The following is a 227977-nucleotide window of genomic DNA, read 5'->3' on the forward strand; positions in this document are numbered from 1 at the left end:
CCATCCCCATCGGCGTTCCGGGGTGCCCCGAATTCGCCTTTTGCACCGCGTCCATGCACAGTCCGCGGATCGTGTTCACCGACAGCGTGTCCAGGTCGGTCATGGCTACGCCGCCCTCCCTGCGCTCGATGGATGTCTGCGCTTGTGCACTGCGTCCACGGGCCTGGTCATAAGGGCCGGAGCTGAGCGGCGGCCGTGGGACGGGCGGGTCCGGTGGGGAAGGGACCGCCGTGCCAGACACGATGGTGGGGCGTTCGGCCGAGTGTGGGCCATCTCGTTTGCCCACTTCCACCAGCCTAGGCTCGCCCGTATCCACCCTCAACTTCGGCCGCCGGGGATCCGGCGTGTCCGGTGAGCCACGACCGGGGCAGGCACTGCTCCGAGGCCGCTCGTGCGGGCCCCAGGAGGTCGGTTTGGAGGAGCTCCGCGCTCGCCGCCGAGTGGTTCCGCTGTGGGCACGCGACCGGCGCTCTGCCACAGCCGGAGGACGGCGTCGGCCGTCAACCGCACTACCAACACCGCGGTGACGCAACTGGCCGCCCCCGGCGCCATCGCGCACCCTGGAGGCAGGCGGAGCCGGAGGAGAACGCCATGGCCGGACCGAAAGCAGCGCTCTTCGACATCGACGAAACGCTGGTGCACACCGGAGGCTCGGGGAGACGGAGTTGGGCCTGGGCGTTCGACCGGTTGCACGGTGTGGCCGCCGATATCGGGGACCACACCTCGGCCGGGGAGACCGATCCACAGGTCGGCCGGAAGACCTTCCGGGCCGTGCTCGGCCGCGAGCCCAGTCACGATGAGATGGCCCGCCTCTACGCCGCGTATCTATGGCATCTGTCGGAGGACATCCAGACATCGGAGGGGTACCGCGTCCTGGACGGCGTCGAGGACACCCTGCGGCGGATCACGGACGCGGGGATCATCCTCGGGCTGATCTCCGGCGCGATGGAGGGCGCGGCCAGGATCAAGATGGAACCGGGCCAACTGGGCCGCTACTTCGTCTTCGGCGCCTACGGCTCGGACTCCCCGGACCGGGCGGAGATCACCCGCCTGGCCATGGCCAAGGCCGCCCGGCTACATGGACACGATCTGGCCCGCTCCGATGTCTACGTGGTCGGGGACACCCCCCGCGACATCGAGGCCGCGCGCGCGGCGAACGCCACCGCGGTCGGGGTCGCCAGCGGCCGCTACACCGCCGAGGAGCTGCGGGCCGCCGAGGCCGACCACGTACTCACCTCGCTGACCGAACCGTTTCCGCACATTTGAGCCGGGAACGAGCGGGCCGACCGCCGGCCCCCCGCCCCGGTTCAGCCCGCCGACTCGTGCGCGGCTTCCTTGCCCTGGTCGTAGGCGGCCCGCGCCTCCAGAACCTCGTCCATGTGACGCGTCGACCAGTCCGTCAGCGCCAGCGGCGGCCCGCGCAGAGTCACGCCCAGTTCGGTGAGCTCGTACTCGACCCGGGGCGGGATCTCCGGATGGATGGTCCGACGGACCAGACCGTTCCGCTCCAAGGCGCGCAGCCTCTGCGTGAGCATCTTCTCGCTCACCCCGTCCAGCCTTCTGCGCAGTGCCGTCTACCGCTTGGCGCCGGAATTCGCCAGTTCACCGAGGACGAGCACGGTCCACTTGTCGCCGATGCGGTCGAGGACGTCGCGGGACGGACAGCCTCCGGCGTACGGGTCCCAGTCGGTGCGCGGTGCTCTCGCCATGCCCGGGTTCTCCTCAGCCTCGTTCACGGCCTCGTCCCGCTTCTCTCTCACCCGCCAGCCTACTCAGAGCGGGAAACCCGCCCGAGCGATGGCGACTCTTCATCAGAGAGTTGCCCCATCAAAAGGCGCCTACTTCCCCGTGAAGAGTGCGCCACGGTCCACCGTGACGATCTGTTCGGCGAGCGAGTGGGTGGCGTCGCCGGTCGCCGAAGTTCCGGCCAGTTCCTCGTAGACGCCGTACTCCTCGAGCCGCCGCAGGACTTCGGCGCCGACGCCCGCGAAGACCTGTTCGCGGGGGCCCTCGGCTCCTGACCTGAACTCAGGCGCTGATCGAGACAACGCACGGCTGGCGGCGTTGGCCGAGACGGTCTGGGGCGCGGCCGCGGGTGAGCGGAACGTTCTGTATCTGCGGCTGTCCCATGGTATCGGCGGCGGTCTCGTGGTGGCCGGCACGCTGCACCGCGGCGCGCACGGGGTCTCCGGGATGTTCGGCCACATCACGGTGGACCCGGACGGTGCCCCCTGTGAATGCGGCGGGACCGGGTGTCTGGAGACGGTGGCCTCCGTCGGGGCCGTACTGGACGCCTACCGGACCGCGGGCGGTACGGCGGCAACTCTCAAGTGGCGGAGCTGACGGCCGCACTGGCCGCGGGCGATCGGACCGCGCACGCGGTCCTGGCGCGGGCCGGTGCGCATATCGGCAAGGTGCTCGGCGATGTGTGCCCCTCCCCCGGACCTGATGTGATCGTCGTGGGCGGTGAGCTGGTCGATGCCGGTCCGGCCCTGCTGGAGCCGATCGAACGCGAGTTGAACGCGAAGGTGATGCGCGGCTCGTGGCCACCGTTGAGGGTGCGTCCGGCCCGGGCTCGGCCACGCGGCCACCGCCCTCGGCGCCATCGGCCTGCTCCAGCAGCAGTCGCCGGTGCCGCCCCGCTACTCCGTCAGTCGGGCGGGGATGGCCGCGCCCGGGTGAGGGCGCGGCGTGGTGGTCGCGCGGGCGGGTGCTCCGCTTACGCCGCTCCGGGCGGTCCGCTCGGCGTGGAGACTCGGGTCATGGCGATGATTTGATCGGTCTCCTCGGACGGACTCGTTCGGACGCCGCGAGACAGGGGTGAGCATGGCAGGCAGGGACGGGCGAGTGCCCATGGCCGACGACGCGCCCATACGGCGGTGGCCGCACCGCACGGACGGTGAGCGCCTGCCTGCCGGGGAGACGCCGTGAAGCTGTCCACCCGCATCGCCCTCGCGGTCGGCCTGAGCGTGCCCCTGCTGGTGCTGGCCTCCGGCTGGCTGCTGCTGCATCTGGTCACCGATGACCTGCGTGCGCGCCAGGACTCCCAGTTGCGCGCCCGCGCGACGGTCCTCGCCAAGAACGCCAAGGCGTTCCTGGACGTCGCCGGGACCGACCGCCCGGTCATGGAGCAGGCCCGGCAGCGGCGGCTGGTCAACTCCGCGCGGGACGTGGGCGTCCGGCTGACCGCGCCCGGGGCGCCCGGGGGCACGATCACGGCCGGCCCGCAGCCCGACCCGTTCCCCTCGCTGCCCCGCAGTGCGCCGAAGCCGGTCACCGTGACCTCCGGCGACACGGACTGGCTGGCCCTTTCGCTGCGTGTCGGTGCCGCGAAAAAGGGCAACGCACCGCCGAATCTGTGGCTGTTCTCGCCGGACACCGCCGAGGAGGAGCTGGCGCTGGTGCGCCGGCGGGTGGTGCTCGGGGCGCTGCTGGCCGCGCCCCTGGCCGGGGCCACCACCTGGGCCATCGCCACCCGGGCGGTCCTGCCGCTGCGGCGGTTGCAGCGGCGTACCAGCGGCCTGGACCCCAGGGCCAGCGCCGCGCGCCTGGAGCACACCCCGACCCGTATCGCCGAGGTCGACGACCTGGCGTACACGGTGCAGACGGTGCTCGCCCGCTACGACGAGCAGGTCGAACGCACCGGGGAGGCGCTGGCCACCGCCCGCGCGTTCGCCGCGACCGCGTCCCACGAGCTGCGCACCCCGCTGATGAGCATGCGCACCAACATCGACATCCTCACCGACCACCCCGGCCTGGATCCCGGCGACCGGGCGGAGGTGCTCGAGGACCTGGGGCGCGAGCACGCCCGGCTGCTCGGGTTGCTCGTGATGCTCAGGGCACTCGCGCAGGGCGACCTGGTCGAGGCGGACGCGTTCGCGTCGCTGGACCTGGCGGAGGTGGTGGACGCCTCGGTCTCCGACCTGCGGCGCACCCACGCGGGCGCCGAGGTGTCCGTGCGCACCACCACGGGGCTGCTGGTGCACGGCTGGGAGGAGGGGCTGCGCTCGGCGGTGGACAATCTGCTGACCAACGCCTGGACCCATGGCCGCGCCGCCGACGGTACCGCCCGCATCGAGGTCACCCTGCGCCCGTCCCGCGATCCACATGAGTCGGCAGCGGTGCTCACCGTGGACGACCACGGCCCCGGCATCCCTCCCGAGCGCCGCGACGAGGTCTTCCAGCGGTTCCTGCGGGGCCCGGACAGCCCCGGCTCCGGCCTCGGCCTGACCCTGGTCGCCCAGCAGATCGACCTGCACCGGGGCCGGATCGCCGTGCTGGACCGGCCCGACGGACGGCCCGGCACACGCTTCGAGGTGCGGCTGCCGGCCACCGACGTCCGGGACGTGGAGAGCACCCTGCCGCTCCTGCGCCGGGACTGGCTGACCGGCCGCCACCAGCTGACGCCCACCTCCGAAACCCAGGTGTGAGCCGCGGGGACACCGAGCGCGGTCCCGATCAGGGCCGTACGGCCGCCATCTGCCGCGCCATGGAGCTTCGCGGCCGCTCACCCCTTCATCGCGGCCGCTCACCCTTCATGACATTGACGAGCAGTTCGCAGAAGGCCGCGGGTTGTTCCAGCGGTGCGAGATGTCCCGCGCCCGGGATGACCACCACTTCACCCGCGCCCAGCTCACGCGCCAGACTCTCGCCCCCGTGGAAGAAGTCGGGCATGTCGCGCTCGCCGACGCCCACCACGGCCGGGATGCCGAGTGCGCGCACCGCGGCCGGGTCCTCGTCCAGCGGGTCCGCCGACCGGGCCGGTTCGCCATGGGTGAGCTGGGACCGCACCTGCTCGCGCAGCATGCGGGCCGCGTGCGCCCGCGCTTCGCGGGGTGCGTCCGCTGCCGTCCAGGCGTCGACCCCTGCCCGTACGGCGGCGTCGATGTCGCCGGCGTCCAGTGCCGTTCTCTCGCTGTCCCAGGCCCGCCGCAGGCGGGGGGACGGTGGTTGGTCATGGGGGCGGTAGCCCACCAGGACCAGGCCCGCCACCCGGCCGGGGTCCGTGACGGCCACCTGGAGCGCCACCAGCGCCCCGAGCGAGTTCCCGGCCAGCACGAAGCGGTCGACCCCGAGGTGGTCGAGCGTGGCGAGGACGTCCGCCCAGGGTGCCACCACGCGCTCGTCGGGCACGAGCGCCGCACCGTGGCCGGGCAGGTCCAGGGCGATCGCCCGGACGCCGGCCTCGGCGAGCAGCGGAAGGTGCGCCCGCCACATGGTGCGATCCGTGGGCCGGGCGTGGAGCAGGACGACGGCGCGCCCGCGGCCCGCCTCGTCAAAGGGCAGCAGCATGGATCGGTCTTTCGTCGGTGAAGGCGCACAAGGGGAGGCCGGCTTCGCGGGCGTGGCCGTCATACGGCGCCGGTGAGCTCGTCGATCTCTTCGCCGCTCAGGCGCAGTTGTGCCGTGGCCACGTTGTCCTCCAGGTGAGCCACCTTGGAGGTGCCGGGGATGGGCAGCATGGCCTCGGAGCGGGCCAGCAGCCAGGCGAGTGCGACCTGGGAGGGGGTGGCGCCGTGTGCGGAGGCGATGCGGTCGACCGGTCCGCCGGGCCGGGCGAGTCGGCCGGCGCCCACCGGGGCCCAGGGGATGAAGCCGATGCCGTGGCGGGTGCAGTGGTCGAGCACGTCGGCGGAGCCGCGGTCGGTGAGGTTGTAGCGGTTCTGGACGGTGGCGATGTCGGCGATCCGCCGGGCCTGCTCGATCTGGTCGACGGTCACCTGGGACAGGCCGATCGCGACGATCTTGCCTTCGTCCTGGAGCGCCCTCAATTCACCGACCTGGTCCTCCAGCGGGACCTTCGGGTCGACGCGGTGCAACTGGAACAGGTCGATGTGGTCCAGGCCGAGGCGCCGCAGGCTCATCTCGGCCTGCTGGCGCAGGTATTCCGGGCGCCCGACCGGCGGCCATGCCGCGGGGCCCAGTCGCACCGGTCCCTGATCGGTCTCGATCACGTCGGGGCCGTTGCGGGTCAGACCGGCCTTGGTCGCGATGAGGACGTCATCCGGGTAGGGGTGGATGGCCTCCCGGATGATCTCTTCGCTGACGTGCGGCCCGTAGGAGTCGGCGGTGTCGATGAGCTGGACGCCGAGTTCGACGGCGCGGCGGACCACGCGGAGGCACTCCTCGCGGTCGTCGGGTTCGCCCCATACGCCGCGTCCGGTGAGTCGCATGGCGCCGAAGCCCAGACGGGCGACCTTCTTCCCGGCGATCTCGAAACTGCCGGTGGCGTGGGCGAGGGATGCGGTCACGAGTGGAGGTTTCCTTCCTCTGTGGTGGTGCTCCGTTCGGCGGAAGCGGTGCTCTGCTCGGCGAGCCGGCGCAGCAGGATCAGGCCATCGCGGCCGGTGCTGCCGGGTTCCGCGCTGTAGACGGACAGGTGCTGTCCCGGCGCGCTGGTGACGGCCAGCGCTTCGAAGTGCAGACGGAGTTCACCGACCCGCGGATGCCGGAAGTGCTTGTCCTCGTGGGTGCGCGGGCGGACCTCGTAGCGGGCCCACAAGGTGGCGAACGCGGGACTGCGCACGCTCAGCTCGCCGACGACGCGTTCGATGCGCTCCTCGCCCGGGAACCGCGACGACGACGCCCGCAGATTGTTCACCGCGGTCTGCGCCGCCTTCTCCCAGTAACCGTAGAACTCCTGGGCGAAGGGATCAAGGAAGATCATCCGGAGCAGGTTGTCGTACCGGGCGAAACCGCGGTACAGCTCCCGCGCCATCGCGTTCGCGGCCAGGACGTCCTGGGCCGCGCCGACGACGAAGGCGGGCACGTCGTGCATGCCGTCCATCAGCCGCCGCAGCTCGGGGCTGACGGTCGCCGCCGAGGACACGGACGGTCCGAGGACGGGCAGGCCGAGCCGGAACAGATGCGCGGCCGCGGCGTCGTCGAGCCTCAGCGCCCGGGCGATCGCCTGGAGCACCTGCTCGGACGGGTGCCGCTCACGGCCCTGCTCGAGCCGGATGTAGTAGTCCGTGCTCACTCCGGCGAGCAGCGCCACCTCATCCCGCCGCAGACCGGGAACCCGGCGGGAGGGGTCGTCGGGGAATCCGACGTCGGACGGTGCGGTCATCGCGCGGCGGGCGCGCAGATACTCACCGAGTTTGTTCTCGCTCTCCACACCGGCCAGGCTAATCAGGACAAGGGTGCCGCGGGTGGGTGCGATGCACCCACCCGCAGGTCAGCGGTTCCCTTGCGGGCGCTGGGGTCAGTCGAGGGTGGCGCGGGAGCGTATTCTGCCGGGCGTGTCCAGGGTGACGATCGCGGACGTGGCACGGGCGGCGGAGGTGTCGACCGCGACGGTGTCCAACGTGCTCAACGGCACGGGCCGGGTCTCGGAGCCGACGCGGGCCCGGGTGAAGGCGGTGGCCGGTGCGCTCGGCTACGGCCCGGCGGGCGGCGGCGGGCGCACCCTGGGGCTCGCGGTGACCGCTCATGGTGAGAGTGCGTGGGACTTCGCGAGCGTGCCGTATTTCGCCCAGGCCATCAGCGCGGCCACCATCGCCGCCCATCGGCGTGGCTACGCGCTGATGGCGATGCCCTCGGGGCCCGCCGAGCACATGTGGCGCACCCTGCCGGCCGCCGGAGTGGTGCTGGTGGACAGTCCGCCCAGCGACCCCGTGGTGCGGCTGCTGCGCGCTCGCGGTCTGCCGTGGGTGTTCGACGGCCGTCCCGGCGAGCTGCGGGCGCGGGAGACCTGGGTCGACACCGACCACGAGGCCATGACCCGCCGTGTCCTGGAGCATCTGGCCGGGCAGGGCGCGGAGCGGATCGCGCTGATCGCGGGGCCCACCCAGGAGTACTACACCCGCGCGAGCGTGACGGCCTACCGGCGGTGGTGCGCGCGCACCGGTGTGCGGCCGTGTGTTGTCCCGTTCGCCGAGGACGGCTCCGAGGGACCGCGGCTGGACGCCCTGCTGACCGGGGACGGCAGGGCGGACGCGGTGTTCGGCCTGTATGACCCCTGCGGCCGCCAGGTCCTGGAGGCGGCCGCGCGGTGCGGTCTTTCGGTGCCGGACGACCTGATGGTGGTGTGCAGCAGCGAGGATCCGGCCTACGGGCGCACCGCCCCGCCCGTGTCGACGGTGTCGCTGGCCCCGGAACAGGCCGGTGCGGCGGCCGTCGACGCGCTGGTGAGCCTGGTGGAGAACCCGCCGCACACGCCGCCGCCCGTGGTGATCGAGACCCGTCTGGAGGTTCGGTCCTCCTCGATGCGCCGACCCCGGCGGCACACGTGATGACGGAGGCGCCGGGCCGCGAAGGTCAGGTTTCCGTTGCCATGATGTCGAGGGCGGCGAGGAAGGCGGTCGCCGCCGGTGTGCGGCTGAAACGGCTCCAGATAACGTACTCCACGCGAGCCGGGGCGTCGGCGACCTCGATGGTGACGACACCGGCGAGATGGGGCACGTAGGCGGAGGGGAGCATGGCCACGCCGAGGCCCGGCCGCACGAGCCGGGCGATGAAGTGCGCGCTGGTCACCTCGAAGGCGACATCACGGCCGAGACCAGCGGCGTCGAAGGCCAGGTCGGACTGGGCACGTCCGGCCGTCCCGGCCGGAAGGTCCACGAACACCTCGGTGGAGAGCCTGCGCAGGTCGACCTCTGATTCCCCGGCGAGTGGATGGTCCGGCGCGACCACGGCGACGAGCCGGTCCCGCGCGAGTTCGCGGGCGACGACGCCTTGGGGTCGGGCCGTAGTGGGCAGCCCGAGGAACGCCACGTCGAGGGCTCCTTCCCTGACTTGTTCGACGAGGTCGTCGCTCGCGGCCACCCGCAGGCTGATGCGCACCTGTGGGTACCGCTCGCGGAAGTCGCGCAGCGCGCCGGGGATATCGACCGCGGTGACGGTGGAGATCACGCCCACGGCCAGCCGTCCCCGCACCTCTCCGACGGCCGCGGCGACCTCGGCGGCCGCGCGCTCGGCGGCGTCCAGACACTGGCGGGCGGCCGGGAGGAACGCCTCACCGGCCGGTGTCAGCCGCACCCGGCGGCTGGTGCGCTCGAAGAGTCTCGCACCGAGTTCCCGCTCCAGACGGGCGACTTGGTGGCTGAGGGCGGACTGGACGACCAGACATCGTTCGGCGGCCCGGGTGAAGCTGTTCGTCTCGGCGACGGCGACGACGTACCGCATCTGCTGAAGCTCCATGGATCCATCGTGAATGAAGATGGATGAGGTGAAAAACATGTGTTGGACTCATTGATCGCCGCTCGATGAGACTGCGAGGCATGACACGTCACACCACACGGGCGGTCTCCGGCGGGGCCGGCGGTATCCGCCACGGAAATCTGCCACGCACCGCCCTGACGGCGCTCGCTCCCTCGGTGTGGGGCACGACCTATGTCGTCACCACCGAGCTTCTCCCTGAGGGACACCCCCTGTTCGCGGGGCTCCTGCGCGCGTTGCCCGCCGGGCTGGTCGCGCTGGCCCTCACCCGCACCCTGCCGCGCGGAGCCTGGTGGGGGAAGGCGGCGGCGCTCGGGGTGCTGAACATCGGGCTGTTCCTCCCGCTGCTGTTCATCGCGGCCCAACGCCTGCCGGGAGGCGTCGCCGCGACCCTGGCGGCGTCCCAGCCACTCGTCGTCGCCGTCCTGGCCGTCACCGTGCTCCACGAGCGGCTGTCCGCCCGGCGCCTGGTGTGGGCCGTGGCGGGCGTCGTCGGCGTCGGCCTGGTGGTGATCGGGCCGAACGCGGCACTCGACACCGTCGGAATCGTGGCGGGCCTCGCCGGCGCGGCCACGATGGCACTCGGCGTGACGCTCACCAAACGCTGGGGGCGCCCCGCCGACGTCGGTCCCACCGCTTTCGCCGGCTGGCAACTCACCGCGGGAGGTCTGTTCCTGCTGCCCCTCGCCTTCCTTGGCGAGGGATCCCCTCCCGCGATCGACCCGGCCGCCGCCCTCGGCTACCTCTGGCTGGGTCTGGTCGGCGGCCTGATCACCTACGCCCTGTGGTTCCAGGGCATCACCACCTTGCCCGTCTCCGCCGTCGCGGTTCTCGCCCTGCTCTCGCCGCTGGTCGCCGCCGTTCTCGGCGCCGTCCTGCTCGGCCAGACACTCGGCCCGGTCCAACTCGTGGGGTTCGCGCTCTCACTCGCCGCGATCGTCGCGGGACAGCTTCCGCCCCGCACCCGTTCGCACGACTCCGTCTCCACCCCCACACCGGAAGGGACACGTCAATGAAGATCGCCGTCGTCGGAGCCGCGGGCATGGTCGGCTCGCGCGTCGTCACCGAAGCCACGCGCCGGGGCCATGACCTCGTCGCGGTGTTCCGCACAGAGCCGCCCGCCGTCCTGCCGCCCGGGGCGATCGCCGTCGAGGGCGACGCGAACGACCCCGGCCATATGAGCCGGCTGTTCGCCGGAACCGACGCGATCGTGGCCGCGACCCGCCCCGCCCCCGGCCACGAACACACCGCCGTCACGACCACGACGGCCCTGCTCGCCGCGGCCGCGACAGCCCGGACGCGCATACTCGTCGTCGGCGGCGCCGCGCCCCTGCGGATCCCGGGACGCCCCGACCGGCTCGTGGTCGACAGTCCGGACTACGTGCCACCGGCGTTCCGACCCATCGCCGCCGCCAGCGCCGCGCAGTTGGACGCCTGCCGAGCACACCGGGCCGACTGGGTCTACCTCAGCCCGCCCGCCGTCCTCGAACCCGGAGCGCGCACCGGAACCTACCGACGCGGCACCACGACCCTCATCACCGGCGCCGACGGCGCGTCCCACATCTCGGCCGAGGATCTCGCCGTGGCCGTCCTCGACGAGCTCGAGAACCCGAGCGAGGACGAACACTTCACCGTCGGCTACTAAGGGGTGTCCGGCGGACCACGCGGCGGAGCCGCATACCGGCGCTTTCCCCTCCCCGCCCCTTCCCGCAGCATCGAAATGCGGCTCCGCCGCGTGGGGGCCCGGCCCCGGGCCCCCACCGGGGCTCCGCCCCGGACCCCGCTCCTCAAACGCCGGAGGGGCTGGATTGCATCGCCATGCGGCTCCGCCGCGTGGCAGGGGCGTCGCCCCTGGACCCCGGGGTCTGGGGCAGAGCCCCAGTCGAGGGAAGGGGCGGGAGGGGAACAGCCCGCCGCAGGCGTCACGATCCGCCGGACGCCCCCTGGGCCCGGAGAGCTACCGGGCCCGGTGAGGCAGGGCGGTATACCAGGTGGACAGGTGGTCAGCCCTGGCAGCCGCAGGCGGCATGGCGGCCGTGCACGGAGGCGAGGGAGGCGGGCCGGGCCGCGAACGAGGTGGCGGAGGCCGGGGCGCCCGGCTGATCCGCGTCCCAGATGCGCCTGCCGCCCGCCAGTGTCAGGCGCACCTTCGTACCGGTGATGTCCTTGACCGGCACCCGGGTCACATCCCGGTCGAGCACGATCACATCGGCGGCCCGGCCCGGGGTGAGCACACCGGTCTCGCGGTCGATACGGAGCTGATGGGCCGAGCCCGCCGTGTGCATGCGCAGGCTGGTGGCGCGGCTGATGCCCTCCCGCTCCGGGTACAGCGCCCCGTCGTCGCCGTTCCGGTCGATCGCGGTGCGGATCTGGTTGAAGGAGTCGAGCGGGTCCACCGGCCAGTCCGATCCCCCGGCCAGCGCCGCACCGTGCCGCTCCAGGCTGCGCGCCGGATACATCCGCCATGACGGTGCCGCCGCGGGCGTCGACGAAGTCGGTGTCCCGCCCGGCCAGCCGGCGCACCAGGGACGCCGGGCCGACCGCGAGGATCGTCCCGTCCCTCCCCACGGCGAGGGCCTCCTGCTGCGGCACATACGGCAGACCGGTCAGCACCCGCCCACCGTGGATGATCGTCGCGGCCGAACGACGGGATCCCGACGAGCCACGGGATCCGGACGAAGGGCGGCCGGAGGCCGCGAACGCGTCAGAGGCGCCCCGACCGAGGGCACCCGCGACACCCGCTGCGCCCGCGGCCGACAGAAGACGACGGCGCGCCAGGTCAAAGCCCATGCTCACTCCCTGAGTGTGATGAGGTAATGACGCGTCAGCCTTCGTGATTAAGCCCGTAAGCACCAGCCGCCCGGCACTGCGGATATGACCCGTAGCGGGGGTCATCGACAACGAATTCCGTCGTTGTCCGAGCAGTCGGGCACACGGTTACGGCTGTTCAGGACCAGGCGATCTCGCCATGGCGGGAGACGAAGCGTCCGGTGCCGGCGCCGGGCTCCTCGGTGGCGAGGGCGACGATCGCGTCCGTGCCCTCGGTGACGGTTTGGGGGCCGCTGTGCCCGTTGAGGTCGGTCGCGGTGTATCCGGGGTCGGCGGCGTTGACGCGGATGCCCCCCAGCCCCTTGGCGTACTGCGTGGTCAACATCGTCAGCGCCGCCTTGGAGGCGGTGTACAGCGGTGCGACGACGCGTGACTCGGGGCGGGCGGGGTCATGGGTGAGGGCGAGGGAGCCCATGCCGCTGCTGACGTTGACGATCACAGGGTCGTGCGAGCGACGCAGCAGCGGCAGGAACGCGGTGGTGGTGCGGATGACGCCGATGACGTTGACGTCGAGGACGGCGCGGGCGTCGGCGGCGGTGAGATCGCCGGGGGCGCCGACGGGGCCGTGGACACCGGCGTTGTTGATCAGGACGTCGATCCTTCCCTCGTGTGCGGCGACGTTCGAGGCCGCGGCGGCCACGGACGCGTCGTCGGTCACGTCGATGGGGACGTGGCGTGCGCCGAGCGCGGCGGCGGCCTCCTCGCCCCGCTCGCGGTCGCGGGCTCCGACGAGCACGGTGTGGCCACACTCGATCAGGCGGCGGGCGGTCTCGCGGCCGAGACCCTTGTTGGCTCCGGTGATGAAGGTGATCGTCATGCGTTCGATACTGGTCCCGACGGAGGAGGCGGACCAGGGAGGCTTCGACGGTAGGAAGACCAGTACCACCCTCGCGCCGACCCGCACGACCGGGGATGAAGGAGGATGGCGAGCATGCCGACGACCCCCGGAACCGGACTGGGCGCGATGATCCGCACATGGCGGGACCGGCTGCCTCCGTCGGCCGCCGGACTGCCGGTGGCCCGCGGGCGCCGGACGGCCGGGCTGCGGCGCGAGGAACTGGCCGATCTGGCCGGGGTGTCGGTCGACTACATCGTGCGCCTGGAGCAGGGGCGGGCCACGACCCCCTCGGTGTCGGTGGTGGCGTCCTTGGCGCGCGCCCTGCAGTTGTCCACCGCCGAGCGGGATCACCTGTACCGGCTGGCCCAGCTCGTCCCACCGGAGAGCGGCGCGATCTCCGACCATCTTCCGCCCGGTGTGCAGCGGGTGCTCGCCCGGCTCGGGGACGTGGCGGTTGCCGTGTTCGCGGCGGATTGGCAACTGGTGTGGTGGAACCATGGGTGGGCCGCTCTCCTGGGCGACCCCTCCGCCTCGCCGCCGCGGCTGCGCAACTTCGCTCGCGACAGGTTCCCGGTGGACGCCGGTCCCGCCCGCCTCACGCGGTGGCCGGTGACCGAGGCGGACCGCGCGGCCACCGACGCCGCCGTCGTCTCCGACCTGCGCCGCGCCACCGGCCGCTTCCCCGAGGACAGCCGCTTGGCCGCGCTGATCCGCGAGCTGAACGCGGGCAACCGGAGGTTCGCCGAGCTATGGGCGACCGGAGAGGTGGCCACGCACCGCGAGGACCACAAGACGATCGACCACCCGTCGGTGGGCCCGGTCACAGTGGACTGCGACACCCTGACCGACGGCGACTCCGAACTCAAGATCGTCATCATGACCGCCATGCCCGGCAGCGAGGACGAGACCAAGCTCCGGCTCACCACCATCGCCGGCCCACCGGCCGCCACGCACAGCTGATCCGGCCTACCCGTCGATCGGCCGGCTGCATAGGCGCGGCGAGGCTGACGGCTATCGGCGTTGCTTCCAGGCGGCCCGGGTGAGTTCGTACTCGACTTCGCCGTGCTCGGATCCTTCGATCGCGTCCGGCCAGTCCCCGGTGAAGTTCCGGAGGAACGACAGGCCCGCCTTCTCCATCACCCGCCGCGAGCGGGTGTTCACCGCCATGGTGTCCGCGGTGACCCGTTCGACGCCGAGGTCCGTGAAGCCCTTGTGGATCAGGGCCCGCGCTCCCTCGGCGGCGTAACCCTTGCCCCAGGCGGCCTTGTTCAGCCGGTAGCCGAGTTCCACCACGGCGGGGCTGTGGTCGTCCAGAGGACGGAACTCGAACCAGCCCAGAAAGGTTCCGGTGGCCTTCCCCTCGGCGGCCCAGTAGCCACGGGTGCCGAAGCACGGGTGGTCGTGGAGAAGGCGTGGCAGGGTCTGGGCGTGGAGCGTCTCGCGGCTGGTCGGCTTGCCGCCGTTGATGAAGCGCATGACGTCGGGGTCGTTGTCCAGCGCGAAGAGGTGGTCGGCGTCGGCCTCGGTGAACGGGCGCAGCACGAGCCGTTCGGTCTCCAGGAAGACATGCATGCCGCGATCCTCATCACCGGTGGCCGGGCCCGCCACCGGATATTCGAGGCAGGCCGTCCGCCGGCTGACCGCGGTCGCGTGGCGCGGCCACGCGCTCGAGCTTGGTCCAGCCGGTCCAGCCCCGCTGCTTCAGCAACTCGATCAGTCGGCGGGCCGATGGCATGGTGTCGAAGGCGAGGGTGTCCATCACCTTGGTGAGCGGTGGCTCGATGTCGGCATCGTCGATGTAGTCCTCGCCCTGCTCCTCGGCCATCTGCGTGAGGTAGGCGGCCAGTTGGTCGGCCAGTTCGACCAGCCGTGGGTCGTCGCCGGTGCGGTCGAGTGCCTGGCCCAGGGTGAGATAGAACGCGACGAACCGCGGGTCGGCGATCTGCTCCCGCTTGCGTGCCATCCACTCCGGGACCCGCTCGGGTGCGTGCGCGGCCAGCGGGATCCAGCCGTCGCGTTCGACCTGGACGATCCGCTCGTCGACCCCGAGCGCCCGCAGTCGGTCGAGGAACTCGACCACCGCCGGGGGCAGCGCCAGGCTGTCCCCGGCGGCGAGGCGGGCGATGCGCTCGCGGTGCCGCCGGCGCTCCCGGATCTCGGCCCGCAGCCGCTTGTCGATGTCCGCGACCGCCGTGGCGAACTCGTCCCCGTCGGCCCGTAGCAAGTCCCGTACGCGCGCCAGCGGCACCCCGGCCTCGGCGAGGGTCCGGATCCTGATCAGCTCGACGACGGCGTCGGCGCCGTACCGCCGATAGCCGGAGTGGTCCCGCCCCGGCTCCGGCAGCAGGCCCTTGGCGTGATAATGCCGCACCGCACGCACCGTCACCCCGGCGTAGGACGCCAGCTCGCCGATGGTCAGCATCGGTTCAGTCTCCTCGGAGTCGCTCGCGAAGTCAGCCTGCCGGCCGAGGGTGTGCGCTTCGGATGATGTCCGCGATCTCGGGGGCGTGGGTGAAGACCAGGCGGTGGTCGGCGTCGAGCCAGGACGTGGAGATGTGCGGCCGTTCGCGGACGAGGCGGTCGATACCGGCACGCCAGAGCCGGTTGTGCCGCGGCGCACGCCCCTCGGTGCTGTCGCCGGCGATCGACGTCGACATGATCATGTGGATGGGGCAGTCGATCCTCTGGTACCGGTCGAGGATTGCGGACCGCACCACATCCATTTCCAGCTGCAGGTCGAGGACGTCCTGGGCGGTGAGCAGCACCTGCCGCGCGGTGCCCATGGCCCGCTCGATCCCTCGCCGCCTCGCCGGATCCTCCGCCATGGCGCGGAACTCCGGCAGGTCGGCGTCGGTGATGAACGGTTCGGGCAACGGGTTCGCCCCGTCGATGAGGACGAGCCCGGCCACGGCGTCAGGACACTCGGCCGCGTAGCGCACGGCCAGGTCCGCGCCCAGCGAGTAGCCCACGAGCACGGGCGGCGAGGGCAGGCCGAGGCGCTCCAGGTCGGCCAGCACGGCGAAGAGATCTCTCAGGAACGCGTCGAAGGAATACCGGTCGGCGGCCGAGGCGAGGCCATGTCCCCTGAGATCGAAGGTCACCACGTCGTGGTCGCGTCGAAGCGGCTCGGACAGCGCGTGCAGGTCGGCCTGGGTGGAGTTGAGGCCGGGGCACAGGACCAGCGGTCGTCCGCGGCCGCCGCGGGACACCGGGATGGTGACGCCGTCGTGGTGGACCGTGAAGTGCTGAATCGTCGTCATGCCGACCATGCTGAGAGGTTGTCCCTGCGTCAGGGTCAACCGTCGCGGCGGCCCTCACCACGGAGGGCGCGTTCTAGCGCGCCCGGTACGGGTTCTTCCACAGGTACACCCTGCGGTGCTTGCTGTCGTTGCCCGCGATGAGCCGACCGTCCCGGCTGAAGGCCACGTCCTGGATCACGTTGGCTGCCCCTCGGCGCTGGTCGACAGGATGGCGCGTGGTTTGCGGGTGGCCACGTTCCACAGCAACAGACCATATTCGGAGGGGGTGGCGAGCGTCTTGCCGTCCGGGCTGAATGCCAGGCCCTCGGCCGTCTTGGACTGGCCGGTGGGGCCGAGGGAGGCCGTGGGCCCGAACGAGCGATAGGGAAGGTTCGGGCCGCGGTCGGGGGAAGAGCCGGGGAGGTGGACGGCGATCAGGACGACGGCGAGGACGAGGATCCCGACTCCGCCGAGCAGCACGGGCAGCCCCGGGGCGGGCGTGGTGAGCGGGTCCGGGACCGGCGGGTTCGGCGAGGTGTCCGCGCTCGGTGGGGTCGCGGGACCGCCGGGGGCGGCGCCCCGTGCCGGGTCGTGCGCTGCCGGAGCCGACGGCGGCGGTACCGAGGCGGCGGGCCCGGACCCGCGCGGCGACAGTGATGTGCGTGTCTCGGCGTCGGGAAAGCCGGGGGCGCCCAGCGAACCAGAGGCGTTGAGCGGGCCGGGTGTCACGCGCTCGGGCCCTGGCGGGGACACCACGGTGCGTGGGTGGGCGTCGGCGACGCCCGTCGTGTCGACCCGCCGGCACCGCTCGATGACCTCGGCGAGGGTCGGCCACCGCTCCGGCTCCTTCTCCAGGCATCCGGCGGCGATGGCCCGGAGCGGCTCGGGGCAGCCGTCGAGGTCGGGGGCCTGCTCCAGGATGCGGTAGACCACGCCGTGGTCGGTGCCACCGCCGAAGGCGAGCCGTCCGGTGGCGGCGAAGTGGACGACGACTCCGAGGGCGAACACATCACCGGCTTCGGTGACGCTCTGCCCCCTGATGTATTCGGGCGCCATGTAGGCGGGCGTTCCGGTGCGCATTCCGGTGGCGGTCACCGTGGTGACGTCCGCGGCCCGGGCGATACCGAAGTCGATGACCTTGGGACCCTCGGCGGTGAGGATGATGTTGGAGGGTTTCGGGTCACGGTGGATCACATCGGCGGCGTGGATGGACTGCAGGGCTTCCGCCACCCTGGCGATCAGCCCCAGCGCCGCGTCGGCCGCCAACGGCCCGCTGTCGGCGACCGCGTGCTGCAGGGACGGCCCGGGCACGTAGGCCGTGGCCAGCCAGGGCTCATCGGCCCGCAGATCCGCGTCCACGACCGGCACGGTGTACACCCCTTGCACCCGCCGGGCCGCCGCCACCTCCTGCTCGAAGCGCTTGCGGAACGTCGCGTCGCCCGCGTATTCGCGGTGTACGACCTTGACCGCCACCGCGCTGCCGGCCGGTGTGTACGCCCCAGGTAGACGCGGCCCATCCCGCCCGCGCCCAACATCGCCTCCAGCCGGTACGGACCGGCCTGAGGAGGATCAGCATGCCCCAGTGGGCTGTGGGGTGGCGGAGATGTCGGCCACCCCGGCTGTCCCCCCGCATCAACAGGCGGTATCGCCGGTCGACCGTGCTCCGATCGGGACATGCTCCCCGTCACCCCGTCTCTCACCGTTCGAGCGAGCGACAGCGTAAACGAACCCACCACCCGTAACAGCGCTCCCCCTCAAGGCGCCAGGAAGTCACTCCGAACCGCCACGTCACATCGGGATTGGCCGCCCGCTGGGGGGTACTCAGGACGCCGGAAAACGACGGCACAGGGAGGGACCACCCCAGTGGACGAGAAGAACACGGCCGAGAAGAACACGGCCGAGAAGAACGCTGCCGGGAAGAACACGGGCGAGAAGAGCGCGGCCGAGAAGAACATCTTTGTGATCGGCCTCGACGAGGCCAATGAGCCCATTCTGGAGAGTGGACCCGGTGCCGACCGGTACCGGTTCCACCGCCTGCTCACCATCGAGGATCTGCAGAGCGGCGAGGTGTCCGTGGCGGATCTCATCGCCAAGGCGGAGGGTGTGCTGGATGCCTTCGAGGGCAGCGTCGACGCGATCGTCGGCTACTGGGACTTTCCGGTGAGCACGCTCGTACCGATTCTCGGCGAGCGCTACGGCACGCGCAGCACGAGCCTGGAGTCGGTGGTCAAGTGCGAGCACAAGTACTGGAGTCGGCTGGAGCAGCGGAAGGTGATCGATGAGTGCCCACGGTTCGGCCGGGTGGATCTGGAGGCGCGCGACCCACAGCCACCAGAGGGTGTCCGCTTCCCGATGTGGCTCAAGCCGGCCCTCGCGTACTCCTCCGAGCTGGCCTTCTCCGTCAAGGACGAGGAGGAGTTCCGTACGGCGGTCGGCGAGATCCGTGATGGCATCGGCCGCGTCGGCAAGCCCTTCGAGTCCGTCCTCGAACGGCTGGAACTCCCACCGGAGATGGAAGGTGTGGGCGGTCAGGTGTGCCTCGCGGAGGAGGCGCTGAACGGAGTGCAGGTCGCCGTGGAGGGATACGTCCACCGCGGCGAGGTCACCGTCTACGGCGTGCTGGACTCCATCGACTACCCCGACAGCCCGTCCTTTCTGCGCCACCAGTACCCCTCGGCCCTGCCGGAGCCCGTGATCCGGCGGCTGCATGACGTCTCCCGGCGGGTCATGCGGCAGATCGGCATGGACGGGGCGACGTTCAGCATCGAGTACTTCTACGACGCCGGGACGGACGAGATCAATCTCCTGGAGATCAACCCCCGGCACTCCCAGTCGCACGCCGAGCTCTTCGCCTACGTCGACGGGGTGTCCAATCACCACTGCATGCTCAGCCTCGCCCTCGGCGAGGACCCCGCCCTGCCGTACCGCGCCGGCCCCTACCGGATGGCCGCCAAGTGGTACTACCGGTGGTTCGCCGACGGCGTGGTCCACGACACCCCCGTCGACGAGGAGATCGAGCGGATCGAGCGCGAGATCCCGGGCGTACGGATCGATGTGGTGCCCGAGGAGGGGCAGCGGCTCTCGCAGATGGACCAGCAGGACAGCTACAGCTTCGAACTCGCTCACATCTTCACCGGCGGAGACAGCGAGGAGGACCTGCGCGAGAAGTACGACCGCTGTGTCGCCGCCCTGAACCGCCTCTTCGACGCCACCGCCCCCGGCGGTCGGCAGGAAGAGAAGCAGAAGAGCGAACAGGAGAGGGAGCGGGGCTGAGCCCCGGCTGCGACCGCCCACGGACGCGGCCGGTGTGCCGGTGGCGTCCGTGGGCACCCGTGCACCCCCGCCACCAGGGAAGGAGCAGATCGGCCCTATGCGCCTCGTGAGCAATCTGCCGTGCGCGACAAAGGAAGAGGAACACGTCACGATCCCCATGTCCGACGGCATTCGCCTGTCGGCGCGCATCTGGCGTCCCACGTCCTCGGACGAGGAGCCGGTGCCCGCGGTGCTGGAGTACATCCCCTACCGGAAACGGGATCTGACCTCTGTGCGCGACTCCATCCACCATCCGTACATCGCCGGTCATGGCTACGCCTGTGTCCGCGTCGATCTGCGGGGCACCGGGGAGTCGGAGGGGGTGCTGACGGACGAATACCTGGGACAGGAGCAGGCGGACGCCGAGGAGATCCTGGCGTGGCTCGCCGAGCAGCCCTGGTGTGATGGTGCCACCGGCATGATGGGCATCTCCTGGGGTGCCTTCGCCGCCCTGCAGGTGGCCGCCCGGCGGCCGCCGAGTCTGCGCGCCATCGTCATCGCCTCGTTCACCGACGACCGGTACGCCGATGACATGCACTACATGGGCGGTGCCCTGCTGTCCGACAACCTCGCCGAGGCGGGCACCATGTTCGCCTACGCCACGTGTCCGCCGGACCCGGCGGTGGTCGGCGAGCGCTGGCGCGAGATGTGGCACGAGCGGCTGGAGAACGCCCGCCCCTGGGTGCTGGAGTGGCTGCGCCACCAGCGCCGCGACGACTACTGGCGGCATGCCTCGGTGTGCGAGGACTACCAGGCCGTACAGTGCCCCGTGCTGGCCTCCAGCGGCTGGGCGGACGGTTACTCCAACGCCGTGACGCGGCTGCTCGGCCAGCTGGACGTACCGCGCAGGGGTCTGATCGGCCCGTGGTCGCACAAGTACCCGCACCTGGGCGAGCCGGGCCCGGCCATCGGCTATCTCCAGGAGGTGGTGCGGTGGTGGGACCACTGGCTGAAGGGCATGGACAACGGCGTCATGGACGGGCCCATGCTGTGGACGTGGATGCAGGACAGCGTGGCGCCGTCCACCGCCTACGAGGAACGGCCCGGCCGCTGGATCGCGGAGCCCCGGTGGCCCTCCCCCAACGTCGAGCCGGCCGTGCACCCGCTGACCGGCCGGCGCATCGGCGCCCCCGGTGACACGTCGTCCGGGCAGGAGGCGCAGGGCGAGCCGCTGACCGTCCAATCGCCGCTGTCCGTCGGCCAGTTCGCCGGAAAGTGGGCCTCCTACAACGCACCTCCGGACCTGCCGTACGACCAGCGGGAGGAGGACGGCGGTTCGCTGGTGTTCGAGACCGATCCGCTCACCGAGCGGGTGGAGATCCTCGGCTCGCCCTCCGTCGAACTGGACCTGTCGGTCAATGAACCGGTCGCCATGGTGGCCGCCCGGCTGTCCGATGTGGCTCCGGACGGCCGCGCCACCCGTGTCACCTACGGTCTGCTCAATGTCGCCCACCGCGAGACCATCGGCGACCCCGAGCCGCTGGAGCCCGGCCGGCGCTACCGCGCCCGTGTCCGGCTCAACGGGGTGGCCCAGGCGTTTCCGCCCGGTCACCGCATCCGGCTGTCGCTGTCCACGTCGTACTGGCCGCTCGCCTGGCCCCCGCCGAGGCCGGCGCTGCTGACCGTCCACGAGGCCACCAGCACCCTCACGCTGCCGCTGCGCCGGGCCTCGTCGGGCGAGGATCAGCCCCCGCGCCCGTTCGGGGAGCCCGAGGGCACGCCCCCCGTCGCCACGACCCGGCTCACGCCCCGCGAGGAGCGCTGGGACGTCAAGCGCGACCTGGTCGGCTACCGGTCCGAGCTGGAGATCGTCAAGGACGCGGGCACCCAGCGCTTCGAAGACATCGGGATGGATGTCGGCCGCCGGGCGTACGAGCGCTACACCGCGGTCGCGGACGACTTCACCTCGGTCGGTGGCGAGTCGACCTGGACCATGCGCTTCCACCGCGACGACTGGGACGTACGCGTGGTGACGAGCACGGTGCTGCGCTCCAGCGAGACGGAGTTCTTCGTCGATGCCACGCTGGACGGCTACGAGGGCGACCGGCGGGTGTTCTCGCGCACCTGGAACGAGACGCTGCCCCGCGACTGTCTGTGACCGTCCTCGCGCCGCATCGCACGCGCACACCACGGCTCTGTGCGGGTACTCGGCGCTGATGGTGTTCAAGACGCTGCCGGGGGTGTACGCGCCGCAGGACGACACGTGCCTGCTGGCCGAGGCGTTGCTGCGGGAGCACATCACGGCCGGCACGGCCGTCCTGGACGTGGGGACCGGCAGCGGGGCCCTGGCCCTGGTCGCGGCCGGGCGCGGTGCGGCCCAGGTGACCGCGGTGGACGTCTCACCGCTCGCCGTGGGCGCCACCTGGCTGCGGGCCCGCCTCAAGGGGCTGCCGGTGCGTGTCCTCCACGGCGACCTGCTGACACCGGTGGCCGGCCGCGGGTTCGATCTCATCGTCGCCAACCCGCCCTATGTGCCGGTGGCGGGGCGGCGGGCCCGCCGGGGCCGCGGTCTGGCCTGGCGGGCCGGGGCCGACGGGCGGGCGCTGCTCGACCGGATCTGCCGGGACGCGCCACCGTTGCTGCGTCCCGGCGGCGTGCTGCTGCTGGTGCACTCGGCGCTGAGCGGGGCGGAGCGAACCGTGGCGCAGTTGACGGAGAGCGGGCTGCGGACGGCCGTGGCCGACCGCCGCACGATCCCGTTCGGGCCGGTGCTGCGCGCGCAGGCGCCCTGGCTGGAGGCCCAGGGGCTGATCGCCCCGGGCGAGACGAAGGAAGAGCTGGTGGTGATCCGTGCCGAACGACGAACGTGACCGCGCGGTGCGGGTGCGGCTGGGGACCGATGGCCCGATGCTGATCGAGGGACCGGTCGAGATCACCCTGCCCGACGGCAGCGTGGTGCGCTCCGACCGTTTCACGGTGGCCGTGTGCCTGTGCGGCCGCAGCGCGCGCTACCCGTGGTGCGATACCAGCCACCGCCGCAGGCCGCCCAGGTCGCGGCGCGGATCGGAGGCGAAGTAGAAGAGCGCCGCCCGCCGCTCCATGCCGCCCCGCCGTCGCCGCCCCCACCGGAGCCCCGCGCACCCCCTGCGCAGGTGTTCTCCAGGTGAAGCGCGATCAACGGAGGTCTGAAATCGTGGTGGGTGGGGCACTCAGGGCATATGCGCTGTGGAGTGATCGACATCGGATCCCGTACGGTCCACCTCATGATCGCCGACCTGGCTCCGGGCAGGCCCCCGGAGCCGGTGGCATCGTGGAAACAGCCGGTCCGTGTGGCCGAGGCGACCGATCGCCAGGGGGTGATCCGGCCTGACGCGATCCGGTCCCTGGTCAGCGCCGTGACCGCGAGTGCCGCGGCCGCACTCGCCCACCATGTCGACCGTCTGATCCCCTTCGCCACATCGGCGGTGCGGGACGCGACCAACCGGGACGCCGTGCTCGGCGAGATCGAAGCCGCCACCGGTATCCGCGTGGGTTTCATGACCGGCGAAGAGGAGGCACGGCTGACGTTCAGGGCGGCACGCGGCTGGCTCGGCTGGTCGGCGGGGCGGATCCTGCTCCTCGACATCGGCGGTGGCTCGCTGGAAATCGCCTGTGGCGGCGGCAGGTACCCCGACCTCGCCGTCTCCCTGCCCCTGGGCGCCGACCGGCTCACCCGCCACCATCTGCCCGATGCCACGCCGGTGAAGAAGCGGGACGTCCAAGCGTTGCGCCGGCACGTACGCTCCGTGCTCCGTCAGTGCACCGCCGAACTGCGCGCACAGCCGGCGCCACTCTCCTGCGTCGCCACGTCCAGGACCTTCACGCAACTGGCCCGCCTCGCCGGAAGGCCACAGCCCCACAACGGCCTGCCCGCGCCCCACAGTCTCAGCCGGAAGGACCTGGGGCCCTGGGTGCCCCAACTCGCGGCCAAAACGGACGAGCAGCGAGCGAGGCTGCGCGGCATCTCCGCCTCCAGGGCGCATCAGTCCCTGGCCGGTGCGATCGTCGCGGAGGCCGCCATGGAGGTCATGGAGGTGAAGCGACTCACCACCTGCCCGTGGGGCCTGCGCGAGGGCGTCCTGCTCGACTACGTCTCCGGCCTCGAAGACGAGCCTCCCGCTCCCCCGGCGCTCACCTCGCTCCCGGCCCTCGACGGCCACCGGCGGCTCCACGGCATCGGGGCGGTTGCGGCCGACGCATGAGAACGGGAAGCCGTGACACGAGCGTCGTCCAGGGCACTGTGCTGCCGGTCGACGGCGGCCGCGTGGCCGTCCGACCCGGCACGGACGGCGGCCGCACGGCCCTGGGCCTCGCCCACCGGGAGGATCCAGGGCCGGTCTCCATCTGATGGCCTCCGCGGGCAATCTGTGTAGCCTGGCGGAAGGGCCCAGGGAGCGCACCAGGAGAGAAGAACGCGAGCCCAGGGGTGGTGCCCATGGTGACGATGACGGTCGTGCTGTCCATCGTGTTCGCCCTGCTCGCGGCCGGCAGCAACGCACTCGGGACGGTGTTGCAGCGCCGCGCCGCGCTCACTGTTCCCGCGTCACGATCATTGCGCCTCGGGCTGATCCGCGACCTTCTGCACACTCCGGTCTGGTTCGGCGGGATGCTCGGCGTCGTCTTCGCCGCTCTCTTTCAGGCCCTCGCGCTGGCCACCGGATCGCTGGCCACCGTACAGCCCATCTTCATTCTCGAACTTCCGCTGGCGCTGGTGATCGGAGGGATCGTCTTTCGTGTCGGTGTGACGCGCAAGGCATGGATCTGCGTGGCCTGCATCGTCGGTGGGCTGGCTCTGGTCCTCTTCTCCCTGGCCCCCACCGGAGGGCGCGACCAGGTGCCCGGGATCTGGTGGGTGCCGGGGCTCGCGGTCACCGGAGGGATCGGTGCCGCCCTCGTTCTCGCCGGTCTGCGGCGCCCCACCGGTCTGATGCGAGCGGCCTGCCTCGCCGCAGCGGCGGCCATCGGAAACGCCGTCACCGCGGCGCTGGTCAAGTCGGCCATGAACATTCTTTCCGATCAGGGCGCCGTCGCCTTTTTCACCGCGTGGCAGACGTACAGCTTCGCGGCTGTCGGCGCCTTTTCCCTGTTCCTGCTGGGGGTCGCCATGCAAGGGGGCCCGCTGATCGGCTCGCAACCCGCTTTGACGCTCGGCGATGCCACGGTGAGCTTCTGTCTCGGTGTGACGCTCTACGGCGAGCAGCCGCGCACCGGATTCTGGCTCGTACCGGCGCTGCTGGGGCTGGGTGTGCTCCTGTACGGGATTTTCGGGCTGTCCCATACGCGTTGCCTCGCCCAGTGTGTCGACCGGAGCAGGGATGAACTCGGTGGCCTCGGGGAGCCCGCAGCGGCGCGCGGGTGACGTCACCAGTAGAATCGTGAATACGGCGAAGTTGGGCCTCCCGGACAAAATGAGCGTCGTGGCGTCGGACCTCTACGAGCTGTTGGAGGGGCGAAAGTGATCAGCCACTATGCCTACGCCGTCGAGCCGTGGTGTCTGCGCGAGACCGAGCTCAACCTGGACGTACTCGCGCAGAGTGAATCCGTGTTCTCCGTGGCCAACGGGCATGTCGGCTGGCGCGGCAACCTCGATGAGGGCGAGCCGCACGCCCTGCCCGGCAGCTATCTCAACGGTGTGCACGAGCAGCATCCGCTGCCGTACGCGGAAGCCGGCTACGGATTCCCCGAGTCCGGCCAGACGGTGATCAACGTGACCAACGGCAAGCTCATCCGGCTGCTGGTCGACGACGAACCGTTCGACTTGCGCTACGGGCGGTTGCGTTCGCATGAGCGCGTGCTCGATCTGCGCACCGGCCTGCTCCACCGCGTCTGCGAGTGGACGTCGCCGGTCGGCAGGACGGTACGGGTGCGCTCCACCAGGCTGGTCTCCTTCACCCAGCGCGCCATCGCCGCGGTCGCCTACGAAGTGGAGCCGGTGGACGCCCGAACGAACGTGGTCGTGCAGTCGGAGCTCGTCGCCAATGAGCAACTGCCCGCGCTCAGCGGAGATCCCCGGGTCGGCGCCGCCCTGAGGTCGTGCCTTCGGCCCGAGGAGCACGCCGCGGTCGATACGCGGTTGCGCCTGGTGCACCACACGGCGGCGAGCAATCAGCGGATCGCGGCCGCGGCCGACCATGTGGTGCGGGGCCCCGGATCCACCCGGAGCTCCAGTGAGAGCGCGGACGACGTGGGCCGCTTCACCGTCAGCGCGGTCCTGGTGCCCGGCGAGACGCTTCGCATCGAGAAGTTCGTCTCCTACGGCTGGTCCGGAATCCGCTCGCTGCCGGCCGTCCGGGACCAGGTCGAGGCCGCGCTCACCGGGGCGCGCAACACCGGCTGGCAGGGCCTGGTCGACCAGCAGCGCGAGTATCTCGACGGCTTCTGGCGCCATGCCGACATCGAGGTCGACGGCGACGCGGAAATCCAGCAGGCCGTCCGCTTCGCCCTCTTCCATGTGCTGCAGGCGGGCAGCCGGGCCGAGCAGCGGTCGATCCCGGCCAAGGGCCTGACCGGCTCCGGATACGACGGACACGCCTTCTGGGACACCGAGACGTTCGTTCTGCCACTGCTCACCTACACCTCGCCGAACTGCGTCGCAGAGGCCCTGCACTGGCGGCAGAACACCCTGCCGGCGGCGCGGGCGCGCGCCAGGCAGCTCGGACTGCGGGGTGCGGTCTTCCCATGGCGCACGATCGACGGGGCGGAGTGCTCCGGGTACTGGCCGGCCGGGACCGCGGCCTTCCACATCAACGCGGATATCGCCGCCGCCGTCGTGCGCTACGTCTGGGCCACCGGCGACACCGACTTCGAACGGCGCACCGGTGTGGAACTGCTGGTGGAAACGGCCCGGCTGTGGCATTCCCTCGGTCACCACGATTCCGGGGGCCGCTTTCACATCGATGGCGTCACCGGCCCCGACGAGTACAGCGCGCTCGCGAACGACAACGCCTACACCAACCTCATGGCCCGGGCGAATCTGCTGGCCGCCGCCGATGTGGCAGAGCGCCACCCGGAGCAGGCCGCGGCACTCGGTGTCGACAAGGAAGAGGCCGCCACATGGCGTGACGCGGCCAAGGCGATGTCCGTGCCGTATGTGAGTGCGCTCGGGCTGCACGAGCAGTCGGCCGGCTACACCGGCCTCGACGTATGGGATTTCGCGGACACGCCACCCGAGCTGTACCCGCTGATGCTGCACTTCCCGTATTTCGACTTGTACCGGAAGCAGGTGGTCAAACAGGCGGACCTGGTGCTGGCGATGTATCTGTGCGGCGATGCCTTCGAAGCCGACCAGAAGGCGCGCAACTTCGCCTATTACGAACCGCTGACGGTCCGGGACTCCTCGCTGTCGGCCTGTGTCCAGTGTGTGATGGCCGCCGAAGTGGGCCATGTGCGGCTCGCCTTCGACTACCTGGGCGAGGCCGCGCTGATGGACCTGGCGGATCTGGAGAAGAACACCCGCGACGGCCTGCACATCGCCTCCCTGGCAGGCACCTGGGTGGGACTGGTCGCCGGCTTCGGCGGCATGCGCGACCACGGGGACCTCCTGTACTTCGCGCCCCGGCTTCCCGAGAGCCTCAGCCGGCTGGCCTTCTCCGTGCTGATCCGGCAGCGCTGCCTGCGGGTCGACATCACGGGCTCGCAGGTCACCTACACACTGCGGGATGGCGAGCCGCTCCGGATCAGCCACGGCGGCGAGGTCATCACCCTGTCCAAGGGCTCGCCCGAGACCCGCCCCGTCGAGCGCCCAGCGGCCCTGCCCGAGCCCGCCCAACCGCCGGGCAGACGACCCGCACCACGCCGCTGACCGTCACCCACCGGTCAGGCCGGTGCCGATCCGGGCCGGGGCCCGTCCGTTGCCCGGACAGCCCGCGCCGGTGCTACTCGGGATGCTGCGTGAGGGGCTGCTCGGTCCAGACGGTCTTCCCCTGCCCGTTGTAGCGGATGCCCCAGTTCTGGGCGAGTTGGGCGCAGATGAACAGGCCGCGGCCGCCCTCGTCGACGGTCCCGGCGTGCCGCAGCCGGGGGGCGGTGGGGCTGGAGTCGTGGACCTCGCAGGTGAGGGTCCGATCTTTGATGAGGCGCAGACGCACGGGCGGCGCGCCGTAGCGCAGGGCGTTGGTGACCAGTTCGCTGACGATCTCTTCCGTGGCGTAGGCGGTGTCCTCGTCCAGGCCCCAGGTGGCGAGTTGGGACCGGGCGTGCCGGCGCGCGATCGCCGGGGCGGTCGCGTCGTCGTCCAGGGGCCAGGCGGCGGCGCGGTCGGCGGGGAAGGCGTGCGTGCGGGCGAGGAGGAGGATGGCATCGCCCGAGAGGGCGTCTGCGCGCAGCCGGTAGAGGACGTCGTCGCACAGGTCTTGCACGGGTCGGTCGACATCGGCGAGCACGCGCGGGAGCAGCCGCGGGCCGCCGGTGCCGTCCTCGGCCCGGTCGGCGGCCGGCAGCGCGGCCGTGTAGAGGGCGAGGACATCACCGTCGGCGACGGGGACGGTGGTGGTGGCGAACGGGGGGCCGCTCCCGCCGCCGAGGGCCGCGCCGACGGCCAGGTCGAGAACGCGGGGGGTCTCCTCGGGCCCGGCGAGCATGGGCGGCGGGTGTCCGGCGGAGGCGATGGCGCAGGTACGGGAGAACGGGTCGTACATCACGCACAGGCACGTCGCGCTGAGCGGCTGCCTGCGCAGCGGGTCATCCGCGGGCAGCGCCTTCCGCTCCCACACGAGGCGGGTGACGGTGTCGTCGAGCCGGGCGAGGAGTTCGTCGGGTCCCAGGTCGAGTGCGGCGAGCGAGTGGATGACGGTCCGCAGCTGTCCCATGGTGGTCGCGGTCTGGATGCCATGGCCGGCGACCTGGCCGACCACCAGGGCGGTGCGGGCACCGGGCAGGCCGAAGACGTCGAACCAGCCGCCGCCTCCCTGGTCGTCGGGCACGTTCAGGTGGGCGGTCTCGACCGCGGTCTGGGAGGCGGGAACCGGGGCCAGCAGGTGGCGCTGGAGCGCCGAGGCGATGGTGTGCTCGTGGGTGTAGCGGCGGGCGTTGTCGATGCTCAGGGCGGTGTGTGTGGCCAGTTCCAGGATGAGGGCGACGTCCCTGTCATCGAAGATGGCGGCTTGCCGGGTGCGGTAGAGGCTGACCAGTCCGAGGACCGTTCCACGCAGGGTTAGGGGCGCGGTGAGCAGGGCACGTACGCCGGATTCGAGGATCGCCCGGCCCCGCGCGGGGTCGGCGGCCAGCCAGGGGGTGTCCGGTCCCAGGACGACCGCGCGGGGCTTGAGGTCGACCAGCGCCTGGGCGTAGGGCGTGGGGAAGAACAGGGCGCGCACGTCGCCCACCGGATGCGCCCGGGTCTGCCGTTCACCGCCGCTGTGAGCGAAGGCGGCGCGGCGCAGCGGCACATCCCGTCCCAGCGGGCTGAGCGGCGGTTTCTCCCCGCGCACCACGGGCTCGACCACCTCCACCACAGCGACATCGGCGAAGCCCGGGACCAACGCCTCGACCAGCTCCTGGCAGGTGGCCACCACGTCCAGGGTGCGTCCCACCCGCTCCCGCACGGCGCGCATGGTCCGCAGCCTGCGGCGGGTCTTCTCCTGATCCGTGACATCGGCTGCCATGACCACTGCCCCCAGCCCGTCCCGCAACGGGAACGCCGAGATGGCGAGGTGCGTCCGCTGAAGATCGTTCTTCGGGCGAGCGGGCACGACCTGCCCCGGCACGGGAGCACCGCTTGCCAGGACCTGGCGCAGTATCCGTTCCACATCGGCCGGGGCGGAGAGGGACCATACGGCGCTGAGGGAACGTCCCTTCAGCTGCTGAAGGTCCGTGCCGCACATATGTTGTGCGGCCGCGTTGGCCGACACCACACGGAGCTCGCCGTCGACGACGAACAACGGGCCCGGCGCGTAGGCGTGTATCGCTTCGAGCACCGCCGCCTTGATGGCGGTCAGCGTCCCGTTCGCCGGTGGCAGGAAGATTTTCCATACCACCGAACCGTCGTGCCGCGGCAGCGGCTGGACGTGCAGCCCTTCGCCGGCGGGTCCGGACGCGACATCACGCAGATCGACCTGGCGGGAGTCGTCCACATCCGCACTGCCGGCGGGCGGGGCAGAGCCGAGCAGGTCGGTCACCGGGCGCCCGATCACCTCGTCAGCCGGGCGGCCGAGCAGCTCTTCTGCCCGGTGGCTCCACTCCACCACCTTGCCACTGCTGTCGACGATCAACAGCGGGGTATCACCGGCCACGGCAACCACCTCCACCTCCCAGCATGCTGGGTAGCCAGGGGATTCGCCGCGCCCGCGGGACCGACGAGGGCGGTGGCGCCTCAACCCGTGGGTTGACCGGGGCAATCAACCCACGGGCCGACGTTCCGCGCCCGCGTGCGCGGCACGCTCTACGCCATGACGACCACCGACTACCTGATCTCCGCCGCCCTGATCCTCCTGGTGATCCCGCAGATCCGCGGCACCCGCCAGACACCACGCAACGCACTGCTGCCCGTGCTGGCCGTCGCCGCCGCGGCCGCGTACTACCTGCGGTCCTTCCCGACCCAGGGGCACGACGTCCAGCTCGACCTCGTGGGGGTCCTCGCCGGGGCGGCCCTGGGCGCCGCGTGTGGCGCCGCCACAGTTGTGCAGCGCGGCTCGGACGGAGTCGCCCTGGCCAAGGCCGGAGCGGTCGCCGCGGCCCTGTGGATCGTGGGCATGGCCTCGCGCGCCGGATTCGAGTACTGGGCGACCCACGGCGGCTCCACGACGGTCGCACAGTTCAGCCGCGACAACCTGATCACCGGTTCCGCTGCGTGGACGGCCGCCCTGCTGCTGATGGCCCTGGCACAGGTCCTGTCCCGGCTCGCCGTGGTGCGGATCAAGGCGCGGCGGATGCCCTCTGCCGCCGCCGCTCCGGTGCGAGCTTGAGGCGGATGCCGTTGAGGTCGACGCCGCTGAGGCTGACGCTCTTGGGGCCGATGCTCTCGACGCCGACACTCTTGCGGCCGATGCCGTCCGTGCTGGGCACGGGGCACGGCGTCCGACCACCAGCCCTGGCCCGCTGCTCCGGGCCCGCGCCCGGGCCGGAGCCGGTTGCGAAGCTGACGCGGCGCGTTCCTATTCTTCAGAGTATGACGGACTTCCCGGACGGCGCGCCGCTCGCGGTCAGTCCGCGGCTGACCGCGGCGCTCGCCGGTGCCCGGGTCCGGCGAGCGCGCCGGAGCCGGCGCCTGCGACCGGTGCTGTGGGGCATCCTGGCCGCCATCGGCGTGCAGTCCCTGTATGCCGATCCGGGACCCGGGGTGCAGGGGGTGCACCTCGCCGTCACTCTGGTGCTGGCCGGCTGCGTGCTGCCGCTGGCCGCCGTCGCCTCGGGGCTGTGGCAGGTCGCGAAGCCCCTCACCTGCGTGGCGTTCTGCCTGTCGGTCGCCGGGTTCGGGCTCGCGCTCGGCGTCCTCCAGCCCGGTTCGATGTCCGTGCTGCCGCCATCGGCGGCCGTGCTGACCGCCTTCCTCGTGCTGCGGCGACGGCAGGCCGCACTGCTCGGCGGCGTCCTCGTGGCCGGTCTGATTGCCGCCGCGGTCGCCGGTGCGGACGGCGGCGTGGCCAACCTGGCCAGTCAGCTGCTGTTCTGCGTGGTCCTCGCCCTGATGGCGATCAGCATGCGGCAGGCAGGCGACCACGAGGAGCGCACGGAGTTGCTGCTCGCCCAGCTCCAGGACGCCCGGGAGGCGGAGGCCGAGGCCGCCGCGCTGGCCGAGCGCACCCGCATCGCCCAGGACCTGCACGATGTGCTCGCCCAGACCCTCTCCGGCCTCGCCGTTCAGGTACAGGCCGCACGGCGGATGGCCCGGCGCGATCAGGCCGGCGACGATCTGCGGGAGCTGCTCGACCGGGCCGGCACGCTCGTCAAGGAGGGGCTGGGCGACGCACGCCGGGCCGTGAGCGCCCTGCGCGGACAGCGAACGCCCTCGCTGGAGCGTCTGACGGAGCTGGTCGAGCGCTACCGCGTGGACCTGGAGCTCGACGTGACGCTGTCCGTCGTCGGGGCGCGTCGCCCGCTGCCCGCCGAGGCGGATCTCGCCCTGTACCGCGGCGCGCAGGAGGCGCTGACCAACGCGGCCCGCTACGCACGCGGCGCCCGCACCACCGTGACCCTCCGCTACGCACCGGATGCCACCGTATTGACGATCGAGGACCGGCGGCCCGCACCGGGCCCGGCCCCCTCGCCACTGGCCGTGGGCTCCGGCCTGGGCCTGACCGGCATGCGGGAGCGGCTGCGCGAAGTCGGCGGAAGCGCCGGTGCGGGGCCGGCCCAGGACGGCTGGAAGGTGCGGATGGAGGTCCCGGCATGACGGGGCCCGGCGAGCGGATCAGCGTCCTGATCGCGGACGATCAGCAGGTCGTACGAGGCGGGCTCGTGCTGCTGATCGGCATGCTGGACGGCATCGAGGTGGTGGGCGCGGCCCGCGACGGTGCCGAGGCGGTGGAACTCACCGAGCGGCTCCGCCCGGACGTGGTGCTGATGGACCTCAACATGCCGGTCCTCGACGGCGTCGCGGCCACGGCGGCCCTCCGGGAAAGGGTGCCGGGCAGCGCCGTACTGGTGCTGACCACCTACGTGGACGACGACTCCGTCTTTCCGGCGCTGCGGGCGGGCGCGCGGGGCTATCTGACCAAGGACGCGGACGACGACGAGGTGGAGACGGCGATCCGGCATGTGCACGCCGGACGCACCTGGCTCGACTCCGTGGTCCAGGCCCGCCTGGTCGCTGCCCTCCAGCCGGGCCAAGCCGCCCCGACGGCCACGCCACCCCACCCACCCGGCTCCGCCCGCCGGGGAGCGGACCCGCTGCCGGACGGTCTGACCCCCCGCGAGGCCGAGGTGCTCGCCCTCATCGCCCAGGGCCTGTCCAACGCCGAGATCTGCGCCAGGCTCGTCGTCGGCCAGGCCACCGTGAAGACGCACATCAACCGGATCTTCGCCAAGATCGGCGCGACCGACCGCGCCCAGGCGGTGGGCTACGCCTACCGGAACGACCTGGTGGATGGCGGCTGAACCCGGAGCGCGTCACATGGCGGGGCTCGGAGCCGGATACCTGAGGCACGCCCAATCCGGCCGGGTACGTTCACCAGTGAACTGATCAGCCTTCCCGACGGCACGAAGGCCCGGCTGTCAGGTGAGTTCTCCACCCCGTGGCGCACCCTGACCATCGGCGACCGTCCCGGTGATCTCGCCGAATCGCACCTGATCGAGAACCTGAACGAACCGTGTGCGTTCGCCGACACATCATGGATCTCGCCCGGCACATACGTCGGCGTGTGGTGGGAACTGCAGCGGCGCCACACGACCTGGACCGCGGGGCCACGCCACGGGGCGACGACCGAGCGTGTCAAGCAGTACATCGACTTCGCCAGGGAGGCGGGCGCGAGCAGCGTTCTCGCGGAGGGATGGAACACCCATGCCGGCGGCCAGTGGACCGGCCAGGACTTCCTGACGCCACAGCCGGACTTCGATCTGCCGGAGGTGCTGCGCTACGCACGGGCCAACGGCATCGGGTTCACCGCTCACAACGAGACCCGCGGCTTCGTCGACTACTACGAGCGGCACCTGGACACGATCTTCGCGCGGTACGCCGAGCTCGGCATCCACTCGGTCAAGACCGGCTATGCGACCAGGTTCGAGCTGGGCGGGGTGAACCGCAGCCACTTCGACCAGGAAGCCGTGCGCCACTATCAGCGGGTCGTCGAGACCGCGGCCCGCTACAAGATCATGATCATCGCGCACGAGGCCATCAAGCCGACCGGACTGGCACGCACCTACCCGAACATGATGACCGGTGAGGGGGTGGCCGGGATGGAGCAGCAGAACTACATGGGGAAGCTCGGGAATCCGCCGGAGCAGGCCACCATCCTGCCGTTCACCCGGTTCATGGGCGGGCCGGCCGACTACACCCCGGGCGTGCTCAACGTGACCTGGGACCCGGCTGGGCTCGGTACCCGCGTGCAGACGACATCGGCCACGCAACTCGCGCTGTACTCGCTGTTCTTCAGCCCGCTCCAGATGCTGGCCGACACCCCGGAGAACTACCGCTCCCACCCAGGTTTCGCCTATCTGAAGGACCTCCCGGCCAGCTGGGACGAGACCCGGTTCCTGGACTGCGCGATCGGCGACTACACGGTCGCCGCCCGCCGCAAGGACCACACCTGGTATCTCGGCGCGATCACCGACGAGCAGGACCGGACACTGCGGGTGCCGCTGCGGTTCCTGGGACCGGGTCGGTACAGAGCCGAGATCTACCGCGATGCCGCTGACACCAGCTGGCACGACAACCCGCTCTCGATCGATGTCCAGACCACAACGGTGCGATCGTCCACTGTGCTCACCCTGCGACTCGTCGCCGGCGGCGGCACCGCGATCCGGTTCCGCCCCGCGCGCTCCTGACCGGCACCGGCGAACGGGCGGAGAGCAGGGACAAGTAGCGCTCTCCGTCCAGGCGCGGCCTCAGCCGTGAATTCATGAGCGGTCGTCGTTCGGACGGATTCTTCCGGCCCAGAGCAGTGCGTCTTCGGCCTGGGCCGCCGGCTCGGTGACGAGGTCGGCCGCGGAAGGCACATCGGTGATGAGGTCGACTCCCTCGCCCGCCCAGACCGGCAGGGGCGGAATCACCCCTCGTGCCACGTCGTCCTGATCGATCGCCCAGCACAGAACCCTGACACCCCACGGCTGGTCGGCGCCCTCCGCGACGATCGGCAACTCCGGCTCCAGCCAAGCCCGGTCCCCAAACGCACCGCCGAGCAGACCGAGCCCACCCGCACGGGAGACGGCCGCGGCCAGTGCGCCCCCGGCCGCACCGCCCATCGGTCAGCACGATCGGGTGCCGCAGGCCCAACAACGCCGTCAACTCCGTCGACGACGCCATGCCCCATCATCTCCCGCATGGCTCTGCGGGGTACGGCACACCTACGATTCCGGGAAACACAAAGTGCTGGCCGACACGCGTCTCGACCAGCACTCTCGCGAAGCCCGTGGGCTATCAGTAAGTGTCCGAGGGGGGATGTGGACCAACGCCCCACGGCTCACGCCCCTCACGACGGTGCTGACGCTGGCGTAGCCTCGTTGGAGACCCGGATCGAGACCCTGCCGGAGGCACACCCTCTCCCCGGTCCTGACCTCGATTCCGGGAGTCGGGGTCAGGACCGCCACCTTGCTGGTCACCGTCGGCGACGGCACCAGCTTCCCCACCGCTGCCCACCTGGCGTCCTACGCCGGCCTCGCCCCGACAACAAGGTCGTCGGGGACCTCGATCCACGGCGAGCACGCGCCCAGAGGCGGCAACCGGCAACTCAAGCGGGCCATGTTCCTGTCCGCGTTCGCCACCCTGCACGATCCCGCCTCCCGTTCCTACTACGACCGATGCCGGACCTGCGGGAAGACCCGCACACAGGCTCTTCTCCGCCTGGCCCGCCACCGCATCAGCGTGCTGTTCGCGATGCTCCCGCCTCGGTGGGACACACCCTGCGTGGCGCTGATGGGACCGACGGAGCCCTAGACCGACCGGCCGGAAAACCACCTAAATCACTGGTATTGCCCCTAGGGGACCGAAGCCACCCTCGCCCACCCGGCGTCGCGACTGTTGACGTACTCAGGCCGCAGCCGGTAACTGTTTACGAGTCACTTTCAAACCGGTTTAGAAATCGGTATGCACCAAGCCGAAGCCGTGACCGAATCAGCACCCGGAAGACCTCGTCAACCGACGCACGCCCCGCACGGCAGCGTTGTCAGGATCTGGGCGCGCCCAAAGGAGTCCGCATGACGGAAAACGGAGTCGTACCCCTGCCCGATCGACGTCGCGTCCTACTCGGGGGTCTCGGGATCACCGCCGGTGTCGCCGGGCTGACGCTGTCGGTGCCAGCTCTCGCGCGGGCTGCGGAGGCCGGTGGGAGTCGAGCGGTCACGGATGACATTCAGCTCATCATCGAACGCCTGCGACAGCGGTTTCTTGCCCAGGGCGACCAGGTGAGGATCGCCAATGGCATCTTCCTCGCCCGTACGTCCGAGGCCCTGGCCTATGTCGATTCCCTGCGCGCCGACGGCTCGTGGCCCAATGTGGACTACGACGACACCACCAGTTCCGCCAATGGTCGGGTCTGGTCGCCCTATCACGCGCTGTACCGCATGATCGCAATGGCTCACGCCTACCGTGACCCGGATGCCGCGGGCTACGGCAAACCGGAGCTGATCGAGGCCCTGAACCGTGCGCTTCTCTACTGGGACAGTGTCAAACCGACCAGCACGAACTGGTGGGAAGTCGAGATCGGCAAGTCGATGGCCATGGGCCGGGTGTCAATCTTCGTCGGCGACGAACTCAGCATCGAGGCGCGGGAGGTGACCTACGCCCACAACACCGGCCGCCTGGACCCAGCCGGGGCGAACGGCTCCTGGAGGACCGAGAACTACCTCTATGAGGCCGTCGCGAAGCACGCGACCGCCGACATCGAGCAGGGTTACGCCACCATGTCGCAGACGGTCGCCGTCGACAGCAGCGGTAAGGTCACCGAGGCCGTGCAGGTGGACTCGTCCTTCTGGGCACATGGGGCGCAGCTCTACAGCGAGGGCTACGGCATGGCCCTGTTCACCATCGTCGCGGCCTGGGCCGATGTCGCGCGCGGCACCAGCTTCGCCTTCTCGCCCGAGGACATCGACGCCATGGCCTTCTACATCCTCGACGGGACCCGCTGGCTGATCCGCGGGGAGATCGGGATGATGTATCTCGGGTACCGTCCCCCCAATACCATCGATGGCATTACGAGTTACGCGGCCGACTTCCTCGAGCCGCTCGACCGGATGGTTCGGGCTGATGAGACGAACTCGGCGGCGTATCAGCGACTTGCCGACAATATCCGCGGGAAGATCCGGGAGAACGGCGTCACCGGGCATAAGTATTTCTGGCGCTCGGAGTTCTCCTCACATCTGCGGGACGAGTATGGAATCTTCACCAGGGTGAATTCCCCTCGCATGAAGGGCAGTGAGTACCGCTCCACCTTCCGGCCCGAAGTCGGCAACGAGATCGACTGGAATGCGGCGGGAGCCACCTCGATCCAGGTCACGAACCGGGAATACGATGACCTCGTACCCGCCTTCGACTGGTTCCACTACCCGGGTGTCACCGCGCCTTACACCAAGGTGACGACGCAGTCGAGTCCCTCCAACCGCGGCAGCTTCACCGGCGGCGTCTCCGACGGGCGTTACGGGGCAAGCGTCTTCACCCTCGACCGGTTCTCGACGACGGGGCGCAAGAGCTACTTCTACTTCGACGATGAGATGGTCGCGCTCGGCGCCGGGATCAGTTCCACCTCGCAGCACGCCGTCCATACGACCGTCAATCAGGGAGCGGCCCGGCCCAATGCCTCCGTCGGCGGCAAGGCCGTACGCCCGGGGACCGATTCAGCTGCCACCGGCGCCTCATGGGCGTACAACGACGAGATCGGCTATGTCTTCCCGGAGGGCGGGCCGTTGAAGGTCTCGAACAAGGAGCAGACCGGGAGCTGGCTCGACCGTGATCCGGTGAAGCGGAATGCCTTTACCCTCTTCTTCGACCACGGCACCACCCCGGACGGAGCCAAATACGCCTACGTCCTCCTTCCCGGCGCGACACCCGAGAAGGTCCGCTCCTATGCGGCCAAGCCGGTCGTCAAGATCCTGCGCAACGACGAGCAGGTCCAAGCAGTCCGCCACCCGCGGCTGCGGCTGACGATGGCGACCTTCCACGCCGCGGGCTCCCTCGACCTGGGATCAGGCCGCACGCTGCGGGTCGATCAGCCCGCCATCATCATGCTCGACGAGGACGGCAGCTCCGCCGTGGTGAGCGTCGCCAACCCCGACCAGCCCGGCCTGACGGTCTCCGTCGCCCTTGCCGCCCCCGGCCGCACCCGTCGTGCCAGCTTCCCGCTGGGCGCCGGCCCGAACCTCGGCAAGACAGTGACGCAGCCCCTCAGGTGACGCGAAGCGCAGACATGAACCGGCTTGCGGCCGACGGCTTCTCTCCGCCGGCCGCAAGCCGGTTCAGCCTCGATCCACCGACGCGGCTTGAGAGTGATCTTTTGAGCGGCTTGTGAGCCGGGTGTGAGAGCGGTAACCGTGGCTGGACAGGTGTTGCCCGCTGGTCTGTCCAGCTCTTCCACGTTTCGGCTCCGGTCGGGCCCTGGCGGGCGGGTGGTCGGGGACGTCATCGTTGATGGCGAGGACGGCGCGTCTGACAGGGTTTCATGCCGCAGGTGATCGGGAAGCGGGGGCCGGTCCGGCGGCAGGCGGCGATCACCCCGGCGTCGTAGAACTGAGTGTCGGCGCGCGGGATGCGCAGACCGGTGCAGCCGGCCTCGACGGCGGTGGCCAGCGCCTCGCTGACGGATTTCGGGGCGCCGAGGGAGTCGGGCCGCTTTGCCGCGGCGCATCCGCACGGCGGCGCTCGCCGGCCGGGAGGTGGGGGTGCAGATCGTGGCGAGCAGCGGGTGCAGGGTGCGTACCCCCTTGAACCGGCCGTACGGGGCGTCCTGCTTGGTCCGGCCGTAGACCCGTCTGTGGGTGGAGTCGACGTCGATGAACGCCACCTGCCCCGCGCCCGGCAGCAGCGAGGTGTGTGCGGCCGGCGCGGCCAGGAATCTGCGGTGCACGGCGTGGAGCTGGAGCGCGTGACCGTGGGTGAACGCACGTAGGAACGTACCCAGGGTGGAGAGGGCGCGGATCCCGCCGAACAGAGTCGGCATCGCTCCGTGCCGCAGGACGTCCAGGTCGTTCATGCTGTCCGCACCCGCGCCCATGCCGGCCACGATGCTGGTGACCTCGGCATCCGCCGCGGCACCCGCGCTGTTCTTCGCCCCGGTCAGCTTCACCTCGCCCACGGCCAGACGGGCAAGTCCGCACCGCTCGGCCAGTCGCATCACTGGGACCAGCCCGGCATACGCGACCAGATTCCGGTCATCGAACACGGCGCACACCGACCATCAGATCGGCGCCCTCTGTCATATCGAGACCGGTTTTGGCCAGGCCCGCGATGATACCGATCGCCCACTCATTTCCGGCGGCCCACCACCACCGAGAGCCAGAGCGACGTTGTGAGCCACCTGCGGGTGCGACGTACGTCGCACCCGAGCCCCGGCCCAACAGCCCGCGTCACACCCGCAACGGTGAAGAGCCGGTTCACAGGTCAGAGGCGTCAGTCCGCAGTCCGCTCCAGAGCGGCTACGCCGATCGCGCTGTCCGCCATCCCGTAGAACACATAGACAGTCCCCGCGATGCGCTCGATCGCAGTCGGGAAGACAACGTTGCCAAGCGTTCCTACCGTCTCCTCGTGGGTCTTCGGAGACAGCCACGGCTCCTGCGAGCGCGCCAGCACCCGCGCCGGATCGTCCGGGTCCAGCAGCATGCCCCCGGCCCGGTAGACGGCGCCATGGCTGAGCTCAAAGCCCCTCGCGACCGGACCGGTCACACCGTGGTGGATGAGCAGCCAGCCCTCGGGCACCCGCAGCGGCGGCGGACCCGCACCGATCTTCGCCACCTCGAACGGCATCTCCGGAGCGGCCACCGGAGCGGAGTGCCGCAGCGAGGTCAGCGCCGAAAGATCGCGGCGGGCCGCCTCGGCGTCGACGTACGCGATCCAGATCGACGGGCGGCCGTCGGCCACCCCGGCCGGGGCCGGGGCGCCCTCGCCCGGGCGCAGCCAGTCCAGGTCCCACATCGGCCGGTGCAGCATCGCAAAGCTCGCACGGCCGTCGGGGCCGGGCACGATCTCGGGGAAGAAGACAAGGTCTTTATTGGGGAAGAAGTTCAAGTCGGTGGACAGGTGCGACTGATACGTGAAATGCAGTGGGCCCAGACGACGCCAGCTGATCGTGTCCGTAGAGACGGCCAACGCGGGCCGCGGGCCGAGCGGACCGTAGGCGACGTACGTCATGACGTGCACGCCCAGGTCGGGGATGAAGGTGATGCGGGGGTCCTCCACACCGGCATTGTGTGCACCCCGCTCGAAGCCTTCGTCCGGGGACAGCACCACGCCCTGGCGCTCGACGCCGACCGGTACGCCGTCTTCGATCACGACACGGGCGCGGCCGATCCGGGAGACATTGCCTGCCGCGACCATGCGGGGGAAGAGATAGAGCTCGCCGTCGGGTCCCCAGGCGGTGGCCGGATTGAGGACGCCCTCGGCCTCCAGGGGGTCGGTGGGGTCGGCGTTCATGAGCACGCCGACCCGGTTCAGTGCATACGGGAGCGCGCTTTCGGTGTTGAGCCGGGTCATACCTAGCCTTTGATCGCGGATCCGAGGTTGGCGGAGGTGAAGTGGCGCTGGAAGAGCAGAAAGAGGACGACGGCCGGCACCGCCAGCACGCAGGCACCGGCGAGCACAGCGCCCATGGGATTGGCCTGGAAGGTGGAATTGGCCTGCGAGAAGTTCGCCAGGCTGACCGCGAGGGGCTGCATCCCCTGGTCCTTGGTCACCAGGAACGGCCAGAGGAACTCGTTCCACGGGCCGATGAAGGTCACCAGCATGGCTGTGAGAATCGCCGGGCGCACCAGTGGCACCGCCACAGAGCGCAGGATGCGCAGCTCACTCGCTCCGTCCATGCGCGCCGCGTCGAAGATCTCGCGCGGGATCTGAAGGAAGTACTGGCGGAAGATGAGCACGGCGACGGAGTTGATGGCGAACGGCAGGATCATTCCGGCGTAGCTGTCGGCGAGGCCGAAGTAACGCACCACCATCACGTACAGCGGGATCATCAGCAGCTGGAACGGGATCGCCTGGACCAGCAGGACGAGCGCGAACACCAGGCCGCGGCCGCGGAAGCGCAGGATCGCCAGGGCGTAGCCGGCCAGCAGACCGAAGACCAGCGTGCAGACCACCACCCCGACCGTCATGATCAGCGAGTTGGCCAGGGCGCCCAACAGGCTGAACGAGTCGTCGATACCGGCGAGGTTGTCCAGGGTCAGGTTGCTCGGCTTCGGCAGCAGGCCGCCGAGGCCGGTGTCGCGCTTCTTCTGTAGCGCCCCGATGAGCATGTAGTAGAACGGCAGCAGCGCGGCGATGGCGCCGAGGCCGAGCGCGGCGTAGCGCAGGATGCGCAGGGTGCGGGCCATATCAGTCCCTCTCCATGACGCGCCGGGCGACGGTCGCGATGATGAGCACGCCGGTGACGAGAATCAGTCCGATGGCGGCCGCGGCATCCGGCTCGCCCTGCTCGATGCCCCGCTGGTACACCAGCAGCGCGGGGGTGAGCGAGGCGCCGCTCGGGCCGCCGCCGGTGAGCAGGAACGGCTCGGTGAAGATCTGCCCGGCGGTGATGATCGACAGCAGGATGACGAGCGAGGTGACGGGCCGGACGGCTGGCAGGGTGACGGCCCGGAACGCCTGCCAGCGCCCGGCTCCGTCGGTCAGTGCCGCCTCGTGCAGCTCCTTGGGCACGTTCTGTAGCGCGGCGAGGTAGAGCAGGATGTAGAACCCGAGCTGCTTCCAGGTGACGTAGACGGCGATGAGCGGCATCACCAGGTGCTTATTCGCCAGCCAGGACGGGTCCGGGGCCCAGGGGCCGAGGATGTTGTTGACGGCACCGGAGCCATTGAACAGAAACAGCCAGACCGCCAGCGTGGCGACCGAGGCCGTCACGTACGGCACGTAGTACGCCACCCGGAAGAAGCCGCGCCAGCGAGTCGCGGCATTCAGTGCCGACGCCAGCACGAGCGCCAGCACCACGGTCAGCGGAATGTTGATCGCCATGAACAACCCGAGGTTGGCGAAGGCGCGCTGGGTCTTCTCCTCGCCGAGGACCTCGGTGAAGTTGTCGAACCCGACGAACGGGTGCGGCACGGAGACGCCGGGCGCGGTGAAGAAGTAGTCGTGGAAGGCCATCCATACGCCGACCCCGAACGGGATGATGAACACGACCAGGACGTAGGCGGTGTACGGCGCGGTCAGGACGAGCCCGAGCGGGCTGTTGCCCAGCCAACGCTCGAGCCGCGAGGCGCCGGGCCGGCGACCCGGGATAGGGCGTCCGGGTGCGGCTGCCGACGGCGCGTGCCGGGTCGATGGCCGGGGGCGCCGGCCGCGGGGCGGATCACCTGCGGCCTGGGTCCCATCGCGGCTGTCGCGGAGTGATTTCATGGTGTGCCTCGTCAGCCGACGATCTGGTCGTCGATCTGCTGCGCGGCCTTGTCAAAGGTTGACTTCACATCGCCCTTCCCGGGCAGCACCGCGTCTTCCCAGGCTGTGCGGAACGTTTTCCACACCTCGGTCGAACCAGCGATGTTGGGCACGTCCACCGCCCGCGGCACCGCGTCGGCGAAGGGCTGGTAGAAGGGATTGTCCTTGAGATAGCCGCCCGCGACGGCGGCCACGTCACTGCGGGTGGGGAACTGCCCCGTCTTCTCCAGCAGTGCCGCGTCATTCTTCGCGCTCATCGAGAACTTGGTGAATTCCCAGGCGGTCCGCTTGTGCTTGCACGAGGTGAACAGGCCGACGTTCTTGGAGTCCGCGAACGTCGATGTCTTGTCTGCCGGTATTCCCGCGGCCGTGGGCAGCGGCACCACGCCGTACTTCACCTTGCCGTCGAACTGTCCCTTGCCCCATGGCCCGGCGATGCCCATGGCGGCCACCCCGTCGGCGAACGGGCCCGCCCACATGTCGCCGCTGTACGCCTCCGGGGACGAGTAGCCGTTGGCGTACATCTGCTGCCAGAAGCCGAGGGTCTGCCGTCCGGCCTTGGAAGTGAAGGTGGCCTTCTTGTCCTTCACCAGTTGCTTGCCGCCGGAGTTGGCCAGGTACAGCGGATAGAAGTCGAACAGCGCATTGGTGTAGTCACTGGTCGCCGGCGGATACAAGGTGAACTTCGCCGCCTTGCTGCTCTTGATCTTCTTCGCCACGGCCAGCACATCGTCGTACGTGCTCAGCTTCGGATTCTCGGCGTCCAGGCCGGCCTTTTTGAAGACGTCCTTGTTGTAATAGAGCATGAACGGGTTGGTTTTCCACGGCACTTGATACAACTTGCCATCCGGGGAACGGAAGCCGTCCGCGGCACCGCCGGAGCGCTTCTTGATGAAGGACTCGGCATCGCTGAAGGTGTCCGAGAGATTCACCAGGCCGCCCTGCTTCTGGAATGCGGCGACCGCCGCCGGAGCGCTGTTGTAGACGAGGCACGGGGTGTTGCCCGCGGTGATCGCGGCCCCGATGACGTCTTCGGTGGACTTGCCCGACGGCACCGCCTTGGCGGTGACCTTCTCCTTGGTGTGCTCGGCGTTCCAGGCAGCCACTGTGGCCTTGGCCCAGGCTTGCTCCTGCTCATTCGTCGAGTACCAGATGTCGATCGGTCCCGAGGTCGGCTTGCCGCCGCCGGCGTCGCCCGAACCGCAGGCGGACAATGGCAGGACAAGCGCCGCGGCGGCGGCCAGCACCGTAACGCGCGGAAAACGCCTCATTGTGCCCAACTCCCTTCCATGCGGGGTGATTGAGGGTCCGAAGCGACTCCCCTCTCGCCGCCGCCGGCCCGCCCCGCCAGAATGATCACCGCGGGGTTACGAGCGTCATCAAACCGGTTTAATATCTAAGCGTCAAGGACGGGTGCGAAACGTTTCGGTAACCTGGGTGGCGCAGTTCTGCCATCCAGGAGCCGTACGTCCCGAATCAGTGGAAGGCGAGGCGGTATGGTGCGGGGCCAGGACAAAGCGGGCGGATCGGCGGGCGGTTCCCGCCAGGCGATGCCTCCGCCGTCACGCCGGGGCGGGGGCAGTCGGCCGACGATCGGTGATGTCGCCGCGCTGGCCCAGGTCTCCAAAGCGACGGTCTCCTTCGTCATCAACGACCGCCCCGGGGTCAGCCCGCAGGCGCGCCAGCGGGTCCTGGACGCGATCGACCAGCTGGGCTGGCAGCCCAACGCCGGCGCCCGGGCGCTCTCCACCAAGCGGTCCCAGACCCTCGGCCTGGTGATGCGCCGGCCGCCGGAACTGCTGAGTACCGACCCGTTCTTCCCGCAGTTCGTCGCCGGCATCGAGACCGGCCTCGCGCCGCTCGGCTACGCGCTCGTGCTACAAGTCGTCCCCGACGAGGAAACCGAACGGCAGGCGTATGAGCGGCTGGCCCGTGACGGTCGGGTCGACGGCGTGTTCCTCACCGATCTGCGCACCGACGACCCGCGGCCGGCACTCGTGACGGAGCTGGGTATCGGCGCACTGATCGTCGGACCACCGCAGCACGGCGGCCAGGTGTCGGCCCTCGGGGTCGACGACGGCAGCGGGGTGCGGCGTGCGGTCAGCCATCTGCGCTCACTCGGCCACCGGTGGATCGGACACGTCTGCGGCGCCGCGGGGTTTGTGCACACCGAGGCCCGGTGCGACGCCTGGCGCGGTGCGCTGGCGGATGCCGACCTGCCCGAGATCCCGCCCGTGGCCGCGGACTTCACCGGCGCGGCCGGCGCCCGGGCCACGCATCAGCTGCTGGACCTGGACCGTCCACCGACCGCCATCGTGTACGCCAACGACCTGATGGCCATCGCCGGGATCACCGCCGCGACCAGCCGCGGGCTGCGGGTCCCCGAGGACCTGTCGGTGGTGGGCTTCGACGACATCCCGCTGGCCGACTGCATCGCGCCACCACTGACGACGGTGCGCCAGGATGTGCTGACCTGGGGGCGCGCCGCCGCACAGGCGCTGGTTTCGCTCACCGAGGGAGGAGAATTCCAGGCTACCGAGCTCCCGCCGGTGGAATTCGTGGTGCGGGCGAGCACCGCGCCGCCGCGGACTTGAGTGTGGAGCCGTGAGCGGGGCGGGCAGCAGGCTCTCGGCTTCGGCCGACCGGTCCCGTCGACGTACGCACTACGAGCGAGGCGGCCAGGGCGGCCGCATCGACCGCCTCGCTGCCATCGATGACGTCCAGAAGCAGCCGGGCGGCCTCCTCGCCCGGCAGGCTCGGCGCGGTCTGTCTGCACCGTGGTCAGCAGAGGTCGCATATAGTCCCGAATCGGATGCCGTCTTGGTCGGCGACCGACAGGTCCCCCGACACCCGCCGCCTCAACTCCTGGGCCCGGGTCGGCAAGCCGATGACGGTGAGATCGATGGCGCACGACACGGCCGTCGGCGGATCGTCCAGCTCCTGCAACGCGTCGGCGGCGGCCCGCCCGCCTTCGCAAGTGAAGTCAGCCGGGTACGCCAGGCCCTGGCGGGGTGCCGTACTCCCTGGTCACCAAGGCGGGTTCCGGCATCCGCGGCGTCAAGGACCTGCGTGACAAGACCGTCGCCGTCACCTCCGTGGGCAGCCTGTCGGACACCGAGTTACTCAAAGCCGCCGACGACTCGGACATCCCGTGCAAGGGCCTGAAGGTCATCAACGGCGGGGTCGGCGCGAGCATCGTCGCGGCCATCGACAAGGGCGCGGCGGCGGGCATGGTCGGCGATCCCCAGCTGACCCGGCTGGTCCACTCCGGCAAGTACCGCATCGTATGGAAGCCAGACTTCGACTACGTGTCCCTGGTGGCGCTCACCAACACATCGTGGGTGGACAAACACCGCGTTCTGATGACCGACTACCTGCGCGGGCTCACCACGGCGGAGGACAAGTCGCGCGCAGACCGGTCCTTCGCGGTCAAGGCCCTCACCAAGGAGAGGTTCGCGGTGAGCGCCGGTGTACTCGACGAAGCCACCGCCCAGGCCATCGACAACGCCCCCAAGGGGCTGAAGAACAACGGCGGCGTCTGCCGGAAGACCATCGACGTGCTCGTCCAGACCGGCCCAGCGACCTGGCCGCCGTCATCCAGCAGGCCGAGCCGGAAGACAAGGCCGGGATCTACCGGCAGCTGGGGCTCCGGCTCACCTACGCTCCAGCGCAAGCGACCGTGCGCGCCGAGATCTCGCTCGCCCCGGAGAACGACAATTCCCCACGGTCGACGAACAACCGTGGGGAATTGGTACGTGTCCGAGGGGGGACTTGAACCCCCACGCCCGATAAAGGGCACTAGCACCTCAAGCTAGCGCGTCTGCCATTCCGCCACCCGGACCAGGTGTGTCTCCGCGGCCCGCCGCGGCGACATGGACCACGATACCAAGGTTTCGGAGTGCGTTTCACCTGCGTATGCCGGGCGCCCATCCCCGCGCCGACCTGGGGGGACGCGGGGGTGGGCACGGAGGGTGACCAGTGGTGACTAGCTGGGCATCAGGTGGTAGTCGGGGAAGTTGCCGGGGAGGCGCTCGGGCGCTGGGCCCTCGGTGACCGCGCGGATCAGGAGGTCGCCGCCGACGAAGGCGCCGCGCCAGGAGGCGCCGAAGCCGCCGAAGAGTTCGTCGCGGTCGCCGCGGGAGCGGGGCCTGCCGTGGCCGGTCTTGAAGGCGCGGATCTGGGGGGCCAGGCGGGCGTAGGTGGCGGGGTCGTCGCAGGAGAGGGTGGCGACGAGGGCGCCGTTGCTGGCGTTCATGGCGGCGAGCAGTTCGGCCTCGGTGTCGACCAGGACGAGGGTGTCGACCGGGCCGAAGGGCTCGGCGTGGTGGAGCGGGGAGGTGGAGGGCGGGTTGAGGAGGGTGACGGGGGCCGCGTAGGCGGAGAGGTCCTGGCCGGGGAGGAAGTGGCCGTCGGCGAGGTCGCCGCGGTGGAGGGGGACGGCGCCGCGGTCGATGGCCTCGGCCACCTGGTCGGCGAGCTCCTTGGCCTTGGCCGCGTTGATCAGGGGGCCGAAGTCCAGGTCGGGGACCTGGTCGGTGGGGCGCTCCACGGCCAGGGGGTGGCCCACGCGGATGGCGCGCACCGCCGGGAGGTAGACGGAGAGGAAGGCGTCGAAGGACGAACGCTGGACGACGAAGCGCGGGTAGGCGGTGCAGCGCTGCTTGCCGTAGTCGAAGGTCTTGCGGATCAGCGGGGCGAGGGCGTCCCAGTCGGTGAAGTTCCAGATGCCCCAGGCGTTGAGCCCCTCCTGTTCCAGGATGTGGCGCTTGCCGAGGTCGGCGACAGCGGTGGCGACCCGGGCGCCGGTGTCGCGGCCGCCGACGAAGGAGACGCAGCCGATCTCGGGCGAGCGGACCAGGGCCTCGGAGAGCTCACCGCCGCTGCCGCTGACGAGGGTGACCGGGATGCCCTCGCGGGCGGCGAGTGCGCAGGCGAGGGTGAGGCAGGCCAGCCCGCCGTCGGTGGGGGTCTTGGCGATGACGGCGTTGCCGGCCAGCGCCTGGACGAGCAGGGCGTGGACGAGGACGCTCATCGGGTAGTTCCAGCTGGCGATGTTGGAGACCGGGCCGGGCAGTGGGGTGCGGCCTTCCGCCATGCGGTCGATCTCGTCGACGTACCAGCGGACGCCGTCGATGGCCCGGTCCACATCGGCCTGGGCCAGCCGCCACGGCTTGCCGATCTCCCAGACCAGGAGGAGGGCGAGCAGTGCCCGGTGCTCGCAGAGCGCGTCGAGAGTGGCGGACACCCGCGCCCGGCGCTCCGGGAGGGCGATATGGCGCCAGCCGCGGTGCTGGTCGAGGGAGGCGCGTACGGCCTGGTGGGCGATGGTGGCGTCGAGCCGTGGCGGGCCCGCGATCGGGGTGCCGTCGACGGGGGTGGTGGCGGGGAGGGTCCGGCCGTCGCGGTGCCAGGTGCCGTCCCAGAGGTTGAGGACGCGGTCGTCCTGGAACGCCTCGGGGGCGGCGGCCAGGCAGCGCTGCCAGGCGTCGCCCCAGGCGGTTCCGGGCTTGAGGGTGAGGGTGGGTGCCATCGGTGATCTCCGCTCTCGTTGCGCAGGCGCGGGGCGGGATGTGGCGGGATGTGGCGGTCCGCACGGGCACCCGTCGCGTACGCGTCGTGGCTGTGCGTGGCGGGTGGCCGTACGGGGAGGAAGGTGGCCGCACGGAGAGTTACGGTGACCGGGTCACGGATCGGGTACGGCTCACCTCACGCGACGTCGCCGGGTGTTTCGGCCAGAAGCGCCACTACCAGCCCGGCGGTCTCCGTGGGGGTCGCTCCTACGCTCACGCCCGCGGCCTCCAGCGCCGCCTTCTTGGCCGCGGCGGTGCCCGAGGAGCCGGAGACGATGGCGCCCGCGTGGCCCATGGTGCGGCCCTCGGGGGCGGTGAAGCCGGCGATATACCCGACGACCGGCTTGGTGACGTGGTCGGCGATGTACCGCGCGGCGCGCTCCTCCGCGTCGCCGCCGATCTCCCCGATCATCACGATGAGGTCGGTGTCGGGGTCGGCCTCGAAGGCAGCCAGCGCGTCGATATGGGTGGTGCCGATGACGGGGTCGCCGCCGATGCCCACGCAGGTGGAGAAGCCGATGTCGCGCAGCTCGTACATCAGTTGGTAGGTGAGGGTGCCGGACTTGGAGACCAGCCCGATCCGGCCCGGTTTGGTGATGTCGGCGGGGATGATGCCGGCGTTGGACTGGCCCGGGGAGATCAGCCCGGGGCAGTTCGGGCCGATGATCCTGGTGGCGCGGGCCCGGGCGTACGCCTGGAAGGCGACCGCGTCATGGACCGGGATGCCCTCGGTGATGACGACGGCGAGCGGGATCCGGGCGTCGGCGGCCTCGGTGACGGCGGCCTTGGCGTGGGGCGGCGGGACGAACAGGACGCTCACATCGGCACCGGTGGCGTCCATGGCCTCGCGTACGGAGCCGAAGACGGGCACCGTACGGCCGCCGATGTCGACCCGGGTCCCGGCCTTGCGGGGATTGACGCCACCGACGACATCGGTGCCCGCGCCGAGCATCCGCCGGGTGTGCTTCATGCCTTCCGCGCCCGTCATGCCCTGGACGATGACCTTGCTGTCCTTGGTGAGGAAGATGGCCATGATGTGCGCCCCCTACGCGGCGAGTTCGGCGGCGCGCGCGGCGGCGCCGTCCATGGTGTCGGCCTGGTGGACGAGTGGATGAGCCAATTGGCCAAGGATGGCCCGGCCGCGGGCGGCGTTGTTGCCGTCGAGCCGGACGACCAGTGGCTTGGTGAGGGCGACGGTGTCCAGGGCGCGCACGATGCCGTCGGCCACCGCGTCGCAGGCGGTGATGCCGCCGAAGACATTGACCAGGACGGAGCGCACCTCGGGGTCGTCGAGGACGAGGGACAGCCCGTCGGCCATCACCTGCGCCGAGGCGCCACCGCCGATGTCGAGGAAGTCGGCGGGGCGGGCGCCGCAGCCCGCGACGACATCCAGGGTGGACATCACCAGGCCCGCGCCATTGCCGATGACGCCCACCTGGCCGTCCAGTTTGACGTAGCCGAGCCCGGCGGCCGCGGCGCGGGCCTCCAGCGGGTCCCGGGCGCGGTCGCCGGAGTCGTCCCATGACGGCTGCCGGAAGCGGGCGTTGTCGTCCAGGGTGATTTTCCCGTCCAGGGCCACGATCGCGCCGTCCCGGGTCACCACCAGCGGGTTGATCTCGACCAGGAGAGCGTCGTAGGCGGTCAGGACGGTCCACAGCCGACGGATGGTCCCGGCCGTCTCCGGCGGCAGTCCCCCGGCGACGGCGATCTCGGCGGCCTTGGCCTCGGTCACCCCCTCGGCCGGGTCGATCGCGATCCGGGCCACCGCCTCGGGGCGGTGCGCCGCGACCTCCTCGATCTCCATACCCCCCTCGGCGGAGGCGATGGACAGAAAGCGGCCCGCGGCCCGGTCCAGGGTGAAGCCGAGATACATCTCCCGTTCCACCTCGACCGGTTCGGCGACCATCACCCGGTGGACGGTGTGGCCCTTGATGGCCATGCCGAGGATCCGTCGTGCGGTCTGCTCGGCCGCCGCCGGGTCGTCGGCGAGTTTCACCCCGCCCGCCTTGCCCCGGCCGCCGGTCTTCACCTGGGCCTTGATGACGACGCGGCCGCCGAGTCGCTCGGCGGCGGCGCGGGCGGCTTCGGCCGTGTCCACCACCTCGGCTCGCGGCACCAATACGCCGTTCTCTTGGAGGAGTTCCCGTGCCTGGTGTTCGTACAGGTCCATTGCCAGCTCCCTGATGACCGGTCAACAGCGCTTGATCCAGCGCTGGATCGAACGAGTGGCGCACGCCCCCTGGACATCGCTCGGCCGATGGTGGGATAACAAAGTTCATACAGGATAACGTCGACTGTATGCAATCCAGCTGATCCACCTGCGAGGCACGCACCGACCCCTACGAAGGGACGCGATTCGCCATGCCCGACGACAGCCAGGACGTCATCTCCGGCGGGCACTTGGTCGCCAAAGCACTCAAGGCAGAGGGCGTCGAGGTCATCTACACCCTCTGCGGCGGCCACATCATCGACATCTACGACGGCTGCGTCGACGAGGGCATCGATGTCATCGACGTACGCCATGAACAGGTCGCCGCCCACGCCGCCGACGGCTACGCCCGGATCACCGGCAAGCCCGGCTGCGCCGTCGTCACCGCCGGTCCCGGCACCACCGACGCGGTCACCGGCGTCGCCAACGCCTTCCGCGCCGAGTCACCCATGCTGCTCATCGGCGGCCAGGGCGCCCACAACCAGCACAAGATGGGATCCCTGCAGGACCTTCCGCACGTCGACATGATGGCGCCGATCACCAAGTTCGCCGCCACCGTCCCGGACACCGCCCGCGCCGCCGACATGGTCTCCATGGCCTTCCGCGAGTGCTTCCACGGCGCCCCCGGACCCTCCTTCCTGGAGATCCCGCGCGATGTGCTGGACGCGAAGGTCCCGGTGGACAAGGCCCGTGTCCCCCAGGCCGGGCACTACCGCGCCTCCACCCGCAGCGCCGGCGACCCCGAGTCCGTCCAGAAGCTGGCCGATCTGCTGGTCGAGGCCGAGAAACCCGCGATCCTGCTGGGCAGTCAGGTGTGGACCACCCGTGCCACCGACGCCGCCACCGAGCTGGTGCGCACGCTCAATGTTCCCGCGTACATGAACGGCGCGGGGCGCGGCACACTGCCGCCCGGCGATCCGCACCACTTCCAGCTCTCCCGCCGCTACGCCTTCTCCAACGCCGACCTCATCGTCATCGTCGGCACGCCCTTCGACTTCCGGATGGGCTACGGCAAGCGGCTCTCCCCCGACGCCACCGTGGTCCAGATCGACCTCGACTACCGCACCGTCGGCAAGAACCGGGACATCGACCTCGGCATCGTGGGCGACGCGGGGCTGGTGCTCTCGGCCGTCACCCAGGCCGCCTCCGGCCGCATCAACGGGGGCGCGGGCAAGCGCAAGGAGTGGCTGGACGAGCTGCGCGCCGCCGAACAGAAGGCGATCGAGAAGCGGCTGCCCAACCTCCGCTCCGACGCCTCCCCCATCCATCCGTACCGCCTGGTCAGCGAGATCAACGACTTCCTCACCGAGGACTCGATCTACATCGGCGACGGCGGCGACATCGTCACCTTCTCCGGTCAGGTCGTCCAGCCCAAGTCGCCCGGCCACTGGATGGACCCGGGGCCGCTGGGGACGCTCGGCGTCGGTGTGCCGTTCGTGATGGCCGCCAAGCAGGCCCGCCCCGACAAGGAGGTGGTGGCGCTCTTCGGCGACGGCGCGTTCTCCCTGACCGGCTGGGACTTCGAGACGCTGGTCCGCTTCGACCTGCCGTTCGTCGGCATCGTCGGCAACAACTCCTCGATGAACCAGATCCGTTACGGCCAGAAGGCCAAGTACGGCGAGGAGCGGGAGCGGATCGGCAACACCCTCGGCGATGTGCCCTACGACCAGTTCGCGCGGATGCTCGGCGGCTACGGCGAGGAGGTCCGCGACCCGGCGGACATCGGCCCGGCGCTGCAGCGGGCCCGGGAGTCCGGCAAGCCGTCGCTGATCAACGTCTGGGTGGACCCGGACGCGTACGCCCCCGGAACCATGAACCAGACCATGTACAAGTAGGGAGCCGCCACCATGTCCCAGGCTCTTGAGGCCAATCAAGCTCTGACGGGCATCCGCGTCCTCGACATGACGCATGTGCAGTCCGGCCCCTCCGCCACCCAGCTGCTCGCCTGGCTCGGCGCGGATGTGATCAAGCTGGAGAACACCACCGGGGACATCACCCGCAAGCAACTGCGGGACCTCCCCGACGTGGACTCGCTCTACTTCACGATGCTCAACTGCAACAAGCGGAGCATCACCCTCAACACCAAGTCCGAACGCGGAAAGGAGATCCTGACCGAGCTGATCCGCCGCAGCGATGTGCTGGTGGAGAACTTCGGTCCGGGCGCCGTGGACCGCATGGGGTTCTCCTGGGAGCGCATCCAGGAGATCAATCCGCGGCTGGTCTACGCCTCGATCAAGGGGTTCGGCGAGGGCCCGTACACCAAGTTCAAGGCGTACGAGGTGGTCGCGCAGGCCATGGGCGGGTCGATGTCCACGACCGGCTTCGAGGACGGCCCGCCGCTGGCGACCGGCGCCCAGATCGGCGACTCCGGCACCGGGGTGCACTGCGTGGCGGGCATCCTCGCCGCGCTCTACCAGCGCACCCACACCGGTCGCGGCCAGCGGGTCAATGTGGCGATGCAGCACGCGGTGCTCAATCTGTGCCGGGTCAAGCTGCGCGACCAGCAGCGGCTGACGCACGGTCCGCTCGCCGAGTACCCGAACGAGGACTTCGGCGACGAGGTGCCGCGCAGCGGCAACGCCAGCGGTGGCGGCCAGCCCGGCTGGGCGGTCAAGTGCGCGCCCGGCGGGCCCAACGACTACGTCTACGTCATCGTGCAGCCGGTCGGCTGGGAGCCGATCACCCGGCTCATCGGCCGCCCCGAGCTGGCCGAGGACCCGGAGTGGGCCTCGCCCGAGTCGCGGCTGCCGAAGCTGGCCAAGATGTTCCAGCTGATCGAGGAGTGGTCCAGCACCCTGCCCAAGTGGGAGGTGCTGGAGCAGCTCACGGCCCACAACATCCCGTGCGGGCCGATCCTGTCCACCAAGGAGATCGTCGAGGACGCGTCGCTCGCGGCCAACGAGATGATCGTCGAGGTCGACCACCCCGAGCGCGGTTCCTTCACCACCGTCGGCTCCCCGCTGAAGCTCTCCGACTCCCCGGTCCAGGTCGAGCGCTCCCCGCTGCTGGGTGAACACAACGAAGAGGTGTACGTCGGGGAGCTGGGACTCGGCGACGAGGAAGTGCGGCTGCTCAAGACGAACGGAGTGATCTGACGGTGACGTATGACAACGATGCCGTGCGCGCGGTGCTGGACGCCGCCCGCGCCGAGGGGCGCACGGCGCTGACCGCTCCCGAAGGGAAGCGGATCACCGATGCCTATGGCATCCCGACCCCGGCCGAGGGGCTGGCGGAGACCGTCGACGAGGCGGTGTCGCTGGCCGACCGGATCGGCTTCCCGGTCGTCCTCAAGATCGTGTCCCCGGACATCCTGCACAAGACCGACGCGGGCGGGGTCCGGGTGGGGCTGACCTCCTGCGCCGAGGTGCGGGGCGCGTTCACCGCGATCGTTGACAACGCCCGCTCCTACGACCCGAAGGCCCGGATCCAGGGCGTCCAGGTGCAGCAGATGATCCCGGACGGCGGGCAGGAGGTCATCGTCGGCGCGGTCACCGATCCCACCTTCGGCAAGGTCGTGGCGTTCGGCCTCGGCGGGGTGCTGGTGGAGGTGCTGAAAGACATCACGTTCCGGCTGGCCCCGGCCACCGAGGACGAGGCGCTGTCGATGCTGGACGGGATCCGCGCCGCCGAGGTGCTGCGCGGGGTACGCGGCGGACCGGCGGTGGACCGCGGGGCGCTCGCCGATCTGATCGTGCGGGTCTCCCGGCTGGTGGCGGACTTCCCGGAGATCACGGAGGTCGATCTCAACCCGGTGTTCGCCACCGCGAGCGGGGTGCTCGCCGCCGATGTGCGGCTGCTGATCGGGGACCCCGCCCCGCAGGAGCGCCGCCGCTACTCGCGCGAGGAGATCCTGAGCGCCATGCGCCGGCTGATGCAGCCGCGCTCGGTGGCGGTGGTGGGCGCCTCCAACGAACAGGGCAAGATCGGCAATTCGGTGATGCGCAACCTCATCGACGGCGGCTTCCCCGGGGAGATCCACCCGGTGAACCCCAAGGCCGACGACATCCTGGGCCGCAAGGCGTACAAGAGCGTCACGGACGTCCCCGGCGAGGTGGATGTGGCGGTCTTCGCGATCCCCGCGAAGTTCGTGCCCGCCGCGCTGGAGGAGGTCGGCCGCAAGGGCATCCCGAACGCCGTGCTGATCCCGTCCGGCTTCGCCGAGACCGGTGAACACGAGCTGCAGCGGCGGATCGTGGAGATCGCCGAGGAGTACGGGGTGCGGGTGCTGGGGCCCAACATCTACGGCTACTACTCCACCTGGCAGGACCTGTGCGCCACCTTCTGCACCCCGTACGACGTCAAGGGGCCGGTGGCGCTCACCTCGCAGTCCGGTGGCATCGGGATGGCGATCCTCGGCTTCGCCCGGACGACCAAGACCGGTGTCTCGGCGATCGTCGGCCTCGGCAACAAGTCCGATGTGGACGAGGACGATCTGCTCACCTGGTTCGGTGAGGACGACCGCACCCAGTGCATCGCGATGCACCTGGAGGACCTGAAGGACGGCCGGGCCTTCGTGGAGGCGGCGCGGGCCACAGTGCCCAGGAAGCCCGTGGTGGTGCTCAAGGCGGGCCGTACGGCGGCGGGCGCCAAGGCGGCCGGCTCCCACACCGGCGCGCTGGCCGGGGACGACGCGGTCTACGACGACATCCTGCGGCAGGCCGGGGTGATCCGGGCGCCGGGCCTGAACGAAATGCTGGAGTACGCGCGGGCGCTGCCCGTGCTGCCCACACCCCAGGGTGACAACGTCGTCATCATCACCGGCGCCGGGGGCTCGGGGGTGCTGCTGTCGGACGCGATCGTCGACAACGGGCTGTCGCTGATGGAGATCCCGGACGATCTGGACGCCGCGTTCCGCCGCTTCATCCCGCCGTTCGGCGCGGCCGGGAACCCGGTGGACATCACCGGCGGCGAACCGCCGTCCACCTACGAGGCGACCATCCGGCTGGGCCTGGAGGATCCGCGGATCCACTCGCTGGTCCTGGGCTACTGGCACACCATCGTCACCCCGCCGATGGTGTTCGCCGAGCTGACCGCGCGGGTCGTCGAGGAGTTCCGCGCCCGGGGCATCGCCAAACCGGTGGTGGCCTCGCTCGCGGGCGACACCGAGGTCGAGGAGGCGTGCGCCTACCTCTTCGAGCGCGGGGTCGTGGCTTATCCGTACACCACCGAGAAGCCGGTGGCCGTCCTGGGCGCCAAGTACCGCTGGGCCAGGTCAGCGGGGCTGCTCAGGTAAGCCACCACGTTTCCCGGAGCACGAAGAGTTTGGACAGGGGGCGCTGGCCGGGTTCCTTCGAAGCCAAGGGGACGACATGAGCACAGCAGAACGACCGGAGGGGGCCCTCCCCTTCCGTGAAGTGCAGGACAGCAAGGGACGCACATATCGCATCGGTGAGACGGACCGCGACATCCTGGGCCACAGCCGGAAGCTGATGGTCTATCTGCCGTGGATCGCGATGATGGCCATCAGCGTGTCCGAGTACGCGTACGGCTCGGCCGAGGACACGCTCTCGGAGGCGCACGGCTGGACCCAGAGCAACACCTTCTGGATCCTGAGCGTCTGGGTGTTCTTCCAGGCGGGGATCGCCTTCCCGGCCGGGTGGCTGCGGGAGAAGGGGATCCTGACCGCCCGCGCGGCGATGTTCGTGGGGTCGGGGCTGTGTCTGATCGGGTTCGTGGCCCTCGCCCACCTGGACAACGTTTTCGCCGCCATCGTCGGTTTCGGTGTCATCGGCGGGCTCGGCTCCGGATTCATCTACGCCACCTGCATCAATATGGTGGGCAAGTGGTTCCCGGAACGGCGCGGAGCGAAGACGGGGTTCGTCAACGGAGGGTTCGCCTACGGCGCGCTGCCGTTCATCTTCATCTTCAACTACTGGTTCGACACGGGTAACTTCGACGAGGTCCTGGACCTCATCGGGGTCTATGTGCTGATCGTCGTGGCGATCTGCGCCTGGTTCTTCAAGGACCCGCCGAAGAACTGGTGGCCCGCCGACATCGACCCGCTGAGCTACAGCGGCAACGCCAAGAGCGCGGCGAGTCTGGCGAAGAACCCGCCGGCGGCGCGGCAGTACACGCCCAAGGAGGCCATCAGGACCGGGATGCTGCCGCTGATGTGGGTGTCCCTGGTGCTCACCGCCGGGGTGTCCATCTTCGGCATCTCCTTCCAGGTCGACTACGCCAAGGAGGTGGGCTTCGGCCCGCTGGTGGCGGCCTCGTCCATGGGCATCATGTCCGTCATCAACGGTGTCGGACGCGGGGTGGTCGGCTGGCTCTCGGACCTGTGGGGGCGCAAGACGACCCTGGTGTTCGTCATCGTGGTGCTGGGCCTCGCCCAGTTCGGGGTGATCTGGGCCGGCAACATCCACAACGAGGTGCTGTTCCTCTTCTTCGCCTTCCTCTCCGGATTCGGCGGCGGCGCCTTCTACCCGATGTTCGCGGCGCTGACCCCGGACTACTTCGGGGAGAACTACAACGCCACCAACTACGGCCTGGTGTACAGCGGAAAGCTGATCAGCGGGCTGTTCGGCGGTGGCCTGGGCTCGATGGTGGTCGACTCCTGGGGCTACGACGGCGCGTACGCGCTCGCCGGAGGCATCTCCATGCTGGCGGCCGCGGTGGCCCTGCTGCTGCGGCAACCAGGTCGGCCGCGGGTCCGGGGCATCGCCCCGAACCCGCAGCCGATCAGCCGCGAGGCCGTCTAGCTCCGCCCCGAAGGGCCCTCGCTCAGCCCCGTCCGCCGCACCGCAGTGACCGCAGATAGCGGGCGGAGCGGCGGGCGGTGGTGAGCGAATCGGCGGGCTCGTCGTGCTCCACCATCCAGTGGTGGCGGCGGCCGCCATGGGTCCTGTCGACCGCGGTCAGGAAGCGGCGGTAGTCGATGTCACCGTCACCGACGTCCACCATCCGGTAGCCGTCGGTGGCGGTTTCGTCGTGTTCCCCGTCCTTGACGTGGAAGAGCGGATAGCGGTGCGGGGCGCGCAGGACGTAGTCGAGCGGCTCGAAGGGCGCCGGGGAGCCGTCCACCCTCTTGCCGAAGCGGTACTGGCCCACATACGCCCAGTAGATGTCCATCTCCAGATGCACCAGCTCGGGGTCGGTCTCGGCGAGCAGCACGTCGTAGAGGCGGACGTCCGGCCGGTCGGTAGCGAAGGAGAACTCCTCGGCGTGGTTGTGCTGGTAGAACTTCATCCCGCGCGCCTTGGCCGCCGCGCCGTAGGTGTTGAACTCCTCCGCACAGCGCTTCCAGCCGTCGACCGTGGAGCCGTAGCGCCAGGGCCCGGAGGCGGTGCCCACATGCGGCAGGCCCAGGGCCTCGGCGTCGTCGAGCACCTGGGTGAGGTTGGTGGCGAAGGTGTACGCCTTCGGGTCGTCGGAGTAGTAGCCGACGTGGCTGCCGATACCGCGCAGCCCGTGGTCCCGCATCAGCCGCGTGAGCTGCCCCAGGGTGATGTCGCCCGTGCCCTGGGTGTATCCGGCGAACTCCACCTGGTCGTAGCCGTACCGGGCCAGCTCCTTGAAGACCCCGGCGAAGCCGATGGACTGCACCTGGTCGCGGAGGGTGTAGAGCTGGATGCCGAGGTGGCCGCGGGGCACCAGCGGGCCGCCCCGGCCCTTCTGGGCGGCCGTGCCGCTCTGGGCCGAGGTGCCGGTCTGGGCGGCGGTGGCGGTGGCCGTGCCGACCAGGGTGGCGGCCGTGGCACCCGCGGCGACACCGAGGAATCTGCGGCGGCGGAGCGTCTCGGCGAGTTCGGGGTGTTCCTGAGCCCTCTTCACGGGGTGTCTCCTTCGGTTGCGTTCGTCAGGCCGGCGAGGCGGAGGAGCAGGGTTTTGACGTCGGTGGCGGCCACTTGGCCGCTCACCGCGCCGGGCTGGGAGCAGAGGAGGACGGGCCCGTCCTCCTCGCGGTCCGGGAGGCGGCCGTGGCTGCCGCGCACCGGGGACGGATCGAGCGGGACGACGGCCATGCGGTAGCGCATCCCGGTCTTCTTGCGGGCCAGCGCGGTGGCTGCCCGCACCCGCACATAGGGGTCCTTGGGGTCCATGAACAGCTCGGCCGGGTCATAGCCGGGCTTGCGGTGGATCTCCACGAGCTGGGCGAAGTCGGGGGCGCGGGCGTCGTCGAGCCAGTAGTAGTACGTGAACCAGGCGTCCGGTGCGGCGACCGCGACCAGCTCCCCGGAGCGGGGATGGTCCAGGCCGTGGGCCTTCTTCCCCTCGTCGTCGAGGAGTTCGGCGATCCCGGGCAGACCGGCCAGGGCGGCGCGGGTGGCGTCCAGGTCCTCCGCGCGGCGCACATACACATGGGCGAGCTGGTGGTCGGCGACCGCGAAGGCCCTGGAGGCGCCGGGGTCCAGATACTCCATGCCGTCCTGGGTGTGCACCTCCAGCAGCCCGGCGCGGCGCAGCGCCCGGTTGATGTCCACGGGCCGGGAGACCCGGGTGATGCCGTACTCGGACAGTGCCACGACGGTGCGGCCGCGGGCTGTGGCATCGTCGAGCAGCGGGCCGAGGGCGGTGTCGAGCTCGGTGGCGGCGGCGTGGGCGCGGGGGTCGTCGGGGCCGTACCGCTGGAGGTCGTAGTCCAGATGCGGAAGGTAGGTCAGCACCAGATCGGTGGGGCTGGTGCGCAGGATGTGACGGGTGGCGTCGATGATCCACTGCGAGGAGACCAGATCGGCGCCCGGCCCCCAGAAGTGGAAGAGCGGGAAGGTGCCGAGCTCCGCGGTGAGTTCGTCGTGCAGCGCGGGGGGCCGGGTGTAGCAGTCCGGCTCCTTGCGGCCGTCGGCGTAGTAGACGGGGCGCGGGGTGACGGTGATGTCGGTGTCCGAGCCCATCGCGTACCACCAGCAGATGTTGGCCACCGTGTAGCCGGGGTGGGCGCGGCGGGCGGCGTCCCACAGCTTGTCGCCGCCGACCAGCCCGTTGTGCTGCCGCCACAGCAGCACCTCGCCCATCTCGCGGAAGTACCAGCCGTTGCCGACGATGCCGTGTTCGGCGGGGGTGGTGCCGGTGAGGAACGTCGACTGGGCGGCGCAGGTGACGGCGGGCAGCACGGTGCCCAGCGCGGCGCGGGAGCCGGAGCGGGCGAGGGCCTTGAGGCGCGGCATATGGTCCAGCAGCCGTGGGGTCAGCCCGACGACATCGAGGACGAGGAGGGGGGTCGGACCGCCCCTGCCGCTCAGGTCGCTCATGGCAGCTCCTTGAGGCCGAGGTCGGTCAGCAGGTCGCGGGCGAGGGCGAGTTCGGCGGCGATGCCGTCGGCGAGCCGGTCGCGGGTACGGGGGCGCAGCTCGGGCGGCAGCGCCTGCCAGGTGTAGGTCTCCACTTCGAGGTGGCGGGTCAGCGGGGCGGGCCCGCCGACGAGCCGGGCGAGGGCGTCGGCCAGCACCGGGAGGGTGGAGGTGAGCGGGGGCTCGGGCGGCGCGTGCAGCGGCACATGGAAGTGGGACCGCCAGGGCGCGGTGTCGCCGAGCCCGCCCGCGAGCGCTTCGTCGAGGTCGTCGGTGCCGTGGACGCCGCCCCCGGGGGCCCGGGTGCGGGTCTGGTGGAGGAAGCGGGGCTCGGCGAAGGCCGCGAGGGCCTCCCGCACCCCGGGCTGCGCCGGGTCCTCGACGTGCAGCGCGGCGGACAGCTGCGCCTTGACGACCGGGACCCCGGCTGCGGTGAGCGCGCCTGTGGCCGTGTGCGGGTCCTCGAACTGCGTCGCCAGATGACAGGTGTCCAGGCAGACGCCGATACGGTCCAGGGGCGGGCCGCCGGGTGCGGTGAGCGCCTCGATGGCCTGCGCGGTCGTCTCGACGGTGCAGCCGGGCTCCGGCTCCAGGCCGATGCGGACGGAGCGGCCGGTGAGCTCCTGGATGGCGTCGAGCCGCTGGGCGAGGGTGGTCAGGTGGCGGCGGGCGGCGCGGGCCCGTTCGGTGTCGAAGGGGGTGCGCCAGGCCAACGGCAGGGTGGAGACGGAGCCGTCCGCGATGTCGTCGGGCAGCAGCGCGGCCAGCAGCCGGGCCAGATGGGTGGTGTGCTCCAGCCGCTCCGGATCGGTCCAGTCGGGCTTGTAGACGCGGTACTTGACCTCCTGGGCGCCGAACCCCTCGTACGGGAAGCCGTTGAGGGTGACCACTTCCAGGCCGCGGGTGTCCAGCGCGCTGCGCAGCTTGCGCAGTTCCGCGGGGTCGGCGCTCAGGGTGCGGGCGGCGTCGCGGGCCAGCCACAGGCCGATGCCGAGCCGGTCGCGACCCAGCCGGCGGCGCACCGGTTCGCAGTACAGCCGCAGCTGCTCCACGACGCCGTCGAGGTCTTCGGCCGGGTGGACGTTGGTGCAGTAGGCGAGGTGGACGGTGGAGCCGTCGGGGTGGCGGAAGCGCATGGCGGCCTCACCGCCCCGCCGGTGCGGCGGGGGTGCCGCGCAGGATGGAGTTGCCCTCGTGGGTGGCGGTGGCCTCGGTCTCCTCGCTGTCGAGGTCGAGGTCCAGGCGGCCGCTGAGCCCGTAGAAAGCGACCGGGTTGCGCCACAGCACCTGGTCGACGTCGTCCTCGGTGAAGCCCTCCGCGCGCATCAGGTCGCCGACCTTGCGGGTCTTGAGCGGGTCGCTCCTGCCCCAGTCGGCGGCGGAGTTGACCAGGACCCGCGCGGGCCCGTATTCGCGCAGGATCGCGACCATCCGCTCCTCGTCCATCTTGGTGTCGGGATAGACGGAGAAGCCCAGCCAGCAGCCGCTGTCCTTGGCCTCCTTGACCGTGGTCTCGTTGAGGTGGTCGACCAGAACGCGGTCCAGCGGCAGCGCGGACTCACCTACCACGTCGAGGGTGCGGCGCAGTCCGGCCAGTTTGTCGCGGTGCGGGGTGTGCACGAGGGCGGGCAGGCCGTGGTCGGCGGCGAGCTGCAGCTGGGTGGCGAGGGCGGTGTCCTCGGCGGGGGTCATCGAGTCGTAGCCGATCTCGCCCACGGCCACGACGCCGTCCTTGACGAGATAGCGCGGCAGCTCGTCCAGGACGGGGGCGCAGCGCGGGTCGTTGGCCTCCTTGGGGTTGAGGGCGAGGGTGCAGTGGTGGGCGATGCCGTGCTGGGCGGCCCGGAACGGCTCCCAGCCGAGGAGGGAGTCGAAGTAGTCGTAGAAGCTGGCGGGCGAGGTGCGCGGCTGTCCGAGCCAGAAGGACGGCTCGACGACGGCGCGCACCCCCGCGGCGTACATGGCCTCGTAGTCGTCGGTGGTGCGGGAGGTCATATGGATGTGCGGGTCGAAGATGCGCATCAGGACTCCTCACGGGTCAGGGCGCGGGTGGGGGCCGTCGCGGCTGTCGGGGACGTCAGGGCCAGTACGCGGTCGAGATCGGCGGGCACGGGGCGGCCGGCGGCGGTGCGCTCGCGGGCGTAGTCGGTGAGCATGCGGGCCAGCTCGGTGTCGCCGCGCGCCCGGCGCTCCCATTCGGCGACGGCGGTGAGCGGGACGCCGGTGAACAGGCACTTGAGCACGGCCTGCCGCCAGCTGTGCGGCGAGAGGTGGCGAGCGGCGTACGGGCCCACGGCGGCGGCCACGAGCCGGGTGTCATTGGTCCGCAGGGCGTCCTCGACGAGCGGGACGGCGTCCGAGGCGTCGAGACGCAGATGCGGTAGCGCGAGGAGCACGGCGCGGCGCTCGGCGCCGGTGCCCTGCGCGTACAGCCTCGCGGCGGTCGCCGCGTCCGCGTCGGCGGCGTGGAGGAGCAGGATGCGGGCGGCGTCGGGGAGGTCGTGGGGGGTGGGGTCGCCGGGGGCGGGTCGGGCGCTCCGGACGTGGCGGCCCGCGGAGGCGAAGTCCAGCTCCCAGCGGGCGGGGCCGGAGGCGGAGCGGGGGCCGGAGGCGGAGCCGGAATCGTCCGCCTGGGGCCCGGCTTTCGCCGCCTCCGTCAGGGCCCCGTCCAGCCAGGCGCGTCCTGCCTCGTCCAGTCGCCGCTCCACGGCGGCACGCAACTCGGTCGGGGTCAGCACCGGACGCCTCCCTCGATCGCGGCCCGTTCGGCGTCCTGGAGGAAGCGCAGGGAGGTGCGGGCCAGTTCGGGACCGGCGTGGGAGTGGCGGGGCAGCTCGACGCCGACGAGCCCCCGGTACCCCGCGGCGCGCAGCGCCCCCAGGACCGGCGGGAAGTCGATCTCCCCCTCGCCGAACGGCAGATGCTCGTGCACCCCGCGCCGCATATCCTCGATCTGCACATGCCGCACCCAGGGCGCCGCCGCGCGCACGCACTCGGCGGGCGGGTCGGGCTCCAGGCACTGGCAGTGGCCGATGTCGAGGGTGAGGCCGAGGGCGGCCGGGTCGCCGAGGGCCGTGCGCAACCGGTGGAATCCGGCGAGGTCGGCGAGGAGATGCCCCGGCTCCGGCTCGATCGCGAGGGCCACGCCCGCCGCCTCGGCGGCGACGACCACCGGCCCGAGGGCGTCCGCCAGCCGCCGCCACGCCGTCTCTTCGGACTCGCCGGGCGGCAGCACCCCGCTGAAGCAGTGCACGGCCGGCGCCCCGAGATCGGCCGCCACCCGCACCGCCCGCAGCAGCAGATCGACACGGGCGCCGCGGGCCTCGGGATCCGGGTCGAGCAGGGTGGGGTGGTGCTTGCGCCGGGCGTCGAGAACGTACCGGGCGCCGGTCTCGATCGCCACGCCGAGGCCGAGCCGCTCGAGGTCGCGGGCGACGTGGCGGGCGCGGGAGGCGAGGCCCGGGGCGAGCGGGTCGAAATGCATATGGTCGAGGGTCAGCGAGACGCCGTCGTAGCCGAGGTCGGCGAGCAGGGCGAGGGCGTCGGTGAGGCGGAGGTCGGTCAGACCGTTGGTGCCGTAGGCGAAGCGCAGGGGTTCCGGGCGGGGACGGCTCATGTCGCGCTGACCTTTCTCGACAGCCGTCGGGCGACGGGCATCAGCGCGAGCAACCCCGCCGCCGTCCGGTGCGCCCCGGCGCGGGAGGCGAGCACGGCCTGAAGCGGGATCATCGCGCGGATGCCGCTGCCGACGGCGCGCTGGAGGAAGTACGGGGAGGGGTTGAGCGCGGCATGCGCCAACGGCCGGGCGACCGTGGCCACATACCCGCCCGCGAGCACGGCACCGGCGACGGCCGCGAAGCGGCCGGCCGCCGCGCCGGGCAAGGCGATGGTCCCGATGTTCCGGGTCGGCGCGGCCCCGGCACGGCCGCCCACGAGGCCGACCCCGGTGACGGCCGCAATGCGGCTGAGCGGACGCGTACGCTCGGCCGCCGCGCCGCGCGAGGCGATGGTCAGGGGCAACCGTGCCCCGGCACGCGGCCCGCCCGACCGACCGCCACCGGTGGCCGCCGTAGCGAGCCGCCTCGCGGCACCACCGCCCCGTGCCCCGAGCCCGCCCGGCGGACCGCCATGCCCGGTGCCCGCCGCAACCGCCACGCGTCGGCCCGCCACGACCGCGGCGACGAGCCGCCTCGCCGGACTGCCGCGCCCTGCCCGTACGCCCTTGCCCCGCGCGAGCTCGTGGGCGACGGCGGCCGTGGTGCCCTGGACGACGGCCGCCGGGCCGGGCACGGCGGTCCTGGCCGAGGCGGCCGCGCTCCAGCTCCACCCGTGGGCCGGGCCCCGGTCAACGGCGCCGCCGACAACCGGACCACGCCCCGAGGCAGCCCCCCTACCGAGCGCCGCACCTACGGCAGGGCCCGCCTGTGCGAGGGCGCGGCGAGGGACCCACCGCCAACCAAGTCGGTTGCCCTGGCCCGAAGAAGCCGGGGCGGTCAGGGCCCCGGCGAGTCGCCGAGCCGGACCACCGCGGCGTAGCCCTGTGCGGGAGGGCTCCTTGGTGAGGGCCGCCGTGGCGCCTGCGGCTGTCAGGCCACCTGACGGGGTGCCGTGGCGGCTTGGCGTGGTGGTGTCATTCCCAGCCGCGAGCGGTGCACGGTGGCCTGCCCCGGAGGCGTGCCCTGCGGCGGGGGCCGGGCGTCTGGTCGCCGCCCAGGCGATCGCCGTGCCCACCGCGAGGGCCCCGAGAGGAGCCGCCGAGGAGCCGCCGACGGCCTCCCGGCGGGAGACCGTGGTCACCGCGAGGGTGTGGGCGCCCAGGAGGGCGGCCGGGGGCAGGGCGGAGCGCAGGGCGGCGGGGGCGGGGGCGGAGGCGGTGGCGCCGAGGAGGAGGTCCAGCGCGCGGGCGGCGGCCATGGCGGGCGGGCCCGCGGGGGTGTTCTTCAGCCCCAGGTCGTATGCCCACACCGTGCCCGCCAGGGCCGTCGCCGTGGTGAGGGCCGGGCGGCCCGCGGCGGCGGCGCAGAGCAGCCCGGCGGCGGTCAGCCCGGTCGCGGCGGTCAGCGCGGCGCCCGGGGCGATACGGCCCGACGGCAGCGGGCGGCCGGGGCGTTCCACGGCGTCGATGTCCCGGTCCGCCCAGTCGTTGAGCGCCATTCCCGCCTCGTACAGGCACAGGGACGCGCAGACGGCGAGCGCGGTGCCCCGGTTGGGGCCGCACCGGGCCGCGGCCGCGCCCGCCAGGGCGTCACCGGGCACCGTGAACAGGGCCGAGATCCGGAGCAGTTCGGCCCAGTCGCCCCAGTTCCCCCAGCCCCCGCGCTCCCCCGCCGTCCGCGTCATGAGCGGCCCCGCAGCCGCCCGGCGAGGCCGACCAGCGCCGCGTACTGCTCGGCGAGGGCGGCCGGGCCGCCGTCCGGGTCCTTGAAGTAGAAGCCGAGTTCGGGGAGCGGCCCTGCGAGGCCGAGCTCATGGGCGCGGGCGGTCAGCCGGGCCAGGTCGAGGACGAGCGGTGCGGCGAGGGCCGAGTCGCAGCCCTGCCAGATGGTCTGCAGAACCATCCGGGAGCCGAGGAAGCCCTCGAAGGCGACGTGGTCCCAAGCGGTCTTCCAGTCGCCGAGCGCGGGCACGTTGTCGATGTGCAGCTCACCGTCGGGGAGTTCGCCGAGGGTGTCGGAGAGGACCCGTGCCTTCCCCGCGTTCTTGGCCGCCGCGGCGCCCGGGTCGGCGAGGGCGGCGCCGTCGCCACCGCCGAGGAGGTTCGTACCGGACCAGCTCCGTACGGCCAGCGCCCGCTGGGCGAACATCGGCGCGAGAACGGACCGCAGCAGCGTCTGCCCGGTCTTGCCGTCGCGCCCCGCGTACGGCAGTCCGGAGCGCTCGGCGCGCTCGCGCAACCGGGGGTGGTGGAGCCCGGTGGAGGGGGTGAAGTTGACGTACGGGCATCCGGCGCGCAACGCGGCGGCGGCGTAGAGGGAGCTGGGCGGCAGGGTGCCGGGGTCCTCCGGAGCCGCTTCGGTGGAGGCGACGTTGACGACGACGGCGCGGGCCAGCCCGTGCGTGCGGAGGAAGTCGGTGAGGTCGGCCGCGAAGGCCGCGATCAGCTCCTCCTCACCGCGGCCGTCACCGGGCTGCGGCCCGCCGGGGCGGACGGCCGTGTCGGCGGCAGCGAGTTCGGCACGTACGGCGGCGGGCAGCCCATGCGGCAGCACCCCGTCGGCGGCCAGCGCCTCGGCCCGCTTGGGCAGCGGGGTCGTGGCGGTGTCATGGCCGCCGAAGACGAGGTCGGCGAGTGTGGGAAGGCCGCTGTCCGCGAACGGCGCGGTCTCGGTGAGCATTCCGGTCGCCGGCTGCAACCCCCCGGCGACGGCGGCACAGCCCGCCACGGCGGTGGTGGCGACGGAGCCGCGGGCGCCGATGAGCCAGACCCCCGTACGGGGTGCGTCGCGGGGTGGGGTGATGTCGTCGGGGCGGGTGGTCACTGGCTGCCTCCCGGGTGGGCGTGGGTTGCGCATGTGGTTCGGGTGCCGCGAATTGGCGTTCGCGGCGGCGGTACGTGGGCGGCGCCGGTTCGGTCGTGTCGTACGGGAGTCGGGGTCGGGTGGGTCGAGGCCGAGGTCGGGTGGTCGGGGTGGTCGGGGTGGTCGGGGTCGGTGGGTCGGGGCGCGGAGCCCCTCGTGCGGTCGGGAGCTCCCCGCCAAGCCCCGGGGCCACCGGGCCCGGGCCCCGGCCCGGAGTCCCGGGGTGGCCGGGACCCGGACGGGCGGCCCGGGCAGACCCCAGCCCGAGGGCCGGAGCCGGGGCGGGTGGGCCCCGGCGTCCTGCCCCCGGGTGGGTGGTCGAGGTGGCGGCGGGAGGAGGCGGCGTACTCCTGCCCGCCGCCACGCCGCCCCCACGGCTCCCCTCGGGCCGTCGGGACGGCGAACCGGGGCCGCGCCTAGCGGTGGTGGTGACCGCCGCCCCTCACCGGCAGGTCCTTGACGCGGATGTTGCGGAAGGTGACCTCATCCCCGTCCCCGTGGTTCTGGATGCCGACGTAGCCTTGGAGCAGGCTGCGCGCCGGGTCGGGGTTGGTGAAGTCGTTGATCTGCACGCCGTTCAGCCAGATCCGCAGCCGTTCGCCCTCGACCCGGATCTCGTAGGTGTTCCACTCCCCCGGCGGGTTCAGTGCCGCGTCCCGCTTGGCGAGGTCGGCGGACTGGAAGCCGTAGACCGAGCCGGTGGTGTGATCGGGGGTGTCGGTGGCGTCGATCTGCACCTCGTAGCCGTTGTCGACCGCCGACCAGGGGTCGTCGGAGGCCGGGAAGCCCACGAAGACGCCGGAGTTGTCGTCGCCCGCCATCTTCCAGTCCAGCTTGAGCGAGTACGCGTGCAGCTCGCGCGCCTCGTACCAGAGCATGCCCATGCCGCCGGTGGAGGTCAGGGTCCCGGCGGCCGGGTCGAGGGTGAACGCGCCGGGGCCGGCCTGCTTCCAGCCCGCCGTGGAGCTACCGTCGAACAGGCTCTGGTAGCCCTGTTCGGGGCGGCAGTCGGCGTGCGCGGCGCCGGTGGCGTAGCGGATGCCGCCGAGCAGGTGCTGCCGGAAGGCGGGGTCGGCGTAGGACTCCTTGGTGTGGCCGAAGCCGGTGTAGAAGGCGCGGCCGCCCTGGTACTCCTGGCACCACGCGATCGGGTGGTCCTCGCCCATCGACCCGCCCTGGTACGAGGACTCGTCGAGGGTGGCGAGGACATGGGCCCGCTCGCGGGGGTTGGTGCGGTAGTTGTACCACTCGTCGGTGCGGTCCCAGGTGGCGCCCAGGTGCGCGGTGGCGGGGTGGGCGCGGTCCTCAACGTCCACGGTGGCGGGCTGGATGGCGGGGTGCGACTGGAAGTACGCGCCGGCCAGGCCGCCGTAGAAGGACCAGTCGTACTCGGTGTCGGCGGCGGCGTGCACACCGACGTAGCCGCCACCGGCCTGGATGTAGCCCTCGAAGGCGGACTGCTGGGTGGCGTCGAGGACATCGCCGGTGGTGGAGAGGAACACCACCGCGTCGTAGCGGGCGAGGTTGTCGGGACTGAAGGCGGCCGCGTCCTCGGTGGCGTCGACGGCGAAGCCGCCCTGGGCGCCGAGGTCCTGGATGGCGGCGATGCCGTCAGGAATGGAGTCGTGGCGGAAGCCCGCGGTCTTGGAGAAGACCAGGACGCGGTCGTCCTCGGCCGCGGGCGAGGACGTGGCGGACGCCGCGGGGAGGGCCATGGCGGCGAGCAGGAGTGCGGCCGCCACGACCGCGACCCGCCCGGTGGCACGGGTCGTACGCGTCGTACGGGTCGTGCCGGAGGCGCGGTAAGCGCGCGAGAGAGGGAAACGCCGTCTCGGTCCGGGCGGTCCGGACGGTGTGGGGGAAAGGTGCGAGTCCATAAGCGTCGGGCTCCTTGTTCCCGGGCCCCGGGGCCGGGGGCGGCCCGACGGCCGCCCCCGGCGCCGGTCGTCAGCCGGTGCCGATGGTGAAGTCGTCCACGTCGAAGAGCGCTCCCGCGCCGCCGGTGAACACCAGGTAGAGCGTGGTGGTCTCGGCCGGCGGGTCCTGCAGTGGCGTCGTGACGTCCTGGAAGGTCTCCCAGTCGCCGGTCACCGGCACGGTGGCGCTGCCGAGCAGCGTGCCGGTCGGGGATCCGGCGCGGACCTCCAGCGTGCCGCCGGCGCCCGCGGAGGAGACGCGCGCGGTGAAGTCCTTGGCATTGGCGAGCAGGTAGGGGCTGAAGGCGATCCAGTCCCCGTTCTCGATGTTGCCGACCGTCTTGCCGCCGTTGGCCGGGGTGTGGTTGATCACGTCGACGCCCTGGGAGTCGCCGTAGTGTTCGGCCTGCCGGTGCTTGGGCTGGACGATGTTCTGGTCGTGGGTGGTCAGCGGCGGCTGGCCGCCCGCGCCCTGGTCGGTGTACTCGGCGTCGAAGACCCCGAAGATGTTGGCGTTGGGGTCGTGCTCGCTGTCGGCGGACGTCTGGAGGGTGCCCTCGCAGCCATTGGCCGAGGTGACCGGGTGGCCGTGGCTGTCGTGGCCGAGGATGTGGGTGACCTTCACCTTGGAGCAGTCGACCGTACCGTCCTCGGGGTCGGTCACGGTCACCTTGAACGGCACCTTGTCGCCGAAGGTGAACAGCTGCCCGTCACCGGGCAGTTCCAGGGTCACCTTCGGTGCGGTGTTGCCGACGGTGACATGCGCGCTGGCGGTGCCGGCGAGCCCGCCGGCGTCGGTGGCGGTCACCGTCGCGGTGTAGGTGCCGTTCTTGTCGTAGGTGTGGGAGGGGTTCTGCTCGGTGGAGGTGGCACCGTCACCGAAGTCCCACGCGTAGCTGAGCTGGTCGCCGTCGGCATCGGTGGCCTTGGCGGTGAACTCGGTGGTCAGCGGGGCCTGGCCGCTGGTCACCGAGGCGCTCGCATCGACGATGGGGGCGTGGCCGCCGGTGGCGTTCTCGATCCGGAACAGGGCGGAGTTCTCGTCGCCGTTGAAGTAGCCGGTGCCGTAGTCCAGGACGTACAGGGCGCCGTCCGGGCCGAAGGCCATGTCCATCACCTGGGTGCCGGACCACGGGAAGTCGTTGATCTTCTGGACGGTGCCGTCGGTGCCCTGCTCGATCCGCTTGATCCAGCGGCGGCCGAACTCGCCCGCGAAGAAGTTCCCGTCGTAGCTCTCGGGGAACTTCACCGGGGAGTCCAGCGAGGCGTCGTAGCGGTAGACCGGGCCGCCCATCGGGGACTCCGAGCCGTTGCCGAACTCGGGCACCGAAGCGCCGTCGTAGGGGATCCACGCCTCTTGGGCGGGCGGCAGGTCGGTGAGGCCCGTGTTGTGCGGGGAGGTGTTCTTCGGGGCGGCGCAGTCGAAGGCGGAGCCGGAGGCGCCGGTGGCGAAGTCGTAGTCGACGTAGGCGTCGTTCTTGCCGGTGCAGTACGGCCAGCCGAAGTTGCCCGCCTTGGTCACCCGGGCGAACTCCACCTGCCCGCCGGGGCCGCGCTTCGGGTCGGCGGCGCCCGCGTCCGGTCCGTAGTCGCCGACGTAGACGGTGCCGGTGGGCTTGTCGACGCTCAGCCGGAAGGGGTTGCGGAAGCCCATCGCGTAGATCTCGGGCCGGGTCTTGTCGGTGCCCGGCGCGAAGAGGTTGCCGTCCGGGACGGTGTACGAGCCGTCGTCGGCGACCTTGATGCGCAGGATCTTGCCGCGCAGGTCGTTGGTGTTGGCGGCCGAGCGCTGGGCGTCGTAGGCCGGGTTGCGGTCGGATCGCTCGTCGATGGGCGAGTAGCCGTCGGAGGCGAACGGGTTGGTGTCGTCGCCGGTGGACAGGTACAGATTGCCCTGCGCGTCGAAGTCGATGTCACCGCCGACGTGGCAGCAGATGCCGCGGGAGGTGGGGACCTCCAGCACCTTCTTCTCGCTGGCCAGGTCGAGGGTGCCGTCGGTCTTCAGCACGAATCGGGACAGCCGGTTGAGGCCGTCGAACTTGGCGAAGTCCGCCGGGGTGCCGTTGTCGGGGGCGTCGCCGGCGGGGGTGTCCAGCGGCGGGGCGTAGTACAGGTAGATCGCGCGGTTGTCGCTGAACCCCGGGTCGACGCCGACGCCCTGGAGCCCTTCCTCGTCGTGGGTGTAGACCGGGATCTTCCCCGCGACCGTGGTGTTGCCGCCCGCGTCCGTCAGCCGCAGGGTGCCGTCGCGGGAGGTGTGCAGCACCGAACGGTCGGGGAGCACCGCCAGGGTCATCGGCTCGCCCATCTCGGGCTCGCCCTTGGCGAGGGTGACCTGCTGGAACTCCTCGGCGGCCGGGGTCGGTTGATCCGCACCCGCCGGCGGAGCGGTGAGCGCGAGCCCCGCGCCGACGAGCAGGGCGCTCGTGACGAGCGCGAGGGGCCCGCGCAGTCGAAGCCTTTTCCTGTGCACGCTGATCCTCCGTGGAAAGAGGGGGGTGTACGGGCGGGCCGTCAGGCCGCCGTGACTGGCACAGGCGCGCGCCGTCGCGCCGGGATGACCGGTCCGGGGCGAGGGGCCCCTATGTGACCGGTACATCTCAAGGACCGTAGCGGTGTTTGTCCGGTCCGGAAACCCCTTTGACGCAAAGTAGGCCCCTCTTCATCCACGGGCAGGACAAAGCTGGGTGGGGGCACGGAGTGCGGTCCCCCACCCAGGGGCCCTTCGGGCGGGTCTTCGATCGCCGGACGGGCCGGGCTACTTCTCCCCGCCTCCGAAGGCCGCGTCGAACGACGCCGTCGGCGGGTCGAAGTCGAAGTGCTTCAGCCGGGCCAGCGCCTCCGGGGCGCCCGTGAGCCGGTCCATCCCGGCGTCCTCCCACTCGACCGACACCGGACCGTCGTAGCCGATCGAGCGCAGCATCCGGAACACGTCCTCCCACGGCACATCGCCATGGCCCGCCGAGACGAAGTCCCAGCCGCGGCGGGGATCGCCCCAGGGCAGATGGGAGCCGAGGCGGCCGTTGCGGCCGTCCAGCCGCTTCCGGGCCTCCTTGCAGTCGACGTGGTAGATCCGGTCCCGGAAGTCCCACAGGAAGCCGACGGGGTCCAGGTCCTGCCAGACGAAGTGGCTGGGATCGAAGTTGAGCCCGAAGGCGGGGCGGTGGCCGAGCGCCTCCAGGGCCTGGTGGGTGGTCCAGTAGTCATAGGCGATCTCGCTGGGGTGCACCTCGTGGGCGAAGCGCACGCCCTCGGCGTCGAAGACGTCGAGGATCGGGTTCCAGCGCTCGGCGAAGTCCTCGTAGCCCCGCTCGATCATCCCCGGCACCACCGGCGGGAACATCGCCACCAGATGCCAGATGGAGGAGCCGGTGAAGCCGATGACGGTGCGGACCCCGAAGGCGGCCGCGGCGCGGGCGGTGTCGGCCATCTCCGCGGCGGCCCGCCGCCGGACGCCCTCGGCCTCGCCGTCGCCCCAGATCCGGGCGGGCAGGATGGCCTTGTGGCGCTCGTCGATGGGCGAGTCGCACACGGCCTGGCCGACCAGATGGTTGGAGATGGCGAAGCACTTCAGGCCGTACTTCTCCAGCAGACTGTGGCGCCCGTCCAGATAGCCGGGCTCGCCGAGCGCCCGGTCCACCTCGAAGTGGTCGCCCCAGCAGGCGAGTTCCAGGCCGTCGTAGCCGAAGTCGCGGGCCAGCCGGCAGACCTCCTCCAGGGGAAGGTCGGCCCACTGGCCGGTGAAGAGCGTGAAAGGTCTGGGCATTCCGGCCTCCTGTCTCAGACGGGTACGGGGGTGTAGACGCAGTTCTTCTCCGCGCTCTCCTCGACGGCGGCGAGCACCCGCTGCACCTGCAGCCCGTCCTCGAAGGACGGCTCGGGTCCGGTCCCCTCGGCGACCGCGAGCACCATGTCCCGCGCCTGGTGGACGAAGGTGTGCTCGTAGCCGAGGGCGTGGCCCGGCGGCCACCACGCGTCCAGGTAGGGGTGCTCGGGCTCGGTCACCAGGATCCGGCGGAAGCCGGAGTCGGCGGCGGGCTGGGTGTGATCGTGGAAGGACAGCTCATTGAGCCGTTCCAGATCGAAGGCGAGCGAGCCGTGATCGCCGTTGAGCTCGATCCTGAGCGAGTTCTTACGGCCCGCGGCGAAGCGGCTGGCCTCGAACGACGCCACCGCACCGGAGCCGAACCGTCCGGTGAACAGCGCCGCGTCATCGACCGTGACCGGTCCGCGCGCCGCCCCGCCCGCCCCGGAGCCGCCGAGCCCCGCCACCGCACCGGCGGGCAGCGGCCGCTCCCGGATGAACGTCTCGGTGAGCGCCGAGACGCCGATCAGCCGCTCCCCCGCCAGATACTGCGCCAGGTCGACGATGTGCGAGCCCAGGTCGCCGAGCGCGCCGGAGCCCGCGTACTCCCGCCGCAACCGCCACACCAGGGGGAACTCCGGGTCGACGATCCAGTCCTGCAGATAGGTGACCCGTACGTGCCGCAGCACGCCGAGCCGCCCCTGCGCCACCATCCGGCGGGCGTACGCGATCGCGGGCGCGCGGCGGTAGTTGAAGCCCACCATCGCCACCTGTCCGCGCTCCCGTGCCCGCCGCGCCGCCTCCACCATGGCCTGCGCCTCGGTCACGGAGTTGGCGAGCGGCTTCTCGCACAGCACGTGCTTGCCCGCCTCCAGGGCCGCGATGGCGATCTCGGCATGGCTGTCGCCGGGGGTGCAGACGTCGACCAGTTGCACATCGTCCCGGGCGATCATCGACCGCCAGTCGGTCTCGGCCGCGGCCCAGCCGTGCCGGTCCGCGGCGGCCCGTACCGCGTCCGCGTCGCGCCCGCAGATGGCGGACATCACGGGGCGCGTGGGCAGGTCGAAGACTCGGCCGACGGTACGCCAGCCCTGGGAGTGTGCGGCGCCCATGAAGGCGTAACCGACCATGCCGACGCCGAGCGTCTTCGCTTCAGGACTTTCCATGGGACTCCTTCTGACGATCGCAAACCGACGCGAGGTGGGGGGTCTGGCCCTCTATCGGGCTCAGCTGAATCCCGTGGGGAGGTATTCGTCCACGTTGTCCTTGGTGACGACGGCGGAGTAGAGGGTGAGGGAGGCCGGGATCTCCAGCTCCGCGAGGCCGCCGACGCCCTTGCCCTGGCCGAGCGCGCGGGCGAGGTCGATGGCGGAGGCGGCCATGGTCGGCGGGTAGAGCACGGTGGCCTTCAGCACGGTGTTGTCGGCCTTGATGGCGTCCATGGCGTGCTTGGCGCCCGCGCCGCCGACCATGAGGAAGTCATCGCGCCCGGCCTGCTTGATGGCACGCTCGGCGCCGACGCCCTGGTCGTCGTCGTGGTTCCACAGGGCGTCGAAGTCGGAGTGGGCCTGGAGCAGCTGCGCCATCTTCGACTGGCCCGACTCGACGGTGAACTCCGCGGCCTGGCGGCCGACCTTCTTGATGTTCCGGTAGTTCTTCAGGGCGTCGTTGAAGCCCGCGGTGCGCTGCCGGGTCAGCTCCAGGTTGTCGATCCCGGCCAACTCGATGACCTTGGCGTTCTTCTTGCCCTTGAGCTGCTCGCCGATGTACTGCCCGGCGTTGAAGCCCATGCCGTAGTTGTCGCCGCCGATCCAGCAGCGGTACGCCTGCGGGGAGGCGAAGACGCGGTCGAGGTTGACGACCGGGATGCCCGCCCGCATCGCCTTGAGCCCGACCTGGGTCAGCGCCTTGCCGTCGGCGGGCAGGATGACCAGGACGTCGACCTTCTTGTTGATGAGGGTCTCGATCTGCCCGATCTGCTGGGCGGTGTCATTGGAGCCCTCGGTGATCTCCAGCGTGACGTCCTTGTACTCCTTGGCGCGCCGCTTGGCCTGCTCGTTGATGGCGTTGAGCCAGCCGTGGTCGGCCTGGGGCCCGGCGAAGCCGATGGTGACCGCCTTACCGGGCTTGTCATTGGCGGTGTTCGCGGCCTGCTTGCTGTTCTCGTCGCTGTCGTTGTTCTCGTTGCTGGTGCACCCGGCGGCGAACAGCGCGCCCGCCGCGGCGGTGCCCAGGAGCAGGTTTCTGCGACTGGTGGGGGAGGAGCTCTGTGGGAACCTCATGGCGTCGAACGACCCTTCTGTACCAGGACGGCGGCGACGATGATCGCGCCCTTGGCGATCTGCTGGACATCGCTCTGAAGGTTGTTCAGGGCGAACAGATTGGTGATGGTGGTGAAGACGAGGACGCCGAGGACGGAGCCGGTGATGGTGCCGCGGCCGCCGCTGAGCAGCGTGCCGCCGATGATCGCGGCGGCGATGGCGTCGAGTTCGTACAGGTTGCCGTTGGTGTTCTGGCCGGAGCCGGTGAGGACGACCAGCATGAAGGCGGCGACACCGCAGCACAGTCCGGAGAGCAGATACAGCATCAGCCGCTGCCGTTTGACGTCGATGCCCGCGAGCCGGGCCGCCTCGGCGTTGCCGCCGATGGCGACGGTGCGTCGGCCGAACGTCGTGCGGTTGAGCACCAGCCAGCCGAGGACCGTGACGGCGGCGAAGATGATCACCAGCGGCGGTATGCCGAGGACGTAGGAGTCCGGGAGCCCGAGGTCCAGGACCGGGTCGACGGTGACGACCTGGGTCCTGCCGTCGCTGATCAGCAGGGCGAGACCGCGGGCGGAGGCGAGCATCGCGAGGGTGGCGATGAACGGGACCATCCCGCCGTACGCGATGAGCACCCCGTTGACCAGTCCGCAGCCGAGCCCCACCAGGACCGCGCACAGCAGGATGCCGCCGAGTCCGTAGTCCTGGGTGGCGATCGTGGTGGCCCACACCGAGGCGAGGGCGACCATCGCGCCGACCGACAGATCGATGCCGCCGCTGGTGATGACGAAGGTCATGCCGACGGTGACGACGCCGATGACGGACGCCTGGGTGAGCACAAGCTGGAGGTTGTCGGTGCTGAGGAACTCATCGGGCTTGGTGAAGCCGCCGACGGCGATCAGCACCGCCAGCACCCCGACGAGGGAGAGGTTGCGCAGGTCCGCAAGGCGCCGCAGCCTGCTCAGCGGATCGGTGCCGGTGCGGCCGGCCGGCGGTTTGCCGACCGGGCCGTCCGTCAGCGTGGCGCCCGCGCCCGGTACCGGGGCGGGGTCGGCCGGGGGGCTGGACGCCGGCCTGCTCCCGGGTGAGTTCACGACGGGCTCCCTTCCATGACGAGATCGAGGACGCGGTGCTCGTCCAGCTCCCGCGCGGGCGCCGTATGGACGACGCGGCCCTCGCGGAGCACCAGCACCCGGTCGGCGAGGCCCAGGACTTCGGGCAGTTCGCTGGAGACGAGAAGGACGGCCATGCCGTCGTCGGCGAGTCGGCGGATCACGGCGTACAGCTCGGCGCGGGCGCCGACGTCCACCCCGCGCGTCGGCTCGTCCAGCAGCAGCGCCCGGCAGCCGCGCAGCAGCCAGCGGGCCAGCACGGCCTTTTGCTGATTGCCGCCGGACAGGGTCCGCACCGGCCGCTCCGGGTCGTCGGGGTGCAGCGACAGATCGCGGACGCACCGGCGGGCCGCCGCCCGCTCGGCGCCGCGGTCCACCCACCCGGCGCGGGAGAAGCGGGGCAGCGAGGAGACCGAGACATTGCGGGTGACGGACTCCAGCATCAGCAGCGCCTGCGCCTTGCGCTCCTCGGGGGCGAGACCGAGCCCGGCGCGCACGGCGGCGGTCACGCTGCCGGGGCGCAGCGCGCGGCCGTCCACCAGGACCCGGCCCGAGGTGGGGCGGCGGGCGCCGTAGACGGTCTCCAGGATCTCGGACCGCCCGGAGCCGACGAGTCCGGCGAGCCCGACGATCTCGCCGGGCGCCACTTCGAGGTCGATCGGCTCGAACTCCCCCGTCCTGCCGAGGTTCTCCAGCCGCAGCACGGGCGTGGCGCCGGCGGCCGGAGGTGCCGTGGTGCGGCGCGGGAACGCGTACTCCACGTCCCGGCCCGTCATCAGGGCCACGACCTCGCGGGTCGGGGTGGTGTGGGCGTCCAGCCCGCGGGCCGCGGCACGGCCGTCCTTGAGCACGGTGACCCGGTCGCCGATCCGGCGGATCTCCTCCAGCCGGTGCGAGATGTACACGACGGCGACCCCGGCGGCGGTGAGATCGCCGACGATGCGGAAGAGGTTGTCGACCTCGTCGGGGTCGAGGGCCGCGGACGGCTCGTCCATCACGATGAGCTGGACGTCGTGGGAGAGCGCGCGGGCCATCGAGACGATCTGCTGCCCGGCCGCGGACAGCTCCCCGACCAGCCGCCCCGGGTCGATCTCGGGATGCCCGAGCCGGGCCAGGAGCGCGGCGGCGGCGGTGCGGGCCGCACGGGAGTGGACGAAGCCGGCGGTGGCCATCTCATGGCCGAGGAAGACGTTCTCGGCGACGGACAGCCCCTCCACCAGGTCGAGTTCCTGGTAGATGGTGGCGATCCCCAGGCGCATGGCGGCGATGGGCGACTTGAGAGTGACTGGTGCCCCTCGCCAGAGGATCTCGCCGCTGTCGGGCTGATGTGCCCCGGCGATCACCTTGATCAGGGTGGACTTGCCCGCGCCGTTCTGGCCGAGCAGACAGTGCACCTCGCCCGCTTCGACATCGAGGTCGACGCCGTCCAGGGCCCGTACGCCGGGGAAGGACTTGGTGATCGCGGACATGGTGAGGAGCGGGCGCGGGTCGGGTGGTGCCGGTGCCATGGCTGGCCTCCTCGGCGGTTCGCTCGATGCGGTGCGGGTCGCTGGGCGTGCCGGAGCCGCTGCGGACGCGCGGCGGGGCTGGGGCTGGCGCTGGGTGGAGCGGTGACGTGGTGCCGTGGTGGGGTGCGGGGCGCGCCGGGGTACGGCGCGCCGCCACGGTGGTGCCGGGTGGTGCGGCTCGGTGGTGCCGGGTGGTGCGGCTCATGCCTCGACATGGCGTGCGTCGAGGGGCGGTGCGGATGCCGTGCTGCTGCGCTGTGCCGAGGTACGGACCGGCCGTGGCCGGGCTGGATCCAGGCCGTCAGGCCGGGGAGAAGAGGTGGTCGCTGATCAGGCGGGCCGCGCCGGTGACCCCGGCGGCCGGGCCGAGTTCGCCCAGCACGATGGGGAGGTTGCCGGTGGCCAGGGGCAGGGACTGGCGGTAGACCTGGGTCCGTATGGCGGCGAGCAGCGTATGGCCGAGCCCGGTGACACCGCCGCCGATGACCACCAGACCGGGGTTGAAGAAGCTGACGAGCCCGGCGATGACCTGGCCCGTGCGGGTGCCGCCCTCCCTGATGAGGTCGAGGGCGGTCGCGTCGCCCGCCGACGCCGCGGCGGCGACGTCCGTGGCGGCGAGGCTGCCGACCTCCTCCAGCCGGGCGGCGAGTTCGGTGGACCGGCCGTCGCGGGCGGCCGCCTCGGCGTCGCGGGCCAGCGCCGCGCCGCCGAAGTACGCCTCCAGGCAGCCGTGGTTGCCGCAGGCGCAGGGGCGGCCGTCGGGTTCGGCCTGGATGTGGCCAATGTCGCCCGCGCTGCCCGTCGTACCGCGGTAGACCTCACCGCCGACGACGATCCCGCAGCCGATACCGGTGCCGATCTTCACGCAGAGGAAGTCCTTGACGGAGCGGGCGACTCCGGCGTGCTGCTCCCCCATCGCCATGAGGTTCACATCGTTGTCGACCATCACCGGGCAGCCCAGCTCCTGGCTGAGCGCCTCCCGTACGGGGAAGCCGTCCCACCCCGGCATGATCGGCGGTGCCACGGGTACGCCCTCGGGGAACCGCACGGGGCCGGGCACTCCTATGCCCGCCCCGTCGAACCCCTCGGCCACCCCGGAGGCCCGGAGCTTCGCGGCCATGTCCAGCACCTGCTCGAAGACCGCGACGGGTCCCTCGCGCACATCCATGGGCTGGTTGAGATGGCCGAGAATCTCCAGTTCGGCATTGGTCACGGCGACGTCCACGGAGGTGGCGCCGATGTCGACGCCGAGCAGCCGCAGTCCGGGCGCGAGCCGGATGTTGTGCGAGCGCCGGCCACCGCGCGAGGCCGCGAGCCCGTCCGCGGCCACCAGCCCGGTCTCCAGCAGCCGGTCGATCTCCACGGCGAGCTTCGAACGCGAGAGATCGATCTGATCGCCCAGCTGAGCACGGGAGTTGGGGCCGCCGTCGCGCAGCAGACGGAGCAGTCGTGCCTGATGCGCGTTGGCCGGTCGTGCCGTCATGCGCCTCACGCTGCCCCTCCCGCCGTCATCGGCATCCACGTCACCGGGCTTTCACGGGGAACGTAGCAGCGGTTGTCGGGGGTGGGAAGAACTTGCGCCGCAATTGGCTACGACTTTCTCCTGTCGCAGGACAAAGCCGAGTTGATTTCGGGACAGCATGGGGAGACACCGGCTCGGGAGCGCGGGACCGGCGAAAGGGTTCGGCCACTCCGGCCACTACGATCGGCGATCATGGAGATAGCGGCGTACATCTTGCTCATGGCCCTCGTTCTGCAGTATCCGCTGCTGGAGTCGAGGATCAAGAAGATCCAGCGCAGGGCGGACCGTATCGAGCACAAGCTGGACCTGATCCTCGACCACCTGGACATCCAGGTGGTCGGGCCCGACCTGCGGCGGGTGACGGCCCTGCTGCGGGAGGGCAAGAAGTTCGAAGCCATCAAGGCCTACCGGCAGCTCACCGACGCCGATTTGAAGGAGGCCAAGGAAGCGGTCGAGCGCATGGACGCCACGCGGGGATGACGCCACCCGGCAACGGCCGGTCCGGCGGAGGGGTCAGGACCGCTCGCGGTCGTGGTACGTGCGGCGGGTGTGTTCGGTATGGGCGCGCATGACGGCCGTGGCCCCGTGTTCGTCGCCGGCGGTGATGGCCGCGATCAGCTCGCGATGCTCGATCCAGGACTGCTTGCCGCGCTGGCGGGCGACCGGGGTGTAATACCAGCGGACCCTGCGGTCCACCTGGGCGGCCAGCTCGGACAGGACCGCGTTTCCGGCCAGCTCCATCACCTTGGCGTGGAATTCGGCGTTCGCCGCGACCGCGCCGTCCACATCGTCGTCCAGCACCGCGCGCTCGCCCTTCGCGCACAGCTCCTCCAGCGCGGCGATCCCGGCCGCGTCGGCCCCCGCGGCGGCCAGCCGGGCGGCCTCGGCCTCCAGGAGGGTGCGCACCGTGAGGAGCTGATCGGCCTCCTCCTCGGTGGGCTCGTGGACGAACGCGCCCTGCGCGGGTCGCAGATCGACCCAGCCTTCGGTGTTGAGCCGCTGGAGGGCCTCGCGCACCGGCTGACGGGAGACCCCGAGCTGCCCGGCGAGCTCGCTCTCCACGAGGTGCTGGCCGGGGCGGAGGGCGCGGGTGGTGATGAGTTCCAGCAGCGCCTCGTAGACGCGCTCGCGGAGTGGACCGGGCCGCTCCAGCTTCGGTACCGCGCCGTGCGGCAGTCCCCTGGACAGCATCGCGCCCCCTCTGGCTCGCCGTTCACCGGTGCCCGGATTGGTTATTGTCTACAGTTTACCCATCCCGTCCACGCGGTCGACACATCCCAGGCGCCTCGACGTCTAGTCATTGACTCGTTGAATCCTTAAAGTCCGGGCACATGCTCACCAATGATCGACTCGGCCCGTTGCACCGCTCGCGCACCCTGGCCCCACCGGGCTGGAGCCGCTGGCTGGTGCCACCGGCCGCCCTAGCCGTCCACCTCTCCATCGGCCAGGCATACGCCTGGAGCGTGTTCAAGCCGCCCCTGGAGTCCTCCATGGACCTCTCGGGCACGGCCAGCGCACTCCCCTTCCAGCTGGGCATCGTGATGCTCGGCCTGTCCGCCGCCTTCGGCGGGACGCTCGTCGAGCGCAACGGCCCGCGCTGGGCGATGTTCGTCTCCCTCGTGTGCTTCTCCTCCGGCTTCCTCGTCGCCTCGCTCGGCGCCGCCACCAGCCAGTACTGGCTGGTCGTCCTCGGCTACGGCTTCATCGGCGGGATCGGTCTCGGCATTGGATACATCTCCCCCGTCTCCACGCTCATGAAGTGGTTCCCCGACCGGCCCGGCATGGCCACCGGCATCGCCATCATGGGCTTCGGCGGCGGCGCGCTCATCGCCTCGCCCTGGTCGAGTTGGCTGATGGAGCGGTTCGGCACCGACAACGGCGGCATCGCCGCCACCTTCCTGGTGCACGGCCTGACGTACGCGGTCTTCATGACCCTCGGCGTGCTGCTGGTGCGGGTACCGGCCGACGGCTGGCGGCCCGCCGGCTGGGAGCCGCCGCAGGAGCAGGGACACATGGTCAGCGCGGCCGACGTCTCCGCGCGCAACGCCCTGCGCACCCCGCAGTTCTGGTGTCTGTGGGTGGTGCTGTGCATGAACGTGACCGCGGGCATCGGCATCCTGGAGAAGGCCGCGCCCATGATCGGCGACTACTTCAAGGACACCGACACCCCCGTGACCGCCACCGCGGCGGCCGGTTTCGTCGCCCTGCTGTCGGCGGCCAACATGGCCGGGCGGCTGGTGTGGTCGTCCACGTCCGACCTCATCGGGCGCAAGAACATGTACCGGATCTATCTGGGCGTGGGTGCGCTGATGTATCTGGCCATCGCGCAGCTCGGGGACTCCTCCAAGCCGCTGTTCGTGGTGTGCGCGCTGGTGATCCTCTCCTTCTACGGGGGCGGCTTCGCGACCGTTCCGGCGTATCTGAAGGACCTGTTCGGCACCTATCAGGTGGGCGCGATCCACGGCCGGCTGCTCACCGCGTGGTCGGTGGCCGGAGTCCTCGGCCCGTACATCGTCAACAAGGTGGCCGACCACCAGGAGGAGGCGGGGAAGACCGGCCCCGGGCTGTACTCGCTCTCGCTCACCATCATGATCGCGCTGCTGGTCGTCGGCTTCATCGCCAACGAGCTGGTACGGCCGGTCCATCCGCGCTTCCACGAACCGGCCCCCGCGACAGCCGAGGCCGAGGCGGCGCCCGCCGAGAAGGGAGCGGACCGATGACCGAACCCACCAGCAACCGCACCGCGCTGACCGTGGTCGTCTGGGCCTGGGTCGCGGTGCCCTTCGGGTACGGGGTCTACGAGCTCATCCGCAAGGCCACACAGCTCTTCACGGGCTGAGCTCGCCTTACCGGCCTCACCGGCCGGACTCGCTGTAGCGGCCGAGCTCGCTTCCCCCGTGAGCTCTCTTCACCGGCCGACGTCCCATCGCCGCCCGAGGCCCCAGCACCGGCGGACGGGAGGGGGGTTGAGGTGTCGTTCGACTCCTTGACCCCCTCCTCGGGCATACTGTATTCAATATTCTGTCGACGATACCCGGACGTTCGGTTCTCTCACGTCGCACCGCGGCGTGACCGCCGTAAGGAGCCCGTCGTGGCCCGTAACCGCCAGCGCAACCGACAGCAGAAGCAGTACCCCCGGCTGACCCACCCCCTGGTGCGGGATTCGGTCAGCGGTGAACTCCGCCGTGCCTCCTGGGACGAGGCGCTCAGCCGGGCCACCGCCGGGTTCCGGGCCGTGACGGCGGCCCATGGGCCCGACGCGTTCGGCATGTTCTCCTGCGCCCGCGCCACCAACGAGATGAACTACGTGGCCCAGAAGTTCGCCCGGGTGGTGATGGGCACCAACAACGTCGACTCCTGCAACCGCACCTGCCACGCACCGAGCGTCGCGGGGCTGTCCGCCGTCTTCGGCTCCGGCGGCGGCACGTCGTCGTACGCGGAGGTCGAGGACACCGATCTCATCGTGATGTGGGGCTCCAACGCCCGCTTCGCGCACCCGATCTTCTTCCAGCACGTCCTCAAGGGCATCCGCAACGGCGCCCGGATGTACGCCGTCGATCCGCGCCGCACCTCGACCGCCGAATGGGCCGAGAGCTGGCTGGGGCTCAACGTCGGCACCGACATCCCGCTCGCCCACGCCGTGGGCCGCGAGATCATCCACGCGGGGCTCGCCAACCGCTCCTTCATCGAGCGCGCCACCAGCGGCTTCGAGGAGTACGCGGCCCATGTGGAGCCCTGGACACTGAGCGTCGCGGAGAAGGTCACGGGCGTCCCCGCGGACGCCATCCGCGATCTCGCGCACGCCTACGCCACCGCCGAGCGCGCCCAGCTGTGCTGGACGCTCGGCATCACCGAGCACCACAACGGCACCGACAACGTCCGGGCGCTGATCAACCTGTCCCTGCTGACCGGCCATGTCGGCCGGTACGGCTGCGGGCTGCAGCCGCTGCGCGGCCAGAACAACGTCCAGGGCGGCGGCGACATGGGCGCCATCCCCAACCGGCTGCCCGGCTTCCAGGACATCCTGGACCCGCCCACCCGGACCAAGTTCGAGCGCGCCTGGGACGTGGTCATCCAGCCGCGCTACGGGCTGAACCTCACCGAGATGTTCGAGGCCATGGAGGCCGGCGAACTGCGCGCCGTCTACTGCATCGGCGAGAACCCGGCCCAGTCCGAGGCCGACACCGAACAGGCCGTCCGGCGGCTGGAGTCGCTGGAACACCTGGTGGTCCAGGACATCTTCCTCACCAGGACCGCCGAGCTGGCCGATGTGGTCCTCCCGGCGACCGCCGGCTGGTGCGAGACGGAGGGCACCACCACCAACAGCGAGCGCCGCGTCCAGCGGGTGCGCAAGGCCGTGGAGCCGCCGGGCGAGGCGCGCGAGGACATCGACATCATCTGCGAGCTGGCGCGGCGGCTCGGCCACGACTGGAAGTTCGAGGGCGCGGAGGAGGTGTGGAACGAACTGCGCGCCGTCTCCCCCGACCACTTCGGCATGACCTACGAGCGGCTGGAGGAGCACCAGGGCATCCAGTGGCCCTGCCCCAGCACCGACCGCCTCGAGCCCGCCTATCTGCACGGCCGTCTGTGGGAGAGCGATCCGGCGCGGCGCGGCGACCTCGCCCCCTTCGGCCCCGTGAAGCACGATCCGCCGGTCGATCTGACCGATGACGCCTATCCGATCCGGCTCACCACGGGACGGCGCCTGGACTCGTACAACACCGGGGTGCAGAGCGGGGGTTTCGCCTCTCCGCTGCGGCGCGGCGAGTACATCGAGCTGTGCCCGGAGGACGCGGCCCGCTACCGGGTGGAGGCCGAGGAGCGGGTGCGGGTCACCTCGCGGCGCGGCTCTGTGGTGGCACCGGTGTGGATCGATCCCGGGCTGCGGCCGGGGCTCGCCTTCATGACCATGCACTTCCCCGACGAAGTGGACACCAACTCCCTGACGATCGAGGCGAACTGCCCCATCGCCGGGACGGCGGAGTTCAAGGCGTCGGCCATAAGGATCGAGAAGATTCCCGTGACCGCCGTAAGGAGCTGACCGTGGATCTGCGCTTCGGTGCCGGCAAGCCCACGGACGAGGAGCGGGCGGCGGTCGACGCCCTGCTCGGCCCGCCCGAATCCGCCTGGGAGGGCGCGGACGACCGCAATGACACGGATCTGCGCTGGGCGCGCGGCGGCCGCGAGGCACGTGAGCGGCGCGAACTGCTGTTGCCGGGGCTGCATGCCCTCAACGACCGGGTGGGCTGGATCAGCGAGGGCGGCCTGGACTATCTGTGCCGCCGGCTGACGGTCCCTCCGGCGGAGGGCTACGGGGTCGCGACCTTCTACGCGATGTTCGCGGTGAAACCCCGTCCGGCGACCGTCGTCCACGTCTGCACGGATCTGGCGTGCGCGGCCCGGGGCTCCGCGCGGGTGTGCGCGGAGCTCGAACGGGACCTGGGCCCCGCGGGCTCGGCCGGATCCGGAGCCGTCTGGCAGCCCAGTCCCTGTCTGGGCCTGTGCGAGCGCGCCCCGGCGGCCCTGACGATCCGCGCGGGCGAGACCCCGCAGGCCGCGGCCGTCGCCCCCGCCACGGCCGAGGCGGTGGCCGACGCGGCGTCGGCGCCGCACGACGCGCCGGCCGAACCCCCCGCGGCGGCCGCGGTCCCCCAGACCGGCGCCGACGGCCTGGTGCTGCTGCGCCGGGTCGGGGTGGTCGACCCCGGGTCGCTCGACGACTACCGCGCACACGGCGGATACGCCGCCCTGCGGCGTGCGTTCACGCTCGGGCCCGCCGGGGTGATCCGGGAGGTCACCGAGGCGGGGCTGGTCGGGCGGGGCGGGGCCGCGTTCCCGACCGGGCGGAAGTGGGCGGCCACCGCCCAGCAGCCCGACCATCCGCACTATCTGGTCTGCAACGCCGACGAGAGCGAACCGGGCACCTTCAAGGACCGGGTCCTGATGGAGGGCGATCCCTACGCCCTGATCGAGGCCATGACCATCGCGGGCTATGCGACCGGGGCCCACCGCGGCTATCTGTATCTGCGCGGCGAGTACCCCCGTGCGCTGCGCCGACTGCGCACCGCCATCGACCGGGCCCGGGCCCGCGGCTTCCTCGGCGAGGACGTCATGGGGCAGGGGTTCGCGTTCGACATCGAGATCCGGCGCGGCGCGGGCGCGTACATCTGCGGTGAGGAGACCGCGATCTTCAACTCGATCGAGGGGCGGCGCGGTGAACCGCGCAGCAAACCGCCGTTCCCGGTCGAGAAGGGGCTGTTCGGCAAGCCGACCGCGGTCAACAATGTGGAGACGCTGGTCAATGTGTTGCCGATTCTGATCGAGGGTGCGCAGGCGTATGCCCGCACCGGTACCGGCACCTCCACCGGCACCAAGCTGTTCTGCGTCTCCGGCACGGTCGCCCGGCCCGGTGTCTACGAGCTGCCGTTCGGGGCGACGCTGGGCGAGCTGCTGGAGCTCGCGGGGCCGCCCGAGACCCTGCGCGCGGTGCTGCTCGGCGGCGCGGCGGGCGGTTTCGTACGCCCCGACGAGCTGGACGTCCCGCTGACCTTCGAGGGCACCCGCGCCGCGGGCACCACCCTCGGTTCGGGGGTGGTCCTGGTCCTGGACGACAGCGTCGACCTGCCCCGCATCCTGCTGCGCATCGCGGAGTTCTTCCGCGACGAGTCCTGCGGCCAGTGCGTCCCCTGCCGGGTGGGCACCGTACGGCAGGAGGAGGCGCTGCACCGGATCAAGGACCTTACGGGCGCCGCCGCGGCCGGGGACATCGCGCTGCTGCGCGAGGTCGGCCGGGCCATGCGGGACGCCTCGATCTGCGGTCTGGGCCAGACCGCCTGGAACGCCGTGGAGTCCGCCATCGACCGCCTGGGAGCCTTCAAGTGACCGCGATACCGCTGCGACCCCCGCGCCGTCTGGTCGACCTCACTCTGGACGGCGAGCCGGTCCGCGCCCCGGAGGACAGCACCCTGCTGGACGCGTGCCGCGCCGCGGGCAAGGACGTCCCGACCCTGTGCCAGGGCGACACGCTCACCCCGAAGAACGCCTGCCGGGTGTGCGTGGTGGAGGTGGAGGGCGCCCGCACCCTCGCCCCGGCCTGTTCCCGCCGGGTGGAGCAGGGCATGGAGGTGCGCACGGACACCGAGCGGGCCCGGCACAGCCGTAAGGTCGTCCTGGAACTGCTGGCCTCCTCCACCGATCTGTCGACCACCCCGCGCGCGGCCGAGTGGATCGAGGAGTACGGAGCCGAGCCGGACCGCTTCGGCGCGGACGCCGCCCGGGTGGACGAGGAGCCGAAGGTCGACAACGACCTGTACGTCCGCGACTACGACAAATGCATCCTCTGCTACAAGTGCGTGGACGCCTGCGGCGAGCAGTGGCAGAACACCTTCGCCATCGCGGTCGCGGGTCGCGGTTTCGACGCCCGGATCTCCACCGAGCACGACGCGCCCCTCACCGATTCCGCGTGTGTCTACTGCGGCAACTGCATCGAGGTGTGCCCGACCGGCGCGCTGAGCTTCAAGACGGAGTTCGACATGCGGGCGGCCGGGGCGTGGGACGAGTCGGCCCAGACGGAGACGACGACGGTATGCGCCTACTGTGGTGTGGGGTGCAATCTCACCCTCCATGTGCAGGACAATGAGATCGTGAAGGTCACCTCGCCGCACGACAATCCCGTCACCCACGGGAACCTGTGCATCAAGGGCCGTTTCGGGTACCAGCACGTACAGAACCACGCACAGAACCGGGACTGATCGACATGGGACGGGTCACCGAGCGACGCCGCGTCATCCGCATCCGGGACGGGGCGGTCAGCACCCGGCCGGACACCCTGGTGGCGGAGGAGCCGCTGGAGATCCGGCTGAACGGCAAACCACTGGCGATCACCATGCGCACACCGGGCGACGACTTCGCCCTCGCCGCCGGGTTCCTGGTGAGCGAGGGCGTCCTCGGGCGCGCGGACGAGCTGGCGAACATCGTCTACTGCGCGGGCGCCACCGAGGACGGCTCCAACACCTACAACGTGGTGGATGTGACGCTCGCACCGGGCGTGCCGGTCCCGGACATCACCCTGGAGCGCAACGTCTATACGACGTCCTCCTGCGGGCTGTGCGGCAAGGCCAGCCTGGACGCGGTGCGGACGACCGCGCGCTGGCCGCTCGCGGACGGCCTCGGTGACGGGGCGGACGGCGGGAGCTCTCCCGTCCGGATCGAGCCGGAAACGCTCTCCGTGCTCCCCGACCGGCTCCGCGCGGCGCAGCGCGTCTTCGACCGGACCGGCGGGCTGCACGCGGCGGGGCTGTTCACCCCGGACGGTGAGCTGCTGGACCTGCGGGAGGACGTGGGCCGGCACAACGCGGTGGACAAGCTGGTGGGGCGGGCGCTCCAGCAGGGTCTGCTGCCGCTGTCGGGGTCGGTGCTGATGGTTTCGGGCCGCGCCTCCTTCGAGCTGGCGCAGAAGGCGGTGATGGCGGGGATTCCGGTGCTGGCGGCGGTGTCGGCGCCCTCCTCGCTGGCGGTGGATCTGGCGGCGGAGACGGGGCTGACCCTGGTCGGCTTCCTCCGCGGCAGTTCGATGAACGTGTACGCGGGCGAGCAGCGACTCGCTCTGCGGACAGCGGTCGGCGGGACCTGAGAAGCGGTCCGCCCGCTGCACGGGTTGGCGGGCCGGCCGGCGGGGAGCGCCCCCTGCGTCGGCCGGCCCCTACCGGGCCGCCTCCATGCGTCACCGGGTCCCGTACCCGCGTTCCACATCCGGGCCTTCACTCGAAAGTGTTCTTGACCGCTCGTTCTGGTTAGGTGCTACGGTTGGGTCATGGCCAGAACGAAGGAATTCGACCCGGAGGCCGCCCTGCAGTCGGCTCTCGAGCTGTTCTGGCAGCGCGGCTATGAAGCGACCTCGATGGCGGACCTCGTCGATTATCTCGGCATCGGCCGCGCCAGTATCTACGCGACCTTCGGCAGCAAGCACGAGCTGTATCTGAAGGCCATGGACCGCTATGCGGAGACGCACGATCCGTCCCTGCTGGCCGAGCTTTCCCAGCCGGGCCCGGCGCTGCCCGCGGTGCGGGCGGTGGTGCGGCGCTTCGCCGAGGAGGCCGCCTCCCCGGAGAAGCGGCTGGCCGGCTGCCTGGTGACCAACACGGCGGCCGAGCTGGCCCCGCACGACCCGGCGGCCGCCCGCCGGGTGGAGCTGAGCTGGGACCACATGGAGACGCCGCTGTGCTCCGCGCTGATACGGGCCCAGGCCCAGGGGGAGCTTTCCGAGGACCGCGACCCCCGCGCGCTGGCGCGGATGCTGCTCGTGCTGATGCAAGGGCTGCGGGTGGTCGGCAAGGCGTCGGACGACCCGGCCCGGGTGCGGGACGCCGCGGAGCAGGCGCTGGCGCTGCTGGAATGACCTGCATGGCCTGACGCCTCCGACCTGACCTCGGCGGCCTGACGTCCAGGACGGACCCGCCCCGACCCCGACCCGGGCCGGCCCGGCCGGGCCCGAGCCGCACCACATCGCGATCACGGGAGTGAGACAGAGCCCATTCGTATGCCCGCATATTAAAACGATCGGTCAAATATTGGGGGACAGATGACCGTCACCGACACCTCGTGCGACACCGCCACCGCCACCGCCACCGCCACCGCCACCGCCACCGCCAGTACAACGCACCATCGCCACGCCTTCGCCCTGCTCGGCTCCGTCCAGATCACCCTGATCTTCACGCTCGCGGCGATCGCCGTGCCGCTGCCCCAGATCGGCCGCGCCTTCGGCCTGGAGCGGGCCGATCTGATCCTGCTCAGCGCCGCCTATGGGCTCACCTTCGCCGGGCTGCTGCTCTTCGGCGCGCGCCTCTCCGACCGCCACGGCGGGCGGCGCGCCCTCACCGCCGGGCTCATCGTCTTCGCCAGCGCCTCGGCCGCCGCCCCGTTCTCCCCCGGCATCGGGACACTGCTCATGGCCCGGTTCGCCCAGGGCGCGGGCGCGGCCCTGATCGCACCCGCCGCCATGGCCGTGCTGCGCGCCGTCTTCCCCACCCCCGCGGCCTATGGCCGGGCGATGGCCACCTGGGGCGGGCTCTCGGTGCTCGGCGCGACCGCGGGCAATCTGGTCTCCGGCGTCATAGCCGAGTTGCTGTCCTGGCGCTGGAGCTTCGCCGTGCCCCTTGCGGTGGCCGCGGCCGCCCTCGCCCTCGCGCCCCGGCTGCTGCCGGACACCGCGCCGAACCGGGGCCGGGCGCTCGATCTGCCGGGCGCGCTGCTGGCCACGGCCGGTATCACGCTGGCCAGTTACGGGCTCGTGGTCACCGACGCCCTGCCCTGGTCGTCGGCCGGGGTGCTGGTGCCCCTGCTCATCGGCGCCGCCCTGCTCGTCGCGTTCTGGTACGCCGAGCGCCGGGCCGGCGATCCGCTGCTGCCGCCCCGCTTCCTGCTGAACCGGCGGCGGGCCCTCGCCCTCGCGGCCATCGCGCTCAGCGCCTGCGCGACCGCGATGACCTTTGTGACCCTCTCGCTCCATCTCCAGCAGGACCGTGACTGGTCACCGTTGGCGACCTCGGCCGCCTTTGCGCCGTTCGCCATCGCCCTGCTCGCCTCGGGGCGGGCGGCCGGGCCACTGATAGCCCGCTTCGGCCCCCGCGTCGTCACCGCCGCCGGACTGGCCACGGCCGCGGCCGGGCTGGTCCTGCTCGCCCTCACCGGGCTCGACCCGCACACCCCGTACGCCTCCGCGCTGTTGCCGGGGCTGGTGCTGCTGCCGGCCGGCTCCGCCGCCTCCTTCGCCGGGGCCGCCGTGCTCACCACCCACGGGGTGCCGCCCGAGCGGACCGGGCTCGCGGGCGGGGTGCTGAACGCGGCGATGGAGCTCGGCCCGACCGTGCTCTTCGCCATCGTGCTCACCTTCGGCAGCGATGCCGTCTCCCTCGCCGCGACGGGGACCGTGCTCGCCCTCGCCGCCGCCCTGAACCTCCGCGTCCAGCGGACCCGTCCATCCCGTCCCTCCTCGCTTCCTCAAGGAGCCATGCAGTGAACCGCTTCACCGGAAAGACCGCCCTCGTCACCGGAGCGGGCACCGGCCTCGGCCGTGCCATCGCGCTCGCCTTCGCCGCCGAAGGCGCCTCCGTGGTGGCCGCGGGGCGCACCGCGTCCACCCTGGCCGAGACGGTCCGCCTGATCGAGGCCGCCGATGGCCGGGCCGCCGCCGTGCCCGCCGATGTCACCGACTCCGGGCAGCTGCGGGAGCTGGTGCACCAGGCCGTCACCCGCTTCGGCGGCCTGGACATCGCCGTCAACAACGCCGGGATCATGCGCGGCCAGGGGCCCCTCGGAGAGGTCAGCGAGGAGGACTGGGAGGCGGTGCTGCGCACCAATGTCACCGGTGTCTGGCTGGCGATGAAGCACCAGATCGCGCATATGAAGGACCATGGTGGCGGGGCGATCGTCAATGTCTCCTCCAATCTCGGCGCCCACCTCCGGGTCCCGGGCCTCGGCGCGTACAGCACCTCCAAGGCGGCGGTCGCCACACTGACCCGGGCCGCCGCGCTCGACCACGTCCACCAGGGAATCCGGATCAACGCGGTCAGCCCCGGCGCCTCCGACGCCCCCATGTCCCTGCGGCCCGATGAGACCGAGGCCGACCGCGCCGAGCGGATGAAGACCGAGAATCCGCTGGGCCGGATAGCGGAGGCGGAGGAGATCGCGGCGGCCGTGCTCTACCTCGCCTCACCGGCGGCCGGCTCCGTGGTCGGCACGGATCTGGTGGTGGACAGCGGCTCGTCGGCCTGACCCGCCCCCGCCCCGAGCGCCCGACCGGCCCCGAGCGCCCGCCTGCCAGAGCAGCCCGGCCATGAAACTCCGGCCATGGAGCTCCGGCCATGGGGCAGCCCCCACCCTTACCCGGGGGGCTTGCCGCATGGCCGGGGCGCCGCCGCATCCGGAGGCTGGTGAGACATGAACGCACCCACGAAGCGCCCTCGTTTACGCCTCGCCGCGACCGCCGCCGTCGCCGCCGCCCTCCTCGGCGGTGCGGCCGCGGTCCCGGCCGCCGCCACCACCACCCCCGCCTCCGGAGCCCCCACAGCGCCCGAGGCACCCACAGCGCCCGGCTCCGACTCCACCGACCACCGGCTCACCGAGGACGAGTTGCGCCGCGAGGTGGCCCGGACGCTTGAGGACGCGGGTTTCATCGGCCTCACCGTGGAGGTGCGCGACGGCCACCGCCGGATCCAGGCCCGCGCGGGCGAGGCGGAGCTGAACACCGGCCGTCCCGTGCCGTACGGGGCGCACTACCGGGCCGCGAGCGTCACCAAGTCCTTCGTGGCCACGGTCGTCCTCCAACTGGTCGCCGAGGGGCGGCTCTCGCTCAGCGATCCGGTGGACAAGTGGCTGCCGGGTGTGGTGAGCGGCAACGGCAACGACGGCCGCCGGATCACCGTCAGGAATCTGCTCCAGCACACCAGCGGCATCCACAACTACGGCTACAGCGACGACACCGGCGACTCGGCGGCGGACTTCGATCGGACCCGGTTCGACCATGTCTCCCCCGAGCAGGTGGTCGCCGGGGCGATGAAGCACCGGCCCGACTTCCCGCCCGCCCCGGCCGATGACCAAAAGCCCGACTGGAACTACTCCAACCCCGGTTATGTCCTCGCCGGAATGATCATCCAGAAGGTCACCGGACGCGCGTGGCCGGAGGAGGTCCGCGAGCGCATCATCCGCCCGCTGGGCCTGACCGGCACCTATGAGCCCGGGGACGATCCGCGACTCAAGGCCCCGTACGCGCATACGTACCAGCGCTTCCCGGGCTCGGGCACCTGGACGGACACCACGCTCCGGAACGTCTCCTGGGGCGGTGCGGCCGGTTCCCTCATCAGCACCGACCGCGATCTGGACCGGTTCTTCACCGCGCTGCTGGGCGGCCGTCTGCTGCCCCCGGCGCAGCTGGCCGAGATGCGCCGGACCGTCCCCGTCCGGCCGGACTTCGAGGTGGCCTTCCCGGATGCCCAGTACGGGCTCGGGATGATGCGGCAGCCGCTGAGCTGCGGCGGCTACCGCTGGGGCCACGGCGGCGACCTCGAAGGCGCCACGGTGCGGACCGGCTTCACCGAGGGCGGGCGGCGCTCGGTGACCATCAGCTCCAGCGGCAAGACCGACGACGACGAGCAGCTGCTCCGGGCCGAGGCGGCACTGCAGAGCCTCACCGATCGCGTCCTGTGCGACGGCGTGCGCCCGAAGCCGTAAACTCTGACATCCGTTGGAGAGTTTCGGGGCGTGAAGAGCGTTACGGGCGTGAGGAGGAGGGCCCATGCGGATCGGCGAGCTGTCCCGCCGCACCGGGGTGAGCGAGCGGCTGCTGCGCTACTACGAACAACAGGGGCTCCTCCAGCCCGAGCGGCTGCCCAGCGGCTATCGCGCATACCGTGCGCCCGATGTGGCGGTGGTGCGGCGCATCCGCGCGCTGCTGGCGGCCGGGCTCTCGACGGCGACCATCTCCCAGGTCCTGCCCTGCCTCCGCGACGACGGTGAGCACCTCGTGCCCACCTGCCCGGATCTGCTGGGCGAGCTGCGGGTGGAGCGGGAGCGGATGACCGCGGCCATCGAGGAGCTCGAGCTGTCCCGGTCACTGCTGGACAGAGTCATCACGGCGGGCCAGTCGGCCATGGGCTGACCGAAGCGGTCGCGGCCGGGGGGGCCGTGGCGCAGCTGGGGGCCCAGCCCGGAGCAGTGGGGCGGCCGGGAGGCGGGGCGCGGCCGGGGGCGGGCGCCGCCCTCTCGCGCCCCGCCTCACCTCAACTGGCGTAGCGTCACGAGGATATGACGCACGGTCCTTGTCCCGGACGACCGCAGGACGAGACACTTTCTGCCGCAGTCATGTGTGAGACATGGGATGTCTTGATGTCCTGACGGTGTGATGCCTTCTGTCGTGATGCCCGACGGCCTTGACGTCCAGATGCCGATGCCTCCATGAGGCAGTCTGAAGGGCAGGCCGTGACCATGGCGTCAGTTCTCCGCACACGTCCCCGCACCAGACCACCCCACCCCCGTGCCAGACCATGGCGGCGCCGGGCCTCCGTGCTCCTCGCCGCCGCGGCGCTGGCCCTGATTCCGCTTCCGGTACGGGCCGCGGACACGGATTCCTCCGCGTCCGCGGCCCGCGCCGACTCCGGCTTCGAACAACAGGTCCTCTTCAAGTCTGCCCAGGAACAGGGCTACGCGTGCTTCCGGATTCCGGCGATCGTCAAAGCCAAGGACGGCTCCCTGCTCGCCTTCGCCGAGGGCCGGGTCGACAACTGCGGCGACGCCGGGGACATCGATCTGGTCCTCAAGCGCTCCACCGACGGCGGTCGCACCTGGGGCCCGCTCAAGGTGATCAACGAGGGCGGCGGCGACACCCACGGCAACCCCGCGCCCATCGTGGACCTGCGCACCGGCCGCATCGTGCTCGCCAGCACCTACAACACCGGCCGCGACGACTCCCAGAGCTGCGACGTCCCCTGTGACCGCTCCCCTCATCTGCAGTACAGCGACGACAACGGCACCACTTGGTCGGCCCCGCGCGATCTGAGCTCCTCGCTGATGCCGCCCCAGTGGAACTCCTGGTACGCCACCGGCCCCGTCCACGGCATCCAGCTCCAGCACGGCCGGCACAAGGGACGGCTGATCTTCACCCTCAACACCGAGAGCTACAGCGGCGGCCGCATCACCGACAACCATGCCGCGCTCGCCTACAGCGACGACGGCGGCAACCGCTGGCGCATCGGCGCGATGGACACCTACCCGCTCGCGGAGGACGGCACCTTCCGTCAGAAGCCGTCCGAGATGACACTGGTGGAGCGCGCCGACGGATCGATCTACGTCAGCGGGCGGGAGCAGGACGGCACCGATCTCGGCCACCGCGACTACGCCATCAGCCGGGACGGCGGCCAGAGCTTCACCGGGCCCTTCCGCACCATCCCCGATCTGCCCACCCCCCAGGTGCAGGGTTCGCTCCTGCGGCTGCGCGATCCGGCCCGCGACGGCCACAGCCGGCTGCTCTTCTCGGCCCCCGCCGACCCCGACCGCCGCCGCACCATGATGGTCCGCTCCTCCTGGGACGAGGCGCGCACCTGGGACGGTGTCGAGCGCGGCAAGGTCGTCACCACCGACTGGTCCGGCTACTCCGACATGGTCGCGGTCTCCCGCGACACGGTGGGGTTGCTGTACGAGGGCGGTGCGGTGGACGCCCGTGACGAGATCCGCTTCGCCCGCTTCACCGAGGACTGGCTGGGCCCCCGCCAGGCGCCCGCCCCCACCACCGACGACCGCGCGCCCGGCGCCCGGTCCGCGACCGTGCTCGGCGGCGCGGCGGCGCGCGGCGACGGCCGTTTCGGCGGCGGGCTGTCCTTCGACGGCACGGACGACGCGGTACGTGTCCCGTACCGGACCGCACTGCCGCTGGGCACCCGTGACTTCACCGTGAGCCTGTGGTTCCGCTATTCGGCCGCCTCCGGGCAGCATCCGTTCCTGTGGATGGGCGGGATCGGCACCAAACAGCCGCAGGTCTGGCTGCGCGGTGAGCCCGGGAGCAACCGGATCCGGGCGCTGATGACGACGGTCAACGGCTTCTCCACCTTCACCAGCGCCTCGGTGTCCACCGACGCCGCGTACAACGACGGGCAGTGGCATCACCTCGCCCTGACCCGCAGCGGCGGACGGCTCTCCCTCACCGTGGACGGCGGCACCGAAGTCACCGCCCCCGATGCCCCGGGCACCGTGAGCCGCACCGCGCCCTTCGGCCTCCACCTCGGCCAGGCCGTGGACGGCCGCTCCCATATGACCGGCGGTCTCGATGAGTTCCGCCTGTACGGCCGCGCCCTGACCGACACCGAACTGCGCCGCGTCCGCGAGTTCAACGCGCCGCTCGACGACCACCGCTCCGGCGCCCTCGTCCACCTCCCCCTGGACCGCGTGCGGTCACCCCATGACTAGCGTTCATCCACGGCTAGACCACACAGAACTCATTGCCCTCCGGGTCCTGGAGCACCACCGCGTAGTACTCCATCTCCGGCTCGTCCATGATCCGCTGCACCGTGGCTCCGGCCTCCTTCAGCCGGTCCACGGTCGCGGTGACCCGGTCGGTGCGGACCGCCAGGGGCACATCACGCCCGCCGCCCACCTTCAGATCCAGATGCAGCCGGTTCTTGGTGACCTTCTCCTCCGGAACCTGCTGGAACCACACCCGCGGACCCTGCCCCTCCGGATCCACGATGGACTCCGAGGTCTCCCCGGCTCCGGGGGGCAGCTCCTCCGCGGGCACCCCCATGTCCGCCCAGTACTCCCGCCAGGTGGCATGGCCGCCGGGCGGGGGCTCGGGCACATAGCCCAGGGCCTCGGACCAGAAGGCCACCATCCGGCGTGGCTCGGCACAGTCGATGGTCAGCTGCAGCGTCAGCGTCGTCATGTCCGAAGCGTCCCAGAGGGGTCTGACAACAGCCCCCCAAAGGGGTTTGAAAACGAGACCCGCCGCGGGTGCGTCCCGCTAGGGTGAACGGCCGTGACCGAAGCCGACTTCCTCAACTCCACCCGGGCGTCCTACAACGCCATAGCCCTCGACTACGACGAGCAGTATCGCGACGAACTGGCTGCCCAGACGCTGGAGCGGGCGGTGTTCGCCGGGTTCGCCGAGCTGGTGCGGAACGCCGGAGGCGGACCGGTGGCCGATGTGGGCAGCGGCCCCGGCCGGGTGACGGCGCACCTCCATGAGCTGGGGCTGTCCGTGTACGGGATCGACCTGTCGCCGGCGATGGTGGAGCTGGCCCGGCGGGAGCATCCCGGGCTGCGGTTCGAGGAAGGGTCGATGCTGTCCCTGGACATCGCGGACGGCACCCTCGCCGCCGTGGTGGCCTGGTACTCGACGATTCACATTCCGCAGGAGCGGCTGCCGGATGTGTTCGCCGAGTTCCACCGGGTGCTGGCGCCCGGTGGATACGCGCTGGTGGGCTTCCAGGTGGGCGATGAAGAGCGGGTCTACACGGAGGCGTTCGGCCATGAGGTGTTGCTGAGCTTCCGCCGGTGGCAGCCGGACCGGATCGCCGAGTTGCTGGCCGGGGCCGGGCTGCCGGTCCACGCCCGGACCTTCCGGGAACCGGAGCGCTGGGAACCCACCCCGCAGGCGTCCCTCATCGCCCGCAAGCCGCCGCTGCCACCTGCCGACGACCAGGCCGCCGGAAACCAGGCCGCCGGAAGCTGACGTCAGACGCGGGTCAGCGCGGCGTCGTCCGCGCTGTCCGCGTCGTCCGCGCTGTCCGTCCGAGCCCGAGCAGCCTCCGACCCCGTCTCGGCCCCCGTCACCGCCGCCTCCGGCGCCCGCGCCGCGTAGCGGCGGGCCAGCACCGCGCAGACCATCAGCTGCATCTGGTGGAAGAGCATCAGCGGCAGCACCGCCAGGCTCGCCTGGGCGCCGAAGAGCACGCTCGCCATCGGCAGCCCGGCGGCCAGGCTCTTCTTCGACCCCGCGAACACGATGGTGATCCGGTCCTCGCGGACGAAACCCAGTTTCCGCGAGCCGTACGAGGTGAGCATGAGCATCACCGTGAGCAGGACCGCCTCGACGCCGAGGAGAATCGCCAGCCGGGCCGGGGTGACCTGGTGCCAGATGCCCCGGGTCATGCCCTCGCTGAACGCCGCGTAGACCACGAGCAGCACCGAACCGCGGTCGACCAGGCGCAGCACCGCCCGATGGCGGGAGATGAAGCCGCCGATCCAGCGGCGCAGCAGCTGACCGGCGAGGAAGGGGGCCAGCAGCTGGAGCCCGATCTTGACCATCGAGTCGGCCGAGAAGCCGCCCCCGCTGCCGCCCAGCAGCAGTGCGGCCAGTACCGGGGTGACGACCACGCCGAGCAGGCTGGAGAAGGAGCCCGCGCAGATCGCGGCGGCGACATTGCCCCGGGCGATCGAGGTGAAGGCGATGGAGGACTGGACCGTGGAGGGCACCAGGCACAGGAAGAGCAGCCCGGTGTAGAGGGGATGCGTCAGCACGTACGGCACCAGGCCGCGCGCGGCGAGGCCGAGGGCCGGGAAGATGACGAAGGTGCACACCAGCACGGTCAGGTGGAGCCGCCAGTGGCGCACTCCGTCCAGCGCCTCACGGGTGGAGAGCCGGGCGCCGTAGAGGAAGAAGAGGAAGGCGACCGCGACCGTGGTGGCCCCGTCGGTGACGGTGGCGGCCCGGCCGCTGACCGGGAGCAGCGCGGCGAGCGCCACGGTGCCGATGAGTCCGAGGATGAAGCCGTCCAGGGGGAGCCAGGAGGGTAGGGCGATCTTGCGGAGGTGCGGGCGGTGCGGCATTCGTTCTCTTTCTCGCTCTTTCTCATCCGGCGCGGGCATGGACGGGGCCCCGTCCATAGTGCTCCTGATCAAGGTCATCGGGAATCCTGCATACCGCTCTGACTGCCATCGCGTTCCGTGATGGGTCTCGGCATACAGTGGCCCCATGTACGACCCCGCCCAGCTCCGGACGTTTCTCGCGGTGTCCCAGACCCTCAGCTTCACCCAGGCCGCCGGCCGCCTCGGGGTGCGTCAGTCCACCGTGAGCCAGCAGGTGCGCAAGCTGGAAGCGGCCGTGGGGCGGCAGCTGTTCGCCCGCGACACCCATGGGGTGGAGCTGACCGAGGACGGCGAGGCGATGCTGGGGTTCGCCCGCTCGATCCTGGAGGCGAACGAGCGGGCGGCGAGCTGGTTCCGGGGCACCCGGCTGCGCGGCCGGCTGCGCTTCGGCGCCTCGGAGGACTTCGTGGTGACCCGGCTGCCGGAGATCCTGGAGGGGTTCCGCCGCGATCACCCCGAGGTGGATCTGGAGCTCACCGTGGAGCTGTCGGGCACGCTGCATGAGCGGCTGGAGGCGGGCAAGCTGGATCTGGTGCTGGCCAAGCGGTCCGAGGAGAGGCCGGGTGGACAGCTGGTGTGGCGGGACCGGCTGGTGTGGATCGGCGCCGAGCGGCTGCGGCTGGACCCGGACCGTCCGCTCCCCCTGATCGTCTTCCCGCCACCCGGGCTGACCCGGGCCCGCGCGCTGGATGTGCTGGAGCGGCACGGCAGGTCATGGCGGATCGTCTGCACCAGCGGCAGTCTCAACGGCCTGGTGGCGGCGGCGCGTGCCGGGCTCGGGGTGATGGCACACACCCATGGCCTGATTCCGCCCGGCCTGGCTCCGGTCCCCGAACGGGCCGGGCTGCCCGATCTCGGCCCGGTGGATTTCGTACTGTTGTACGGAAATCGGCGGCAGGAGGGCGCCTCGCATGCCACCGCGGAGCGACTCGCCGCCGCGATCCTGGCGGGCCCTGTGCCACGATCGGAGAGATTTCGTGCAGAAGACCGTTACATATGAGCCACACACGCGGCGCATAGGACCAGACTCCACGCAATCCGCCCTCGTCGGCGCCCGATTGACCCTCTTTCACCTTACTGGCCGCCCGGCATTCCGTGCGTTCCGGGCACAAAACACCTCTCCCGCATCGGGGCCGGATCGGGTACGGTCGCGGCGCTGTGCCCAGCGGCTTCAAGGAGCAGGTATTGCGCGAGTTCACCGTCCCCCCGATGGCGACGGCGCCCCAGGCCGGAGGACTGGCGGATGCCGTCTTCGACCATGCGGACGCCGACCCCCACCGGGTGGCGCTGGCACGCAAGACGGCGGACGACCGCTGGCAGGACGTGACCGCGGGCCAGTTCCGGGACGAGGTGACGGCGCTCGCCAAGGGGCTGTTGGCCCAGGGCGTCCGCTTCGGCGACCGCGTCGCGATCATGTGCCCCACCCGCTACGAATGGACGCTCTTCGACTTCGCGCTGTGGACCCTGGGTGCTCAGAGCGTCCCGCTGTATCCCACCTCCTCCGCCGAGCAGGTCTGCTGGATGCTGCATGACGCGGGGGTCTCCGCCTGTGTCGTGGAGCACGAGGACCATGCGATGACGGTCGGCTCGGTGGTCGGCCGACTGCCGCATCTGAGGCGGCTGTGGCAGCTGGACGCGGGGGCGCTGGAGGAGTTGCTGGCGGCCGGGGAGTCGGTCGAGGACGATCTGGTCGAGCGGCACCGGCTGACCGTGACCCCCGAGCAGCCCGCGACCATCATCTACACCTCGGGCACCACCGGCCGCCCCAAGGGCTGCGTGATCACCCACGCCAATCTGATGGCCGAGTGCGACAACATCGTCGAGCGGTACGAGGAGGCCTTCCACTCCAAGCGGGGCGACGAGGCCGCCACCCTGCTCTTCCTCCCGCTCGCCCATGTCTTCGGCCGGATGGTCGAAGTCGCCTCCATCCGCGGCAAGGTCAAGCTCGGGCACCAGCCCAGGCTCTCGGCCGCCGCGCTGCTGCCCGATCTGAAGACCTTCCGGCCGACCTTCATCCTCGCGGTGCCGTACATCTTCGAGAAGGTGTTCGCGGCGGCGCGCCGCAAGGCCGAGGCGGAGGGCAAGGCCGGGGTCTTCGAGAAGGCCGTGGACGTGGCGGTGCGGTACGCGGAGGCGCTGGAGGCCAAGGCGTTCGGCACCGGGCCGGGTCCGGGCGCCGCGCTGCGCATGCAGCATCAGTTCTTCGAGAAGGCCGTGTACGGCAAGGTGCGCGCTGCGATGGGCGGCCGGGTCCGGCACGCGATGTCGGGCGGTTCGGGCATGGAGCGACGGCTCGGGCTGTTCTTCGCGGGCGCGGGCGTCACCATCTACGAGGGTTACGGCCTCACCGAGTCCACCGCCGCCGCCACCGCCAACCCGCCCGAGCAGACCCGGTTCGGCACGGTCGGTGTGCCGATCCCCGGCACCACGGTGCATCTCGCCGACGACGGTGAGGTGTGGGTGCGCGGCGGCCAGGTCTTCGAGGGCTATCTGGGCGACCCCAAGGCGACCGACGCGGTGCTGCGCGACGGCTGGCTCGCCACTGGCGACCTGGGCACGCTGGACGACGACGGCTATCTCACCATCACCGGGCGGAAGAAGGAGATCCTGGTGACCTCCAGCGGCAAGTCCGTCTCCCCCGGGGGCCTGGAGGAGCGGGTGCGGGCGCATCCGCTGGTCGCCCAGTGCATCGTGGTCGGCAACGACCGTCCGTATATCGCGGCGCTGGTCACCCTGGACTCGGAGGCGGTCGCGCACTGGCTGACGATGCGCGGCAAGCCGGAGCTGCCGCCGGGCGAGCTGGTCCGGGACCCCGATCTGGAGACCGAGATCCGGCGCGCGGTGGTGGCGGCGAACACCACCGTCTCCCAGGCGGAGTCGATTCGTACCTTCCGGATACTTGCCGCGCAGTTCTCCGAGGAGCATGGTCTGCTGACGCCGTCGCTGAAACTGAAGCGAAGGGCCATCGAACAGGCGTACGCCGTCGAGGTCGAGGCGCTGTACCACTCCTGAGCCGCGAAGGGGGCACGAAATGATCGATGTCATTCTCCCCGAACTTCCCGAACGTGAACTGTCCCTGTTATCCGAGGAGACACCTCAGCCCAGCGGCCCGAGTCTGGCCGGGCGGGTGATCCTGGGCGGGCCGGTGGCCTTACCGGTGACGGCGGAGCTCGTCGAACCGGATCCGCAGCTGCTGGACTTCCTGCGAACCGAGGCCGACAACGCCGTCTACCACCTGGTGCATCTGTCGGTGACCTGCGCCCGGGACGCGCCGGACCCCGCCCTGCACTCGGTCAATCTCGATGTCACGCTCACGGCCGAACCGGTCCGGCGGGACACCACCGTCTTCCAGCCGGTGGCCTGGTCCATGACCCCGCGCCAGCTCACCGCGGAGGCGAAGGCCACCGCACCGGCGCACGCGGCCCACCTCGGCCCGCGGCTGGGATTCCGGGAGGTTCTCCACACCGCGTACGGCGAGCGGGTCTTCCTGGAGGCGCGGCGTGAGCTGCGCTCCGATCCGGGCTGGGAGATCCGGCACACCTCGGCGGCGCGCATCGGCGGGACCTACCGGCTGGCCATGGTGGTGCGGGCACCGCGCGGGGCGGTGAGCCGGGCGGCGGTCGCGGTGGGCGCGACGGTGCGCGAGGGGCACACCCTGCACCGCTTCCGGGAGGAGCTCGAGGAACCGCTGCACCTCACCGCGCTTCAGTAGATACGAGGCGGGGCACGAGCGGTACGAGCACAGGCAAGGAGCGACGGGAACGGTGGACGGCCAGGACGGGGACGGACATCCGGCGCTGACGACCGAGGAGATCCGGGAGTTGGCGCGGGTCTTCCCGCCCGGCCCGTCCGCCGTGGCGCTGCTGCGCAGGGCGGGCCTGACCGCCGAGCACATCCCGGCGGCGACCGGCACCACCGCCGGGGAGTTCTGGTCCGCGGTGGCCCGCGCGGTGGCCGCGGACCGGATGGCGGACGGCAGGCTGCGCGTCCTGGCCGCCGCCTGCGTCACCTATCCGCACAACGCGGTGTTCGGCGCCGCCTTACCGCAGCCGGGCGGCGGGGGTCTGCGGCGGGTGCTGGTGACCGGCGCCGCCCCGGGGTCCCAGGAGTTGGCCGCGGTCCAGCGGGCCGCGCGGGGCGTGCTGACGGTGGACCGGTGCCCCGCCGCGGCCGCAACCGATCTGCGGCGGATCCTCACCGTGCGCCCGGATGTGCTGCATCTGGTCTGCCGCCGCGAGGGACGCACGCTCGTCTTCGAGGACGGCGACGGCCAGGCACATCGCACACCCGCCGCGCGCCTGGCCGAGCTGCTGACCGCCTACCGCCGGCTGATCGGCTCCCCGCTGCCCGGTGTGGTGCTCGGCTGCCCCGACGGCGCGCCCCTCGCCGCGCTCTTCGCCCGGGCGGCCGAGGTGGTGGTCGCCCATCGCGGACCGCTGGACGGCGCGGCGGCCTTCGCGGGCGGGCTCTACGGTCTGCTGGGCGAAGTGCCCACGCTGGCCCAGGCGGCGCGGCGGGCGGCGGAGCGCATCGGGCGGGACGGCGGCGGGGTGGTGGTCCTGCGCGGACGACCCTGGTGAACAGGCGCCGGCGGGAATGTCTGCCGCTTGTTGATCGTTGTACGGAAGCATGCAATCCACATCCGACGTAAGGATCGACTGCCCGTGAGCAAGGTCCCGTTCATCACCCTCAACAACGGCGTCCGGATGCCGCAGCTCGGCTTCGGTGTCTGGCAGATCCCGGACGACGAGGCGCAGGTCGCGGTGCGCACCGCGCTGGACGCCGGGTACCGCAGCATCGACACCGCCGCGATATACGGCAACGAGGAGGGCACGGGGAAGGGGCTCGCCGCGTCGGGCATCGCACGCGACGAGCTGTTCGTCACCACCAAGCTCCAGAATGCCGACCAGGGATACGACTCGACCCTGCGCGCCTTCGACGCCTCGCTGACCAGGCTGGGCCTGGAGTATGTGGATCTCTACCTGATCCACTGGCCGCTGCCCGGGGTCGACAAGTACGTGGACACCTGGAAGGCGTTCGAGAAGATCTACTCCGAGGGCCGCGCCAAGGCCATCGGCCTGTCCAACTTCCACGCCGCCCACACCCAGCGGCTGCTCTCCGAGACCTCGATCATCCCGGTGATCGACCAGATCGAGCTGCACCCGCAGCTCCAGCAGGCCGAGCTGCGCGCCTTCAACGCCCGTCATGACATCGCCACCGAGGCGTGGTCCCCGCTCGGCCAGGGCAAGGGCCTGCTGGAGGACCCGAAGCTGGCGGCGATCGCCCACAAGCACGGGAAGTCCCCGGCCCAGGTGGTGCTGCGCTGGCATCTGGACCTCGGCAATGTGGTGATCCCCAAGTCCGTGACCCCGTCCCGGATCCAGGAGAACATCGACGTCTTCGACTTCCAGCTGGACTCCGAGGACCTGTCGGCGATCGACTCCCTGGAGGCCGGCAACCGGCTGGGCTTCGACCCCGAGACCTTCAACGGCTGAGCCCCGGCGCTCCACCACCGCACCGTCCGCCCCGTCGCGTCCCCCGCGGCGGGGCGGACCCGTACCCACCCGCACCCCGCGTCGTGGCATATCCCGGGCGCATGACCCCTCATCCGGGGCTCATGCGCCCGCCGAGCGAGGCACGTCCCCGGCAATTACGCTTGGCGCCCAGGTGGGCACGCAGCGTGACCATCTCCCGAGCCGAGGAGACCGAAGATGTCCCGCAGACGCCGTCACGGCCTTGAGCTGGCCGCCGGTTGCACCGTCGCGATAGCCGCCCTCTTCCTGGGGAGCGGCATACCCGCGGTGGCCGACCCCGGTGAACCCTCCCCCCGCCCCCGGAGGGAGGTGCCCCCCGAGATGCTGGCCTCCATGCAGCGCGATCTGGGCCTGACGGCCGATGAGGCGCGGATGCGGATATCCAATGAGTACCGGGCCGGGGCCACCGAGCCGGGGCTGCGCAAGAGCCTGGGCGGCAGCTACGGCGGCGCGTGGGTGACCGGCAACACCGCCGAACTCACCGTCGCCACCACCGACGAGCAGCAGAGCGGCACCATCACGGCCGGCGGTGCCAAGGCCGCGGTCGTCAAGCACAGCCTCAAGGCCCTCACCGACGCCAAGCAGACCCTGGACCGCACCGCCTCGGAGCGCCCCCCGGCGGCCGATGTCGCCTCCGCCTGGTACGTCGACGTCAAGACCAACAGCGTCGTGGTGCAGTCGGCCAAGCCGAGCGAGGCGGCCGCCTTCGTCGCCACCAGCGGCGCGGACCGCGAGGTCGTACGGGTCGTGGAGTCGGCCGAGCGGCCGAGCCCGCTGTACGACCTGCGGGGCGGCGAGGCGTTCTACATCAACGACGCCGCCCGCTGCTCGATCGGCTTCCCGGTGACCCAGGGCGAGCAGAACGGCTTCGTCACCGCCGGCCACTGCGGCAGCCAGGGCGACACCACCACCGGCTTCAACCGGGTGACCCAAGGCAGCTTCCAGGGCTCCACCTTCCCCGGCCATGACTACGCTTGGGTGTCCACCAACGCCGACTGGGTTCCGCAGCCGTGGGTGATCGGCCCCGAGGGCACCAACGTCACCGTCACCGGCTCCCAGGAAGCGCCGGTGGGCTCGTCCGTCTGCCGCTCCGGCTCGACGACCGGCTGGCACTGCGGCACCATCCAGCAGCACGACACCAGCGTGCAGTACCCGCAGGGCACGATCAACGGGGTCACGCGCACCAACGTCTGCGCCGAACCGGGCGACTCCGGCGGTCCGTTCATCTCGGGCAGCGAGGGGCAGGGCGTCACCTCCGGCGGCTCCGGCAACTGCACCGTCGGCGGCACGACGTACTACCAGCCGGTGAACCCGATCCTGACGACCTACGGGCTCACCCTCACCACCGGCTGACGCCGGGGTGCGGAGGCCGCCGCGGTCGAAAGGACCGGCGGCGGCCTCGCGCGTGCGCTCACACGTGACGTGGCGCGTGTCCCCGCGCATGTCCTCGCGCGTGTTCGGAGCACCTTGACCAATCCGCACCCCTCCGGGCGACGAATGAGGTACGACACCTCCGTGTGCGCCGCATCGTTCCCGGAAGGACGGCTTGTGAGAGAACCCGTGTACATCGGCGGACCGGCCGCGCGCGGACCGGACCTCGAAGAGTTGCTCCAGATGGTGGCCCGGGGGGACCAGAACGCGTTCGGAGCCCTCTACGACGCCGTTAGCGGGCCGGTCCTGGGGCTGACGCGCAGTCTGCTGCGCAACCCGGCGCAGGCCGAGGAGGTCACCCAGGAGGTCCTGGTCGAGGTGTGGCGGTCCGCGGCGCGGTTCGAACCGAGCCGGGGCAGCGCCATGGCCTGGATCATGACGGTGGCGCACCGGCGCGCCGTGGACCGGGTCCGCTCGGCACAGGCCGCCTCCGACCGCGAGGAGCGCGCCGCGCTGCTGTCCCGTACCCCGGCGTTCGACGAGGTGACCGAGCAGGTGGAGGCCAGGCTGGAGCGCGAGCAGGTGCGCCGGTGCATGCGGACGCTGACCGAGTTGCAGCGGCAGTCGGTGACACTCGCCTACTACCGGGGCCGCTCCTACCGTGAGGTGGCGGAGCTGCTGTCGCTGCCGCTCGGGACCGTGAAGACCAGACTCCGGGACGGCCTCATCCGGCTCCGGGACTGCATGGGGGTCGGCGCATGACCAGAGCGGATCTGCACACCTTGACCGGGGCGTACGCGGTGCACGCCCTGTCGGGGCGGGAGTTGACCGAGTTCGAGCGGCATCTGGCGGTCTGCGACGCCTGCCGTCAGGAGGTAGCGGAGCTGCGGGAGACCGCCGGGAAGCTGGCGGTGGCCACGGCCCTGACCCCGCCCCCGACCATGAAGGACGATGTGATGCGGCGGATCGCCACGGTCCGCCAGGAGCCGCCCCGGGTGGCGGCGCGGGAGGCCCGGGAGTCCCATGCCGGCCCCCGGCGGCGCACCGGGCGGCGGGCGCTGAACTTCGCGCTGGCGGCCTGTGTGGCGGCGGCCGTGGCGTTCGGCGGGGCCGCGGTGTGGCAGTACCGGCAGGCGTCCGACGCCCGCGACACGGCCCGCCGCTCCGAGCAGCGGGTGGCCCAGGCGCAGGAGGTGACCCAGGTGCTGGCCGCGCCCGACGCGCGCAGCCGCAGCGGCCGGATGACGGACGGCTCGACCGGCACGGTGGTGGTCTCGCGCGGGCTGAACAGGGCGGTGTTCCTGGCCTCGGGGCTGCCCGAGCCGCCCGCCGGGCGGATCTACCAGCTGTGGTTGAGCGACGGTGGCACCATGCGCCCGGCCGGTCTGATGGACTCCTCGGGTGCGAGCGCGGCGGCGGTCCTGAGCGGTGCGGTCGGGAAGGCGTCGGCCATGGGGGTGACGGTCGAGCCCGCCGGAGGGTCGAAGGCCCCGACGACCGATCCGCTGGTCCTGCTGACGTTCCCCTCGGCGTGAGCGGGCGACACCGGGCGGAATTGACCGATACGCGGCGCCGGGTGAGGTAAGGGAGAGGGATGAGCACGTCCCTCTCCGTCTTCACCTCCGATCTGCGGCTGTCCGACAACCCCGTGCTGCGCGGTGCGACGCGCTCCGCCGAGCGGGTCGTTCCGCTGTTCGTCGTGGACCGCGGCCTGGCCGGGACGGGTTTCGCCGTCCCCAACCGGGTGGCCTTCCTCGCCGACGCCCTGGCCGATCTCGACGCGGGGCTGCGCGAGCGCGGCGGGCGGTTGGTGGTCCGCCGGGGCGACGCGGTGGCGGAGATCCTGCGGGCGGCGCGGCAGGCGGACGCGCACGAGGTGCATACCGCGGGCGGGGTGAGCGGCTACGCCACCCGCCGCGAACAGCGGCTGCGCGAGGCACTGGAGGCGGACGGACGGCGGCTGCGGGTGCACGCCGCGGTGGTGACGGCCGTGGAGCCGGGCGAGGTGACCCCGGCGGGCAAGGACCACTTCGCGGTCTTCACCCCGTACTTCCGCGCCTGGCAGCGGGCCGGGCTGCGCGACACGCTCACCGCGCCGCGCACGGTGAGCGTGCCGTCCGGGCTGCGCTCGGAGCCGGTGGCGGCGGTCACCTCGCTCGCCCCGGGCAGCCCCTCCCCCCGGCTGCCCGAGGGCGGGGAGACGGCGGGCCGCCGCCGCGTCCGCTCCTGGTGGCGGTCGGGGCTCGGGGACTACGCGGACCGGCAGGACGATCTGGCGGGCGATGCCACCTCCCGGCTCTCCCCGTATCTGCACTTCGGCTGTCTGTCCCCGGTGGAGCTGGTGCACCGGGCGCGAGAGGCGGGCGGCGCGGGCGCCGACGCCTTCGTACGGCAGCTGGCCTGGCGGGACTTCCACCATCAGGTGCTGGCCGCCCGGCCGGACGCCGCACATGCCGACTACCGCCCGCGGGGCGACCGGTGGCGCCACGACGAGGCGGAGATCGCGGCCTGGAAGGCGGGGCGCACCGGCTATCCGCTGGTCGACGCCGGGATGCGGCAGCTGCGTCACGAGGGCTGGATGCACAACCGGGCGCGGCTGCTGGTGGCCAGTTTCCTCACCAAGACGCTCTACCAGGACTGGCGGATCGGGGCCCGGCACTTCCTGGATCTGCTGGTGGACGGGGACCTGGCCAACAACCAGCTGAACTGGCAGTGGACGGCGGGCACCGGCACCGACACCCGTCCCAACCGGGTCCTCAATCCGCTGGCGCAGGCCCGGCGGTTCGACCCGGACGGCGCGTATGTGCGGCGCTGGGTGCCGGAGCTGGCCGAGGTGACCGGCGCGTGCGTCCATACGCCCTGGCGGCTGCCGAAGGCCGAGCGGGACCGGCTGGACTACCCCGACCCGATCGTGGACCTCCAGGAGGGGCTGGCCCGCTTCCGGGACGCCCGGGGGTGACATCGGGTGCTGTCCGGCCGGTCAGGCGGTCACGCGAGCGCGGCCGGTCAGTCGGCGCGGGCGCCGTGCTGCGGGGCGATCTCCTCGATCCGGCCGGCGAGCTCGACGTCGAGCCCGGTCACCTTGCCCCCGGCGCTGTGAGTGTTCACCGAGACGCCGACCTTGTTGTAGCCGAGGGTCAGATCGGAGTGGTGGTCGAGCTCCTCCTGAATGGTGGCGATCTCCGCCACCATCCCGGCCGCCTGCGGATGCCCCTTGAAGACATACGTCCGCGAGAGCCGGTCGTCCGCGAACGACCAGCCGGGGAGCTGCTCCAGACGCTGCTGGATCTCCTGGTCGGTGAGCGGCTGGACTGCCATGACACATCCCTTCGTCGCGGGTACCGGTGGCCCTTCCACCCTGCCATGGGCGCACCCGGCGTCGGCTACCTTCAGCTCATGACGACTGCCGCGCCGCCCCGAGTGGGCACACTGCTGCGCGAGTGGCGGGACCGCCGCCGGTTGAGCCAGCTGGAGCTCGCGCTGCGCGCCGACTCCTCCGCCCGCCACATCAGCTTCATCGAGACCGGCCGGTCTCGGCCCAGCCAGGAGATGGTGCTCCGGCTCGCCGACCATCTCGACGTCCCCGTCCGCGAGCGCAACGCCCTGCTGATCGCCGCCGGTTACGCCCCGCACTATCCGGAGCGGTCGGTGGACGACCCCTCGATGAGCGCCTTGCGCGCATCCCTGGAGCGGCTGCTGACGGGCTACGAGCCGTATCCGGCGCTCGTGGTGGACGGCACCTATGGGGTGCTGGCGGCCAACCGGGGCATCGCGGCGCTACTGGAGGGGGTGGCGGAGCATCTGCTGAAGCCGCCGCTGAACGCGATGCGCCTCACCCTGCACCCCGAGGGGCTCGCCCCGCGCATCCGCAACCTCCGCGAATGGCGTGGCCATCTGCTGGACCAGATGGACCGGCAGCTGGCGCTGATGCGCTCCTCGCCGCTGCGCGCGCTGTACGACGAGGTGGCCGCCTATCCGCTGCCCGAGACCGGCGGCCGGGAGACGGCGACCGCCGGTGACACCCCGCCCTTCGCCCTGCCGATGATGATCGAGCACGGCGGGCGGGTGCTGTCGTTCATCTCGACGATCGCGACCTTCAACACCCCCATGGACGTCACGGTCTCCGAGCTGGCCATCGAGACGTTCCTCCCGGCCGACCCGGAGACCGCCGCCGCCCTGGGGCGGTTCAGCCCGTCGTAGGGACCCGGTCCAGGAAGCCGAGGACGGAGCGGATCCGGCCGTCCTCGGCCAGGGTGATCACATCGGTCGCGGCGACCGGGGCGGAGCCGTCGGCCGTGGAGACCAGCTCCCAGCTGAAGCGGGCCATGGCGTGGTGGCCGTCCACGGCGCCGGTGAGCCGGAACTCATGGCCGGGGAACTGCTCCTGGGCCCCGGCGATGACTGCGGCCAACTGCTCATGGCCCCGCGCCTCGGCCAGCGGGTCGGTGTAGTCGCCGTCCTCGGTCCAGGCGGCGGCGACGGCCTTGGCGCGGGCCTCGGGGCCGGTGGCGTTCCACGCCTCGAAGTAGCGGGTGACGGCGGTGTCGTACTGCGTCATGTGGTGACTCCTCCATGAAATCCCCTGGTCGGACCCGGGTTCCGGACCGGAGGGCGCCGGCCCGGAACCCGATGCCTCAACCCTGCCGCCGCCGTGCGCGGGGGTCGATTACCGCCGAGGTAATGGAGGCGGGGAGATGTGGACGCTCCCCGGGAGCCCGGAGAGCTCAGGAGCGCTGAACACACCGCCCGGGGCGGCTCAGGAGCGCTGGGACTCCACGAGCGCGATGGCCTCCTCCTTGGTGGCCACGGCGGGCGGCGAGCCCTCCAGCGGCTTCCGCGCCGTCTCCTTCATCACGGCGGCGGCGATGATGCCGACGACGGCGGCGAGCATCGTGTAGTAGGCGGGCATCAGATCGTCCCCGGTGCTGCTGATCAGGCCCTCGGTCACCAGCGGCGTGGTGCCGCCGAAGAGCGAGACGGAGATGTTGAAGGCGATGGAGAGGGAGCCGTAGCGCACATTCGTCGGGAAGAGCGCGGGCAGCGAGGCGGACATCACGCTCACATACGGCAGCAGACACAGCCCCAGGAGCAGCAGACCGGCGAAGACCGGGACCACCCCGCCCTGCTTGATGAGCAGGAAGCACGGCACGGCGAGCACCAGGAAGCCCACGGACCCGGCCATCAGCACGGGCTTGCGGCCGATGCGGTCGGAGTACCGGCCGACGAAGGTGATGGCCGCCATGAGCACCAGCATCACGATGATGATCGAGACCAGGGCGCTGGTGCTGCTGTAGTGGAGGGTGTCCGACAGATAGGTCGGCATGTAGGACAGCAGCATGTAGTCGGTGATGTTGTACGCGGCGACCAGCGCGATGCACAGCGCCATCGCACGCCACTGGGTGCGGAACACCTGCCAGAACGGCAGGCTCTCGCGCTCCCCCGCGTTGGTGGCGCCCTCGTCCTCCAGCTTCTGGAAGGCGGGGGTGTCGTCCAGCTTCAGCCGCAGATACAGACCGACCAGACCGATCGGCGCGGCGGCCAGGAACGGAATGCGCCAGCCCCAGGAATTCATCGAGGAGTCGGCGAGCGTCACGGTCAGAATGGTGACCAGTCCGGCCGCCGCGGTGTAGCCGATCAGCGTGCCGAACTCCAGAAAACTGCCGTAGTACCCACGGCGCTTGTCGGGCGCGTATTCGGCGATGAAGGTGGAGGCGCCGCCGTATTCCCCGCCGGTGGAGAACCCCTGGAGCATACGGAACAGGATGAGCAGCGCCGGCGACCAGAAGCCGATGGCGGCATAGCCGGGGATCAGTCCGATGGCGAGCGTGCTGGACGCCATCATGATCATGGTGAAGGAGAGGACCTTCTTACGGCCGATCCGGTCGCCCAGGGGCCCGAAGAACATGCCTCCCACCGGGCGTACCAGAAAGGCCACCGCGAATGTCGCGAGGGAGGAGAGCACCTGGGCCGTGTCATTACCGGACGGGAAGAAGACTTTGCCGATGGTGACCGCGAGATAGCTGTAGATCCCGAAGTCGAACCATTCCATGGCGTTTCCCAGCGCGGCGGCCTTCACCGCTTTCCGGACGGTCTTCTCTTCGGTGACCGTGATGTCGCTCCGACGCAGTGGAGGGTTCTTGCGTCGCTGGACAGCACGCCAGAGCAGGTGGTGCCGGGAGGGCGCGGACGCGGAGGCTTCGACATCGGTGGGGACAGGCACGAGCAACTCTTTTCAGTGGACAGGCTTGTTGCGCATACCCCGCGAAGGCCAGGGCATGCCAGGCGTGTCGCAGACCGCCCGGGAACGCGGGCCAGGGCGCTCAAGGGGTGTTCGACCCCAACCCGAGCCGGGCCGGGCATCTTCAGGGAACCCGGCGGGTTGCTTTACTGTTTCTTGGCCTTCCGTAAACCAAACCGCGCGGACGCATAAGCATCACGCAACGCCGAAAGGCACCGAACTCAAGGGGACATCATGCTCTATGGCAATGCCCTCCGAAAGGCCATCAGTTCACCTGACACCACACCCCTCATCGGCATCTACGACATGTACTCGGCGTCCATCGCCGCACAGCACTACAACGGCTTCTTCGTATCCGGATTCGGGTTCGCCGCATCGCATTACGGGCTGCCCGACATCGGCTTCATCGCCTGGCCCGACATGCTCGCCTTCGTGGAGCGGCTGCGTCTCGCCTTCCCCGAGCACCATCTGCTCGTGGACATCGACGACGGCTATGTGGATCCCGAGGTCGCCTGCCATGTGGTGCAGCGGCTGGAGCGCACCGGGGCCTCCGGGGTGATCCTGGAGGACCAGCGGCGCCCGCGCCGCTGCGGCCACGCGGACGGCAAGCTGATCCTGCCGCTCGAGGAGTACCTCGACAAGCTCCAACTGGTGCTGAGCAGCAGGAAGGACATGGTGGTGGTGGCGCGCACGGACGCCACCGAGGAGCCCGAGATCCTGCGCCGGGCGGCCGCGCTGGCGGAGACCGACGCGGATGTCGTCCTCGTCGACGGGGTGCGCAGCGTGGAATGGATCCGCAAGGTCCGCAAGGTCATCGGCGACAAGCCCCTGCTGTTCAACCAGATCGCGGGCGGGAAGTCGCCGCGGCTCTCGCTGTCCGAGCTGTCCGAGCTGGGAGTGGATGTCGCCATTTACAGCACCCCTTGCCTGTTCGCCGCCCATGGGGCGATCGACGGGGCGCTGAGCGATCTCAAAACGGCGGACGGGCGGCTGCCGGACACCCGGGAGGCCGCGGCCATCGGGGTCAAGGGCGCCACGGAACTGCTGGAGAAGAACATCAGCAGGCACCATGGCCACCGTCAGCCCGCCAAGGTCTGAGCCGGGGCCGCGCGGTATGCCCTCGACACTCCTCGGCCCCGGCCCCGGCCGGCGCCGTAAGCCCAGAAAAGACACCGGCTCGTCCCGTCCGTCCACGGCCGGGCTCATCCTCGCGGCCACCGCGGGCACCCTGTGCGCGGGCGCCGCGGTCTCCGCCAAGGCGACGCCCACGCCCGCGGGCAGCACCCCGCGGGACGACTGCGGGCCGGACGACACCCCCACAGTGGTCACCGGGCCGCACAACGGCCTTGTGGTCATCGACAACTCCTCCGCGGACTCCTGGCTGGAGGTCGACCGCACCCTCAATACCCTGCTGCTGAGCCGTGGCACGGCGGGCAGCGACCACGACGGGGGCGGCGGCGCCATCGACGTCGTGACCGGCGGCCTCACCGGTGCGGATCCGGTGCTGCCGCAGATCGGCCACCCACCGTGGCAGGCCGGGAGCGGTGATTGATGTGATGCGGAAGTCCTGGCCGCTGTCGTGGCCGGGCCGGCTCGGGAGGGCGGTCGACCCCTATGTCGCCGCCCTCCTCGGGACGGTCGCGCTGGCGGCGTTGCTGCCCGCGAGCGGGGCGGCGGCCACGGCCGTCGGCGATGCCGCGGACATCGCGATCGGGCTGCTCTTCTTCCTCTACGGTTCGCGGCTGTCCACCCGCGAGGCGCTGAACGGCCTGCGGCAGTGGAGACTGCACCTGGTGGTGGGCGCGAGCACCTTCGCGCTTTTTCCGCTGCTGGGGCTGGCCGCGGGCGGCCTCGCCCCGTTCCTCCTCACCGACCGGCTCTACACCGGACTGCTCTTCCTGTGTGTCGTGCCCTCGACCGTCCAGTCCTCGGTCGCCCTCACCTCCACGGCCCGGGGCAATGTCCCGGCCGCCATCTGCGCGGGTACGTACTCCAGCCTGCTCGGCATGATCGCCACCCCGCTGCTCGCGGCGTGGCTGATCGGCTCGGACGTGCGCTTCTCGGCCGAGGGGCTGCTGGCCATCGCCACCCAGCTGCTGCTCCCCTTCCTCGCCGGGCAGGCGCTGCGCCGCTGGACCGCGCGGTTCATCGGCCGCCACCAGAAGGTGCTCGCCCTCCTGGACCGGGGCTCGATCCTGCTCGTGGTCTACACGGCGTTCAGCCGGGGCATGACGGAGGGCATCTGGAACCAGATCACCCCGGCCCGGCTGTGCGCGCTGCTGGGGCTGGCCGCGGCGGTGCTGGGGCTGGCCCTGACCGCGACGTCGTTCACCGCGCGGCGGCTGGGCTTCAGCCGGGAGGACCGCGTCACCATCGTCTTCTGCGGCTCCAACAAGTCCCTGGCCACCGGGCTGCCCATGGCGGCGGTGCTGTTCGGCGACGCGGCCGGGCCGGTGATCCTGCCGCTGATGCTCTTCCATCAGCTGCAACTGATGGTGTGCGCCGTCATCGCGGGCCGCTGGTCCCGCCGGGCGCGGGAGGCCGACCCCGCCCCCGGCGGGCAGGTCCAGGTCACCGAGGCGACGGGGTAAGGGGGAGGGCGAGGGGGGCGGTGGCTCAGGCGCAGCGGGCGATCACCACGATGGCCGCGTCATCGTTGACGACCCCGCCGGTATGCCGGAGCAGATCGGCGTGGAGATAGTCCACCAGCGCCTGTGGGCCGCCGCCCTTCCAGGCCGCGAGCCGTTCCGGGAGCGGATAGAAGGCGCCGCTGTCGTCGCGGGCCTCGACGACCCCATCGGTGTGCAGCACCAGAACATCGCCGTACTCGAAGCGGAACATCTCGACCAGGTAGTCCCGCTCCGCCAGCACCTCCAGGCCCAGCGGCACCGCGGGGTCGCGCACGTCCAGCGTCGCGACCCCGCCCCGGTGCAGCAGCAGTGGCGGAGGGTGCCCGCAGTTCACCATCCCGGCCACCGGGCCGTCGTCGTAGACGTCCAGGACCACGGCGGTCACAAAGGACTCCAGGACATTCCGCTCGCCACCGCCGGTGTGGTGCCAGTTCCAGCACATGGCGCTGTCCATGTGGCCGACGATGCCCGGCAGCGAGAGGTTGCGGTACGCGGACCCCCGGAAGGCCCCGATCAGCACGGAGGCGTCGCCGATCGCGGCCATCCCTTTTCCCCGTACGTCCCCGATGACCAGCCGGGTCGCCCCCTCGGTGCGGACGGCCGCGTACAGATCACCGCCGATCTGCGCCTCCTCGTCGGCCGCGAGATACAGGGAGGCGATCCTCAGCTCCGCGACCCGTTCGGGCAGCGGCCGCAACAGCACCTCCTGCGCCGCCACGGCCACCGTACGCACCTGGCTCAGCTTGCGCCGGTGGCGGTCGGTGGCATAGCGGAAGCCCGTCACCAGCCCCGAGATCACGATCAGGGCGATGATCTGCGCCTGGTGGTTGGCGGTCGCCAGACCACCGTGGAACACACCGATGACGACCTGAGCCGCCACGGCGAGGGCGCCGATCGCGGCGGTTCCGCCCGCGCCCGCGAAGGAGGCGGTGATCGCGGGGGCGGCGATCAGAAAGGGGCCGAGGTGGACGGTGGGCGGCGCGTGGAGGTCGGTCACCGTGACCACCAGGATGATGACGAGCGGGACGCCGAACAGCGCCCGACTCGACCGCTTTTCCCCACCAATGCGGGTGAGCTCGGGCGAAACGCGCATATCTCTTGCCTACACCCGATACGCACGTCACGCTGATCCGGGCCGCGAGACGATCGCGGGTGCGCTCAGGCGACGCCGTCGGCCGTGACCGCCTGACCGGCCGCCGCGACGTCGACGGCCTCCGTGGCACGGGCGCTGTCCGCGGCGTCGGCGCCCTTCGTCGGCTCGGCGCCCTCCGCCCGGCTCGTGCGCCGCGCCGCCATCCACACGTACACCAGCACACCGGCGAACAGGAACAGCACGCCCTGGTACACCGCCGCGTATCCGGCGCCCGCGACCAGCCAGAACGAGAAGCCGAAGCCCGCGACCGCGAGCACCAGGTCCCGGACGAAGCGCCCGGTCCGCACCTCGTCGCGGCGCCCGGACAGCAGGAAGTACAGCTGCGCGCCCGCCGCCAACAGATACGGGACCGTCGCCGAGAAGGTGGTGATCAGCACGAGGATCTCGAAGAGCCCGCTCGAACCCGAGGTGTAGTTGACCACGGTGAGCAGGGACGCCAGGAGCACGCCGACGATGACGCCGAAGGTCGGCACCCCGCGCCGCCTGGCGGCGAACGCGGCCGGGAAGAGCCCGTCCCGCGCGGCCGCGTACGGGGCCTGCGCGCTCATCAGGGTCCAGCCGTTGAGCGCGCCGACGATGGACACCACGGCGGCCAGTGCGATCAGCGTGGGGCCCCAGCCCCCGCCGAACATCGCGTCGACCGCGTCCGAGAAGGGGGCGGTGGAGTCGACCAGGTCCTTGTGGGCGACGGTGCCGAAGACCGACACCGTGCCGAGCAGGTAGACCACGGCCGCGCCGACCGTGCCCAGCACGCTCGCCCGCCCCACATTGCGCTCCGGGTCCCGGACCTCGCCCGCGCTCATCGAGGCCGACTCGACGCCCACGTAGCTGTAGAGCAGGATCGCGGCCGCCGCCGACACACCGCCGAGCGCGCTGCCGCCGCTCTCGTTGAACGAGCCGAGGTTGTGCGGGTCGAAGAAGAAGAGGCCGACGATGGCGACGAAGAGCAGCGGGATGAACTTCAGCACGGTGGAGACCAGCTGCACCGCGCCCACCCAGCGCGTCCCCGCGAGGTTGGCGAGCGCGGGGAGCCAGAGCGCCAGCAGCGCCACGGCCAGGTTCATGCTCTTCGTGTCATGGCCGGGGACCAGCACCTGCACATAGCCGACCGCCGCCACCGCGAGCGCCGCGTTGCTCACCCAGGTCATCGTCCAGTACGACCAGGCCGACAGAAAGCCGGCGAAGTCGCCGAAGGCCGCGCGGGCGTGCACATACGGTCCGCCGGTGCGGGGGTCGCGCTCCGCGAGCCGCCCGAAGACCAGCGCGAGCGCGATGGCGCCCAGCGTCAGGACGACGAAGGAAAGAAGGCTGAGGGTGCCGAACGGGGCGACGGAGGCGGGCAGCAGAAAGATGCCGCCGCCGATGATGTTTCCCATGACGAGCGCGGTCGCCGTGGGCAGGCCGAAGCGGCGGGAGTGGGGCTGGTCGTGCATACGACCATGGTCACCGAGCGTGTAGGGTACACCCAAATCGCCGGGTTTTGTTCGGCACAACCGGGCTGACCACGGTAAATGGTGCGGCGGGGGCGCCGTCCCACCGGGAATCCTGCACCGTGCGCGCCGCGCCGGACGCCCTCGGCAGCCCCGTTTCGGCCGGTACCTCCACCTCCGTCGGCCTCTGCGCGGCCGGCGCCTCCGCCACCGGGCCCGCTCCCGTCAGCGCCTCCGCCGCCGGCGCGTACGTCTCCCCCGCGGCCGCTGCCTCCTCCTCCGGCACCTGGGGCCCGTCCGCCTCTTCCAGCCAGCGCCGCAGCACCCGGTGCACCCGCTCCGCCCCGACCAGCTCCTCCCCCGCCGCCACCGGCGGGGTCAGCTCGGCCGGCCACAGCAGAAAGGGATGCCCCTGCTCCCCGCCGAGCCCACCGTGCGAGCCGATCTGCTCCTCGAAGGCGTGCACCGTGCCGCGCGCCGGGTCGTAGGCGGAGTTGACCATGATGTCGGGGGTGTTCCGGAAGTGCGCGGTGCGCCGTACGGCGGCCTCGGCGCCGGGCCCGAAGACCGTGAGCGGGCTCGCCCCGAAGACCTCCCCGGTGTCCAGACGGTGCTCGGCGCCCTCGGCGCCCAGCACCACCGCGCCATGCGCCTCGGACCGTACGAGCAGGAAGCCCACCCCGGGGTGGTCGGCGAGCGTGCGCAGCAGCGCGGGATGGCGGGCGTCGATCTGCTCGCGGCTCATCCGCCCCGGCACATCGGGGAAGGAGACCAGCCCCAGATTTCCGGACGCGAGCACGATCGGATCGGACGCGGGGGCGCCGCCGCCCGCGACAGCGGCTGTGTCGCCGGCCCCGCCGACCCCGCCGCACCGCCCGTCCCCGTCCACCTCGGGCTTCTCCGGCCGGTGCAGCGCCGCCCGCCCCGCTTCGCGCGCCTCCGCGCCGCTCGGGGTCCGCCCGGCCCGCCGCGATACGGGCAGACCGCAGCCGACCCGCACCAAGTCCTCGAGCGTCAGCCCGTACGCCCCCGCGAAGGTCTGGCCGGGGCTCTGCCCGTGGTCGGACAGCAGCACGATCCGGTAGTCGCGCGGGGCGCGGTCGGCGACCTTGGCGATCAGCGCGATGGAGCGGTCGAGCCGGGCGAGCACCTGCCGGGCGTCCCGGCTGCGCGGCCCCGAGTGGTGGGCCACCTCGTCGTACGCGACCAGATCGGCGTAGATCGCGGTACGGCCCGAGAGGATGTCCCCCATCACCGCCGTCACCACGACGTCCCGCTCCACGACCGTGGCGAACGCGCGGATGAACGGATACAGCCCGCCCCGCTTGACCCGGGGCGTCTCGCGGCGCAGTTTGGCGCGCGTGGACTGGCAGATCTCCCGGACGACCTCGGCCAGGAACGACACGGCGGTGCGGGTCGCGTTGGCGGGGTCGGCGAAGTAGGCGAAGTATCCGGAGCGGGAGCGGTTGTGCGGACCACGCCGCGCCGCGACCGAGAGGACCAGGGCCAGCTGATCGGCGCCGCCGGTGAAGAGGTTGCCCCGGCTCGCCCCGTCCACCGTGAGGAGTCCGTCGTGTCCGGCCCGGGCGGCCGCGCGGCGCTGGAGTACCGCCGCGCTGGTCGGCCGGTTGCTCACCATCACCTCCCCGCTCTTCTTCTCGTACCAGCGGAAGGCGGGCACATCCTCGTTGGAGCCGTGCAGGATGCCGAGTTGGCTGGCGCCGGTCTGGCTGGACCAGTCGGTGCGCCAGGGCGTGACCTTGTGAGTGCTCCGGATCAGGCGAGCGACGGTGGGCATCACCGGGGGTCGGTTGTCGCGCTCCCGCAGCGCCTCCCGCAGCACGGCGTGCCCCACCCCGTCGAGCTGCAGAAACACCGTCCCCGGGGGCGCTTCGCTCCCGCCGTCCTCACCGAGCCGCCGCCTGCGCCGCCCGGCCAGCCGGGCCAGCCGCCGCCGGTAGGCCCCGTCGTCCCGCACGGTCAGAAAGGTGCTCGTCGCCGACGACGCGGCGGACATCACGGCGGCGACCACGACGGCGGTCTCCGGCTCGACGGCGCCGCGCCCGTCCGGGATCAGGCTGATCGCGATCAGCAGCATCGAGCCGTTGAGCACGAACACCAGCAGCCCCAGCACCAGCGCGGGCATCAGCAGCAACGCCCGTACGAGCAGCGGCCACACCAGCGCGCTGAGCACGCCGAAGGCTCCGGCGCCGATGGCCGCCGTGATCGCGATCCGCGTCGCGCTGTCACCGCCATCGGACTTCAGGCGAAAGTCGGGGAGGATCCCGGCGAGCGCCAGCATCGTGAGCGTGGACACCGCCCATACCGCCGTCACCCGCAGCAGGGTTCCCCCCACCGTCTTCCATCGGGGCTTCTGCACGCCGCGGCCTCACTTCACGTCACCGGCCCGCACCATGCGCGCGAACCGGCTTCAAGCGTGGCACAGCGCCCCCGCGACCCGGCGGACGGCGGGTTACCAGCACGGATCGATTCCACTGACGGCAGCCCATGAATCGGCCAGGAGCGCGCCTCCTCACGCCCCGCCCTACGGGGACCAGGAATCGGCCGGATCGTCCAGCCACACCCGCTGAGCGGCGGGGTCCGGGCCGACCGTGAGGCCGAAGCGGGTGTGGTCCGGCCTGCCCTGGCCGACCCACCACCCGTACGCGGCCTCGGCCTCATCCCACAACCGCCGCTCCCCCGCTTGCCAAACGCGCGCCCCCGCCTCCCCCTCGCGGAACACGACACACGCCCAGGAACGGTCGGTCAGCCCGTAGAGCCACACGGGCCGCGCGCCATCGTGCGGGGCGGCCACCACCTGGACGCAATGCGGTACCCGGAGCCCCAGCACGAAGGGGAGGGCGCAGTACACCGGGGTGACGAACTCCCCCTCGGGGATGCCAGTGGCCGAGGTGTCGGCACCGCCCTCTCCCTCGGCCGGGACGTAGGCATGGTGCGGCGGCAGCGACAGCCGCCGGCCGCGCAGCTTCATGAACTCGACGGGGCCGGTGAAGCGCCCCGATGCCGTCCCGTCCTCACGCACCATCAGCCGGGCCACGGCGTCCGCAGGGGTGTAGTGCGTGCCCCAGGGGGCGACGATCAGGCCCCCGGGCCGCGTCTGCTCGATCCATGCCCCGGGGATCTCCCGAAGCCCGACGGTGGCCAGGACCCGGTCATACGGCGCGCCGCCCGCACAGCCCTTCGCCCCGTCGCCGACCACGACCTCCGGCCACAACCCCGCTGCGGCCAGCCGTTGGCGTGCGTGACGCGACACGGCGGGGTCCACCTCGACCGTGGTGACCTTACGGCCGCCACAGCGATGCGCCAACGCACCGGCGGTCTCGCCCGTGCCGGTGCCCACGTCGAGCACGGCCATGCCCTCGTCCACGGCCAGGTCCCGCAGCAATGCGTAGACGACAGAGGGCATGGAGGATGAGCTGGTGGACACCCGCCCCGGCGCGGGACCGACATGCTCTCCGTCGTCCCACTGCGTCACGATGGGCGCATCGCTGTCGGCGGCGGCGTACCAGGCGTCCGGCTCCTCGCCCTTGTCGATGGCGACGGCGCCCTGGGTCCGCGTGTCGAACGGCCACATCAGCTCCGGCAGGAACCCGGCCCGGTCGACAGCGGCGAAGGTCGGCGCCCAGCCCTCCCCCATCACCCCCGCGTCGAGAAGCACCCGCCCCAACGCGGCCCGGCCGGGCCGGGCGCCCTCGAACGTCATGCGACCTTGGGCGGGTTCGGCACCCCGGGCCCACCGTCGGGAGTCGGCGGCGGAAGCGGACCGGGGTAGGGCTGACCGGGCAGCTTGTCACCGTTTCCGCGGACGCTTCGGGCCTGAACGCTCCGCGACATCAATGCTCTCCCCTTCGTCCAGCCGGGCGGCCCAACCCACTCGGGCCCCGCCCCTCATCACCATAGGGCGAGCCGCTGGTAACGCGCTCGAGCACGGCCTTGCCCTCACAGCCCTGTGAGAGACTCGGCCGATGATTATCGAACGTGCGTACGCACACCTCGACGCGGACTCACGCGAGGAGGAGAGGTGGCCCTGGTCCGTGCCCTGTGTACGCGGGCTGCTGACGGACGGGCTGCGCTTCACCGCGCCGGTGACGTTCCTCGTCGGGGAGAACGGGTCGGGCAAGTCGACGCTGGTGGAGGCGCTCGCGGAGGGGTTCGGGCTCGACCCGTACGGCGGCTCGCACGACTGGCAATACGCCAGCCACCGCCCCAAGTCGGTGCTCGGCGAGCGGATCCGCTTCGACGCGGCGCCGCGCGGGCGGCGGATACTGGGGAGTTGGGCGGCGCGCAAGGGGTTCTTCCTGCGGGCCGAGACCGCGTTGGACGCGCTGGAACGGGAGGGTTTCGCCCCGCATGCGGTCAGCCACGGCGAGGGGTTTCTCGCGGCGTTCCGGGATAAGTTCCTCCAGCCCGGGCTGTACGTCATGGACGAGCCGGAGGCGGCGCTCTCCTTCGCCTCCTGCCTGGAGCTCATCGGCCACCTCAATGAGTTGGTGAAGAACGGCGCCCAGGTCATCTGCGCGACGCATTCGCCGCTGCTGACCGCACTGCCCGGTGCGGACATCGTCGAGGTCGGCGAGCATGGGATGCGGCGGGTGGCCTGGAGCGAGCTGGCCCTGGTCGACCACTGGCGCCGCTATCTCGCCGATCCGCGGAGCTATCTGCGGCACGTCCTGGATTAACAGCGTGCCCTCTGTGGTGAGGCGGCAGGAACCGTGTCGACTCGGCGCATCGTCCATTCCCGTAACGGGAGACCCATGAAGAGCCGTGCGACGCGGAGGGAAGGCGACCATGTGGTTGCTGTGGCTGTTTCTACTCACAGGTCCGGTCATCATCGGGATCGGTATCCGCGAGGCCGCGCTCCAACGCCGCCTGCTACGCGAGGGGATCCGCACCGATGGCCTGGTGGTCCGCCACCGCATCACGCACAGCGTGGGCAAGAAGCCCGTCTACTTCGCAGTGGTCAACTTCAATGACGCACAGGGCAATCCACATGAGTTCGAGTCCAACCTTTCCGGAGTCGGGGGCCTGCCCGTGAGCGGCCGGGCCCCGGTGCTCTACCTCCCCGGCGCCCCGAAGAGCGCACGACTCGACCTCTCCTCGAAACGGATCGGGGGCATCGCGCTCGTTCTCGCGATCGGCACCGTGTGGACGGTCCTCCCGATCTGGTTGCTTTCCAGCGGCCGCTGACCGCTAGAGGCGGATCCGGGCCCAGACCGTTTTGCCGACGACGCGTTCCCGGAGACCCCACGCCTCGGCCGGCGCGTCCACGATCGCCAGACCGCGTCCGGATTCGTCGTCCGGTGTCGGGTCCGCCAGGGCGGGGTGCCCGTCGCGGGGGTCGGACACCTCGACCCCGACCATTTTTTCTGCGTCGTATGCGATACGCACCTCGAAGTACCGCCCCGGTACGCGTCCATGACGCACAGCGTTGGTCGCCAGCTCGGAGACGACGAGCAGGACCAGGGCCGCCGAGCTCCGGTCCAGGCCCCAGGCACGGAGGGCGGCTTCGGCGGCGCGGCGGGCGTGGGGGACGGATGGGGGGACGGGTGTAAACCTCTGCTTCCAGCCATGGAGCGGGTTTACGTCGTGACTTTCCGCGTTCATGCTCCCACTGTCAGTGCAGGCGGCTACCTTCACCAGTAACAGAGCGTCGACTGCGGCGACCGACAACTCTGGTCGAACGCAGGTTGATTGGCGTTGACCGATGTTGAGGAGGGTGGCCTGCGTGGCCCAGTCGAAGAAGAAGGACTCCGCTCCGCCGACCGTGCAGTACTTCGCCGCTGTCCTGCGGCTTCTGCGCGAGCGGGCGGGGCTGACCCAGGACGAGCTCGGCGCGCTCATGAACTACACGGGGTCGGCGGTGAGCGCCGTGGAGACATGCGCGAAGCCGCCGACGGACGAGTTCATCGACGCGGCCGAGAAGGCACTGGACGCGGGTGGATTGCTGCGGTCTGCGATCAAGTATCTGAAGCTTGAGCGGTATCCGGCTCACTTCCAGGGTTTCGTTCAGTTGGAGCAGGAAGCGCTGAGCGTGTCGTCGTACTGCACGCAGCTGATCGACGGCCTGCTGCAGACCAAGGATTACGCACGTGAGGTGCTTAAGGCTGCCTTTCCGCCGCTGGAGCACGATGAGGTGGAAGCACTCACCCAAGCCCGGCTGGACCGCAAGGCCCTTTTCGACCGCAAGCCGATGGCAGTGGTGAGTGTGATCCTCGACGAACCCACGCTTCGACGTCAGCTCGGCGGGCCGGAAATCATGCGCGCGCAATACGCATACCTCGTCGAGTGTGCAGCCCGGCCCAATGTGGTCATCCAGGCACTCCCGATGAGTCGGGGTGGACACGCGGGGCTCCAAGGTCCGATGAAGCTGGTCGAGACTGCGGATCAGACGACCCTGGTCTACACAGAAAGCCACGGGAAGAGCATCCTCATCTCGAAACCGGACGAGGCAGCCATCCTTGCGCGTCGCCATGCCATGATCAGGTCCCAGGCCCTCGGCCCGGAGGAATCTGTGCGGTTCATCGAGGAGTTGATGGGAGAAGGATGACCAAACTGACCTGGTTCAAGAGCAGCTACAGCGACTCCAGCGGCGGCGACTGCATCGAGGTCGCCTACGACTGGCACAAGTCCAGCTACAGCCATTCCAGCGGCGGCCAGTGCGTTGAGGTCGCCACCACCCCCACCACCCCCACCACCGTCCACATACGGGACTCCAAGAACCCCGATGGTCCCCGCCTCCACATACCCGCTACCGCCTGGGCCGACTTCCTGAGCTTCGCGAGGGCTTGAGAAGCGCCGTCGGCAGGAACACCGCGTCGCAGACGACCATGGCCGCCGACAGGAAGGGCAGGCCGAGCAGGACGGCGATTCCGGCGTGTTCGAGGATCATCACCGCCAGCAGCGTGATCTTGAGGCGGCGGTAGCCGAGCACGAAGGGGAAGGCGACCTGCATCACCACGGTCCCGTAGCCCAGCAGGACGATCAGGAGCATATGGCTCGCGAGGAGGCTGCCGAGTCCGGGCCAGGGGCTGAAGTAGTCGAGGTGCAGGGCGTAGTGGAGCCCGCTGCCGTCCTGCCAGCGGATGCCCTGGACCTTGTACCAGCCTGCTGTGGCGTAGATGAGGCAGACCTGGGCCGCGATCACCAGCATCGCGCAGTTGTGCAGCATCGTGGCCATCGCGTCGAGCAGTTCACGCGACCACGCTCCCGGCGACCATCGACGGGCCGCGTACCAGAGCCCCTGGCAGCCCCAGAACGTCCACAGCACCGCCGCCCAGGCGGTCGTCTGAAAGCCGTCCGACACCCACAGGAGGGCGACCCCGAGGATCTGCCACATCACGAACCCGGCCCTGTCGACCCGGCCGTTCCTGCGGTTGCGGCGGTCGCGGCGCGCGTCGAGGGACCAGACGGCTCCGCATCGGGTAAACGCGAGGTAGATGGCCATCACGCCGATCACGTTGTCCCCGCCGTCCCCGATGAGCGGATTGCGGTTCTGCAGCGAGAGAACGGCGATCAGAAACAGAACCGAGGTGGCCCGGGTCCGCCAGCCGAGCATGAGCAGGGCCGCCACCAGGATCGCGCCGTGGTAGACGGCTTCGAACCACCAGCGTCCGGGGCTCCAGGCCAGCACGGTGAAGGAGTGGTTCTCCGTGAGCAGACGGGCCGCCATGTCCAGCGCCCAGGGACTGCGATCCCCGTAGAGCACCCGCCGATGCGGCCATTCCCGCAGCAGAAAGGCCAGGACGAGTCCAGCCAGGCCGATCCGGAACAGGGCGCACTGATACCGCGCATGCGAAGCGCAGGCGAAGGCGATCGCCCTGACCGTCGCCGCCCGCCATCGGCCTTCGCCGGAACCCGGGTCCGCCGAGGGGACGGCGACAGGCCGCGTCGGGGGGCGGGTGAGGTGGTCGACGCTCATGTCACAGCCCCCTGCGGTCCTGGTCCTTCACCGGCCACCACGGCAACGTACGGTGGCGGGCCCTCTGCGCGGACGACGTCCGGTCGCTCCAGCTCGGTGGAGGCACCGGCCTGGCGGTGACGCGCACTTGCACGGCGACGGCCCGCTCCCCGTGGAGCCGCCCCGCAAGGCGCTGAAGCGCGATCCGCTTGAGATAGTCGGCGAAGAGGATTCCCCGCGTGCCGAGCGGAACGTCCCGCCGGCTGTGGGAATTCTGGTAGAAGTTCCACGCCAGACGCAGCATGTTCTGATGTGTATGGCTGGGGACGGGGTTGTGCCGGATGGCCTCGACGTCCCGAGTCGTCAAATTGCCCCATTGCCCCGTGCGGGGATTTCCGGATTCCCGGGCGGTCCGCACCCTGGCCTCCACGACGACGTTCTCATGGAGCGGCTCGGGCGCGAACAATTGCCAGCCCTGAGTGAATTCCGGATAGACATGCCCGTTGATCACATGGGCATACCGGCTCTTCACCGGATTGTCCGGCGTAACGGCCAGAAAGAGCGTGGCGAGGTGCCAGCACGCGGCGGCGAGCAACACGACGGCGGCCACCGCCAGAACCACGAGGGACCGGAGGGACCGGCCGAGACCGGCCCCTCCCGCGTCGGCCACGGACACGGTCCCCTAACCGCGGGTGTTCTGGCAGTCGGAGCCCAGACCGCCGGCCGGCGCCGGTTGGGCCGGGCTGCTGCTGCTGCCTCCACTACTCGTTCCGGGTGCCCCCAGTGGCCCGAACCTGGATTCGCACGCATTGTGCTGATCCGTTCCCGAACCGGTCAGACCGCCGAAGAACTCCTTGGGAAGGACCGGCCACTTCTGGGCCTGTGCCGCGTTGACGCCCCCGAAAACCAGGGCGCAGGTAACGGAAGCGCCCAGCAGCACCACGCGAATAGCCTTCTTCACCAGACCACCTTTCTCGAAAACTCGATAACTCGGTCGGCCAATGCTGCCCCGCAGCCTGCCGAACGGCCGCGATCAGCGGCAAGAACGACACGAGCGCTTAGTGCGAATGGCCCGCCGGACGCTTGATGGGAAGGGGACGGCCGGATATCAGGCCCGGCCGTGTGCCCGTTGTGCGCGGCGGGACAGGGAGTCGACGACGACGGCGAGCAGCAGCACCCCGCCGGTGATCATGAACTGCACGGCGGTCTGGATGTCCATGAGCGCCACGCCCGAGGCGATCGACTGGATGACCAGCACGCCCAGCAGGGCGGACCAGGTGCTGCCGCGGCCGCCGAAGAGGCTGGTGCCGCCGATGACGGCCGCGGCGATGGCGTTCATCAGCAGGTCGGTGGAGACCGATGTCTGGCTGACCGAGTTGATCCGGGAGGCCAGGAACAGGCCGCCGATGGCGGCCATCGTGCTCGACATCATGAACGCCGAGGTCCGCACCCAGACCACATTGACCCCGGCGCGGCGGGCCGCCTCGACCCCACCGCCCAGCGCGAAGATCATCCGCCCGTAGGTCGTGCGGCGCAGGACATAGTCGAGGACGACGAGGACGACCAGGAAGATCAGGAGGGCGAGCGGCAGGCCCTGGAACTGGTTAAGCACATACGCGGCGGCGAAGGCGATCACCGCGAGCACCCCCGTGCGCAGGGCGATCTCGACCGGGGAGCGGACGGGCACTCCGGCGGCGCGGCGGCGGGTGACGCCCCGCCAGGCGGTCAGGAAGTACCCGGCCGTGCCGAGCGCCGCCAGGGCGTAGGCGGCGGCGACATCGGAGAAGTAGAAGTTGGTCAGCTTGGCGACCAGGCCCTGATCGTCGAGATTGATGGTGCCGTAGGCGCCCATGATGGCGAGCATCAGGCCGTACCACCCCAGCAGTCCGGCGAGGGTGACCACGAAGGCGGGGACGCCGACCACGGCGGTGAAGAAGCCGTGGACGAAGCCGACCGCCGTACCGCAGAGCGCGGCCAGGACGATGGCGGGTGGCTCGGGCATGCCGTAGTTGACGTTCAACACGGCGAACAGGGCGGAGGCCAGGCCGCTCACCGAGCCCACCGACAGATCGATCTCGCCGACCAGCAGCACGAAGATCACGCCGACCGCGATCATGCCGGTGCCGACGATGTCCACGCTGAGGTTGGAGAGGTTGCGCGGGGAGAGGAAGTGCGGATTGAGGATCTGGAAGATCAGCCAGATCGCGAGCAGCCCGAGCACGACCGGGACGGAGCCGAGCGCTCCACCGCCCAGTTTGCGCCCGAACGCGTCGGCGAAGCGTTCGGCACCGTGCGCGCTGGGTCCGCCGATCCCGCCGGGCACGCTCACAACTCCCCCTCCCGCGTCGCCCGCCGCGTCACCGCGTTGTCGGAGGCGCCGGTGATGGAGGAGACGATCTGCTCCTGGGAGGTGGTGGTGACGTCGAAGAACCCGTTGTTGCGGCCCAGGCGCAGCACCGCGACCCAGTCCGCGACGGCCTTGACATCGCCCAGGTTGTGGCTGATCAGCAGCACCCCGAGCCCGCGTTCACGGAGCCGTTCCACCAGATCGAGGACCTGGGCGGTCTGCTCGATGCCGAGGGCGGCGGTGGGCTCGTCCAGCATGACCAGGCGGGGCTCGCCGAGCAGCGCCCGGGAGATGGCGACCGTCTGCCGCTGGCCTCCGGAGAGGGCGGCGACGGGCCTGCGGACGTCGGGGATACGGATGGCGAGGGTGGCCAGCAGATCGCGGGTACGGCGCTCCATCTCCACCTCGTCCAGAACGCCGATCCGGCTGATCTCACGGCCGAGGAAGAGATTGCCGACGACATCGAGGTTGTCGCAGAGCGAGAGGTCCTGGTAGACGGTGGCGATCCCCAGATGCTGGGCGTCGTGCGGGCGGCCGATGTGGACGGGGCGGCCCCGCCATTCGAGGGCGCCCGTGTCGGCCGGCTCGACCCCCGCGATCACCTTGACCAGGGTGGACTTCCCCGCGCCGTTGTCACCCACCAGGGCGATGACCTCACCGGCGTGGATCTCCAGATCGACGTCCGTGAGCGCCTCGACCGCGCCGAAGCGCTTGAAGACGCCACGCAGCGCCAGCAGCGGCGGGGCCGACGGTTGGGCCATCCGCTCCTCCCTTCATCCCGCGTCGTGCGATGAGCCGTTCCGGCCGATGAGCCCGACCTTGCGGCAGTCATCCGCATACTTCTTGGTGCATATCTGATCGACGTGATACAGACCGTCCTTGATGACGGTGCTCCTGATGTTGTGCACGGTCACGGCCACCGGCGTGAGCAGCACCGCGGGGATGTCACGGGCCGTGGCGCTGTCGACCCGCTGCCTGGCGATCCCGTTGAGCGAGGTGCCGTATCCCAGCGCGATGGCCATCTCCGCGGCGGTGTACGCCTCGGGCTTGAACGGCTTGTAGACGGTCATGTACTGCTCGCCCTCGACGATCCGCTGAACGCCCGCGAGCTCGGCGTCCTGGCCGGTGACCGGGGGCAGCGGATGGATCCGGGCCGTCTTGAGGGCGGTGATGACACCCGAGGCCAGGCCGTCGTTGGCGGCGAGGACGCCGTCGATGGCATGGGGGCCCAGGGCGGCGATGGCGGCGGACATGTTGCGGTTGGCGTTCTCCGGCCGCCAGCCGACCGTCTCGTAGGACTTCACGATCTTGACCTTGCCCTGGAGGACGGACCGCGCGCCCCGTTCGAACCAGTCCGCGTTGGGGTCGGTCGACGAGCCGTTCATCATGACGACCTGGCGGTTCTTGGGGTTCGGCCCCAGCGCCTTCAGCAGCGCCTCCCCCTGGAGCCGGCCGACGCGTGCGCCGTCGAAGGAGACATAGCCGGAGATGGGCCCCTCCGCGAGACGGTCGTAGGCGACGACCGGGACGTTGGCTCGGCGGGCCTGGATCACGGAGTGGCGGACGGCCTTGGTGTCCACCGCGTCCAGGATGAGCACATCGATCCCGTTCGTGATCATGGCTTCGATCTGGTTGCGCTGGGCGGCCGGATCGTGCTGGGCGCTGGAGTAGCTCACCGTGCAGCGCGGGCACAGCTGCTCGACCCGCTCCTGGATCAGGGGCCTGTCCATGCTCTCGAAACGGACGATCTCGTTCTCCGGGAGCAGCAGTCCGATCCGCAGCGGGCCGCGGTGCGGCCCGGTCGCGCCGACCGTCTCGCCGACCTGGGCCGCGTTGCCGCATGCGGCGAGGGACACGGCCAGGACCAGGCCCACCGCGACGGCGATGGCCGCGCGGAGGCGAGCGCGCGTCCGGGAGCGCGTACGGGGGTGCGTACGGGGGTGCGTACAGGGGTGCGTGCGCGCGTACGTACGGGCTCGCGCCTGGGCGTGCGTACGGGAGCGGCTCATCGCCTCGTCCTCCTCCGTCTCGTCCCCCTCCTCCCCGGCTCGCCCTCCCTCTGCCGTTCGGCGCTCGCCTCGGCCGGTCCTTCCGGGAGCTCCGCCGGGGGGCCGTCAGGGGGCCCGCCCCGAGGCCCGTCGCGGGGCTCCTCCCGCGGGGACGACAAGCCGATCTCACCCCAGACCTGCTTGCCCCCGCTGAGCGGCACCGAGCCCCAGGTCTGCGACATCGCCTCGATGAGCAGCAGCCCCCGCCCGCCGGTCGCCTCCCAGTCCACGGTCGCCGGTTTGACGGGCGTGCGCGGCGAGAGGTCGTTCACCGCGATCCGCAGCCGGTCCGCGGTCAGCGTCAGATTCAGCCGCACCTCGCCCCGGGTGTGCACCAGGGCGTTGGTGACCAGCTCGGAAGTGACCAGCAGGGCCACGTCCAGCTCGTCCGCCAGGCCCCAGTTGCGCAGGGTGCGCGCGGTGAAGCGGCGGGCGTGCATCACGGCGTCGGGCAGCCGCCACACCGTCCAGCTCGCCCGGATGGGCCGCACCCGCATCCCGTCGTAGCGCAGCAACAGCAGCGCGACGTCGTCGTCGCGACGGCTGTCTCCGCCGAGCAGTTCGTCCGCCACCCCACCGGGGTCGGCCGGGTCGGCGCGGGCGAGCGCCTGGCGCGCCCGGCGCACACCGTCGTCCAGGTCTAGCCGGGCGGACTCGACCAGGCCGTCCGTGAGCAGGGCGAGCAGGGTGCCGGAGGACAGCCCGGCCGTGGTCATCGGGAACTCGGCGTCGGCGACCACGCCCAGCGGCGGGCCACCCTCGACGTCGAGTTCCTCGGTGGTGCCGTCCGGGTGGCGCAGCAGCGGCTGGATGTGTCCGGCCCGGACGAACCACGCCTCGCCCTCCTCCATGTCCAGGTCGGCGTAGCAGCAGGTCGCGAAGAGATCGGTCTCCATGCCGACGAGCAGGCGGTTGGCGTGCGCCACGACCACATCGGGCGGATGGCCCTCCACGGCGTAGGCCCGGATGGCGGTGCGCATCTGGCCCATGATCGTGGCGGCCGCGGCGCTGTGACCCTGCACATCCCCGATGACCAGGGCCACATGGCCGTCGGCCAGCGGGATCACGTCGTACCAGTCGCCGCCCACCTCCAGGCCCATCGTCGCGGGCAGATAGCGGGTGACGGCCACCCCTCCGGGCAGCTCCGGCAGCTTCCGCGGCAGCAGGCTGCGCTGGAGCATGGTGGCCAGCTCGTGCTCCGCGTCCAGGGCGTGGGCGCGCACCAGGGCCTGCCCCACCAGACCGGCGGTGGCGGTCAGCAGCGAGCGCTCCTCCGGGCCGAACTCATGCCGCCGCTCCCATCCGATCAGGCACACCCCGACGATCCGGCCATCCGCCGGGAGCGGAAGGACGGCGAGGCCGCCGGGGCCGATACCGGCGAGTCCGGGTTCCAGGGCGGAGCCTTCGGGCCAGATGCTGACCTGGCCCTCCCGCAGCGCCTCCGCCAGCGTGGGCAGGGCATGGCTCGGCGGCTCGGGCCATTCGGACCGCCAGGCGGACCGCCACACCTCGGGCCAGGCGGCGGGCTCGGCGGGGGCAAGGACGCCGACCACCAGCTGATCGGCCTGGACCTCGGCGACCGCGACCCGGCCCGCCCCGAGCGGATCGCGCAGCGCGCCGACCACCGCCCGGCCCACGTCCCGGACGGTGGTGGCCCCGGCCAGGGCGGCGGACAGCCGCTGCACCAGGGACACCTCGTCGGCGCGGGGCCGCAGATACGAGGTCTCCGCGACCACGCCGAGCATGCGCCGGGGCGTGCCGTCCGGCCCCGTCTCGACCTGGGCGCGCAGGCCCAGCCAGCGCAGCTCACCGTTGGGCCGGCGGATCCGGAACTCCAGCTGCGCGGTGCCGGAGGTCAGCACGTCGGGCTCCAGGACCGACATCAGGGCGGGCACGTCGTCCGGGACGGTGACCGCCAGCAGGGTCTCCACCCGTCCGTCGAAGTCCTCCCCCGCGATACCGAAGAGGTCGAGCACCTGGGTGTCGGCGGTCATCCGCCCGCTGCCGAGGTGCAGCGCGAACGAGCCGACCCGCAGCCGGTCCAGGGTGGGGCCGGGGAGGTCGGGATGCGGCTGGGTGAGCGCCTGCGGCCCGGCCGCCTCGACTCCGGCGGCCACATGGTGGGCGTAGAGCTCGATGAAGCCCCGACGGTCGGCGTCGATGCCACCGGGTGCCTCGTCCACCACCACCAGACACCCCAGCCCCTTGCCGTCCCCGCCGAGCGGCAGCACCCCCAGCGAGACGCCGGGCGTGGTGGGGGTTTCAGGAGTGGTGGGGCCGGTGGGGCCGTAGGCGGCGAGTTCGGTGGGGGTCAGCCACAGGGGGCGGCCGTCACGGAAGGCGTCCGTGACGGGCGAGCGCCCGGACAGCGGGTAGCGGGCCGGCAGCGCGTACGACCGTCCGGCGCTGCGCACCGTTTCGGCCAACCGCAGCTCGGCACGTTCCGCGTCCAGCACATAGACAGCCACCACCGCGGTCCCCGTGAACGTCAGCACATGCCCCGTCACAGCACGCCTGCACCGCCTCCGTGCGCGGACCGCCGGTCCTGTGGGGCGTACCCGGGCCCTTGATCGGCCTTCGCGCGACGACCGGTCACGACCACCGGCGGGGCCTTAGCTGCCGCGCCCCCTCGAAAGGGTTGGCGCCTCTCCTCAAAGCATGGCACAGCGGGCTGAACCCGGCCATCTCCCCGCGGAATCGGCGGTCCGCGAGGGCGATCGGCGGCGATCGGCGATGCGGGAGACTGAGCGGCATGGTGGATCTGCGGGTGGTCACGACGGACGACTGGCCCCTGTGGCGGGATGTCCGCCGGGCCGCGCTGGCCGAGGCGCCGCACGCCTTCAAGTCCCGGCTCGCCGACTGGCACCGCGGCGGCGAGGAGCGGTGGCGCGCCCGGCTGGAGATCCCGGGCGCCCACCACGTCGTCGCCCTGCTGGACGGCCGGGCCGTCGGGATGGCCGGCGGCCTGCCCGGGGAGGGCGGGCCGCCCGAGCTGAGGTCCGTCTGGGTCAGCCCCGAGGCACGCGGCCACGGCGTCGGCGGCCGGCTGATCACGGCGGTCGAGACCTGGGCCCTGCGGGCGGGCGCCACGGCGCTGCGGCTCGCGGTGCTCCCGGGCAACGCCCCGGCGATCGCCCTCTACGAGCGGCACGGTTTCGTCGCCACCCAGGAGCCGGGGGACCTGCTCGCCGACGGTGTGACCAGGGAGCTGGTCATGGTGAAAGCGCTGCGGCGGAGTTGACCCCGCCGACCCACAGTCGTGAATTCCGTTCATTGATATGGACACGCCATTGTCCTTGCCCTACGTTGACTCTTGGTCTAGACCATGATCCATCCAGGGAACGGAACAGACCGGAGGTGGGCCCATATGCCCGCGTTACGCACCAGGCACACCAGGCACACCAGGACGGCCATGGCCGTCGCCGCACTCATGGGGATCCTGACAGCGGGGGTCGCGTCCGGAGGGACGGCCACGGCGAAGGAAGCCGCGGCGTCGCCGACGGACGGATGGACGCAGACGTCGTTCACATACTCGATGCACAAGCCGTGGAATCTCGACCTGAGCGAGCGCTACCGCTACGACTCGGGCTCGAAGACCCACACGATGTGGGTGAATTCCACCGATGAGCCGCTCGAAGAGGGCAGCGGCACCGATCCGCGCACCGAAATGCGGTGGAAGCAGGAGTACACCTCGGGGAAGCACATGTGGGACGCCGATGTGTATGTGCCGTCGGGCACGAACGGCGCGGACATCATGCAGATCCTGCGGGTCAAGCATCCGAGCGGAACCCCGGCCACCGACATCATGTTCCGGGCGTCCAGCGAGAACGGCGGAACGCTCAGGCGCTATACGGACACCGTCATCAAGTCCGGTATCTACGACAAGTGGTGGAACCTGAAGGTGGCCCATGACGCGGGCACCGGAAAGATCCAGGTCTACGCCGACGACAAACTGGTGCTGACGGTCGACGACCGGGGCCCGGCGACCCGCCACTTCAAGAACGGCGTCTATCACCACGGCAACGGCCGGGCCGAGGCCCGGTTCCGCAACATCCGCTATTGGGTCAAGTAGAGGAGTCGGACGGTGTCCACGAAATACCGCGTCATTGCCGGAATCTCGGCCGCCTGCGGACTGCTGCTGGCGGCTTCGGGCGCCGCGCACGCCGAGGTCGAGCCGGGCGGCTGGTCGTCCGAGTCGCCGGGGTTCAAGGTGCAGGAGCGGGGGTGCGGGCAGGTCGACAACCTCACCTTCACCCTCACCTGCTCCACCGCGAGCGGGGACCAGCGGGCCGAGCGGCGCTATGACACCTACACCGGGGGGACCCACCAGTTCGAGGGGTACTTCCGGGTCACCAGCATGGGCGGCACCCGGATCAGCCTGAAGCAGACGTTCAACGACACCGACGGCGACGCCGGTCCGTACTTCATGCTCGCGGTCGAGCGGGGCGGGCGGCTGTACGCCGTGCACGGCGGGGACACCCTGTCCAACGCCGGGACGGTCGGGGCCACGGTGCGCGTCAACACGGTGCACGAGGTGGGCAAGAAGCACCGTACGTACATCAACGGCTCGCTCAAGCACACTGTGGACAGCCCCGGCGGCAGTTTCTACGACAAGTTCGGGGCATACCGCACCAGCAGCGGCAACGGCCCGGCCACCGTGGTGTGGACCAACGTGAAGTTCTGGCGCAAGTGAGCGGCTCGGTACGCGCCCTGGCGGCGGCGGTTCTCGCCGTCGCCGGGCTTTCCGGACTCAGTGGGTGTGCCTCCCCGGATGCTCCCCGGGAGCCCCGGACCGGCACCGTGCTCACCGTCACCCGGGTCTCCCCCGTCGATGCGAAGCTGAGCTGGCACGGGAAGGCTCCGGGCGCCGCGGGGCGGATCGTGGAGTTCGCGACCGAGCCCCGGGGGCCCTGGACGATCCTCACCTACGCCCCGCTCGGCCAGACCACGTACCGGCACCCGGATCTGATACCGGAGACCCACTTCTCCTACCGGGTGCGGCCGTACTACGGACCCGCGTCCCGGCCGGTGGACGTCGCGCTGCCGAAGGGTTCGTTCACCAAGGCGGAACAGCGCGAGGAGCACACATGGGCGCCGCCGCGCACCATCCGGCGGGCCGGTGTCCGCACCAGCCCCGCCCGGCGGCCCTCCGCGGCCCCGACCGATCTGCGCGCGAAAATCATGCACGCCAACGGCATCCGGTTCACCTGGACCGACCATGCCGAGGGCGAGCAGGGCTATCTGCTGGAGGACCGGCCGCGGGGCGGCGGCTCCTTCCGTCCGGTCGCCGTGCTCGACCCGGACATCAACTCCTTCGGGCTGATCACCCTGCCGAACGAGAAGCGGGCCTCCTACCGGGTCCGGCCGGTCACCTACGGCGAGCGGTCCAACATCGCCCGGCTCACCACCGGCGAGCGGCCGGCCGGGCGCGGCTGAGCGGCGCCGCCTCAGTTCCCTGAGCGCCGCCGCCTCAGTCCCCGATGTCCGCCGGGGACCGGGAGAGCACCTCCGGCACCGGAGTCTCCCGCGCCCCGGCGATGAGGACATCGAAAGCCCAGGCCAGCCGGTCCTGGGGGGACCCGGACAGCAGCCGCGGGCCGAGCGCGGCGATATGCGGATGAGTCCGCGGTGAGACGTCCCGCACCACCGTGGCGAGCGCCTGCCAGTCCGCCTGGTCCTGGGGGGCGTCGCCGGGGACGCGGTGGGCGTGCTCGGCCGCGGTCGCGGTGGCGTGCTGCATCAAAAGGTCGAGCAGCCACGCGGCCCGGTCGGACTCGAGGCCGCCCTCGTCCAGCAGCGCCAGCAGCGCCTCCACCAGATCCAGGTAGTGCTTCCCGAAGGGGCGGGCCACCAGGGCGGACTGGGCGAGACCGGGGTGCTCGAACAGCACCGAGGTGTACGAGGTGAGGATCCGCACCAGCCGGTCGCGCCAGTCGCCGTCCGCCCCGGCCGGGCTCAGGTCGACCCCGCCGAGGAGCTCGTCCAGGACCGCCGCGTGCAGCTCGGCGATGTTGCGGACGTAGACGTAGAGCGAGGCCGGCCCGGTGTCCAGCTCCTTGGCCAGACGGCGCATCGTGACCCGCTCCAGGCCCTCGGCCCGCATGAGTTCGACCGTGGTGGCGATGATGCCTTCCCTGGTCAGGGCCGGTTTCGCCGGACGTTCCCGGCGGCTCCGCGGGGCGGTGGGATGCGCTGTCATGGCGCCATCGTACCCGCTGGCGAACGCGTTCCTGACAAACCTGTTCGTGACGAACGCGTTTGCCACGAACGCGTTCGTCGCCCTACGCTCGTCCCATCCGCCGGGCACCGGCGTCGAGCCAGGGAGGCATCGCCATGTCCACAGCACCGCGTATCGCCATCGTCGGAGGAGGGCTGGGCGGGTTGACCCTGGCGCGCGTTCTGCACGTCCACGGCATCCCCTCGACCGTCTACGAGCTGGACGCCTCGGCGACCGCACGCGACCAGGGCGGCTCACTGGACATGGATCCGGAGTCCGGGCAGCAGGCGCTGCTGCACGCCGGTCTGCTCGAGGAGTTCCGGCCGCTCAGCCGCCCCGAGGACGGCGAGCTGCGGCTGCTCGGCAAGGACGCCACCGTCGGCTTCCGCATCCCCGCGCCGGAACCGGGCGAGCGAGACGAGGGAGAAGAGCGGCCCGAGATCGACCGCCGGGCGCTGCGGGACCTGCTGCTGGGCTCGCTGCCCGAGGGGACGGTCCGCTGGGGCCACAAGGTGCGCGCGGTGGCCCTCGGCACGGCGGGGCGGCCCACGCTCACCCTGTCCGACGGCCGGACCGTCGAGACGGATCTGCTGGTCGGCGCGGACGGGGCGTGGTCCAGGGTCCGGCCCCTGGTGTCCGAGGCCGACCCGGTCTACTCCGGGGTCGCGTTCGTGGACTGTCTGCTGCACGACGTCGACGCCCGGCACCCCGCCGTCGCCGAACTCGTCGGCCGGGGAACGATGTTCGCCCTGGCGGACGAGAAGGGGCTGATCGCCCAGCGCAACGGCGGTGACCGCATCCGCGTCTACGCCGCGGTCAAGGCGCCGGAGGAGTGGAGCCGTTCGGGCCTGATCGACCCGGCGGACCCGGTGGCGGCCAAGAAGCGGCTGCTGGATCTCTTCCCCGACTGGGACGAGGGGCTGCGCGCCCTGATCGCCGACAGCGACGGCCCGCCGGTCCCCCGGCCCATCCACGCCCTGCCCATCGGCCACCGCTGGGACCGGACGCCCGGCGTCACGCTCCTGGGCGACGCGGCCCACCTGATGTCCCCCTTCGCGGGGGCGGGCGCCAACCTCGCCATGCTCGACGGCGCGGAACTCGCCCTCGCCCTCGCCACCCACGACGACCTGGAGACGGCTCTGAACGCCTACGAAACACCCATGTTCCCGCGCGCCGAAGAGGCGGCCGCACAATCCGCCGACAACCTCACCGGCTTCTTCCACCCGGACGGCCTGCGGATCGCGTGCGACACCTTCGTCGCGCTCGCGTCCGGCGGTGAGACCCGATGACCACCCACCAGACCACCGGATTCACCATCGAGCCCTACCCCGGCCTTCCCCTGACGGTGCGGGACGTGGGCGCGGGCCGGCCCGTGCTCGTGCTGCACGGCGGCGGCGGACCCGCCTCCGTGACCGGCATCGTGGACCACTTCGCCGCCACCTCCCGGGTGCTGGCGCCAACCCATCCGGGCTGGGAGGACACCCCGCGGCCCGAGTGGTTCTCGGACGTGGGCGACCTCGTCGAGACCTATCTGGACCTGCTGGACGACCGCGACCTGCGTGATGTCCTGGTCGTCGGCGTCTCCTTCGGCGGCTGGATAGCCGCCGAAATGACCGTGCGCGACCGGGCCCGCCGCATCGGCGGGCTGGTCGTCATGGGCGCCTTCGGACCGCACGTCGAGGGGCACGACCTGCAATTCCCCACCGCCCCGCCCGGCCCGCCGCCCGGTCAGGGCTCCGGCACACCGGCACCGCGCCGGGGTCCGTCGCCCGCGGCCCTCCAGGCGATGGTGGCCTACGCGGGCCCGACAAGGTCCGATCCGAAGCTGCTGCACCGGCTCGCCCGGGTGGGCGTGCCCGCCCTCGCGGTGTGGGGGGAGAAGGACACCGTCGTCCCGCCCGACTACGGCCGCGCGTACGCCGCCGCCATCCCGGGGGCGCGGTTCGAGCTGATCCCGGGCGCGGGCCACATCCCCACCCGGGAGGCCCCGGAGGTCACGTTCGCCGCGATCGACGCCTTCTCTGCCGCCATCGGGCAGTAGCGGCCAGCCTTCAGCCACCTGTCAGGCGGGGCGTCCCAGCTCCTTGCGGAAGAGCTCCAGCACATTGCCGCCGAGGATCTTCTCGACGTCCCCCTCGCAAAGGCCCCTTCGGATCAGCGCCTCGGTCACCAGAGGCAGTCCGCGGGGGCCTTCGAGGTCGGGGACCAGCAGCCGGGCGTACTCGACGTCCTCGCAGCAGGGCGGGGTGGTGTCATCGCTGACCTCCTTGATGAAGTCCGGCCCCAGACCCACACGGCCGACGCCGATCACCTCGGCGATATGGACGATGTGGTCGGCCAGCCGGTCCACCGTGCGGTCGGCCTGGGCGGTGGCCAGGAACTCGCCGAGGAAGTTGACGCACACCATGCCGCCGGTCGCGGCGATCCCGCGCAACTGCTCATCGGTGAGGTTGCGATGGTGGTCCAGGAGCGCGCGGGCGGAGGAGTGGGTGGCCAGTACGGGGCGGGTGGCCAGCTCCAGCACATGGGCGACCCCGGAAGCGCCGAGGTGGGAGACGTCGAAGAGGATGCCCAGCCGCTCCATCTCCCTCAGCGCCCGGACCCCGGCCTCGGTGAGCCGGCTTCCGGTGGCGTCCTCACCGCTGCCGTCGGCCAAGGCGGTGCGGCCCCAGTGGGCGATCGAGGCGATGCGCACCCCGAGGCGGTGGAGGGTCGGGAGGAGTTCGACGTTCGCGTCCAGCCCGGGGGCGCTCTCCAGCGCCAGCACCAGGGCGATCCGGCCGTCGGCGAGCGCGGCGTCGATGTCGTCGCCGTCCAGGCACAGCCGTACCTCGTCGGCGTTGCCCTCGGCGAGGGTGTGGGCGCACTCGATCATCCGCAGCGTCTCGCGCAGCGCGCCCTCGGGGCGGAACCGGTCGTCGATGAAGACCGGCAGCACCTGCACGTCCACTCCGCCCTCGCGCAGCTGCGGCAGCCAGCGCTCCCGGAAGTAGCCGGCCCAGCGGTGCGGTGAGCGGGCGGTGACGGCGATCAGCAGGTCGTTGTGGGCATCGGCGACGACGGCGCGCTGGTGGAGTGCGCGGCTCATAGGGCACGGCTCATGAGGACGACGGTGTCCTTTCGTGGGACGGGAAGCGGCGTCGGTCATCGTGGCGTACGCGCCGCCCACCGGGCCACGGCTTTTCGCCCGGCGCCGGTCCCGCGCGGCCAGGCGCCGGTCCTGCGCAGTCGGACGCCCATCGTCGGCGGTCAGTTGAGAGCGATCAGCCCGATGGCCACCCCCGCGCCGAGCAGCCCGACGGCCTGGGGCCGGGTGATCCGCTCCCGCAGGAACGTCAGCGCGAGCAGCACCGGCACCGCCGGATAGAGCGCGGACAGCACCACCGCCACGGACAGCAACTCCTGCCGGGTGGCCAGCAGATACAGGACGGTCGCCACGGTGCCGAGGACACCCGCCACCGCCGCCGCGGCGACCTCCCGGCGGGGCAGCCGCAGACGGGCGCCGGTCGCGGGAAACAGCGCCAGGATGACGGCCACCGACACGGCCCGGCTGACCACCACCGGCCACCATCCGGCCGTAGCCGGTATCCGGGCCAGCGCGAAGAAGTGCACGGCCAGGCCCACTCCGGCGACCAGGGCCGGGGGCAGCCGGTCGGCCCCTTGCGCCCGCCCGGCCCGGGCGGCGGCCGGTGTCTCCGCCGGACGGGCCTCACCGCCCGGACGGGCCTCACCGCGCTCGCCGCGTGAGACCAGCCAGAGGGCGGGCAGCCCGAGCGCGATCCCGGTGAGCGCCGGGAGCGAGGGCCGGTCGCCGAGGAGGGCGATCCCGGCCAGCACCGGCAGGCCCACCGCCGTGACATCGCTGACCGGCACCACGACGCTCATCGGCCCCTGGTTCATCGACCAGTAGAGGCACGCCACTCCCACACCGGTGCCGAGCCCCGAGAGCGCGCCCCAGGCCAGGGCCGAGGCCGGGGCGGTGGCGCCCTGGGTGAGCAGCACCGGCGCCAGGCTGACCACCGTGCCGCCCGTCTGTGCCCAGGCCGATACCCCGCGCGGACGGATGCCATGCCCCGGCCGACGGGGTGAGAGGATCGGACGGACGGGCCCGAGGGACGGAGGCGGGAGATGCCGGTGGAGATCACCTGGTGGGGGCATGCCACCGCGACCGTGCGGGACTCCGGGGTGCGGGTGCTGACCGACCCCCTGTTCGTACGGCGCCTGGCCCATCTACGGCGCCGCCGGGGGGCCGTGCCACCGGCGACCGCGGCGGTGGCGGACGTGGCGCTGGTCTCGCATCTGCACGCCGATCATCTGCACCCCGGCTCACTGGCCAAACTGCTGCCCGGCACCCGGCTGGTGGTGCCTCGCGGGGCCGGGCGGGCGGTGCCCGGGCTGCGGCGGGTGGTGGCGGCGCGGGGGCTGCGGGTGACCGAGATGGCGCCGGGGGATGTGTGCACGGTCGGCGAGGTGCGCATCCGGGCGGTACCGGCCGAGCACGACGGGCGGCGGCTGCCGTACGGGCCGAGCCGGGTGCCCGCGCTGGGGTATGTGCTGAGCGGCGAGTCGACCACGTACTTCGCGGGCGACACCGGGCTGTTCGACCGGATGGCGGAGGCGGTGGGCGCATGCGATGCGGCGCTGCTTCCGGTGGGCGGCTGGGGGCCCTACCTGGGTCCCGGCCATCTCGACGCGGGCCGCGCGGCACAGGCGCTGGCGCGGCTGGGGGCGCGCTGCGCGGTGCCGGTGCACTACGGGACGTACTGGCCGATCGGGATGGACGCGATCCGTCCGCATGAATTCCACGCCCCCGGCGACGACTTCGTGCGCCACGCCGGGCGGCTGGCCCCCGACGCGGTGGTGCACCGGCTGGGGCACGGGGAGTGCGTCCGGCTGGAGCCCGCCAGGTGATGGGGGATCTGGCGAATCTGGTGGACCTGGCCCGGAGCGTGCCGTCCGAGTCGACCCAGCAGGCGGTGGGGTACCCCTCGCTGTACCTGCTGGTGGTGTTCGGGTCGCTGGTGCCGGTGGTGCCCACCGGTGCGGTGGTCTCCTCGGCCGCGGTGGTCGCCATCCACCAGACCACTCCCCCGCTGTCGCTGCTGGTGGTCTTCGGGGTGGCCTCGCTGGCGGCCTTCTCGGGGGACGTGATGCTCTACTGGCTCGGGCGGCGCGGGGTGGCTTCGAAGAACGGCTCGCGGTGGCTGGAGCGGATCCACGACCACGCGGCACCGGAGCGGCTGGACCAGGCACAGGCGCGGCTGGAGGAGCACGGGGTGGCGGTTCTGGTGCTGTCCCGGCTGATCCCGGCGGGCCGGATACCGGTGATGCTGGCCTGCCTGCTGGCGCGCTGGCCGCTCCGAAGGTTCGCACATGGCGCCGGGCCCGCGGCGCTGGCCTGGGCGGTGACGTATCAGCTGATCGGGATCCTGGGCGGCTCGCTCTTCCCCGAACCGTGGGAGGGGGTGGCGGCGGCCGTGGTGCTGACGGTAGTGATCAGCACGGCCCCCGCGCTGTGGCGCCGCCTACGGCGCCGCGGTGCGGGCGACGCCCGCAGCGAAGCGGCGGGCTGACGCCCTCTCTCCCCGGGTCGCCGTCACACCGGCCACAACGCCGGCCCCCGCGGCGGCCAGCCGACTCCGCTCCTTCCGACCGTGGCGCCCCGCCCCGATCGCTTCGGCGAACGTCGGTCCCAAGGTGACTCAGCCTGTCGAATCCCCTGACCCGATCTCCTTGGGCTGCTCACCCGGCAGAAGACGGTCAACCATTGTCTCTGGCTTCGCTTCCATACCCAGAGCCTTCATCGCGGCAGCCGAATTGAGGCGGTCCTTCGCCTCCGGGTCTTCAACACGGTCGATAAAGGTTGTCGCCACTTCGAGCTTGTGATCGATGTCGATCTTCTTCTCGTTCTCCTCGGCGGCCTTCGTGAGGTTGGCCATGGTGCGCTTCGAGTGCAGCGCCAGCGCGCCACCGCCAACCGTGATCAACCCACCCGTCAGGCTTGTCACCAGCGGTAGATAACTGAGGTCAGGGTTCCCGGCGTGCACAAGTGCCAACACACCCCCCCGCGAGGATGATCAGAGCACCACCGGTCATAAACCACACGCTCAAACGGAACGTCCACTCTGCCTGCTTCAGCGTGTGGTTGAGGAAGTCGAAGTGGAACTTCTGCCGCTGCTTTGCCAGGCTCTCTCCTGCGGCAGGCGGATACACATTCCCTGCGGCGTGATCGCCAATGAAGACGTTATGGACTTCTCCTGCGTGCTGGGTTACTTGCTGTTGCGGCGCGGGTTCCGGGCGCTCCCGCCGGGACTTGGCCACGTTGTTGAACATGGTACAGGTGATGGGCTCCATGATCTTCGCCATGACCTCCGGAGGCAATGCAAACGGAGAGCCGGGTTTCCTCTCCTCTGGCGGTTCGGCTCCACCGTTCGATGTCGTCGCGATCATCCGCCCCCGATCCGCCAACCGGCGCTCTGCCAACTCAGTTCAGAGTAACGCCAGCAGCAGCGGTCAGAAGGGCACACCAGCGCGCTTGGCGAGCTTGGTCAGCCTGGGGTTGCTGCGGCGGTGCAGCGAGGTGAGCACGCGCATCAGTTCTTGGCTGGTCGGGTGGACGCGGGCCATCTCCGGCGCGACGTTCCAAGCCGCTTCGAGCGATTCAAGGGCGCCACTCCTGTCGCCCAGCGCGAGCTTTGACCGGCTGATGTTCATGTGCAGCGGACCAACGCGCGTGGCCGGAAGCGTCAACCCACCCCGGACCAAGTCGTCCGCCGTGTTGAGGGACTCGCGGTAGTCCTCCATGTCGGAAGCCGTCGAGATGACGTGTACGGCCGTGTTCTCGGGCCCAAAGTGGATGCCGTGGTCCTCGATGTCCTCGGGGAATTCCTCAGCCACCTGCCATGCTGCCTCGATGTGCCGTTCGGCGGTGGCTTTCTCCTTGAGCCGACCGGCCAGCGTTAGCCCACGCAGGTGCAGGATGCCCAGACCGTACGCGCGGTCACGTCCCCGCAGCGTCGTCTCGGCCTGAACCACTGCGCGGTCCACGATCGCCAACCCACCAGCGAAGTCACCCGAGTTGAGGAAAGCTCCGGCCTCATCCCGGGCGGCCACCGTGGCGGCGATCGGGTGCGCACGCTCGGCGGCCATTCGCTGTTTCATGACGGCCAGTTCGGCAAGGTGCATCCAGCGGTGCCGGGCGGCCAGCCAATAGACCACCGAGTACGCATCGGCGACGCGGGTCCAGGCGTCGGGCGACTGGGTGGCGTGCGCGCAGTTGGTGGCGTCGGCCAGCACGCCAGGGAGCTTCTGGAGGACCGCCGACAGCTCCGTGCGGTAGCGGTGCTCGTTCAGCTCGGTCAGCTCGCGCGGAAGGTCCTCAGGGTGTGATGGTGGCGTGTCAGGGATGTCGAACCGCCGAATGGCGTAATTAAGGGCGGCAAGGCTCTTCTCGTCCGTGCGCTCGACGGGGGCCGTGCCCAGCAGCTCATCCAGCGTCAAACCCATGGCTTGGGCGAGAGCGGCGGCAATGCCCTGGGTCAGTGCACGGTCACCTACCTCGATCTTGCTGAGCAGCGAGACCGACACACCTGCACGCCGGGCAAGGGCAACCTGGCTGAAGCCGCGCGCCTTGCGGCAGACAGCCACATTCGCACCGGGTCCGGGAATCTTGGTCGCGCTCATAGTGTGCGTCTTCCCCACTCGACTGGCGTTACCTCTCATCCATCGTCTCACTCTCAGCACTCATGCGCCTGCGCCCTGTGCAAGAGGTGTGCAAGTTCGCTTTGCGCGGCGGCAGTTCTCTTGTGTGAGACACATATGCGCAGGTGGGACGAGGGATCATGACAAAGACAAACGAGAAGCCACCGACGGTGCTCAGCCACGGCGATCTGCCGTACCCAAAGGGCACGCTTGTCGAAGACACCGAGACCGGTTGCACAGGCGAGCTGCAAGGCGTGATTGAGGAGCGCGCCAAGGGGACCGGAAAGCTGTTCAGCCAGACGGCGTACATGCGGCCGAAGGGAGGTGGCCTCGAATGGGAAGCCCCTTTGGACCGCATCAGGCCCGCCGACAAGAACGGTTAAGCCTGCCCACCAAGCGCGCTGCCCTGATCGGTCCGGGTGACGTGATCGGCTACGACGGCGAGTGGCGCACGGTCAAGGAGGCGTCGACCACCCAGGGGCCAATGGGCGGGTTAGCCGTCGTGGTCACCTGGGAGGAGGGCGGCACGGCCCGCTTCCCCGCCGGGGACGAACTCATCCTGAAAGGAGCAGACGTCAACTGACCTGCCACTGAGCCCCGCCCCAACTGTTCGGAGCGGGGCTCAGTGACGTTTTGACGAAGGCCGGTCAAAGGCGAAGCACTCTTCGGCAATCAGTAGCAGACCATGCCGCCCGGTGACCGCTTCCGGCTCGCGGTCCAGCATCGCCATCAGCACCCTCGCACTCGTCCAGCTTCGGGTTCGCCAACGACCACAGAATCGGCATTCCGGTTTGGGGTGCACACCAGGTACAGCCTCAGGCCCCGGAAGGAGCGGGAGTGGGAGGCGCAGTATCCGTATCCGGCCCAACCGGCCAGGACCAACCGCTTCACTGTCGGCCTGGACATGCCGCTCAGCACCGGGGTGGAGTCGATGATCCAGTGGTTGTCGAACCAGAAATCGGTTTCCGTCAAAGAGGAGCCGTATCGCCTGCTTGATCAGCGGGAGCGCGGCCCGCAGCCGCTTGTTCCAGCTCGGCCGCTTCGGTACGTACGGGAGCATCGCGCCCAGGCGGGAGCGGACGAACCGCAGCCACCGGGATTCCGAGGTGAGGCCCGACATTGCTTGAGCAACGGCGAGGAAGACGTCTCAGGGCCCGTCAACTACGTTGGCGGCCCAGCCATCGGGTGCCCTGATCTCGTCGTCGATCTTCACATGCAGTGCGGTGAGGGGGTGCCCAGGTCGCTTGCCACAGAACGGTCTTGGACGACCTACGGGTTCCTGGCGCCCTCGAGGTTGGAGATCATCCTGCGCAGCACCTTGAGCGCGGCCACGTACTCCTCGTCGCTGATGCCGTCGTGGACCACAGCACGCAGTTCGGTGACCATTTCGCGCAGCCGCATCCTGGCGGCTTCTCCTGCGTCGGTGAGGTACAGACGATGTTCGGCGTCGGTCCGCAGCCAGCCGCGGTGGAGCAACTGGGCGACGATACGGGGGATCTCATATGGCCCGTCTGCAAGGGGTAACAGCTGGGCAGCTATCTCGTCGCGGCTCGGCGCCGCAGGCCAGTACGTGACGCTGTTGAGTACCCAGTACTGCGGCTGCGTGACGTCGATCCCAGCCATGGCGTCACGCAGATGCCGGGTAACGGCCGCGTGAGCCTGACCACTCCAGTAGCCGATGGGCTGGCTGGCCAGCATGTCGTCGGTGGCAGCCGGATCGGCCGGCGATTGGTCGGTGGCGGCAGTCAGGAAGTCCATGATCACGACGCTACATCCGCGCGCCCAACCTGAACACCGTCGAAGGCCGCATCAACCGCCGTCGCGGTGGCGTCCCCTGCCGCCGCATAGGGCATCCCGCCCTCCCGCGAGGTCTCGGAGGGCACAAGGGAGCGCCCCCGGCCCGGCGCCCGGCGCCGCGTCCCACAGCCCCAGGCGGGTGGCGCCCGGAAGCGGGGTGGCGTCCGGACGCCGATGGCCTCCGGGAAGAGCGGGTCAGCCGTCCAGGCTCAGCACCTCGCGCAGCGCACGCGTCAGCGCGGCCTCCGGGTCGGGCACCGAGCGCTCCACCCGCCAGGCGACGAAGCCGTCGGGGCGGACCAGGACCGCTCCGTCGGGGGCGGTGCCGTGCAGTTCGGCCCAGTCCACGCCCGGTTCGGGGGCGAGTTCATGGTCCGGTCCGTCGCCCACCCGGTAGCAGTCCAGCGGTACGCCGAGGGCGTCGGCGGCGCGGTGGCCCGCCTCGTACCAGGAGGACCCGCCCGGCCCGGTGAGCAGCACACAGGTGCGCTCGTACAGATCGAGGGTGGACAGCCGCACCCCGCAGCGGTGCACCCACATATGGGGCGCGCGGCTGCCCGGCTCGGCCGAGACCGTGAAGTGGTCGGGCACCGCGGACGCGGCGGGGTCGGCGCCGACGACCGCGCCGCGCACATAGCGGTAGCCCATGGCGACGGCCATGACATTGCTCTGCGGGCCCTGGCCCTCGGTGGCGGGCGCCGAATAGCCGGGGTGGCTGTGTTCGGCCGAACGGGCGGCGGCGCGGGCGCTGGTGGCCTGGGCGACCGGGCGCCGCTCCATGCCGTAGCTCTCCAGCAGCCCGGGGCCCGCCCAGCCGCCCATGACGGCGGCGATCTTCCATGCCAGGTTGTGGGCGTCCTGGATACCGGTGTTGGAGCCGAAGGCGCCGGTGGGCGACATCTCGTGCGCGGAGTCCCCGGCGAGGAAGACCCGGCCGTCGGAGTAGCGGTCCGCCACCCGCTCGGCCGCGTGCCAGGGCGCCTTTCCGGTGACCTCGACCTCCAGGTCAGGCATGCCGACGGCGGTACGGATGTGCTGGGCGCAGCGCTCGTCGGTGAACTCCTCCAGCGCCTCGCCGCGCTCGGGGTGCCAGGGGGCGTGGAAGACCCACTGCTCCTGGTTGTCGACGGGCAGCAGCGCCCCGTCGGCCTCGGGGTTGGTGAGGTAGCAGGCGATGAAGTGGCGGTCCCCGACCGCGTCCGCGAGCCGCTTGGCGCGGAAGGTGATGGACACGTTGTGGAACAGCTCGCCGCGTCCGCTCTGCTCGATGCCGAGCGCCTCGCGCACCGGGCTGCGGGGGCCGTCCGCGGCGATGAGGTAGTCGGCGCGGACCGTGGAGCGCCGTTCGGACCTGCGGTCCAGGAGCACGGCGGTGACCCCGTCCGCGTCCTGCTCGAAGGAGATCAGCTCGGTGGAGAACCGCAGATCGCCACCGAGGTCCTGGGCCGCGCTCAGCAGCACGGGCTCCAGGTCGTTCTGGCTGCACAGGCACCATCCGGCAGGGCTGATCCGGGCGGCCTTGCCACCCGGATCCATCTCCCGGAAGAGCCAGTTGCCCTCCGTGCCGGTCAGGGACGGGGTCTGCAGGATTCCGTGGTTGTCGGCCAGGACGGACGCGGCCTCGCGGATCGCGGACTCCACTCCGGCGGTGCGGAACAGCTCCATCGTCCGGATGTTGTTCCCCCGTCCGCGCGGGTGGTGCGAGGTGCGCGGGTGTTTTTCGACCAGTAGGTGACCGATCCCCAATCGGCCCAGGAACAGTGAGGCGGACAGGCCCACCAGGGAGCCGCCCGCGATGAGGACGGGCACACGCTCAGCATTGTCGGCAAGACGGTTCATTGTGCTGCTATGCCCGGTGTTTCCGGGATCTTCCGGGACGCTGACGAGGCGTTCGCTCGGATGGCTCACATATCTCGCGCCATTGGTGGGTGCACCCCACGATCGTCTAACGGGCGGGTGTCCTCGATGCCCGGAAGGACGCGTCCGCGAAATAAGGAGTGGAATATGAGCACCCTGTCCGACATTCCGGAGACCACGGTGAACCAATCGCCGACCACCGTGGAATCCGCTCTCACCGACACCAGATTGCGCGTCGTCTTGCTGGTGCAGGTCAACAGCGGTGCCGAGCAGCGCTTTCTGCGTGCCTATGACCAGTTGTCCCAGCAGGTGGCCGCGGTGCCCGGGCACATCAGCGACCAGCTGTGCCAGTCGATCGAGAACCCCTCCCAGTGGCTGATCACCAGTGAGTGGGAAAGCGCTCCTCCGTTCCTTGCCTGGGTGGACTCTCCCGCGCACCGGGAGATGGTCAAGCCCTTCCACGGCTGCGTCGAGGACACCCGCTCGCTGCGGTTCAGCATTCTGCGGGAGACCCTGACCGCCGGATCCGCGCCGGTCGATGTCACCACCCGAGGTGTCGACGCCGCGCTGCGGGTCGGCGACGGGCTGGTCCGGCAGGCGCTCACCTTCACCGTGAACCCCGGCAGCGAGGACACCGTCGCCAAGATCCTTACCGACTACGCCTCACCGGAGGCACGGGTCGACCAGACCACCCGCCTCTCCCGCACCTCCGTCTTCATGAGCGGCAACCGGGTCGTACGGGCCGTGGAGGTCAAGGGCGATCTGACGGCGGCGCTGCGCTTCGTGGCCCGGCAGCCGGAGATCAAGGCCGTCGAGGAGGCCATCAATCCGTATCTGGAGGAGGACCGTAACCTCGACGACCCCAGCTCCGCACGGGAGTTCTTCGCCCGGGCCTCGCTTCCGGTGGTCCACCACATGACGGCCGGCGGCCCGCGCCCCGCCCAGGGCGTCCACCGGCACGCCCTGCTCTACCCGGTCAAGGCCGGCTGCGGACCGGCGGTGGCCAGTCTGCTGGCCCGGCAGGACGAGCTGGCGGTGAACAAGGAGATGACCGCCGAGCAGTCCGCCAAGACCCTGCTGAGCAGCACCATCTTCCAGCGTGACGACATCGTGGTCCGGCTGGTGGACCTGAGCGTGCCGCTGGACCGGCACCCCGCCATGGCGGCCGGTGTGACCGGACGGCGGGCGGCCGCGGTGCTGGGCCGCCTGCTCGACCTCGGGGCGGATGGGGCGGTGATCGACCTGTCCGTCGAGGACGGGCTGCGCCGCTTCCTCGCCGACTGCGACATGACCCCGATCACCGACCGCCAAGCGGCGGTCCACTGACAACCCTCTCCCCTTCGCACCTTCCCACCCCCTGTGGCGCGGACCGCGCAACGCTACCTGGAGGAACTCATCATGACCACGCAGTCCCCTCTCGTCGTCGACCTCGCCGCGGTCGCCCCCAACCGCCGGCGCGGTGGCGATGTGCGCGCCATGCTCACGCCGACCCTGGTGGGCGCCACCAGCGGCTTCATGGGGATGGCCATCGTGGGGCCCGGTGAACGGGTCACCGAGCACTACCACCCGTACTCCGAGGAGTTCGTATTCGTCGTCAGCGGCGATGTGGAGGTGGACCTGGACGACGTGGCGCATCCGCTCGGCCCCGACCAGGCGCTCCTGATCCCCATCAACGTGCGGCACCGGTTCCGCAATGTGGGCACCACCGAGGCCCGGATGGTCTTCCACCTCGGCCCCCTGGCGCCGCGCCCCGAGCTCGGCCATGTGGACACGGAGTCCGCCGAACCCGCCGAGGCGACGTCGTGACCCGACGGGTGGTGGTCACCGGGCTCGGTGTCGTCGCCCCCGGGGGTGTGGGCGTTCCGGCGTTCTGGGACATGCTCACCGCTGGCCGTACGGCCACCCGCAACATCACGCTCTTCGACGCGGAGCGGTTCCGCTCCCGGATCGCCGCCGAATGCGACTTCGACCCGGTGGCCGGCGGTCTGACCTTCGAGCAGATCGAACGCTCGGACCGCTATGTGCAGTTCGCCCTGGTGGCGGCGAAGGAAGCGGTCCGGGACTCCGGGCTGGACCTCCAGGCGCTCAACCCCTGGCGGATAGGGGTCTCCCTGGGCAGCGCGGTCGCCGCCTCCACCCGGCTGGAACAGGACTACGTCAAGGTCAGCAATGCCGGAGAGCACTGGGATGTGGACCACCGCAAGGCGGGCCCGCATCTGCAGCACGCGTTCTCACCGAGCGCGCTGTCCTCCGGGGTGGCGGAGCTGACCGGTGCGCAGGGCCCCGTGCAGTCCGTCTCCACCGGCTGCACCTCCGGTCTCGACGCGATCGGATACGCCTTCCAGGCGATCGAGGAGCGGCGGGCCGATGTGTGCATCGCCGGGGCCGCGGACTCGCCGATCACCCCGCTGACCGTGGCCTGCTTCGACTCGATCAAGGCCACCTCGGCGAACAACGACAACGCGGCCACCGCCTCCCGGCCGTTCGACGCCCACCGGGACGGCTTCGTCCTCGGCGAGGGCGCCGCCGTACTGGTCCTGGAGGACCTGGAGCACGCCCGGGCCCGAGGGGCGCGGGCCTACTGCGAGTTCCGGGGCTTCGCCACCTACGGCAACGCGTACCACATGACCGGTCTGACGCGGGAGGGGCTGGAGATGTCCGAGGCGATCGACCACGCGCTCGGCCACGCCCGCGTCAACAGCGACGAGATCGACTACGTCAACGCGCACGGCTCGGGCACCAAGCAGAACGACCGGCATGAGACGGCGGCCGTGAAGCGGTCCCTGGGCGAGCACGCGTACAAGACCCCCATGAGCTCGATCAAGTCCATGGTGGGACATTCGCTGGGGGCGATCGGCGCCATCGAGGTGGTCGCCTGTGCCTTGGCCCTCGCCCATGGCGTGGTGCCGCCGACGGCCAACTACGAGACCCCCGACCCCGAATGCGACCTCGACTATGTCCCGCGCACCGCCCGCGCCCTGCCGCTGCGCAATGTGCTGTCGGTCGGCAGCGGGTTCGGCGGCTTCCAGTCCGCGGTGGTGCTGGGCCGGACGGACGGGAGGGCGACATGAACGCGGCGATGAACACCCGGAACCGGGGCGCGGCCATCACGGGCATCGGTGTGATCGCCCCCAACGGGGTGGGCACCGACGCCTTCTGGAAGGCGACCCGGGAGGGGATCCCCTGCCTCGACCGGATCTCCCGCGAGGGCAGCGGGCACTTCCCGGTCCGGATCGGCGGCCAGGTCCGCGGCTTCGATCCGGGGTCGATGATCGAGGAGCGCTTCCTCGTCCAGACCGACCGCTTCACCCACTTCGCGATGGCCTCGGCCGATCTCGCGCTGGACGACGCCCGGCTGCCGGTGGACGACATGTCGCCGTTCGCGATCGGCGTGGTGACCGCCTCCGGTTCCGGGGGCGGCGAGTTCGGCCAGCGCGAGCTGCAGCAGCTCTACGGCAAGGGGCCGCGCTATGTGGGCCCGTACCAGTCCATCGCGTGGTTCTACGCGGCCAGCACCGGCCAGGTCTCCATCCGGGGCGGCTTCAAGGGCCCCTGTGGAGTGGTGGCCAACGACGAGGCCGGCGGTCTGGACGCGCTCGCGCACGCCCGCCGGTCCATCCGGCGGGGAGCGGACGCGATGGTGGCCGGCGCCTCCGAGGCATCGCTGGCGCCGTACTCCATCGTCTGCATGCTCGGCTGGGACGAGCTCAGCCGGGCCCGCGACGCGGGCCGGGCCTATCTGCCGTTCACCGAGGACGCCTGCGGATTCGCGCCCGGGGAGGGCGGGGCGATGCTGGTCGTGGAGGAGGAGGGGGCTGCCCGGCGCCGCGGGGTGCGGATCCGGGGCTTTATCGCGGGGTACGGCTCGACCTTCACCGGGGCCTCCCGGTGGGAGCGGTCCCGGGAGGGGCTCGCCCAGGCCATCCGCGTCGCCCTGGAGGACGCGGAGTGCGCGCCCGAGGAGATCGACATGGTCTTCGCGGACGCGCTCGGCGTGCCCGAGGCCGACCGCGCCGAGGCGCTGGCGATCGCCGACGCCCTCGGACCGCACGGTACCCGGGTCCCGGTGACCGCGCCGAAGACCGGTTTCGGCCGGGCGCACTGCGCGGCCCCCACGCTGGACGTGGTGGCCGCCGTGCTCTCCATGGAGCACCGCGTCGTGCCCCCGACCCCGTACGTCACCGACGTCTGCCATGAGCTCGACCTGGTCACCCGCAGCTCCCGCCCCGCCGAGCCGCGGACGGCGCTGGTGCTCAGCCGAGGGCTCATGGGTTGCAACGCGGCGCTCGTGCTCCGCGGACCGGAAGGAGATTACTGATGTCCAGTCAACTGTCCTATGGGGAACTGGCCACGCTCATGAAGCGCTGCGCCGGGCTCACCGTCGACCCGGACACGATGCAGACCCGGCCGGACTCCACCTTCGAGGAGTACGGCCTGGACTCACTTGGCCTGCTCGCCATCGTCGGTGAGCTGGAGAACCGGTACGGCACCCCGATCGAGCCGGGTGCCGAAAGCTGCAAGACCCCCGGGGACTTCCTCGACGTCATCAACACCTCACTTACCTCAGGAGCATGAAGATGGCAGGCCACACCGACAACGAGGTCATGATCAAGGCGCCGTTCGACCTCGTCTGGAACATGACCAACGACCTGGAGAACTGGCCGCAGCTGTTCAGCGAGTACGCCTCGGTCGAGGTGCTCCAGCGGACCGGGGACACCACCACCTTCCGCCTCACGATGCACCCCGACGAGGACGGCAAGGTCTGGAGCTGGGTCTCGGAGCGGGAGACGGCCCGCGATGTGCGCACGGTATGGGCGCGCCGCGTCGAGCCCGGCCCCTTCGCGTACATGAACATCCGCTGGGAGTACGAGGAGGAGTCCGAGGGCACCCGCATGCGCTGGACCCAGGACTTCGAGATGCGGCCCGACGCGCCGGTCGACGACCCCACGATGACGGACCACATCAACCGCAACTCCCGTATCCAGATGGATCTGATCCGGGACAAGATCGAGCAGCGGGCCCGGGAGACGGTGAGGGCATGAGCATGTACCGCACCATGATCGTCGCCAAGATGCAGCGGGACGCGGCCCCCCAGGTGGCCAAGATCTTCGCGGAGTCCGACCGCGGCGAACTCCCCAAGCTGATCGGCGTCACCGGCCGCAGTCTCTTCCAGTTCGGCGACGTGTATCTGCATCTGGTCGAGGCCGACCGGCCGCCGGCCACCGAGGTCACCAAGTACGCCAAGCACCCGGAGTTCCGCGACATCAGCGCCCGTCTCCAGCCGTATATGCAGGCGTACGACCCGGCGACCTGGCGCGAACCCAAGGACGCCATGGCGCATGAGTTCTACCGCTGGGAGCGCGACGCGGGCTAGCGGACGCCTCCCGCCGCACGGGGCCGCCGACGGAGTTCACCTCCCGGCGGCCCTTTCCTTATGCCCCGTCAGCGAAAATCTCACACTACTGGGCTCATCGGAATGATGTCTTCCGAAAAGGTGAAAGGGCGTCAGTCCATTCGCGCGGCAAATGAGTGATCATTGCGCTTATCTACACCCAGAGGGCTTACAACCGAGCAGATCGCGGGCCGCGCCGAGTGGCAGGGGGAGCCCTCTTCGCTGACGGTGGACAAGACGCCGATGCGATCCCTTTATCTGGCAAATAGTCAGTATCGCGACGGCGCCGGAAGGAATGACTCATGCGATCTACTCGCGCACTCTTCACCGGGGCGGCGATTGCCGCCACCCTGACCCTGGGCGCCCCCGCCGCCGCGTTCGCCGCCGACGTCTCGGACCCGGGCGGTCACGGTGGGTACTCGAGCAGCCAGGAGTCCTCCGAGGACGGCTACGGCCAGGGCGGCAGCTCCTGGAAGGACAAGGACGACCACGGCCGCGAGGACGGCCGGGAAGACCACGGCAAGGAAGAGATGAAGGGCAAGGACGAGGGCGGCGAGCGCGACTGGTCCTCCTCTCACGGCAAGGACGAGGGCCGCGACTTCGACCACGGCAAGGACGAGGGCCGGGAGCGCGACCACGAGTGGGACGGCAAGAAGGACGACCACGACTGGTCCGGCGGCGGCTGGAAGGACCACGAGAAGGGCGACAAGCCGCGCGGTGGCGTCCACACCGGTGGTGGCGGCATGGCCACCACGGGCAGCGGCATGGCCGCCGGCTCCGTCCTGCTCCTCGGTGGTCTGGGCGCCGGCGCCTACGCCCTGCGTCGCCGCAAGCCGACCGGCACCGCGATCTGAGCCTGACGCTTTCGTAATTCCGTGCTGCCGTGGCACCTCCGCCGAGCGGTGGTGCCACGGCAGCGCCACGAGCACTGTGAAAAAGCGGCTGTGAGAAAAGCACCGCGAGAATGACACCGAAAGGCGCTGTGAGAAAGGCGAACATCCCTATGGGAAAGCCGGCCAAGCAGGGCGCTGCCGACAGCAACACCCGCATCCTCCGCTGGGCCGCCGCGTCGGCCCTCATCGGCGTATTCCTCATCTACAACTCCGTCGACGCCGCCTCCCAGAACACCCCGGTGTCGGCCCGGCCCACGGCCAGCGCCCCGGCGTCCATCTCCGAACCGGAGACCGACACTTCGGCCGAGGACGACTACGCGGACTCCCCGGAGTCGACGGCCGCGCCCGAGTCCCGTCCCGGACCCGCGCTGCCGCGCTCCCCCGCGTCCCATCTGGACATCCCCTCGATCGGCGTGAGCGCGCCCTTCACCCCCCTCGCGCTGGATGCGGCGGGTGTGCTGGTGCCGCCTCCGGACACCGAGCAGAACCTGGTGGGCTGGTACGAGGGCGGCCCCTCCCCCGGTGAACGCGGCAACGCCATCGTGGCCGGGCACGTGGACACCAAGACCGGCCCGGCGGTGTTCGCCACCCTCAGCCAGCTCAAGCCGCAGGGCAAGGTGGCCATCACCCGCGAGGACGGGATCGTCGCGACCTTCGTCGTCGACAAGATCAAGACGTTCAAGAAGAACGCCTTCCCGGACCAGAAGGTGTACGGCGACACCCCCAATGCCCAGCTGCGGCTGATCACCTGCGGCGGGGCCTATGACCACACGGCCAAGGACTACACGGCCAATGTGGTGGTGTTCGCGCACCTCAGCTCGTACCGGTACAGCTGACGGACCAGCAACGAACAAGCCGAGCACACGCCACGGTGCCCGCGTCGTCGAGGACGGACGACGCGGGCACCGTGCGTGGCGTGTGCGGCTAGCGGCGGCCCGTGGCGGGCACCGTGGAGTCGAAGGCGTGCAGCGCGCCGTTGACCGGCCGGATGTCGGTCACGTTCAGACCGGCCTCGGTCATCCGCGCCACCATGCTGTCCTCGGTGTGCTTCCGGCCGCCCACGTTGAGCAGCAGGAACAGGTCCATCGCCGTGGTGAAGGAGGAGGGGCTGTTGTCGACGAGGTTCTCGATGACGACCACCCTGGCGCCGGGCCGCGCCGCCGCGACCACGTTGGCGAGCGTCCGGCGGGTGCTCTCGTCGTTCCACTCGAGGATGTTCTTGATGATGTAGAGGTCGGCCTCGACGGGGACCTCACGACGGCAGTCGCCGGGCACCAGCGTCGCCCGCGAGGCCAGTGGCCCGCCGTCCCGCAGCCGCGGATCGGCGTTCGCCACCACCTGCGGCAGGTCCAGCAGCGCGCCCTGCAGCGCCGGGTGCCGCTCCAGCAGGCTGGCCAGCACATGGCCCTGGCCGCCGCCGATGTCCACCACGTCCTTGACCCCGTCGAGGTCGAGGAAGGCGGCGACATCGGCGGCGGACTGCCGGCTGGAGGTGGTCATCGCGGCGTCGAACACCCGGGCCGACTCGGGGGCGTCCTCATGGAGATAGGCGAAGAAGTCCTTGCCGTAGATCTCATTGACGACACAGCCGCCGCCGCGCACCGCCCGGTCCAGCAGCGGCCACGCCTCCCAGGTCCACGGCTCGGTGCACCACAGGGCGATGTTCCGCAGACTGCCCGGGGTGTCCTCGCGCAGCAGCCGGGACATCTCGGTGTGCCGGAAGTGGCCGTCCTCGGTCTCGGCGAAGACCTGACAACAGGCCAGGGAGCGCAGCAGCCGGCGCAGCGGATCGGGCTCGACGTCCACGGCCGAGGCCAGTTCGCCGATGGAGGCGGGCTGCTCTCCCAGCGCGTCCGCGATCCGCAGCCGGACCGCGGCGCGCACGGAGGCCGCCCGTGCGGCGCCGAAGACGATCTCCCGCAGCTGCATGGGCGGCGGGAGCGCGGCCGGTGGGGGCTGTGCCGCGGCCGCGGGGGTGGTGGTGTCCACAGTGGTCATGACGTCGCCTCTCAGCACCGGCCCGTGGGCTCGGACAGCTCGCACACGTTGTCGGTGAAGGTGTTGTCGGGGCCCTTGTCCCGGTCGGCCAGGTCGGCGGGCTTGTTGCCGCTCAGCACGTTGCGGCTGACGGCGTTCTTGGCGTTGGGGGCGCCCACGACGCTGGTGAACAGCACGATCCCGCCGGACATGGGCGAGGTGCCCACGTTGCCGGTCACCTGGTTGCCCGTCACCCGGGTGCCCTCGGTGCCGGTGAGCACGATGCCGGCGCCCTGGATGAAGGGGAGCCGGTCGGTGGCCGCGCAGTAGGCGTTGTTCTCGTACACGGAGTTGTGGCGGACGTTCAGGTCCCCGGCGCGCGGGGTCGATTCGTCGCCGACGACGAACACCCCGGCGCAGTTGCCGGTGATGGTGTTCCGCTCGACGGTGAGGTCGCGCAGCCGGCGGACCACGACACCGGTCCGGTTGCCGCTGAGCTGGTTGCCGGTGACCAGGGTGCCCAGGGCGTCGGTGGCGCCGCCCTCGGCGTCGATGGTGTTGGCCAGGAAGATGCCGGACTGCTTGTTGCTCCGCGAGACGTTGTCGGCGAAGGTGCCGCGGGTGGACATCTCCTGGCCCATGCCCTGCTGGCCGTTGTCCTCGGTGACGGTGTCCCGCACGGTCATCCGGTCGGTGCCGGAGCCCCAGATGCCGTTCTTGGCGAAGCCGGTGACCTTCAGTGAGCCGATCCGTACATCCGAGACGGGGTCTTCGGCCGTCCCGGTGACGCAGATGCCGTGGCCTGCCGCGCCACAGGCGTTGTCCGACGGCTTCGCGGCCGGGGAGAGCACGGTGCTCTCGCCCGCGCCGAGCAGGGTCAGCCGGTCGGTGGTGATCTGAATGTTCTCCCGGTAGGTGCCGGGCCGGAGCTCAATGGTGTCGCCGGGCTTGGCGGCGTCCACGGCGGCCTGGACGGACTGGCCCGGCTGCACCACATGGCGGGTCCCGGCCTGGTCGACGGGGGCGGCGTGGGCTCCGGGGAGCTGGGCGAGTTCGATGACGAGGACGGCCGTGAGGCCGGCGAGATGACGAAGTTTCGGAGTGCGCATGAACAGGAAGCTAGGTGTGCTCCGCACCACTCGCCACTTATGATCTGTCTGTCACCTATGCACCGCATTCCCCCACTTGGTCCCCTATTCGAGCACCCGCGAGGCCCCGACCGGCAGATCCCACAGCTCCTCACGCGGGCGGCCGGTGGCCTCCCAGGCCGCGCGGATCCGGTGCAGCGGCTCCAGGGGCGGCTCGGCCGAGAGCAGGAAGGTCGACCAGTGCATGGGCGCCAGCACCCGCGCCCCCAGGTCCAGATGCGCCCGTACGGCGTCCTCCGGATCGGTGTGCACCCCGCCCAGCATCCAGCGCGGCTCATAGGCGCCGATGGGCAGCAGCGCCAGATCGATGCCCGGGTAGCGGCGGCCGATCTGCCGGAACCAGTGTCCGTAGCCGGTGTCCCCGGCGAAGTACACCCGCCGGCCGCCGGGCGCGGTGATGACCCATCCGCCCCACAGCGAGCGGCAGGTGTCGGTGAGGGTGCGCTTGCTCCAGTGGTGGGCCGGGACGAAGTCGAAGCGGACCGGGCCGTCCTCACCGGGCAGTTCGGCCGCCTCCCACCAGTCGAGCTCGGTCACCCGGGTGAACCCGCGGGCCCGGAACCAGCCGGCGAGCCCGGCCGGGACGAAGACCGGCGTCGTCCTCGGCAGCCGTTTGACCGTAGGTGCGTCCAGATGGTCGTAGTGGTTGTGGCTGATGACGACCGCGTCGACGGGCGGCAGATCCTCCCAGCGGACCCCCACCGGAGTGACCCGGGCCGGGGTGCCGAGGATCCTGCGCGCCCAGACCGGGTCGGTGAGCACGGTCAGCCCGCCGGTCCACACCACCCAACTGGCGTGCCCCGCCCAGGTGACCGCGGTCCGGCCGGGGGCGGGGAGCGGCAGCGGCCCCGGTTCGAAGGGCAGCTCGGGGATCTGGCGGAGCGTCTTCACGGGCGGTCTGAGCCGCCCCTCCCGCGCCAGCCGGGCCATCGCCCGCACCCCGGGCAGCGGGGAGGTGAGCCGATCGGCGAACGACCGCGGCCAGCGGCGGACCTCGTACAGCGGGCGGGGGGCGGCCGACCCGGGGATGGCCTGCTCCGGGGTCGCCGACTCGGGGGCCGCCGGATCGGAGGTGGCCGGATCAGCGGTAGCCGACTCGGACGTGGCCGGGACCGGCCGGGGCCGCTCGGCCGGTTCCGCCGGGTCGGCCTGCTCGGCGTGGTCGGTCATGGCCTGGCTCCCTTCCCTCTCTGGTCCGGCCCTTCCGTGTGGCGCGTCATGGCGGCGCTCCCGGGCGCTCAGGCCACCGGACCGTCCTCGATCAGGTCCCGGAAGGCCGTCTCGAAGGCGGCCAACGCCGCGGCCACATGGGGCAGTTCCAGCGGATCGGGCGCCTGGAGCGCCCGTAGCCGCGCCTCCTCCGCCGCCCCCAGCAGCGGCAGGGTCGCCAGCCGGAGCCGCAGAGTGTGCGGGGGGTCGCCGAAGCGATGGCCCCCGGCCACGCTCCGGCCGATCCGCCGCACCAGCTCACGCTCCAGCTCCACCGAGTCGGTGATGCCACGGGCGGCGAGCACCCCGCGCAGCTCGTCGAGGTCGGCGTAGAGATGGCGGCCGGCCTGCGGCGGGCGGGCCAGCGCCCCGACGGCGGTCAGCGCGCGGTAGGCGGCCGCGGCCACGGCCCCGTGCGCCCGGGCCGCGGCGGCCATCCGGCCCCGGACCGGCTCGGGCTCGCCGAGGGCGTACGCGGCGGCCGCGGTGATGGACGCGGGCAGCCCGGAGCGTACGGCGGTGAGCAGGGACAGCACCCGGCCGCGCAGCTCCACACCGCGCTCGGTGGCCGGGAACCGGGCGATCGCGGCCGGCCAGCCCGCCGGGGTGAAGGCGCCCACCAGATCGGAGAGCACGATCACGTTCTCCGGGCTCATCTCGGCGGGGCTGAGCAGCACCGTGCCGTGCGGATGGTGGACGGTGTCCCGCCAGGTCTCATCAGTGACGATCAGCAGCCCCTCGGCCACGGCCGCCTCGCACACCTCGTGCAGCAGCTCGGGCGGGGCCACGGTGCCGGTCGGGTCGTCGGCCACCGAGAGCAGCAGGACCCGGGGCACCCCGCCCTCGGCGCGGATCCTGCGGACGGTCTCCAGCAGCGCGAACGGATCGGGCAGCCCACCGCATTCGGCCGGGACGGGCGCGTGGTAGGCGCGCCGGTTCACCAGCCGCACCAGCGGCGCGTACCAGGCGGCGCAGGGGCGGGGCAGCAGCACATCGCCGCCGGGGGCCGAGGCGAGCAGCGCCAGCAGCAGCGGCTCGGCACCGGGGGCGACCACGACATGCTCCGGGTCGGTCCACAGCCCGCGCCGCGACCAGTAGCCGCAGGCGGCCGAGCGCAGCCCGGCCGAGCCGCCGACCGGCTCCGGCGCGGTGTGGCCGGCCGTCGCGACGAAGCTGTCGAGCAGCTCCGGGAGGACCGGCAGCCCGCCGTCGTCCCGGTCCGCCGGAGCCGGGGCGGTCCACTGCCGCTGCATTCGTCCACCTCCGCCCGTGCCGGACGCGTCACCGCCTGCGTATGTCCACCTTCGCAGATCTCCGGCGCCGTTTCGCGGAAGACGGCCGGGGGACCCGGGCGCCATGACAGCCATGCCGGAACAGCACGATGTGGTGGACGTCCTCACCGCGGACCACCACGCGGTGCGCAACCTCTTCGAGGGGTACCGCGCCACCACCGACCCCGACCAGCGGCGGCAGCTCGTCGACCGGATGACGGTGGAGGTGGTGCGGCACTCCGTGGCCGAGGAGACCTATCTGTACCCCACGGTCCGCAAGGCGCTGCCGAACGGCGACCGGATCGCCGACGAGGAGATCGAGGAGCTGACCGAGGCCGAGCGGATCCTGTCCGACCTGGACGCCGTGGACCCCCGGGACCGGCGGTTCGACCCGCTGGTACGGGATCTGATGGACGTGGTGGCCATGCACATCCGCGGTGAGGAGGATCTCGTCTTCCCCGAGCTGCGGGAGCGGCTCACCCCCGAGGAGCGGATGATGCTGGGCCTGCGCGTCGGCGAGGCGACGGCCGCCGCGCAGGGCGTGCCTCCGGTCAGCCCGGAAGGTCCCGGTCCGGGCCGGACGCTGGCCGACCGGGTCCGGGAGCGGCTGACCGGCCGAACGCGATGAGCTCCTTCTCCAGGCCACGGCCGCGGGTGCGCACCACGGTCTCGGCGAGTTCCGCCAGCTTGTTGTTGGTCCGCTGGGAGAGCCGGCGCAGCAGGTCGAACGCCTGGTCCGCGTCGCAGCCCAGGACGTACATGACGATGCCGCACGCCTGGTCGACCACCGGCCGGGTGCGCAGCGCCGTGTCGAGCTGATCGACCTGGACGAGGGCGGCGCGGTAGAGCCGGTCCCGGGCCATGCTCTCGGTGGCCAGGTCGCCGAGCAGCTCGGTGGCGCCCTGGGCGGCCTTCTTCAGGGGGCCGGGGCGCAGCCCGTAGACCGAGACGGTCACGGTGAGCCCGTCGCAGACGAAGGGCAGGGTGGCGGTGGACCGGACGCCCGCGTCCAGCGCCCGGGCCCGGTAGCGCGGCCAGCGGTCGTCGTGGAGCAGATCGTCGGCGCCCGCCGGGCGGCCGGTGTCGAGCGCCGCGAGGATCGGGCCCTCCCCGGCGCTCATCTGGACCGACACCAGCGCGGACAGATCGGGGTGGGTGGCCGCCGTGGTCCGGTCCGCAGCCGAGGCGCCGGAGGACTCCTCAGCGAGCACGGCGGTGGCGGTGGCCCCGCAGCTGTCGGGCGTGCCCGCGGCGGCCTGCTCGGCCAGTTCGGCCAGGCCGCGGCCGAGGGACGGCGCGTCGGTCTGGCAGGCCGTGCGGATGTGCGTACGGTCGGACATCGCCGGGTCCGCTCCTTTCGCTCCGGTGCGATCTGCTTTACGGCCCCGTCCCCGTCCGGGCCCCGATTTCTTCGCCTTCCCACGGCATTGAGCGGAAAACGACACCCGGGCGGCCCGCTGCGTCCGGTCAGGCTACGGTGTGCCCATGCCAGGCGCTCAGGAGTTTGGTGCGGAGCTCAAAGACTTCCGCAGACGGGTGGACGAATTGCGGACCGCGCGGGCCTCGCTGCCCTCGCAGGAGCGGCTGTCCTTGCTGGACGCCGCTCTTTTCGAGCTCCAGCACGTGGTCGACGTGCTGTGGCCGCAGTACGAAGAGCTGACGGCGGCCTCCCGGAGTCACGGCGGGGGCCGGGCCGACCCGCAGGAGCAGCAGCTGCTGCGGGCGCTGTTCCAGCGGCTGCCGGTCCCTGCGGTCCTGCTGGACCGCGACACCGTGGTGCGGCGCATGAACTTCGCCGCCACCCAGCTGTTCCACACCCGCGCCGGGTACGCCACCGGGCGCCCGCTCGCCGCCTCGCTGCGGCGCGACGGGCAGGCGGCGCTGCGCTCGCAGGTCGCCGCGGTCGCGCGCGGCGAGGGCGACCGCAGTCTCACGGTGCGGCTGTCGCAGCCGTCGGCCGACGGTGAGGTGCGGGTGACCCTGGCCGCGCTGCGGCCGCCGGGCGAGCCCCGTCCGGCGGTGCTGGCGGCGTTCCAGCCCGGGGTGATCGGCGCCCCCGCGGGCGAGGGGACCGCTGAGGCGCGGCGCCCGGAGTCCCGGCCGGACCTGGCGGAGGTGACCCGCCATGCCCAGCTGCTGGACCTGGCCGACGACATGGCGGCGGCGCTGCTGAGGGTGGCGCTGGCCGGGGGCGGTCCGGAGGCCGTGCTGGCCAGGGCCGCGGAGGTGCTGCACGGCCGGTTCGCGGACTGGGTGATCGCCGACCTGGCCCCGGAGAGCGGTCCCGGCGCCCCGCGCCGGGTGGTGGCGCTCGGCCCGCTGGACGCGGTGGGCGACCGTACGGCCTCCCTGGCCGAGCAGGACCCGGCCGACTGCCCCCTGGTGATGGACGCGCTGTCCGACGGGGTCTCCGCGCTGCGGGTGAGCCCGGCCGACGCCGACGCCTTCGGCCGGGACGCGACGGGTGCGCCCGTGCTGGTGCGGGAGGAGGTCACCTCGCTGCTGTGCATACCCCTGCGCGCCTCCGCCACGGATCCGGTCCGCGGGGCGCTCACCCTCTTCCGTACGGGCGGGCGCGCTGCCTTCGAGATGGCGGAGGCGGGCGTGGTGGACCGGATCTCCCGCCATGTCGCCCTGGCCATGCCGCGCACGGCGCCGCGCGCCCCGGCGCCGGGGGCCTGACCGGCGGGGCGGCGAACCGCAAGGACACCGGGCGCGGGCGCGTGCTGGTCATCAGACCGGGCGCGGGCCCGCCCCGGCCCCCTCGTGTACGTTCGAACGCCGGGCGCGTGCCTGTTCCGCCGCCCGGCGCGTGCCCTCGGCGCACCACCGCGTGCCCGTCCCGCGCCGGATCAAACGAGGTTTCCTTCCCCGGGCGCCGGTTACCCGTCGCATCTGCCGACATCCGCCGGCTCCGCGCTCGAGGAGGGCCCATGACCGAGTACGGCTATTTCCTGGCCGCCGAAGAACACGGGCCCGCGGACCTCGTCGAGCAGGCCCGGATGGCGGAGCAGGCCGGTTTCAGCGCATTGTGGATCTCCGACCACTACCACCCCTGGAACGAAGCCCAGGGCCAGAGCTCCTTCGTCTGGTCGGTGATCGGCGCCCTCGCGCAGGCCACCAGCCTGCCCGTGCAGACCGCGGTGACCTGCCCCATCATCCGTATCCACCCGGCCATCGTGGCCCAAGCCGCCGCGACCAGCTCGGTGCTGCTGGAGGGCCGCTTCCGGCTGGGCGTGGGCAGCGGCGAGGCGCTGAACGAGCATGTGCTGGGCGACCGCTGGCCGCCCGCGCCGATCCGGCTGGAGATGCTGGAAGAGGCCGTGATGGTGATGCGCCAGCTGTTCGAGGGGCGCCGCGTCACCCATCACGGCAAGCACTACACGGTGGAGAACGCACGGCTGTACACGGTGCCCGAGGAGCCGGTGCCCATCGACATCGCGGCCTTCGGATCGGCCGCCGCCGCGCTGGCCGGACGGGTCGGCGACGGCTTCCTCACCACCGTCCCGGACGCGGAGCTGGTGGCCCGGTTCCGGCGCGGCAGCGGCGCCGGGGGCAACAGCAAACCGGCCCGCGGCGGGCTGAAGGTCTGCTACGGCCCGGACTCCGAGGAGGCGCTGCGCACCGCCCACCGGCTGTGGCCGACCGAGGCGCTGCCCGGCGAGGTGCTGTCGACGCTGACCACCCCGGGCCAGTTCGAGCAGGCGGCCCGGCTCGTCACCCCCGAGCGGCTGGCCGAAGAGGTGGTCTGCGGGGATGCCGTGGAGGCGCACATCGGCGCGCTGAACGCGTACGCCGACGCCGGATTCGACACCGTCTACGTCAATCAGATCGGCCCCGACCAGCGGGGCTTCTTCGACTTCTACCGCACCAAGGTGCTGCCGCAGGTGGCCCGCTGAGAACTGTGGCCCGGGCCGGGAACCGCCACGAGTGACTGACTGACGACCGCCGCAGGGGCAGGGACCGGCTCGCCCCGACCGTGAGCACGGCTGAACCGCAGAGAGGAGCGATGACCCACCATGACCATCAAAGTGGCCGACTACATCCTCGCCCGACTGTCCGAGTGGGGTGTCGAGCATGTCTTCGGCTACCCGGGGGACGGAATCAACGGGCTGCTCGCCGCATGGGGGCGGGCCGAGAACGAGCCCCGGTTCATCCAGGCCCGGCACGAGGAGATGGCGGCCTTCGACGCCGTCGGCTACGCCAAGTTCAGCGGCCGCCTCGGGGTGTGCGCGGCCACCTCGGGCCCCGGCGCGATCCACCTGCTGAACGGGCTGTACGACGCCAAGCTGGACCATGTGCCGGTGGTGGCGCTGGTCGGTCAGACCCACCGCAGCGCGATGGGCGGCTCGTACCAGCAGGAGGTGGATCTGCACAGCCTCTTCAAGGACGTGGCCTCCGACTTCCTGGAGACGGTCACCGTCCCCGAGCAGCTGCCCAACGTCCTGGACCGGGCGATCCGCACCGCCTACGCCCGCCGCGCCCCCACCGCCGTGATCATCCCGGCGGATGTGCAGGAGCTGGACTACTCCCCGCCCACCCATGAGTTCAAGATGGTGCCCTCCAGCCTGGACCGCAGCGGCTGGTCCGCGGTGCCGTCGAGCACCGCGGTGGAGCGGGCCGCGGAGGTGCTGAACGCGGGCGAGCGGGTGGCGATCATGGTCGGCCAGGGCGCCGCCGGGGCGCGCGAGGAGGTCCAGCGGATCGCCGAGACCCTCGGCGCCGGTGTCGCCAAGGCGCTGCTCGGACTGGATGTGCTCAGCGATGAACTGCCCTATGTCACCGGGTCCATCGGGCTGCTGGGCACCCGGCCGTCGTACGAGATGATGCGGGACTGCGACACGCTGCTGACGATCGGCTCCAGCTTTCCGTACGCCCAGTTCCTGCCGGAGTTCGGCAAGGCGCGCGGGGTCCAGATCGATCTCGATCCGCACATGATCGGGATGCGCTATCCGTACGAGGTCAATCTGGTCGGCGACGCGCGCGAGACCCTGCTGCGGCTGCTGCCGCAGCTGGAGCGGAAGACGGCGCGCGGCTGGCAGGAGGAGATCATCGCGGGCGTACGGCGCTGGCGCGAGGTGACATCCCAGCGCGCGCAGGTGTCCGCCGACCCGATCAACCCCGAGTATGTGGCCCACTGCCTGGATCCGCTGCTGCCCTCCGACGCCATCATCACCTGCGACTCCGGCTCCGTGGCCAACTGGTACGCCCGCCATCTGCGGATGCGCGGCGAGATGCGCGCCTCGCTGTCGGGCACGCTGGCCACGATGGGCTGTGCGGTGCCGTACGCGATCGGCGCCAAGTTCGCCCATCCGGACCGGCCGGCGGTGGCGCTGGTCGGGGACGGCGCGATGCAGATGAACGGCATGGCGGAGCTGATCACGGTGGCCAAGTACCGCCAGTCGTGGGAGGACCCCCGGCTGGTGATCGGCGTCTGGAACAACCAGGACCTCAACCAGGTCACCTGGGAGATGCGGGCGATGGGCGGGGCGCCGCAGTTCCTGCCCTCGCAGGAGCTCCCCGACGTCTCCTACGCGCGGTTCGCCGAATCGCTCGGCATGACCGGCATCCGGGTGGAGAAGCCCGAGCAGGTCGAGCAGGCGTGGCGCGAGGCGCTGGCCGCGGACGGCCCGGCGGTCGTGGAGTTCCTCACCGATCCGGCCGTACCGCCGATCCCGCCGCATGCCACCTGGGAGCAGATGGAGGCCACGGTCGAGTCGATCATCAAGGGCGACTCGGACCGGGCGGGCATGGTCCGCCAGGGCCTGAAGGCGAAGGTGCAGGAGTACCTGCCGCACCGGAAGAAGGCCACGGACGACGCCTGATGTGCCCGTACCCCTGATGTATCCGTTTCGACCCCGTCCGCGCTGGCTACCCGCCGCACCGGACGAATGCGATTCCCGGACCGGAAGGACGTGAGCAGCAATGAAGGTCGCCTTTCTCGTCGCCCCGGAAGGCGTGGAACAGGTCGAGCTGACCGACCCCTGGCAGGCGGTCCGGGACGCCGGGGGCACCCCTCGTCTGGTGTCCACCAAGCCCGGCCGCGTCCAGGCGTTCGACCATCTCGACAAGGCGGACACCTTCGAGGTCGACCAGGTCGTCAAGGACGCCACGGTCGGGGAGTACGACGCCCTGGTGCTGCCCGGCGGGGTCGCCAACCCCGACTTCCTGCGCCTGGACGGCAAGGCCGTCGCCTTCGCCAGGGGTTTCTTCGACGCGGGGAAGCCGGTGGCCGCGATCTGTCACGCCCCCTGGACGCTGGTGGAGGCCGATGTCCTGCGCGGCCGCACCCTGACCTCCTGGCGGAGCCTGCGCACCGACATCACCAACGCCGGCGGAACCTGGGTGGACCAGCAGGTCAAGGTCTGCACCAGCGGCCCGGGCGCCCTGATCACCAGCCGTAAGCCCGATGATCTCAAGGCGTTCTGTGAGGCGTTCCTGGAGGAGTTCTCGAAGACGACGAAGGGATCGGCATCATGACGGAGGACCGCAAGGAGCGGCAGCGCGACCACTACCGTGCCCCCGACCCGGCCGAAGGACCGCTGACCACCGACCAGGGCGTGGCGGTCGACCACACCGATGACTCTCTCACCGTGGGCGAACGCGGCCCGACGCTGATGGAGGACTTCCACTTCCGCGAGAAGCTGACCCATTTCGACCATGAGCGCATCCCGGAGCGGGTGGTGCACGCGCGGGGCGCGGGCGCGTACGGCTACTTCGAGCCGTACGAGTCCTGCGCGGAGTTCACCCGTGCCGCCTTCCTCCAGGATCCGTCCGTGCGCACCCCGGTCTTCGTACGGTTCTCCACCGTGCAGGGGCCCCGGGGCTCGGCGGACACGGTGCGGGACGTGCGGGGCTTCGCGACGAAGTTCTACACCTCGGAGGGCAACTACGACCTGGTCGGCAACAACATGCCGGTCTTCTTCATCCAGGACGGGATCAAGTTCCCCGACTTCGTGCACGCGCTCAAGCCGGAGCCGCAGAACGACATCCCGACCGGCGCCTCCGCCCATGACACCCTGTGGGACTTCGTCTCCCTGCAGCCCGAGACCATGCACATGATGATGTGGCTGATGTCGGACCGGGCGATTCCGCGCAGCTTCCGGATGATGCAGGGCTTCGGGGTGCACACCTTCCGCTTCGTGGACGCACAGGGGCGCGGCACCTTCGTGAAGTTCCACTGGAAGCCGAAGCTGGGCGTCCACTCGCTGGTGTGGGACGAGGCGCAGGAGGCCGCGGGCCGCGACCCGGACTTCAACCGGCGCGATCTGTGGGAGGCGATCGAGGCGGGGCAGTACCCCGAGTACGAGCTGGGGGTGCAGCTGATCCCGGAGGAGGACGAGTTCAACTTCGACTTCGATCTGCTCGACGCCACGAAGCTCATTCCGGAGGAGCAGGTGCCGGTGCGGCCGATCGGCCACATGGTCCTGAACCGCAACCCGGACAACTTCTTCGCGGAGACCGAGCAGGTGGCCTTCCACACCGGGAACGTCGTCCCCGGTATCGACTTCACCAACGACCCGCTGCTGCAGGCCCGGAACTTCTCGTATCTGGACACCCAGCTGATCCGGCTGGGCGGCCCCAACTTCTCCCAGCTCCCGGTCAACCAGCCGGTCACCCCGGCCCGGACCAACCACCGGGACGGCTACCACCAGACCATGCTTCACAAGGGCACCAACTACTCCCCCAACTCACTCGGCGGCGGCTGCCCGGCCCTCGCGGGGGCGGACGGCTATGCCTTCTCCCACTACGCGGAGCGGGTCGAGGGCCACAAGATCCGCAAGCGGAGCGAGTCCTTCAAGGACTTCTACAGCCAGGGCGCGCTGTTCTGGAACAGCATGAGCGACTGGGAGAAGCGCCATATCGTGGAGGCCTTCCGCTTCGAGCTGGGCAAGGTCGGCGCGGTGCATGTGCGCGAGCGCACGGTCGAGCAGCTGGCCCGGATCGACTACGACCTGGCCTCGCAGGTGGCCCAGGGCATCGGCGTGGCGATGCCGGAGCCGGGCGCCAACAACCACAAGCCGCAAGCCTCGCCCGCGCTGAGCCTGGAGAACCTCCGGGGCGACGGCTCGATCCGCACCCGCCAGATCGCGGTACTGGTCACGGACGGGGTGGACACCACCCAGCTCACCCAGGCCCAGGAGGCACTCACCGCCCAGGGCGCCGTCGTCGAGGCCCTCGCCCCGCACGACGGCAAGGTGGTCGGCGCCGACGGCAACGGCTACGCGGTCGACCGCGCCCTCCCCACGGTCGCCTCCGTCCTCTACGACGCAGTCCTCCTCCCCGGCGGCCCCACCGGCACCCCCGACCTGGCCTCCGACGGCGCGGCCATGCGCTTCGTCCGCGACGCCTACCGCCACGGCAAACCCATCGGCGCCCTCGGCTCGGGGGTCGGCCTCCTCTCCTCCCTCGACCCGGAGGGCCTCCACATCGCCTCCGGCCACGGACACGTCTGCACCGACCACGGCGTGGTCACGGACACGACGACGGGCACGGCGAGCGAAGAATTCACCAGGGCCTTCACCGAAGCGATAGCGGCCCACCGACACTGGGACCGCCCGCGGGTCCGCTGCTGAATTCCGCGGGGCGCGGTGGGCTGGTCATGGGGCGGGGGGGGGGGGGGGGGGGGGGCCCCCCCCCCCCCCCCCCCGGGGGGGGGGCCCCGCCCCCCCCCCCCGCGCGGGGGGGGGCCCCCCCCCCCCCCCGGGGGGGGGTTGTGGGGGGGCGCGGGGGGGGGGGGGGGGCCCCGGGGGGGGGCCCCCCCCCCCCCCCCCCACACCGGGGGGGGGGGGCCCCCCCCCCGGGGGGCCCCCCCCCTCCGCCGTGGTCAGGACTCAGTGGCCGCCGGCGGCCTCGAGGCGCTTGATGGACGCCTCCACCTCGGCCTCGGCCTCGGCGCGGCCCACCCAGTTGGCCCCCTCGACCGACTTGCCCGGCTCGAGGTCCTTGTAGACCTCGAAGAAGTGCTGGATTTCCAGGCGATCGAACTCCGAAACGTGGTGAATATCACGCAGGTGCTCCACCCGGGGGTCCGAGGCCGGTACGCAAAGCAGCTTGTCATCGCCGCCCGCCTCGTCCGTCATCCTGAACATGCCGATGGCGCGGCACTTGATCAGGCAGCCGGGGAACGTCGGCTCGTCGAGAATGACCAGTGCGTCCAGCGGATCGCCGTCCTCGCCGAGGGTGTTCTCGACGAAGCCGTAGTCCGCGGGGTAGCTGGTCGACGTGAAGAGTCGCCGGTCAAGACGGATGCGACCCGTCTCGTGGTCCACCTCGTACTTGTTCCGCGAACCCTTCGGGATCTCGATGGTGACGTCGAACTCCACGGGTGGCTCCTCCATGATCAACACATACGTCTGGTGATTAAGTGTCCCCCACGCAGGTGTGTGGTGGCGAAAGGGGCTGGTCGGTCGTGCCTGAAGCCCGATCGTGGCAGGTCAGGGAGTGGCTGAGTCACCGGCTGAGCCGTGGGCGACGCGAGTTCGACCGCGCGCGCGGTCGCGGGCTGCGCGAATGGGACCGCGTGCGCGCCCGTATCCGGCGCGAATGGCGGCGCACGCCCCGGGAGCGGCAGCGGACCTGGCAGCTGGTGACGGTCTCCGCCGCGACCGGTCTGGTGGTCGCCGTGGTGTCGGTGCTCGTGGCCGGGCCCTGGGACGGCGGACAGCGGACGGCCGAACGCGCCCGCGCCGCCGAGGACCGGGCCCCGGGCGGCGGGCGGGACGGCGGTCCGGGGCGGCCCGCGCCCAGCGCCTCGCCCGTCCTGGCCGCGCTCGGCGCGCGCACCGCGCCCCGGTCGCCGGACAGCGGTGGGGACGCCGTGCCGCCGCCCACCGGGGCCGGGCTCGCGGATACGCTCGAACCGCTGCTGGAGGATCCCGCGTTGGGCGATGAGCGCTCGGTGGCGGTGATGGACGTGACCACCGGTCAGCAGGTGTTCGGCAGCAAGGCCGGTACGGCCACGGTCCCCGCCTCGACGATCAAGCTCGCGACCGGTGCCGCGGCCCTCTCCGCCCTCGGCCCGGACCACCGCATCAGGACCAGCGTCGTGGCGGGCGCGGGCAGAGACGACATCGTGCTGGTCGGCGGCGGCGACCCCACGCTCACCGCGCGGGCCGTCAAGGGGGACGACCACCCCGCCGCACTCCGCCAGTTGGCCGACGACACCGCCCGCGCACTCAAGAAGCGCGGCGCGGGCCCCTACCGGCTCGGCTACGACACCTCGCTCTACTCCGGGCCGAAGCTCCACCCGATCGGCCCCAACGAGAACCTCTCGCCCGTCGTCCCCCTGATGGCCGACGAGGGCCGTAAGGACGACAGCGACCACGGCCCGGCCCCGCGCGCCGAGGACCCGGCCGCCGACGCGGCCGGCACCTTCGCGTCGATGCTGCGCGACCGTGGTGTCCAGGTGAAGGACGGGCCCCGCTCGCGCAAGGCCGCCAAGGGCGCCCGTACGGTGGCCTCCGTCCGCTCCCAGCCGCTGTCCTCGCTCGTCGAGCGGATGCTGACCACCAGCGACAACGACATCGCGGAGGCCCTGTCCCGGCAGACCGCCCTCGCGGCCGGCAAGCCCGCCAGCTTCGAGGGCGGGGCGAAAGCCGTGACCCAGCGGCTGCGCAAGCTCGGGCTGCCGCTGAGCGGTGCCCGGATCGCGGACGGCAGCGGGCTCGACCGCGCCGACCATGTGTCCGCCGGGCTGCTCTCCCAGGTGCTGGTGCGCGCCGCCGACCGCGACCACCCCCAGCTCCGGTCGCTGCTCACCGGGCTGCCGGTGGCCGGTTTCAGCGGCACCCTGCGCACCCGCTACGCCCAGGACGCGGTCGGCCGGGGCGTGGTCCGCGCCAAGACCGGCACCCTCACCGGGGTCAACAGCCTCGCGGGCTCGGTCGTGGACGCGGACGGCCGGCTGCTGGTCTTCGCGTTCATGACCAACGGCACCACCGACGCCGACGGCGCCCAGCGCGCCCTGGACCGGATGGCCTCGGCCCTCGCCAACTGCGGCTGCCGCTGAGGGCGAGGGTGACCGGACGCGGGGGCGGCCACGCCACGGTGGCCGCCGTAAGGCCACGAGGGTGACCCGGACGCGGGGCGGTTGCCTGTGCGGACCCCGGTGTCCTCCCGGATGGGGCGCGGGCCACGTACCGTGAAGCCATGACGAGCATCGGTGGTGTGGAGATGGTCGACTGGAATCTCGCGGTCGCGACCGCGACCCGGCTGGTGCGCCCCGGGCCCGAGGTGAGTCGCGACGAGGCGCGTGCCGTCGTCGCGGAGCTGCGGCGGCACGCCAAGTCATCGGAGGAGCACGTCCGCGCGTTCACCCGGATGGCCGTCTCCGGCGGCCCGGCCTCGGACACCCCCGTCCTCGTCGTGGACCGCGCGGGCTGGATCAAGGCCAATGTGGCGGGCTTCCGGCAGATCCTCAAACCGCTGCTCGGCAAGATGCAGGACCGGCGCGGCGGGCTGCCCGGCGGTGCCGTGCTGGGCACGGTCGGCGGCAAGGTGACCGGGGTCGAGCTGGGGATGCTGCTGTCCTTCCTCGCCTCCCGGGTGCTCGGCCAGTACGAGACCTTCGCGCCCGCGACCCGCGAGCTGCCCGGCTCCCCGGGCGGCGGCCGGCTGCTCCTGGTGGCGCCCAACATCGTCCACGTGGAGCGCGAACTCGACGTGGCCTCGCACGACTTCCGGCTGTGGGTCTCGCTGCACGAGGAGACCCACCGCACCCAGTTCACCGCCGTGCCGTGGCTGCGCGACCACATCGAGTCCGAGATCCAGGCGTTCCTCGGCGAGACCGACGTGGACCCGGCCACCCTGGTGGAGCGGGTCCGCGAGGCCTTCCAGTCGCTGAGCGGCGGCCGTCCCGGTGACGAGCGGGACGAGGCGGACGGGGGCGGCGCGCCCAGCATCATCGAGCTGGTCCAGACCCCGGCCCAGCGGGAGATCCTGGCCCGGCTGACCGCGGTGATGTCGCTGCTGGAGGGCCACGCCGACTACGTCATGGACGGGGTGGGGCCGGAGGTCGTGCCATCCGTCGCGGAGATCCGGGAGAAGTTCCAGAAGCGCCGGGCCAGCGGCGCGGGCCGGCTCGACCAGGCGCTGCGCAAGCTGCTGGGGCTCGACGCCAAGCTGCGGCAGTACCGTGACGGTGAGCGATTCGTCCGGGCCGTGGTGAACGAGGTCGGCATGGACGGCTTCAACCGTGTCTGGACCTCTCCCAACACCCTTCCGACCAAGGCGGAGATCAGCAAACCCGCCGAGTGGGTCGCGCGGGTGCACCGTAAGGCGGAGTCCTAGAACCGGCACACTCCCGGCACACGCGGAAACGGACGAACGCCCCCTTTAATCACTCGTCCGAGGGACCGTTGGCGACGGGTAGGCGTGCGATGCTCGGGGAACAGCTCGCTTCTGTCACCATCGACATACGCAGCGTGACGAAGCGCCGCGTAACTCCTCGCCCCCGAGGCACCCCCTCGAATGACAGATGGGAAACGGACATGGGTCCCCATCCAGCGGTCGCCGCGATACGCCTCGCGGTCCGCCGCGTCCTCCACGACGTCCTCGTCGCCCACTCGGCCTCGTCCTCCTGCTCGCCCTCCGCCGCCTCTTCGCCTCCGACGCGTTCGGCCCCCGCCCCCCGCGGCTCCGCTCCGCGCGACGACGCGCCCCTCGTGCTCGCCGCCTGCTCCGGCGGCGCCGACTCCATGGCGCTCGCCTCCGCCCTCGCCTTCGAGGCCCCGCGGGCCGGGCTGCGCGCCGGCGGGGTCACCGTCGACCACGGCCTGCAGCAGGGCTCCGAGGCCCGCGCCGCCGAGGTCGCCGACCGGATGCGGGCGCTGGGCCTGGCGCCGGTCGAGGCGATCGCCGTGTCCGTCGGCCGCGGCGGCGGCCCCGAGGCCGCCGCCCGGGACGCCCGCTACGCCGCGCTGGACGGCGCCGCCGAGCGCCATGGCGCCACCGCCGTGCTGCTCGGCCACACCCGTGACGACCAGGCCGAGACGGTTCTGCTGGGCCTCGCCCGTGGCTCCGGCACCCGCTCGCTGTCCGGCATGGCCTGGGTCTCCGGGGCCGACGGCCGCTACCGCCGCCCGTTCCTCCAGCTGGACCGGCACACGGTCCGCGAGGCATGCCTGGCCCAGTCGCTGCCCGTCTGGGACGATCCGCACAACGTGGACCCGTCCTACACCCGCTCCCGGGTCCGCCACGAGGCGCTGCCCATCCTGGAGAAGGCGCTGGGCAAGGGCGTCGTCGAGGCGCTCGCCCGTACCGCCCAGCTCTCCCGCGACGACGCCGACGCCCTCGACGCCTGGGCCGCCCGCGCCGAGGCCGATGTGATGACCACCGCACCGGCGGCGGCCGGTGGTGCGCAGGCCGTGCATCTCGACACCGTCGGCCTGCACGGACTGCCCACCGCCGTCCGCCGCCGGGTACTGCGCCGCGCCGCCATCGCCGCGGGCGCGCCGGCCGGTTCGCTCTTCGCCCGGCACATCGAAGAGGTGGACCGGCTGATCACCGGCTGGCGGGGGCAGCGGGCCATCAACCTCCCCGGCCGCGTCGAGGTCCGTCGTGAGGGTGGCAGACTGGTCATCCGGCAGGGCTGATCCGCCCGAGCCAGATGAGCCGGTACGTCGAACGAAAGTGGCGCGGGTGGACGACAAGGACATGGGCACCGACCTGAAGTCGGTCCTCATCACCGAGGAAGAGATCAACGCGAAGCTGGCGGAGCTGGCGGCCATCATCGATGAGGAGTACGCGGGCAAGGATCTGCTGATCGTCGGCGTGCTCAAGGGCGCGGTCATGGTGATGGCGGATCTGGCACGTGCCCTGTCCACGCCCGTCACCATGGACTGGATGGCCGTGTCGTCCTACGGCGCGGGCACCCAGTCCTCCGGGGTGGTGCGTATCCTGAAGGACTTGGACACCGACATCAAGGGCAAACACGTCCTGATCGTCGAGGACATCATCGACTCCGGACTGACGCTGTCGTGGCTGCTGTCGAACCTGGGCTCGCGTGAGCCGGCCTCGCTGAACGTCTGCACCCTGCTGCGCAAGCCGGAGGCGGCCAAGGTCGCCATCAAGGTGAAGTGGGTCGGCTTCGACATCCCCAATGAGTTCGTCGTCGGCTACGGCCTGGACTACGCCGAGAAGTACCGGAACCTGCGGTTCGTCGGCACCCTGGCCCCCCACGTCTACGGCGGCTGACGGCGCCGCGGACCCCTGGGAACCTGGCGGGGTTTTCCGCCGTTGGAGCAGGGGAAGGCGGTTTTGTTAACAGTCCACGGCGGCGTCGGGTGACAATGCTGGGGTACCGTCCGAAGGTCAGTCTTTTTTGAGACTGAGGATTACACAGCTCATACACCGCAAATACACCGCACGCACGGGCGGCCCCTCCAGGGCTGCCGTGCCTCACTGTGGCAGGAGGGACGGGGCGGCTTCGCCCCGTATGGATGGACGTGAAGCGCTACTTCCGTGGGCCGGTCATGTGGATCGTGCTGGCCGTCCTCGCCGTGGTCGTGTTGATGCAGGTCGTCGGCTCGTCCGGCGGCTACAAGTCGGTGGACACCAGTCAGGTCGTCAAGGCGATCAACCAGAACCAGGTCCAGTCCGCCGAACTGACGACCGGCGACGAGCACAAGGTAAAGATCAAGCTCAAGGACAACGTCGCCAAGATCTCGGGCAGCGACAAGCTCCAGGCCACCTACATCGGTGACCAGGGCGTCGACCTCGCCAAGACTCTGCAGGCCAATGCCCAGAAGCCCAATGGGATCCCCGACGGGTACAACGTCTCGACGTCGAAGCAGAACCCCTTCGTCGGGATTCTGCTCTCGCTGCTCCCGTTCGTGCTGATCGTCGTGGTCTTCCTGTTCCTGATGAATCAGATGCAGGGCGGCGGCTCCCGGGTGATGAACTTCGGGAAGTCGAAGGCCAAGCTGATCACCAAGGACACGCCGAAGACGACGTTCACCGATGTGGCGGGCGCCGACGAGGCGGTCGAGGAGCTCCAGGAGATCAAGGAGTTCCTGCAGGAGCCGGCGAAGTTCCAGGCCGTGGGCGCCAAGATCCCCAAGGGTGTGCTGCTCTACGGCCCGCCCGGTACGGGTAAGACGCTGCTCGCGCGCGCCGTCGCGGGCGAGGCGGGTGTCCCCTTCTACTCGATCTCCGGCTCCGACTTCGTCGAGATGTTCGTGGGTGTGGGTGCCTCCCGTGTCCGCGACCTGTTCGAGCAGGCCAAGACCAACGCCCCGGCCATCGTCTTCGTCGACGAGATCGACGCCGTCGGCCGGCACCGCGGTGCGGGCATGGGCGGCGGCCATGACGAGCGCGAGCAGACGCTGAACCAGCTGCTCGTCGAGATGGACGGCTTCGATGTGAAGGGCGGGGTCATCCTGATCGCCGCCACCAACCGGCCCGACATCCTCGACCCGGCGCTGCTGCGCCCGGGCCGCTTCGACCGGCAGATCGCCGTCGACCGCCCGGACATGCAGGGCCGGCTGGAGATCCTCAAGGTCCACCAGAAGGGCAAGCCGGTCGCCCCGGACGTCGACCTGTCGGCCGTCGCCCGTCGCACCCCCGGCTTCACCGGTGCCGATCTGTCGAACGTGCTGAACGAGGCCGCCCTGCTGACGGCCCGCAGTGACAAGAAGCTGATCGACAACCACTTCCTGGACGAGGCGATCGACCGTGTCGTCGCCGGTCCGCAGAAGCGGACCCGGATCATGAGCGACAAGGAGAAGAAGATCACCGCGTACCACGAGGGCGGTCACGCCCTGGTCGCGGCGGCTTCTCCGAACAGCGACCCGGTGCACAAGGTCACGATCCTCTCCAGAGGCCGGGCCCTGGGCTACACCATGGTCCTGCCGGACGAGGACAAGTACTCGACCACGCGCAACGAGATGCTGGACCAGCTCGCCTACATGATGGGCGGCCGGGCGGCCGAGGAGCTCGTCTTCCACGACCCGACCACGGGCGCGTCCAACGACATCGAGAAGGCGACCACCACCGCTCGCGCGATGGTCACGCAGTACGGCATGACCGAGCGGCTCGGCGCGATCAAGTTCGGCTCCGACAACTCCGAGCCCTTCCTCGGCCGTGAGATGGCTCACCAGCGCGACTACTCGGAAGAGGTCGCCGCGCTGGTGGACGAGGAGGTCAAGAAGCTCATCGAGGCCGCGCACAACGAGGCCTGGGAGATTCTCGTCGAGAACCGGGACGTCCTGGACAACCTGGTGCTGGCGCTGCTGGAGAAGGAGACGCTGAACAAGGAGGAGATCGCCGAGATCTTCACCCCGGTCATCAAGCGCCCGGCCCGCCCGGCGTGGACCGGCTCCTCGCGGCGTACGCCCTCGACCCGTCCGCCGGTGCTCTCCCCCAAGGAGCTGGCCCCGGCCAACGGTGCCCAGCCCACCTCGGCGGCTTCGCTGACCAAGAGCACCACCCCGGAGGACGCCGCCGAGCGTCCCGAGGGCTCGGGCTCCGGTTCGGAGAGCTGATCCCCACCACCGGGGGCGGTATCCGTCCCCGGTGGCCCCGGAATGAATGCCGCGTTCACCAGGTTCTAGCCTGGTGAACGCGGCATTTACGCGTTCGTTGTGTGTATGTGAGGAACGAGGCAGCTCCATGACCGACCCGGTGACACTGGACGGCGAGAGCCCCATTGGCGTGTTCGACGAGAAGCGCGCCGAGAACGCGATCCGCGAGCTGCTGATCGCCGTTGGCGAGGACCCCGACCGGGAGGGGCTGCGCGAGACGCCGGGCCGGGTGGCCCGGGCGTACAAGGAGATCTTCGCGGGGCTGCGCCAGGAGCCCGAGGACGTCCTGACCACCACCTTCGACCTGGGCCATGACGAGATGGTGCTGGTCAAGGACATCGAGGTGATGTCCTCCTGCGAGCACCACCTGGTGCCCTTCGTGGGCGTGGCCCATGTGGGCTATATCCCGTCCCATGACGGCAAGATCACCGGGCTGTCCAAGCTGGCCCGGCTGGTCGATGTCTTCGCCCGCCGCCCGCAGGTCCAGGAGCGGCTGACCACCCAGATCGCCGAATCCCTGATGCGGATACTGGAGCCGCGCGGGGTCATCGTGGTGGTCGAGTGCGAGCACATGTGCATGACCATGCGCGGGGTGCGCAAGCCCGGCGCCAAGACCCTCACCTCGGCCGTCCGCGGCCAGCTGCGCGACTCGGCCACCCGGGCCGAGGCGATGAGCCTCATCATGGCCCGCTGAGCGGCTCCGGGCGCCTCAGCCGCGTATGAGCGGCTCTCAGCCGCGTATGAGCGGCTCCCGGCGTCTCAGCCGCGTATGAGAGCCTCAGCCCTGCTCTACGAGGCCCGTACGGGTCGGCTCGTGGCCTTTGGGCCTCTGCTGCGCCTCAGGCGCGGGCCGCGGCGCTCGGGCCGTTGCCGTCGTTGTCGTCGTCCTCCGGGAGCTTGAGGACCCGCTCCAGGAAGAACGCGGCCGCCACCACCCCCGCGGCCGCCAGCACCGAGGCCCCGGCGTAGATCGCCTGATCCCGGCGGGCGGGCACATCGAGCTGTTCCATGGCCAGGAAGACGCCCGCCCCGCCGTACATCCCCGCGATCAGCGCCGCCACCAGCGCGCTGGCCTGCCCGAAGACCACCGCGCGGGCGGCCACCATCGGGTCCACGCCCTTGGCGCCTGGCTGCCGCTCCCGCTGGGCGCGCAGCCGGGACCGCAGCGACAGCGCGGTGGCGGCCAGCACGACCGCGATCAGGGCCAGCACGATCGGCGCGGCCACCGGGACGCTCGGCAGCGACCCGAACGTGTCCCACAGCCGGGCGCCCGCCCACGACACCACACCGGCCACGGCGAACAGCCCGACCAGCACCCCGATCCGAAGTTGCTTCACCGAGCGGTCGCCCCTCAATTCAGTACGTGCCAACGTGTCCGGAACCTATCCGGATCAACGTCTACTCGGGCAGTCGCAGTTCCAGATCGGTGCGGACCCGGACACCTTCCTGGCCCATCGCGGCCAGCAGCCCCGCGACCGCCCCGCGCCCGGGGACCTCGGCCTGCGGATCCACGTCGTTCCACGGCACCAGCACGAAGGCGCGCTCATGGGCGCGCGGATGCGGCAGGGTCAGTCGGGGGTCGTCGGACACCACGTCCTGATACGCCACGATGTCCACGTCGATGGTGCGCGGGCCCCAGCGCTCGTCCCGCACCCGCTCGAACGCCTCCTCGATCGCGTGGCCGCGCTCCAGCAGCGAGGAGGGCGGCAGCGTCGTCTTGATCAGCACCACCGCGTTGAAGTACGTGGCCTGGGTGCCGGGCTCCACGCCCCACGGGTCCGTCTCGTACACCGGCGATACGGCCTTGACCCGCAGGCCCGGGGTGTCCTCCAGCGCGTCGATGGCGCCCTGGAGGGTCTCCAGGCGGTTGCCCAGATTGCTGCCGAGCGAGATCACCGCTCGTTTGGGGTTGCTCAACGTCATATCGGCGGCGTCCACCTGCTCCACCACGGAGATGGGAACGGGCTGCACGGTCGGGTCGCTGCTGCTCATACTCGGCTCCGGGTGATGGTGATGGTCACGTCGTCGAAGGGCACGGTGATCGGGGCCTGGGGCTTGTGCACCACGACCTCGACCTCCCGCACCACGTCGTGCTTGAGGCACCGGTCCGCGATCCGTTCGGCCAGCGTCTCGATCAGATCGACCGGCTCACCCCGCACCACGGCGATGACCTCTTCCGCCACCACGCCGTAGTGCACGGTCTTGCCGAGGTCGTCGTCGGCCGCGGCGGGCCGAGTGTCCAGGCCGAGCACGAGGTCCACGACGAAGTCCTGGCCCTCCTCGCGCTCATGGGGTAGCACGCCGTGGTGCCCGCGAGCCTTCAGGCCGCGCAGCGCGACACGATCCACCTGAATCACTCCTGCTGGTCGTCGGTACGCGGGCACGCCCTCCTGGCCGGAGCGCACCACCCGTCCCCTGCCGTCTGCGGGGGTACCTGCCTCGCAATCTACCTGCGGGCCCCGGCGGCATTCGCCCATGGGGTGGGCGGTGCCGGCTGCCGACGCTCCGCGCCACAGCCTTCTACCCCCACCTCGCGGGGCTCGAACGGGGTCGGGTCAGCCCGGCAACAACCCGTCGTCGGCGGGGCCTTCGGGACCACCCGGCTCCTCGTCGTCACTCTCCGCGAGCACCGGGGAGCCGTGGTGCGACCAGACCTTCCAGCCGTCCTCCGTGCGGCGGAACACATTCGTGGCCACGACCAGCTGGCCGACCAGCGGCCCGAGCTGGCCCTCCTCCTCCGCGGGGGCGCCGCTGAGGATGTTCTCGGTGCAGGTCACCAGGGCGGTGTCGGCCATCACCGACACCTCGACATCCGTCAGGAAGAACTGGATGTAGTCCGTGTTGGCCATGATCAGCGCATAGGAGCGGAGCACCTCGCCCCGGCCGCGCAGCACCGGCCAGCCCGGGTGGACACAGGACACCTCGGTGTCGGGGGAGTCCAGCCACAGCCGCTGCAGCGTGGTGTGGTCGCCCTGCTCCATGGCGTCGTACAGCGCGGTGTTCACCTGCGCCACACGTTCGTTGTCCGTTAGGGAAGTCACAGCGCTCCCGCCGTGTTTTCGGCCCGCTCGATGGCCCGCGCCACGCGCACCGCGTCCGCGCTGGCCCGTACCTCGTGTACCCGGACGGCCCAGGAGCCTTCGCGCGCCGCGAGCGCGGTGACCGCCGCCGTGGCGGCGTCCCGCTCCCGGGCGGGTGGCGGGCTGCCCCCGTCACCGGCCAGGACGCGCCCCAGGAACCGCTTGCGGGAGGCCGCCACCAGCAGCGGCCGGCCCAGCTCCCGCAGCGCGGACAGATGGGCGACCAGGGTCAGGTCGTGCCCGGCGTCCTTGGCGAAGCCCAGGCCCGGGTCGATCACGATCCGCTCCGGGTCGATACCGCCCGCTACGGCCTGTTCCAGGCTGCTGCGCAGCTCGGCGACGACCTCGCCGACCACGTCCGCGTACACCGCCCGGTTGTTCATGTCGATCGACTGGCCGCGCCAGTGCATCACCACGAACGGCACCCCCGCCCCGGCCACCATGGGCACCATCGCGGGGTCGGCGCCGCCGCCGCTTACGTCGTTGACCAGCCGGGCCCCGGCCGCCAGGGCCCGCTCGGCCACCGCGGCCCGCATGGTGTCCACGCTGATCACGGCGCCGGCCGCGGCCAGCTCCCGGACGACCGGGATCACCCGGCGCAGCTCCTCGGCCTCGTCGACGCGCGCCGCGCCGGGCCGGGTCGACTCACCGCCGACGTCCACCAGGTCGGCCCCGGCGGCGACCAGATCGAGACCGTGTTTGACGGCCAATTCGGTGTCGAACCACCGGCCGCCGTCGGAGAAGGAGTCCGGCGTGACGTTCACCACGCCCATCACCGCGCACCGGTCCCACTCCGGTAGTCCGGCCACCCGGCCCCGCCCATGCAACGTGCTCATGTGCCCAGCCTAGGCGTAGGGGGTGTCTTCTGGATCAGGCCGCCTGCTGCAGCCCCCGCCCGTCGGCCAGCTGCCGATGGGCGCAGGGCCGGGGCTCGGGACGCGGTCCGCGGCGCAGCAGCCGGGGCAGGGCCAGCGAGACGAAGCCCTCGGCCTGCATCGCGGCCAGGCCGATCCGGGGCAGGTCGCGGGTGTTGCGGAAGACCACGAAGCGCGGCTCCCAGCGCGGCTGGAACTTGGCGTTGAACTTGTACAGCGACTCGATCTGGAACCAGCGGGAGAGGAACACCAGCAGCGCCCGCCAGCCGCGCAGCACCGGGCCCGCGCCCAGCTTCTCGCCGCGCGCCAGCGCCGAGCGGAACATCGCGAAGTTCAGCGACACCCGCTTCACGCCCAGCTCGGGGGCGGCCTGCAGCGCGGCCACGATCAGCAGCTCGTTCATGCCCGGGTCGGCGCTCCGGTCGCGCCGCATCAGCTCCAGGGACATCCCGTCCGGGCCCCACGGCACGAAGTGCAGCACGGCCTTGAGGTCCCCGTACGGACCCTCCTCGGCGCCCTCGTCGGCGCCCTCGTCGGCGGCCTTGTGGGCGGTGGCGATGACCGCGTCCCCGTCCGCCGGGTCGCCGATCCGGCCCAGCGCCATCGAGAAGCCGCGCTCGGTGTCGGTGCCCCGCCAGTCGGCGGCGGCGCGCCGGATGGCCTCCAGCTCCTCGGGGCCCAGGTCGGCGGCGCGCCGCACCCGGGTCTGGTAGCCGGCCCGCTCGATCCGCTTGACCATCTGGCGTACGTTGCGCATGGCGCGCCCGGACAGGGTGAAGTCCGCCACATCGACGATGGCCTCGTCGCCGAGTTCGAGCGCGTCCAGGCCGGTCTCCCGGGTCCACACCTCGCCGCCGGTCTCGCTGCAGCCCATCACCGCCGGGGTCCAGGAGTGGGCCCGCGCCTCCTCCATGAAGCAGGCGATCGCGCCGGGCCATGCCTCGACGTCGCCGACCGGGTCGCCGCTGGCGAGCATCACCCCGGAGACCACGCGGTAGCAGACCGCGGCCTTGCCGCTGGGGGAGAAGACCACGGCCTTGTCGCGGCGGAGCGCGAAGTGGCCGAGCGAGTCGCGGCGCCCGTGGGCGGCGAGCAGCTCCCGCAGCCGTTCCTCGTCCCCGGGGGTGAGGCGGGCGGCGGGGTGCTCGGGGCGGAAGGCGAGATAGGCGGTGGTGGCGACGGTCAGCAGGCCCAGCGCACCGAGTGAGTAGCCGACCGTGTAGTCCGCGCCGTGGCGGTAGTCGACCGGCCCCTCGAAGCCGAACAGGCCCCACAGGACGTGTTCCAGCTGCGCGCCGAGCGACGGGCTTCCTTCGATGGCGTCCGGATGCGAACGGACGATGAGCAGTCCCACGGTGACGCTGACCGCGCCCAGACCCACGAAGTTGGCCAGTGCCATCCAGCGGCTGCGCGGATCGGGCAGTGCCGCGAACTCGGCGCGGTGGCGGATCAGCACCCCCATCAGGACGAGGGAGAGGACCATGCCGATGACCGAGTGCCGGTAGAGCAGCTGGGCGGCCGCGCCGACGGGCAGCAGCCCCACGGCGGCGACCCAGGCCCGCCGCTTACGCCGTTTGAGGCCGTGGGCCAGCATCAGCAGCAGCAGACCGACCACGATCGAGGCGGCGGCCGCCAGCGAGCTCACGGCGCCCGGCAGCAGCTCGGCCAGCGCGTGCACCCTGCTGTGGCGCAGCCGGGGGAAGACGATGTCCATCAGCCCGATGAGAGTGCAGGCGGTGCCGACGACCGTGGGCATCGCCTCCGGCCTGGGGCCGCGCAGCAGGCGCCGTATCCGGTTGGGAACCTCTCCGGACGTTTCGGCATCTTGACTGTCAGGCATCTGCATTCCCGTCGCTTCGGTCAAGAGGATCTTTGGTTCTGTTGCGTGGCATCCGCACGATTTGCGCCCTGATAGACGCCATTTGAGGCAGCGGGGTTCCAACCGCGGCACGGGGGAGCCGGCCGCCCGGCAGAAAGATAGTGATGGGTCTCACGAGCAACAACCTCGTGATCGCGGCGGTCGTCGCGGCGTTGCTGCTGTTCGCGGCCACGATATGGCTGTGGCCCCGGTTGTCCGGGCGCGGAGTGGCTCCCGTGCTCGGCCGGGTCGGCATGTTACTGGGGACGCAGCTGACCGTGTTCGCGGCGTTCGGATTGTTCGCCAATCAGTCGTTCGGCTTCTACGGTTCCTGGTCCGACCTCTTCGGTACGCAGGACGAGCCGGGTGTCGTGGTGGACCACGACACCCCGGGCACCCGGGTGCGGGTCACCGAGACCCGCCATCTGGCCGTGGACGGCGGCTCGTCGCCCAAGATCGCCGGGCGTGTCGAGAAGGTGAACATCCAGGGGCCGGTCTCCGGGATCGCGAGCCCCGCGTACATCTATCTGCCCCCGGAGTACTTCCGGCCCGAGTACGCCCGGCGGACCTTCCCCGCCGCCCTGGTGCTGACCGGATACCCGGGCACCACCGAAGCCCTCATCAATGGCCTGAAATACCCCCAGAACTCGCACAAGCTGGTCAAAGCGGGGAAGATGCAGCCACTCGTCCTGGTGATGATGCGGCCGACGGTCGCGCCGCCGCGCGACACCGAGTGCGTGGACGTGCCGGATGGGCCGCGGACCGAGACGTTCTTCACCAAGGACCTGCCGAAGGCGGTGGCCGACCACTACCGCGTCGGTCAGCGGGCCCGTAACTGGGGCGTCATCGGAAGTTCCACCGGCGGCTACTGCGCCCTGAAGATGGCGATGCGCCACCCCGACGCGTTCTCCGCGGCGGCCGGGCTCTCCCCGTCGTACAAGGCCCCGATCGACGCGACCACGGGCGATCTCTTCGGCGGCAGCAAGCGGCTGGAGCGGGAGAACGACCTGATGTGGCGGCTGTCCCACAAGCCGGCGCCGCCGGTGTCGCTGCTGGTCTCCAGCAGTGAGCACGGTGAGCAGAACTACCAGGACACCGTGCGCTTCGTGAACAAGGTGAAGCGGCTGAACCGGCGCGGGGAGCCGACCCGGATCTCGTCGATCATCCTGGGCACCGGCGGCCACAACTTCAACACCTGGAAGCGGGAGGTCCCCGCCGCGCTGGAGTGGCTCGGCGGCCGCCTCAGCGACCGCTGAGCGTCCGGGGCTCCCCCGACGCCCCCGAAAGCCTCTGGAAGGCGTCGGGGAATCCAGGGGAGTCCGGAGTCCGGGGAAGCCCGGGGAGTCCTACACGTCGGCGACGGTCTGCAATTGGACGTCCCCGCGGGCAATGCCGCCCGCGTCGGCGTCGATCGAGCGGCGGAGGGCCTCATGGAGCCGGGCCGGGGTGAGGACGCCGAGGAAGCGGTCCTCGTCCAGGACCGCGATCCAGCCCGCGTCATGCTGCAGCATCGTGCTGAACGCCTGCTTGAGCGGCGCCCCGACCGGCAGCCACGCCTCCATCCGGCGCGCCTGGTCCCGTACGGTCCCCTTCGGGCCGTCGGCCGCGCCCGCAGGGATCCAGCCGTGCAGCCGCTCCGCGTCGTCCAGGACGACGGCCCAGCGCGCCCCGTCCGAGGCCAGCCGGGCGGCCGCCTTGGGGAGCGGGTCGTCCAAGTGGACGACGGGCGGCTGCTCCAGGTCGCCCGGCTCGATGGGGGTGACCGACAGCCGCTTCAGCCCGCGGTCCGCGCCGACGAAGTCGGCCACGTACGGGGTGGCGGGCGCGCCCAGCACCGTGGCCGGGGTGTCGAACTGCTCGATCCGCCCCGAGCCGTAGACCGCGATGCGGTCTCCGAGCCGGACCGCCTCCTCTATGTCATGGGTGACGAAGAGCACCGTCTTACGCACCTGTGACTGAAGTCGCAGGAATTCGTTCTGCAGATGTTCGCGCACGACCGGGTCGACCGCGCCGAACGGCTCGTCCATCAGCAGCACCGGCGGATCCGCGGCCAGCGCGCGGGCCACGCCGACGCGCTGCCGCTGGCCTCCGGAGAGCTGGTCGGGGTAGCGGTCGCCGTATACGGACGGGTCGAGGCCGACCAGGTCGAGCAGCTCGGCGGCGCGCTCCCGCCCCTTCTTCCGCTGCCAGCCCAGGAGATGCGGCACGGTGGAGGTGTTCTCGAGCACGGTCTTGTGCGGGAACAGCCCGACCTGCTGGATGACATAGCCGATACGGCGGCGCAGGGCTACCGGATCGGCCTCGGCGATGTCCTCGCCGTCCACCAGAATCCGCCCCGATGTCGGCTCGATGAGCCGGTTCACCATCTTCATCGTGGTCGTCTTGCCGCAGCCCGAGGGGCCGACCAGGGTGACCAGCTCACCCTCCGCCACCTCGAAGGAGAGGTCGTCCACGGCCGTCGTGCCATCGGGGTAGCGCTTGGTGACATGCTCGAAACGGATCATGGCTCCTCATTGTTGCCGCATTCGTGGCAGACATTGTTGCTGTTGTGTGGCGATCGGACGAGATTGTCATCTCTCGGGGTTAGGGTCACCAGGAATTGTGAAGAGCAACGGGCCGTGACCCGGCGGGGGAGGTGAGCGTATGGCCGACGGAAACTGCCTGATCAGTAACGAGTGGATATGCGGTGAGTATGTACGCACACGTGGTCAGGAGCTGACGGACGCGACGCTCGAGCATGTGTGGATCACGCTCGCCTCGGTCGCGATCGGTCTGTTGGTCGCCTTTCCGCTGGCGCTGCTGGCCCGCCGATGGCGGGTGGTGTCGGGGCCGGTGCTGGGGCTGACCACGATCCTCTATACGGTGCCGTCGCTGGCGATGTTCTCGCTGCTGCTGCCCGTGTTCGGGGTCTCGGTCGCGGTGGTGATCACCGGTCTGGTGCTCTATTCGCTCACGATCCTGGTGCGCAACATCATGGCCGGTCTCGCCTCGGTGCCCGAAGAGGCGCGGGAGGCGGCCCGGGGCATGGGGTACGGCCCGCTGCGGCTGCTCTTCGGCGTGGAGCTGCCCCTCGCGCTGCCCGCGCTGATGGCCGGGCTGCGGATCACCACCGTCTCCACGGTCTCGCTCACCACGGTGGGCGCGATCATCGGATACGGCGGTCTCGGCAACCTCATCTACGAAGGCATGCGCAGCTTCTTCAAGGCCGAGGTGCTCACCGCCTCGGTGCTGTGCGTGGCGCTGGCGGTCGTGGCGGATCTGCTGCTGCTCGCCCTCCAGCGGCTGCTGACGCCGTGGGCGCGCAAGAGTCGGAAGGGCACCACCTGATGGACGTCGTCGCCAAGGCGTGGACCTGGCTGGCCACCGGTTCGCACTGGGCGGGCCCCGACGGGGTGTGGCACCGGCTCGGCCAGCATCTGTTCCTGACCTTCGCCTGCCTGGCCATCGCCTGCGCGGTGGCGCTGCCGATCGCCGTGGCCCTCGGCCACATCGGCAAGGGCGGCGCGCTCGCGGTCAACATCTCCAACGCGGGGCGCGCCGTACCCACCTTCGCGGTGCTGGTGCTGTTGCTGCTCAGCCCGCTGGGGACGCACGGCCAGTGGCCCACGATCATCGCGCTGGTGCTGTTCGCCATCCCGCCGCTGCTCACCAACGCCTATGTCGGAGTGCACGAGGCGGACCAGGAGGTCGTGGAGGCGGCCCGCGGGATGGGGATGACGGGCGGCCAGCTGATCCGCAGGGTTGAGCTGCCGCTGGCGTTCCCGCTCATCATGACGGGCGTACGGACGGCCGCGGTGCAGGTCGTGGCCACCGCGACGCTGGCCGCGCTGCCCGGCGGCGGAGGTCTCGGCCGGATCATCACGGCGGGTTTCCGGCTCACCGACACCCCGCAGGTGGTGGCCGGGGCGGTGCTGGTCGCGGCCCTCGCGCTGGTGGTCGAGGGCGTCTTCGTGGTGCTGGGGCTGCTGCTCGACCCGATGCGGCGCAGGACGGGGTGGCGGCCGGCCGCGTCCCGCCGCCCGCCCGCCGACCAGGCCCCGGCCTCACCGGCGCTGACGACGTAGAACCCGCGGGCCGGGCCCTCCCGCGACCGGACGCACGCGTGCGGATCCCTCGGGGCGGGCAGCGCGGGTGACGCGGATGGCGCGGCTGACGCAGAGAGCGCGGACAACGACGTCGGACAACGCACGCGGGCAACGCACGTCGGACGACGCACAGAGCGCGGCTGACGCAGACAACGCGAACAACGCGGACAACGCAGAAAACGCGGCCGGCGCACAAGACGCGACGACGCGGACAACTACGGATGGGGAACCATGAGCAAGATCTATCGGGCGGCGGCGGCCGTGGCGGGCGTCGCCGCGCTGACGGCCGGGCTGACCGCGTGTGGCGGGGACAGCCTGGAGAAGTCGAGCGGCGGTGACAGCTCCGGGAAACCGGGCAAGGGCTCGCTGGTGATCGGATCCGCCTCCTTCTCCGAGTCGAAGATCCTCGCGGAGCTGTACGCGGGGGTTCTGAAGGACGCCGGCTATTCCACTTCGATCAAGACCGTGGACGCCCGCGAGCTGTATGAACCGGCCCTGGAGAAGGGCCAGATGGATGTCGTGCCGGAGTACGCGGCGACGCTGGCCGAATTCCTCAACCAGAAGAAGAACGGGTCGAATGCCGCCCCGGTGGCCTCCTCGGACGTCGACGAGACGGTCACGGCGCTGAAGAAGCTCGCCGAACCGCGCGGGCTGAAGGTGCTGGACCCCGGCAAGGCAGTGGACCAGAACGCCTTCGCGGTCAGCCGTGACTTCGCGGAGAAACATGATCTCAAGACGCTCTCCGACCTCGGGAAGTCGAAGCAGAAGGTCACCTTGGCGGCGGGCGACGAATGCCCCAAGCGACCCTTCTGCCAGCCGGGTCTGGAGAAGAAGTACGGCATCGACATCGCGGGCATCGACCCGCTGGACATCGGCAGCGTCCAGGCCAAGCAGGCCGTCAAGGACGGTAAGGACCAGATGGTCCTGACCACGACCACGGACAGCACGCTGGATCAGTTCGGGCTCGTTCTGCTCGACGACGACAAAAATCTGCAGAATGCCGACAACGTACTTCCCGTGGTGAATGTGAAGTCCGCGGGCTCGCAGAAGATCGCGGACTCGCTGAACAAGCTCACCAAGGTGCTGACGACCGCCGATCTGCGGGAACTCAACAAGAAAGTTGACGCCGAGCGGCTCAAGCCGACGGATGTCGCCGCCGACTACCTGCGGGACAAGGGGCTGGTGAAGTAGGATCAAAACCCCGCGCAGGAGGGCTTGGCAAGGGATCACGGCCGCGAGACCGCCGCATTTGCCAACGGATTGACAACAGATCTGGCCCGGCGGGCACCCAAGCGACCCCTTTGCACGGTAAGTTTCGGGCCATGCCACGTGGACGCCACCGCCAATCCCCACCCCTGCACAGGCTTCTTCCCTCCGCTTCGGTCGCAGTCGCGTCAATAACCTGCGCCGCCGGAGCCTGGCTGGTCGGCGATACGGTCGTGATCCGCGGACTTGCCGCGACCGCGGCCGCCGCCGCGGTCGTCGGCGCCTTCCTGATGCGCCGTTGGGACCGCTCGGCCGGCCGCCGGGTCGCGGAGGCCGCGAGCGAGGCCGCGCGCCAGGAGATGAAGTACGAGGAGCGGATCGCGGAGCTCGAGGCGGACGCCGAGAAGGCGAGCGAGCTCCGCACCGCGCTCAACACCCGGCTGCGCGCCAAGCGCGCCGAACTCGCCCGGCTGCGCAACGAGCACGCCGAGCTGCTGCGCCGCTACGCCACGGCCGAGACCGAGCGGGCCACCGCCCTGGAGGGCCGCCGCCGGCTCGCGCTGGAGGCCGCGTCCCCCGCGAAGGCGCTGGAGGCGGCGACCGGGTCCGCCGAATCCGCCGGGTCGAGCGTCGAGTCGAACGAGCCGGACGGCGCCGCCTCCGGGCGCGCCATGCCGTCGGCCACCGCGTACGCCAAGGCCGACGAGGCGCTGAGCCGGCTCAGGGAGAGCGCGCGACGGCAGAAGGAGCGCCGGGAGCAGGCCGCTGCCGCGGGTGCCCGATCCGACGCCCCGGCTCCCGCCGTGGACGCCGAGAAGGACGCGGATCGGGACGGGCGCAAGGGCCGGCGCGAGAACCGCGACAAGGGCGGTGCCGCCACGCTGGGGAAGCCCCCGGCGGCCGGCGGGCAGGACGACGACGGCCCCCAGGAGCCGCCCGTCCACGCCCGTACGGCCGCCTCGGCGGTGGTGCCGTATGCCGCGGCACGCCGGGCCGCCTCCCGTTCGGAGAGCGGCTTCGACTACTTCGGCACCCAGAAGAAGCACCCGAAGAAGCAGAAGCGGGAGCCCGAACCCGCCGAGGAGGACCTCGCCGACGTGATCGGCGACGAGACCCTCGCGGAGACCAGGAAGGGCGCGGTGGGCGAGGTCATCGACCTGACCGCGCACGACGAGACGGAACAGATCGACCTCGGGGAGCTGCGCAGCGCGATCTCGTAACGGGATCGCGCCCGCGCGGCGTCTCGGCGTCGCCGCCTACTTGTCGATGTCGCCTACTTGTCGATGTCGCCGACGACGAAGAAGAGTGACCCCAGGATCGCCACCATGTCGGCGACGAGAGTGCCCGGCAGCAGTTCGGTGAGCGCCTGGATGTTGTTGTACGAGGCCGAGCGGAGCTTCAGCCGGTACGGCGTCTTCTCGCCCTTGGAGACGAGGTAGTAGCCGTTGAGGCCGAGCGGGTTCTCGGTCCAGGCGTAGGTGTGGCCCTCGGGTGCCTTGAGCACCTTCGGCAGCCGCTGGTTGATCGGCCCCGCCGGGAGCTCGTCGAGCCGGTCCAGGCAGGCGTCCGCCAGCGCCAGGGAGTTGTGCGCCTGCTCCAGGAGGCATTCGAACCGGGCGAGGCAGTCGCCCTCCTGCCGGGTGACGACCTTGAGGACGTCCTGGAGCTCCGGGTAGGCCAGATACGGCTCGTCGCGCCGCAGATCGAAGTCGACGCCCGAGGCCCGGGCGATGGGGCCGCTGACCCCGTACCCGTGCACCGTCTCGCGGGCCAGGACGCCGACATCGCGGGTGCGGCCCCGGAAGATCTCGTTGCCGAGCACCAGGTCGTCGTACACGTCCATCCGCGAGCGCACCTCGGCCACGGCCTGCCGGGCCCGGCCCAGCCAGCCCGCCGGGAGGTCCTCCTTGAGGCCGCCGACCCGGTTGAACATGTAGTGCATCCGGCCGCCGGAGATCTCCTCCATGACGTGCTGGAGGTCCTCCCGCTCCCGGAACGCGTAGAAGATCGGCGTGATGCCGCCCAGCTCCAGGGGATAGGAGCCGAGGAACATCAGGTGGTTCAGGATCCGGTTGAGCTCGGCGAGCAGCGTACGGGTCCACACCGCCCGCTCCGGGACCTCCATGCCGAGCATCCGCTCGACGGCGAGCACGACGCCGAGTTCGTTGGAGAAGGCGGAGAGCCAGTCGTGGCGGTTGGCCAGCATGATGATCTGGCGGTAGTCGCGCGCCTCGAAGAGCTTCTCGGCGCCCCGGTGCATATAGCCGATGACCGGTTCGGCGCTCTGGATCCGCTCTCCGTCGAGGACCAGCCGCAGCCGTAGCACTCCGTGAGTGGAGGGGTGCTGTGGGCCGATGTTGAGCACCATGTCGGTGCTCTCCGCGGCGCCGCCGATGCCGACTGTCGTCTCCGTCATGCCCCCAGTCTCTCAGCTCCCCCGAAGGCCCCCGCGGGGGCTCGTGACACCGCCCGGGACGCGATGCGGTGGCCCTTACGGCCGGAGCGGGTCGTGCGGCAGGTCCACCGGGTGGTGGAGCCAGGTGAAGGCGCCGAGGCCGCCGGGGTCGGTCAGCTCCGCGGCCTCGCCCGCCGCGCCGAGGGCGCGGACGTAGGCGGTGGGGTCGGTGGAGGCCAGGGCGAGCGGGGGGCGGCGGGCGTCGAGGCCGAGCGCGCGCAGCGCCTCGCGCTGGGTCAGCAGCCCGGCGCCGGGCCGGGCCGCGGCGGCGCACGCGTCCATCGCGACATGCGCCGTCAGATCGCAGGAGCCGTCCGGTACGGGCCGGACCTCGCGCCCCTCGCGGAAGCCGGTCAGCGTGCCGAAAGGGGGCCGGGCGGCGCGTTCGTGGCCGTAGTCGACGGCGACCGCGAGGCCCGCCCGCAGGGAGCGCACGGCACGCGCCCAGGCCGCCTCGCGCGGATGGCCGATCTCGGCGCGCAGCCCCGGTTCGGCGCCCGCCAGGGGCCACCAGCGGGCCAGCCACGCCGCGTCCTCGCCGTCCACCGGGTCGCCCAGCCGCTCGGTGCCGTCCCCGGCCGCGAGGTCCACCTCGACCCGGCGCGGCACGCCGTCCGCGTCGGTCTCGGCGATGTCCACGGGCACGTTGTCGAGCCACTCATTGGCGAACAGCAGCCCCGTGCACCCCTGCGGCGGGGCGTCGAGCCAGGCGATCCGCTCGTCCAGGCCCGCCGGCCGCTCCGCCCGCTCCACCGCGTAGGGTCGCAGCCGCCGGTCCAGCTCGTGCGGCAGGCCGGGGGCCAGGGCGAGCACCCGCGTGAGCAGCTCACCGCGTCCGGCGCCCAGGTCCACCAGCGCCAGCTCGGCGGGGCGCCCCAGCGCCTCGTCCACCCGGCACAGCAGCTCCGCGACCGCCCGGGCGAAAAGCGGTGAGGCATGCACCGACGTGCGGAAATGCCCGGCCGGGCCCTCCGGGCGCCGGAAGAATCCGCCCCTTCCGTACAGCGCCCGTTCGGCCGCCGAACGCCATCCGCTCCACTCATGCTTCTCAGTCGCCACACCGCCACGCTATGTGGAATCGTCTCCACCTTGGGGAGTAGGGCCGGGCGATACGGATCGCCCCTCGGGTTGACCCGAGAGGGGTTCGGCGGTGCCTACGCTGGGTGACGTGCAGCGCCTCTACGAATTTCTCCGCAGGCATCCGACAGGGGTGGACACCTTCTGGGCCGTCCTCCTCGTCGGCTTCGGTTTCCTGTGGGTCGTGGAGGCGGCGATGAGCCGGGGTTCCCGCTTCGCGGCCGTGCCGATCGTCCTGGCGCTGGGGACGACGGTCGCGCTGCGCCGCCGCGCCCCCGAGAAGATGCTGGTGCTGGCCATCCTGTGCGGTGTCGCCCAGCTGGCCACCAGCGTCAAGCCCAATCTGGCCGACTTCGCCATGCTGGTGATCGTCTACACGGTGGCGGTCGCCGCCTCGCGCCGGGCCTCCCGCTTCGCGCTGGGCGTGGCGATCAGCGCGGCCCCCCTCGCCACCCTCCGCTGGCCGCAGTCCCAGCAGGGCTGGTGGGACGACCTCGTCTCGGCGGTCTTCGTCTCCATCCCGTTCGTACTGGCCTGGGTGCTCGGCGACTCGATCCGCACCCGCCGCGCCTACTACGCCCAGTTGGAGGAGCGGGCGGCCCGGCTGGAGAAGGAGCGCGAGGCGCAGTCGAAGGTAGCGGTGGCCGCCGAGCGCGCCCGGATCGCGCGGGAGCTGCACGATGTGGTGGCACACAACGTGTCGGTGATGGTGGTGCAGGCGGACGGCGCCGCGTACGTCATGGACGCCTCGCCCGAGCAGGCCCGGCAGGCGCTGGAGACGATCTCCGGCACCGGTCGCCAGGCGCTCGCCGAGATGCGGCGGCTGCTGGGCGTGCTGCGCACCGGAGAGCCGGGCGAGGAGAACGACTACGTCCCCCAGCCGGACGTCGAGCAGATCGACGAGCTCGTGGAGCAGGTGCGCGGGTCCGGGCTCCCGGTGGACTTCAAGGTGGTGGGCAGCCCGCGACAGCTCCCCAGCGGGGTCGAGCTGACCGCGTACCGCATCGTGCAGGAGGCGCTCACCAACACCCGTAAGCACGGCGGCCCGGACGTGGGCGCGAGCGTCCGCCTCACCTACTTCGACGACGGGCTCGGGCTGCTGGTCGAGGACGACGGGCGGGGCGCGCAGCGCGAGATGTACCAGGACGGCGGCGCCGACGGCAGCGGCCATGGGCTGATCGGGATGCGCGAGCGCGTCGGCATGGTGGGCGGCACGCTCGACGCGGGGCCGCGGCCGGGCGGCGGCTTCCGGATCAGCGCACTGCTGCCGCTGAAGCCGGTCCGTTGAGCGGTGGGCGCATCATGACCCGTATGCGCACTCGTAACGTCGCGCCGTGGCCGCTGTAAGCCGGCCGTCAGGCCAGAGGAAGGGACCCGTCCGGAATGTCGATTCGCGTCATGCTCGTCGATGACCAAGTGCTGCTGCGTACCGGCTTCCGGATGGTGCTCGCGGCCCAGCCCGATATGGAGGTCGTCGCCGAGGCGGGCGATGGGGTGGAGGCGCTGCAGGCGGTGCGCTCCACGGCGGTGGACGTCGTCCTCATGGACGTCCGGATGCCCAAGCTGGACGGCGTGGAGGCGACCCGGCGGATATGTGAGCGGGAGGGAGCGCCGAAGGTCATCATCCTGACCACGTTCGATCTGGACGAGTACGCCTTCTCCGCGCTCAAGGCCGGGGCGGGCGGCTTCATGCTCAAGGATGTGCCGCCCGCTGAGCTGCTCGGGGCGATCCGCGCGGTGCACAGCGGTGACGCGGTGGTCGCGCCCAGCACGACGCGTCGGCTGCTGGACCGGTTCGCGCCGATGCTGCCGGGCGGTGGGGGAGGCGGTGGCCGGGTCCGTCCGGAGCTGGAGCGGCTCACCGACCGGGAGCGCGAGGTGGTGCTGCTGGTCGCGCAGGGGCTGTCGAACGGCGAGATCGCGGCGCGGCTGGTGCTGTCCGAGGCGACCGTGAAGACCCATGTGGGGCGCATCCTCACCAAGTTGGAGCTGCGGGACCGGGTGCAGGTGGTGGTGATGGCCTACGAGACCGGGCTGGTGCGGGCCGGGGGTTCGGCGGGACCGGCTCGCTGAGAGCGGGGCGGCGTTTCTCCGGCGGCTTTCTTACGGCGGCGCTCTTGCGACGGCTTTCTTACGGTGGCGTCTTTACGGTGGAGGCGGCGTCCTTACGGTGGGGACGGCCGTCCTGCCGTTCGTCCCCGCCGTTCTCCTGCCGGTCGCGCAGGACCAGGTCGAGCAGTCCGGGGAAGCGCTGGTCGAACTCCGGGCGGCGCAGCCGGTTGACCCGCTTGGGGCCCATGTCGCGCTGCTCGATCAGCCCGGCCGCGCGCAGCACCGAGAAGTGGTGGCTGAGCGCCGCCTTGCCCACGGGGACGTCGAAGGTGCCGCAGGTGTGCTCCCAGTCGGCCGTGGTGGCCAGTTCGCGGACCAGCTGAAGCCGTACGGGGTCGGCGAGCGCCGCGAGCGCGGTCTGCACCGGTACGTCGTCGGGGTGGGTGTGTTCGGGTGCGGCCCGGTGGCTTCGGTTGCTCATCGCTGCTCTGCTCCTCTGCCGCTCATGGCCCGGTCTCTGTTCACTCTGGGGTGAACATTTTAGGCGGAGCCCTTGGGGCCGCACGCTACAGACAGGGCGCTACCGCAGCACGCTCTCCAGGAAGTCGCTGCCCAGGCGGGCCACCGACGGCAGGTCGAGCTGGTGCAGCACATAGCGGCCGCGGCGGCGGGTGGTGAGGAGACCGGCCTTCTTCAGCACGGCGATATGGCGGGAGACCTCCGGCGGCGTGATGCCGTACGACTCGGAGAGCTCACCGGTGGTGTGCGGGCCGCGGGCCAGGGTGCGGCACAGCCGCATCCGCATCGGATGGGCCAGGGCTTCGAGGCGGCGCTGGACGAGCTCCAGGGCGGCGGGCGGGGGGAGTTCCGGGGCGGCGACCGGGTACTGGATCACCGGGCGCCAGCCGGGGGCGTACAGGACGATGAGATGCGGCCAGCCGAAGGCGGTCGGGATGAAGGTGATGCCGTCCCCGTACGCCGTCGTACGGCCGCCCGCCAGCTTGTCGACCAGGATGCTGTCCCCGTCCTCCGACAGCGACAAAGCGGCGGAGGCCGCCGTCAGCGCCTCCCCGAGCCCCTTGCGCTGCAGCAGTTCCGCCTTGTGGCGGGCGTCGGCGGCCAGCTGGATCCGCGTCCGCCGCCAGGTGTCGGCGAAGAACGCCTGGTCGCAGTCCTCCAGCAGCCGCCGCAACCAGACTCGCAGCCCGTCCGGGTCCTCCAGCATGCGATGGGTGAAGGCCGCCTGCCGCGGCCCCCGGGCGGCCGCCATCTCGCGGACCCGGGCCCGTTCGTCCGCGTCGACCAGCGGCGAGGGGGTGCGCCGGGTGTACGCGGCGGAGCAGGCGATCTCGAAGGCGGCCGCCACGAACGTCTCGTCATCGATCCGGTCCAGCGCGTCCAGCTCCTCCGCGAGCGTCGCCCCGGGGACCGCCGGGAGCAGCAGATCGGAGCGGGAGGAGCGCCACAGGAAGTCCGCCTCGCAGAGCCGGTCGGCGAGGTCCGGCTTGAGAGCGGAGGACGTGGCGGTGGCCCAGCCGTGCAGCCCGGGGTGGTGGCCGGGCTCGGACAGCACATGGAGCGCGGCGCCCAGCTCGGCGAGCGGGGACGGGCTGAAGACGATGCGCTCGGGCGGCAGCCCGGCGATGTCGATGACATTGGCCATGAGCCCATGGTGCGGGAGCCCGCCCCCGGCGCCGCCCTCGTTTGACGGCCGCCGTCAATCGGCGTGACGGGCGTCCGGGGCCCGGCGGACCGTCGAGCCATGTCCCTCACCGAGCAGTACGCACTCGACCTGTACCGAGCCGCCCGGCGCGGCGAGCCCGCCCCGCCCGCACCGGGCCGGCACGACTGGCGCACCGTCCGGGAGCTGCGGGAGTACCGCGACGTCCAGGCCGTGATGGCGGGGCGCCCGGCCCGCCGCCGCGGCCGCCATGACCGCCTTACGGACGGGCCGGGCGCCGTAAGGGCGATGCCGCGTGCCGTAGGGGCGATCAGGGAGGCGCTGGCCGCCCTGCGGCGCCGGTCAGCCGTCCCCCTCCGTGAGCTCCCGGACCCGTGCGAGGAAGGCACCGGCCGCGGCCGTGACGTCGTCGGCCGTCCAGTCGAGTGCGGGTGAGGCGACCGTCAGCTCCGTCACGGCCAGACCGGGCGGCCCCGGCTCCCGCCAGCGACGGAACAGCGTCGTTCCCGTCTCCTCCGCCAGCCGCACCCCCGCCTCGTCCAGCACCGCCGCCGGAAACGGCAGCCACACCTGGAACTGGTGGGTGTGCGGCACCTCGGGATGCACCCGGGACCAGCCCACCCCCTCGGCCGTGAACGCCGTCCGCAGCGCCTGCGCCACCACCCGCGCATGCGCCACGTACGACGGAAGCCTCGGCAGCTCACGGTCCAGGCCGTCCAGCGCGGCCAGCGCCGCCGGCCACTGCTGGAAGAGCTGGCCGCCGTACCGGTGGCGCCACGCCCTGGCCTCCGCCACCAGGGTCTCGGGCCCGGCCAGCGCCGCTCCCGAGATGCCGTCGAGCGACTTGTAGAAGGACACATAGACGGAGTCCGCCAGGGCGGCGATCTCCGGCAGCTCCCGGCCGAAGTGGGCCGTGCACTCCCACAGCCGCGCCCCGTCGACGTGCACCACCGCGTCCCGCTCCCGGGCCGCCTCCACGACCGCGACCAGCTCGTCCCACTCGGGCAGCACGAATCCGGCGTCGCGCAGCGGGAGTTCGAGGGTGAGCGTGCCGAACGGCTCGTCGAGGCCGAGGACCTCCTCGGCGGTGGGCGGCCGCGGCTCGCTCGTCGGATGCACCGCGCGCAGCCCGCTCACCGTCAGATACGCGTCCCGCTCATGCGCTTCCAGATGCGCCAGCGGATGCACCGCCACCACCGGATTGCCGGTGCGCCCCGCCCAGCAGCGCAGCGCGATCTGCTGCGCCATGGTGCCGGTGGGGAAGAACGCCGCGGCCTCCATGCCGAGCAGCGAGGCGACCCGCCGCTCCAGCTCCTCGACGATGCCGTCCCCGTAGATGTCCACCCAGCCGTCCCCGCCGTACGGCGAGGGGTCGGCCGTAAGGGCGGCCGTGAGGGCGGACAGCCGCTCGGTGATCCGCCGCTCCGCGGGCCCGCGGGTGAGCGTCCGCTCGGAGCCGTGCCAGGCCGCGAGGCGGCGCGCCCGCGCGGCCCGCTCCGCGTCGCCGGTGGCGTCGTCCGCCGCGCCCGCCCCGGCCGGCTCGTCTGCACCGGCTGCCGTCCCGTCCGCCGCGATGTGTGTTCCGTCCGTCGCGTCTGCCGTGCCCGTCCTGTCCTTCATGGGCCGATCATGTCGCACGGGTGTCCATCGGACCACAGAGTTGTCCACAGGCCCGGGCTGCGGCCGAACTCCCCCGGAAACACTCGCGTAGCATGGCGGGGAATCGTCCGGTACCCCCTGAGGACTGGAACGGAAGGCCGCTGTCGCGTGAACGCACAACCACTTCCCGAGCCGCAGGACCGGCCGGCCCGGCTCACCGTCGGGGTCGTCGGCGCGGGCCGCGTCGGCCCGGCCCTCGCCGCCTCGCTGCGGCTGGCCGGACACCGCCCGGTCGCTGCCTCCGGTGTCTCCGACGCCTCCGTGCGCCGGGCCGCCGCCCTGCTCCCCGAGGTCCCGATCGTCCCGCCCTCCGAGGTGCTGGCGCGGGCCGAGCTGGTGCTGCTCACCGTCCCCGACGACGCGCTGCCCGAGCTGATCGCGGGCCTCACCGAAACCGGTGCGGTGCGCCCCGGCCAGTTGCTGGTGCACACCTCCGGCCGCTATGGCGTCAGTGTGCTGGAGCCCGCGCTGCGGGCCGGTGCGCTGCCGCTCGCGCTGCACCCCGTCATGACCTTCACCGGCACCTCGGTGGACGTCCAGCGGCTGGCGGGCTGCTCCTTCGGGGTCACCGCCCCCGAGGAGCTGCGGCTGGCGGCCGAGGCGCTGGTCATCGAGATGGGCGGGGAGCCGGAGTGGATCGCGGAGGAGTCCCGCCCGCTCTATCACGCCGCCCTCGCCATCGGCGCCAACCACCTCACCACGCTGGTCGCCCAGTCCCTGGAGCTGCTGCGCGCGTCCGGGGTCGAGGCCCCCGACCGGATGCTCGGCCCCCTCCTCGGCGCCGCGCTGGACAACGCGCTGCGCAGCGGTGACGCCGCGCTGACCGGCCCGGTCGCGCGCGGCGACGCGGGCACGGTCGCCGCCCACGTCGCCGAGCTGCGGCGGCACGCCCCGCACGCCGTCGCCGGCTATCTGGCCATGGCCCGGACGACCGCGGACCGCGCGCTCGCACACGGCCTGCTCAAGCCGGAGCTCGCGGAGGACCTGCTGGGCGTGCTCTCGGATGTGACCGACGCACGGGGCCGGGGAGGCAGTGAGTCATGAGCCCGAAGCTGTGGACCAAGGCGCTTCCTGGGGAGCCGGATGTGGAGCTGTTCCGCCATCGCTCGGATCTGGACGCGGCACTCGCCCACTTCGCCGTGCCGGGGCGCACGGCCGTCGTGATGACCATGGGCGCGCTGCACGACGGGCATGCCTCGCTCATCCGCGCCGCCCGCGCCCGGGTGGGCGCCAAGGGCCTGGTGACCGTCACGGTCTTCGTCAATCCGCTGCAGTTCGGCGCGGGCGAGGACCTCGACCGCTATCCGCGCACCCTCGACGCCGACCTCAAGGTCGCGGCCGAGGCGGGCGCGGACATCGTCTTCGCCCCGGCCGCCGAGGAGGTGTATCCGGGCGGCGAGCCGCATATCCGGATCACCGCCGGCTCCATGGGCGAGCGCTATGAGGGCGCCTCGCGGCCCGGCCACTTCGACGGGATGCTCACCGTCGTCGCCAAGCTGCTCCATCTCACCCGCCCCGATGCCGCCTTCTTCGGCGAGAAGGACGCCCAGCAGCTGGCGCTGGTCCGCCGGATGGCGCGCGACCTGGACTTCCCGGTCGAGATCGTCGGCGTCCCCACCGTCCGGGAGGGCGACGGGCTCGCCCTCTCCAGCCGTAACCGCTATCTGTCGGCCCAGGAGCGGGACACCGCGCTGGCCCTGTCCCGGGCGCTGTTCGCGGGGCGTGACGCGGGGCTGCTGGCGGCCGGGGAGGGCCCGGCCGGCGCCGAGGAGCACGAGCTCATACGGGTCGCGTCCCCCGCCGCGGTGCGGTCCGCGGCGCGCGTGGTGCTCGACGAGGCGGCGCGTCTCGAACCGCCGCTCGTTCTCGACTATCTGGGCCTGGCCGACCCCGCCGACTTCACCGAGGTCTCCGACGGACACACCGGCGAGGCCGTGCTGGCCGTCGCGGCCAAGGTCGGCGCCACCCGCTTGATAGACAACATCCGCCTGTGGATCGGAACCGCCCGATGACCCATCCGACCGGGCGGCCCGACGCCGCGGCCCCCGCCACCGCCCTGCGCGCTCCCGCCCCCGGCTGGGCCACCGAGGCCGATGTCGTGGTCGTCGGCTCCGGGGTCGCCGGGCTGACCGCGGCGCTGCGCTGTGCCGCGGCCGGGGCCAAGGTCACCGTGGTCACCAAGGCCCGCCTGGACGACGGCTCCACGCGCTGGGCCCAGGGCGGCATAGCCGCCGCCCTCGGCGAGGGCGACACCCCCGAGCAGCATCTGGACGACACCCTGGTGGCCGGCGCCGGGCTCTGCGACGAGCGGGCGGTGCGGACGCTGGTCACCGAGGGACCCGACGCGGTGCGCAGGCTCATCGCCACCGGCGCCCGCTTCGACGCCGACGACGACACGGGCGAGATCCTGCTGACCCGCGAGGGCGGCCACCACCGCCGCCGGATCGCCCACGCGGGCGGCGACGCGACCGGTGCGGAGGTCTCCCGGGCCCTGGTCGAGGCGGTGCGCGCGGCCGGTATCGACACCGTGGAGAACGCCCTGGTGCTCGACCTGCTCAAGGACGGCTCCGGCCGGGCGGCCGGGGTCACCCTGCACGTCATGGGCGAGGGCCGGCGGGATGGCGTGGGCGCGGTGCGGGCGGGCGCGGTCGTCCTCGCCACGGGCGGCATGGGCCAGATCTTCTCCGCGACCACCAACCCCGCCGTCTCCACCGGCGACGGGGTCGCGCTCGCGCTGCGGGCCGGGGCCGAGGTCAGCGATCTGGAGTTCGTGCAGTTCCACCCCACGGTGCTGTGGCTGGGCCCGGAGGCGGAGGGCCAGCAGCCGCTGGTCTCGGAGGCGGTGCGCGGCGAGGGCGCCCATCTCGTCGACGCCGACGGGGTGCGCTTCATGCAGGGGCAGCACGAGCTGGCCGAGCTGGCGCCCCGTGACATCGTCGCCAAGGGCATCATGCGGCGGATGCAGGAGCGCGGTGCCGAGCATATGTACCTGGACGCCCGCCACTTCGGGGCCCGGATGTGGGAGCGGCGCTTCCCGACCATCCTGGCCGCCTGCCGCGCGCACGGCATCGACCCGGTGACCGAGCCCATCCCGGTCGCCCCGGCCGCGCACTACGCGAGCGGCGGGGTCCGCACCGATCTGCGCGGCCGCACCACCGTCCCCGGGCTCTACGCCTGCGGGGAGGTGGCCTGCACCGGCGTCCATGGCGCCAACCGGCTGGCCTCCAACTCCCTTCTGGAGGGCCTGGTCTTCGCGGAGCGCATCGCGGAGGACATCACCGCCGCGGCCGAGGGCCCCGAGCGCCCCGCCGCGACCGCCGGGCGGCCCGGGCCGGTCGAGCGCATCGGGCCGCAGGAGGCTGCCCCCGATGGGGCGCCCCTGCTCGCCTCCGAGGCCCGCTACGAGATCCAGCACATCATGACCCACGGTGCCGGAGTCCTGCGCTCCGCCGAGAGTCTGGCCCGCGCCGCCGACCGGCTGGAGCGCGTCCACGACGACGTCGCGGCGCAGCTGCGGCGGGACGGCAAGACGGCCGAGCCGGGGGTCGAGACCTGGGAGGCCACCAACCTCCATCTGGTCGCCCGGGTCCTGGTCGCCGCCGCGCTCCGCCGTGAGGAGACCCGCGGCTGCCACTGGCGCGAGGACCGCCCCGCGCGGGACGACGCCGCCTGGCGCCGCCACCTCCTGGTCACCCTCCGCCCGGACGGCGCCCTCGATGTCCGCTCCACGGACTCCGAAGCGTTTCCCCCACCGACCACCCCCCGAGCCGAGACGGAGTCCCGCCCGTGAGCAGCACCGCCGAAGACCGCCAGCCATCCGTGTCCCTGCCGCTGCTGCAGATCGGCCGCCCCGGCGAGGCGGCGGGCTGCGGCGACGCCTGCGGCTGCGGCGACGACGCCGACGGCTCCGGGCTCGACCCGATGGAGTGCGGTCTGGACCCCGACCTGGCCGAGCTGCTGATCAGCGCCGGACTCGACCCGGTCCAGGTCGAGGACATCGCGCATATGGCCATCGAGGAGGACCTCGACCAGGGCGTGGACGTCACGACCGTGGCCACCGTCCCCGAGGACGCCTTCGCCACCGGTGACTTCACGGCCCGTGAGGCGGGCACCGTCGCGGGGCTGCGGATCGCCGAGGCGATCCTGTCCGTCGTCTGTACGGACGAGTTCGAGGTCGAGCGGCATGTCGAGGACGGCGACCGGGTGGCGGCGGGCCAGAAGCTGCTCAGCGTCCGCACCCGCACCCGCGACCTGCTCACCGGTGAGCGCAGCGCGCTCAACCTCCTGTGCCGGCTCTCCGGTATCGCGACGGCGACCCGTGCGTGGGCCGATGCCCTCGACGGGACGAAGACCAAGGTCCGTGACACCCGTAAGACCACCCCGGGGCTGCGCGCCCTGGAGAAGTACGCGGTGCGCTGCGGCGGCGGGGTCAACCACCGGATGTCGCTCTCGGACGCCGCGCTGGTCAAGGACAACCACGTGATCGCGGCGGGCGGCGTCGCGGAGGCGTTCGGCGCCGTGCGGGCCGAGTTCCCGGACGTGCCGATCGAGGTGGAGGTCGACACCCTCGACCAGATCCCGCCGGTCCTGGAGGCGGGCGCGGACCTCATCCTGCTGGACAACTTCACCCCGGAGCGGACCCGCGAGGCCGTCGAGCTGGTCGCCGGGCGCGCCGCGCTGGAGTCCTCCGGGCGGCTGACGCTCGCAGGCGCCCGTACGTACGCCGAGGCAGGCGTCGACTACTTGGCGGTCGGCGCGCTCACCCACTCCTCCCCGATCCTGGACATCGGCCTGGACCTGCGCGAGGCCGAGGGGAAGTAATCGATGCTGCCGACCATCGACGCCGGAAACACCCGCCCGCCCGTCGCCCCACCCACCACCCCAGGGCTCGTCCTCGGCCGTCAGCCCGCCCGGAAGCGGTGCCGCCCATGCTGCTGACCATCGACGTCGGAAACACCCACACCGTGCTGGGCCTGTTCGACGGCGAGGAGATCGTCGAGCATTGGCGGATCTCCACCGACGCCCGCCGCACCGCCGATGAACTCGCCGTCCTGCTGCAGGGCCTGATGGGCATGCACCCGCTGCTCGGCGAGGAGCTGGGCGACGGCATCGCGGGCATCTCCATCTGTTCCACCGTCCCCTCGGTGCTCCACGAGCTGCGCGAGGTGACCCGCCGCTACTACGGCGATGTGCCGTCCGTCCTGGTCGAGCCGGGCGTGAAGACCGGTGTGCCGATCCTGATGGACAACCCCAAGGAGGTTGGCGCCGACCGGATCATCAACGCGCTGGCCGCCGTCGAGCTGTACGAGGGTCCGTGCGTGGTCGTCGACTTCGGCACCGCGACCACCTTCGACGCGGTCAGCGCGCGCGGCGAGTACGTGGGCGGGGTGATCGCGCCGGGCATCGAGATCTCGGTCGAGGCGCTGGGCGTACGCGGGGCGCAATTGCGCAAGATCGAGCTGGCCCGCCCGCGCAGCGTGATCGGGAAGAACACGGTGGAGGCCATGCAGTCCGGCATCCTCTACGGCTTCGCGGGCCAGGTGGACGGGATCGTCCGCCGAATGGCGCGGGAGCTGGCCAAGGACCCGGAGGACGTCACCGTGATCGCCACCGGCGGGCTGGCGCCCATGGTGCTAGGAGAATCCTCAGTGATCGATGAGCATGAGCCCTGGTTGACCCTGATCGGCCTCAGACTGGTCTACGAGCGGAACGTCTCGCGCGGCTGAGCACCGGCGATCAGCTCTTCACCTGCGTGCTCGACCGTATTGACGGCATTCCGAAACGAATTCCCGCGCTCTGGATTCGCCGGGAGCGCCGATCGCTCTTCGCCATTGGTCACGGAGCGGTCAAGGGAAAGACGGCACTTCGAATTCCGTATTGACAAGCGGAAGGGCCGTCGACCACGTACACCGGCACCCGGATGCGACGGTCCGCCCCGGGTGCCGGGTCCGGACGGGGCCGCCTCGACGCGGCCCCGTCCGGCGCTTCCCCCGTATGGCGGCTCGGCGTCCGCAACGCGCCGCACCATCCGACGCTCAGCGAAATTTGTCCGCTTAGCACTTAAAGTCGCCCCATGCCCACGCCATATGGATCCCGCGGCGGAATGGCGTTCAGTGCGGATGAGCTGCGTGTGCTCCGACGCGCCCTCGCCATCGCCCTCCGACCCGACCCCGTCACTCCCTCTGCCGGCCCCCTCGGCCCGGACCGGGCGGAGGAGGTCCAGGACTGTCTCCGGCTCGCCGAGGCCGTGGACGAAGCGGTCCGCGAGGGCGGGCGGCTGCGAGCGTTCCTGCTCGACGAGCTCGCCCGCTACCGCGCCGCCCTGCCCGGCGCCGCCGTCGGCTATCTCGAGCAGCTCCAGGGCGCCCTCGCGGCCGGTTACGAGCCGCTGGCCGAGGATCTGGCCGCGCTCCGCGCGCTGTGCGGGTCGGCCGCCGGGGGTGGTGAGGCAACGCGCCGACGCGCGCTGCTGAGCCACTGCGAGCGCCTTGCCGAGCGGGGCGTGCGCGCCCGGCTCGCGGAGCGCGCCGACGCCGTCGTACAGCCGCGCACGAGCCCCGTGGGGCCCCGGCTGCGCGCCCTGCCCGGCGGGGTCTCGGCGGCGCCCAGGACGGCCGCGGAGGCAGTGGTGCGAAAGGGGGCGGAGATCGTGCGGGAGGCCCTCCAGAAGGCCGATGAGCCCAAGCGGGAGCCGCAGCCGCGAAAGAAGCCCGCGGCGCCGGAGCACGGCGACCGCGAGGAGCCGAAGCGACGGGAGCCGGGCCGCCGGGCGCCGCGCCCGGGGCGGCCGGTGCCCACGCCGGCGGAGGTCTTCCCGCCCAAGCGCCGCCCCTCGCCGCCGCCGGGGCAGGAGTCGCGGCTCGGCGCCGGGGCCCGTTCCGCCTGACCCCGGGCCCGGCTTCCGCCCCGGGCCGCCGCGCCCGGGACCGGTGCCCGGCTCCGGGAGTACGCGGCGCGCCGCGTAATCTGGTGTTCTCGAGCAAAAGGAGGCCGAGAGCCATGGATTATGTCTCCGCGCTGATCCCGCCCATCGTGATGGCCGTGGCCTTCACCGCGCTCATCGTGACGATGGTGAAGAGCCAGGGCGGCGCCAACAAGTCCAAGGAGGACGCCGCGGTGGACGCGGCGCTGGCGGCCCGCGCCGAGGCCGAGGGCCCGGCCCCGGAGCGCGAGACGGCCTGATCGGATCGATCGGGCCGATCGGGCGCCGCCACCCCCGCACACCACGGCGGCAGCACGCCGGACCACGCCCCGGGACGCATCGCGTTCCGGGGCGTGTGGCTTTTCCCGCGCAAACCTCCCGACATTCGGGACATCTCCCACTATTATTCTCGGTGTGCCTAGGCCATTGGGAGATCTCGAAGACGCGGTCATGACGCGGGTGTGGAAGTGGAACCGCCCGGTCACGGTCCGCGAAGTGCTGGAAGACCTTCAGCGGGAACGCTCGATCGCCTACACCACCGTCATGACGGTAATGGACAACCTCCATCACAAGGGCTGGCTGCGCCGGGAGGTGGAAGGCCGCGCCTATCGATATGCCGCGGTCTCCACGCGCGCCGCCTACTCGGCCGCACTGATGAACGAAGCGTGGTCGGCCAGTGACAACCCCGCGGCCGCTCTCGTCGCGTTCTTCGGGATGATGTCCGAAGAGCAGCGCGACGCACTACGGGATGCCATGCGCGTCGCACAACTGGGGGAGACCGGGGAGAGCCCCGGTGAGTCGGGGCGATGACCCAGGGCGATAGCGTCCGGTCATGTCCTCCCCACTATCAAAAGTAGTCACCGTCCGCCGTGCCCGGACCGGCGATGTACGAGCGGTGCGCCGCCTCATCGACTCCTACGTGGACGATCGCATCCTGCTCGACAAAGCCACCGTGACGCTTTACGAGGACATCCAGGAGTTCTGGGTCGCCGAGCGCGACGAGGACGCTGAGGTCATTGGCTGTGGAGCGCTGCACGTCATGTGGGAAGACCTCGCGGAGGTCCGCACTCTCGCCGTGGATCGGACTCTCAAGGGCACCGGCGTAGGCCACCTGGTGCTCGACAAGCTGTTGCAGACGGCGCGCTGGCTGGGGGTGCGGCGCATTTTCTGCCTCACCTTCGAAGTCGACTTCTTCACCAGGCACGGCTTCGTGGAGATCGGCGAGACGCCGGTCGACGGCGATGTGTACAGCGAGCTCCTGCGTTCCTATGACGAGGGCGTCGCCGAGTTCCTTGGTCTCGAACGGGTGAAGCCGAACACCCTTGGCAACAGCCGGATGCTTCTGCAACTGTGATCGCGGGCCCTATGTCCGAATCGCTCCCCTATCACATAGCTCCGGAACATGACCTTCCATGAGGCTTCCCGCTTGGTGGATCGGTCGAACCTTCCCAGGGGGGGTTTGTGTTTTTCCGGGAAAAGCGGTTTCCTATTCTCTCGTAGTGTAATTACCTGGGGGGTGAGTCATCAGCGGCTAACGCCGCACCCCCGAGCCCCCCGTTTTCCCTGAAAGGAACCCCATGGCACAGAAGGTTCAGGTCCTTCTTGTCGACGACCTCGACGGCGGCGAGGCGGACGAGACCGTGACGTTCTCCCTTGACGGCAAGAGCTACGAGATCGACCTCACCACCACCAACGCGGACAAGCTCCGTGACGCCCTGGAGCCCTACACCAAGGGCGGCCGGCGCACCGGTGGCCGGGCCTCCGGCGGCCGGGGCAAGGCGCGCGCGGCGTCGGGCGGCAGCCAGGACACCGCGAAGATCCGCGCCTGGGCGAAGGAGAACGGCTACGAGGTCAACGACCGCGGCCGTGTTCCGGCGACCGTTCGTGAGGCATACGAGAAGGCCAACGGCTGAGCGCGTCAGCCTTTCCCGGCTCGCCGCTGCCTTGGCAGCGGCCGGGCGCGCACCAATCGGGTGCGGTGGCATTCGGTAGCCGCCGCGCTCACGAGCCGTACGAGATCGGGGGCGCCCCCATCGCCCCCGAAGCCTGTCCTCGGCAGCGTTGGCTCCACCTCGCCCTTCGGGTCGGGAGGTCGCAGCCATACGGCGGCCTCCTGCGGGCATCGCTCTCCGGGCGCCCCGGCGTCCAGGGGCGGCGGCCAGGAGCGGGAGGGGCATGGCGCGGTGATCCGGCCACCGGCGCCGATCGCGCCCAGGTCCAGGGCCACACCGCCCCACTCCAGCCAGTCGAGCAGCCCCGGAAGCTCGTCCGCGCTGCCAGGGGCCACCAGAAGCCGCATCCAGGCGCCCTCCACCGCGACCGGACCGGTCCGCGGTACGCGCCGCAGCATCGCCCGTCCGGCCACGGCCGGCAGTTCGATGACGTCGAATGCCACCCCCGTGAGCAATTCGACGGGATCGCTGCCGGCCGTCGGCCAGCCCAGCTCCCGCTCGTACCAGCGTGAGAAGGGGGCCGGTGTCGTCGCTGCGGACGGCCTCGCGCCGTGGACCCTGTGGATCATGCCCAGCAGAACTCTCCGCCCTCCCGCTTGGTTACGCCCCGGATGACCTACCGTGCGGGCCCGTGTGCGCACCGTGCCCGTAAGGGGCCGTGCAGGGCCGGTGAACGGGCGCAAGGTTGTTCGCCCGTAGCGGATGGAACCGGCCCCCACGGCATGGAGTATCTGTGCTTGCGGGTAAGACATCCCTAGTGGGGAGGGGCGGTCCGCGTGTCGGGAGGAAGCGGCGTTCGCCATCGGCGTACTGGCGGTGGGCGTAGATGCCTGGCCTGCGGGAACATCGTCTCGCACCATCGGGTTAAGGCAGTTGTCGGCTGTTCGGGCAGGAAGCCAGTGGCTGTTTGCCCCGCGCGAGCGGGGGTGATCCGGACGGTTGTCGGCAGTTGGAATGAGCTGTCCCGGGTTGCGGGACTAGCATGCGGAAGGACAGGGAGGGGATCGTCCCCGATCTTTCTGACCGCTCTGAGGAGCGATTAACGATGTTCGAGAGGTTCACCGACCGCGCGCGGCGGGTTGTCGTCCTGGCTCAGGAAGAAGCCCGGATGCTCAACCACAACTACATCGGCACCGAACACATCCTCCTGGGCCTGATCCACGAGGGTGAGGGTGTCGCCGCTAAGGCCCTGGAGAGCCTCGGGATTTCGCTCGAGGCGGTCCGCCAGCAGGTGGAGGAGATCATCGGGCAGGGCCAGCAGGCCCCGTCCGGGCACATCCCCTTCACCCCCCGTGCCAAGAAGGTCCTGGAGCTGTCGCTCCGCGAGGCCCTTCAGCTCGGCCACAACTACATCGGTACGGAGCACATCCTGCTCGGCCTGATCCGCGAGGGTGAGGGCGTCGCCGCCCAGGTCCTCGTGAAGCTGGGTGCCGATCTGAACCGGGTGCGGCAGCAGGTCATCCAGCTGCTCTCCGGCTACCAGGGCAAGGAGGCCGCCACCGCCGGCGGCCCGGCGGAGGGCACTCCCTCCACCTCGCTCGTCCTGGACCAGTTCGGCCGCAATCTCACCCAGGCCGCCCGCGAATCCAAGCTCGACCCGGTCATCGGGCGCGAGAAGGAGATCGAGCGGGTCATGCAGGTGCTTTCGCGCCGCACCAAGAACAACCCGGTCCTCATCGGCGAGCCCGGCGTCGGCAAGACGGCGGTCGTCGAGGGACTGGCCCAGGCGATCGTCAAGGGCGAGGTGCCCGAGACCCTCAAGGACAAGCACCTCTACACCCTGGACCTGGGCGCCCTGGTCGCCGGCTCCCGCTACCGCGGTGATTTCGAGGAGCGCCTGAAGAAGGTGCTCAAGGAGATCCGCACCCGCGGCGACATCATCCTGTTCATCGACGAGCTCCACACCCTGGTGGGTGCGGGTGCCGCCGAGGGCGCGATCGATGCCGCCAGCATCCTCAAGCCGATGCTGGCGCGGGGCGAGCTGCAGACCATCGGCGCGACCACGCTCGACGAGTACCGCAAGTACCTGGAGAAGGACGCGGCCCTGGAGCGCCGCTTCCAGCCCATCCAGGTCGCCGAGCCGTCGCTGCCCCACACCATCGAGATCCTCAAGGGCCTGCGGGACCGCTACGAGGCGCACCACCGCGTCTCGATCACGGACTCGGCCCTGGTCGCGGCCGCCACCCTGGCCGACCGCTACATCTCGGACCGCTTCCTGCCGGACAAGGCGATCGACCTGATCGACGAGGCCGGTTCCCGGATGCGGATCCGCCGGATGACCGCACCGCCGGACCTGCGCGAATTCGACGAGAAGATCGCCGATGTGCGCCGGGAGAAGGAGTCCGCGATCGACTCGCAGGACTTCGAGATGGCCGCGGGCCTGCGCGACAAGGAGAAGCAGCTCCTGGCCGCCAAGGCGAAGCGGGAGAAGGAGTGGAAGGCCGGCGACATGGACGTCGTCGCCGAGGTCGACGAGGAGCTGATCGCCGAGGTCCTGGCCACGGCCACGGGCATCCCGGTCTTCAAGCTCACCGAGGAGGAGTCCTCCCGGCTGCTGCGCATGGAGGACGAGCTGCACAAGCGCGTCATCGGCCAGAAGGACGCCATCAAGGCGCTCTCCCAGGCCATCCGGCGTACGCGTGCGGGCCTCAAGGACCCCAAGCGCCCCGGTGGCTCGTTCATCTTCGCGGGCCCGTCCGGTGTCGGTAAGACCGAGCTCAGCAAGACTCTCGCCGAATTCCTCTTCGGCGACGAGGACGCGATGATCTCGCTCGACATGTCGGAGTTCAGCGAGAAGCACACCGTCTCGCGGCTCTTCGGCTCCCCGCCCGGATACGTGGGTTACGAGGAGGGCGGCCAGCTCACCGAGAAGGTGCGCCGCAAGCCGTTCTCCGTGGTCCTCTTCGACGAGGTCGAGAAGGCCCACCCGGACATCTTCAACTCGCTGCTGCAGATCCTGGAGGACGGTCGGCTGACCGACTCCCAGGGCCGGGTCGTGGACTTCAAGAACACGGTGATCATCATGACCACCAACCTCGGCACCCGGGACATCTCCAAGGGCTTCAACCTGGGCTTCGCCGCCCAGGGCGATGTGAAGACCGGCTACGAGCGGATGAAGAACAAGGTCAACGAGGAGCTCAAGCAGCACTTCCGGCCCGAGTTCCTCAACCGTGTCGACGACACGGTCGTCTTCCACCAGCTCACCGAGGAAGACATCATCCAGATCGTCGACCTCATGACCACCAAGGTGGACGAGCGGCTCAAGGACCGCGACATGGGCATCGAGCTCAGCGGTGACGCCAAGAAGCTGCTCGCCAAGCGGGGCTACGACCCCGTGCTGGGCGCCCGGCCGCTGCGCCGGACGATCCAGCGCGAGATCGAGGACGTGCTCTCGGAGAAGATCCTCTTCGGCGAGCTGCGTCCGGGCCACATCGTGGTCGTGGACACCGAGGGCGAGGGTGAGGAGAAGAAGTTCACCTTCCGCGGCGAGGAGAAGTCGGCGCTGCCCGACACCCCGCCGATCGAGTCCGCCGCCGGTGGCGCGGGCCCGAACCTCAGCAAGGAGGCGTGACGCGGCGACGCCGCAACACGGCGTCGTCCATCGCCACGGGGCCGCCCCGGACCGTTCCGGTCCGGGGCGGCCCCCTTTTGCGCAGGTGCCGCGCAGGCGCGCTCTGAGAGGCTCTGAGAGGCCCCGGGAGGCCGGGCGCGCCGAAACCCTCCGGGGTTCCCCTCACGCGCCCGCGACGATGACCTGGACGCCCTCGGGGACCCCGGTCACCTCCGCGTTGCGGTGGCTCAGTCGCAGGATCTCCAGCCGCGGGAAGACGGCCAGCCAGCTCAGGTCCAGGTCCGCGCCCAGGTCGTAGGCGAGCCACAGCTCGGTCAGCCGCTCGGCCACCAGGCCCTCGGCCAGCTGGTCCGGGGAGAGCGCACCGGCTATCTGGACGCAGGGGCGGCCACCGAGCCGGCGCAGGGCCCGCAGTTCCTCCAGGTCCGACACCGGAAAGTCGAGTTCCCGCTCATCGAGATGGCCGATGATTTCCTCGGCGTAACGATCGGTGTCATATCGCCGCCAGGCGCCCGCGAGCTGCGCCCGGACCGCCCAGGAGGCGCGGTCCCGCAGCCGGACCAGATAGTCGATGGCGCGGTCGTCGGCTATCGAGGTGGCGGTGACGGCCAGCCGATGGGCTTCCTCATCGGATACGCCGCTGGGATCGGGCAGCATTTCCAGCACGATAGGCCCGATCCAGCCCAGCGCGCGGGCCGCTTCCAGCGAGGTCGGGCGTACCAGATCGCGGGTATAGCGATGCACCCGGGAACGCACCTCGGGGTCCAGCTCCGTCGCGTGTTCCAGACATGCGGCCGCCAGGAGTTTGCGATGGCGGGCATGGACCGGCCGGGAGTCTTTACGGGCCGCCAGCAGCCCCTCCAGGAGGTAGCCGCATTCATCGGGGCGGGCGAGAGCGACCGACATTCTGATCACTTCTTCCCAGTCGTCCAGGTGTGCGTGGTCGATCAGGAAGTCGAAATCGTGCCGTTCGACGACCGCTCTCGCGCTGAGATAGTCCTGGAACGTTCGGTGCACGAAATCGACCGAACCGGGTGTGGGCTCGCGCAATAGACCGGTCCGGTTGAGCAGATGTCGGTAGATTTCCTCCGGTCCGCCCTGCCGCGCCGCGTGCGGAATGGCCGGGAGGTGCCGGCCGAGCGTCTCGACGGCGGTGGTCCGGTCCATTTCGGACCGGCCGTTGACGAGCATCCGGTGCGCCAGCTTCTGCAGCAGCTGGATCTTCGGTTCCTGGGGGAGGTCGATTCCCTCCGGCGGCAGCATGGCGCGCTCGCGGTCGCGCCGTTCCAGCAGCATGGAAAGTGCCGCGTCATAGAGGGCTTTCCGGCCGCGCGGCAGATAGCCGCGGCGGTCCCGGTGCAGCGCGCACAGCAGACCGCACATCAGTGGATTGGTGGCCAGCCGGCCGAGGTCCCGGGTAATCCTCACGGCGTCCAGCAGCGTTTCCTCGTAACCACTCAGCCGGTCCAGATCGGCACGGTCGGTGATGTCCTGGCGGGCCGCCGCATGCCAGCGCCGGATGAACGCGGTGACCCCCTCGCGGCTGAGCGGGGAGAGTTTCAGCTCGGTGAAGCGCTCCGAGGCCAGCCAGTTCTCCCTTACGGCCGAGGGGCGCGAGGTGACCAGCGAGATATTTCCCGGATAGCGCGCCGGAAGCTCGCGCAGTGCCTCCCGCAGCCGCTCACGCTCCCCCTCCGGAGCCTCGTCCACCCCGTCCACGAGCAGCAGCCCGCGCCCGTTGGACAGCACCCGCTCGGCCCATCCCGGCGGCTGGGCGGCGGTGTGCGGATAGCGGACGGCGGACAGGAAGGCGTCCGGCTCCGGGAAGCCGTCGTGGCGGAACCGGCGCACGGGGAGCACGAAGGGGACCCGCCCGCGCAGCCCCGCCAGCGGGGCCGGGAGGTCGCCGCGCGCCACGGACACCGCGAGCCGCTGCACCAGCGTGGTCTTGCCCGACCCCGCCACGCCCCACAGCAGCACCCGTTCGCGTCCGGCGAGGGCCTGTTCGGCGGGGGCGCTCGGGCCTCCCGCGTCGGCCTCGGTCTCCAGGCTGAGATAGGCGGCGTCCAGCGGCCAGCTGTCGGGGGAGTGGGCCAGATCGATGCCGTAGATGGTGAGGTGGTCGTGGGCGGCGACGATGTCCTGGGCGTAGCGCTCCTCGAACGCGGCGTCCTCGGCGGCCGTGACGAAGGGGGAGCGGCGGACGAGGAAGCGCAGGATGTGCGCGCAGACGGCCTCCCGCAGCGAGGCGTGCGCCCGGGCGTCGTCCGCGTCCAGCCCCTCGTCGGCGTCGGGGGCGGCGATGGCGAGGTGGCGGGCGAAGGCTTCCGGGCCGAGGCGGACGGCCCGCAGGTCGTCCAGGTCGACGGTGCCGAGGGCGTGGAGGGTGCGGGCGAGGGCGTCGGTGAGTTCGGGGTGCGTCGGCTCTTGTTTCTGATCGACGCCCCCTTCGGTGGCCTCCTTAAGGAGCGCGGCAAGGAGCGCGGAGGCGATCCGGGGCAGGTCCCGTTCGGTCAGCGTCCGGTGGTCGCCCTGGAAGGCGACGAGGGAGGCGATGCGGACGGGCCGGTCCACCGGCCCGTCGGCGACGAAGAGTTCCTGGACCAGTGTGGCTATGGCTGCGGGATCCATGAGGCCCCGTCCCCCCGGTGACTGTCGTTCGCCGTTCAGAAGCCACCAGGGTAGGCACGGTCGGTGCCGGATGGGTGGGGGTTCGGCGTGGGTTCCGGGGGCGGCCGGTGGCACGGGGCGGGTGCGCGGTGTGGTGGGCGGTGGTCGCTGGGGTGCGCGGCGGGGTGAGCGTGGGGTGCGCGGTCGGTTGGGTGGTGGGTGCCGGGGGCGGGGCCTCCGGGGCGGCGCCCTGGACCGTATATTTACGGCGCCATTGGCCGGGGGCTTTGAGCGGGCCGGAGATTGGCGCCACAAATACACGTAAGTGTCCAGGACACCACCCCTCCGACCCCGCCCCCTCCCGCCGCGTCGGCGACCGCGCCCCGGTGGCCCCGGGGTCCCTGTACGGTTCCGGCCCCGCCTGGTGGCTACCGGCCCGAGTCTTCCTCTGCGAAGAGCTCATCGGTGGTGGAGACGGTGAAGGCGCGGTCGAACCAGCGGTCCAGGATGTCGAGGTCGGTGCAGTTGGTGATGCGGTCGCGGGTCTCGGGCGGGGCGGTGATCCCTCGCTTCTCCAGGGCGCGCAGCACGCCTCGTACCCGCGAATGGACTTCGCCCTCCGCTTTGCCCTTAAGGAAGGTCTCCTCGATGAGGGTCCCCCGACCGGGGAAGTAGCTACCTACTACGGCCATGGTGTCGTCAGTCGTCCTCAGTGAAGAGCTCATCGGCCGTGGAGACGGTGAAGGCGCGGTCGAACCAGCGGTCCAGAGTGCCGAGGTCGGCGCAGTGGGTGATGCGGTCGCGCGTCGCGGCCAGAGTGGGGATGCCTCGCTTCTCCAGGACGCCCAGCACCCCCTGAGCTCGTCCCCGGGCTTCGCCCTCTGCCGCCCCCTCTGCTTTCCCCTCTGCCTTGCCCTTCAGGAAGGTCTCCTCGATCAGGGTGCCGCGGCCGGGGAAGTAGGTGCCCACACTCATCTCGTTCCTCCAGATGCTTTGCGCTGGGGTGCCCCCCAGGCCGACGTCCAGCAATTCCGTGTAGTAGCGGACGGAGTCCGGGTCGCTCGTCCCCATGGCATGAGCCAGGGCCTTCAGTATGGCCGGGGCGTCCTGGTGGCTGCCATGTGTCAAGGCCGAGAAAGTCGCCAGGGTCAGGTCCTGGGCGGCCTCGTCCGGGTCGAGGATCACCGGGACGTTCCCAGGGCCCAGGACCAGTGGATGTACGGACAGCGCTGTCCAGTCGTCCAGGCCAACCCGGAAGGGGCCGGTCGCCCACTCGGCGGTTGCCTTGTCCTGACAGACCACGAGCAGCAGAGCTTGTTGCTTGTATTTCGCCGCCAGATACGACACGTAGTAAGCCCAGTTGACTGCCTTGTCGGTGTCGCAGCGCCCTTGGGCCTCGATCGCCAGGAGGAAGTCGTCGCCGTCGAACGGCTTGACGCGCAGCACGCTGTCCACGCGGCGTTCCAGCGGCCGTATCTCGGTGGCATCCGGGGTGAGCACTTCAACCGCCGCTTTCTCGGGCGGCGACAGATCCAGGATGCGGAACACCGGAGTGAGTAACTCCGGGCGTTCTTGAAAGATGCGGTGTGCGGCCTCGTGACGCGAACTGACCATGTGGGTGAACGTAGGGTCATCGGGGCATGTGCACGGGGCAAATGACCGGTGATCACCCGATTGGGGGAAAGATCCGGGTGGGGTCAGGCGGCGATCTCGTATGCGTGCTGCTGAGGGGTGAGTTCGAACCAGAGGAGCTTGCCGCTGATGCCCAAGAGGTCGTCGGCGAGGGGGCAGCCGCCCCAGTTGTCGGCGCACAGCCGGACGATGAGCAGGCCACGGCCCGAGGTCGCGTCCAGGTTGGCGGCGACCTCGGTGAGGGCGGTGAAGCGGTCGAGGCGGCTGGGCGGGGTGTCGAAGGGCGCGGGGATGGTGGGGTTGGTGTCCCAGATGCTGACGCGGAGGCGGTTCTCGCAGAGGTGGCGGATGCGGAGTTGGGCCGGGCCGTCGGAGTGGCGGACGGCGTTGGTGACCAGCTCGCAGGTGAGGAGTTCCGCCGTGTCGGTCAGTTCCGTCATGCCGTGGGAGGCGAGGACCGCCCGGAGGGTGGCGCGTGAGATGCGTGCGGCCCGTGGGTCATTGGGCAGGCGGAGGGAGTACGTCCAGGGGTCGGAGGACGGCGGTACGTTGGCCATGGAGTCTCCCTCGGTCGGGCGAAGTTGGGGCGCTTGCGCCACACAGTAGAGCCAGTCGTGTTAGTTCTAACGTCGATACGGAGATATGGCTCACGATTGCCCTCGTGTGGGTGACAAGGGAGACCGATGGCGACCACCAGTAGTCCTACGCTCAAGCAGCGACGACTCGGAGCCGAGTTGCGGAAGCTTCGTGAGCGCGCGGGTCTGACCTCCACTGCGGCCGCTGCCGAGCTGGGTGTCCAGCAGGCCCGCGTAAGCATGATCGAGGCGGGCCGGTACGCCGTGGGCGCCGACCGTGTGCGCGTGATGGCGCGCACCTATACGTGCGCCGATGAGGACCTCGTGGACGCACTGGCGGACATGACGGGCGGACGCACGCGGGGTTGGTGGGATGAGTATCGGGAGTATCTCCCGGCGAGTTTTGCGGATCTGGCGGAACTGGAACACCAGGCCCGAAACATCCGTGTCGCGCTGGTCATCCACATCCCGGCCCTTCTGCAAACCGTTGATCACGCACGGGCGCTGATGCGCGAGGTGGCGCCCCCGCTGCGGGCGTACGAGGTGGAACACCGGCTGTCCCACCGCATGAAGCGTCAGGCGATCCTCTACGGCGACAATCCGGTGCCGTATACCGCGATCATCCACGAGGCTGCTCTGCGGATGGAGTTCGGCGGGGTGGACACGGTCCGCGCTCAGCTCGAACACCTCATCGCGATGAGCGAGATGGACAACGTCACCATCCGCGTTATCCCGTTTCGTGGCGGCGGGACCTTCCCTGGAACGGGGCAGGCATTCGATTATGTTCATGGCCCCGTCCCTCAGCTCGACACTGTGCAGCTGGACGCCGCTCATGGTTGCCAGTTCACGGATGCCGAGGCGGAGCTGATCAAGTATCGAGCCGTTCTCGAACGGATGGAACGGACTGCCCTGACGGTCGCCGAGTCGCGGGGCTTCATCCACAACGTCTCGCGCAGTGTGTGAAAGGTGAGAAACGTGCCCAGGTACCGGTGGCGTAAGTCTTCCTACAGCGGCGACGCGTCTAACTGCATCAACGTCGCCGCTGACGGCAACGTCATAGCGGTCCGCGAGAGCGACGAACCCGCCGTCGTCCTGGCCACCACACCCGCCGTCCTGCGAGCCTTCATACGTGGTGCCAAGGACGGCGCCTTCGATCGCATCCAGGAAGGCAGGGCACAAAGCGCGACGGCCCGTCGGGAGAGGGAGGGAGAACAGACGGCCCGTCGCGTTCGCGACCCTAGGGCCCGGCGCTGAGCGGGCACTTACCGCTCGCTGAGGCCGGGTGGGGCCGGGCCCAGCGGTCGTCTTCGTGGCGACGTCGGGTTGCACGTGGCGTCGGTTACCGTCGGTATTCGGCCCGGCCTGGCCCACGGTCTACCGGCGATTCGCCCAGTGGAGCCGGGGCCGGGTGCGGGCGAAGCTCCACCGAGTGATCCTCGACGAACTCGGAGCGCGAGGCGGGCTCGACTGGTCGCGGTGTGCGATCGACTCGGTCAGTCTGCGGGCGGCAAGAGGGGGCTATTGACGGGTCCGCATCCGACCGATCGCGACAAGCTCGCCGTCGGTATAGCGGTCGTACAGGTCGCTGCAGACCCGACCGGAGGTCTTGCCGTCCGCCGGCCTCTCGCCTTCTCGGACAGCAAGGTCATAGCTCATGCCCAGAGGCAGTCATGCCGCTCTGACAGCCACGAGAAACGACGTCTTAGTCGAGTGACCAACTCGTCAGCTTCATTGGATTCAGCATCAGCCACACGTTCGTGACGCACTCATCACTGACGTCGAAGGTAACTATTCCGTATCGATGCCCCTCATTTCGAAGAATGTAACCGAGACCGTCAGCTGTATCGCGTCGCTCAAGACGGAGGGCGGGCTGCTTGCGCATCACTCCCATGAACCACCGGGCTACATGATCCGACCCACGGATGACCTGAGGTGCTGCATTGACGAAGCCGCCGCCGTCTACTCGTAGTTCGACGTCTGGAGCCAACAAGCGGAGCAGGTCCTCGATGTCCCCTCCGACGGTTGCATCACGGAAGGCCCGAACGACCTCATCATGCTGGTGTGGAGGAACCTGGGCGCGTCTTCCTCGTCGAACGTGGCGGCGTGCGGACGTTGCCAATTGCCTTGTTGCTGCGGCTGAACGACCTACGACACCAGCAATCTCGGCGAACGGGACGCCGAACACGTCGTGCAGCACGAACGTCACTCGCTCAGCTGGGGTCATGGCCTCGAGGACCGTCAGCAATGCCATGCTGACGGCATCGTCGAGGGTGACACGTTCGAGCGGATCAGCGGCGAGATGACCGGAGTGCAGTGGCGCCTTCGCTGTGTCTGCAAAGAGGTCGGCCGGAACGGGCTCCGGTAGCCACTGCCCGACGTACGTCTCCCGCCGTGCGCGCGCGGAACCCAGCAGGTCGAGTGAGATGCGGCTCGCGACTCGCATCAGCCATGCGGCAGGCGCGGCGATTTTGTCGCGTTCCTCGGGCTCAAGGCGGTACCACCTCACATATGTCTCTTGCACGACGTCCTCGGCATCGGCCAGGGTGCCCATCATGCGAAAGGCTAGCGACAGCAGACGATGTCGCTCCGCCATGACCGGATCGAGAGCCCGTGATGCATCGCGCTCGGCTCCGTTGTACTCCGCTGATTCGGCAGGATGATCTTCCGACATGGGGCATCCTTTCCCATGGGAGCGCAGCACGCCTGACCTATGTGCTGGCTGTCAGACGTTCCCGCCTCCGTTTATTATCGCATTCAGACGGTGGGAATCCCTGCAATCGGGTACCGCACGGTTCCTGTCCGGTACGCGCCGCGCGGAACCATGGCATCGAGGGACGCCTGTGCGTCCACGGTCACCACCTCACGATGGTCTCCGCGATGGGCCAGAGTGGCACGGAAGAGGTCGTCGTGGTAGAACCGGTTGGGTCCAGCGATCTCGACCACACTTCCCGTCTCCAGCGTCGTGACAGCCTCGGCGAGCAATTCGATGACTTCGTCCAGCTCGACGGGCTGGATGAATGACCTCGGAGCGAGAACCTTTCCGTCCACGGTGTGCTGGTCAATGAGGACAGGAATGTAGCTCTGGAACTGAGTGGCCCGAATGATGGTGGCGGGGATCGAAGCGGATCGCACGGCCTTCTCCTGCGCCACCTTGCCGAGGTAGTACCCGATCTCAGATGCGTCCCCTTCTCCGACGCCAACAATGGAGAGCACGATGTGATGACGCACACCTGCCCGCTTGCCCTCCGCAGTGAGGTTGTCGATCGTTCCCTCGAAGAACGAGATCGCGCCCTCCGCGTCGAAGCGGGGGGTGTTGAGGACGTTCACGATGGTGTCGACTCCGACGAGAGCATCGGCGAGCCCCTTACCCGAGATCACGTCGATCCCGTCCTCCAGTCCTCCTGAGACCACCTCGATGTTCTTGGCCTCCAGGTTGTCAGCGAGGCGGGACCCCACTCGGCCGCGCCCACCAGCGATGAAAACCTTCATTTCCGCACTCCGTTCCGGGGCACCAGTCGCTGCCCTCACCAACATGACGACGCAGGCCGGACAGATGTGAGGCTGTGCAGCAGGCTCGTTGGAAAGGGGAGGCGCCGGGATGACCGGCTGGGGTACCGTCCTGCGCATGGACTCGTTCCTTCAGATCTACGGCTGACACGCCGTTCCGCCCCGCGCACCGGCGACCACGCCCGTGCGCCGGGCCGTCGTGTCCATCTCGCCCTAGACCTGAAACGAGTGATCCCACATGTCCCGTCGCCGTGCCCATATCGCCATGGTCGGCATCCCCGCCATCAGCCACACCCTCCCCAGCCTGGAAGTCATCCGCGAGCTCGTGGCCCGCGGGCACCGGGTGACGTACGCCAACGACCCCTTCATGGCGGACGTCATCAAGCCGACCGGCGCCGAGTTTGTGCCGTTCGAGTCCACCCTGCCGGTCGCCGACAACGACTGGCCCGAGGACCCGATCGCCGCGATGACGGTGTTCCTGGACGACGCCATCCGCGTCCTGCCCCAACTGCGCGCCGTGTACGACCGCGACCCGGCCGATCTGTATCTGTACGACATCGGCGCGTACGCCGCCCGTGCGCTCGCCGAGGCGCAGGGGCGCCCGGTGGTCCAGGTGTCACCGACGATCGTGGCCTGGGAGGGGTATCACGACGAGTTCGGGGCGCAGATCATGAGCCTTCCCGGTGCGGAGGCGTACCAGGAGAAGTTCGCGGCATGGCTCGCCGGGGCCGGCGCCACCACCACGGAGCCGAACGCCTTCTCCGGCCTGCCGCCGCGCTGTGTCGCGCTCACTCCCCGTGCCATGCAGCCGAACGCGGACCGGGTGAACACCGAGGCCGTGACGTTCGTCGGGCCCTGCCTCGGCGACCGAGCCGACCAGGGCGGGTGGGAGCGCCCCGCCGACGCGGAGAAGGTGCTGCTGATCTCCCTGGGTTCGGCGTACACCCGGCAGGCCGACTTCTACCGTGCGTGCGTCGCGGCCTTCGGGGACCTGCCCGGGTGGCATGTCGTGCTGCAGATCGGCAAGTACGTCGACCCCGGCGAGCTGGGGGAGATCCCGGCCAATGTCGAGGTCCGCTCGTGGGTGCCCCAGTTGGCGATCCTGGAGCAGGCCGACGCGTTCATCACCCACGCGGGGATGGGCGGCAGCAACGAGGCGCTGTACACGGGCTGTCCGATGATCGCCGTTCCGCAGGGGGCCGAACAGGCCATGAACGCCGACCGGCTGGTGGAGCTGGGCGTGGCCCGCCGTATCGACACGGCGGATGCCACCGCCGAGGTGCTGCGTGCCGCTCTGACCGAGCTCACCGCGGATCCGGAGGTCGCGCGCGTCTCGGCGCGGCTGCGGGACGAGGTGCGGGCCGAGGGCGGCACCGGGCGGGCCGCCGATCTGATCGAGGACGCGCTGCGGTGACACGACGATGGCCCGGCCGCTTGTGGCGGCCGGGCCATCGGCAGGCGTCGGGCTGCTACTTCACGATGGTGATGCGGTCCGCCTTCGGCGGGTCCAGGGGCGAGGACTGCGACGAGTGCGCGCCCAAATAGGCCGTGAACGCGTCCAGGTCGGAGGCTCCGACGAGCTTGTTCTTGCCCTCCTTGAAGGCGGGGAAGCCGTCGCCGCCGCCCGCGAGGAACTCGTTGAGCGCGACCCGGTAGGTCTTGGCGGGGTCGATCGGCTCACCGTTCAGCTTCACCGTGTCCGTGACGATCCGGTCCTTGCCGGACTTGGTCAGATCCAGGGTGTAGGTGAGGCTCTTGGAGACCTGGAGGATCTTCGGGGACGCCTCGTTGGAGCCGCTGACCTGCTGCTGGAGCGCGGTGATGAGCTGGGAGCCGGTCAGGTCGATCACGTTCATCATGTTGGTGAACGGCTGGACGGTGAACGCCTCGCCGTAGGTCACCACCCCGTCGCCCTCGCTCCCCGACGCCTTGTGGGCGAGGTCGGAGCGGATGCCGCCGGGGTTCATGAAGGCGAGTTGGGCGCCGCCCTTGTCGGACGGGGAGAGCGCTTCGAGCTGGCCGTCGGCGATGACGTCGCCCAGGGGCGTTTCATACGCGGTGGAGCCGCGGCCGTTGACGTCGGCGGAGATGTAGCCGACGGGCTTGTTGGCGATCGGGGCGGCCAGCTTGTTCCAGCGCCCGATGAGCGAGGTCATGTCGGGGGCCTTGGGCTGGTCGCGGTTCACGACGTGGTTCGCCGCGTTGGCGCCCTTCACGTTCGTTCGCACGATGTCGCCGGTGCGGCGGTCGTAGGTGAGCGTGGTGTCCGTGTAGAGGCGGCCGAAGGAGGCCGCGGAGGTCACGGTGCGCGGGGTGCCGGACGGGTCCGGGATGGTGCAGGTGTACGCCTGGTGGGTGTGGCCGGTGACCAGGGCGTCGACCTTGGGCGAGATGTTCTTGGCGATGTCGACGATGGGGCCGGAGATGCCCTTGCCCGCACCGCCGTTGTCGCAGTCGTCGTTGTACGCGGAGGAGGCGGGCAGCCCGCCCTCGTGGATGAGCGCGACGATCGACTTCACGCCCTTGCGCTGCAGCTCCTTGGCGTACTTGTTGACCGTCTCGACCTCGTCGTGGAACTTCAGGCCCTTGACGCCCTCGGCGGTGACGATGTCCGGGGTGCCCTCGAGGGTGACCCCGATGAAGCCGATCTTCACGCCCTTGTGCTTCCACACGGTGTAGGGCTTGAGGATGGGCTTGCCGGTCTTCTCGTCGGTGACGTTCGCGGCGAGGTAGGGGAAGTCGGCGCCCGGGAAGGTCTTGCCCTTCTCGTAGCAGCCCTCCTCAGGGTGGCAGCCGCCGTTCTGCATCCGACTCAGCTCGGCGCGGCCCTCGTCGAATTCATGGTTGCCGACGGCGGTCACGTCGAGGTCCAGCTTGTTGAGCGCCTCGATGGTCGGCTCGTCGTGGAAGAGACCGGACAGCAGCGGGCTGGCGCCGATCATGTCGCCGCCGGCGGCGGTGACGGAGTAGTCGTGGCCCTTACGGGCGTTACGGAGGGAGGCGGCGAGGTATTCGGCGCCACCCGCCGGGATGGTCTTGGTGGTGCCGTCCGGCTGGGTCTCGGTGACGGTGCCCGAGGAGCCCTGCGGGGGCTCCAGGTTTCCGTGCAGGTCGTTGAAGGACAGCAGCTGTACGTCGACGGTGCGCCCGGGCCGGTGCTTGTCCGAGGCGGCGGCGGTGTCCGCGCCCGCCGGGCCCACGGCGGTCAGCACCCCGGCCGCGGCGGCCAGCACCGCGACTCCCGTGGCCAACCGGCGTGCCGCCCCGCGCCGTTGAGGTCTCGCTGGCATGTCGTCCCCTTGTGTGCCCCGTGATGGATGGTGGAGCGCAGCTTACGGTCAACGCGCGTAGCGGGGCAGGGGTGGGAGGTTAAGAGCTGGTAGCCGATGGTCAACGGTGTGGGGCGACTTCGCCCGACTCTCGGGATCCTCATCGCGAAGAGTCGCGACAAGGGGACGATCGAGTACGCCCTGCGGAGCGACAACGCACCGCTCGCCGTGAGCACCTACGCCGCGCTGCCGCCCCATGTGCGGGAGCTGATGCCCAGCGCCGAGGATCTCTCGCGTATCGCCGACGACATCCTCGACGGGGATGGGGCAGCCGGGTGACCCGCCGGTAATACATACTGCAGCGACTTGCCGCACAAGGGGGCCGCCGTAGGCTCGGCCCCATGAATGACGTGGTGAACGAGACATCCGGTGCCCGGCGGCTCGATGTGCTGGAGGAGCTGGCGCCCACCGAGGCGCAGGATGTACTGCGGCTGGTCGCGGAGTCCGCGCACACCGATGGTCAGCAGGCCGTGTCCGAGCAGGGGCGGCTGCAGCTGCGGGGGCGGCGGGAGGGGGTGCGGCATCTGGTGTTGCGGGAGCCGAGCGGGGAGCTGGTGGGGTACGCGCAGCTGGAGGACACCGACCCGGTGGAGGCCCCGGCCGCCGAGCTGGTCGTGCACCCGGCGCACCGTGGGCAGGGGCATGGCCGGGCGCTGGGAGTGACCCTGCTGAGGGAATCGGGGAAGCGGCTGCGGGTGTGGGCGCACGGGGGACACGCCTCGGCGCGCCATCTGGCGCAGGTGCTGGGGCTGACGCTGTTCCGGGAGCTGCGCCAGATGCGCCGGCCCCTGGGGTCGCTCGCGGAGCTGGGCCTTGCGGAGCCCACGTGGCCGGAGGGCGTGACCGTAAGGACCTTCCGGCCGGGTGAGGACGACGCCGCCTGGCTGGCGGCGAACGCGGCGGCCTTCGCCCACCACCCCGAGCAGGGCTCGCTCACCCAGCGTGACCTGGACGACCGTAAGGGCGAGCCGTGGTTCGATCCGGCGGGGTTCTTCCTGGCCGAGCGCGAGGGGCAGATCGTCGGCTTCCACTGGACCAAGGTGCATGCCGAGGAGCGGCTGGGGGAGGTGTACGTCGTGGGCGTGCGGCCGGACGCGCAGGGTGGCGGTCTCGGTAGGGCGCTCACGTCGGCCGGGCTGCGGCATCTGGCGGCCCAGGGGCTGCCGACCGCGATGCTCTATGTGGACGCCGACAATTTCGCCGCGGTCGCGGTCTACGAACGGCTCGGCTTCGTCACCCATGAGACGGACCTGATGTACCGGACCGAGACCTGAGCCACCCCCCGGCCCGGGGGCTTGAGAGGGCGGAACCCCAGGGGGTCGGCCCCCTGGGGGATGGGTCCCGATTTCCTACGCGCCATGTGTCCGTTACCGGCGATTCAACCTTGGTTGCGAGCATCACCGAATGCAGCCCGCTGTGCCGAATTCGTCGAACCGGAGGCTCTGTGCCGTTTCCGCACCCGCTTCCGCCACGCCGTCTTCACCTCCGGCGCGGAACAATGAATTCATGAGCGACACCAGCGGTCAGGCATCGGTTTCCCCGCAGCCCCAGCCCCAGCGCCAGCCCTCGGTCGGGTCCATCGCGGCCCACCGGCCGCGCGCTGTCGCCGCGCCACCGGTGCGGTCGCTCGACCCCGACCTCGACGCCGACCTGGACTCGTACGAGGAGGGGGCCGGGCCCGACCCGGCGGGCGGGGAGCTGCCGCAGGGGCGGTTCCTGGACCGGGAACGCAGCTGGCTGGCGTTCAACGAGCGGGTGCTGGAGCTGGCCGAGGACCCCGCCACCCCGCTGCTGGAGCGGGCCAACTTCCTGGCGATCTTCGCCGGCAATCTGGACGAGTTCTTCATGGTGCGGGTCGCCGGCCTCAAGCGGCGCATCGCGACCGGGGTCGCCACCCGCTCGGCCTCCGGGCTGCAGCCGCGCGAGGTGCTGGATCTGATCTGGAACCGGTCCCGTGAGCTCATGGCCCGGCACGCCGCCTGCTATCAGCAGGACGTCGCCCCGGCGCTCGCGGAGGAGGGCATCCATCTGGTCCGCTGGCCGGATCTGACCGAGAAGGAGCAGTCCCGCCTCTTCACCCTCTTCCGGCAGCAGATCTTCCCCGTGCTGACCCCGCTCGCGGTGGACCCGGCCCACCCCTTCCCCTATATCTCGGGGCTTTCGCTCAATCTCGCGGTCGTGGTGCGCAACCCCGTGAGCGGGCATGATCACTTCGCACGTGTGAAGGTCCCGCCGTCGCTCTCCCGGTTCCTGGAGGCGTCGCCGCAGCGGTATGTGCCGCTGGAGGACGTGATCGCGGCGCATCTGGAGGCGCTCTTCCCGGGGATGGAGGTGCTCGCGCACCACATGTTCCGGGTGACCCGCAACGAGGACCTCGAGGTCGAGGAGGACGACGCCGAGAACCTCCTGCAGGCCCTGGAGAAGGAGCTGCTGCGCCGCCGTTTCGGGCCCCCGGTGCGGCTGGAGGTCGAGGAGTCCATCGACCCGTATGTGCTGGACCTGCTGGTGCGCGAGCTGAAGATCTCGGACGCGGAGGTCTATCCGCTGCCGGGGCCGCTCGACCTCACCGGGCTGTTCGGGATAGCCGCGCTGGACCGGCCGGAGCTGAAGTACCCCAAGTTCGTGGCGGGCACCCACCGGGACCTCGCCGAGGTGGAGTCCGCGTCCCCGCCCGACATCTTCGCGGCGCTGCGCGAGCGGGACGTCCTCCTCCACCACCCGTACGACTCGTTCTCCACCTCCGTGCAGGCGTTCCTGGAGCAGGCGGCCGCCGATCCGGACGTGCTCGCGATCAAGCAGACGCTCTACCGCACCTCCGGCAAGTCGCCGATCGTCGACGCGCTGATAGACGCCGCCGAGTCCGGCAAGCAGGTGCTGGTGCTCGTGGAGATCAAGGCGCGGTTCGACGAGCACGCCAACATCAAGTGGGCGCGCAAGCTGGAAGAGGCCGGCTGCCATGTCGTCTACGGCCTCCTCGGCCTGAAGACCCACTGCAAGCTGTCGCTGGTGGTCCGCCAGGAGGGCGACACCCTGACCCGCTACTCGCATGTAGGCACCGGCAACTACCACCCCAAGACCGCCCGGCTCTACGAGGACCTGGGGCTGCTGACGGCGAACTCCCAGGTCGGCGCGGACCTCTCCGACCTCTTCAACCGGCTGAGCGGCTACTCCCGGCGGGAGAACTACCGGCGGCTGCTGGTCGCCCCCAAGTCGCTGCGCGACGGGCTGATCACCCGGATCAGCAAGGAGATCACCCACCATCGGGCGGGGCGCCCGTCCTACGTCAAGATCAAGGTCAACTCGATGGTCGACGAGGCCGTCGTCGACGCCCTCTACCGGGCCTCGCAGGCCGGAGTGCCGGTCGATGTGTGGGTGCGCGGCATCTGCGCGCTGCGGCCGGGCGTCTCCGGGCTCTCGGAGAACATCCGGGTCCGCTCGGTCCTCGGACGCTTCCTGGAGCATTCGCGCGTATTCGCGTTCGGCAACGGCGGCGAGCCGGAGGTGTGGATCGGCAGCGCCGACATGATGCACCGCAACCTCGACCGCCGGATCGAGGCGCTGGTGCGGGTCACCGACCCCGGCCACCGCGCCGCCCTCAACCGCCTGCTGGAGACCGGGATGTCCGACTCCACCTCCTCCTGGCATCTGGGCCCGGACGGCGAGTGGACACGGCATGCGACGGACGCGGAAGGCCAGCCGCTGCGGAACGTTCAAGAGATGCTCATCGACGCCCGGAGGCGACGGCGTGGTTCAACGACATGACCTGTCACCGGCCGGGATGACGGGCGCCGCGGATCCGGCCGCCGCCCCGCCCTGCCCAGGGGCGGACGGCATGACGGACCGGGGTGTCACGGACCGCGGTGTGACGGACCGCGGTGTGACGACGGACCGGGGCACGGCCGACCGGGGCGTGCCGGACCGGGCGGCGGAGGCCGCGGCGGCACCTTCGTGGGAGTCGGCGACGGCCGGGGAGGTGCTGTCGGCGTATCTGCACGCCCAGGCCGGGGACTTCCTCCGCAGCCTGCGGCTGCACCGCGAGAGCGGCTCCGATGTGCAGGAGGCGGCCGAGGCCGCCCGGCTGCTGCGCCGCGCCGCACGGCGGATCAGCGGCGCGCTCTACGTCTACCGCCCGCTCACCGATACGGCCTGGTCCGATGAGCTGCGGACCGAGCTGGCCTGGCTGTCGGGCACGCTGGCGCGGGAGCACGCCTACGCGGAGCGGCTGGACCGGCTGCGCGGCGCCCTGCGCCGGCTCTCCGGCGCGGGCGGCCCCTCGGACCGGTCGTCGCAGGGCGAGGGGACGGCCGCCGAGATCGCGAGCCCCGGTGAGTGGCCCGCCGACGGCGCCACGAACGCCGCGCATGCCGCGAGCGCGGGGCGCACCGCGCGCGGTGGGGTCACGGTCGCGGTCGACGGCGCGGGCGGTCCCTCCGGCACCGCGGGCACTGGCGGCGGAGGTACTGCGGGCACTGGCGGCGCTGCCGCCTCCGTCCCGCCCCGTTCCACCCGTGCCGCCCGCCGCAGTGTCTCCCTGGCCGCCGGTGCGCCGGGAGGCGGAGTCGCGGACCCTGTCGGGGGGCAGGACGCGCGGCCCGGTCCGGCCGATCCGGGCGGCGGCGCCGAGGGCGCGGCCGGGACGTCCAGGGACGAGGCCCGGGCGGCCGGACAGCGGCGCGGTGAGCGCGGTGACAAGAACGGCCGGGGTGCCAAGGGCGAGAAGCCCGACCGACCCGGCCGGCCGGGCGCGGCCCATCAGCGGGCCGGTGCCGAGGAGGAGGCCCGCGGCGGGGCGCTGACCGTGGGCGCGGCCCGCGCCGGAGCGCTGCTGGAGCGCCAGCTCACCTTGGCCCGGACCCGGGCCCACACCGCGGCCCTGGAGGCGCTCGGCTCCTCCCGCTTCCACGCGGTCGCCGACACCGTCGCCCTGCTCGCCTCCGACGCCCCGCTCGACGAGACCAACGCCGCCCGCCCCGCCGGACAGGTGCTGCCGCCGCTCGCCGAACTGACGAACCGGCGGCTGGCCGAGGCGGTGGAGGCGCTGCCGCTGATCCGCGCCGGACATCCGTACAACGCGGAGGCGCTGGTCCACGGCCTGGCGGCGACCTCGGCTGCGGACGCCCCGCCCGCCAGCGAGCGCCAGGACGCCCCCTGGCACCAGGTGCGCCATCTGCTGCGGCTGCGGCGGTACGCCCTGGAGGTGCTCGACCAGGTGTGGCAGCAGCCGGACGGGGCAGGCGGGCCGGGCGGGTCCGGCCCCGCGGACGCCGAGCCGCCGCTGTCCGTACGGCTGCTGGCCGCCGGGCAGGTGCTGGAGCGCCACCGCGACGCGGCCGAGGCGGCCGCCGCCGCGGCGGCCGCCGCCCGTACGCCCCGGATCGCCCCGGCGACGGCGTACGCGCTGGGCGTGCTCCACGCCGATCAGCGGCACGAGGTCGAGGCGACCCGCTTCGCCTTCGGCCGGATCTGGCGGCGCGTGGCCACCAGAGCTTCCTGACGGCGGACGCCCGCGGCGAGCGGCGCCGACGCGAGCGGCCCGGCGACAACAACAGACGACGCACAGACACGACGCACAGACACGACGCACAGACACGACGCACAGACACGACGCACAGACACGACGCACAGACACGACGCACAGACACGACGCATGGGCACGAAGAATGCGACGGACACCGGAGACCGGGGAAGGAGACGGCGGATGAACCGGTCAGATTCCCGTGGTGACGGGGGAGCGGACACCGGGACGGTCCTGGCGGCGGGCTGTGTGCTGTGGCGACGGTCCCCGCACGGCGGCGGGCTGGAGATCGCCCTCGTCCACCGTCCCCGCTACGACGACTGGTCCCACCCCAAGGGCAAGCTGAAGCACGGCGAGGACGCGCTGCACGGCGCGGTGCGCGAGGTCGTCGAGGAGACCGGTATGGGCTGCGCCCCGGGGGCGGTGCTGCCCACCCTCCACTACCTGGCCAAGGGCCGCCCCAAGGAGGTCCGCTACTGGGCGGCGGAGGCCGTCGACGACGAGACCTTCGTACCCAACCGCGAGGTCGACCGCCTGCTCTGGCTGCCCCCGGACGCGGCCCGCCTCCGTCTCTCCTACGACCACGACCGCACGCTCATCGACGCGCTGCTGCACGCCCTGCGGCCGTCCTGAGCCGCGCCCGGTGCCCTGACCGGCGGGCGGCTCCCCGCCGGCGTCCCGGCTCCCCTACAGGAAGCGTGCGAGGAACGCGCGGGTGCGGGGGTTGGCCGGATCGTCCAGCACCTCCTGCGGGGTGCCGCTTTCCAGGACCTGGCCGCCGTCCATGAACACCACACGGTCCGCCACCTCCTTCGCGAACCCGATCTCGTGCGTCACCACGAGCATGGTGAGCCCGTCCCGGGCCAGATCGCGCATGGTGGCCAGGACCTCGCCGACGAGTTCGGGGTCCAGGGCGTTGGTCGGCTCGTCGAAGAGCATCAGCTTGGGCCGCATGGCCAGGGCGCGGGCGATGGCCACGCGCTGTTGCTGACCGCCGGAGAGCTGGCGCGGATAGGAGGCCGCCTTGTCGGCGAGGCCCACCCGGGACAGCAGCTCCATCGCCGTCCGGCGCGCCTCGGCCTTGGAGATGCGGAGCACACCCACCGGGGCCTCGATGACGTTCTCCAGGACCGTCTGGTGCGGGAAGAGGTTGAAGTGCTGGAACACCATGCCGATGTCACGGCGCTGCCGGGTCACCTCGCGGGGGCTCAGATGGTGGACGCGCCCGGCGGACCGCCGGAAGCCGATCAGTTTGCCCTCGACATGGATGGCGCCGGCGTCGATCTGTTCCAGGTGGTTGATGCAGCGCAGAAAGGTCGACTTACCGGAACCGGACGGTCCCAGGAGCACCACGACCTGGCCCCTGCGCACCTCCAGGTCGATGCCGCGGAGCACCTCCAGCTGCCCGAACCGCTTGCGGACCCCATGGGCCACGACCATCGGCGGCTCCGCCGCCGCGTCCTCGGGAGCGGTGGCCCCCCGGGTGTCCTGGATCGTCATGTGTCCTTTCCTGCACCAGTCCAGAGCCCAGGTGCCCTGCGGCTGGTCGCTCGGCCCCGAGCGGTCGGCCGCGCTGGCCGGGGTGCTGGAGGGCGCGCCGAACGTCATCATCGTCGAGGACGACGGCCTGGGCCCGCTCACCACCACACCCGTCGCCGTACTCGGCGCGCATCTGCCGCACCGGACCGCTCTCGTCCGCTCCTACTCCAAGGCCTACGGCCCGGATCTGCGGATCGCGGTGGTCGGCGGACCCCGGGAGATCATCGAACGGGCGCGGGTGCTGCGCACCTTCGGTACCGGGTGGACCAGCCGCATCCTGCAGGACGCCCTGGCCCATCTGCTCACCGACGAGGACGCGAGCCGGTGCGTGCGCGATGCCGCCCGACGCTATGACGAGCGGCGGTCCGCACTGGCCGAGCGGCTGGCCCGGCGGGGTGTGCGGACCGGCAACCGGGACGGGCTGATGCTGTGGGTACCGGTGGTGGACGAGACCTCCGCACTGGTCACCCTGGCTGCCCGGGGCATCACCGTCTCGCCGGGCAGCCGGTTCTGCGTCTCCTACGCGCGTCCCCATGTGCGGGTCGCCACCAGCAGGCTGACCCGGGACGGGACGCTGCTCGACGAGACCGCCGAGCTGATCGCGCTCGCCGCCGCCTCCTCTGTCGGCCGGCTGGAGTGACGGGAGCGACGAGTGACGCGCGCTTTGAGCGGGCTACCGGCGGCGCAGGCTCTTGTCCGCGAGCGCCGGCGGCAGGTAGTAGCTGTCGTCCCGGTTGAGGTCCGTGCCGGGCGGGACGATCTCGTCGATCCGGTCCAGGACGTCCTCGCTCAGCTCCACCTCGGACCCGGCGAGCAGATCCTCCAGCTGCGCCATGGTGCGCGGGCCGATGATCACCGAGCTGATGGCCGGATGGGCCCGTACGAAGGCGATGGCCAGATGCGGCAGCGAGAGCCCGGCGTCGGACGCCAGCTCGGACAGCGCGCCGACCGCCTCCAGCTTGCGCGCGTTGCCGGGCAGCGTCGGGTCGAACTTGTGCTTCTCCACGGCCGCCCGGCCGCCCGACAGATCGACGTCGGACGCCTTGGTGTAGCGGCCCGTGAGCCAGCCCGCGGAGAGCGGCCCCCAGCTCAGCACGCCCATCCCGTACTTCTGCGCGGTCGGCAGCACCGCCGCCTCCACGCCCCGCGCCAGGATCGAGTACGGCGGCTGCTCGCTGCGGAACCGTACGTGCCCGCGCCGGTCGGAGACCCACTGGGCCTCCACGATCTGCTCGGCCGGGAAGGTGGAGGAGCCGACGGCGCGCACCTTGCCCGCCCGGACCAGGTCGGACAGGACCGACAGCGTCTCGTCGATGTCCGTCGTGGGGTCCGGCCGGTGGATCTGGTAGAGGTCGATGTAGTCCGTGCCCAGGCGGCGCAGGCTGTTCTCGATCTCCTGGGTGATCCAGCGTCGTGAGTTGCCGCCCTCGTTGGGGTCGTCGCCCATCGGGAAATGGGCCTTGGTGGCCAGGACGATGTTGTCGCGGCGGCCCTTGAGGGCTTTGCCGACGATCTCCTCGGACTCGCCCTCGGAGTAGGCGTCGGCGGTGTCGACGAAGTTGATGCCCGCGTCGAGGGCGCGGTGGATGATCCGTACCGAGTCGTCGTGGTCGGCGTTGCCCAGGGCGCCGAACATCATCGCGCCCAGGGCGTACTCGCTCACCGAGATGCCGGTCCCACCGAGGATCCTGCGCTTCATGGCTGGTGCCTTCCTCTGCTGTCCATGGCGTCTGCCGTCCATGGCCTTATGCGCCTTCAGCCTCGGGTCCGGGCGGATACCTCACCAGGCCCGGCTCAACCTGGGTCTGCCAGAACCACCTGTCCGGCCCAGAAACGGGCGGCGCGCGGATAATGGACGGATGGGCCATTCCGAACCGGAGACCAAGTCGTTTCTCAAGGCGCGCCGCGCCGCGCTCGACCCGGCGGAGCTCGGGCTGCCGGAGGGGATCGTGCGGCGCCGGGTGCGGGGGCTGCGCCGTGAGGAGGTCGCCCAGCTGGCCGGGATCAGCGTCGACTACTACACCCGTATCGAGCAGGGCCGGGCCCCGGCCATCTCGGACTCGGTGGTCGACGGACTGGCGCGGGCGCTGCGGCTGAACCCGTCCGAGCACACCTATCTGCGCAACATCACCCTGCCGCGGCGGCGCGGCGGAGCAGCCGACCCCGACCCGCGGCCGCGGGTGCGGCCGGAGATCCAGCAGCTGCTGAACGCGATGGACGGCAATGTCCCGGCCTATGTCTACGGCCCGGCGATGGACGTCCTGGCCTGGAACCGGCTCGGCACCCTGCTCGGCATCGACTACCCCGCGATCCCCGAGGAGCGGCGCAACGGCCCGCTGCTGGTCTTCCTCGACCCCCGGCTCAAGGAGATCCATCCGAACTGGGCCGAGGTCGCCGACGACACGGTGGCGGGGCTGCGCGCGGAGGTCGGGCGCCACCCCGGCAGCTCACGGGTGTGCCGGGTGACCCATGAGCTGCTGGAGCGGAGCGAGGAGTTCCGGCGGCGGTGGGAGACACAGGAGGTGCAGGAGCGGACGCGGGGCGTCAAGCGGTTCCGCCATCCCGAGGTGGGGGAGCTGGTGCTGCGGTTCGAGGCGTTCGTCCTGCCCGCCGACCCGGGGCAGATGCTGTGCACGTACACGGCCGACGAGGGGTCGGCGACGGCGGAGGCGCTGAAGGTGCTGGCGGGCGCGGCGGCGGTGGCCTGACGGCCCGAGCCGCCGCCCCGCGCTCTGCCCCGACCTTGTTTCGTCCAACCTCCTTGACGCGACTGGAAAGTTTCCTTACTTTCAACTCCTCTCACGGTGGCGCGCTAGGGCAATGGAGGTCCGGATGTCCGGCACCGGGGGCGGATTCGTCCGCCGTATCGGCCTGTTCCAGGCGACAGCCATCAACATGAGCCAGATGTGCGGCATCGGCCCGTTCGTCACCATCCCCCTCATGGTCGCCGCCTTCGGCGGGCCGCAGGCCGTCATCGGCTTTGTCGCGGGCGCGGTGCTCGCGCTCGCCGACGGGCTGATCTGGGCGGAGTTGGGCGCCTCGCTGCCGGGGGCCGGGGGCAGCTATGTGTATCTGCGCCAGGCGTTCCAGTACCGCAGCGGCAAGCTGATGCCGTTCCTGTTCGTGTGGACGGCGATGCTGTTCATCCCGCTGATCATGTCCACGGGTGTGGTCGGTCTGGTGCAGTATCTGGGCTATCTGTGGCCCGATATGACGCAGACCCAGGGCGATCTGGTCGGACTCGGCGTCATCGTCCTGGTCATCGGGCTGCTGTGGCGGGGGGTCGAGCACATCGCCCGGATCACGGCCGTCATGTGGTGCGTGATGATCGCCTCCGTGGTCCTGGTCATCGTCGCCGCCTTCAGCCACTTCGACGCGGGGCAGGCGTTCACCTATCCGGCCCATGCCTTCGAACTGAGCAGCGGTCACTTCTGGACCGGATTCGCCGCGGGCCTGACCATCGGGATCTACGACTACCTCGGCTACAACACCGCCGCGTACATGGGCGCCGAGATCAAGGACCCCGGCCGCACCCTGCCGCGGGCGATCGTCACCTCGATCGCCGGAATCATGGGGATCTATCTGCTGCTGCAGATCGGCACCCTCGGCGTCGTCGACTGGCATGAGATGACCGAGCCCGGCTCGGTGGCCTCCCAGTCCGTCGCCTCGGCGGTGCTGGAGGAGACCTGGGGAAAGGGCGCGGCCGACGTCGTCACCGTGCTCATCCTGATCACGGCCTTCGCGTCCGTCTTCGCCGGGCTGCTCGGCGGCTCCCGGGTGCCGTACGACGCCGCCCGCGAACGGGTCTTCTTCCGGCCGTACGGCACGCTCCACCCGCGCCATCGCTTCCCCGTGCTGGGCCTGGCCACGATGGGTGTCGTCACCGCGATCGGCTTCCTGATCGGCCGCCACACCGATCTGGCCACGCTGATCCAGCTGCTGACCACGGTCATGGTGATCGTGCAGGCCCTGGCGCAGATCGTCGCCCTCACGGTGCTGCGCCGCCGCCAGCCGGGGCTGCGGCGGCCGTACCGGATGTGGCTCTATCCGCTGCCGAGCGTGGTGGCGCTGGTGGGCTGGGTGGTGATCTACGGATACGCGGACAAGAACTCCCCCGGACGGCACCCCATCGAATGGTCGCTCGCCTGGGTCGCGGCGGGGTGTGTGGCGTTCGTGCTGTGGGCGCGGGTGGAGAAGGTGTGGCCGTTCGGGCCGAAGGAGATCAGCGAGGAGTACGCGGCGGGGGCCGACCCCGACGCGGCCCCGACCGGAGCCGTCAGCCCCGGGGCGCCAGCGCCTCCCACCGCACCGTGACCTCGCCCTGGCGCCAGCGCCGTGGGCCGTCGGCGAGCGGCCAGCCCTGTGCCCGGAGCGTCTGGGCGCTGCGTATCCAGCGCTGACGCGCGCTGAGCGGCGCGTACGGGGCGGCGGCCGCCCAGGCGCGGTCGAAGTCGCGCAGAAAGGTGTGCACCGCCTCGCCCGGCACATTGCGGTGGATCAGCGCCTTGGGGAGGCGCTCGGCCAGGTCGGAGGGGCGTTCCAGGGAGCCGAGGCGGGCCGCGAAGGTCACGGTGCGCGGGCCCGCGGCGTCGAGCGCGACCCACACATGCCGCCGCCCGA

Annotated in this window: 208 protein-coding genes, 1 tRNA gene and 5 pseudogenes (1 of these 214 cut by a window edge); 120 read left to right on the forward strand and 94 right to left on the reverse strand. The window is 71.2% G+C overall.

The features are described 5' to 3' along the window. Positions 1-103 (reverse strand): annotated as a pseudogene (locus ACFYOY_RS14595) (hypothetical protein); the annotation flags it as partial. 488 nt (positions 104-591) lie between these two features. Between ACFYOY_RS14595 and ACFYOY_RS14600 the strand changes: the two are divergent. Beyond that, positions 592-1266, forward strand: a complete 675-nt coding sequence (locus ACFYOY_RS14600) for an HAD family hydrolase (RefSeq protein WP_351878070.1) — start codon at positions 592-594, stop codon at positions 1264-1266. A 41-nt stretch (positions 1267-1307) separates the two neighbouring features. Here the strand turns inward: ACFYOY_RS14600 and ACFYOY_RS14605 are convergent, their stop codons facing one another. The 3 genes from ACFYOY_RS14605 to ACFYOY_RS14615 all read right to left on the reverse strand — a co-directional run bounded on the left by ACFYOY_RS14605 (position 1308) and on the right by ACFYOY_RS14615 (position 2048). Further along, on the reverse strand, positions 1308-1547 hold the full coding sequence (locus tag ACFYOY_RS14605; RefSeq protein WP_388587243.1) for a winged helix-turn-helix transcriptional regulator: 240 nt from the start codon (positions 1545-1547) through the stop codon (positions 1308-1310). 27 nt (positions 1548-1574) lie between these two features. Then, positions 1575-1709: a winged helix-turn-helix transcriptional regulator gene (locus ACFYOY_RS14610; protein ID WP_388587246.1), complete on the reverse strand. Its 135-nt coding sequence runs from the start codon at positions 1707-1709 to the stop codon at positions 1575-1577. Between the two features lie 129 nt (positions 1710-1838). After that, complete coding sequence (locus tag ACFYOY_RS14615; protein ID WP_351878076.1) at positions 1839-2048, reverse strand: hypothetical protein; 210 nt, start codon at positions 2046-2048, stop codon at positions 1839-1841. 16 nt (positions 2049-2064) lie between these two features. On the opposite strand from ACFYOY_RS14615, the gene ACFYOY_RS14620 reads away from it, so the two are divergent. From ACFYOY_RS14620 to ACFYOY_RS14630, 3 genes are all read left to right on the forward strand, one after another. Continuing rightward, positions 2065-2343, forward strand: a complete 279-nt coding sequence (locus ACFYOY_RS14620; RefSeq protein ID WP_351878079.1) for an ROK family protein — start codon at positions 2065-2067, stop codon at positions 2341-2343. Beyond that, positions 2238-2777, forward strand: a complete 540-nt coding sequence (locus ACFYOY_RS14625) for an ROK family protein (protein WP_351878081.1) — start codon at positions 2238-2240, stop codon at positions 2775-2777. Before ACFYOY_RS14620 ends, ACFYOY_RS14625 begins: the two co-directional genes overlap by 106 nt. 150 nt (positions 2778-2927) lie before the next feature. Further along, on the forward strand, positions 2928-4430 hold the full coding sequence (locus ACFYOY_RS14630; RefSeq protein ID WP_351878084.1) for a HAMP domain-containing sensor histidine kinase: 1503 nt from the start codon (positions 2928-2930) through the stop codon (positions 4428-4430). An 85-nt stretch (positions 4431-4515) separates the two neighbouring features. Here ACFYOY_RS14630 and ACFYOY_RS14635 read toward each other — a convergent pair whose 3' ends face one another. From ACFYOY_RS14635 to ACFYOY_RS14645, 3 genes are read right to left on the reverse strand one after another with little or no spacing between them, the layout of a single operon-like run. After that, positions 4516-5292, reverse strand: a complete 777-nt coding sequence (locus ACFYOY_RS14635; RefSeq protein WP_388587252.1) for an alpha/beta fold hydrolase — start codon at positions 5290-5292, stop codon at positions 4516-4518. A 59-nt stretch (positions 5293-5351) separates the two neighbouring features. Then, positions 5352-6251 carry an aldo/keto reductase gene (locus ACFYOY_RS14640; RefSeq protein ID WP_388587255.1) on the reverse strand — a complete coding sequence of 300 codons (900 nt, stop codon included), beginning with the start codon at positions 6249-6251 and terminating at the stop codon, positions 5352-5354. Continuing rightward, entirely contained in the window at positions 6248-7117 is an 870-nt protein-coding gene (locus ACFYOY_RS14645) for a helix-turn-helix domain-containing protein (protein ID WP_388587257.1), read from the reverse strand. Before ACFYOY_RS14645 ends, ACFYOY_RS14640 begins: the two co-directional genes overlap by 4 nt. Positions 7118-7241: 124 nt before the next feature. Here ACFYOY_RS14645 and ACFYOY_RS14650 point away from each other — a divergent pair, with 124 nt between their 5' ends. Then, complete coding sequence (locus ACFYOY_RS14650) at positions 7242-8234, forward strand: LacI family DNA-binding transcriptional regulator (protein WP_388587259.1); 993 nt, start codon at positions 7242-7244, stop codon at positions 8232-8234. A 25-nt stretch (positions 8235-8259) separates the two neighbouring features. Here the strand turns inward: ACFYOY_RS14650 and ACFYOY_RS14655 are convergent, their stop codons facing one another. Next, positions 8260-9141 carry a LysR family transcriptional regulator gene (locus tag ACFYOY_RS14655; protein ID WP_388587262.1) on the reverse strand — a complete coding sequence of 294 codons (882 nt, stop codon included), beginning with the start codon at positions 9139-9141 and terminating at the stop codon, positions 8260-8262. Positions 9142-9221: 80 nt separating this feature from the next. Between ACFYOY_RS14655 and ACFYOY_RS14660 the strand changes: the two genes are divergently transcribed. Both ACFYOY_RS14660 and ACFYOY_RS14665 read left to right on the forward strand, forming a co-directional pair. Beyond that, positions 9222-10175: an EamA family transporter gene (locus ACFYOY_RS14660; RefSeq protein ID WP_351878102.1), complete on the forward strand. Its 954-nt coding sequence runs from the start codon at positions 9222-9224 to the stop codon at positions 10173-10175. Beyond that, positions 10172-10804, forward strand: a complete 633-nt coding sequence (locus ACFYOY_RS14665; RefSeq protein ID WP_351878105.1) for an NAD(P)H-binding protein — start codon at positions 10172-10174, stop codon at positions 10802-10804. Before ACFYOY_RS14660 ends, ACFYOY_RS14665 begins: the two co-directional genes overlap by 4 nt. Before the next feature lie 358 nt (positions 10805-11162). Here ACFYOY_RS14665 and ACFYOY_RS14670 read toward each other — a convergent pair whose 3' ends face one another. Beyond that, the gene (locus ACFYOY_RS14670; protein ID WP_388587265.1) at positions 11163-11618 is read right to left on the reverse strand and encodes an amidohydrolase family protein; all 456 of its coding nucleotides are present in this window, start codon (positions 11616-11618) and stop codon (positions 11163-11165) included. 488 nt (positions 11619-12106) lie between these two features. After that, a complete protein-coding gene (locus tag ACFYOY_RS14675; RefSeq protein ID WP_351878111.1) occupies positions 12107-12805 on the reverse strand; it encodes an SDR family NAD(P)-dependent oxidoreductase in 699 nt (232 codons plus the stop codon). Between the two features lie 114 nt (positions 12806-12919). On the opposite strand from ACFYOY_RS14675, the gene ACFYOY_RS14680 reads away from it, so the two are divergent. Continuing rightward, positions 12920-13786 carry a helix-turn-helix transcriptional regulator gene (locus ACFYOY_RS14680; protein WP_351878114.1) on the forward strand — a complete coding sequence of 289 codons (867 nt, stop codon included), beginning with the start codon at positions 12920-12922 and terminating at the stop codon, positions 13784-13786. A 51-nt stretch (positions 13787-13837) separates the two neighbouring features. On the opposite strand, the gene ACFYOY_RS14685 is transcribed toward ACFYOY_RS14680, so the two are convergent. From ACFYOY_RS14685 to ACFYOY_RS14700, 4 genes and pseudogenes are all read right to left on the reverse strand, one after another. Further along, positions 13838-14398, reverse strand: a complete 561-nt coding sequence (locus ACFYOY_RS14685) for a GNAT family N-acetyltransferase (protein ID WP_351878117.1) — start codon at positions 14396-14398, stop codon at positions 13838-13840. 13 nt (positions 14399-14411) lie between these two features. Beyond that, on the reverse strand, positions 14412-15248 hold the full coding sequence (locus tag ACFYOY_RS14690) for a MerR family transcriptional regulator (protein ID WP_351878119.1): 837 nt from the start codon (positions 15246-15248) through the stop codon (positions 14412-14414). A 31-nt stretch (positions 15249-15279) separates the two neighbouring features. Next, positions 15280-16086, reverse strand: a complete 807-nt coding sequence (locus ACFYOY_RS14695; protein ID WP_388587270.1) for an alpha/beta fold hydrolase — start codon at positions 16084-16086, stop codon at positions 15280-15282. A gap of 174 nt (positions 16087-16260) precedes the next feature. After that, a pseudogene (locus ACFYOY_RS14700) lies at positions 16261-17541 on the reverse strand (protein kinase); the annotation flags it as partial. A gap of 477 nt (positions 17542-18018) precedes the next feature. Here ACFYOY_RS14700 and ACFYOY_RS14705 point away from each other — a divergent pair. The 8 genes from ACFYOY_RS14705 (at position 18019) to ACFYOY_RS14740 (ending at position 27157) form a co-directional block, all read left to right on the forward strand. Continuing rightward, positions 18019-19338, forward strand: a complete 1320-nt coding sequence (locus tag ACFYOY_RS14705) for an ATP-grasp domain-containing protein (protein WP_351879506.1) — start codon at positions 18019-18021, stop codon at positions 19336-19338. 97 nt (positions 19339-19435) lie between these two features. Continuing rightward, positions 19436-21475 (forward strand): CocE/NonD family hydrolase, encoded by a 2040-nt coding sequence (locus ACFYOY_RS14710; protein ID WP_351878125.1) that lies wholly within the window; start codon positions 19436-19438, stop codon positions 21473-21475. A 58-nt stretch (positions 21476-21533) separates the two neighbouring features. After that, positions 21534-22187 carry a HemK2/MTQ2 family protein methyltransferase gene (locus ACFYOY_RS14715; protein ID WP_351878127.1) on the forward strand — a complete coding sequence of 218 codons (654 nt, stop codon included), beginning with the start codon at positions 21534-21536 and terminating at the stop codon, positions 22185-22187. Beyond that, positions 22168-22395, forward strand: coding sequence for a CDGSH iron-sulfur domain-containing protein (locus tag ACFYOY_RS14720; protein WP_351878130.1), 228 nt, complete (start codon positions 22168-22170; stop codon positions 22393-22395). The genes ACFYOY_RS14715 and ACFYOY_RS14720 overlap by 20 nt, the downstream gene beginning before the upstream one ends. A 140-nt stretch (positions 22396-22535) precedes the next feature. Further along, positions 22536-23558 (forward strand): Ppx/GppA phosphatase family protein, encoded by a 1023-nt coding sequence (locus tag ACFYOY_RS14725; protein WP_351878133.1) that lies wholly within the window; start codon positions 22536-22538, stop codon positions 23556-23558. Further along, positions 23555-23704: a hypothetical protein gene (locus ACFYOY_RS14730; RefSeq protein ID WP_388587275.1), complete on the forward strand. Its 150-nt coding sequence runs from the start codon at positions 23555-23557 to the stop codon at positions 23702-23704. Before ACFYOY_RS14725 ends, ACFYOY_RS14730 begins: the two co-directional genes overlap by 4 nt. Before the next feature lie 87 nt (positions 23705-23791). Then, positions 23792-24715 carry a DMT family transporter gene (locus ACFYOY_RS14735; protein ID WP_388587278.1) on the forward strand — a complete coding sequence of 308 codons (924 nt, stop codon included), beginning with the start codon at positions 23792-23794 and terminating at the stop codon, positions 24713-24715. Positions 24716-24811: 96 nt separating this feature from the next. After that, complete coding sequence (locus ACFYOY_RS14740) at positions 24812-27157, forward strand: glycosyl hydrolase family 65 protein (protein WP_351878139.1); 2346 nt, start codon at positions 24812-24814, stop codon at positions 27155-27157. Between the two features lie 73 nt (positions 27158-27230). On the opposite strand, the gene ACFYOY_RS14745 is transcribed toward ACFYOY_RS14740, so the two are convergent. Beyond that, on the reverse strand, positions 27231-29585 hold the full coding sequence (locus ACFYOY_RS14745; protein ID WP_388587281.1) for a SpoIIE family protein phosphatase: 2355 nt from the start codon (positions 29583-29585) through the stop codon (positions 27231-27233). Positions 29586-29741: 156 nt separating this feature from the next. Between ACFYOY_RS14745 and ACFYOY_RS14750 the strand changes: the two genes are divergently transcribed. From ACFYOY_RS14750 to ACFYOY_RS14765, 4 genes are all read left to right on the forward strand, one after another. Next, positions 29742-30257 (forward strand): hypothetical protein, encoded by a 516-nt coding sequence (locus ACFYOY_RS14750; protein WP_388587283.1) that lies wholly within the window; start codon positions 29742-29744, stop codon positions 30255-30257. 203 nt (positions 30258-30460) lie between these two features. Next, the gene (locus ACFYOY_RS14755; RefSeq protein ID WP_388587286.1) at positions 30461-31684 is read left to right on the forward strand and encodes a sensor histidine kinase; all 1224 of its coding nucleotides are present in this window, start codon (positions 30461-30463) and stop codon (positions 31682-31684) included. Continuing rightward, the gene (locus tag ACFYOY_RS14760; protein ID WP_388587288.1) at positions 31681-32388 is read left to right on the forward strand and encodes a response regulator; all 708 of its coding nucleotides are present in this window, start codon (positions 31681-31683) and stop codon (positions 32386-32388) included. The genes ACFYOY_RS14755 and ACFYOY_RS14760 overlap by 4 nt, the downstream gene beginning before the upstream one ends. Before the next feature lie 84 nt (positions 32389-32472). After that, entirely contained in the window at positions 32473-33774 is a 1302-nt protein-coding gene (locus tag ACFYOY_RS14765; protein ID WP_388587623.1) for a glycoside hydrolase family 97 catalytic domain-containing protein, read from the forward strand. Between the two features lie 72 nt (positions 33775-33846). On the opposite strand, the gene ACFYOY_RS14770 is transcribed toward ACFYOY_RS14765, so the two are convergent. Next, the gene (locus tag ACFYOY_RS14770) at positions 33847-34191 is read right to left on the reverse strand and encodes a hypothetical protein (RefSeq protein ID WP_351878154.1); all 345 of its coding nucleotides are present in this window, start codon (positions 34189-34191) and stop codon (positions 33847-33849) included. Positions 34192-34458: 267 nt separating this feature from the next. On the opposite strand from ACFYOY_RS14770, the pseudogene ACFYOY_RS14775 reads away from it, so the two are divergent. Next, positions 34459-34882, forward strand: a pseudogene (locus tag ACFYOY_RS14775) (transposase); the annotation flags it as partial. 260 nt (positions 34883-35142) lie between these two features. Beyond that, a complete protein-coding gene (locus ACFYOY_RS14780; protein ID WP_388587291.1) occupies positions 35143-37332 on the forward strand; it encodes a polysaccharide lyase family 8 super-sandwich domain-containing protein in 2190 nt (729 codons plus the stop codon). Positions 37333-38545: 1213 nt separating this feature from the next. Here ACFYOY_RS14780 and ACFYOY_RS14785 read toward each other — a convergent pair. The 4 genes from ACFYOY_RS14785 to ACFYOY_RS14800 form a co-directional block, all read right to left on the reverse strand. Continuing rightward, positions 38546-39625, reverse strand: a complete 1080-nt coding sequence (locus ACFYOY_RS14785; RefSeq protein ID WP_351878160.1) for a glycosidase — start codon at positions 39623-39625, stop codon at positions 38546-38548. Positions 39626-39627: 2 nt separating this feature from the next. Further along, entirely contained in the window at positions 39628-40461 is an 834-nt protein-coding gene (locus ACFYOY_RS14790; protein WP_262700791.1) for a carbohydrate ABC transporter permease, read from the reverse strand. A gap of 1 nt (position 40462) precedes the next feature. Beyond that, positions 40463-41263 carry a sugar ABC transporter permease gene (locus tag ACFYOY_RS14795; protein ID WP_351878163.1) on the reverse strand — a complete coding sequence of 267 codons (801 nt, stop codon included), beginning with the start codon at positions 41261-41263 and terminating at the stop codon, positions 40463-40465. Between the two features lie 230 nt (positions 41264-41493). Then, complete coding sequence (locus ACFYOY_RS14800; protein WP_351878166.1) at positions 41494-42768, reverse strand: extracellular solute-binding protein; 1275 nt, start codon at positions 42766-42768, stop codon at positions 41494-41496. Between the two features lie 249 nt (positions 42769-43017). On the opposite strand from ACFYOY_RS14800, the gene ACFYOY_RS14805 reads away from it, so the two are divergent. Beyond that, positions 43018-44115 (forward strand): LacI family DNA-binding transcriptional regulator, encoded by a 1098-nt coding sequence (locus ACFYOY_RS14805; protein WP_351878169.1) that lies wholly within the window; start codon positions 43018-43020, stop codon positions 44113-44115. A 1162-nt stretch (positions 44116-45277) separates the two neighbouring features. On the opposite strand, the gene ACFYOY_RS14810 is transcribed toward ACFYOY_RS14805, so the two are convergent. From ACFYOY_RS14810 to sucC, 4 genes are all read right to left on the reverse strand, one after another. Beyond that, positions 45278-45362 (reverse strand) — tRNA-Leu (locus ACFYOY_RS14810). Between the two features lie 144 nt (positions 45363-45506). After that, positions 45507-47051 (reverse strand): aldehyde dehydrogenase family protein, encoded by a 1545-nt coding sequence (locus tag ACFYOY_RS14815; protein ID WP_388587296.1) that lies wholly within the window; start codon positions 47049-47051, stop codon positions 45507-45509. Positions 47052-47227: 176 nt separating this feature from the next. Next, positions 47228-48124 (reverse strand): succinate--CoA ligase subunit alpha, encoded by an 897-nt coding sequence (gene sucD / locus ACFYOY_RS14820; protein ID WP_388587299.1) that lies wholly within the window; start codon positions 48122-48124, stop codon positions 47228-47230. Positions 48125-48136: 12 nt separating this feature from the next. Further along, entirely contained in the window at positions 48137-49261 is a 1125-nt protein-coding gene (gene sucC, locus ACFYOY_RS14825) for an ADP-forming succinate--CoA ligase subunit beta (RefSeq protein WP_351878181.1), read from the reverse strand. Between the two features lie 191 nt (positions 49262-49452). Between sucC and ACFYOY_RS14830 the strand changes: the two genes are divergently transcribed. From ACFYOY_RS14830 to ACFYOY_RS14845, 4 genes are all read left to right on the forward strand, one after another. Beyond that, positions 49453-51135, forward strand: coding sequence for a thiamine pyrophosphate-binding protein (locus ACFYOY_RS14830; RefSeq protein ID WP_388587302.1), 1683 nt, complete (start codon positions 49453-49455; stop codon positions 51133-51135). A gap of 12 nt (positions 51136-51147) precedes the next feature. Continuing rightward, positions 51148-52395: a formyl-CoA transferase gene (gene frc, locus ACFYOY_RS14835; protein ID WP_161559604.1), complete on the forward strand. Its 1248-nt coding sequence runs from the start codon at positions 51148-51150 to the stop codon at positions 52393-52395. Between the two features lie 2 nt (positions 52396-52397). After that, positions 52398-54533, forward strand: a complete 2136-nt coding sequence (locus ACFYOY_RS14840; RefSeq protein ID WP_351878186.1) for an acetate--CoA ligase family protein — start codon at positions 52398-52400, stop codon at positions 54531-54533. Positions 54534-54609: 76 nt separating this feature from the next. Further along, positions 54610-56001: an OFA family MFS transporter gene (locus ACFYOY_RS14845; RefSeq protein ID WP_388587306.1), complete on the forward strand. Its 1392-nt coding sequence runs from the start codon at positions 54610-54612 to the stop codon at positions 55999-56001. 22 nt (positions 56002-56023) lie between these two features. Here the strand turns inward: ACFYOY_RS14845 and ACFYOY_RS14850 are convergent, their stop codons facing one another. The 16 genes and pseudogenes from ACFYOY_RS14850 to ACFYOY_RS14925 form a co-directional block, all read right to left on the reverse strand. Continuing rightward, on the reverse strand, positions 56024-57073 hold the full coding sequence (locus ACFYOY_RS14850; RefSeq protein WP_388587308.1) for a sugar phosphate isomerase/epimerase family protein: 1050 nt from the start codon (positions 57071-57073) through the stop codon (positions 56024-56026). Then, positions 57070-58491: a nucleotide pyrophosphatase/phosphodiesterase family protein gene (locus ACFYOY_RS14855; protein ID WP_351878195.1), complete on the reverse strand. Its 1422-nt coding sequence runs from the start codon at positions 58489-58491 to the stop codon at positions 57070-57072. The genes ACFYOY_RS14850 and ACFYOY_RS14855 overlap by 4 nt, the downstream gene beginning before the upstream one ends. Then, positions 58488-59666: a metabolite traffic protein EboE gene (eboE, locus tag ACFYOY_RS14860; RefSeq protein WP_351878198.1), complete on the reverse strand. Its 1179-nt coding sequence runs from the start codon at positions 59664-59666 to the stop codon at positions 58488-58490. The genes ACFYOY_RS14855 and eboE overlap by 4 nt, the downstream gene beginning before the upstream one ends. A gap of 7 nt (positions 59667-59673) precedes the next feature. Continuing rightward, the gene (locus ACFYOY_RS14865) at positions 59674-60552 is read right to left on the reverse strand and encodes a TatD family hydrolase (protein WP_388587312.1); all 879 of its coding nucleotides are present in this window, start codon (positions 60550-60552) and stop codon (positions 59674-59676) included. Further along, positions 60552-61268, reverse strand: a complete 717-nt coding sequence (locus tag ACFYOY_RS14870) for an EboA domain-containing protein (protein ID WP_388587315.1) — start codon at positions 61266-61268, stop codon at positions 60552-60554. The genes ACFYOY_RS14865 and ACFYOY_RS14870 overlap by 1 nt, the downstream gene beginning before the upstream one ends. Next, positions 61262-62146 carry a sugar phosphate isomerase/epimerase family protein gene (locus ACFYOY_RS14875; protein ID WP_351878204.1) on the reverse strand — a complete coding sequence of 295 codons (885 nt, stop codon included), beginning with the start codon at positions 62144-62146 and terminating at the stop codon, positions 61262-61264. Before ACFYOY_RS14875 ends, ACFYOY_RS14870 begins: the two co-directional genes overlap by 7 nt. 968 nt (positions 62147-63114) lie before the next feature. Continuing rightward, positions 63115-63870 (reverse strand): annotated as a pseudogene (locus ACFYOY_RS14880) (SCO3242 family prenyltransferase); the annotation flags it as partial. Beyond that, the gene (locus tag ACFYOY_RS14885) at positions 63867-65042 is read right to left on the reverse strand and encodes an inositol-3-phosphate synthase (protein ID WP_388587318.1); all 1176 of its coding nucleotides are present in this window, start codon (positions 65040-65042) and stop codon (positions 63867-63869) included. The gene ACFYOY_RS14885 and the pseudogene ACFYOY_RS14880, both read right to left, overlap by 4 nt. Before the next feature lie 422 nt (positions 65043-65464). Then, positions 65465-66763 (reverse strand): ThuA domain-containing protein, encoded by a 1299-nt coding sequence (locus tag ACFYOY_RS14890; RefSeq protein WP_388587626.1) that lies wholly within the window; start codon positions 66761-66763, stop codon positions 65465-65467. Between the two features lie 232 nt (positions 66764-66995). Next, positions 66996-69437 (reverse strand): PQQ-dependent sugar dehydrogenase, encoded by a 2442-nt coding sequence (locus ACFYOY_RS14895; RefSeq protein WP_351878213.1) that lies wholly within the window; start codon positions 69435-69437, stop codon positions 66996-66998. A gap of 285 nt (positions 69438-69722) precedes the next feature. Next, a complete protein-coding gene (locus tag ACFYOY_RS14900) occupies positions 69723-70730 on the reverse strand; it encodes a sugar phosphate isomerase/epimerase family protein (protein ID WP_351878216.1) in 1008 nt (335 codons plus the stop codon). 14 nt (positions 70731-70744) lie between these two features. After that, complete coding sequence (locus ACFYOY_RS14905; RefSeq protein WP_351878219.1) at positions 70745-71935, reverse strand: Gfo/Idh/MocA family oxidoreductase; 1191 nt, start codon at positions 71933-71935, stop codon at positions 70745-70747. A 60-nt stretch (positions 71936-71995) separates the two neighbouring features. Then, positions 71996-73051, reverse strand: coding sequence for a substrate-binding domain-containing protein (locus ACFYOY_RS14910; RefSeq protein WP_351878222.1), 1056 nt, complete (start codon positions 73049-73051; stop codon positions 71996-71998). Then, the gene (locus ACFYOY_RS14915; protein WP_351878225.1) at positions 73048-74124 is read right to left on the reverse strand and encodes an ABC transporter permease; all 1077 of its coding nucleotides are present in this window, start codon (positions 74122-74124) and stop codon (positions 73048-73050) included. The genes ACFYOY_RS14910 and ACFYOY_RS14915 overlap by 4 nt, the downstream gene beginning before the upstream one ends. Further along, on the reverse strand, positions 74121-75650 hold the full coding sequence (locus ACFYOY_RS14920; protein ID WP_351878228.1) for a sugar ABC transporter ATP-binding protein: 1530 nt from the start codon (positions 75648-75650) through the stop codon (positions 74121-74123). Before ACFYOY_RS14920 ends, ACFYOY_RS14915 begins: the two co-directional genes overlap by 4 nt. 301 nt (positions 75651-75951) lie before the next feature. Next, positions 75952-77133 carry an ROK family transcriptional regulator gene (locus ACFYOY_RS14925; protein ID WP_351878231.1) on the reverse strand — a complete coding sequence of 394 codons (1182 nt, stop codon included), beginning with the start codon at positions 77131-77133 and terminating at the stop codon, positions 75952-75954. A gap of 231 nt (positions 77134-77364) precedes the next feature. On the opposite strand from ACFYOY_RS14925, the gene ACFYOY_RS14930 reads away from it, so the two are divergent. Beyond that, positions 77365-77652 carry a hypothetical protein gene (locus ACFYOY_RS14930; protein WP_351878234.1) on the forward strand — a complete coding sequence of 96 codons (288 nt, stop codon included), beginning with the start codon at positions 77365-77367 and terminating at the stop codon, positions 77650-77652. Positions 77653-77685: 33 nt separating this feature from the next. Here ACFYOY_RS14930 and ACFYOY_RS14935 read toward each other — a convergent pair whose 3' ends face one another. Then, positions 77686-78363, reverse strand: coding sequence for a GntR family transcriptional regulator (locus ACFYOY_RS14935; protein ID WP_351878237.1), 678 nt, complete (start codon positions 78361-78363; stop codon positions 77686-77688). Between the two features lie 140 nt (positions 78364-78503). On the opposite strand from ACFYOY_RS14935, the gene ACFYOY_RS14940 reads away from it, so the two are divergent. From ACFYOY_RS14940 to ACFYOY_RS14995, 12 genes are all read left to right on the forward strand, one after another. After that, positions 78504-79892 (forward strand): OFA family MFS transporter, encoded by a 1389-nt coding sequence (locus ACFYOY_RS14940; RefSeq protein WP_351878240.1) that lies wholly within the window; start codon positions 78504-78506, stop codon positions 79890-79892. Further along, positions 79889-80011, forward strand: coding sequence for a hypothetical protein (locus ACFYOY_RS14945; RefSeq protein WP_351878243.1), 123 nt, complete (start codon positions 79889-79891; stop codon positions 80009-80011). The genes ACFYOY_RS14940 and ACFYOY_RS14945 overlap by 4 nt, the downstream gene beginning before the upstream one ends. 252 nt (positions 80012-80263) lie before the next feature. Further along, on the forward strand, positions 80264-82213 hold the full coding sequence (locus ACFYOY_RS14950; RefSeq protein ID WP_388587327.1) for a molybdopterin oxidoreductase family protein: 1950 nt from the start codon (positions 80264-80266) through the stop codon (positions 82211-82213). A gap of 2 nt (positions 82214-82215) precedes the next feature. After that, positions 82216-84054, forward strand: a complete 1839-nt coding sequence (locus ACFYOY_RS14955; RefSeq protein ID WP_351878248.1) for an NAD(P)H-dependent oxidoreductase subunit E — start codon at positions 82216-82218, stop codon at positions 84052-84054. Beyond that, a complete protein-coding gene (locus ACFYOY_RS14960) occupies positions 84051-84923 on the forward strand; it encodes a 2Fe-2S iron-sulfur cluster-binding protein (protein WP_014055833.1) in 873 nt (290 codons plus the stop codon). Before ACFYOY_RS14955 ends, ACFYOY_RS14960 begins: the two co-directional genes overlap by 4 nt. Before the next feature lie 5 nt (positions 84924-84928). Further along, positions 84929-85804 (forward strand): formate dehydrogenase accessory sulfurtransferase FdhD, encoded by an 876-nt coding sequence (gene fdhD, locus ACFYOY_RS14965; RefSeq protein WP_351878251.1) that lies wholly within the window; start codon positions 84929-84931, stop codon positions 85802-85804. Positions 85805-85984: 180 nt separating this feature from the next. Beyond that, positions 85985-86569, forward strand: a complete 585-nt coding sequence (locus ACFYOY_RS14970; protein ID WP_351878254.1) for a TetR/AcrR family transcriptional regulator — start codon at positions 85985-85987, stop codon at positions 86567-86569. Between the two features lie 183 nt (positions 86570-86752). After that, complete coding sequence (locus ACFYOY_RS14975; protein ID WP_388587332.1) at positions 86753-88189, forward strand: MFS transporter; 1437 nt, start codon at positions 86753-86755, stop codon at positions 88187-88189. Beyond that, complete coding sequence (locus tag ACFYOY_RS14980; protein WP_351878260.1) at positions 88186-88944, forward strand: glucose 1-dehydrogenase; 759 nt, start codon at positions 88186-88188, stop codon at positions 88942-88944. The genes ACFYOY_RS14975 and ACFYOY_RS14980 overlap by 4 nt, the downstream gene beginning before the upstream one ends. Before the next feature lie 165 nt (positions 88945-89109). Further along, complete coding sequence (locus ACFYOY_RS14985) at positions 89110-90399, forward strand: serine hydrolase domain-containing protein (RefSeq protein WP_351878263.1); 1290 nt, start codon at positions 89110-89112, stop codon at positions 90397-90399. Between the two features lie 64 nt (positions 90400-90463). Then, positions 90464-90826: a MerR family transcriptional regulator gene (locus tag ACFYOY_RS14990; protein ID WP_351878266.1), complete on the forward strand. Its 363-nt coding sequence runs from the start codon at positions 90464-90466 to the stop codon at positions 90824-90826. Between the two features lie 326 nt (positions 90827-91152). Beyond that, entirely contained in the window at positions 91153-93126 is a 1974-nt protein-coding gene (locus ACFYOY_RS14995; protein WP_388587336.1) for an exo-alpha-sialidase, read from the forward strand. A gap of 13 nt (positions 93127-93139) precedes the next feature. Here ACFYOY_RS14995 and ACFYOY_RS15000 read toward each other — a convergent pair whose 3' ends face one another. Further along, the gene (locus tag ACFYOY_RS15000; RefSeq protein WP_351878272.1) at positions 93140-93598 is read right to left on the reverse strand and encodes a VOC family protein; all 459 of its coding nucleotides are present in this window, start codon (positions 93596-93598) and stop codon (positions 93140-93142) included. 93 nt (positions 93599-93691) lie between these two features. Between ACFYOY_RS15000 and ACFYOY_RS15005 the strand changes: the two genes are divergently transcribed. After that, on the forward strand, positions 93692-94387 hold the full coding sequence (locus ACFYOY_RS15005; RefSeq protein WP_388587339.1) for a class I SAM-dependent DNA methyltransferase: 696 nt from the start codon (positions 93692-93694) through the stop codon (positions 94385-94387). A gap of 2 nt (positions 94388-94389) precedes the next feature. Here the strand turns inward: ACFYOY_RS15005 and ACFYOY_RS15010 are convergent, their stop codons facing one another. Next, entirely contained in the window at positions 94390-95484 is a 1095-nt protein-coding gene (locus ACFYOY_RS15010) for a bile acid:sodium symporter family protein (RefSeq protein WP_351878278.1), read from the reverse strand. A gap of 145 nt (positions 95485-95629) precedes the next feature. Here ACFYOY_RS15010 and ACFYOY_RS15015 point away from each other — a divergent pair, with 145 nt between their 5' ends. From ACFYOY_RS15015 to ACFYOY_RS15055, 9 genes are all read left to right on the forward strand, one after another. Continuing rightward, on the forward strand, positions 95630-96523 hold the full coding sequence (locus ACFYOY_RS15015; RefSeq protein WP_351878281.1) for a LysR substrate-binding domain-containing protein: 894 nt from the start codon (positions 95630-95632) through the stop codon (positions 96521-96523). Positions 96524-96708: 185 nt separating this feature from the next. Beyond that, a complete protein-coding gene (locus ACFYOY_RS15020; RefSeq protein ID WP_351879517.1) occupies positions 96709-98535 on the forward strand; it encodes an AMP-dependent synthetase/ligase in 1827 nt (608 codons plus the stop codon). Between the two features lie 19 nt (positions 98536-98554). Further along, complete coding sequence (locus ACFYOY_RS15025) at positions 98555-99235, forward strand: hypothetical protein (RefSeq protein WP_351878283.1); 681 nt, start codon at positions 98555-98557, stop codon at positions 99233-99235. Between the two features lie 52 nt (positions 99236-99287). Beyond that, complete coding sequence (locus ACFYOY_RS15030) at positions 99288-100103, forward strand: effector-associated domain EAD1-containing protein (RefSeq protein WP_351878286.1); 816 nt, start codon at positions 99288-99290, stop codon at positions 100101-100103. 84 nt (positions 100104-100187) lie between these two features. Continuing rightward, positions 100188-101018 carry an aldo/keto reductase gene (locus tag ACFYOY_RS15035; protein WP_351878289.1) on the forward strand — a complete coding sequence of 277 codons (831 nt, stop codon included), beginning with the start codon at positions 100188-100190 and terminating at the stop codon, positions 101016-101018. A 216-nt stretch (positions 101019-101234) separates the two neighbouring features. After that, a complete protein-coding gene (locus ACFYOY_RS15040) occupies positions 101235-102410 on the forward strand; it encodes a S1 family peptidase (RefSeq protein ID WP_351878292.1) in 1176 nt (391 codons plus the stop codon). A 195-nt stretch (positions 102411-102605) separates the two neighbouring features. Further along, complete coding sequence (locus tag ACFYOY_RS15045) at positions 102606-103190, forward strand: sigma-70 family RNA polymerase sigma factor (protein ID WP_137967974.1); 585 nt, start codon at positions 102606-102608, stop codon at positions 103188-103190. Continuing rightward, positions 103187-103963 (forward strand): anti-sigma factor domain-containing protein, encoded by a 777-nt coding sequence (locus ACFYOY_RS15050; protein WP_351878295.1) that lies wholly within the window; start codon positions 103187-103189, stop codon positions 103961-103963. Before ACFYOY_RS15045 ends, ACFYOY_RS15050 begins: the two co-directional genes overlap by 4 nt. A 59-nt stretch (positions 103964-104022) precedes the next feature. Further along, the gene (locus ACFYOY_RS15055; protein ID WP_388587346.1) at positions 104023-105387 is read left to right on the forward strand and encodes a cryptochrome/photolyase family protein; all 1365 of its coding nucleotides are present in this window, start codon (positions 104023-104025) and stop codon (positions 105385-105387) included. A gap of 47 nt (positions 105388-105434) precedes the next feature. Here ACFYOY_RS15055 and ACFYOY_RS15060 read toward each other — a convergent pair whose 3' ends face one another. Then, complete coding sequence (locus ACFYOY_RS15060; protein ID WP_351878301.1) at positions 105435-105746, reverse strand: 4a-hydroxytetrahydrobiopterin dehydratase; 312 nt, start codon at positions 105744-105746, stop codon at positions 105435-105437. A gap of 78 nt (positions 105747-105824) precedes the next feature. Between ACFYOY_RS15060 and ACFYOY_RS15065 the strand changes: the two genes are divergently transcribed. After that, positions 105825-106628 carry a helix-turn-helix transcriptional regulator gene (locus ACFYOY_RS15065; protein ID WP_351878304.1) on the forward strand — a complete coding sequence of 268 codons (804 nt, stop codon included), beginning with the start codon at positions 105825-105827 and terminating at the stop codon, positions 106626-106628. Here the strand turns inward: ACFYOY_RS15065 and ACFYOY_RS15070 are convergent. Continuing rightward, on the reverse strand, positions 106615-106986 hold the full coding sequence (locus tag ACFYOY_RS15070) for a nuclear transport factor 2 family protein (RefSeq protein WP_351878307.1): 372 nt from the start codon (positions 106984-106986) through the stop codon (positions 106615-106617). The two genes, ACFYOY_RS15065 and ACFYOY_RS15070, sit on opposite strands and share 14 nt — an antisense overlap. A 198-nt stretch (positions 106987-107184) precedes the next feature. Next, the gene (gene proP, locus ACFYOY_RS15075) at positions 107185-108648 is read right to left on the reverse strand and encodes a glycine betaine/L-proline transporter ProP (protein WP_351878310.1); all 1464 of its coding nucleotides are present in this window, start codon (positions 108646-108648) and stop codon (positions 107185-107187) included. 252 nt (positions 108649-108900) lie between these two features. Between proP and ACFYOY_RS15080 the strand changes: the two genes are divergently transcribed. The 3 genes from ACFYOY_RS15080 to ACFYOY_RS15090 are packed head-to-tail and all read left to right on the forward strand — an operon-like array spanning position 108901 to position 111257. Further along, positions 108901-109764: an isocitrate lyase/PEP mutase family protein gene (locus ACFYOY_RS15080; protein ID WP_351878313.1), complete on the forward strand. Its 864-nt coding sequence runs from the start codon at positions 108901-108903 to the stop codon at positions 109762-109764. A 16-nt stretch (positions 109765-109780) separates the two neighbouring features. Next, complete coding sequence (locus tag ACFYOY_RS15085; RefSeq protein ID WP_351878315.1) at positions 109781-110218, forward strand: hypothetical protein; 438 nt, start codon at positions 109781-109783, stop codon at positions 110216-110218. Between the two features lie 4 nt (positions 110219-110222). After that, a complete protein-coding gene (locus tag ACFYOY_RS15090) occupies positions 110223-111257 on the forward strand; it encodes a bile acid:sodium symporter family protein (protein ID WP_351878318.1) in 1035 nt (344 codons plus the stop codon). 25 nt (positions 111258-111282) lie between these two features. Here ACFYOY_RS15090 and ACFYOY_RS15095 read toward each other — a convergent pair whose 3' ends face one another. The 4 genes from ACFYOY_RS15095 to ACFYOY_RS15110 all read right to left on the reverse strand — a co-directional run bounded on the left by ACFYOY_RS15095 (position 111283) and on the right by ACFYOY_RS15110 (position 117603). Beyond that, positions 111283-112389, reverse strand: coding sequence for a PP2C family protein-serine/threonine phosphatase (locus ACFYOY_RS15095; protein ID WP_388587353.1), 1107 nt, complete (start codon positions 112387-112389; stop codon positions 111283-111285). Positions 112390-112454: 65 nt separating this feature from the next. Further along, positions 112455-113882, reverse strand: coding sequence for an amino acid permease (locus tag ACFYOY_RS15100; RefSeq protein ID WP_351878321.1), 1428 nt, complete (start codon positions 113880-113882; stop codon positions 112455-112457). 10 nt (positions 113883-113892) lie between these two features. Then, positions 113893-116259 carry a phage holin family protein gene (locus tag ACFYOY_RS15105; RefSeq protein WP_388587356.1) on the reverse strand — a complete coding sequence of 789 codons (2367 nt, stop codon included), beginning with the start codon at positions 116257-116259 and terminating at the stop codon, positions 113893-113895. A gap of 165 nt (positions 116260-116424) precedes the next feature. Then, positions 116425-117603: a methyltransferase domain-containing protein gene (locus tag ACFYOY_RS15110; RefSeq protein WP_351878327.1), complete on the reverse strand. Its 1179-nt coding sequence runs from the start codon at positions 117601-117603 to the stop codon at positions 116425-116427. A 262-nt stretch (positions 117604-117865) separates the two neighbouring features. On the opposite strand from ACFYOY_RS15110, the gene ACFYOY_RS15115 reads away from it, so the two are divergent. Both ACFYOY_RS15115 and ACFYOY_RS15120 read left to right on the forward strand, forming a co-directional pair. Continuing rightward, the gene (locus tag ACFYOY_RS15115) at positions 117866-118579 is read left to right on the forward strand and encodes an AAA family ATPase (RefSeq protein WP_351878330.1); all 714 of its coding nucleotides are present in this window, start codon (positions 117866-117868) and stop codon (positions 118577-118579) included. Positions 118580-118688: 109 nt separating this feature from the next. Next, positions 118689-119087 carry a DUF3592 domain-containing protein gene (locus ACFYOY_RS15120; protein WP_351878332.1) on the forward strand — a complete coding sequence of 133 codons (399 nt, stop codon included), beginning with the start codon at positions 118689-118691 and terminating at the stop codon, positions 119085-119087. Between the two features lie 3 nt (positions 119088-119090). Here ACFYOY_RS15120 and ACFYOY_RS15125 read toward each other — a convergent pair whose 3' ends face one another. Beyond that, positions 119091-119504: an ATP-binding protein gene (locus ACFYOY_RS15125; RefSeq protein ID WP_388587361.1), complete on the reverse strand. Its 414-nt coding sequence runs from the start codon at positions 119502-119504 to the stop codon at positions 119091-119093. Between the two features lie 121 nt (positions 119505-119625). Here ACFYOY_RS15125 and ACFYOY_RS15130 point away from each other — a divergent pair, with 121 nt between their 5' ends. Together ACFYOY_RS15130 and ACFYOY_RS15135 are read left to right on the forward strand one after the other, a co-directional pair. Beyond that, positions 119626-120447 carry a helix-turn-helix transcriptional regulator gene (locus ACFYOY_RS15130; RefSeq protein WP_351878338.1) on the forward strand — a complete coding sequence of 274 codons (822 nt, stop codon included), beginning with the start codon at positions 119626-119628 and terminating at the stop codon, positions 120445-120447. Next, entirely contained in the window at positions 120444-120689 is a 246-nt protein-coding gene (locus ACFYOY_RS15135; RefSeq protein ID WP_388587364.1) for a DUF397 domain-containing protein, read from the forward strand. Before ACFYOY_RS15130 ends, ACFYOY_RS15135 begins: the two co-directional genes overlap by 4 nt. Here the strand turns inward: ACFYOY_RS15135 and ACFYOY_RS15140 are convergent. The 6 genes from ACFYOY_RS15140 to ACFYOY_RS15165 form a co-directional block, all read right to left on the reverse strand. Further along, positions 120649-121818 carry an HTTM domain-containing protein gene (locus ACFYOY_RS15140; RefSeq protein WP_351878343.1) on the reverse strand — a complete coding sequence of 390 codons (1170 nt, stop codon included), beginning with the start codon at positions 121816-121818 and terminating at the stop codon, positions 120649-120651. The two genes, ACFYOY_RS15135 and ACFYOY_RS15140, sit on opposite strands and share 41 nt — an antisense overlap. A gap of 1 nt (position 121819) precedes the next feature. Beyond that, positions 121820-122407 (reverse strand): DUF5819 family protein, encoded by a 588-nt coding sequence (locus tag ACFYOY_RS15145; RefSeq protein ID WP_351878346.1) that lies wholly within the window; start codon positions 122405-122407, stop codon positions 121820-121822. A 498-nt stretch (positions 122408-122905) separates the two neighbouring features. After that, a complete protein-coding gene (locus ACFYOY_RS15150) occupies positions 122906-124120 on the reverse strand; it encodes a sugar ABC transporter permease (protein WP_351879520.1) in 1215 nt (404 codons plus the stop codon). A 2-nt stretch (positions 124121-124122) separates the two neighbouring features. Next, a complete protein-coding gene (locus ACFYOY_RS15155; RefSeq protein ID WP_388587370.1) occupies positions 124123-124905 on the reverse strand; it encodes an ATP-binding cassette domain-containing protein in 783 nt (260 codons plus the stop codon). A 12-nt stretch (positions 124906-124917) separates the two neighbouring features. After that, the gene (locus ACFYOY_RS15160) at positions 124918-126153 is read right to left on the reverse strand and encodes a sugar ABC transporter substrate-binding protein (RefSeq protein ID WP_388587372.1); all 1236 of its coding nucleotides are present in this window, start codon (positions 126151-126153) and stop codon (positions 124918-124920) included. Further along, positions 126150-128699 carry a SpoIIE family protein phosphatase gene (locus ACFYOY_RS15165; RefSeq protein ID WP_388587375.1) on the reverse strand — a complete coding sequence of 850 codons (2550 nt, stop codon included), beginning with the start codon at positions 128697-128699 and terminating at the stop codon, positions 126150-126152. The genes ACFYOY_RS15160 and ACFYOY_RS15165 overlap by 4 nt, the downstream gene beginning before the upstream one ends. 245 nt (positions 128700-128944) lie before the next feature. Here ACFYOY_RS15165 and ACFYOY_RS15170 point away from each other — a divergent pair, with 245 nt between their 5' ends. The 4 genes from ACFYOY_RS15170 to ACFYOY_RS15185 all read left to right on the forward strand — a co-directional run bounded on the left by ACFYOY_RS15170 (position 128945) and on the right by ACFYOY_RS15185 (position 131628). After that, a complete protein-coding gene (locus ACFYOY_RS15170) occupies positions 128945-129433 on the forward strand; it encodes a GNAT family N-acetyltransferase (RefSeq protein ID WP_351878355.1) in 489 nt (162 codons plus the stop codon). Positions 129434-129559: 126 nt separating this feature from the next. Further along, positions 129560-130264: a cinnamyl alcohol dehydrogenase gene (locus ACFYOY_RS15175; RefSeq protein ID WP_351878358.1), complete on the forward strand. Its 705-nt coding sequence runs from the start codon at positions 129560-129562 to the stop codon at positions 130262-130264. 12 nt (positions 130265-130276) lie between these two features. Continuing rightward, complete coding sequence (locus tag ACFYOY_RS15180; RefSeq protein ID WP_388587379.1) at positions 130277-130885, forward strand: hypothetical protein; 609 nt, start codon at positions 130277-130279, stop codon at positions 130883-130885. Continuing rightward, positions 130882-131628: a fibronectin type III domain-containing protein gene (locus tag ACFYOY_RS15185; RefSeq protein ID WP_351878363.1), complete on the forward strand. Its 747-nt coding sequence runs from the start codon at positions 130882-130884 to the stop codon at positions 131626-131628. The genes ACFYOY_RS15180 and ACFYOY_RS15185 overlap by 4 nt, the downstream gene beginning before the upstream one ends. Before the next feature lie 34 nt (positions 131629-131662). Here ACFYOY_RS15185 and ACFYOY_RS15190 read toward each other — a convergent pair whose 3' ends face one another. Then, a complete protein-coding gene (locus ACFYOY_RS15190) occupies positions 131663-132391 on the reverse strand; it encodes a TetR/AcrR family transcriptional regulator (RefSeq protein ID WP_388587381.1) in 729 nt (242 codons plus the stop codon). Between the two features lie 134 nt (positions 132392-132525). On the opposite strand from ACFYOY_RS15190, the gene ACFYOY_RS15195 reads away from it, so the two are divergent. Together ACFYOY_RS15195 and ACFYOY_RS15200 are read left to right on the forward strand one after the other, a co-directional pair. After that, entirely contained in the window at positions 132526-133698 is a 1173-nt protein-coding gene (locus ACFYOY_RS15195) for an FAD-dependent oxidoreductase (protein ID WP_388587384.1), read from the forward strand. Next, a complete protein-coding gene (locus tag ACFYOY_RS15200; protein WP_351878372.1) occupies positions 133695-134450 on the forward strand; it encodes an alpha/beta hydrolase in 756 nt (251 codons plus the stop codon). Before ACFYOY_RS15195 ends, ACFYOY_RS15200 begins: the two co-directional genes overlap by 4 nt. A gap of 21 nt (positions 134451-134471) precedes the next feature. Here the strand turns inward: ACFYOY_RS15200 and ACFYOY_RS15205 are convergent, their stop codons facing one another. Together ACFYOY_RS15205 and ACFYOY_RS15210 are read right to left on the reverse strand one after the other, a co-directional pair. Continuing rightward, entirely contained in the window at positions 134472-135497 is a 1026-nt protein-coding gene (locus ACFYOY_RS15205) for a dipeptidase (protein ID WP_388587387.1), read from the reverse strand. 161 nt (positions 135498-135658) lie between these two features. Then, positions 135659-136639, reverse strand: a complete 981-nt coding sequence (locus tag ACFYOY_RS15210) for an EamA family transporter (RefSeq protein WP_388587390.1) — start codon at positions 136637-136639, stop codon at positions 135659-135661. On the opposite strand from ACFYOY_RS15210, the gene ACFYOY_RS15215 reads away from it, so the two are divergent. Continuing rightward, entirely contained in the window at positions 136538-137320 is a 783-nt protein-coding gene (locus ACFYOY_RS15215; RefSeq protein ID WP_351878381.1) for an MBL fold metallo-hydrolase, read from the forward strand. The genes ACFYOY_RS15210 and ACFYOY_RS15215 overlap by 102 nt on opposite strands. Continuing rightward, positions 137320-137982, forward strand: coding sequence for a DedA family protein (locus ACFYOY_RS15220; RefSeq protein ID WP_388587393.1), 663 nt, complete (start codon positions 137320-137322; stop codon positions 137980-137982). The genes ACFYOY_RS15215 and ACFYOY_RS15220 overlap by 1 nt, the downstream gene beginning before the upstream one ends. 129 nt (positions 137983-138111) lie before the next feature. Here the strand turns inward: ACFYOY_RS15220 and ACFYOY_RS15225 are convergent, their stop codons facing one another. From ACFYOY_RS15225 to ACFYOY_RS15235, 3 genes are all read right to left on the reverse strand, one after another. Then, a complete protein-coding gene (locus ACFYOY_RS15225; RefSeq protein ID WP_388587396.1) occupies positions 138112-138417 on the reverse strand; it encodes a hypothetical protein in 306 nt (101 codons plus the stop codon). Between the two features lie 19 nt (positions 138418-138436). Further along, positions 138437-138775 (reverse strand): hypothetical protein, encoded by a 339-nt coding sequence (locus ACFYOY_RS15230; protein ID WP_388587399.1) that lies wholly within the window; start codon positions 138773-138775, stop codon positions 138437-138439. A 147-nt stretch (positions 138776-138922) separates the two neighbouring features. Then, a complete protein-coding gene (locus ACFYOY_RS15235; RefSeq protein ID WP_388587401.1) occupies positions 138923-140092 on the reverse strand; it encodes a helix-turn-helix domain-containing protein in 1170 nt (389 codons plus the stop codon). A 158-nt stretch (positions 140093-140250) separates the two neighbouring features. On the opposite strand from ACFYOY_RS15235, the gene ACFYOY_RS15240 reads away from it, so the two are divergent. Together ACFYOY_RS15240 and ACFYOY_RS15245 are read left to right on the forward strand one after the other, a co-directional pair. Beyond that, on the forward strand, positions 140251-140493 hold the full coding sequence (locus ACFYOY_RS15240) for a hypothetical protein (protein WP_351878395.1): 243 nt from the start codon (positions 140251-140253) through the stop codon (positions 140491-140493). Further along, positions 140445-140693 (forward strand): hypothetical protein, encoded by a 249-nt coding sequence (locus tag ACFYOY_RS15245; protein WP_388587404.1) that lies wholly within the window; start codon positions 140445-140447, stop codon positions 140691-140693. The genes ACFYOY_RS15240 and ACFYOY_RS15245 overlap by 49 nt, the downstream gene beginning before the upstream one ends. A gap of 686 nt (positions 140694-141379) precedes the next feature. Here ACFYOY_RS15245 and ACFYOY_RS15250 read toward each other — a convergent pair. Continuing rightward, positions 141380-141868 (reverse strand): MarR family winged helix-turn-helix transcriptional regulator, encoded by a 489-nt coding sequence (locus ACFYOY_RS15250; protein WP_388587406.1) that lies wholly within the window; start codon positions 141866-141868, stop codon positions 141380-141382. A gap of 234 nt (positions 141869-142102) precedes the next feature. Next, positions 142103-143746, reverse strand: a complete 1644-nt coding sequence (locus tag ACFYOY_RS15255) for an FAD-dependent oxidoreductase (protein WP_388587409.1) — start codon at positions 143744-143746, stop codon at positions 142103-142105. Between the two features lie 165 nt (positions 143747-143911). Here ACFYOY_RS15255 and ACFYOY_RS15260 point away from each other — a divergent pair, with 165 nt between their 5' ends. From ACFYOY_RS15260 to ACFYOY_RS15300, 9 genes are all read left to right on the forward strand, one after another. Further along, positions 143912-145090, forward strand: coding sequence for a SchA/CurD-like domain-containing protein (locus tag ACFYOY_RS15260; RefSeq protein WP_351878407.1), 1179 nt, complete (start codon positions 143912-143914; stop codon positions 145088-145090). A 72-nt stretch (positions 145091-145162) separates the two neighbouring features. Next, complete coding sequence (locus ACFYOY_RS15265) at positions 145163-145570, forward strand: cupin domain-containing protein (RefSeq protein ID WP_351878410.1); 408 nt, start codon at positions 145163-145165, stop codon at positions 145568-145570. Beyond that, on the forward strand, positions 145567-146835 hold the full coding sequence (locus ACFYOY_RS15270) for a beta-ketoacyl-[acyl-carrier-protein] synthase family protein (RefSeq protein ID WP_351878413.1): 1269 nt from the start codon (positions 145567-145569) through the stop codon (positions 146833-146835). Before ACFYOY_RS15265 ends, ACFYOY_RS15270 begins: the two co-directional genes overlap by 4 nt. Then, positions 146832-148082 carry a ketosynthase chain-length factor gene (locus ACFYOY_RS15275; protein ID WP_351878416.1) on the forward strand — a complete coding sequence of 417 codons (1251 nt, stop codon included), beginning with the start codon at positions 146832-146834 and terminating at the stop codon, positions 148080-148082. Before ACFYOY_RS15270 ends, ACFYOY_RS15275 begins: the two co-directional genes overlap by 4 nt. After that, positions 148082-148339: an acyl carrier protein gene (locus ACFYOY_RS15280; RefSeq protein ID WP_014055766.1), complete on the forward strand. Its 258-nt coding sequence runs from the start codon at positions 148082-148084 to the stop codon at positions 148337-148339. Before ACFYOY_RS15275 ends, ACFYOY_RS15280 begins: the two co-directional genes overlap by 1 nt. Before the next feature lie 2 nt (positions 148340-148341). Continuing rightward, complete coding sequence (locus ACFYOY_RS15285) at positions 148342-148806, forward strand: SRPBCC family protein (protein WP_014055765.1); 465 nt, start codon at positions 148342-148344, stop codon at positions 148804-148806. 2 nt (positions 148807-148808) lie between these two features. After that, positions 148809-149138, forward strand: coding sequence for a TcmI family type II polyketide cyclase (locus ACFYOY_RS15290; RefSeq protein ID WP_351879523.1), 330 nt, complete (start codon positions 148809-148811; stop codon positions 149136-149138). Between the two features lie 320 nt (positions 149139-149458). Further along, the gene (locus tag ACFYOY_RS15295) at positions 149459-150010 is read left to right on the forward strand and encodes a hypothetical protein (RefSeq protein WP_351878419.1); all 552 of its coding nucleotides are present in this window, start codon (positions 149459-149461) and stop codon (positions 150008-150010) included. 149 nt (positions 150011-150159) lie between these two features. Beyond that, positions 150160-150885, forward strand: coding sequence for a class F sortase (locus ACFYOY_RS15300; RefSeq protein WP_351878422.1), 726 nt, complete (start codon positions 150160-150162; stop codon positions 150883-150885). Positions 150886-150973: 88 nt separating this feature from the next. Here the strand turns inward: ACFYOY_RS15300 and ACFYOY_RS15305 are convergent, their stop codons facing one another. From ACFYOY_RS15305 to ACFYOY_RS15320, 4 genes are all read right to left on the reverse strand, one after another. Next, positions 150974-152047 (reverse strand): methyltransferase, encoded by a 1074-nt coding sequence (locus tag ACFYOY_RS15305; RefSeq protein ID WP_351878425.1) that lies wholly within the window; start codon positions 152045-152047, stop codon positions 150974-150976. 11 nt (positions 152048-152058) lie between these two features. Next, positions 152059-153135, reverse strand: coding sequence for a right-handed parallel beta-helix repeat-containing protein (locus ACFYOY_RS15310; RefSeq protein ID WP_351878428.1), 1077 nt, complete (start codon positions 153133-153135; stop codon positions 152059-152061). An 84-nt stretch (positions 153136-153219) separates the two neighbouring features. Continuing rightward, positions 153220-154344, reverse strand: a complete 1125-nt coding sequence (locus ACFYOY_RS15315) for an MBL fold metallo-hydrolase (protein WP_351878430.1) — start codon at positions 154342-154344, stop codon at positions 153220-153222. 68 nt (positions 154345-154412) lie between these two features. After that, entirely contained in the window at positions 154413-155636 is a 1224-nt protein-coding gene (locus tag ACFYOY_RS15320; RefSeq protein WP_351878433.1) for an aminotransferase class I/II-fold pyridoxal phosphate-dependent enzyme, read from the reverse strand. A gap of 103 nt (positions 155637-155739) precedes the next feature. Here ACFYOY_RS15320 and ACFYOY_RS15325 point away from each other — a divergent pair, with 103 nt between their 5' ends. Beyond that, positions 155740-156282: a hemerythrin domain-containing protein gene (locus tag ACFYOY_RS15325; protein ID WP_351878436.1), complete on the forward strand. Its 543-nt coding sequence runs from the start codon at positions 155740-155742 to the stop codon at positions 156280-156282. Here ACFYOY_RS15325 and ACFYOY_RS15330 read toward each other — a convergent pair. Next, positions 156206-156994 (reverse strand): GAF and ANTAR domain-containing protein, encoded by a 789-nt coding sequence (locus ACFYOY_RS15330; protein ID WP_351878439.1) that lies wholly within the window; start codon positions 156992-156994, stop codon positions 156206-156208. The two genes, ACFYOY_RS15325 and ACFYOY_RS15330, sit on opposite strands and share 77 nt — an antisense overlap. A gap of 145 nt (positions 156995-157139) precedes the next feature. Between ACFYOY_RS15330 and ACFYOY_RS15335 the strand changes: the two genes are divergently transcribed. The 5 genes from ACFYOY_RS15335 to ACFYOY_RS15355 all read left to right on the forward strand — a co-directional run bounded on the left by ACFYOY_RS15335 (position 157140) and on the right by ACFYOY_RS15355 (position 164230). Next, positions 157140-158336 carry a PAS domain-containing protein gene (locus tag ACFYOY_RS15335; protein ID WP_351878442.1) on the forward strand — a complete coding sequence of 399 codons (1197 nt, stop codon included), beginning with the start codon at positions 157140-157142 and terminating at the stop codon, positions 158334-158336. Positions 158337-158587: 251 nt separating this feature from the next. Beyond that, positions 158588-159553 carry a TIGR03557 family F420-dependent LLM class oxidoreductase gene (locus ACFYOY_RS15340; protein WP_351878445.1) on the forward strand — a complete coding sequence of 322 codons (966 nt, stop codon included), beginning with the start codon at positions 158588-158590 and terminating at the stop codon, positions 159551-159553. A gap of 120 nt (positions 159554-159673) precedes the next feature. Then, positions 159674-161479: a thiamine pyrophosphate-requiring protein gene (locus ACFYOY_RS15345; RefSeq protein WP_351878448.1), complete on the forward strand. Its 1806-nt coding sequence runs from the start codon at positions 159674-159676 to the stop codon at positions 161477-161479. 100 nt (positions 161480-161579) lie between these two features. Beyond that, positions 161580-162134 carry a type 1 glutamine amidotransferase domain-containing protein gene (locus ACFYOY_RS15350; protein ID WP_388587420.1) on the forward strand — a complete coding sequence of 185 codons (555 nt, stop codon included), beginning with the start codon at positions 161580-161582 and terminating at the stop codon, positions 162132-162134. After that, positions 162131-164230, forward strand: coding sequence for a catalase (locus ACFYOY_RS15355; RefSeq protein WP_351878452.1), 2100 nt, complete (start codon positions 162131-162133; stop codon positions 164228-164230). The genes ACFYOY_RS15350 and ACFYOY_RS15355 overlap by 4 nt, the downstream gene beginning before the upstream one ends. Positions 164231-164488: 258 nt before the next feature. On the opposite strand, the gene ACFYOY_RS15360 is transcribed toward ACFYOY_RS15355, so the two are convergent. Next, the gene (locus ACFYOY_RS15360; protein WP_014061662.1) at positions 164489-164980 is read right to left on the reverse strand and encodes an inorganic diphosphatase; all 492 of its coding nucleotides are present in this window, start codon (positions 164978-164980) and stop codon (positions 164489-164491) included. An 86-nt stretch (positions 164981-165066) separates the two neighbouring features. Here ACFYOY_RS15360 and dacB point away from each other — a divergent pair, with 86 nt between their 5' ends. The 6 genes from dacB to folE all read left to right on the forward strand — a co-directional run bounded on the left by dacB (position 165067) and on the right by folE (position 172871). Further along, positions 165067-166665 (forward strand): D-alanyl-D-alanine carboxypeptidase/D-alanyl-D-alanine-endopeptidase, encoded by a 1599-nt coding sequence (gene dacB, locus ACFYOY_RS15365; RefSeq protein ID WP_351881934.1) that lies wholly within the window; start codon positions 165067-165069, stop codon positions 166663-166665. 140 nt (positions 166666-166805) lie between these two features. After that, complete coding sequence (locus ACFYOY_RS15370; RefSeq protein ID WP_351881932.1) at positions 166806-167945, forward strand: zinc-dependent metalloprotease; 1140 nt, start codon at positions 166806-166808, stop codon at positions 167943-167945. Positions 167946-168145: 200 nt separating this feature from the next. Continuing rightward, the gene (tilS, locus tag ACFYOY_RS15375; RefSeq protein WP_351881930.1) at positions 168146-169249 is read left to right on the forward strand and encodes a tRNA lysidine(34) synthetase TilS; all 1104 of its coding nucleotides are present in this window, start codon (positions 168146-168148) and stop codon (positions 169247-169249) included. Between the two features lie 61 nt (positions 169250-169310). Continuing rightward, positions 169311-169850 carry a hypoxanthine phosphoribosyltransferase gene (gene hpt, locus ACFYOY_RS15380; RefSeq protein WP_351882262.1) on the forward strand — a complete coding sequence of 180 codons (540 nt, stop codon included), beginning with the start codon at positions 169311-169313 and terminating at the stop codon, positions 169848-169850. A 245-nt stretch (positions 169851-170095) separates the two neighbouring features. Further along, positions 170096-172138, forward strand: a complete 2043-nt coding sequence (ftsH, locus tag ACFYOY_RS15385) for an ATP-dependent zinc metalloprotease FtsH (RefSeq protein ID WP_351881928.1) — start codon at positions 170096-170098, stop codon at positions 172136-172138. Between the two features lie 127 nt (positions 172139-172265). Next, positions 172266-172871, forward strand: coding sequence for a GTP cyclohydrolase I FolE (gene folE, locus ACFYOY_RS15390; RefSeq protein ID WP_093462846.1), 606 nt, complete (start codon positions 172266-172268; stop codon positions 172869-172871). 145 nt (positions 172872-173016) lie between these two features. Here the strand turns inward: folE and ACFYOY_RS15395 are convergent, their stop codons facing one another. The 6 genes from ACFYOY_RS15395 to ACFYOY_RS15420 all read right to left on the reverse strand — a co-directional run bounded on the left by ACFYOY_RS15395 (position 173017) and on the right by ACFYOY_RS15420 (position 177972). Then, positions 173017-173514, reverse strand: coding sequence for a DUF3180 domain-containing protein (locus ACFYOY_RS15395; RefSeq protein WP_351881926.1), 498 nt, complete (start codon positions 173512-173514; stop codon positions 173017-173019). 61 nt (positions 173515-173575) lie between these two features. Beyond that, a complete protein-coding gene (folK, locus tag ACFYOY_RS15400) occupies positions 173576-174169 on the reverse strand; it encodes a 2-amino-4-hydroxy-6-hydroxymethyldihydropteridine diphosphokinase (protein WP_351881924.1) in 594 nt (197 codons plus the stop codon). Continuing rightward, entirely contained in the window at positions 174166-174525 is a 360-nt protein-coding gene (gene folB / locus ACFYOY_RS15405; RefSeq protein WP_351881922.1) for a dihydroneopterin aldolase, read from the reverse strand. The genes folK and folB overlap by 4 nt, the downstream gene beginning before the upstream one ends. A gap of 207 nt (positions 174526-174732) precedes the next feature. Beyond that, a complete protein-coding gene (locus tag ACFYOY_RS15410) occupies positions 174733-175218 on the reverse strand; it encodes a nuclear transport factor 2 family protein (protein WP_014061652.1) in 486 nt (161 codons plus the stop codon). After that, on the reverse strand, positions 175215-176093 hold the full coding sequence (gene folP / locus ACFYOY_RS15415) for a dihydropteroate synthase (protein WP_351881920.1): 879 nt from the start codon (positions 176091-176093) through the stop codon (positions 175215-175217). The genes ACFYOY_RS15410 and folP overlap by 4 nt, the downstream gene beginning before the upstream one ends. 34 nt (positions 176094-176127) lie before the next feature. Further along, a complete protein-coding gene (locus tag ACFYOY_RS15420; RefSeq protein ID WP_351881918.1) occupies positions 176128-177972 on the reverse strand; it encodes a phosphatidylglycerol lysyltransferase domain-containing protein in 1845 nt (614 codons plus the stop codon). Between the two features lie 143 nt (positions 177973-178115). Here ACFYOY_RS15420 and ACFYOY_RS15425 point away from each other — a divergent pair, with 143 nt between their 5' ends. After that, on the forward strand, positions 178116-179246 hold the full coding sequence (locus ACFYOY_RS15425; protein WP_351881916.1) for an alpha/beta hydrolase-fold protein: 1131 nt from the start codon (positions 178116-178118) through the stop codon (positions 179244-179246). Positions 179247-179336: 90 nt separating this feature from the next. Here the strand turns inward: ACFYOY_RS15425 and ACFYOY_RS15430 are convergent, their stop codons facing one another. Beyond that, on the reverse strand, positions 179337-180494 hold the full coding sequence (locus ACFYOY_RS15430) for a betaine/proline/choline family ABC transporter ATP-binding protein (RefSeq protein ID WP_351881914.1): 1158 nt from the start codon (positions 180492-180494) through the stop codon (positions 179337-179339). Between the two features lie 139 nt (positions 180495-180633). Between ACFYOY_RS15430 and ACFYOY_RS15435 the strand changes: the two genes are divergently transcribed. The 4 genes from ACFYOY_RS15435 (at position 180634) to ACFYOY_RS15450 (ending at position 184501) form a co-directional block, all read left to right on the forward strand. Beyond that, positions 180634-181317: an ABC transporter permease gene (locus ACFYOY_RS15435; RefSeq protein WP_351881912.1), complete on the forward strand. Its 684-nt coding sequence runs from the start codon at positions 180634-180636 to the stop codon at positions 181315-181317. After that, positions 181317-182054, forward strand: a complete 738-nt coding sequence (locus ACFYOY_RS15440) for an ABC transporter permease subunit (protein WP_351881910.1) — start codon at positions 181317-181319, stop codon at positions 182052-182054. Before ACFYOY_RS15435 ends, ACFYOY_RS15440 begins: the two co-directional genes overlap by 1 nt. A gap of 252 nt (positions 182055-182306) precedes the next feature. Beyond that, entirely contained in the window at positions 182307-183266 is a 960-nt protein-coding gene (locus ACFYOY_RS15445) for an ABC transporter substrate-binding protein (RefSeq protein ID WP_351881908.1), read from the forward strand. A gap of 248 nt (positions 183267-183514) precedes the next feature. Further along, positions 183515-184501, forward strand: a complete 987-nt coding sequence (locus tag ACFYOY_RS15450) for a hypothetical protein (RefSeq protein WP_388587433.1) — start codon at positions 183515-183517, stop codon at positions 184499-184501. A 53-nt stretch (positions 184502-184554) separates the two neighbouring features. On the opposite strand, the gene ACFYOY_RS15455 is transcribed toward ACFYOY_RS15450, so the two are convergent. Together ACFYOY_RS15455 and ACFYOY_RS15460 are read right to left on the reverse strand one after the other, a co-directional pair. Further along, a complete protein-coding gene (locus ACFYOY_RS15455; RefSeq protein ID WP_216346854.1) occupies positions 184555-185697 on the reverse strand; it encodes an NADH-quinone oxidoreductase subunit D in 1143 nt (380 codons plus the stop codon). Between the two features lie 75 nt (positions 185698-185772). Continuing rightward, entirely contained in the window at positions 185773-186795 is a 1023-nt protein-coding gene (locus ACFYOY_RS15460; RefSeq protein WP_388587436.1) for an SAM-dependent methyltransferase, read from the reverse strand. Between the two features lie 109 nt (positions 186796-186904). On the opposite strand from ACFYOY_RS15460, the gene ACFYOY_RS15465 reads away from it, so the two are divergent. Next, positions 186905-188101 (forward strand): sensor histidine kinase, encoded by a 1197-nt coding sequence (locus ACFYOY_RS15465; protein WP_351881902.1) that lies wholly within the window; start codon positions 186905-186907, stop codon positions 188099-188101. A 95-nt stretch (positions 188102-188196) separates the two neighbouring features. Continuing rightward, positions 188197-188886 (forward strand): response regulator transcription factor, encoded by a 690-nt coding sequence (locus ACFYOY_RS15470; RefSeq protein WP_351881900.1) that lies wholly within the window; start codon positions 188197-188199, stop codon positions 188884-188886. Positions 188887-188944: 58 nt separating this feature from the next. On the opposite strand, the gene ACFYOY_RS15475 is transcribed toward ACFYOY_RS15470, so the two are convergent. Together ACFYOY_RS15475 and ACFYOY_RS15480 are read right to left on the reverse strand one after the other, a co-directional pair. Then, positions 188945-189346, reverse strand: a complete 402-nt coding sequence (locus tag ACFYOY_RS15475; RefSeq protein ID WP_351881898.1) for a helix-turn-helix domain-containing protein — start codon at positions 189344-189346, stop codon at positions 188945-188947. Between the two features lie 99 nt (positions 189347-189445). Further along, positions 189446-190528, reverse strand: a complete 1083-nt coding sequence (locus ACFYOY_RS15480) for a DUF5937 family protein (RefSeq protein WP_388587440.1) — start codon at positions 190526-190528, stop codon at positions 189446-189448. Positions 190529-190627: 99 nt separating this feature from the next. Between ACFYOY_RS15480 and ACFYOY_RS15485 the strand changes: the two genes are divergently transcribed. Beyond that, the gene (locus tag ACFYOY_RS15485; RefSeq protein ID WP_351881894.1) at positions 190628-190981 is read left to right on the forward strand and encodes a hypothetical protein; all 354 of its coding nucleotides are present in this window, start codon (positions 190628-190630) and stop codon (positions 190979-190981) included. On the opposite strand, the gene ACFYOY_RS15490 is transcribed toward ACFYOY_RS15485, so the two are convergent. Then, positions 190889-192166, reverse strand: coding sequence for a beta-eliminating lyase-related protein (locus ACFYOY_RS15490; protein ID WP_351881892.1), 1278 nt, complete (start codon positions 192164-192166; stop codon positions 190889-190891). The genes ACFYOY_RS15485 and ACFYOY_RS15490 overlap by 93 nt on opposite strands. A 147-nt stretch (positions 192167-192313) precedes the next feature. Here ACFYOY_RS15490 and ACFYOY_RS15495 point away from each other — a divergent pair, with 147 nt between their 5' ends. The 10 genes from ACFYOY_RS15495 (at position 192314) to ACFYOY_RS15540 (ending at position 201040) form a co-directional block, all read left to right on the forward strand. After that, complete coding sequence (locus ACFYOY_RS15495) at positions 192314-193249, forward strand: Rossmann-like and DUF2520 domain-containing protein (RefSeq protein ID WP_211124919.1); 936 nt, start codon at positions 192314-192316, stop codon at positions 193247-193249. Continuing rightward, complete coding sequence (gene panC / locus ACFYOY_RS15500) at positions 193246-194217, forward strand: pantoate--beta-alanine ligase (RefSeq protein ID WP_388587443.1); 972 nt, start codon at positions 193246-193248, stop codon at positions 194215-194217. Before ACFYOY_RS15495 ends, panC begins: the two co-directional genes overlap by 4 nt. After that, positions 194214-195995, forward strand: a complete 1782-nt coding sequence (locus ACFYOY_RS15505) for an L-aspartate oxidase (protein WP_388587446.1) — start codon at positions 194214-194216, stop codon at positions 195993-195995. The genes panC and ACFYOY_RS15505 overlap by 4 nt, the downstream gene beginning before the upstream one ends. Further along, positions 195992-197026: a carboxylating nicotinate-nucleotide diphosphorylase gene (nadC, locus tag ACFYOY_RS15510; RefSeq protein ID WP_351881886.1), complete on the forward strand. Its 1035-nt coding sequence runs from the start codon at positions 195992-195994 to the stop codon at positions 197024-197026. The genes ACFYOY_RS15505 and nadC overlap by 4 nt, the downstream gene beginning before the upstream one ends. Positions 197027-197133: 107 nt before the next feature. Then, positions 197134-197931 carry a type III pantothenate kinase gene (locus tag ACFYOY_RS15515; protein WP_351881884.1) on the forward strand — a complete coding sequence of 266 codons (798 nt, stop codon included), beginning with the start codon at positions 197134-197136 and terminating at the stop codon, positions 197929-197931. Between the two features lie 347 nt (positions 197932-198278). Continuing rightward, the gene (locus tag ACFYOY_RS15520) at positions 198279-199091 is read left to right on the forward strand and encodes a hypothetical protein (protein WP_351881882.1); all 813 of its coding nucleotides are present in this window, start codon (positions 198279-198281) and stop codon (positions 199089-199091) included. 113 nt (positions 199092-199204) lie between these two features. Then, positions 199205-199387, forward strand: a complete 183-nt coding sequence (locus ACFYOY_RS15525; protein ID WP_351881880.1) for a hypothetical protein — start codon at positions 199205-199207, stop codon at positions 199385-199387. 154 nt (positions 199388-199541) lie between these two features. Continuing rightward, positions 199542-199937 (forward strand): BlaI/MecI/CopY family transcriptional regulator, encoded by a 396-nt coding sequence (locus tag ACFYOY_RS15530; protein WP_351881878.1) that lies wholly within the window; start codon positions 199542-199544, stop codon positions 199935-199937. A 22-nt stretch (positions 199938-199959) separates the two neighbouring features. Next, positions 199960-200481, forward strand: a complete 522-nt coding sequence (locus ACFYOY_RS15535; protein ID WP_014061627.1) for an amino-acid N-acetyltransferase — start codon at positions 199960-199962, stop codon at positions 200479-200481. A 223-nt stretch (positions 200482-200704) separates the two neighbouring features. Beyond that, positions 200705-201040 carry an Lsr2 family protein gene (locus ACFYOY_RS15540; RefSeq protein WP_059142482.1) on the forward strand — a complete coding sequence of 112 codons (336 nt, stop codon included), beginning with the start codon at positions 200705-200707 and terminating at the stop codon, positions 201038-201040. 5 nt (positions 201041-201045) lie between these two features. Here the strand turns inward: ACFYOY_RS15540 and ACFYOY_RS15545 are convergent, their stop codons facing one another. Next, positions 201046-201648, reverse strand: coding sequence for an SCO3374 family protein (locus ACFYOY_RS15545; RefSeq protein ID WP_351881875.1), 603 nt, complete (start codon positions 201646-201648; stop codon positions 201046-201048). 476 nt (positions 201649-202124) lie between these two features. Here ACFYOY_RS15545 and ACFYOY_RS15550 point away from each other — a divergent pair, with 476 nt between their 5' ends. Continuing rightward, positions 202125-204650 (forward strand): ATP-dependent Clp protease ATP-binding subunit, encoded by a 2526-nt coding sequence (locus ACFYOY_RS15550; protein ID WP_093462814.1) that lies wholly within the window; start codon positions 202125-202127, stop codon positions 204648-204650. Between the two features lie 162 nt (positions 204651-204812). Here the strand turns inward: ACFYOY_RS15550 and ACFYOY_RS15555 are convergent, their stop codons facing one another. From ACFYOY_RS15555 to ACFYOY_RS15570, 4 genes are all read right to left on the reverse strand, one after another. Next, complete coding sequence (locus tag ACFYOY_RS15555; protein ID WP_388587453.1) at positions 204813-207281, reverse strand: NACHT domain-containing protein; 2469 nt, start codon at positions 207279-207281, stop codon at positions 204813-204815. Positions 207282-207688: 407 nt separating this feature from the next. Next, entirely contained in the window at positions 207689-207952 is a 264-nt protein-coding gene (locus ACFYOY_RS15560; protein ID WP_351881871.1) for a hypothetical protein, read from the reverse strand. A gap of 7 nt (positions 207953-207959) precedes the next feature. Continuing rightward, positions 207960-208874, reverse strand: a complete 915-nt coding sequence (locus tag ACFYOY_RS15565) for a hypothetical protein (protein ID WP_351881869.1) — start codon at positions 208872-208874, stop codon at positions 207960-207962. Positions 208875-208957: 83 nt separating this feature from the next. After that, positions 208958-209449, reverse strand: a complete 492-nt coding sequence (locus tag ACFYOY_RS15570; protein ID WP_351881867.1) for an ATP-binding protein — start codon at positions 209447-209449, stop codon at positions 208958-208960. A 126-nt stretch (positions 209450-209575) separates the two neighbouring features. Between ACFYOY_RS15570 and ACFYOY_RS15575 the strand changes: the two genes are divergently transcribed. The 3 genes and pseudogenes from ACFYOY_RS15575 to ACFYOY_RS15585 form a co-directional block, all read left to right on the forward strand. Beyond that, on the forward strand, positions 209576-210430 hold the full coding sequence (locus tag ACFYOY_RS15575) for a helix-turn-helix domain-containing protein (RefSeq protein ID WP_388587457.1): 855 nt from the start codon (positions 209576-209578) through the stop codon (positions 210428-210430). Between the two features lie 12 nt (positions 210431-210442). Next, complete coding sequence (locus ACFYOY_RS15580; protein WP_388587460.1) at positions 210443-210721, forward strand: DUF397 domain-containing protein; 279 nt, start codon at positions 210443-210445, stop codon at positions 210719-210721. A gap of 43 nt (positions 210722-210764) precedes the next feature. Next, positions 210765-211021 (forward strand): annotated as a pseudogene (locus tag ACFYOY_RS15585) (transposase); the annotation flags it as partial. A gap of 148 nt (positions 211022-211169) precedes the next feature. Here the strand turns inward: ACFYOY_RS15585 and sigJ are convergent. Beyond that, positions 211170-212138, reverse strand: coding sequence for an RNA polymerase sigma factor SigJ (gene sigJ, locus ACFYOY_RS15590; RefSeq protein WP_351881861.1), 969 nt, complete (start codon positions 212136-212138; stop codon positions 211170-211172). 83 nt (positions 212139-212221) lie between these two features. Then, complete coding sequence (locus ACFYOY_RS15595; protein WP_388587463.1) at positions 212222-212956, reverse strand: SDR family oxidoreductase; 735 nt, start codon at positions 212954-212956, stop codon at positions 212222-212224. Between the two features lie 256 nt (positions 212957-213212). On the opposite strand from ACFYOY_RS15595, the gene ACFYOY_RS15600 reads away from it, so the two are divergent. Beyond that, positions 213213-214388: a macrolide family glycosyltransferase gene (locus tag ACFYOY_RS15600; RefSeq protein ID WP_388587466.1), complete on the forward strand. Its 1176-nt coding sequence runs from the start codon at positions 213213-213215 to the stop codon at positions 214386-214388. A 55-nt stretch (positions 214389-214443) separates the two neighbouring features. Here ACFYOY_RS15600 and ACFYOY_RS15605 read toward each other — a convergent pair whose 3' ends face one another. Continuing rightward, positions 214444-216264, reverse strand: coding sequence for a bifunctional metallophosphatase/5'-nucleotidase (locus ACFYOY_RS15605; protein WP_388587469.1), 1821 nt, complete (start codon positions 216262-216264; stop codon positions 214444-214446). Positions 216265-216372: 108 nt separating this feature from the next. On the opposite strand from ACFYOY_RS15605, the gene ACFYOY_RS15610 reads away from it, so the two are divergent. The 5 genes from ACFYOY_RS15610 to ACFYOY_RS15630 all read left to right on the forward strand — a co-directional run bounded on the left by ACFYOY_RS15610 (position 216373) and on the right by ACFYOY_RS15630 (position 222451). Next, positions 216373-216582 (forward strand): hypothetical protein, encoded by a 210-nt coding sequence (locus tag ACFYOY_RS15610; RefSeq protein ID WP_351881853.1) that lies wholly within the window; start codon positions 216373-216375, stop codon positions 216580-216582. Between the two features lie 62 nt (positions 216583-216644). Beyond that, entirely contained in the window at positions 216645-217577 is a 933-nt protein-coding gene (gene mshD, locus ACFYOY_RS15615; protein WP_351881851.1) for a mycothiol synthase, read from the forward strand. A 232-nt stretch (positions 217578-217809) separates the two neighbouring features. Next, the gene (locus ACFYOY_RS15620) at positions 217810-220065 is read left to right on the forward strand and encodes an RNA degradosome polyphosphate kinase (protein ID WP_351881849.1); all 2256 of its coding nucleotides are present in this window, start codon (positions 217810-217812) and stop codon (positions 220063-220065) included. Between the two features lie 70 nt (positions 220066-220135). Beyond that, positions 220136-221797: a CHAD domain-containing protein gene (locus tag ACFYOY_RS15625; protein ID WP_388587631.1), complete on the forward strand. Its 1662-nt coding sequence runs from the start codon at positions 220136-220138 to the stop codon at positions 221795-221797. Between the two features lie 204 nt (positions 221798-222001). Beyond that, positions 222002-222451, forward strand: a complete 450-nt coding sequence (locus ACFYOY_RS15630; protein ID WP_388587474.1) for an NUDIX hydrolase — start codon at positions 222002-222004, stop codon at positions 222449-222451. A gap of 54 nt (positions 222452-222505) precedes the next feature. Here the strand turns inward: ACFYOY_RS15630 and ACFYOY_RS15635 are convergent, their stop codons facing one another. Continuing rightward, positions 222506-223318: an amino acid ABC transporter ATP-binding protein gene (locus ACFYOY_RS15635; RefSeq protein ID WP_388587477.1), complete on the reverse strand. Its 813-nt coding sequence runs from the start codon at positions 223316-223318 to the stop codon at positions 222506-222508. Between ACFYOY_RS15635 and ACFYOY_RS15640 the strand changes: the two genes are divergently transcribed. Further along, positions 223317-223997: an aminotransferase class I/II-fold pyridoxal phosphate-dependent enzyme gene (locus ACFYOY_RS15640; RefSeq protein WP_351881843.1), complete on the forward strand. Its 681-nt coding sequence runs from the start codon at positions 223317-223319 to the stop codon at positions 223995-223997. The genes ACFYOY_RS15635 and ACFYOY_RS15640 overlap by 2 nt on opposite strands. 33 nt (positions 223998-224030) lie before the next feature. Here the strand turns inward: ACFYOY_RS15640 and ACFYOY_RS15645 are convergent, their stop codons facing one another. Continuing rightward, positions 224031-225056 carry an aldo/keto reductase gene (locus tag ACFYOY_RS15645; RefSeq protein WP_351881841.1) on the reverse strand — a complete coding sequence of 342 codons (1026 nt, stop codon included), beginning with the start codon at positions 225054-225056 and terminating at the stop codon, positions 224031-224033. A gap of 160 nt (positions 225057-225216) precedes the next feature. Here ACFYOY_RS15645 and ACFYOY_RS15650 point away from each other — a divergent pair, with 160 nt between their 5' ends. Continuing rightward, entirely contained in the window at positions 225217-226065 is an 849-nt protein-coding gene (locus tag ACFYOY_RS15650; RefSeq protein ID WP_351881839.1) for a helix-turn-helix transcriptional regulator, read from the forward strand. Between the two features lie 124 nt (positions 226066-226189). After that, positions 226190-227671 (forward strand): APC family permease, encoded by a 1482-nt coding sequence (locus tag ACFYOY_RS15655; RefSeq protein WP_351881837.1) that lies wholly within the window; start codon positions 226190-226192, stop codon positions 227669-227671. Here the strand turns inward: ACFYOY_RS15655 and ACFYOY_RS15660 are convergent. Beyond that, positions 227634-227977 carry the final stretch of a class I SAM-dependent methyltransferase gene (locus ACFYOY_RS15660; protein ID WP_351881835.1) on the reverse strand. 469 nt of this gene lie beyond the right edge of the window, so only the last 344 of its 813 coding nucleotides appear in the window; its start codon lies beyond the right edge, outside the window — the gene reads right to left on this strand; the stop codon is at positions 227634-227636. The two genes, ACFYOY_RS15655 and ACFYOY_RS15660, sit on opposite strands and share 38 nt — an antisense overlap.

The sequence above is a fragment of the Streptomyces sp. NPDC007875 genome, assembly GCF_042868035.1.
Classification (GTDB): domain Bacteria; phylum Actinomycetota; class Actinomycetes; order Streptomycetales; family Streptomycetaceae; genus Streptomyces; species Streptomyces antimycoticus.

Coding starts and splice junctions, on each gene's coding strand:
- ACFYOY_RS15275 (WP_351878416.1), top strand. CDS start 146,832: ATGAACGCGGCGATGAACACCCGGAACCGGGGCGCGGCCATCACGGGC.
- ACFYOY_RS15015 (WP_351878281.1), top strand. CDS start 95,630: ATGTACGACCCCGCCCAGCTCCGGACGTTTCTCGCGGTGTCCCAGACC.
- ACFYOY_RS15620 (WP_351881849.1), top strand. CDS start 217,810: ATGAGCGACACCAGCGGTCAGGCATCGGTTTCCCCGCAGCCCCAGCCC.
- ACFYOY_RS15260 (WP_351878407.1), top strand. CDS start 143,912: ATGAGCACCCTGTCCGACATTCCGGAGACCACGGTGAACCAATCGCCG.
- ACFYOY_RS15445 (WP_351881908.1), top strand. CDS start 182,307: ATGAGCAAGATCTATCGGGCGGCGGCGGCCGTGGCGGGCGTCGCCGCG.
- ACFYOY_RS14815 (WP_388587296.1), bottom strand. CDS start 47,051: ATGGCACCCACCCTCACCCTCAAGCCCGGAACCGCCTGGGGCGACGCC.
- ACFYOY_RS14760 (WP_388587288.1), top strand. CDS start 31,681: ATGACGGGGCCCGGCGAGCGGATCAGCGTCCTGATCGCGGACGATCAG.
- ACFYOY_RS14900 (WP_351878216.1), bottom strand. CDS start 70,730: ATGCCCAGACCTTTCACGCTCTTCACCGGCCAGTGGGCCGACCTTCCC.
- hpt (WP_351882262.1), top strand. CDS start 169,311: ATGGGCACCGACCTGAAGTCGGTCCTCATCACCGAGGAAGAGATCAAC.
- ACFYOY_RS15315 (WP_351878430.1), bottom strand. CDS start 154,344: ATGACCGACCACGCCGAGCAGGCCGACCCGGCGGAACCGGCCGAGCGG.
- ACFYOY_RS14940 (WP_351878240.1), top strand. CDS start 78,504: ATGCTCACCAATGATCGACTCGGCCCGTTGCACCGCTCGCGCACCCTG.
- ACFYOY_RS14680 (WP_351878114.1), top strand. CDS start 12,920: ATGCCGACGACCCCCGGAACCGGACTGGGCGCGATGATCCGCACATGG.
- ACFYOY_RS15625 (WP_388587631.1), top strand. CDS start 220,136: ATGACGGACCGGGGTGTCACGGACCGCGGTGTGACGGACCGCGGTGTG.
- ACFYOY_RS15545 (WP_351881875.1), bottom strand. CDS start 201,648: ATGATCCACAGGGTCCACGGCGCGAGGCCGTCCGCAGCGACGACACCG.
- ACFYOY_RS14855 (WP_351878195.1), bottom strand. CDS start 58,491: ATGAGCGACCTGAGCGGCAGGGGCGGTCCGACCCCCCTCCTCGTCCTC.
- ACFYOY_RS15550 (WP_093462814.1), top strand. CDS start 202,125: ATGTTCGAGAGGTTCACCGACCGCGCGCGGCGGGTTGTCGTCCTGGCT.
- ACFYOY_RS15605 (WP_388587469.1), bottom strand. CDS start 216,264: ATGCCAGCGAGACCTCAACGGCGCGGGGCGGCACGCCGGTTGGCCACG.
- ACFYOY_RS15070 (WP_351878307.1), bottom strand. CDS start 106,986: ATGACGCAGTACGACACCGCCGTCACCCGCTACTTCGAGGCGTGGAAC.
- ACFYOY_RS15295 (WP_351878419.1), top strand. CDS start 149,459: ATGCGATCTACTCGCGCACTCTTCACCGGGGCGGCGATTGCCGCCACC.
- ACFYOY_RS14660 (WP_351878102.1), top strand. CDS start 9,222: ATGACACGTCACACCACACGGGCGGTCTCCGGCGGGGCCGGCGGTATC.
- ACFYOY_RS15025 (WP_351878283.1), top strand. CDS start 98,555: ATGATCGATGTCATTCTCCCCGAACTTCCCGAACGTGAACTGTCCCTG.
- mshD (WP_351881851.1), top strand. CDS start 216,645: ATGAATGACGTGGTGAACGAGACATCCGGTGCCCGGCGGCTCGATGTG.
- ACFYOY_RS15300 (WP_351878422.1), top strand. CDS start 150,160: ATGGGAAAGCCGGCCAAGCAGGGCGCTGCCGACAGCAACACCCGCATC.
- ACFYOY_RS15055 (WP_388587346.1), top strand. CDS start 104,023: ATGAGCACGTCCCTCTCCGTCTTCACCTCCGATCTGCGGCTGTCCGAC.
- ACFYOY_RS14830 (WP_388587302.1), top strand. CDS start 49,453: ATGCCCGACGACAGCCAGGACGTCATCTCCGGCGGGCACTTGGTCGCC.
- ACFYOY_RS15250 (WP_388587406.1), bottom strand. CDS start 141,868: ATGGACTTCCTGACTGCCGCCACCGACCAATCGCCGGCCGATCCGGCT.
- ACFYOY_RS15440 (WP_351881910.1), top strand. CDS start 181,317: ATGGACGTCGTCGCCAAGGCGTGGACCTGGCTGGCCACCGGTTCGCAC.
- ACFYOY_RS15170 (WP_351878355.1), top strand. CDS start 128,945: ATGGTGGATCTGCGGGTGGTCACGACGGACGACTGGCCCCTGTGGCGG.
- ACFYOY_RS15100 (WP_351878321.1), bottom strand. CDS start 113,882: ATGCACGACCAGCCCCACTCCCGCCGCTTCGGCCTGCCCACGGCGACC.
- ACFYOY_RS15200 (WP_351878372.1), top strand. CDS start 133,695: ATGACCACCCACCAGACCACCGGATTCACCATCGAGCCCTACCCCGGC.
- ACFYOY_RS14985 (WP_351878263.1), top strand. CDS start 89,110: ATGAACGCACCCACGAAGCGCCCTCGTTTACGCCTCGCCGCGACCGCC.
- ACFYOY_RS14670 (WP_388587265.1), bottom strand. CDS start 11,618: ATGTATCCGGCGCGCAGCCTGGAGCGGCACGGTGCGGCGCTGGCCGGG.
- sucD (WP_388587299.1), bottom strand. CDS start 48,124: ATGGCCATCTTCCTCACCAAGGACAGCAAGGTCATCGTCCAGGGCATG.
- ACFYOY_RS14675 (WP_351878111.1), bottom strand. CDS start 12,805: ATGACGATCACCTTCATCACCGGAGCCAACAAGGGTCTCGGCCGCGAG.
- fdhD (WP_351878251.1), top strand. CDS start 84,929: ATGGGACGGGTCACCGAGCGACGCCGCGTCATCCGCATCCGGGACGGG.
- ACFYOY_RS15305 (WP_351878425.1), bottom strand. CDS start 152,047: ATGACCACTGTGGACACCACCACCCCCGCGGCCGCGGCACAGCCCCCA.
- ACFYOY_RS15310 (WP_351878428.1), bottom strand. CDS start 153,135: ATGCGCACTCCGAAACTTCGTCATCTCGCCGGCCTCACGGCCGTCCTC.
- eboE (WP_351878198.1), bottom strand. CDS start 59,666: ATGCGCTTCCGCCACCCCGACGGCTCCACCGTCCACCTCGCCTACTGC.
- ACFYOY_RS14610 (WP_388587246.1), bottom strand. CDS start 1,709: ATGGCGAGAGCACCGCGCACCGACTGGGACCCGTACGCCGGAGGCTGT.
- ACFYOY_RS15505 (WP_388587446.1), top strand. CDS start 194,214: ATGACCCATCCGACCGGGCGGCCCGACGCCGCGGCCCCCGCCACCGCC.
- ACFYOY_RS15555 (WP_388587453.1), bottom strand. CDS start 207,281: ATGGATCCCGCAGCCATAGCCACACTGGTCCAGGAACTCTTCGTCGCC.
- ACFYOY_RS15050 (WP_351878295.1), top strand. CDS start 103,187: ATGACCAGAGCGGATCTGCACACCTTGACCGGGGCGTACGCGGTGCAC.
- ACFYOY_RS14655 (WP_388587262.1), bottom strand. CDS start 9,141: ATGGAGCTTCAGCAGATGCGGTACGTCGTCGCCGTCGCCGAGACGAAC.
- ACFYOY_RS15290 (WP_351879523.1), top strand. CDS start 148,809: ATGTACCGCACCATGATCGTCGCCAAGATGCAGCGGGACGCGGCCCCC.
- ACFYOY_RS14805 (WP_351878169.1), top strand. CDS start 43,018: ATGGTGCGGGGCCAGGACAAAGCGGGCGGATCGGCGGGCGGTTCCCGC.
- ACFYOY_RS14625 (WP_351878081.1), top strand. CDS start 2,238: ATGCGGCGGGACCGGGTGTCTGGAGACGGTGGCCTCCGTCGGGGCCGT.
- ACFYOY_RS15655 (WP_351881837.1), top strand. CDS start 226,190: ATGTCCGGCACCGGGGGCGGATTCGTCCGCCGTATCGGCCTGTTCCAG.
- ACFYOY_RS14690 (WP_351878119.1), bottom strand. CDS start 15,248: ATGCTGACCATCGGCGAGCTGGCGTCCTACGCCGGGGTGACGGTGCGT.
- ACFYOY_RS14695 (WP_388587270.1), bottom strand. CDS start 16,086: ATGACGACGATTCAGCACTTCACGGTCCACCACGACGGCGTCACCATC.
- ACFYOY_RS14975 (WP_388587332.1), top strand. CDS start 86,753: ATGACCGTCACCGACACCTCGTGCGACACCGCCACCGCCACCGCCACC.
- ftsH (WP_351881928.1), top strand. CDS start 170,096: ATGGACGTGAAGCGCTACTTCCGTGGGCCGGTCATGTGGATCGTGCTG.
- ACFYOY_RS15640 (WP_351881843.1), top strand. CDS start 223,317: ATGTGTCCTTTCCTGCACCAGTCCAGAGCCCAGGTGCCCTGCGGCTGG.
- ACFYOY_RS14920 (WP_351878228.1), bottom strand. CDS start 75,650: ATGGCACCGGCACCACCCGACCCGCGCCCGCTCCTCACCATGTCCGCG.
- ACFYOY_RS15120 (WP_351878332.1), top strand. CDS start 118,689: ATGTGGTTGCTGTGGCTGTTTCTACTCACAGGTCCGGTCATCATCGGG.
- ACFYOY_RS14925 (WP_351878231.1), bottom strand. CDS start 77,133: ATGACGGCACGACCGGCCAACGCGCATCAGGCACGACTGCTCCGTCTG.
- ACFYOY_RS14725 (WP_351878133.1), top strand. CDS start 22,536: ATGCGCTGTGGAGTGATCGACATCGGATCCCGTACGGTCCACCTCATG.
- ACFYOY_RS15645 (WP_351881841.1), bottom strand. CDS start 225,056: ATGAAGCGCAGGATCCTCGGTGGGACCGGCATCTCGGTGAGCGAGTAC.
- ACFYOY_RS15215 (WP_351878381.1), top strand. CDS start 136,538: ATGCCGGTGGAGATCACCTGGTGGGGGCATGCCACCGCGACCGTGCGG.
- ACFYOY_RS14790 (WP_262700791.1), bottom strand. CDS start 40,461: ATGGCCCGCACCCTGCGCATCCTGCGCTACGCCGCGCTCGGCCTCGGC.
- ACFYOY_RS15650 (WP_351881839.1), top strand. CDS start 225,217: ATGGGCCATTCCGAACCGGAGACCAAGTCGTTTCTCAAGGCGCGCCGC.
- ACFYOY_RS15330 (WP_351878439.1), bottom strand. CDS start 156,994: ATGTCCGACCGTACGCACATCCGCACGGCCTGCCAGACCGACGCGCCG.
- ACFYOY_RS15280 (WP_014055766.1), top strand. CDS start 148,082: ATGTCCAGTCAACTGTCCTATGGGGAACTGGCCACGCTCATGAAGCGC.
- ACFYOY_RS14730 (WP_388587275.1), top strand. CDS start 23,555: ATGAGAACGGGAAGCCGTGACACGAGCGTCGTCCAGGGCACTGTGCTG.
- ACFYOY_RS15135 (WP_388587364.1), top strand. CDS start 120,444: ATGACCAAACTGACCTGGTTCAAGAGCAGCTACAGCGACTCCAGCGGC.
- ACFYOY_RS15425 (WP_351881916.1), top strand. CDS start 178,116: ATGGGTCTCACGAGCAACAACCTCGTGATCGCGGCGGTCGTCGCGGCG.
- ACFYOY_RS15535 (WP_014061627.1), top strand. CDS start 199,960: ATGTCCTCCCCACTATCAAAAGTAGTCACCGTCCGCCGTGCCCGGACC.
- ACFYOY_RS15340 (WP_351878445.1), top strand. CDS start 158,588: ATGACCGAGTACGGCTATTTCCTGGCCGCCGAAGAACACGGGCCCGCG.
- ACFYOY_RS15575 (WP_388587457.1), top strand. CDS start 209,576: ATGGCGACCACCAGTAGTCCTACGCTCAAGCAGCGACGACTCGGAGCC.
- ACFYOY_RS15265 (WP_351878410.1), top strand. CDS start 145,163: ATGACCACGCAGTCCCCTCTCGTCGTCGACCTCGCCGCGGTCGCCCCC.
- ACFYOY_RS14875 (WP_351878204.1), bottom strand. CDS start 62,146: ATGAGCCGTCCCCGCCCGGAACCCCTGCGCTTCGCCTACGGCACCAAC.
- ACFYOY_RS15175 (WP_351878358.1), top strand. CDS start 129,560: ATGCCCGCGTTACGCACCAGGCACACCAGGCACACCAGGACGGCCATG.
- ACFYOY_RS14945 (WP_351878243.1), top strand. CDS start 79,889: ATGACCGAACCCACCAGCAACCGCACCGCGCTGACCGTGGTCGTCTGG.
- ACFYOY_RS15490 (WP_351881892.1), bottom strand. CDS start 192,166: ATGAAGGACAGGACGGGCACGGCAGACGCGACGGACGGAACACACATC.
- ACFYOY_RS14735 (WP_388587278.1), top strand. CDS start 23,792: ATGGTGACGATGACGGTCGTGCTGTCCATCGTGTTCGCCCTGCTCGCG.
- ACFYOY_RS15095 (WP_388587353.1), bottom strand. CDS start 112,389: ATGCGCGTTTCGCCCGAGCTCACCCGCATTGGTGGGGAAAAGCGGTCG.
- frc (WP_161559604.1), top strand. CDS start 51,148: ATGTCCCAGGCTCTTGAGGCCAATCAAGCTCTGACGGGCATCCGCGTC.
- ACFYOY_RS15525 (WP_351881880.1), top strand. CDS start 199,205: ATGGATTATGTCTCCGCGCTGATCCCGCCCATCGTGATGGCCGTGGCC.
- ACFYOY_RS15570 (WP_351881867.1), bottom strand. CDS start 209,449: ATGGCCAACGTACCGCCGTCCTCCGACCCCTGGACGTACTCCCTCCGC.
- ACFYOY_RS15190 (WP_388587381.1), bottom strand. CDS start 132,391: ATGACAGCGCATCCCACCGCCCCGCGGAGCCGCCGGGAACGTCCGGCG.
- tilS (WP_351881930.1), top strand. CDS start 168,146: ATGGGTCCCCATCCAGCGGTCGCCGCGATACGCCTCGCGGTCCGCCGC.
- ACFYOY_RS15345 (WP_351878448.1), top strand. CDS start 159,674: ATGACCATCAAAGTGGCCGACTACATCCTCGCCCGACTGTCCGAGTGG.
- ACFYOY_RS15040 (WP_351878292.1), top strand. CDS start 101,235: ATGTCCCGCAGACGCCGTCACGGCCTTGAGCTGGCCGCCGGTTGCACC.
- ACFYOY_RS15195 (WP_388587384.1), top strand. CDS start 132,526: ATGTCCACAGCACCGCGTATCGCCATCGTCGGAGGAGGGCTGGGCGGG.
- ACFYOY_RS15205 (WP_388587387.1), bottom strand. CDS start 135,497: ATGAGCCGCGCACTCCACCAGCGCGCCGTCGTCGCCGATGCCCACAAC.
- ACFYOY_RS15220 (WP_388587393.1), top strand. CDS start 137,320: ATGGGGGATCTGGCGAATCTGGTGGACCTGGCCCGGAGCGTGCCGTCC.
- ACFYOY_RS15245 (WP_388587404.1), top strand. CDS start 140,445: ATGGGAAGCCCCTTTGGACCGCATCAGGCCCGCCGACAAGAACGGTTA.
- ACFYOY_RS15230 (WP_388587399.1), bottom strand. CDS start 138,775: ATGGCGAAGATCATGGAGCCCATCACCTGTACCATGTTCAACAACGTG.
- ACFYOY_RS14710 (WP_351878125.1), top strand. CDS start 19,436: ATGCGCCTCGTGAGCAATCTGCCGTGCGCGACAAAGGAAGAGGAACAC.
- ACFYOY_RS14910 (WP_351878222.1), bottom strand. CDS start 73,051: ATGAGGTTCCCACAGAGCTCCTCCCCCACCAGTCGCAGAAACCTGCTC.
- ACFYOY_RS15000 (WP_351878272.1), bottom strand. CDS start 93,598: ATGACGACGCTGACGCTGCAGCTGACCATCGACTGTGCCGAGCCACGC.
- ACFYOY_RS15060 (WP_351878301.1), bottom strand. CDS start 105,746: ATGGCAGTCCAGCCGCTCACCGACCAGGAGATCCAGCAGCGTCTGGAG.
- ACFYOY_RS15560 (WP_351881871.1), bottom strand. CDS start 207,952: ATGGCCGTAGTAGGTAGCTACTTCCCCGGTCGGGGGACCCTCATCGAG.
- ACFYOY_RS15540 (WP_059142482.1), top strand. CDS start 200,705: ATGGCACAGAAGGTTCAGGTCCTTCTTGTCGACGACCTCGACGGCGGC.
- ACFYOY_RS15475 (WP_351881898.1), bottom strand. CDS start 189,346: ATGAGCAACCGAAGCCACCGGGCCGCACCCGAACACACCCACCCCGAC.
- ACFYOY_RS14930 (WP_351878234.1), top strand. CDS start 77,365: ATGGAGATAGCGGCGTACATCTTGCTCATGGCCCTCGTTCTGCAGTAT.
- ACFYOY_RS15565 (WP_351881869.1), bottom strand. CDS start 208,874: ATGGTCAGTTCGCGTCACGAGGCCGCACACCGCATCTTTCAAGAACGC.
- ACFYOY_RS14665 (WP_351878105.1), top strand. CDS start 10,172: ATGAAGATCGCCGTCGTCGGAGCCGCGGGCATGGTCGGCTCGCGCGTC.
- folP (WP_351881920.1), bottom strand. CDS start 176,093: ATGAGCACGTTGCATGGGCGGGGCCGGGTGGCCGGACTACCGGAGTGG.
- sucC (WP_351878181.1), bottom strand. CDS start 49,261: ATGGACCTGTACGAACACCAGGCACGGGAACTCCTCCAAGAGAACGGC.
- ACFYOY_RS15240 (WP_351878395.1), top strand. CDS start 140,251: ATGACAAAGACAAACGAGAAGCCACCGACGGTGCTCAGCCACGGCGAT.
- ACFYOY_RS14865 (WP_388587312.1), bottom strand. CDS start 60,552: ATGCGCATCTTCGACCCGCACATCCATATGACCTCCCGCACCACCGAC.
- ACFYOY_RS15155 (WP_388587370.1), bottom strand. CDS start 124,905: ATGGCCCAACCGTCGGCCCCGCCGCTGCTGGCGCTGCGTGGCGTCTTC.
- ACFYOY_RS14885 (WP_388587318.1), bottom strand. CDS start 65,042: ATGCGCAACCCACGCCCACCCGGGAGGCAGCCAGTGACCACCCGCCCC.
- ACFYOY_RS15485 (WP_351881894.1), top strand. CDS start 190,628: ATGTCCCTCACCGAGCAGTACGCACTCGACCTGTACCGAGCCGCCCGG.
- ACFYOY_RS14995 (WP_388587336.1), top strand. CDS start 91,153: ATGGCGTCAGTTCTCCGCACACGTCCCCGCACCAGACCACCCCACCCC.
- ACFYOY_RS15515 (WP_351881884.1), top strand. CDS start 197,134: ATGCTGCTGACCATCGACGTCGGAAACACCCACACCGTGCTGGGCCTG.
- ACFYOY_RS15255 (WP_388587409.1), bottom strand. CDS start 143,746: ATGAACCGTCTTGCCGACAATGCTGAGCGTGTGCCCGTCCTCATCGCG.
- ACFYOY_RS15595 (WP_388587463.1), bottom strand. CDS start 212,956: ATGAAGGTTTTCATCGCTGGTGGGCGCGGCCGAGTGGGGTCCCGCCTC.
- sigJ (WP_351881861.1), bottom strand. CDS start 212,138: ATGTCGGAAGATCATCCTGCCGAATCAGCGGAGTACAACGGAGCCGAG.
- ACFYOY_RS15320 (WP_351878433.1), bottom strand. CDS start 155,636: ATGCAGCGGCAGTGGACCGCCCCGGCTCCGGCGGACCGGGACGACGGC.
- ACFYOY_RS15065 (WP_351878304.1), top strand. CDS start 105,825: ATGACGACTGCCGCGCCGCCCCGAGTGGGCACACTGCTGCGCGAGTGG.
- ACFYOY_RS15110 (WP_351878327.1), bottom strand. CDS start 117,603: ATGACGTTCGAGGGCGCCCGGCCCGGCCGGGCCGCGTTGGGGCGGGTG.
- ACFYOY_RS15335 (WP_351878442.1), top strand. CDS start 157,140: ATGCCAGGCGCTCAGGAGTTTGGTGCGGAGCTCAAAGACTTCCGCAGA.
- ACFYOY_RS14715 (WP_351878127.1), top strand. CDS start 21,534: ATGGTGTTCAAGACGCTGCCGGGGGTGTACGCGCCGCAGGACGACACG.
- ACFYOY_RS14990 (WP_351878266.1), top strand. CDS start 90,464: ATGCGGATCGGCGAGCTGTCCCGCCGCACCGGGGTGAGCGAGCGGCTG.
- ACFYOY_RS15480 (WP_388587440.1), bottom strand. CDS start 190,528: ATGGCCAATGTCATCGACATCGCCGGGCTGCCGCCCGAGCGCATCGTC.
- ACFYOY_RS15635 (WP_388587477.1), bottom strand. CDS start 223,318: ATGACGATCCAGGACACCCGGGGGGCCACCGCTCCCGAGGACGCGGCG.
- ACFYOY_RS14685 (WP_351878117.1), bottom strand. CDS start 14,398: ATGCATGTCTTCCTGGAGACCGAACGGCTCGTGCTGCGCCCGTTCACC.
- ACFYOY_RS14755 (WP_388587286.1), top strand. CDS start 30,461: ATGACGGACTTCCCGGACGGCGCGCCGCTCGCGGTCAGTCCGCGGCTG.
- ACFYOY_RS15470 (WP_351881900.1), top strand. CDS start 188,197: ATGTCGATTCGCGTCATGCTCGTCGATGACCAAGTGCTGCTGCGTACC.
- ACFYOY_RS15140 (WP_351878343.1), bottom strand. CDS start 121,818: ATGAGCGTCGACCACCTCACCCGCCCCCCGACGCGGCCTGTCGCCGTC.
- ACFYOY_RS14935 (WP_351878237.1), bottom strand. CDS start 78,363: ATGCTGTCCAGGGGACTGCCGCACGGCGCGGTACCGAAGCTGGAGCGG.
- folK (WP_351881924.1), bottom strand. CDS start 174,169: ATGAGCAGCAGCGACCCGACCGTGCAGCCCGTTCCCATCTCCGTGGTG.
- ACFYOY_RS15350 (WP_388587420.1), top strand. CDS start 161,580: ATGAAGGTCGCCTTTCTCGTCGCCCCGGAAGGCGTGGAACAGGTCGAG.
- ACFYOY_RS15210 (WP_388587390.1), bottom strand. CDS start 136,639: ATGGGCCAGGCGCCGTACGAACAGGGGGTCGGTCAGCACCCGCACCCC.
- ACFYOY_RS15285 (WP_014055765.1), top strand. CDS start 148,342: ATGGCAGGCCACACCGACAACGAGGTCATGATCAAGGCGCCGTTCGAC.
- ACFYOY_RS15455 (WP_216346854.1), bottom strand. CDS start 185,697: ATGACGGAGACGACAGTCGGCATCGGCGGCGCCGCGGAGAGCACCGAC.
- ACFYOY_RS15085 (WP_351878315.1), top strand. CDS start 109,781: ATGCCCTCGACACTCCTCGGCCCCGGCCCCGGCCGGCGCCGTAAGCCC.
- ACFYOY_RS15125 (WP_388587361.1), bottom strand. CDS start 119,504: ATGAACGCGGAAAGTCACGACGTAAACCCGCTCCATGGCTGGAAGCAG.
- ACFYOY_RS14785 (WP_351878160.1), bottom strand. CDS start 39,625: ATGACCCGGCTCAACACCGAAAGCGCGCTCCCGTATGCACTGAACCGG.
- ACFYOY_RS14770 (WP_351878154.1), bottom strand. CDS start 34,191: ATGGGCGGTGCGGCCGGGGGCGCACTGGCCGCGGCCGTCTCCCGTGCG.
- ACFYOY_RS14970 (WP_351878254.1), top strand. CDS start 85,985: ATGGCCAGAACGAAGGAATTCGACCCGGAGGCCGCCCTGCAGTCGGCT.
- ACFYOY_RS14780 (WP_388587291.1), top strand. CDS start 35,143: ATGACGGAAAACGGAGTCGTACCCCTGCCCGATCGACGTCGCGTCCTA.
- ACFYOY_RS15325 (WP_351878436.1), top strand. CDS start 155,740: ATGACAGCCATGCCGGAACAGCACGATGTGGTGGACGTCCTCACCGCG.
- ACFYOY_RS15115 (WP_351878330.1), top strand. CDS start 117,866: ATGATTATCGAACGTGCGTACGCACACCTCGACGCGGACTCACGCGAG.
- ACFYOY_RS15080 (WP_351878313.1), top strand. CDS start 108,901: ATGCTCTATGGCAATGCCCTCCGAAAGGCCATCAGTTCACCTGACACC.
- ACFYOY_RS15430 (WP_351881914.1), bottom strand. CDS start 180,494: ATGATCCGTTTCGAGCATGTCACCAAGCGCTACCCCGATGGCACGACG.
- ACFYOY_RS15160 (WP_388587372.1), bottom strand. CDS start 126,153: ATGAGCCGCTCCCGTACGCACGCCCAGGCGCGAGCCCGTACGTACGCG.
- ACFYOY_RS14905 (WP_351878219.1), bottom strand. CDS start 71,935: ATGGAAAGTCCTGAAGCGAAGACGCTCGGCGTCGGCATGGTCGGTTAC.
- ACFYOY_RS14750 (WP_388587283.1), top strand. CDS start 29,742: ATGACGACCACCGACTACCTGATCTCCGCCGCCCTGATCCTCCTGGTG.
- ACFYOY_RS14600 (WP_351878070.1), top strand. CDS start 592: ATGGCCGGACCGAAAGCAGCGCTCTTCGACATCGACGAAACGCTGGTG.
- folE (WP_093462846.1), top strand. CDS start 172,266: ATGACCGACCCGGTGACACTGGACGGCGAGAGCCCCATTGGCGTGTTC.
- ACFYOY_RS14845 (WP_388587306.1), top strand. CDS start 54,610: ATGAGCACAGCAGAACGACCGGAGGGGGCCCTCCCCTTCCGTGAAGTG.
- ACFYOY_RS15600 (WP_388587466.1), top strand. CDS start 213,213: ATGTCCCGTCGCCGTGCCCATATCGCCATGGTCGGCATCCCCGCCATC.
- ACFYOY_RS15355 (WP_351878452.1), top strand. CDS start 162,131: ATGACGGAGGACCGCAAGGAGCGGCAGCGCGACCACTACCGTGCCCCC.
- ACFYOY_RS15520 (WP_351881882.1), top strand. CDS start 198,279: ATGCCCACGCCATATGGATCCCGCGGCGGAATGGCGTTCAGTGCGGAT.
- ACFYOY_RS15420 (WP_351881918.1), bottom strand. CDS start 177,972: ATGCCTGACAGTCAAGATGCCGAAACGTCCGGAGAGGTTCCCAACCGG.
- ACFYOY_RS15370 (WP_351881932.1), top strand. CDS start 166,806: ATGACGAGCATCGGTGGTGTGGAGATGGTCGACTGGAATCTCGCGGTC.
- ACFYOY_RS15630 (WP_388587474.1), top strand. CDS start 222,002: ATGAACCGGTCAGATTCCCGTGGTGACGGGGGAGCGGACACCGGGACG.
- ACFYOY_RS14635 (WP_388587252.1), bottom strand. CDS start 5,292: ATGCTGCTGCCCTTTGACGAGGCGGGCCGCGGGCGCGCCGTCGTCCTG.
- ACFYOY_RS15235 (WP_388587401.1), bottom strand. CDS start 140,092: ATGAGCGCGACCAAGATTCCCGGACCCGGTGCGAATGTGGCTGTCTGC.
- ACFYOY_RS14890 (WP_388587626.1), bottom strand. CDS start 66,763: ATGGCCCTCCCCGCGGCGTCCGCCACGTCCTCGCCCGCGGCCGAGGAC.
- ACFYOY_RS15090 (WP_351878318.1), top strand. CDS start 110,223: ATGCGGAAGTCCTGGCCGCTGTCGTGGCCGGGCCGGCTCGGGAGGGCG.
- panC (WP_388587443.1), top strand. CDS start 193,246: ATGAGCCCGAAGCTGTGGACCAAGGCGCTTCCTGGGGAGCCGGATGTG.
- ACFYOY_RS15010 (WP_351878278.1), bottom strand. CDS start 95,484: ATGCCGCACCGCCCGCACCTCCGCAAGATCGCCCTACCCTCCTGGCTC.
- ACFYOY_RS15435 (WP_351881912.1), top strand. CDS start 180,634: ATGGCCGACGGAAACTGCCTGATCAGTAACGAGTGGATATGCGGTGAG.